This is a genomic window from Allobosea sp., from assembly GCF_035944895.1.
GTDB lineage: Bacteria > Pseudomonadota > Alphaproteobacteria > Rhizobiales > Beijerinckiaceae > Allobosea.
In genome coordinates, this window is sequence record NZ_DASZAT010000008.1 from 394,906 (window position 1) to 620,976 (window position 226,071).

Genomic DNA, 226,071 nt, shown 5'->3' on the forward strand with positions numbered 1-226,071 from the left:
CGAGATGATGGGCCGAGGCGTCATGCCCATTTGGCGAGAGCGTGATCACCAATGGCGCGCCGGCATAGTGGTGCCAGATCTCGGCTGCGTCGACGCGATGCCATTCCGAGGTCTCGCCGACATCGAGCAGATAGTAGATCGCGGTCGAGAAGCCGCGCCCCTCCGGCCCGGCGGGATCGCGGAAGGTCTCGCGATAATGCCCGCCCTCGGGATGGGGCTTCAGCTCGAGCAGGCGGATGACCTCGGCGGCGCTGAGGCCGCTCAACGTGTTCATCTGACGTCAGAACCTGTTCTTGGCCTCGCGCAGCGCGGCGAAGACCTCGCCGGCCGGCTTGCCGACGATGCCGAGCGTCGCAGCCAGAGCCTGCTCGCCGGCGCGGAAGAACGGGTTGGTCGCCCGCTCTTCGCCGATCGTGGTCACGGCCCAGAAGCGCCCTTCGGCCTTCGCTGCTTCTGCCTCGGCGAGGCGAGCGGCGACGGCGGCGTTGCTCGGGTCCATCGCCGCGGCGAAGCGAGCATTCGAGAGCGTGTAGTCGTGGCCGGTGATCAGCGTGGTCGCGTCCGGCAGCGCCATGATGCGCGACAGCGAGGTCCACATCGCCTCCATCCGGCCCGGCATGACGCGGCCGCAGCCCATGACGAAGACGACGTCGCCGACGAGGGCGAGCTTCGCTTCCCGGCCGATGAAGCTGACATGGCCCTCGGCATGGCCGGGCGTCGCCCAGGTCTCGAATTCGTAGCCGCCGACCGCGACGCGGTCGCCTTCGCCGAGAACGACGTCGACGGGCGCACCGGCGCGCGCGGCCTCGGGCCCGAACACCTTGGCGCCGGTCGCCTGCTTCAGCGCGGCGATGCCCTGGACGTGGTCGGCGTGCTCATGGGTGACCAGCACCTGGTTGATGGTCCAGCCCTTGGCCTTGGCGGCCGCGAGCACCTCGCCGGCATCGGGAACGTCGACGGTCGCGCAGGCGCCGGTGGCGGGATCGTGCAGCAGCGCGCCGGCATTGTCGCTGAGCGTGCGGAAGACATGGATGTCGAGCGGCATGGGGAAACTCCGGCAGTCGGCGGTCGAACTGACTGCTTGCCGCATGCGTCCCTCGGTATCAAGACAATCCGGCGCGTGACTGCTGGCGCGCGAGTGCGACCCTTGCGCTCTTGCCCCTGCTGAGCCATCTCCGTCGGCATGGCCTTGGATGTCGTCGACCTGCGCAGCTTCTATGCCAGCCCGCTCGGGCATGTGGCACGGCGGACCGTCGGCCGGGTCATGCTGAGGCTCTGGCCGGATTGCCGGCGCCAGCGCCTGCTGGGGCTGGGCTTCGCAACGCCCTATCTGCCGCTGCTCGGTGGCGAGGCGGAGCGCACCATTGCCTTCATGCCGGCGGCGCAGGGTGTGGTGAACTGGCCGTCGCCCGGGCTCTCCGCCTCCGCTTTGGTCGAGCCGACGCTGCTGCCGCTGCCGACCGCCTCGATCGACCGGGTGCTGCTGGTGCACGCGCTCGAGGAGACCGAAAGCCCCGAGGATCTGCTGGAAGAGATCTCGCGAGTGCTGAGCCCGGGTGGGCGGCTGATCGTCGTGGTGCCGAACCGGCGCGGCCTGTGGGCGCGGATGGATACGACGCCCTTCGGCCATGGCCGGCCGTTCAGCCGTTCGCAGATCGAGGCCCTGATGCGCCGCGCCATGTTCTCGCCCGAGCATTGGGCCGAGGCGCTCTATGTGCCGCCACTGCGCCGGCGCCTGTTCATGCGCTCGGCCATGGCCTGGGAGAAGGTCGGAGCCGGGCTGTCGCTGCCTTTCGCCGGCGTCTATGTCATCGACGCGACCAAGCAGTTCTACCGGCGCGCACCCTTGCGCGCGACGCGGCGCAGCTTCGCCTTCCGGCCGGTGCTGCTGCCGCAGGCCCACTCCTCAGGCCGGCTGCCGCGACAGGATGAGGCCAAGAGACTCTAAGATGCCGGCGGGTTGACAATTTCGCCGGGGCGCGGCCAAGGTCCGCCGCCTTTCTTGACCGTTCCGTCGCCGCGACCCTTGGCGGCCGATGCTGCCGCCTCTTCCCTGGGAAAGCGGGACCTGATCTGGATGTCGATGCGAAGCTATCTCGATTTCGAAAAGCCGGTTGCCGAATTGGAGGCGAAGGCGGATGAACTGCGCGCGCTCGACGGCAAGGGCGACGGTTATTCTCTGGCCGAAGAGGTCGGCAAGCTCGAGGCCAAGGCCTCGCAGGCGCTGAAGGATCTCTACGGCGCCCTGACGCCCTGGCAGAAGACGTTGGTGGCGCGCCATCCGCAGCGCCCGCATTTCCTCGACTATTGCTCGGCGCTGATCGACGAGTTCACGCCGATGGCGGGCGACCGCGCCTTCGGCGAGGACGAGGCGATCGTCGGCGGCTTCGGCCGTTTCCGCGGCGAGCCGGTCTGCGTCATCGGGCAGGAGAAGGGCAACTCGACCGAGACCCGCATCAAGCATAATTTCGGCATGCCGAAGCCCGAGGGTTATCGCAAGGCCGTGCGCCTGATGGAGCTGGCCGATCGGTTCGGCCTGCCGGTGCTGAGCTTCATCGATACCGCCGGCGCCTATCCCGGCATCGAGGCGGAGGAGCGCGGCCAGGCCGAGGCGATCGCGCGCTCGACCGAGACCTGCCTTGCCCTGCGCACGCCGAGCGTCGCGCTGGTGATCGGCGAGGGTGGCTCGGGCGGGGCGATCGCGATCGCGGCCGCCAGCAAGGTGCTGATGCTCGAGCATGCGATCTATTCGGTGATCTCGCCGGAAGGCGCGGCCTCGATCCTCTGGCGCGACACTGCGCGCGCCCAGGATGCCGCGACCGGCATGAAGATCACCGCCCAGGACCTGCTGCGCTTCGGCGTGATCGACAGGATCGTCACCGAGCCGACCGGCGGCGCCCATCGCGACCCGCAGGGCGCGATCGAGCGGGCCGGCGCGGCGATCGAGGCGGCATTGTCCGAATTCGCCGGCCTCGGCGCCGACGAGATCGTCGATCGGCGGGCGCAGAAATACCTGGCGATCGGCCGGGCGCTGTAGCCCTGCCGCTTGTGCGCAAGCGGGCGTTCGGCCTGGCGGGCGCTTTACCGCGGCTTCACCATATGGCCATCTGCGAGGCCCCTGTGGTAAGGAACGGTCAAGGCTAACGATCCTGCAACCAGTCGACGGGCATAATTTGGCCGCGTTGTCTGAGGCATTGTCGGCTTTGACGCGTCCGCGCGAAATGGGATTGACGACGTGGCTGTGAGACATTTCGCGCTGGCGGCGCTCCTTGGCCTCAGTTTGGCAGCCTGCGAAGAAGATCGCTATCGCGGCTCCGCGCGCCACAACATCCCGATTCCGTCGGCGACCTACACGCTGATGTCCGAGAAGGGCATGAGCAAGAGCCAGCCCATCGTGATTCGCTCCTACAAGAAGGAGTCGGAGCTCGAGATCTGGAAGAAGCGCGCCGACGGCAAATACGCGCTGCTCAAGACCTTCCCGATGTGCCGCTGGTCCGGCCAGCTCGGCCCGAAGGTGCGCGAGGGCGACCGCATGGCGCCGGAAGGGTTCTACGCGATCAGCCCGGCGCAGATGAACCCGAACTCGTCGTTCTACGTCTCGTTCAACATGGGCTATCCGAATGCCTATGACCGGGCGCATGGCCGCACCGGCGCGCATCTGATGGTGCACGGCGCCTGCTCCTCGGCCGGCTGCTATTCGATGACCGACGACCAGATCGGCGAGATCTATGCGCTGGTGCGCGAAGCCCAGAATGGCGGGCAGCGCGCCGTGCAGATGCAGGCTTATCCCTTCCGGATGACGGCGGAGAACCTCGCCAAGCACCGGCTCGACCCGAATATCGCCTTCTGGAAGAACCTGAAGGAAGGCTCGGATTATTTCGAGGTGGCCAAGGACGAACCCTCGGTCTCGGTGGCTGGCGGACGCTACGCCTTCAATCGCGACGGCGTCCAGATCGATTCGTCGATCACGCAAGCCATCGCCCAGAAGCGCCAGCAGGACGAGATTCAGGTCGCGGCGCTGGTGTCCAAGGGCACGCCCGCGGTCAAGCTGATCTATGACGACGGCGACCAGCATTCCTCGTTCAAGCGCCAGCTGGCCCAGTCCGGCGCTGATTCGATGAACAGGTCGGTGGCCTGGGGCTCGCGCGATGTCGGCATCAGCCGCGTCGATTCGCTGATCGGTCCGCGCGTCGTCGTGCTCGACGACAAGGGCCGCACCAAGGCGACCGTCCGGGCCGAATCGGCCGAGAACGACGCCGTGCTCGCCGCAGTCAGCAGCGCGCAGGTGGAGGAAGCCAAGCCGGTCGTCGCCGCGGCTGCGCCGGCCAAGCCCGCTGCGGCCCAGCCGGCTGCCAAGCCGGCGAGCGATGCAGCGGCCCAGGTTGCCAAGGCGACTCCGGGCGAGGCCACCACTGCTCCGATCCAGACGGCTTCGGCCGCACCGGCGCAGCCCTCCTTCTATCAGAAGGCGCTGAGCTTCGTGCCGCTGCTCGGCGGTTCCTCGTCCTCGGAGCCGAAGGAGCAGGCGCCGATCGCCTCGACCGTGCCGGAGACGCCGCAGACGGTGACCGCGCCGCTGCCGCCGCGCCGGGCCTCGACCTTGCGGACATCGCAGCTGCAGCCCGACGCGGCCTATGCGAGCCAGCCCACGGCGCGCTGAGCGCCCTGTAAATCCTCTGATGTAAAAAAGTCACGCCCGCGGCCAGCAATGGCCGCGGGCGCTTTTCTAGGCGCAGAATCTGGCGAAACCGGCGCCTTTGCCCATTGGCGCGGCAGGCTGCCAAAAAGCTCATCTTGCCGATTTTGCGGTTGCGAAGGCTTCATCGTGACGAAGGCATGACGCGGTCATGCGGACCTTCGATGGAGTTCGTAATGGCTTTCAAGATTTCGGGTTTGCTGACGGGGCTTGCGCTGTCGACGGCATTCGCGGCCTCCGCGTTCGCCTCCGACCTGCCGAGCCGCAAGGGCGCTCCGCCCGCGCCGGTGGCGCCGAGCATCACCTGGTTCGACATCGCCGTCAGCGTGAAGGGCATGACGGATTACAATTTCCGCGGCATTTCGCAGACGGACCGCAAGCCGGCGATCCAGGGCGGCGCCGAGCTGCAGTTCTACGACAACCTGGTCTATGCCGGCGTCTACGCCTCGAATGTCGACCTGGCGACGCGTCCGCCGGCCGAGATCGATTTCTATGCCGGCATCCGGCCGAAATTCGGCCCGGTCACCGTCGATGTCGGCGTCTGGCAGTACTATTATCCCAGCGAGAAGCAGTTCATCGATACGGCCGGCGTCTACTGGACGCCGCGGAACACCGATTTCACCGAGGTCTACGGCAAGGTCAGCTATAATTTCGAGGACAAGCTGATCCTCGGGGCGAACCTGTTCTACGCCTGGGACTGGCTCGGCACCGGCGCTTCCGGCACCTATGCCTCGGTGACGGCGAAGTACAACCTGCCGTTCCTGGAAGGCCTCTCGGTCTCCGGCGAATTCGGCCATTACTGGCTCGGCACGACCAATCTGGCGATCTGGTCGACGGTGCCGCCGACCAATCTGCCCGACTACGCCTACTGGAACGCGGGTGTCTCCTACACCTGGAAGAACCTGACGGCGGATGTGCGCTACCACGACACCAATCTGTCGAAGAGCGATTGCTTCCTGCTGACCGCCGATCCGCGCGGCGTCAGCTCCGGCTCGGGGCGCTCGAAATGGTGCGCCCCGACGGTGGTGGCGACGCTGTCCTTCGACATCACCGCCAGCAGCGTCGGCATCTTCGCGCCGAAGTAAGGGCCTAGGTCGCACGGGGGTATTCGGAAGGCCGCTCGCGAGAGCGGCCTTTTCAGTTTCGGCGAGGGCGGGACTACCGCGCCAGCGACGCTCTCATGTAGTTGCGCGGCGCGGTGCCGAGCCGCCGCCTGAACATGGTGGTGAACGCCGCGACATTGTCATAGCCGGCCAGCATGGCGACCTCGGTGACCGATACGCCTTCCGCCAGCCGGGGCAGGCAGGCGAACAGGCTGGCCTGCTGGCGCCAGGCGACGAAGCTGAGGCCGGTTTCGCGCTGGAAGAGCCGCGTGAAGGTCCGCCGACTCATCGCGAGCTTCGCGGCCCAGTCGTCGAGACGCGCGGTGACCGAGGGCGCGGCCATATAGGCGCGGCAGAGGGCGGCAAGCCGCCTGTCGGCCGGAATGGGCAGGCCGAGCCGCCGGATCGGCAGCGCGGCGATCTCGGCTGTCAGCAATTCCAGGACGAGCGCGAGCTTGCGGTTGTCCGGCGGCGCGTCGCGCAGGCGGATCGCCTCGACGATCAGCGCATGGGCGAGATCGGTGACGCCGAGCACCTGCAGCATGCGCTCGGCGAGGTCGTCATGCCCGCCGAGCAGATAGACCGACTTGATGCTGACATCGCTCAGCATCTCCACCGAATGCTGCAGCCGGGCCGGGATCAGCAGGCCATGGCCGGGCGGGATCATCCAGCTGCCGCGTTCGGTGTTGATCTGGACCACACCGGAGAAAGCGCAGAGGAGCTGGATCTGGCGATGGCTGTGCGGCGGTATCGTATAGCCGGCAGGGTTGTCGGAGACGCGGACCAGAACATCGCCGTCCGCGTCGGAAACCGTGCCATGGATATGGCGATGGTCGGAATGGAGGGCCTCGACCTGTTGCTGCGGCAGCTTTCTCATCGATTGGCCCGAACGCGAAAGAATTAGACCGAAACACGAAAGCAGGTCACGGGCAAGCCCTGTAGAAGGAGCGCCGCTGAAGGTTCGTGCTCAAGGGGCCCACCATGGTTGCGACGATCGAGGGGGGCCGGCCCCGTTTCGAGAAGACGACGATCTCCGTCCTGCTGGCGGTGAGCTTCTGCCACCTCTTGAACGATGTCATGCAGTCGCTGCTGGCCTCGCTCTATCCGCTGTTCAAGGCCAACTACGCCCTCGACTTCGTCCAGATCGGTCTCTTGACCATGGCTTTCCAGGTTACGGCCTCGCTGCTGCAGCCGGTCGTCGGCATGGTGACTGATCGCTGGCCGATGCCCTATTCGGCGCCGGCGGGCATGGCCTCGACCTTCGGCGGCCTGATCCTGCTCGGCAATGCCCACAACTTCACGGTGCTGATCATCGCTGCCTGCCTGATCGGCCTGGGCTCGGCGATCTTCCATCCGGAGGCGTCTCGCGTGGCCCGGCTGGCCTCGGGCGGGCGGCATGGCCTGGCCCAGTCGCTGTTCCAGGTCGGCGGCAATCTCGGCTCGGCGCTGGGGCCGCTGCTGGCTGCCTTCATCGTCCTGCCTTTCGGCCAGGGCAGCGTCGCCTGGCTGTCGGTCATCGCCATGGCGGGCGTCGTCGTCCTCACCCGGGTCGGGGCCTGGTATGCCGCCCATCGCCGGGCGCAGGCCGGTCGTCCGCCGGCGAGCCGCACGCTGCCGCTGCCGGGCGGGCGTGTCGCCTTCGCCCTGTTCGTGCTGGTGCTGCTGACCGCGACCAAGAATGTCTACATGGCGAGCATCTCCAGCTACTTCACCTTCTACGTGATCGAGCAGTTCCAGCTCGGCTTCCGCGACGCGCAATTGATGCTGTTCCTGTTCCTCGGCGCGGCGGCGGTCGGCACCTTCGTCGGCGGGCCGATCGGCGACCGCTTCGGGGCGCGCTTCGTGATCTGGTTCTCGATCCTCGGCGTCATCCCGTTCGCGCTGCTCTTGCCCTATGCCAACCTGTTCTGGACCGGCGTGCTCAGCGTGATGATCGGGCTGGTCTTCGCCTCGGCCTTCTCGGCGATCGTGGTGTTCGCTCAGGAGCTGGTGCCGGGCCGCGTTGGCCTGATCGCCGGCATGTTCTTCGGCTTCGCCTTCGGCGCGGGCGGGCTCGGCGCCGCCTTCCTCGGCGGCTTCGCCGACGCCTATGGCATCACCTTCGTCTACAAGGTCTGTTCCTACCTGCCGCTGCTCGGACTATTGACGATCCTGCTGCCGCGGCTGCCCCGGCGGGCGCATAGCTGAGGAGTTCGACGGGGTCGGATGTCGCCATTCTATGTCGTGACGGATTGCGAGTTCGACGGGCCGACGCCGGGCGTCAATTCGATGCTTTCCTTCGGCTCCGTCGCCGTCGCGGCCGATGGCGCCATCATTGGAGAGTTCGAGGCGGTGCTGGCGCCGCTCGACGGCGCCCTGCGTGACGAGGCCACCATGGCGTTCTGGGCGCGCCATCCGCAGGCCTGGGCCGCGGCGACGGACAATCCCGAGCCGCCATCCGCTGTGATGCGGCGCTTCGTCGACTGGATCGGTGCGATCGAGGGCGAGCCGATCTTTGCCTCCCACCCGCTCGCGCTCGATGGGCCGTGGGTCGACTATTACCTGCGCCGCTTCATCGGGCGCCCGCTGCTCGAAGGGCCATGGGTCGAGAGCCGCATCTTCAAGCACGCGCCGCTGTGCCTGATGTCCTTCGTCGCCGGCAGGACGGGGCGCGGGCAATGGGAGTGCGATGTCGAGCGCTATCCGGCCGAATGGCTGGGCTCGGTCGCGCATACGCATCGGGCGATCGACGATGCCCGCGGCTACGCCAACCTGCTGCGCTTCTTCACCCGTTGAGTTGATCGCTACGGGCAAGTGAGGTGAGGAAGTCCTGCTGGCCCGCCGTCAGCAGCCGCAGCGGGATCATGGTCGGCTGGCCGGCGCGCAGGTGCAGCAGCAACAGGCCGTCGGCGCTGCTGGCCTTGCGGATCGCGCTGCGCCCGATGAAGCTGCGCATGCCCTCGCGGCGGAACCAGACGCCGTGCTGCGTCGCCGTTAGGCGCGTTCCGTTCCACTCGGTTTGGAAGGCGCCGTAGACAGCCTTGCGCCGGCGCCTGTCGGCGATGCCCATGGCCAGGCCCGGTGCGGTGATGCCGATCCAGTAGACCGCGAAGCAGAGCGCGGCGATGCCGGCGCCGGAACGGGCCGTGGCAATCCCGCTGATGATGGCGAGCAGGGTCGCTCCGGTCGCCGCTGCGAGGCCCAGCCCGATGAAGGCGGGCCAGCCTTCCCAGATCGTTGGCCTGGTCTCGGCGAGAGTCTCCTGCGCCAGCAATGTGTCGAACCGGGCAAGCTCTTCCTCGGTGTAGTCGAGCACGAGCGCGATATGGGCTCGCCCGGCGGTTTCGTCTGCGGTCGGCATGGCCGGAGGCCCTCGTAGTCGGGAGTTCATGGTCCATTGCCATGGCGAGAGCGGGTCTCGCGACCACTACGTTCGCGCATGTGGCCAGCGGGAGCTCCGGCATGGCAGGTTGACCTCCCCCGACAATCGGAGCTCTGCTTTGTCCGAAGCTGCTATCGCCGTCGCAGCAGATGCGATCACCACCGCTCGGCTGAGTCTGACGCCTCTGGCGCGGCCTTCTGCCGGAGCCTCGCCGCGCGATCTGGCAGAGGCCTATACAGTGCGCGATGCGGTCCATGCGCGTCTTGCCGAAAGCCGCTTCGGCGCCCGTATCGGCTGGAAGATCGGCTGCACCACGCCGGTGATGCAGGCCTATCTCGGCATTGCCCATCCCTGTGCGGCCGGGCTCTTCGCCGGCACCACGCATCGCGGCGATGCCAGGCTCCGGCATGGCGATTTCGTCAAGGTCGGAGTCGAGTGCGAGATCGCGGTGCGGCTGGCGAGCGACCTGCCGGAAGGACCGTTCACCGCCGAAAGCGTGCGGGGAGCAGTCGGGGCGGTGATGGCGGCGATCGAGATCGTCGATGATCGCTATGTCGACTGGCAGAGCACGGGCACGCCGATGCTGGTCGCGGACGATTTCTTCGCCGCTGGTGCGGTCCTCGGCCGCGAGCATGACCCGGCCGTGCTGCCGGATCTGGCGACGCTGCATGGGCGGGTTCTGATCGATGGGACCGAAGCCGGCGCCGGCATTGGCGCCGACGTGCTTGGCCATCCCTATGCGGCGTTGGCCTGGCTGGCGGAGCATGCCAGCCAGCGCCAGATGCCGCTGAGAGCCGGCGAGACCGTCCTGCTCGGCAGCCTCGTGCGGACGCAATGGCTCAATGCCGGCGCGAGCGTCCGGATCGAGATCGATACGCTCGGCGCAGTCGAGGCCATTTTCGCCTGAAAACCACGCCGGAGGATCGCTCCGGCGCCGCGATCAGACGAATTGGCCGTGGCAGTGCTTGAACTTCTTGCCGGAGCCGCAGGGGCAGAGCTCGTTGCGGCCGACCTTGCCCCAGCTCGCGGGATCGGTCGGGTTGCGCTCGGCGACGGCGACGTCGCCATCGGTCGCGGCGAATTGCGGCTGGCTGGCGAAGAAGCCGGCGGGCGGCGGGGGCAGGGCATCGCTGCCGCCCTGGTCGAAGCCCTGACCGTCTTCCGGCGGCTGGTCGAAACGGACCTCGACGCGCATCAGATTGCCGGTGACCTGCTCGCGCAGGCGGCCGATCAAGCTGTCGAAGAGCTCGAAGGCTTCCTGCTTGTACTCGTTCAGCGGGTCGCGCTGGGCGTAGCCGCGCCAGCCGATGACCTGGCGCAGATGATCGAGTGTGACCAGGTGCTCGCGCCAGAGATGGTCGAGCGTCTGCAGCAGCACCTGCTTCTCGATATAGGTCATCACCTCGTCGGTGTTGCGCTCGATGCGCGCCGTGTAGTCCTCGTCGGCGATCTTGCGGATGCGCTCGCGCAATTCGGCGTCGGCGATGCCTTCTTCCTTGGCCCAGTCCTCGATCGGCAGTTCGAGGTTGAGATAGGTCGCGACGTCCTCGCGCAGGCCGGCGGCATCCCACTGCTCGGGATAGGCGTCCTCGGGGATGCGGCGCGAAACGGTGTCCTCGACCACGCCGTGGCGCATGTCGTCGATGGTCTCGCGCACGCTCGCCTCGCGCATGAAGTCGCGGCGCTGCTCGAACACGACCTTGCGCTGGTCGTTCATGACGTCGTCGTATTTCAGGATGTTCTTGCGGATGTCGAAGTTGCGCGCCTCGACCTTGCCCTGCGCCTTCTCGACCGCCTTGTTGATCCAGGGGTGGACGATGGCCTCGTCCTCCTGCAGGCCGAGCTTCTGCAGCATGCCGTCCATCCGGTCGGAGCCGAAGATGCGCATCAGGTCGTCCTGCAGCGACAGGAAGAACTTGGAGCGGCCGGGGTCGCCCTGGCGGCCGCCGCGGCCGCGCAACTGGTTGTCGATGCGCCGGCTCTCATGGCGCTCGGTGCCGATGATGTAGAGGCCGCCGGGGCGGGTCATGGTCTTGGCCGGGCGCGAGCCCTTGGCCGGCTCGAGCTCGATGGTCTCGGAGGCGTTGAGGACCATCTCCTTGAAGCGGGCGACCTCGGCCTCGATCTCCTTGACCTTGGCGTCCTTCTCCGGCCCGTCTTCCATGCCGGCCGTCTCGATCGAGACGCGCATCTCGACATTGCCGCCGAGTTTGATGTCGGTGCCGCGGCCAGCCATGTTGGTGGCGATGGTGATCGCGCCGGGCACGCCGGCCTCGGCGACGATAAAGGCCTCCTGCTCATGGAAGCGGGCGTTCAGCACCGCGAACTGCTTGGTGCTCTTGCCGGTGCGGGCGGCGGCGTAGAGCGAGTCGAGCGCGCTGGGCTGGCTGAAGTCGATCTGCTTGAAGCCGGCGGCGACCAGCATCTCGGCGATCTGCTCGGACTTCTCGATCGAGGCGGTGCCGACCAGCACCGGCTGCAGGCGCTCGCTGGCGCGCTCCAGCTCCTTGATGATCGACTTCACCTTTTCCGGGAAGCTGCGATAGACCTCGTCGTCGTCGTCGATACGGGCGACCGGGACATTGGTCGGGATCTCGACCACTTCGAGCTTGTAGATCTGCTCGAACTCGTCGGCCTCGGTGCCGGCGGTGCCGGTCATGCCGGCGAGCTTCTTGTAGAGGCGGAAATAGTTCTGGAAGGTGATCGAGGCGAGCGTCGCGTTCTCGGGCTGGACGGTGACGTGCTCCTTGGCCTCGAGCGCCTGGTGCAGGCCTTCCGAATAGCGCCGGCCGGGCATCATGCGGCCGGTGAACTCGTCGATGATCACCACCTCGTCATTGCGGACGATGTAGTCCTTGTCGCGCGTGAACAGCGAGTGCGCGCGCAGCGCCTGGTTGACGTGGTGGACCAGGGTGACGTTGACGGAATCGTAGAGGTCGCCTTCCTTGAGCAGGTCGGCTTCGCGCAACAGCTGCTCGATATGCTCGTTGCCGGCCTCGGTCAGGGCGACGGTACGCTGCTTCTCGTCGACCTCGAAATCGCTCTTGATCAGGCGGGGCAGGACCTTGTCGATCGCAACATAGAGGTCCGACTTGTCGTCGAGCGGGCCCGAGATGATCAGCGGCGTGCGCGCTTCGTCGATCAGGATCGAGTCGACCTCGTCGACGATCGCGAAATGGTGGCCGCGCTGGCTCATCTGCGCGACCTCGTACTTCATGTTGTCGCGCAGATAGTCGAAGCCGAATTCGTTGTTGGTGCCGTAGGTGATGTCGCTGGCATAGGCGCGCTGGCGCTCCTCGTCGTCGAGGCCGTGCACGATGATGCCGAAGCTGAGCCCGAGGAAATTGTAGATCTTGCCCATCCACTCGGCGTCGCGGCGGGCGAGGTAGTCGTTGACGGTGACGACGTGGACGCCCTTGCCGGCGAGCGCGTTGAGATAGACCGGGAGCGTGGCGACAAGCGTCTTGCCTTCGCCGGTCTTCATCTCGGCGATCGAGCCCTCGTGCAGCACCATGCCGCCGATCAGCTGGACGTCGAAATGTCGCTGGCCGAGCACGCGCTTGGCCGCCTCGCGCACGGTGGCGAAGGCGGGCACCAGAAGGTCGTCGAGCTTGGCGCCGTCGGCGAGCTGCTGCTTGAAGGTGTCGGTACGGGCGCGAAGAGCTTCGTCGGAGAGCTGGGACACCTCGGCTTCGAGTGCGTTGATCGCCGCGACGCGGGGTTGGTAGCCCTTCACCCGCCGATCATTCGACGAGCCGAAGAGTTTCTTTGCAAGCGCGCCAAGCATGTCTGGCCTTTCAATAGCGAAGCCGGCCGGCGCAGACCGCGCAGCCGAAGCGGTAATCTCTAGAAATTCACGCGCGTGTTTAGACGGGCGCGGGCGCGTGGTCCAGCACGCGCTTATCCGCGCGCATGTGGGGTCCGGCGCGGCGGGTTCCAAGGGGTGAGGGCGGTTGTGTGGCTGGTCGCGGAGCCGCGACCTGTCCTCTCCCCCCTTGTGGGGGAGAGCTAGAGAGGGGGTATGCCACCCTCGACGCAGGTCCAGTCCAGCGCGGAGCGGATTGCGGGTGCGATAACCCCCCTCCCAACCCTCCCCCACAAGGGAGGAGGGCTCCCGCGCCTTCTTGGGCGGAGTGGGCTGCGGCGGATTGAACCAGCACCACCGCCTCGCGTTGATGTGCAAAGCCCCGTCTTGCCAAGGCCGCGTTCTGCTGGCACTCAGCCGGCGAGATCGATCTTCGCGCCGTCCAGTTGAAAGGCCGCACCGATGTTGTCCTCCCGTCTCGCCATGCTGTCGCTTGGCTTCGCGCTGGCCGCCGTGCCGGCCCTCGCGCAGCAGGACAAGCCCGTCGCCAAGGTCGACGGCATCACCATCACCGAGGGAGACCTCAAGCTGGCCGAGGAGGATCTCGGCGAGCGTACCGCGCAGATGCCGGAGGAGCGCAAGCGCGAGGAGGTGATCAACTATCTGGTCGACCTTAAGCTCGGCGCCAAGGCCGCCGCTGCCGCCAAGGTCGGCGACGGGCCGGAATTCGCCAAGCGCCTCGCCTATAACCGGGACAAGCTCCTGCTCGACGAATACCTGACCGTCGAGGCCAAGAAGGCGGCAACGCCCGAGGCGGCCAAGAAGCTGTTCGACGATACCGTCAAGGCGATGAAGCCTGAGGAAGAGGTCCACGCCCGCCATATCCTGGTGCCCGAGGAGGCGCAGGCCAAGGCGGCGCTGGAGAGGGTGAAGAAGGGCGAGGACTTCGCCAAGGTCGCGGCCGAGCTCTCCAAGGATCCGGGCTCGGGCAAGGAAGGCGGCGATCTCGGCTGGTTCGCCAAGGACCGCATGGTGCCGGAATTCGCCGAGGCGGCCTTCAAGCTCGACAAGGGCCAGGTCTCCGAGCCGGTGAAGAGCCAGTTCGGCTGGCATGTCATCAAGCTCGAGGACAAGCGCAGCAAGCCCCTGCCGAGCTTCGACGAGGTCAAGCCGCAGATCGACCAGTACCTGGTCCGCAAGGCGCAGCAGGACATCATCGTGGCGCTGCGCGAGAAGGCCAAGGTCGAGCGCCTCGACAAACCGGCTGCTCCGGCGGCGCCCGCGCCGGCGACCCCGGCTCCGGCCGAGCCGAAGAAGCCCTGATCGGGCTGCGTCCTTCACAGGACCGTCGTGATGCGCCCGGGCCATGCCCGGGCGTTTGCTTTTGGAGGGGGTGAGACTCTTGTCTTCGCCCCGTTGCTGCGGCACATCGGGCCAACCATACGAGGAGGCGCATGATGGCCGGCAAGGATGTTCCCGTTTCTCCGCTCGCGCCGAAGCGCCAGCCCAAGGTCCCGGCCGTGCCGGGCGTGCGCTTCGCCACCGCCGAGGCCGGCATCCGCTACAAGGGCCGCACCGACGTGGTGCTCATCCTGCTCGACGAGGGCTCGCAGGCCGCCGGCGTCTTCACCCGCTCGAAATGCCCGTCGGCGCCGGTCGACTGGTGCCGGGAGAACCTGGCCCAGGGCAAGGCCCGCGCCATCGTCGTCAATTCCGGCAATGCCAACGCCTTCACCGGCCTGAAGGGCCGCGACTCGGTCGCTCTGACCGCGAAGATCGCGGCCAAGGCCGCCGGCTGCAAGCCCGAGGAGGTCTTCATCGCCTCGACCGGCGTGATCGGCGAGCCGCTCGACGCGACCAAGTTCGAGGGCGTGCTGGCCGATTGCGCCAAGCGCGCTGCCGACGGTCCCTGGCTCGACGCCGCCAAGGCGATCATGACCACCGACACTTTCCCGAAGGCGGTCTCGCGCAAGGCCAAGATCGATGGCCATGAGGTCGTCATCGCCGGCATCGCCAAGGGCGCCGGCATGATCGCGCCTGATATGGCGACGATGCTCTCCTTCGTCTTCACTGATGCGCCGATCGCGGCTCCCGTGCTGCAGGCCCTGCTGTCGAAGGGCGTCAAGGGCTCGTTCAATGCGATCACGGTCGACAGCGACACCTCGACCTCCGACACGCTGATGCTGTTCTCGACCGGGAAGGCCAAGGCCCGCGGCGTGCCCGAGATCACCGATCCCAACGACGCTCGGCTCTCCGGTTTCAAGCGGGCGCTGAACGCGCTGCTGCTCGAGTTGTCGCACCTGGTCTGCAAGGACGGCGAGGGCGCCCGCAAGTTCGTCGAGGTCCGCGTCGTCGGGGCGAAATCGGCGCGCTCGGCCAAGAGGGTCGCGTTCTCGATCGCCAATTCGCCGCTGGTCAAGACGGCGGTCGCCGGCGAGGACGCCAATTGGGGCCGTATCGTCATGGCGGTCGGCAAGGCCGGCGAGCCGGCCGATCGTGACAGGCTCGACATCTCCTTCGGCGCGATCAAGGTGGCGGAAGCGGGCGCGCGCGCCGGCTCCTATGATGAGCAGGCCGTCTCCGACTACATGAAGAGCGAGCACATCGTCGTCACCACCGATCTCGGCCTCGGCCGCGGCAAGGCCACCGTCTGGACCTGCGACCTGACCAAGGCCTATGTCGAGATCAACGGCGACTACAGATCCTGAATCCTCGGGGCCGAGCAGGGCGTTCATCGTCGGCAATCTCGCCGCCTGCTCGTTCCTCTGGGGTAGCAGCTATCTGTTCATCAAGCTGATGGCCGGTGACGTCGCCCCCTGGGCGATCGCCGCGGGGCGCGGCCTGCTCGGTGCGACGACGCTGGCGCTCTTCGTCGGGTTGCGCGGCCAGAGCCCGCTGCCGCGCCGTCACGAGCTCCGGCACTGGCTGGTGCTCGGCACGACCAATGGCTGGCTGCCGAACGTGCTCGTCGCCTATGCGCTGATCCAGCTCGCCAGCGGCCCGGCGGCGATGATCCAGGCGGCGGGGCCGCTGGTCACGGCGCTGTTCGCACATGTCCTGTTCTCGGAAGAGCATCTGAGCCGGCGGCGGCTCAGCGGCATCCTGGTCGGCATGGCCGGCGTCGCCATCCTGATCGGGCCGCGCCTGGTCGAGGGCGGCGGCACGGCGCTCAGCCTGCTCGCCATGGTCGGCGCGACGCTGTCCTATGCCTGCGCCAACCTCTACACGCGCGCGGTGCCGCCGCGGGCCGGCGATCCGATCCGGCTCGCGCTGGGCCAACAGATGGTCTCGGGCTCGGGCGCGTTGCTGCTGACACTGATCTTCTCAGGTTGGGGCGCGCTGACAGCCCTCATGCCGCATTGGCAGGCCGTGCTGGCGCTCGGCGTGTTCGCGACGGCGCTGCCGGTGACGTTCTTCATGCGGCTGATCCGCGCCGCCGGGCCGACGCGCGCGGCGATGACCGGCTATCTCGTGCCGGCGGTCGCTGCCGCCATGGGTGTGCTGATCCTCGGCGAAACGCTGGAGTTGCGGCAGATCATCGGAGGTTGCATCATCCTCGCAGGCGTCTTCCTGGTATCGACGGCGCCTGCGGGGGGACGTGCCAGATGACGAGGATAGCCTGCGTGCTGGGCCTTGCGGCCCTGTTGGGAGCTTGTGTCGCGCAGGGGCCGTCATCGCCGACGGCATCCTCCTTCTCGGCGGAAGAGGCGGGCTTCATCCGGAAAGCCGGGACCGGCGTCATCGAGGGCCACGCCTTCCGGACGCGCTCCAAGGGACAGGTCGTCAACGCCGCCGGCGAGGTCGTCCGGCTGATCCCAGCGACGGCCTATGCCCGCGAGCGCTTTGCCCGTGTCTTCGGCAAGGCCAAGTTCCTGCCGCACTGGCGCTATCCGAACGAGCAGGTCGATCCGCGCTATGCCGAGCTCACCCGTACGACCAAGACGACGGCGCGAGGGAAGTTCAGCTTCCACAAGGTTGCGCCCGGCACCTATTTCGTTTCGACCCAGGTGATCTGGGGCGAGGAGGACCAGGTTTTCCGCGAGGGCGGCACGGTCTATGACGAGGTCACGCTGACCGGCAAGGAAACCGAACCGGTCGAAGTCATCCTCTCGGGACATTAGCCTTTCGTGAAACTGCTGCTCGTCGTCGCCTGCGCGCTGGTCGATTCCGACAATCGCGTGCTCGTCACCCAACGTCCCGAAGGCAAGGCCCTGGCGGGCCTCTGGGAGTTTCCCGGCGGCAAGCTGGAAGCCGGCGAGCGGCCCGAGCCGGCGCTGATCCGCGAGCTTTCCGAGGAGCTCGGAATCGAGGTCAAGGAAGCTTGCCTCGCGCCGTTGACCTTCGCCAGCTACGCCTATCCCGAGTTCCACCTCCTGATGCCGCTCTATATCTGTCGTCGCTGGGAGGGGACGGTGACCTCGCGCGAGGGGCAGGCGCTGAAATGGGTGCGTCCCGGCAAGCTGCGCGAGCTCGCCATGCCGCCGGCCGACGAGCCGCTGATCCCGCCGCTGGTCGATCTGCTGGGGGCCTAGGAAAAGGCCGTCATTCTCGGGCTACGCGCCGCGGCGACCCGAGAATCTCGTGACGAGAAGGCGCAGACCGGAGCCTCATCCGGCCTGAGATGCTCGGGTCTTCGCCCGAGCATGACGCGTGTTGACCTGCCACTCAGCGTGGCAGGATGGTCTCGCCCATCAGGTGCTTGTCGATCGAGTGCGCCATCTGGCGGCCCTCGCGGATCGCCCAGACCACCAGCGACTGGCCGCGGCGCATGTCGCCGGCGGCGAAGACCTTCTCGACCGTGGTCTTGTAGGCCAGCATGTTGGCCTCGACATTGCCCCGTCCGTCGAGCTTGACGCCGAGCTTGGTGATGAGGCCGTCATGCACCGGCGAGACGAAGCCCATGGCGAGCAGGACGAGATCGGCCTTGAGCTGGAACTCGCTGCCCTCGATCGGCTTGAACTGGGCATCGACCTTGGCGCAGTGCAGCGTCTTCACCTTGCCGTTCTCGCCGGTGAACTTGACGGTGCCGACGGCGAAGTCGCGCTCGGCGCCTTCCTCATGGCTGGAGGAGGTCCGCAGCTTCAGCGGCCAGTTCGGCCAGGTCAGCTGCTTGTTCTCCTTCTCCGGCGGCTGCGGCATGATCTCGAGCTGGGTGACCGAGAGCGCGCCCTGGCGCACCGAGGTGCCGATGCAGTCGGAGCCGGTGTCGCCGCCGCCGATGACGACGACATGCTTGCCGCCGGCGAGGATCGGGCGGGCATTGCCCGTCGTGTCCGGCTCGCCGCCATTGCGGCGGTTCTGCTGCGGCAGGAAGTCCATGGCGAACTGGACGCCGTCGAGATCGCGGCCCTCGATCGGCAGGTCGCGCGGCTTCTCGGCGCCGCCGGTCAGGCCGACCGCGTCATATTGTGCGAGCAGTTCCTGCGGATCGATGTCGATGCCGACATTGACGCCGTAATGGAAGACGACGCCCTCGGCTTCCATCTGGGCGACACGCCGGTCGACATGCGACTTCTCCATCTTGAAGTCAGGGATGCCGTAGCGCAGCAGGCCGCCGGCGCGGCCCTGGCGTTCATAGACATGGACCTCGTGACCGGCGCGGGCGAGCTGCTGGGCGGCAGCCAGGCCGGCCGGGCCGGAGCCGATGATGGCGATCTTCTTGCCCGTCTTGACCGCGGATGGCTCGGGCTTGATCCAGCCTTCCTGCCAGCCCTTGTCGACGATCGCGCATTCGATCGACTTGATGGTGACCGGGGTGTCCTCGAGGTTCAGCGTGCAGGATGCCTCGCAGGGAGCGGGGCAGACGCGGCCGGTGAACTCGGGGAAGTTGTTGGTCGAGTGCAGGTTGGTCAGCGCTTCCTGCCACTTGTCGTTGTAGACGAGGTCGTTCCAGTCCGGGATCTGGTTGTTGACCGGGCAGCCATTGTGACAATACGGGATGCCGCAGTTCATGCAGCGCGCCGCCTGGTCGCGGGTCGCCTCCCGGCCGAGCGGGATCACGAACTCCTTGTAGTTCCTGATCCGGTCGGACGCCGGAAGATACTTCCGGTCGCGGCGGTCGATCTCGAGAAAACCGGTTACCTTGCCCATCGTCTCATCCGCCTGTTCGATTACTCGGCCGCAACCGAGACGCCGGCCTGGGCCCGCTCGATTTCCAGTAGTGCGCGCCGATACTCGACCGGCATGACCTTGACGAATTTGGGCAGGTACTCCGCCCAGTTCTCCAGGATGGCCTGCGCCCGCGCCGACCCCGTGTATTTCAGGTGGTTGGCGATGAGCTGGTGCAGGCGCTCGGCGTCGTAGCCGGACATGTTGGCCATGACGTCGATGCGGCCCTTGAACTCGAGGTCGCCGCCATGGTGGTAGAGGCGCTGGGTCAGCTCCTCCTCCTCCGGCACCGGCTCGAGATCGACCATGGAGAGGTTGCAGCGCTTGGCGAAGCTCTTGTCCTCGTCGAGGACATAGGCGATGCCGCCCGACATGCCGGCCGCGAAGTTGCGTCCGGTCTGGCCGAGCACGACGACGACGCCGCCGGTCATGTACTCGCAGCCATGGTCGCCGGTGCCCTCGACCACCGCGATCGCGCCGGAATTGCGCACCGCGAAGCGTTCGCCGGCGACGCCGCGGAAGTAGCATTCGCCGGAGATCGCGCCGTAGAGCACGGTGTTGCCGACGATGATCGCCTCCTCGGCGAGCGCACGCGACTTCGGATCAGGCCGGATGATCAACTTGCCGCCCGACAGGCCCTTGCCGACATAGTCGTTGGCTTGGCCGGTCAAATCGAGCGTCACGCCGGCCGCGACCCAGGCGCCGAAGCTCTGGCCGGCAGTGCCGGTGAGCTTCACCGTGATCGCGTCGTCCGGCAGGCCGAGCCCGCCATGGCGCTTGGCAATCTCGCCCGAGAGCATGGCGCCGGTCGAGCGGTCGACATTGCGGATCGCGCTCTCGATCACCACCGGCGCGCCGCTGTCGAGCGAGGCGCCCGCCTTGGCGATCAGGGTGCGGTCGAGCACCGACTCGATCGGATGGACCTGGCGCTCGACATTGCGGATGGCGACGCCGTTGCCCGGCTCCGGCTTGTGGAAGATGCGGGCGAAGTCGAGCCCCTTGGCCTTCCAGTGCTCGATCGCTTCCTTCTTGTCGAGCCAGTCGGAGCGGCCGACGAGCTCGTCGAAGCTCTTGACGCCCATCTCCGCCATGATCTCGCGCACGTCCTCGGCGAGGAAGAAGAAGAAGTTGATGACGTGCTCGGGCTGACCCTTGAAGCGCTTGCGCAGCACCGGGTCCTGCGTCGCGACACCGACCGGACAGGTGTTGAGATGGCACTTGCGCATCATGATGCAGCCGGCGGCGATCAGCGGCGCCGTGGCGAAGCCGAACTCGTCGGCGCCGAGCAGCGCGCCGACGACGATGTCGCGGCCGGTGCGCAGGCCACCATCGACCTGCAGCGCGATGCGGCCGCGCAGCTTGTTCATCACCAGGATCTGGTGGGTCTCGGCGAGGCCGATTTCCCAGGGCGAGCCGGCATGCTTGATCGAGGTCAGCGGCGAAGCGCCGGTGCCGCCCTCATAGCCGGCGATGGTGATGTGGTCGGCGCGCGCCTTGGCGACGCCGGCGGCGACGGTGCCGACGCCGAGCTCGGAGACGAGCTTGACCGAGACGTCCGCGGCCGGATTGACGTTCTTCAGGTCGAAGATCAGCTGGGCGAGATCCTCGATCGAGTAGATGTCGTGATGCGGCGGCGGCGAGATCAGGCCGACGCCCGGGGTCGAATGCCGGACCTTGGCGATGCGGGCATCGACCTTGTGGCCGGGCAGCTGGCCGCCCTCGCCGGGCTTGGCGCCCTGCGAGACCTTGATCTGCATCATCTGCGAGTTGACGAGGTATTCGGTGGTGACGCCGAAGCGGCCGGACGCGACCTGCTTGATCGCCGAGCGCATCGAGCGCCCGTCCGGCAGCGGCTTGAAGCGCTCGGGCTCCTCGCCGCCCTCGCCAGTGTTCGACTTGCCGCCGATCGCGTTCATCGCCAGCGCCAGCGTGGAATGCGCCTCATGGCTGATCGAGCCGAAGGACATGGCGCCGGTGGAGAAGCGCTTGACGATCGAGACCGCGCTCTCGACCTCGTCGAGCGGGATCGGCTTGCGGCCGAGTTCGTCGGCCATCTTGACGTGGAACAGGCCGCGAATGGTGGAGAGCTTCTCGCTCTGGTCGTTGACCAGGTCGGAATAGGCCTTGAACTTGTCGCGGGCATTGCCGCGCACCGCGTGCTGCAGCAGCGCGATGTTCTCCGGCGTCCAGGCATGCGCCTCGCCGCGCAGGCGGAAGGCGTATTCGCCGCCGATGTCGAGGGCATCGCGATAGATCGGCGAGCCGCCGAAGGCGTCGCGATGGCGGCGCACGCTCTCCTCGGCGATCTCGGCGAGGCCGACGCCCTCGATCGAGGAGATGGTGCCGGTGAAGTACTTGTCGATGAACTGCGTACGCAGGCCGACAGCGTCGAAGATCTGCGCGCCGCAATAGGACTGGTAGGTCGAGATGCCCATCTTGGACATGACCTTGAGCAGGCCCTTGCCGACCGACTTGATGAAGCGCTTGACCACCTCGTAGCGGTCGACCTCCGGCGGGAACTCGCCGGCCTCGAACAGCGCTTCCAGCGTCTCGAAGGCGAGATAGGGGTTGATCGCCTCGGCGCCGAAGCCGGCGAGGAGGGCGAAGTGATGGATCTCGCGCGGCTCGCCGGATTCGAGCACGAGGCCGACCGAGGTGCGCAGGCCCTTGCGGATCAGGTGGTGGTGGACCGCCGCCGTCGCCAGCAGCGCCGGGATCGGGATGCGGTCGGGCCCGACCTGCCGGTCGGAGAGGATGATGATGTTGTAGCCGCCATGGACGGCCGCTTCCGCGCGCTCGCACAGGCGCTCGATCGCGCCTTCCATGCCGGCCGCGCTCTCGCGGGTCGGATAGGTGATGTCGAGCGTCTTGGTGTCGAAGCGATCCTCGTAGTGACCGATGCAGCGGATCTTTTCGAGATCGTCATTGGTCAGGATCGGCTGGCGCACTTCCAGGCGCTTGCGGCGCGAGGTGCCCTCGAGGTCGAGGATGTTCGGACGCGGCCCGATGAAGGAGAGGAGGCTCATCACGAGCTCCTCGCGGATCGGGTCGATCGCCGGGTTGGTGACCTGGGCGAAGTTCTGCTTGAAATAGGTGTAGAGCAGCTTCGACTTCGAGGAGAGCGCCGAGATCGGCGTATCCGTGCCCATCGAGCCGACGGCTTCCTGGCCGGTCACCGCCATCGGCGCCATCAGGATCTTGGTGTCTTCCTGGGTGTAGCCGAAGGATTGCTGGCGATCGAGCAAGGCGACGTCGGTGCGCGATGCCCGCGCCTCGACCGGCGGCAGGTCCTCCAGCACGATCTGGGTGCGCTTCAGCCAGTCCTTGTAGGGGTTGGCGAGGCAAAGCGTGCTCTTGATCTCGTCGTCGCCGATGATGCGGCCCTCTTCGAGGTCGATCAGCAGCATCTTGCCGGGCTGGAGCCGCCACTTCTGGACGATCTTCTCCTCCGGGATCGGCAGCACGCCGAACTCCGAGGCGAGCACGACCAGCCCGTCATCGGTGACGAGGTAGCGGGCGGGGCGCAGGCCGTTGCGGTCGAGCGTCGCACCGATCTGGCGGCCGTCGGTGAAGGCGATCGCGGCGGGGCCGTCCCACGGCTCCATCAGCGCGGCGTGGTATTCGTAGAAGGCGCGCCGGCTCTCATCCATCAGCGGGTTGCCAGCCCAAGCCTCGGGCACCAGCATCATCATGGCGTGGGCGAGCGAATAGCCGCCCTGAACCAGGAATTCGAGGGCGTTGTCGAAGCAGGCGGTGTCGGACTGGCCCTCATAGGAGATCGGCCAGAGCTTGGAGATATCGGCGCCGAAGAGCTCGGAGTCGACCGAGGCCTGGCGGGCCGCCATCCAGTTGACGTTGCCGCGCAGCGTGTTGATCTCGCCGTTATGGGCGACCATCCGGTAGGGGTGGGCGAGGCGCCAGGACGGGAAGGTGTTGGTGGCGAAGCGCTGGTGGACGAGGGCGAGAGCGCTCTCGAAGCGCTCGTCGGTCAGGTCCTTGAAGTAGGCGCCGAGCTGGGTGACCAGCACCATGCCCTTGTAGACGATGGTCCGGCAGGAGAAGGAGACCGGATAATAGGTCGCGGTCGCCCGGTCATGGCGCTTGTAGACCTTGTTCGAGACCGACTTTCTGAGGACATAGACCTGCCGCTCGAACTCGTCCTCATCGATGATCTCGGCCGGGCGGCCGACGAAGATCTGGCGATGGCAAGGCTCGGTCTCCTTGACGGCCTCGCCGAGGTCGCTGTTGTCGACCGGCACGTCGCGCCAGCCGAGGAAGATCAGGCCTTCCTCCTCGACCGTCTGGGCGACGATCTCCTCGCAGACGGCGCGGTTGTCGGCCTCCTGCGGCATGAAGAACTGGCCGATGGCGTAGTGGCCGGGCTCGGGCAGGTCGATGCCGACCTTGGCGCACTCTTCCTTGAAGAAGCGATGCGGGATCTGAGTGAGGATGCCGCAGCCGTCGCCGAGCTTGGGATCGGCGCCGACGGCGCCGCGATGGTCGATATTGTGCAGGATCTGCAGGCCCTGCGCGACGATCGCATGGCTCTTGCGGTTCTTCATGTCGGCGATGAAGCCGACGCCGCAGGAGTCCTTCTCATAGGACGGGTCGTAGAGGCCCTGGCGGGCCGGCATGGCGGGGTCGCGCACCTCGGGGAAACGCTCGAAAGCGGCCGTCGTCGTGGTGGCAACTTTAGCAGTGGTGTTGGCCATCGCGCTCGCCTTCCTGCTCTCGCTCATCGTCGCCTCCGCCCGCATCGGTCCCGCAGCATCGGCTCGGGAGCCCGCCAAAGTCCACCGCCGCTCCGGCTTCCACCTTGGCGAGCAAGGATCGGGCCGGTCCGGCTTTATTCTCGGTTTGCGAAGGTTGCTTGCGCTGGTCTTGTCTTGCGCCCGCGTCCTCCGCAGGCGCCTCGGGCGTTAAGCCCTGCCGCGCCTGGTCACGCCGCCGTTTTGCGGGCGGCGCGCGTCGTACGGTTGGCTTTGGCTTTATTTGCCGTACCTCCCGTCATCGTTCGCTCCATCCGCCTGCACCGGGGCCTCGGCGAGGCCCGCTTCGAAAATGGGACAGCATCGCTGTCCTATTGCCTTGACCTTGCCAGAATTCCAATCTGGGCACAAGCGCCGATTTTGCGTTGCAGCGAAATTTTATTGCGATCTCTATCCCTGGCTGGACATTTTCACATCATGGCGGCTGGTACGCCAAGCCGGAAGTTGTCGATCGCAGGAAACGGGGCTGCGCTGCACCAGGGCCGGATCGAGCGTCCGCTTAGGGTATGGGCGCTACCTTTTTCGAGCCGGCTTGCGCTTCAAGCAGACCGGAGCGGGCCCCAGCATCGATTGCGCGGCGGCACGAGCGTGCTTATCCCTCGAAGCCTCGCAGTGGCTCGCCGGATGTCTTAGATGAATTTTGTCAGCGACAATCTGGCCGGGGCGAGCGCGCCGGTGATGCAGGCGATGGCGGCGGCCAATGACGGCTTCGCCGCCGGCTATGGCAACGATGCTTGGACGAAGCGGGTCGAAGCCCTGTTCGCCGAGCTGTTCGAGCGCGAGGTCGCGGTCTTCCTGGTCACCACCGGTACGGCGGCGAATTCCCTGGCGCTGGCGAGCCTGGTCCAGCCCTGGGGGGCGGTGCTCTGCCATCACGAGGCGCATGTCGCCGCCGATGAATGCGGGGCGCCCGAATTCTTCACCGGCGGGGCCAAGATCGTCGGCTTGCCCGGCGATGGCTGCAAGCTCGCGCCGGAGGTCGTCACCGACCAGCTCGCGCGCATGCGGGCGGGCGCCGTGCATCAGGTCCAGCCGCAGCTGCTGTCGATTACGCAGGCGACCGAATGCGGGCTGGTCTACAAAGCTGAGGAGATTGCGGCGCTGAAGCAGGCGATCGCGCCGCGCGGGCTGAAGCTGCACATGGACGGCGCCCGTTTCGCCAATGCGGTCGCGGCGCTCGGTTGCGCGCCCGCCGAGATCACCTGGAGGGCCGGCGTCGACGTGCTCTCCTTCGGCGGCACCAAGACCGGCGCCTTCGCCGCCGAGGCGGTGATCGTCTTCGATCCTGCCGATGCCGGTGAGATGCCGTGGCGGCGCAAGCGCGCCGGGCACACTCTGTCCAAGGGCCGCCTGATCGGGGCACAGTTCGAAGGGCTTCTGGCCGGTGGCCACTGGCTCGACCTCGCCCACCACGCCAATGCGATGGCCAAGCGCCTCGCCAGCGCGGTCGAAGCGGCAGGCAAGCTGCGGTTGGCCTGGGCCTGCGAGGCGAACGAGGTCTTCCTGGTGCTGCCGCTGCAGGCGCAGGCCGCATTGGCGGCGCAGGGCGTGCACTACATCGCCTGGTCCGATGCGGCGCTGCCGGAACATGGGCGGCTGCAGCAAGGCGAGGTCGTCGGGCGCTTCGTCTGCTCCTTCGCGACGCAGGCCGTGGAGGTTGACCGGCTCGCGGCCGTGCTGGCCACGGTCTGAGGGTCGAAGAACGCCCGTTTCCCAGCGAAGTCACGCCGCAAGCGCGCCGCAATCCTTACCGAGAACTGAAGACTGCGAATTTCGTCTGACAGAGGACAGACCATGGCAGTCTTGGTTTCGCCCGCCGCCACGCCGCGCCGCTTGCGCCGTCGGATGGCCGGCCTCGCCGTCCTGGCGGTTATGACCGGCGTCAGCGGCCCGGCTTTGGCCCAGCTCGATGACTATGGCGGTGGCTACGCGCGTTACGGCTATGGCTACGATTACGAGGATGATTACGGCCCGCGCTACGATTATGCGCCGCGTCGGGCGGCGCCGATCCCGCCGCGAGCCGTCGGAAGGATCGCGGTGCAGGAGTTTGGCCTGCGCGAGGTGCAGCGGACGGTGCGCACTGGCTCGGCCATCGTCGTCGACGGCCTGGCGTCGAACGGGTCACGGGTGCGGCTGGTCATCGACCGCTTCAATGGCGAGCTGCTCGACCGGATCGTGCTGCAGCCGCCGCCGCGGGTGGTCAGGCTCGATCCGCGCGAGGAGGCGCGCCCGGCGCCGAAGAAGCTGACACCGCGCCCGCCCGAGCGCCCGGCGGCCCTGAAGCCGGCGCAGCCACCAGCCGAGGCGAGTGCGCCGGCGACCGTCGTTCCGCCGTCACCGGCTGCTCCCAAGCCCGATATGCCCACGACGAAGCCGGCTGCGGTACCGTCGGTCGCACCGAGCGACATCGGCAAGCCGAAGCTGGTCAATCCGCAGGATGTCCGGGGGGCCGAGGAGCCCGACCGCACGCCGCCGCTGGCCCGGGCGCAGCCGAGTGTCATCCCGGTGCCGGATACGACGGTGCCGCCGGTCACGGTGGTGCCCTGAACAAGTAGCCGTCCGCCGGCTCACGCCGGACGCAAAAAAGAACCTCCCCGGTTTCCCGGGGAGGTTCCTTTCTTTTCAGGCTTCTGGCGCTTTCGCGCCGACCGTCCGGTTACGCGGCCCTCTTGGCCTCGATCACCTTGGGCGCGCCGCCACCGATCGGAATCAGGCGCGGCTTCTTGGCCTCGGGGATCTCGCGGACGAGGTCGATATGGAGCAGCCCGTTCTCGAGGCTGGCGCCAGTGACCTGGACATAGTCGGCAAGCTGGAAGCGACGCTCGAAGGCGCGGGCGGCGATGCCCTGGTGCAGGACTTCGCGCTTCTGCTCGTCATCGGCGGCTTTCTTCTCGCCGCGAACGGTCAGCGCGTTCTCCTTGCTCTCGATCGAGAGGTCGGCCTCACCGAAACCGGCGACCGCAATCGAGATGCGATAGGCGTTCTCGGCGGTGCGCTCGATGTTATAGGGCGGATAGCTCGGGGCGTTGTCGACATTGGTGGCCTGGTCGAGCAGCGAGAACAGGCGGTCGAAGCCGACGGTCGAGCGATAGAGCGGGGAAAGATCGTAGGAACGCATGATTGTCCTCCAAGGGAAGCGACATTCGTGTCAGCCCGCCTCCTCGTGAGCGCGGGCCAGGTTTGGGTTCACGCAGCCGCTTGACGGCCTGCGCCACCATGATCTGGGTGGCATTTCCGGCTTTTCAAGAGCGGGTCAGGCTGGGCATAACGGGACGATCGAACCCGTCGGAGCGCCGATGACGCAGGCCGAGTTCTTCCATCAGCCGGACTATCCGGTGCCCGGTCACGGCAAGGTCTGGTTCGGAGAGACCAGCGACGGAGCGCGGCTGCGCCTGGCGAGCTGGCGGCCGAGCGTGCGCAAGGAGAGAGGCACCGTCCTGGTCGTGCAGGGGCGGGCCGAGTTCATCGAGCGCTATAGCGAGACGATCGCCGAACTGCGCCGGCGCGGCTTCCATGTCCTGACCTTCGACTGGCGCGGCCAGGGCGGCTCGCAGCGCTTCACCAGCCGCCCGCGCAAGGGACATGTCGGCCGGTTGGTGCATTACGAGCGGGATCTCGCGCTGGTCGTGGCGCAGATGCAGGAGCGCCTGCCGCCGCCCTATTTCGTCCTGGCGCATTCGATGGGCGCGGCGCTTTGCCTCGACGCGGCCCGGCGCGAGGCGCTACCGGTGGAGCGGCTGGTCGCGATCGCGCCGATGCTCGGCATCGGCATGATCGAGAATCCGCGCGGCGCGCGCTGGCTGGCGCGGGTGCTGTACTGGCTCGGCTTCGGCAAGGCCTTCGTGCCCGGCGGCGGCGACACCGCGATCGGCACCAAGCCGTTCGAGGGTAACAGGCTGAGCTCCGACCCCGTCCGCTATGCCCGCAATGCTGCCTTGTCGGCGGTGGCGCGCGATCTCGCGATCGGCGACCCCAGCGTCGGCTGGATCCATGCCGCCTTTCAGCTGATGGACCGGCTGGCGCAGCCGCGCGCGCCGCTGGAGGTCAGGGTGCCGACGCTGATCGTCGCCGCTGGGCGCGATCCCGTGGTATCGACGCCGGCGATCGAGCGCTTCGCGGCGAGGCTCAAGACGGGTTCCGCCCTGGTGCTGCCGACGGCGCGCCATGAGATCCTGATGGAGACCGACGCGATCCGGGCGCAGTTCTGGGCAGCCTTCGACGCCTTTATCCCCGGCGAGGATGTGTCGGTCGAGGTGCCGGCGCCGACGTCAGCCGTTCAGGAGGGCGAGAGCGGCCTGATGCAAGGTCTTGTTGCCGGCGGCGAGGATGGTGCCGCCCTGGGCGGCGCTGCCACCGTCCCATGAGGTGACGATGCCGCCGGCGCCCTCGATGATCGGGATCAGCGCGACGATGTCATAAGGCTTCAGCCCGCTTTCGACGACGAGATCGATATGGCCTGAGGCGAGCATGCAATAGGCATAGCAGTCGCAGCCATAGCGGGCCATGCGGACGGCGCTTTCGACCCGGTTGTAAGCGGCTTTCTGCCCGTCGACGAAGAGGTTCGGGCTCGTCGTCATCAGCGTCGCCTCGGCAAGGTCGGTCACCTGGCGGGTGTGCAGCGTGCGCGGCCCGTTCGGCCCTTCATAGCGCGCCATGCGGCCATCGCCCGAGAAGCGCTCGCCGGTGAAGGGCTGGTTCATCATGCCGTAGACCGGCACGCCCTTGCGGGTCAGGCCGATCAGCGTGCCCCAGACCGGAATGCCGGAGATGAAGGCGCGGGTGCCGTCGATCGGGTCGAGCACCCAGACATATTCGGCGTCGGCATTCTCGGAGCCGAACTCCTCGCCAAGGATGCCATGGGCCGGGAAGGTGCGCTTGATCAGGTTGCGCATCACGTCCTCGCCGGCGCGATCGCCCTCGGTGACGGGGTCGAAGACGCCGCCGCCGGACTTGTCCTCGGTGGTATGCCGGGCGCGGAAGAAGGGCAGGATCGCCTGGCCCGACAGGGTCGCCAGCCGGGAGACGAATTCCGTAAAATCGACCGCGCTCATCAGGGTTCCCTCGGCTCCACCCGCCTGCCGCCTTCATGCTGTGCGGCGCACGGGATGACAAGCGCTGCCGGGGGCGAAGACCGATCAGCTCAGGACAGTTCAGCTTCGGTCGGTCCAGCGAAATCGGTCAGCTTATGACGATAGTGTAGCTTGTCATGCATTCTATGCATGACGGGATTTGCGTTTGGACTTGCGTTTTTGCAGCGCAATGCGCTATTGTGCACTGCGAAGGGGAGATGACCTCAAACCTTCGTTGCCCTCCTTGGGCGTTTCCTCCCTAGACTTCGGGCCGCCACGAAAGTGCGCGGCCCTTTTTCTTTTCGGGGTTGCCGGGGGCGCGCGCCGATCGAAGGCTTACTCGGCTGCCTGGCGCCAGTCGTCGCTCCAGCCGCTCCAGCGTGCGAAGCACTCGGCCATGGCGGCGCCGATCACCTGCTGAAGCGCCGCAAAGCCGCTGCTCGGCTCGAGCGTCGCTTCGTTCATGTAGAGGCCGCGGCTGACCTCGATCTGCAGCGCGTGCACGCCGGAGCCGGGCGCGCCGTAATGCTCGGTGATGAAGCCGCCGGCATAGGGGCGGTTGCGGGTCACGGTGAGCCCGGCGCGCGCGAACGCCTCTTCCGCCGCATCCACTACGAAGCTCGCGGCGCTGGTGCCGAAGCGATCGCCGAGGATGATGTCGGCCTTGGCAAGCCCGTCGCGGTCGAGTCCTGTCGATGGCATGGAATGGGCGTCGACCAGGATGCAGCTGCCGAAGCTGCCTTGCGTGCGGTTCACCAGATGGCGCAGGCCGGCATGATAGGGCCGATAGAGCGCCTCGATCCGGCTGAGCGCACTCTCGACCGGAATGCGGCCGGAATAGATCTCATAGGATTCGCCGACGATGCGCGGGATCGTGCCGAGCCCGCCGGCGACGCGCAGCGAGCGGGTATTGGCGAAGCCGGGCAGCCGGCCCTCGAACATGCGCGGATCGAGCTCATAAGGCTCGCGATTGGCGTCGAGAAAAGCGCGCGGGAACTCGGCGACGAGCAGGGGCGCGCCGAGCGCGACCGCATGGGAGAAGAGCAGGTCGACATAGGCGTCTTCCGAGCGGCGCAGCGCCCGCAGCGGCAGGCGCGAGCCCTCGACAAAGGCGCGCGGATAGCGGCGCCCGGCATGGGGCACGTCGACGACGACGGGGACCACCTGCAGCGCGGGCTGATGGAGCGTGAACGGCCGCTCGATCTCGGCGATCACGTCGTCCGGGCGGGGAAAGGAGAAACCGGCTGTCAGCGTCATGTCGACGGACTCAAGCACAAAGCTGCCGCTGATTGAAGGCCTGACCTTTCGTCATCCGGCGAGCCAGCCTTCACTGGTTGTTTACCGTAATGTCGCCAAATAGAACTGGCTGATCCATCCGGGTGTGTGCGAGCGACGAGTTCGCCTCACGCCGGGCTGGACCGGCGACACCCGGAATGGCAGGGACGGCCACCCGGTATGAGGGACGACGAACGAGCGAATCGGCTTCCGGCCAACGGGCAGGGCGGCGTGGGCTCGGTGCAACATCACGGATGAAGCAAGGCGCCATGACCAAGATCCTCCTGGCCGAAGACGATAACGACATGCGCCGCTTCCTGGTGAAGGCGCTGCAGAATGCAGGCTATGACGTCGCCTCGTTCGACAACGGGCTATCGGCCTATAACCGGCTGCGCGAGGAGCCGTTCGAGTTGCTCCTGACCGATATCGTCATGCCGGAGATGGACGGAATCGAGCTGGCGCGGCGCGCCACCGAGCTCGATCCCGACATCAAGGTGATGTTCATCACCGGTTTCGCGGCGGTGGCGCTCAATCCGGACTCGCAGACGCCGAAGGATGCCAAGGTGCTGTCGAAGCCCTTCCATCTGCGCGAGCTGGTCAACGAGGTCGAGAAGCTGCTGGCAGCGTGACGGCTTGGCCGGAGTCGGGCACAGCTTCTTGCAAAGAAGCCGACGAAGCGCCTTGCAAGGCGCGCAAGCCTCCGCTATAGCCCCTCCACCTCGCAGCGATGCCGCCCTCGGGCCGGTGTCGTTCCGGACGCCTTCGGGCGAAACGGGCGCGTAGCTCAGCGGGAGAGCACTACGTTGACATCGTAGGGGTCACAGGTTCGATCCCTGTCGCGCCCACCATTTTCTCCCTGAATTCAGGGACAGACGGCCGCCCCACCGGGCGGCCGTTTTGCTTCGGCAGGTCAGTCCGCTCGTGACGCGATCCCTTTGCGGCCCTCGTCCGCAATCCAGTCACGGAACGCCAGCATGGCCGGGGTGAGCGAGCGCGATTGCAGCCAGGTCAGCCAGTAGCTGCCGAGCGAGACCTCGACCGGGAAGGGGCGGAGCAGCCGGCCATCGTCGAAATAGCGCGAGAACAGCAGCGCCGGCACCAGCGCGACGCCTTCGCCGGCGGCAGCAACCTCGGCCAGGGCGATCGAGCTGTCGAAGACCGGCCCGCGCGCCTGCAGCGGCTCGATTCCGGCCGCCTCGCTCCACAGCGACCACTCATCGGCGCGATAGGAGCGCAGCAGGACATGTCCGGCGAGATCGGCCGGCCGGTGTAGCGTTGCGGTCAGCACCGGGGCACAGACCGGCGTCATCGGTGCCTCGAACAGGCGCTGAGCCGCCGTGCCGTGCCAGGCACCGCCGCCGAAGCGCAAGGCGTAGTCCAGCCCCTCGGCTGCGAGATCGACCCGGTTGTTGTTGGTGGTGAGCCTGAGGTCGATCTGCGGATGGGCGGCGCGGAAGCCGGCAAGGCGTGGCAGCAGCCAGCCGAGCGCGAAGGTGCCGACGGCGCCGACATTCAGGACCTCGACAGGGCGCCCGGTCTCGAAGCGCTCGAGCAGCCCGGCGATGCGGTCGAAGCTGTCGCGCAGCGTCGGCAAGAGGCTCCGGCCTTCGTCGGTCAGGGCAAGGCCACGCGGCAGGCGGCGGAAGAGCTCGACGCCGAGCCGTTCCTCCAGCCCTTTCACCTGATGGCTGATCGCGGCCTGGGTGACGCAGAGCTCGATCGCCGCCTTGGTGAAGCTGAGATGGCGGGCCGAGGCCTCGAAGGCACGCAGGGCGTTCAAGGGGAGATGCGGACGAAGCATGTCTGAGCCCCAGGAATTCTAATGGCTCCGTAGAGATATCATCGTTTGCGATTAGGCAAGCTTGCGGCGAGAACGGCGGCGGGCACTGCCCCGCTGCGTCGAACGCAGCGTTTTCCCCAGAACTGATTTCTGCCTCCCGCGCCTGCAATCCGCTCGCGCGCTGGCTCGCGCATGGAGACAACCGATGATCCGACGCCGAGAGCTGCTGATCGGCTCGCTGATGACCGCGCCGATGCTTGGTGCCTCGCTGGCCCTGGCACAGGGGCGCGAAGACCAGGTGCGCGAGGGCCTGTTCGCGCTCGACCGCAAGCATGGCGGGCGGCTCGGCGTCGCCGTCCTCGACAGCGGCAATGGCCGCATCGTCGCCCATCGCGGCGAGGAGCGCTTTGCCATGTGCAGTACGTTCAAGCTGGTCGCTGCGGCCTGCGTGCTGGCACGGGTCGACGGTGGCGAAGAGGAGCTCGAACGCCGCGTGAGCTACGGCAAGGCCGATCTCATCACCTATTCGCCGGTGACCGAGAAGCATGTCGAGAAGGGCCTGACCATGATCGAGCTCTGCGATGCGGCGGTGACGCTGAGCGACAACACTGCCGGCAATCTCCTGCTGGACTCGTTCGGTGGTCCGAAGGGGCTGACGGACTATATGCGCTCGCTGGGCGATGCAGCCTCGCGGCTCGACCGGCGCGAGCCGGATCTCAATGAAGCGAAGCCCGGCGACCCGCGTGACACGACGACGCCGGTCGCAATGGCCGGCGTGCTGCGCCAGATCGTGCTCGGCGGCGCGTTGTCGCCGGCCTCGCGCCAGCAATTGACGGCCTGGCTCGTCGCCAACAAGACCGGTGACAAGCGCCTGAGGGCTGGCGTGCCGAAGGGCTGGCGCATCGGCGAGAAGACCGGCACCGGCAACAACAACGCCACCAACGATATCGGGGTGATCTGGCTGCCGGGCCGGGCGCCTCTGGTTGTGACCGCGTACTATACGGAATCGCGTGCCTCCTTCCCCGAGCGCGAAGCCGTGCTGGCGGAAGTCGGACGGCTCGCCTCCTCGCTCTGAAAAGACAGAAAATGCCTCCGAAATAGCGGGGCTTCGTCAATCGACTTTGAAAAGGTGACGCCAGATCGCCGCTTTCATGGCATGATCCCCGCGAATCCCGCACGGCCTGGAGGATCTGACGATGCGTGCGACATGGCTCATCGCATTGGGGCTGGCAGCCGCGCTCGGCGGCTGCATGACCGCGGCCGAACAGCGCAGCGCCGATGAAGCGCGCTGCCGCTCCTACGGGTTCAAGCCGGGAGCGGAGAGCTTCGCCAATTGCCTGATGGAGGTCGATCTCGACCGCTCGGCCTCGCGCCGGGCCAGGTTGGAGGCGTCTGGCTTCTATGGCCCGTATTGGGGCCCCTGGCCGTATCGGCGCTGGTGACACCCTATTCGGCGTCGGCCTGACGGTCGGGCGTGGCATCGCGGAAGGCGGCGAGTTCCATCGCGGCGGCTTCCGCCCGCAACAGGCGCGGGAACCGGGCGACATCGACCTTGAAGCGCCTGGCATTGCCAAGTTGCGGCACGAGGCAGACGTCGGCGAGGCTGGGATTGTCGCCGAAACAGAACGGACCCGGATTGCCGACCGCGAGTTGCTCGCAGGCTGAGAGCCCGTCGACATTGACGTTCGCTGCCCAGGCCAGGGCCGCGTCGCCGTCATGGCCGAGCTCGCGCAACCGGTTGAGCACCTTGAGGTTCTGGACCGGATGGGTGTCACAGGCGATCGCCTGGGCGAAGGCGCGGACCTTGGCTCGTCCGATTTGGTCCTTCGGCAGCAATGCCGGTTCCGGATGGGTTTCGTCGAGCCATTCGATGATGGCGAGCGACTGGGTCAGCACCGTGCCATCGTCGAGCTCCAGTGTCGGCACCAGCCCCTGCGGGTTGAGGGCGAGATAGGCGGGGTCGCGCTGCTCGCCATGGCGCAGATGGTGCGAGACGTGCTCGACGTCGAGGCCCTTGAGATTGAGCGCGATGCGCACGCGCCAGGCGGCCGAACTGCGGAAATAGCCATGCAGCTTCATGATGCCGCCTCCTGCCAGAAGCCGGCTCCGAGCGGCCGGTTCAGAACGTATAGCCGAGACGGGCGCCGAAATTCGAGGGGCCGCGCGGGTTGCCGGCATTGGCGAGCGGATTGTCGGAGCAGCCTGTGGTGCTGAAATGCTCCAGCGTCGCGATCAGGCTCCAGCGGTCGTTGAGGCGGAAGCCTAGAGCGGCGGCGCCGCGCGCGCCGGTGTTGCAGCCGAGATTCAGGCGATTCTCGGGGATGACGGCGCCGGTCTTCCCGTTGTTGACGGCAGCGCCGAGACTGGCCTCCAGGAAGACCGATTGCGAGACGTCGAAGGTCCAGGTCGCGCCGGCATAGGCGTATTGCGTGCCGTTGACGTTGAGGCTGGAGCCGAGATGGAAGCGCGGCACGAAGGCGTTGGCGAAGCGATCGTTCAGCGTGGCGATACGGGGCGTGAGGAGCTCGCCGCCGAAGTTCAGAAGCCCGCTCTCGCGCCCGCCGGGATTGGCCGCGCCGAGACCGAAGCGCGCCTCCCAGGCGGGAGCGGGCGCTTCCGTCGCCGGGGCATAGCCGAGCGCGCGGCTGCCGGCGCGGTCGCCCTGCGCCAATGCGGGCGCGGACAGGACCGTGAGGACAGCGAACAGCGACGCAACGCGAACCATGAGGGCGACTTGGGCTTTCGGCGAGATTTTAAGGATTGGTAAAGGGCAGAGAGAGGTGGCCGCAATGTGACGAGGGCGCCCTTGCGCACCGCGGAATGGTCAGCCGGCGCGCCACCAGAGCACGCCGAGGATCACCAGGATCGCGATGAACTGCAGCACGACGCGCAGCCGCATCAGCCTCTGCGAGGTGTTGGCGCTGCCGCCGCGCAGCATGTTGACCAGGCCGAGCAGCAGGACGACGGCAACGGCGCCGACGGCGATCGGGACGATGGCGGAGGAGACGTTCATCGCCGTGCTTTAATCCTCGCGAGGGCGGTTGACCAGCATGGCCACGGCGGCGAAGCGCCACAGCCGTGGAGAACGTCCCGGACTAGCGATAGCGCCGCTGCACGATCAGGTTGGCGGCGATAGTGAGCAGCAGCGTCGCCGTCATCAGGATGAAGGAGATGGCACCACCGAAGGGCCAGTTGTTCTGCTGGGCGAACTGGCCGTAGACCAGCGGGCCCATGGTCTGGAATTTCGGGCCGCCGAGCAGGACCGGCGTGGCATAGGCGTTCATCGCCAGGATGAAGGTCAGGATCGTGCCGGCGAGGATGCCGGGCATGGCGAGCGGCCAGAGCACGCGGCGGAACATCGCCGTCGGGCCGGCGCCGAGGCTGAAGGCGGCCTCCTCGACATTGCGGTTGATGCCCTCGATCACGCTCTGCAGGGTCAGCACCATGAAGGGCAGGTTGACCGCGATGATGCCGATGATCACGGCGGTCTCGGTGAACATGATCTCGAGCGGCTGGTCGATGACCCCCAGGCCCATCAGCGAGGCGTTGAGCGCCCCCTTGCTGCCGAAGGCGGTCATCCAGCCGGCGGCGCGCACGGCGTTGCCGACGAAGAGCGGCAGCACCACCAGCATGATCAGGAGGTTCTTGAAGCGGCTCTGCGTGCGCGCCAGCACATAGGCGAGGGGGAAGCCCATGATCAGGCAGATGATCGTGCAGATCACCGCGACGCGGACCGTGCGCCAGAGCACGTTGAGATAGAAGGCGTCGGTGAAGAACTTGACGTAGTTCTCGATCGTCAGCCCGTCGACCATGAACTGGCCGGGAATGAACTGGTTGAGCGAGTAGCGGAACAGGATCGCGATCGGGCCGATCAGCCCGATCGCGACGAAGATCGTTGCCGGGACGACGAGCATCCCGGCAAGGCTGGTGCGTGCACCCGCGACTGGTTCGGGAGCTGCGCTCACCCCTTGAACACCTTGTCCCACCATTCTTTCATCGCGGAGTCGTTCTTGGCGAGGAAGGCGTAGTCGAGATCCTTGATGCGCTTCTCTTCATCGGGGGTGAAGCCGATGCGCTTTTGCAGATCGGGCGCGACGGAAAGGCCGGAGACCGTGCCGTTATAGCCCATGTCAACGGCGAAGGCCTCCTGCGGCTCCTTGGCCAGCATGGCGTTCATATAGGCGTAGGCATTGTCCTTGTTCGGCGCGTTCTTGGCGATGACGAAGCCGGAGACATAGGCCGGGATGCCCTCGACCGGGGAGACGGCCTCGCAGGGGATGCCGGCGTTCTGCCATTGCACCACGCGCGCCTTCCAGATCGCGCTGATGCCGACCTCCTCGTTCTTCATCGCCTGGGCGAAGGCCTCGTTGGTCGGATAGACGCGCGCGCCGGCCTTCTTGACCGCGAGCAGGACCTCCTTGGCCTTCTCGATGTCGTTCATGCTGGCGCCATTGGTGGCGGCCATCGAGGCGGCGATCATGATCGCCTGGTACTGGATGTCGATGAAGCCGATCTTGTTGCCCCATTTCGGGTCGAGCCAGTCCTTGAAGCCGGCCGGGGCTGGGCTGATCAGCTTGGGATTGTAGATGACGACGTTGCCGGAATAGATGTGCCCGATTCCGTACGGGTACTTCATCGTCGGCAGCAGGTTCTTGGCGTTCGGGATCTTGGAATAGTCGAGCGTCTCCGCGACGCCAGCCTCGTTCATCTCGAACATGTTGGCGGCCGAGAAACCCTGGATGTCGACCGTGCCGCGCGGCAGGCGGCGTTCGGCGACCATCTTGGCCCGGCGCGGCGCGTCGCCGGCCTGGTCCTGCACCACTTCGAGGCCCTTCGGCTTCAGCAGGGGATCCTCGATGTTCTTGGTCAGCAGGCGGGCATAGTCGCCGCCCCAGGTGCCGACCACGACCTTGCCGCCGGATTGCGCCTGCGCCCGTCCGCCGAGCGCGGGCATGGCGACCGCGGCGCCGGCACCAGCAGCCAGGCCCTTCAGGACGTCGCGTCTGTCGATCTTTTTCATGTTCGTTCCCCTGTTGGACGCCCGTCGAGCGGTTTCAAGGCTCGCGCGGATAGACGAGCCCGGCGTCTTCGGCCCAGCCTATCGTGATCATGTCGCCCGGCTTCGGCTCGGCCGTACCGGGACGGTTGGGCAATTGCAGCAGGATCCGGTCCTGCTCGGTCAGCCGGACGTCGATATCGAGCAGCGCACCGAGATAGGAGACGTGCTCGATTCGGGCCGGGAAGCGGTTGGCGCAGCTCTCGGCCTCCGCGCCGATAGCGAGGCGTTCGGGCCGCAGCGCCAGCGTCGCCGGTCCTGCTGCGGCCGCCTTGCAGTGGATGTCGAGCCCGCCGCCGCTGCGGAAGCGCCCGTCTGCGGCCTCGCCATCGAGGAAGGCACTGCGACCGATGAAGCCGGCGACGAAACGGTCTGCCGGTTTCTCGTAGAGCTCGCGCTGCGTGCCGATCTGGCGGACCTTGCCCTTTTCCATCACCACCAGCCGATCGGCCATGGTGAGGGCCTCCTCCTGATCGTGCGTGACCATGATGGTGGTCAGGCCGAGCTTGCGTTGCAGGTCGCGGATCTCGACGCGGACCTCCTGGCGCAATTTGGCGTCGAGATTGGAGAGCGGCTCGTCGAGCAGCAGGACGTCGGGCTCCACGGCGAGCGCGCGCGCCAGCGCGACACGCTGCTGCTGGCCGCCGGAGAGCTGGCGCGGGTAGCGCTCGTCGAGGCCGGTCAGGCGCACGAGCCGCAACGCCTCGGTGACACGGGGGCCGCGATCGGCCGGCGCGATCTTGCGCATCTCCAGCCCGAAGGCGACGTTCTCGGCGACCGTCATGTGCGGGAAGAGCGCGTAGGACTGGAAGACCAGGCCGCAATTGCGCTTCCAGGGCGGCAGGGTGGTGACGTCGCGCTCGCCGATGGTGATCTTGCCTGCGGTCGGCTGGATGAAGCCGGCGACCATACGCAAGGTCGTGGTCTTGCCGCAGCCGGAGGGGCCGAGCAGGACGAGGAATTCGCCCTCGGCGATGTCGATGCTGCAATCGTCGACGGCGGTGAATTCGCCATAGACCTTGCGCAGATGCTCGATCGAGAGCTTCGCCATGTTCAGACCACCCGGCTCAGCTTGACGTAACGGTCGGTGACGATCATCGCCGCTCCGATCAGGACGATCTGGATGACCGAGGCGGCCGCGACCGTCGGGTCGATCTTCCATTCGAGGTATTGCAGGATCGCGATAGGCAGCGTCGTGCGGCCCGGCCCGACCAGGAACAGGCTCATCTCGAGATTGCCGAAGGAAGTGACGAAGCCGAACAGCGAGCCGGCGACGAGGCCGGGCCGGATGCTCGGCAGGGTGACGCGGCGAAAGGTCGTCCAGGGGCCGGCGCCCAGATTCTGAGCGGCCTCTTCGATGGTGCGGTCGAAGCCGGCGAGGCTGGCGGTGACCAGCTTCACCACCCAGGGGATGACGACGAGGCTGTGGGCGGCGACGAGGCCGCCGGCCGAGCCCATCACCGGCAGGCCGGTGGCGATCTCGGTCTCGATCTGGAAGACATAGAGCGAGGTGCCGAGCACGATGCCGGGCATCACCAGCGGCAGCAGCAGAAGCGTGTTGATCGCGGGCCCGAGCGCGATGCGATGGCGCATCAATGCGAGGCTGGCGGGCACACCGAGCACGAGCCCGATCAGGGTTGCAGACACGCCGACCTGGAGACTGAGCAGGAAGCCGTCGACGAAGGGCTTGTTGTTCGCCGCCGCCTGGAACCATTTCAGCGAATAGCCTTCCGGCGGGAAGGACGGGATCTCCTGCCGGAAGAAGGCGAGCCAGAAGACGAAGAACAGCGGCAGCAGGATGAAGCCGAGCGAGAGCGTGGCGGCGCCATTCAGCGCCAGACGTCCCAGGCTCAAGCGTGCGGCGCTCAAATTGCTGCCCTCTTCATCGCCATGTGCTTGCTCTCGATGTGCTCGCTCTCAATGCAGCGTATTCTTGTGGAACGCGCCACCCTTCATGATCACTGGCAGCTTCGCGCCCTGGTCCTGGAACAGCTCCAGGTTTTTCAGCGGATCGCCGTCGACCAGGATGATATCCGCATAGGCCCCTGCACGCAGCGTGCCGAGCTTGCCGTCCATGCGCAGCAACTGCGCGCCGATCGTGGTGGCCGAGCGGATGATCTCGATCGGCGACAGCACCTCGCGGCGCAGCAGGAATTCGCGCGACTGATCGATCTGGAGCTGGCCGAGCAGGTCCGAGCCATAGGCGACGGGGACGCCGGCACGCTTGCAGATCTCGAGGGATTTCAGGCCGCCGTCGATGACGAGATCGTTCTTGGCGAGCATGTCGGCATTCATGCCGAATTCGGCGGCGCGCTCGCGCATCGCGTAATAGGCGACGAGGTTGGCGGTCAGGAACATGTTGTTCTCAGCCATCAATTTGGCCGAGGCCTCGTCGATCAGGTTGCCGTGCTCGATGGCGCGCACGCCGCATTGCGCAGCGCGGGTGATGGCTTCGGGCGTATAGGCGTGGGCGCAGACATAGCGGCCGAAGGCCTTGGCCTCGGTAACGGCAGCCGTGACCTCCTCGACCGTGAACTGCATGGAGTCGAGCGGATCGTAAGGCGAGGCGACGCCGCCCGACATCATGATCTTGATGTGATCGGCCCCGAGTCGCATCTGCTCGCGCGTCGACTTGATCACGGAGGAGACGCCGTCGGAGACGTTCATCGTATAGGCCATGGCGTTGCAGCAATGGCAGCGGGCGCCGAAATCGGTGCGCCGGCGCGGGTCGCTATGGCCACCGGTCGGGCCGATCGCGGCGCCGGCGATGAACAGGCGCGGGCCGGGGACGTCGCCCTTCTCGACCGCTTCCTTGATGCCCCAGTCGGCGCCGCCGGTATCGCGCACCGAGGTGAAGCCACGGTCGATCATGCCCTTCATCAGGCGGGCGGCGCGGGCAGTGGCCAGCGTCAGCGGCACCTTTTCCAACAGCGGGATCGAGACTTCCGACAGCATGACGTGGACATGGCTGTCGATCAGGCCGGGCATCAGGGTGCGCCCACCGCAATCGATCACGGTGGCCTTGTCGGCCTTGATCGGCTTGTCCGAGACCTCGCGGATCAGCTCGCCTTCGACAAGCAGCTCGTGCCCCCCACGCAGCTCGCCATGATCGGGCTCCAGCATTGCGAAATTGCGGAACAGAACCTGCGTCATGGCGGCGTCTCCCGGCAAAGCTCCTGATATATTATGAGCTTCGCCGGCCCTGTCCATCGCGCCTTGCGCGCAATGATGCGCAGGGGCCGCCTTTTTCGATCAGCCGGCGGCGGCGTTCTGGGCCAGGGCCCGGCCGCGGACCGGCAGCGAGAGATCGTCGGCGAGTGCGCGGTTGATCGCCGGCAGACCGTCGAGCAGATCCGGCAGGAAAGCCTGAGAGGGCGGCAGGCGCTTGGGCAGCGCATGCAGCGCCTTGGCCATCTCGAGCGGATCGCGCGTGCTCGCGCCGGTCTGGGTCGGGTCGAACAGCACGTCGATCAGGCGCAGATTGTCGGCGCGCTCGGCCCGGATCGCCTGCTCCAGGCGGGGCCGGACGCGCGGCACGATCAGCGCCGGCTTATCGAAGGAGAGGATCTCGCAGAAGGTGTTGTAGCCGCCCATGGCGACGACGCAGTGCGCCCGGTTCATCAAGAGTTCGAGGCGTGGCTCGAAGCCGATGCTCTCCAGTTTGGGCAGCCTGGCGATGCGATCGGTGAACTCCTTGCGCTTCTCCCGCGACAGGAATGGGCCGAAGACGATCAGCGCCGGCAATTCGATGGTCGGATCGGTCTCATAGGCTGAGATCACCCAGTCGATCACGCCGGCGCCGTCGCCGCCGCCGCCCGGGGTCACCAGGATGAACGGGCCCTTGGTGATGCGCGGATGCCGGTTCGGCGGCATGGGCGAGGGCACGGCGCGCTTGAGATAGCCGGTATAGCGGATCTTGCTGGCGAAGAGATGCTGGTTCGGCAGGCCGTCGAGCGGCCGGTAGATGCTGTCCAGCCCGTAGACCCAGATGTCGTCATAGACAGTAGCCAGCGCGTCGAGCGCGCCACTCTGGCGCCACTCCTCATGCAGCTTGGCCGGCTCGTCGAGCACGTCGCGCACGCCGAGTACGATGCGGGCGCCACGCCGGCGCAGAATCTCGAGCGAGGGGATGAGCTCGCCACGCAGGCCGATCGGCTCCTTGTCGACAATGACGATGTCCGGGTCGAAGGACAGCACCGTCTGCTTGATCAGGTCGGTGCGCAGGCGGATCGTATCGGCGAGCTCGAGATTGAGATGATGCGGCAGGTAGCGCCCGTCGCTCTGCTTCTCGATGCCGGGAATACGGACATAGTCGACGCCGTCGCCGAACTGGAAACTGGAGATCATCGACGAGCCGGAGACGATGATCACTGATATATGAGGATAGCTCGCGACCAGCGAATTGGCGATCGCCCGGCAGCGGCGGATATGGCCGAGACCGAAGGTGTCGTGGCTATAGATCAGGACGCGCGGCGCATGCGGGCTGCATGGCGGGCGGCGCGCCCCGCTATCGTCGATCAGACTGAGCCCCATGCGAGCGTCGCGTCCTCTGCTTGAAGGTCAGATGGCCTTCGGGGGACGCCAGAACGCACCCGAAACTGCCGAAAACCATAGCGCTGCCGGCGCGTCAATCCAAGTAGGTTGCCGCGTCGAAGAGCGTATCGGGACCGGAGAATGCGACGGCTGCGTGACCAGACAGCCGTGACAGCAGATTCGTGAGGAAGCTCCACGTGGTGCTGTCGTGATCGTGATGGTGCAGCAGCAGGCCGAAAGGCTGGCGCGGTTGCGGCTTCATCTGCCGGTCGGCGAGCAATTGCACCATCTCGGCCAGGAGGTTGTCGGGTTGCCGGCCGACGCGGCCATGATGCCAGTCGATCAGGTCGAGATCGGTGTTGACGAGGCGCGGGCCGCCGGCGGGGCCGAGCGCGAAATTGCGGAAGCAGGACAGGCCGGCGAAGCCGAGGCCGGGCAGTTCCGCCGCGATCTCCGGATGAATGCGATTCCACGGCGGCACGAAGACAGAAAGGAAGGAGTGACCGAACAAGTCCCGAAGGCGCTGCCGACCGGCTGCGATCTCGGCGGCGATGTCGGCAGTTGGCCGGTGAAGGCCGAACTCGCTCTTCTTCTCGCCGGTCGGGGCATGGTTGCGATGCCAGGTGCCATGCTGGCAGGGCAGTAGAAGCGGCGCGGTCTCGAGCCGCTTCGCCAGCGTTTCCTGTGCCTGCAGCGGGATCGAGGCGAGCAGTACAGGGATCGTGAAGCGCCCGGCGAGATCGGCGAGCCGGTCGAGCTGGTCGCTCGGCTCGGTCGCGTCGTCGTCGCGCAGCCAGAGCTCAAGGCGCTTGCCGGCGTGTGCCCAGCGGTCGAGCTCGGCGAAGAGGGCGGACCAGGCCGCATCCTCGGTCACAATACCGTCTCCAAGGCTTTGCGGCCGTGCCGGGCGATGGCGGTGCCCAGCGCGCTGGCGAGGATTCTTCGGGCGCTGTCGCCATTCCGTTCCTGGCGCGCAAACAAGCGTGCCGCCGCGCCCATGCGGGTGCGCAGGCCGGAATCTTTGACCAGCCGCGCGATCGTAGCCGCCAGCGTGGCCTCGTCGCCATCGGGGGTGAGCAGTGCGGTGCGATCGCGCGCCACGACGGCAGGCACGCCGCCGCTGTCCAGCGCCACAACGGCAAGCCCGGCGGCCTGTGCCTCCAGATAGACCACGCCATAGGCCTCGTTCAGCCCGGGCCAGACGAAGAGATCGTGCGTCGCGAGCTCGGCGAGGATGTCGATCCGCTCGCGCCGCCCCAGGAAGTGGATGCGCCCCGGCGGAAAGCCGGCAAAGGCGGCTTCGATGACGGAACGCTCGGGGCCGTCGCCGATCAGCGTCAGCGTCCAGGGCAGGTTGGTGATGACGGCGAGCGTCCGGGCGAGGAAGAGATAGCAGGCGGCCTTGTTGCCCTGGCGCATCATCGCGACGGCGATCAGCCGTACCGGTTTGTTTCCGTCGCGAAGAGCTATGGAATGCTCCGGAATTTCTTCGACACCGAGCAGGAAGGGCGGCAGATCGACGAGGTGCTCCGGCTCGGGGATGAGCCGGGCGAGCCCCTCGCGGTCGCGTTTGGTCATGCAGAGATGCAGGTCGGCATGCAGGATCGCCTTACGGGCAAGTGAAGCCGCCTCGGCCCAGGGGCCGTCGAACCGCTTCTGGGCATCGCTGGCCTCGGCGACGAGGTAGGGCAGGGCGAAGCGATCGGCCAAAGCAGGGCCGATCAGATCCGGGGCGCGATAGTGGCAGTGATAGGTGAAGATGAGGTCGGGCCGGGCTTCCTGCGCTTGCCATCGCTCCGACAGCGAGGTGACCACGCTTTGCGCGGCAGCCTTATGGGCGGCAAGCAGCGCCGCGTCGGGCTCGCGCATGAAGCTGCGCTCGGCCGGGATAATCTCGACGGCATGGCCGAGATCCTCCAGCAGCGTCACCAGCTGGCGCGCCATCAGCCGATCGCCGGAGGGGGCGCCGTCGCCATAGCGGTTCAGGGGCGTATGGAAGGCGATCTTCACGATGGGTCTTGCGATTGACGGGCAGGCGTCAGCGGTAGGGATCGGCCGCGTCGCGCAGACCGTCGCCGAGGAAGTTGAAGGCGAGGATGATGACGATTACCGGGACGCACGGGTAGAGCAGCCAGGGGTAGAGCGCGACGACATTGATGTTCTGCGCCTCGTTCAGCATCACGCCCCAGCTTGTGATGGGCGGTCGCAGGCCGAGGCCGAGGAAGGACAGCGCGGTCTCGCCCAGGATGGTCTTGGGGATGGTGATCGTCGCGGCGGCGATGAGATGGCTCATGAAGCCGGGTACGAGATGCAGGCCGATGATGCGGGCCGGCTTGGCGCCCATCAATTGCGCGGCGACGACATAGTCCTCCTCGCGCAGCGCCAGCAGCTTCGAGCGCACGGCCCGGGCAAGCCCGGTCCAGTCCATCAGGCCGAGGATCACGGTGATGCCGAAATAGACCAGCAGCGGGCTCCAGGAGGGCGGCATGATCGCGCCGAGCGCCAGCCAGAGCGGGATATGCGGCAGCGACTGCACGATCTCGATGATGCGCTGGACGATCAGGTCGACCTTGCCGCCATAGTAGCCGGCGATGCCGCCGATGATGATGCCGAGCACGAAGGAGACGCTGACGCCGAGCAGGCCGATGGTCAGCGAGATCCGCCCGCCATAGAGGATGCGCGAGAACATGTCTCGCCCGAGCCGGTCGGTGCCGAGCAGATAGAGCGTGCCGCCCTCGGGCGGGCAGACCAAATGGAGATTGCCGGGAAACAGCCCCCAGAACTCATAGGAGTCGGCGCGGCATAAGAAACGAAGCTTCTGCGGCCTGGTTTCGTCGACGTCATATTCGCGCTTCAGGTTCTCCATGTTGAGGCGCTGGACATACGGGTAGACGAAGGGCCCGATGAAGCTGCCCTCGTGGAAGAGATGCAGCTCCTGCCGCGGGGCGCGGATGAAGTCGGTGTTGCGTGTCGTGTAGTGATAGGGCGCCAGGAACTCGCAGATCGCGACCGACAGGTACATCAGCAGGATGACAACGCCGGAGATCACCGCGAGCCTGTGCTTGCGGAATTTCCACCACATCAGCTTCCATTGCGGCGCGAGATAGACCCGCTCCTGCTCGGGCGACATCTTCTCGATCGCATAGGGCTCGAACGGCGCGGTCGACCAGCGATGCGGCAGCGGCTCGGAGGCCTGCGGGGCGGGAGGCGTCGTCACTTGGTCGCCGTCCCCTGCAAGCGGATGCGCGGATCGAGGATGGCGAGCGCGATGTCGGAGATCAGCACGCCGATCACGGTCAGGAAGGACAGGAACATCAGGAAGGAGCCGGCGAGATACATGTCCTGGCTCTGCAGCGCCCGGATCAGCAGCGGGCCGGTGGTCTGGAGCGAAAGCACGATAGCGACGATCTCGGCCCCGGAGACGATCGAGGGCAGGATGTCGCCGATATCCGAGATGAAGAAGTTGAGCGCCATGCGCAGCGGATATTTGCGCAGGGCCTTGCCGGGCGGCAGGCCCTTGGCGCGGGCGGTGACGTAGTACTGCTTCTGCAACTCGTCGAGCAGGTTGGCACGCAGCTTGCGGATCATGCCGGCAGTGCCACCGGCGCCGATGATGATCACGGGGATCCAGAGGTGCTCCAGCACCGATTTGAACTTGGCCCAGCTCATCGGCTGGTTGAGATATTGCGGATCGACAAGGCCGCCGATCGAGGTGCCGAACCAGATATTGGCGAAATAGAGAAAGATCAGCGCCAGCAGGAAATGCGGTATGGCGAGGCCGAGCATGCCGATGAAGGTGAGGCCGTAATCGCCCCAGCTGTACTGGTGCGTCGCCGAATAGATGCCGATCGGGAAGGCGACGATCCAGGTGAAGATGATGGTGAAGAACGAGACGATCATCGTCAGCAGCAGGCGGTCGCCGACGATGTCGCGCACCGGCAACTGGTACTCGAACGAATAGCCCATGTCGCCGCGCAGCAGGCCGGCGACCCACCAGAAATAGCGCTCGGCCGGCGGCTTGTCGAAGCCGTATTCCTTCTTCAGGAACTCGACGCGGCTCATGTCCGCCTTCTCGCCCTGGGCCTGCATCTCGGCGACCATCGTCTCGAAATAGTCGCCCTCGGGGAGGTTGATCACGGTGAAGATCAGGACGCTGGTGACGAACAGCGTCGGGATCATCACCAGGATGCGCTTGAAGATGTACTTCAGCAGCACGGCTACTTCCCCTCGAACCAGAACGTGTCCGGCATGTAGCGGCCGAAGAAGGCGCCCGGCTCAAAGCTGTAGAGGCCATTGTCCGGCACGTTGCGCAGTGCCTTGGCGATCACGACCGGCTGCAGCGTGGCGTTGACCACGCCGATCGTGAACAATTGCTCGGCGTTGATCTTCAGCATTGCCTGCCAGATGTCCCGCCGCTCCTGATGGGTCGTCGAATGCCGCCAGCTCCGGTAGAGCTCGACGAGCTCCCTTGCCTCCGGAATGGTGGGCGCCTCGCCCTCGCGGCCGCCACTCTCGAAATACTGGCCCCAGCGCGGCCAGTTGAACTGGGCGGGCGAGGTCGGCGCCAGCGCGTCCGGCTCCATCTCGGCGGCGACCAGCGCATTGTCCATGCCGGTCCAGCCGGACATGATCGTCTGGCCGGCGAGGATGCGGCGGCGGAAGACATCGAGCTGGCTCGAGCGCGGGTGGATCTTGATGCCGGTCGCGATGAAGTCCTGCTTGATCAGGTCGAGGATGTCGGTCTCCTCGGTCGAGGCGCCAGCGGTCTCGATCGTGAATTCCAGGCGCCGCCCATCCGGGAAATGGCGGATGCCCTCGCCGTCACGCTTGGAAAGGCCGATCTCGTCGAGCAGGCGGTTGGCCTCGGCGAGATCCGGCGTCATGTTGAGCTGCGCCAGCGCCGCATCATAGAGCGGGCTCTCGGGCAGAGCGGTGTTGCCGCTCTCCTTGGCGAGCCCGAAGTAGATGACGCGGTTGATGTCGCGGCGGTTGATCGCCAGCGAGAGTGCCCGGCGATAGCGCACATCGCGGTTGAGATCGCGCCAGATCGGATCGATCGCGTTGAGGTTGGGCATCAGTGCGAAGGAGGCGCCCTCGGCCCGCTTCCACAGCTTGACCTCGAAATTCATCCGCTTCGCAGCGCCCTTGAGGAAAGTGTAGTCCTCGAAGCGCAGATAGCGGGCCTGCAGATCGGACTCGCCGGCGGCGGTCTTGGCCGGGATCAGCGCCGAGCTGCCGATGGTCAGCGTGACCTCGTCGACATAGGGTAGCTGCCGGCCGTTCTCGTCGATCCGGTGGAAATAGGGGTTGCGGACGAAAGTAAAGCGCTCGGCCGGGATCGACGTGGTGTTGCGCCAGGGGTCGAGCGTCGGCAGATCGGGATTCTCCGGCCGATACTGGCGCGAGAAACGCTCATGCAGCGAGCCCCAGTCCTTGACCCGGCCATTCTTGACCTTCTGCTCCAGCTCTTCCTTGCCGGCATAGCGCTGGTGGAACTGCTTCAGGTAATGCGCCGGCATGGCGATATAGAGCGGCTGCGCGCCGGCCAGCGCCGGCAGGAAGACCGGATTCGGCTCGGCCCAGCTGTAGCGCAGCGTCAGCTCATCGAGAATCTCGAAGCGGCAGGGCTGGCCGGAGATCACCATCGCCTGCGGCGGCCCGCCCGGCGAAAGCCGCTTGTTGTTGGCGACATCCTCCCACCAGTAGCGGAAATCCTCGGCGGTGAAGGGATGGCCGTCGGACCAGCGGTGGCCGGCCCGCAGCCGCAGGGTGAAGATGCGGCCGCGCTCGACCTCGAAACCCTCCAGCAGATCGGGCGCGAGCTCCAGCTTGTCATCGTAGACGACGAGGCGGGTGTAGCCATAGATCGTCATCATGCGGATGTCGCGCTGGTCGCCCATCAGCATGCGCATGGTGCCGCCGTGCCGGCCGGGCGCGCGGCCCATCGCCGCCACGTTGATCAGTCGTGGCGATCTTGGCAGGCGCTCGGCGAGACCAGGCAGTTCGCCGGCCGTGACCTTGGCGGCGAGCGCCGGGCTGTCGATCAGCGTCCCGACGCCGGCGCGGCCGAGTCGCGGCGCGAGGAGGGCGGCGCCCGCCCCGACGAGAAGGCTCCGGCGCGCGATCCGCATCAGGCGAGCTCCCTGACATCGGCGCCGGGCTTGGCGAGGACGAGATGTCCGGCGCCGAGATCGAGATGGGCGAGCGCCTCGCCGGCGGGATCGGGCTTGAAGGAGGCGGGCCAGTGGCGGGTGTCGGAGGCGCCGCCGGGCGCTGTCAGCTTGAAGTCGAGCTTGCGGTCGAGATCGGCGAAGGGCACCGATTTCAGCAGCGCCTTGGTGTAGGGGTGGACCGGCGCGGTGAAGAGCGCATGGCGCGGCGCGAGCTCGACGATGCGCCCGTTCGCCATCACCGCGATGCGGTCGGCCATGTAGTTCACCACCGCGAGATTATGCGAGATGAACAGGAAGGTCAGGCCGCGCTCGGCTTGCAGGTCCTTGAGCAGGTTGAGGATCTGGGCTTGCACGGAGACGTCGAGCGCCGAGACCGGCTCGTCGCAGATGATCAGCTCCGGATCGAGTGCCAGCGCGCGCGCGATGCCGATGCGCTGGCGTTGGCCGCCGGAGAAGGAGTGCGGATAGCGCGAGAGGAAACGCTGATCGAGCCCGACATCGTCCATCAGCGCCTTCACGCGAGCCTTCTGCTCGGCGCTGTCGCCGCGCTCATGGATCACGAGCGGCTCGCGCAGGAGGTTCATCACGGTCATGCGCGGCGACAATGACGAGACCGGGTCCTGGAAGATCATCTGAAGCTTGGGGCGGAACCGGCGCAGGTCCTCGCCCTGCAGCGAGAGAATGTCGACACAGTCCTTGCCGTCGTCGAAGCGGATCTCGCCAGAATCGGGCGTCAGCGCCCGCATGATCAGCTTGCTGAGCGTGGTCTTGCCGCAGCCGCTCTCGCCGACCAGTCCGAGGCATTCGCCGCGCTCGATGTCGAAGCTGACATCGTTGACGGCGGTGACGGTCGAGGTCGTGCCCTTGCCGAAGAAGCGGCTCGAATGGGTGGTATAGGTCTTGTGGACGTTGCGCACGGCAAGCAGCGGTGCCCGCTGATCGCGGCTTTGCGGCGGCGGCTTCGGCGCCGCCGGCGCGCGCGGGCGCGCCTCGCGCAGGGCGACCAGCCGCTCGCCTTCCTGCATGTCGAAATGCGGGGAGGCCTTGAGCAGGGCCTTGAGATAGGGATGCTGAGGGCGACGGAAGATGTCCTCGGCCGGGCCGCTCTCCATGATCTCGCCATGGTAGATCACCACGACCTCGTCGGCCATGTTGGCGACGACACCGAGATCATGGGTGATCAGCAGGATCGCCATGCCCATCTCGGCCTGGAGATCGCGCATCAGGTCGAGCACCTGGGCCTGGATGGTGACGTCGAGCGCCGTGGTCGGCTCGTCAGCGATCAGCAGCGCAGGCTGGCAGATCAGCGCCATGGCCAGCATGGCGCGCTGGCGCAGGCCTCCGGAGAGCTCGAAAGAGTAGAAGTCATAGGCGCGGGCCGGGTCCTTGAAGCCGACGCGCTTCAGCATCGCCTCGATCAGCTCGCGCGCCTGCAGCTTCGGCATCGGCCGGTGCAGCTGCAAGGCTTCCTCGATCTGGTTGCCGATGGTGTGGACCGGCGACAGCGAGGACATCGGTTCCTGGAAGATCATGCCGATGTGCCCGCCGCGCAGGTCACGGATCTCCTTGCCCTCGGCCGGCAGGGTGGCGATGTCGATGACGGTGCCTTGCGCCTGGGGGTCGCGGAACTTGATGCTCCCGCCGGTGATGGCCCCGGCCCGCGGCAGCAGGCCCATGATCGCCTGCGAGATCACCGACTTGCCCGAGCCGGACTCGCCGACGAGCGCCACGGTCTTGCCGGCCGGGATCCGGAAATCGACGCCCTTCACGACATCGCGAGCGAAGCCGTGGATGGTGAAGCCGATCCGGAGGTCGTTGATCTCGAGAATGTTCATCTGCGGCTGACGCCGTCGTCCCCTGTTGTCGGTATTGCCGAATGGACGATCTGCGCCGCCATCCGGATCGATTTGCCGCCGAAGCCTGTTTGCCGCTGCGACGCGCCGCCTTCACCTTCTCTGGTCCCGCCGTCCTTGTCCCGTCTCGATGACGATCTTGCAACAGGGCGGCGCTTCCACCCACGCCGCATCGTTCGAGCGAACTTGAAACCGCCGGGCTTGTCGAGTCCAGCGGCATGTTGCGCTGCGTCGTGAACTGCCCACATATGGGGGCAAGCCGGACTTGTTACCGCTTGTCCGGATATGGGATGGGAAAGCCCCTTGGAGAGAAGCCTCTTCCGTTACGTCTGGCAGAAGAGTCGCCGGGAGCAGATCATCGTTCTGCTCGTGATCCTCGTCTCGATCCCGTTCAACTGGCTGTCCTTCGACGTCCCCAAGCGCATCGTCAACGACGCCATCCAGGGCGGCGCCTTCAAGGGAGGCCGGACGACGGCGACGGTGTTCGACTGGACGCTGCATTGGCCCGATATCCTCGGCGGCGGCAGCATCCAGATTTTCGAGGGCTTCAAGGTCGGCCAGCTCGGCCTGCTGCTGACGCTGAGCTTCTATTTCCTTGCGCTGGTCCTGATCAACGGCGGCTTCAAATACATCGTCAACCTGCAGAAGGGCGTGCTCGGCGAGCGCATGCTCCGGCGCATGCGCTACGACCTGTTCAGCCAGCTCATGCGCTTCCGGCCGGAGGAGATCCGTTCGGTCAAGCCGGCCGAGGTCGCCAGTATGATCAAGGACGAGGTCGAGCCGATCGGCAGCTTCGTCGGCGATGCCTTCATCCAGCCGGCTTTCCTGCTCAGCCAGGCGCTGACCGCGCTCGCCTTCATCATGATGCAGAGCGTCTGGCTCGGCTCGATCGCGCTGGTCATCGTGCTGATGCAGGCGGTGATCATCCCGATCCTGCGCAAGGAGCAGCTGCGCCTCGGTCGCGAGCGCCAGATCGCCTCGCGCCAGCTTGCGGGCCGGATCGGCGAGATCGTCGATGCCGGGCCGACCATCCAGGGCAATGGCGCGACCTCCTATATCCAGTCGGACATCGCCGGGCGGCTGGGGGCGCTCTTCGACATCCGCTATGCGCTCTACAAGCGCAAATTCGCGGTCAAGTTCCTGAACAACCTGATGGCGCAGATCACGCCCTTCTTCTTCTACGCGATCGGCGGCTTCTTCGCTTTGCAGGGCCGGCTCGATATCGGACAGCTCGTCGCGGTGATCGCGGCCTATCGCGACCTGCCGCCGCCGATCAAGGAACTGATCGACTGGGAGCAGCAGCGCAACGACGTCACCATCAAATACGAACAGGTGATTGCCCAGTTCAGCCCCAGCGAGGTGGTCACGCTGGAGGAGAAGGGCGAGATCGCGCCGCTGGCACCGCGCGGAGAGATCAGGCTCGACAAGCTTGAGATGGTCGACAATCGCGGCCAGCCCTTGCTGGCTTCGCTGAGCCTGAGCCTGCACCGACCTGGGAAGGTCGCGCTGATCGGGCCGGCGGGCAGCGGCCGCGACACGCTCGGCCGCATCCTCGGCCGGCAGACGATGAGCTATGGCGGGCGTGTGCTGATCGACGGCGAGCCCCTGTCCACGATCAGCGTCGAGCGCGCCAGCCATCTGATCGGCTATGCCGGCCCCGAGATCGAGATCATCAACGGCTCGCTGCGCGACAACATCCTGCTGCCGCTGAAGCGCAGGCGGCCGGTGGTCAAGCCCGACCGTGCCGTCGACCAGGACGAGCATCGCCGCTTCATCGAGGCGCTACGGGCCGGCAACACGCCATTGCCCTTCGGCGCCGACTGGAACGACTATGAGGGCGTGGGCCTCGACGGCGAGGAGGCGCTGGACGAGCGGATGCTCGCTGTGCTCGACACGCTCGGCTGCGCCGATGAGATCTACGAGCTCGGCCTCGACGCCAAGGTGATCGCACCGCTGCCCGAAGGCGCGGCCGAGCGCATCGTCGAGGCGCGCAAGGTCGTTGCCGCCGAGCTGACCAAGACCAAGCTCGGCGGGCTGATCGAGACCTTCGACCTCGATCGCTACAACGCCAATGCGACGATCGCCGAGAACCTCGTCTTCGGCGCGATGCGCAATGGCCGCCAGCCGGCCGACTTCCTGCTCGAGGATGCTTACGCCCGCTCGGTGCTGCAGGCCGAGGCGCTGGAGGAACCGCTCGCCGAGATCGGCGGGCGCATCGCCTCGACCTTGGTCGAGATCTTCGCCGGCCTGCCGCAGGGCCATATCCTGTTCGAGCGTTATGCCTTCGGTGGCGAGATCGACCTGGAAAAGCTCGGCGAGCTCGCCGAGGCGCTGCGGCGGCACGACCGGCGCAGCCTGCTCGATCCGACCGTGCAGCGCGAGCTGGTCGCGCTCGCGCTCGGCTATGTCGAGCCCAAGCACCGGCTCAACCTGCTCGACATCGCCCTGCGCCGGCGGGTGCTGCGGGCCCGGCACAGCTTCAAGACCTATCTGCCCGGCGAGAAGGCCGACGAGATCGAGTTCTATGATCCGGCCGATGTGATCCACGGCGCGAGCGTGCGCGACAACCTGCTGTTCGGGCGTATCGGCTTCGGTGTCCCCGATGCCGGCCGCAAGGTGGCGGAGATCGCCCGGGCAGCGTTGTCGCGAGCCGGACTCGACTCGGCGGCCTATCGCCTGGGGCTGGGGACCGATGTTGGACTGCGCGGCCGCTATCTGCCGCTGCGCCTGCGCCTGATGGTGCCGCTGGCCCAGGCACTGATCAAGCGGCCCGATATTCTGGTCCTCGATCTCGATGCCTTTGCCGTCACCTGCACCGATCCCGGCGACCTGATCCGGCGGATCGGCACCTATTGCCGGGACAAGACGGCGTTCCTGCTCTTGACCGATCAGGGGCTGGCTGCCGATATCCCTGAGAAGATCGTGTTCAACGGAGCCGTGGCCAGGGTGAACAGCAAAGGCGGAGCCAGCGACGAGGCCGACGATCTGCCGGACGATCTGCCGGTTCCCAATGGTGCGGTTCCGATCGGGGCAAGGACATGACGCTCGAGAGCGATATAGGCTGCCTGAAATCCATCCCGCTGTTCCGAGGGCTGCCCGGACCGCGGCTGAAATTGCTCGCGCTGATGGGCGAGCGCCTCTATTTTCCGGCCGGCACGGTCATTACCGAGGAGGGCGCCAAGCCCGAGGAGGTTTATTGCGTGCTGGAGGGCGAGGTCGAGCTCTCGCATGATTTTGCCGACGGCCGCCAGCAATCCTTCCGGCTTGCGACGGGCAGCATCATCGGCGACGTCCCTCTGCTCTGCAACCAGACCAATGCGGCACGGGCCGCCGCCAAGACCGATGTGGTCGCGCTGCGGCTGCCGCGTGCGCTGTTCTTCGAACTGCTCGACAATATCCCGGAGTTCTCGGTCGCGCTGTCGCGCGATCTCGCCGGGCGGCTTTATCGCCTGGCGGATTCCGTCCTGCATGGCGAGAAGACACATTGAAGCGCCGGGTGCGTCGATGACAGCGGTTCCGAGCACGCCGGCGGGGCGCAAGCCCGCCGCTTCAGGCTTCGACCAGATGTCGTCCTGGAGCCGCGACGTGCGCTTCGCGTCCGGCTGCATCCTGATGGTCTTCGCGACCACGCATTTCCTCAACCACGCGCTCGGCATCTTCGGCGTCGAGGCGATGGAGGCGGCGCAGGACTGGCGCTACTGGTTCTGGCACAGCTGGATCGGCACGGTCGCGCTCTACGGCTCGCTCCTCGTCCACCCGGTCTTCGCCCTGCTGCGCGTGGCGCAGCGGCGCACCTTCCGCATGCCGGGCCGCGAGGTGATCCAGATCGTGCTTGGCGTCGCGATCCCGCTGCTGCTGATCGACCATATCGTCAGCACGCGGGTCCAGGGCGTGCTGTTCGGACAGGACGAGAGTTATCACGCGGTGCTGCGCCGGCTCTGGCCCAATCTTGCCCTGTCGCAGAGCCTGCTGCTGCTATTGGTCTGGACGCATGGCGTAATCGGCCTGCACTTCACCTTCCGGGCGCGCGATGCCTATGCGCGCTGGCGCGATCCGTTCCTGCTCGCAGCGATCCTGGTCCCGCTGCTCGCGCTGATCGGCTTTTCGGTTGCCGGGCGCGAGGCGCAGATGATGGCGCTGCCGCCCGAGCTCTACACGGCCCAGCAGGTCGACATGTTCAACCTGAACGTGACCTGGGCCAAGCGCGCTTTCTTCGGCCTGATCGGCGGTTTTGCCGGTTTCGTCGTGCTGCGCGAACTTCGAGCCCGGGCACTCGGCGCCATCGCTGTGCGCTTCGTCGGCCATGGCGTGCGCCGCGTCATTCCGGGCCCGACCCTGCTCGAGATCTTCCGGCGCTTCGGCATCCCTCATGCCGCGCTCTGCGGCGGGCGGGCGCGCTGCGCCACCTGCCGCGTCCTGGTGCTCGACGGCGCCGACGACCTGCCGCCGCCTGCTCCGGCCGAGGCGCGCCTGCTGCGCCGGATCTCGGCCGGCGACCATGTCCGGCTCGCCTGCCAGATCAGGCCCAAGCGCGACCTTCAGGTCCAGATCCTGCTCGCTGCCAAGCAGCGCGGTGCCGGCCCGTCGGGGACCGTCGATCCGGATGACCGGATCGGCAAGAAGGGGCTGACGGTGATGGTCGCCGACCTCAGGGCCTTCACCGCACTGTCCGAACGGCAATTACCGCACGACCTGATGACCCTGCTCAATCGCTTCTATGACGAGATGTCCCAGGCGATCGCGGCGCATGGCGGCCGCATCGAGGCGATCTATGGCGACGGGCTGATGGCGGTGTTCGGCCTGGAGACGACACCGGCGCGGGCAGGCGCGGCGGCGATCGCGGCGGCCGGCGACATGGTGCGCGCAGTCGAGGCGCTCAACCGCGAATACGCGAACGCCCTGCCATTGCCGCTGCGCATCGGCATCGGCATCCATGGCGGCCAGGCGATCGTCGGCGCGGTCGAGAACGAGAGCATGGGGCGCCGCGAGATCACCGTCGGCGAAACCGTGATGATCGCGAGCCAGCTCGAGGCGGCGACGCGGCGGCTCCTCTCGGACATCGTCGTCTCCGCCGAGACGGTGAGCGCGACCGGCCGCAGCTATCGCGACACCGTCCCGCACAAGATCTCGGTCAAGGGCCGCGACAAGCCGATGCAGGTCTACGGTTTCGGCAGCACGCCGGCGGGCGAGGCCCGCTCGGACACGGAACAGGGCATGCAGGCCAAGGACGGAGCCGGTGACTGGGTTTCGGCGGCGAAGGACGCGACCCCCGATCTGGCCGATCCGGGGCCCGATCGGAGCTAGCACGGCTGGCAAATTTCCGCCTGCCTCCCTATGGTCCGGCCGCTTCCGACCTCCCCACCGCCAGAGCTTCGATGACCGACGAGATTTCCCAGGAGGCGCTGCACGACATCCTGCGCGGCGTCGCGGCGCTGACGGATGACGCAATCGTCGCCGATCTCGCGCGGCTGGTCGGCAAGGGCGTGCGGGCCGATATCTCGATCGCCTTCAATCCCAAGCAGATCGCCTCGAAGCGCTGGCTGGTCGAGACCTTGGCGCAGGTCCTGCCGAAGCCTGGCGGGCCGGTCTGGGTGCTCGGCGCCTGGCATGGCGTGCTCGGCGCGATGCTGCTGGCCGACGAGCGGCTTGCGATCCCGCAACTGGTGAGCCTCGACATCGATCCGGACTGCGCGCCGATCGCCGAGATCCTCAACCATCGCCATGTCGCCGCCGGCTGCTTCCGGGCACAGACCGCCGACATGATGGAGCTCGATTTCGAGCGGGGCGAAGGCGGGTGGCCGGGGCTGGTGATCAATACCAGCTGCGAACATCTCGACGATGTACCCGGCTGGATTTCCAGTTTGCCGGCCGGTTTGCCACTGCTGCTGCAATCGAATGATTACTTCCGCGAGCCGGATCATCGCAGCTGCGTGCCCTCGCTCGACGCCTTCAAGGCTCAGGCGGGATTGTCGGAATTGTGGTTTGCCGGGGCGCTGCCGAGCAAGAATTACACCCGTTTCATGCTGATCGGCCGCAGATGAGCATGGGTAAGTCCGAAGGGCCGGCGGTCGCGATCGCGATGAAGGGCTATCCGCGCCTGTCGGAAACCTTCATCGCCCAGGAGCTGCTCGGCCTGCAGCGGCTCGGCCTGCCCTTCGCGATCTGGTCGCTGCGCCATCCGACCGATGGCGCGCGGCACATGATGCATCAGGAGATCAGCGCGCCGCTGCACTATCTGCCGGAATATCTGCACGATGACTGGCCGCGGGTGCTGCGCGGTGTCGCGAGCGCCTTCGCGCGGCCGAGTATCGTCAGGCTGCTCGGGGTTTTCCTGCGCGATTTCGCTCGCGAGCGCACGCGCAATCGCCTGCGCCGCTTCGGCCAGGCCTGCGTCATGGCCCGTGAGCTGCCGGCGAGCACCCGCCATCTCCATGTCCATTACCTGCACACGCCGGCTTCGGTGATCCGCTATGCGGCGCTGAGCCGGAGGCTGAGCTGGTCGTTCTCGGCTCATGCCAAGGACATCTGGACGACGCCGGACTGGGAGAAGCGCGAGAAGATCGCCGATGCGCGCTGGGGCGTGACCTGCACCCGCGATGGCCACGCCGAGCTCGACCGCCTCGCTGAGCAGCCGGACAAGATCGCGCTGCTCTATCACGGGCTCGACCTGACGCGGTTTCCGGAGCCGCTGGATGCGCGCCTGCCGCGTGACGGTTCCGATCAGGCCGAGCCGGTGCGGTTCATCACCATCGGACGGGCGGTGGCAAAGAAGGGGTTCGACGACCTGCTCGCGGCGCTGGCGATCCTGCCGGCCGAGCTGAACTGGCGGCTCGTCCATATCGGCGGTGGCGAGATGCTTGCAGCCTTGAAGGCGCAGGCGGACAAGCTCGGCCTTGCCTCGCGGATCGAGTGGCGCGGGCCGCAGGCGCAGGATGCGGTGATCGCGGCGCTGCGCGAGGCCGATCTCTTCGTGCTGCCCTCGAAGCAGGCGGAGAACGGCGACCGCGACGGCCTGCCCAATGTGGTGATGGAGGCGGCGAGCCAGGCCCTGCCGATCGTCGCGACCGACTTCGCCGGCATTCCCGAATTCGTGCAGCATGGCCGCGAAGGGCTGCTGCTGCGGCCGAGCGATGTCACGGCCCTGGCCAAGGCGCTGGAGGGGCTGGCCCGTGATCCGCAATGGCGGGCGAAGCTTGGCGCTGCGGCCTTCGACAGGTTGCGGACCGAGTTCTCGGCGCAGGCCGGCCTCGCGAGGGTGCATCGGGCGCTGCTGGCGGCGGTCGCCGGCAACGACGATGGCGCGCCATGAGCGCGCGCATCCTGATCGCGGTCACCCATCTGCTGGGGATCGGCCACCTCGTGCGGGCGCGGCAGTTGGCGCGGGCGCTGGCAGGGGGGGGCCATGAGGTCGCGCTCGCCAGCGGCGGCATGCCGGACGGCAAGGCGGCGGATTATCGCTTCGTGCAACTGCCACCGGTGCGCACGCAGGGCACGGATTTCCGCAATCTGCTCGACGAGGACGGAAAGGCCGCGACGCCAGAGCGACTTGCCGCGCGGCGCGAGCAACTGGTCGGCCTGGTTTCAGAGCTTTCGCCCGATATCGTCGTCACCGAGCATTTCCCGTTCGGCCGGCGCCAGCTCGCGGGCGAGTTCCTGGCGCTGATCGCGGCTGCCCGTGAGGCCAATCCGGGCGTGCTAATCCTGTCCTCGATCCGCGACGTACTGGTCGCGCCACAACGTCCGGCCCGCCTGGCGGAGACGGCCGAGCGGATCGCCACGCTGTTCGATGCCGTGCTGGTCCATGGCGACCCGCGCGTCCTGCCGCTCGATGCCTCCTGGCCGATGACGCCGGAGATCGCCGGCAAGCTGGTCTATACTGGCTATCTGGCGGAACCATCCGCATTGCGGGGGACCCCAGCAGATTCGTCGGGGACGATCCTCGTCTCCGGCGGCGGCTCGGCGGCAGCCTTGCCGCTGTTCGAGACCACGCTCGCGGCGGCTCGATTGCTGCCGCGGCGGCCCTTCCATCTCCTGATCGGCCGCGGCGTCTGCGAGGCCGACTTCGCCACCCTGCGACAATCGGCTCCTGACAACGCCCGGGTCGAATGGGCGCGCCCGGATTTCCCGGCGCTTCTCGCCGGCTGCTCCCTGTCGATCAGCCAGGCCGGCTACAATACGGTGCTCGACCTGCTGCAAGCCGGTCGTCCCGCGCTGCTCGTGCCCTTCGACGCCGGCAACGAGACCGAGCAGGCCTTGCGCGCCGCGGCTCTGGAACGAGCCGGGCTGGCGCGTGTTGTGAAGCTTGCCGAGGGGCCGCAGGCGCTCGCGGCCGCTATCGAGACGGCGCTGGCGCGGGGCGCTCCTCCGGCCGCGAAGGTCGATCTCGACGGGGCGACGGGCACTGTCGCAGCCATTGCAAGGCTGCTCGCGAGCCGTGCGTGAATGCATGCCGGCGAAGGGACGGCATGCCTCTTGCGAATTGCCGGCCCAAAGCTTTCGCTTTAATGAGGTTCTACACGCCTCCCTTTCGGTCGGCTCCAGGACACCGGATCTTCAGCCGGCCCCTGTCCTGCGCCCGGAGAAGAACGATGACAACGACGACTGCCTCCGCCCCCGGGATGCCCGACATGAAGCTGTCGGTGCGTCAGGTCTTCGGGATCGACAGCGATCTGGAGGTGCCGGCCTATTCCAAGCCCGAGGCGCATGTTCCCGATTTCGATGCGGACTACCGCTTCGACCGCGACACCACGATCGCGATCCTCGCCGGCTTCGCCCATAACCGACGCGTGATGATCTCGGGCTATCACGGCACCGGTAAGTCGACCCATATCGAGCAGGTTGCGGCCCGCCTCAACTGGCCCTGCGTCCGCGTCAACCTCGACAGCCATGTCTCGCGCCTCGACCTCGTCGGCAAGGACGCGATCGTGCTGAAGGAAGGCAAGCAGATCACCGAGTTCCAGGACGGCATCCTGCCCTGGGCGCTGCAGAACAACATCGCGCTGGTCTTCGACGAGTACGATGCCGGCCGCCCGGACGTGATGTTCGTGATCCAGCGCGTGCTCGAGCAGTCCGGCAAGCTGACGCTGCTCGACCAGAAGCGCGTCATCCGCCCGCACGCCGCCTTCCGTCTGTTCGCCACCGCCAACACGGTCGGCCTCGGCGACACCTCGGGCCTCTATCACGGCACCCAGCAGATCAACCAGGGCCAGATGGACCGCTGGTCGATCGTCACCACGCTGAACTACCTGCCTCACGACAACGAGGTCGCGATCGTGCTCGCCAAGTCGAAGCATTATCAGGCCTCGCCGGAGGGCAAGGACACCGTCAACAAGATGGTCCGCGTCGCCGACCTCACCCGCAATGCTTTCATGAACGGCGATCTCTCGACCGTGATGAGCCCGCGTACCGTCATCACCTGGGCGGAGAACGCGGCGATCTTCGGCGGCGATATCGGCTTCGCCTTCCGCGTCACCTTCCTCAACAAGTGCGACGAGATGGAGCGCACGCTGGTGGCGGAGTTCTTCCAGCGTTCCTTCGGCAAGGAATTGCCGGAAAGCGCGGTCAACGTCGTCCTGAGCTGAAGCGCCCTTGCGAAAGTGGCCCCACTTTCGCGATCGGACCAGGCTCAACCAGCAGGAGGCCGGCCATGGCTCGGTATGAAGGTTCCTGTCACTGCGGGCGGGTCGCCTACGAGGTCGAGGCCGACCTCTCGCGGACGATCACCTGCAACTGCTCCTATTGCCAGCGCCGCGGCTCGGTGCTGGCCTTCAGCCCGGCCACCAGCTTCACCCTGACCAGGGGCGAGGATGCGCTGACCGAGTACCGCTTCAACTCGCAGAAGATCCAGCATCTGTTCTGCGAGACCTGCGGCATGGAATCCTTCGCCCGCGCCAATGCGCCGGACGGCACGCCGACTGTCGCGATCAACGTCCGCTGCCTCGCCGGCGTCGAGCCGACCGAGCTGAGCCCGACGATGTATGACGGACGGGCGCGCTGAGGAGCACGCCGTGAGCGCCGCCGACAGCAAGCAGGCCACGATCCAGCGCGAGGCGGATTTCGCCGCGACGCGCGAGGCCGTGGTGCGCGGCCTATCCGCCCATAACGAGGCCAGGGTCGGGCCGCGCAATGCCGAGCCCCTGGCGATCAGCCTGCGCGACGAGAGCGGCGCCATGGTCGGCGGCCTGATCGGCGAGCTGAAATGGCAATGGCTCTATGTCGACCTGTTCTGGATCGACGAGGCTCATCGCGGCGCCGGCCATGGCGAGGCGCTGCTGGCGATGGCCGAGCAGGCGGCGCGCGATTATGGCGCGCGCGGGGTCTATCTCGGCACGATGAGCATCCAGGCGCCGGGCTTCTACCCGCGCATGGGTTATCGCGAATACGGCCGCATGGAGGATTATCCGGTCGCCGGCCAGAGCTTCCACCACTTCATGAAGGCGCTATGAGCATCCCCGATCGCGAGCTGAGGCAGATCGAGCGGGCGCCGGCCGAGCAGCGCGCCACGCTTGACGCTGTTTCGGTCCGGGTCGAGACCACCTATGGCGCCGCAAAGAAAATCATTGCAGCAGGCCTCGAGGGCTTCAATCGCCAGCATATGCACGGCCGCTCACCCAAGGCATTTGCCGCCACCGCGAATGTCGATGGAAGCGTGCGCGGCGGACTGATGGCCGAGGCGATCGGCGAGTGGATGCATATCAGCCTGCTCTGGGTGGATGAGCGCTTCCGCCGGAGCGGGCTCGGCACGGCGTTGCTGAAGCGGGCGGAAACGGAGGCGAGAAGCCGCGGGGCCAGAGGTGTCCTCGTCGATACGTTTTCCTTCCAGGCACCGGCTTTCTATAAAATGCACGGTTATTTTGCGTATGGGCAGATCGAGGATTGTCCTGAAGCGGGCATGACCTGGTTCCGTTTCAGGAAGGTGCTTTGATCATGCAGCGCGTAGAGGATCAGTCGTGAGCATCTCCAATCGCAAGCCCGGAACCCCGAAGGAAGCGCCGGCCGAGCCGCTGAAGCGGGCGGTCTCGGGCGCGATGAAGGCGATCGCGCGCAAGCCGGAGATGGAGATCGTCTTCGCTGCCGACAAACCCTCGCTGGTCGGCGAGCGCGCCCGCCTGCCGGAGCCGCCGCGCAAGCTCACCGCCAATGATGTCGCGATCCTGCGCGGCCATGCCGATTCGATGGCGCTGCGCCTTGCCTGCCACGATGCCGCCGTTCATCGTCGCGCCGCGCCCGAGGGCGATGCGGCCCGTGCCGTCTTCGACGCGGTCGAGCAGGCCCGGGTCGAGAGCGTCGGCTCGCGCCGGATGAGCGGTGTTTCCAGCAATATCTCGTCGATGCTCGAGGACCGCTATCATCGTGGCGGTCGCTATGAGGAAATCACCGATCGTGCCGATGCGCCGCTGGAGGATGCGCTCGCCCTGATGGTGCGCGAGCGCCTGACCGGGCTGAAGCCGCCCAAGGCGGCGGAGAAGCTGGTCGATCTCTGGCGCGAGCAGATCGAGGAGAAGGCGGGCGACGATCTCGATCGGCTGGCGAAGTCGATCGAGGATCAGCGCGCCTTCGCCCGCACCGTGCGCGACCTGCTCGTCTCGCTCGACATGGCCGAGCAGTCGAGCCAGGGCGACGATGCCGAGGAGGACGAGGACGATCAGGACCAGTCCTCCGACGACCAGCAGCAGGAGCAGGGCGAGGCCGAGCAGCAGAGCCAGGGCGAGCGCTCGGAGACCGAGACCAGCGAGGACGCCGCCGAGGAATTGCAGGAAGGCGCCTCCGAGGCCGCCGATGCGCCGGCCGGCGACTGGGACGAGGAAGACGAGAGCTCCGAGGCCGAGGAGGCCGGCGAAGCGCCGCGCCCGCGCGACAGCCGCGCCAACGATCGGCCGCAGACCGACTACAAGGCCTATACCCAGAAGTTCGACGAGATCGTCACGGCCGAGGAACTCTGCGACGCCGAGGAACTGACGCGCCTGCGCGCCTATCTCGACAAGCAGCTAGCGCATCTCCAGGGCGTCGTCGCGCGCCTGGCGAACCGGCTGCAGCGCCGCCTGATGGCGCAGCAGAACCGCTCCTGGCAGTTCGACCTGGAGGAGGGCGCGCTCGATCCCTCGCGCCTGCCGCGCATCATCATCGACCCGTTCCAGCCGCTCTCCTTCCGGCAGGAATCGGACACGAATTTCCGCGACACCGTGGTGACGCTGCTGATCGACAATTCCGGCTCGATGCGTGGTCGGCCGATCACGGTGGCGGCGACCTGCGCCGACATCCTGGCGCGAACGCTGGAGCGCTGCGGCGTCAAGGTCGAGCTGCTCGGCTTCACCACCCGCGCCTGGAAGGGCGGCCTGTCGCGCGAAAGCTGGTTGCAATCGGGCAAGCCGGCCAATCCCGGCCGCCTCAACGATCTCCGCCACATCATCTACAAGGCCGCCGACGCGCCATGGCGGCGCGCGCGCAAGAATCTCGGGCTGATGATGCGCGAGGGGCTGCTCAAGGAGAACATCGACGGCGAGGCGCTCGACTGGGCGCATAAGCGCCTGCTCGGCCGCTCCGAGCAGCGCAAGATCCTGATGGTGATCTCGGATGGCGCGCCGGTCGACGATTCCACCCTCTCGGTCAATGCCGGCAGCTATCTCGAACGGCATCTGCGCCATGTCATCGCCGAGATCGAGACGCGTTCGCCGGTCGAGCTGATCGCGATCGGCATCGGCCACGACGTCACCCGCTATTATCGCCGCGCCGTCACCATCGTCGACGCCGAGGAACTCGGCGGCGTGATGACCGAGAAGCTGGCGGAGCTGTTCGAGGAGGATGCCGGCGGGGCAGGTTCGCGGGGCTCGCGCCGCCTGCAATGAGTCTCAGCCGCCGTAGCGCCCTCGCCGGCCTCGGCGCGGCGGCTTTCAGCCTGTCCGCACGAGCACAGAGCCTCGAGCCCGGGCGCGTCCCGGTCAGCATCTCCGCCCGGCCGATCGTGAGCTTCGAGCCGGGCACTGCGACGAAGACGCGCTTCGGCCAGCTGACCTTCCGCGGCGGCCTCCAGCTCACCGGAAGCCATCCCCGGTTCGGCGGATTCTCCGGGCTGTGGCGCTCGCCCGACGGCGATAGAATCGTCGCGATCACCGACAACGGCTTCTGGCTGACGGCAAGGGTCGCTCGCAAGCAGGGCAAGCTCGCCGGGCTGGAGGAGGCTGAGCTCGCGCCGATCCTCGGGGCGTCCGGCAAGCCGCTGCATCGCTCGCGCTATTTCGATACCGAATCGCTGGCGATCCAGGGCGGCACCGCCTTCATCGGCGTCGAGCGCACCCATGACATCCTGCGCTTCGACTGGGCCCGCCACGGCGTCGAGGCGCGGGCACAGCTCGTGCCGGTGCCCCCGGCGGCAAAGCGCCTGCCGAGCAATCGCGGCTTCGAGGCGCTCGGCGTGCTGCCGGCCGGGCATCCGCTTGGCGGGGCGCTGATCGCGATCTCAGAGCGCTCGGGCCGCGAGGACGAGCCGACCACGGGCTTCATCCTCGGCGGGCGTCAGCCGGGCACGCTGCAGGTGATCCGCCGCGACGGCTACGACATCACCGACCTCGCCTTCCTGCCCGGCGGCGACATGTTGCTGCTGGAGCGCTGGTACAAGCCGCTGCGCGGTGTCGGCATGCGCATCCGCCGCATCGCCGGCAGCACGATCCGCCCGGGGGCGAAGCTGGACGGGCCGATCCTGATCGAGGCCGATCTCGGCCAGGAGATCGACAATATGGAGGGTATGGCGGTCCACCTGGAGGGCGGGCGGACGATCGTCACCCTGATCTCGGACGATAATTTCTCGACCTTCCTGCAGCGGACGGTGCTGCTGGAGTTCGAGCTGGCGCAGTAACAGTGCGCGTCATGCTCGGGCTTGACCCGAGCATCTCAGGCCGGATGAGGCTCCGATCAGCGCCTTCTCGTCAGGAGATTCTCGGGTCTGCGCTTCGCTCCGCCCGAGAATGACGGACCAAATTCAAACGAAAAAAGCGGCCTTGCGGCCGCTTCGTTCAATCCCGAGGGAAGCCCGCGCTCAGTTGGCGGCGAGCTTCTTCTCGATGTCGCGCTTCAGCGCCAGCGCGCCGGTCGACAGCTCGCCGGCCGGAGCCTTGACCAAGAAGGCGTCGAGGCCGCCGCGATGGTCGACAGTGCGCAGCGCGTTCGCCGAGACGCGCAGGCGGATCGAACGGCCGAGCGTATCCGACTGGAGCGTGACGTTGACGAGGTTCGGCCGGAAGACCGTCTTGGTCTTGCGGTTCGAGTGGCTGACGAGGTGGCCGGTCAGGGTGGCTTTCCCGGTCAGTTCGCAACGGCGGGCCATGATCGTGTTCCCAAAATCTCCGAGTACTCAACGCAAAATGCCGACACGCGACGTGCCGGCAGGCGAGCACCGGAAGTCAAATTGAAGTGGGCGGTCTATAACGGGCCGATGACAGCCCGTCAAGGCAGGCCTTGCGCAAACGGCCCGGAAACATCTCGGTAACCATTATCCCGCCAAGCTGACGATAACCAGTCACGATTCGGACCGAATCTCAGTGCATGCGACGATGTCCGTCGCGCTCCGGAGCCTCACGATGAAGCTCGCCTTGTCGTCTGTCAGCAGCGCCTTCGTCGCGGTGCTGATGCTCGCCTTGCCGGTGCCGGCCGCACAGGCGGCCTCGCTCGATGCGACCTATGACGTCCGCCTGCTCGGCCTCTCGCTCGGCAAGGCCAATCTCGCCGGTGGTATCGACGGCGGCAGCTACAAGCTCGACGCCACCGCCAAGCTGACCGGCCTCGTCGGCAGCTTCACCGGCGGGCGCGGCTCCGGCACCGCGACCGGCAACCTCAACGGCAGCCGGCTCTCGCCGACAGCCTTCGCGGTGTCCTCGGCCAATTCCAGCGAAAGCCGCACGGTGCGCATGGCGCTCGGCGGCAATGCCGTGCAGGCGCTGGCGATCGAGCCGCCGATCGACGCCAAGCCCGATCGCGTCCCGCTCAAGGACGAGCACCAGCGCAACATCATGGACCCGCTCAGCGCCTTCCTGATGCCGGTCGAGGCTTCCGGCCGCACTGGCGGCGCAGCGGCCTGCAATCGCACGCTGGCGATCTTCGACGGCGCGGCGCGCTACGACATCAAGCTGAGCTATTCCGGCACCCGCGAGATCAAGATCGACGGCTATAGCGGCCCGGTCTCGGTCTGCCAGGCGCGCTATGTGCCGATCGCCGGCCACCGCTCCCTGCGCCCCTCGACCAAGTTCATGGCCGAGAACAAGGAGATCTCGACCTGGCTCGCTCCCGTTGCCGGGACGAACATGATGCTGCCGGTGCGCATCTCCGTGAAGACAATGATCGGCACCGCGGTGATCGAGGCCTCGAGCTTCAAGGTCGATCCCGGCGTGACGGCGACCGCGACGCGGAACTGAACTCAGGCGCCCGCCGCCAGTTCGAGCGGGAAGGGCGTGGGTTCGTAGATCGATTCCAAGCCGAAGCGGCGGACGCGATCCTCCTCCCAGTGATGAAGAAGGCGGATGACGCCGTCGCGGTCATCTGCCCGCATCAACGGCACAAGCTCGTCTGCGACGTGCTCGAATTCGGGCCGGCGCCAGGACATGCGGGAGCGATCCCAATGCTTGATGCGCTCGAAACGACGCAAGGCGCGCTCGAAGCGGCCATAGGCTGCCGCGAAGTGAATCTGATGGATGACGAATCTAACGGACGCCCTGAACTCGCTCGAGCCGTGGGTTCTGAAACGAAGCATATCCTCGATCGTGTTGACGTTGCGCATCTTTGGAAGAATCCGGGTCTCGCAGGCTTCGATAAAGGCGGCGTGCATGCCGGGTTCCGTCCAGCGATGCGGCGCACCGTGCGCCGTGAAGAAGCGATCGAGGGTGATGCCTTGCCGGTTGGCCCTGGGGTCGAAGAAATGACCTATCGAGCAGAGGAATTGAGGGCCGTCGGCTTCGATGCCACGGCCGATCGAGATCGAGCGCATCACGTGGCGGAGCGGTTTGACGATGACGAAGCGCTCGGATTGGGCAAGATCCGGATTGCGCTCCAACAACTCGCCCAGAAGCCGGTTGATCTGCTTTTTCGTCGTCATTTGCGAGGCCTGACTTCGAGCATGATGACACGGCGGACGTCTCTTATACCGAGATAAGCGGCAGTCGCGAGAATGTCGGAGCGCGGGACTGAGAGGCCTCGCCGGCCGGTTTTTAGATCATAGACACAGAGCGTTCCGCTCTCCGGTCTGTACTCGTAGGCATCAACACGCACCGAACGTGGATAACCGATATCAAGTTCGTCTCTGCTGGTCGGATCGGCCGCCTCCTTCAGGAAAGATCGCTCAGCGCGGAAATTCTCGTTCTTTAGGCTCTCAACGAAATCCTTGAAACGAACGTGGACGTTGGTGCCGTAGGTTGCCATGGATGAAAAATTCCCCGGCTCGCCTGCGGCACGGCCAGCGCGATTGGCCAGCTCCTGAACAGTTTCGAGTTTTTTGCAGGCATCTTTGACTTCCTCTTCCCCTGGCTTCCCAACGAAGGCAGAGATCCATCTGCCCGCTCTTGCCCGGTTGATACTCGCGCGGCACGAAGCCCATGACGGTTCGCTGACCGTCGATGTCGTCGCTGGGGGAGAGCCAGCCCAACAGGATAGTGCCCGCAGCGCTGACGGCTCTGCGAACTCCTTCCTGAGCAAACACCTGCTGCACCGTCGCCTCGCGTTCCGGTCCGCGCTCGGTCCAGGTCGAGCGCGAGACGACTTCGCCATCCGGTCCGCCGTCGCGGATCGTCTGGGTGCGGTCCGAGGTTTCGCAAGTGGTCTTGCCGCCCTCGGGCGAGGTGACGGTGTGGCGCTCGTCCCACCTCGACCCGCCGCGCATGCGGGCTTCGCCGTCCCATGGATTGCGGAACGCTCGTTCGAGGCGCTAGCCTTCCCGGCGATTCGCTTCCGGAGCTGTCATGTCCAGCGATTTCGCCTTGCCGCCCGGCCTCAGGCACCGTCAGGTCATCGTTCGCGACACCGTTCTTCACGTCGCCGAGGTCGGCGACGGACCGGCTGTGCTGCTCCTGCATGGCTGGCCGGAGTTCTGGATGAGCTGGCTGCCGGTGATGAACCGCCTGCATGGCGAGTTCCGTTTGATCGCGCCCGATCTGCGCGGCTTCGGCGACAGCGGCAAGTCATCGGCACCGCGCAGCGATGTCGGCGCCAACGCCCATGCCGACGACATGGCGGCGCTGCTGGAGGCACTCGGCACCGGCCCGGTCGGCGTCGTCGGCCACGATGTCGGCGCCTATGTCGCGCAAGGGCTGGCGCGGCGCCATCCGCAGCGGGTCGAGAAGCTGCTGTTCTTCAACTGCCCGACGCCGAGTGTCGGATCGGCCTGGGTCCGCGACGGCCACATCAACGAGATCTGGTATCAGTCCTTCCAGCAATTGCCGCTGGCGGAGCAATTGATCGGCTCCAGCCGCGAGGCCTGCGCGCTCTATCTCGGGCATTTCCTGACGCATTGGTGTCATCGCAAGGATGCCTTCGCGCCGGTCTTCGATCTTTGGGTCGAGAATTTCATGAAGCCCGGCAATCTGCGCGGCGGATTCGACTGGTATCGCAGCCAGAACGCGGCGCGGATCGCCGCGATCGATGGCCACCCGGCGCCGTCCGTGCCGATCCATCAGCGCACGCGGGTGCATTGGGGCCGGCATGACCCGATCCTGAAATCGGACTGGTCGACTTTCCTGTCGCACTATTTCGACGATGTGCAGGTGACCTTCTGCGAGAGCGCCGGCCATTTCGTCCATGTCGAGGCGCCGGACGAAGCCGCGCAGGTGCTGGCCGAGGTGTTCGCGGACTGATCAGCCGGCAGCCGCCTGCTGGCCGTGGGTCTCCGGCGCTTGCGCGGCGCCGATCTCGATGAGCCAATCGTGGACGGCGTCGCCGATCGCTTCGGGGTGATCTTCCTGCAGGTAATGCGCGCCCGGGCCGAGTTCGACGAGGCGGCAATTCGTCAGGCCGGCGGCGAACTCACGCGCCTGCTCCGGAGAGATCAGCGCGCCGGGATCGCCTGAGAACAGTAGCTTGGGATAGGTCGAGGCCCGCAAGGCGGCGTGGTCGGCGGTACTGATCGCAAAGACATCGGCAGGCTCGCCGGCGATCGGCAACTCCCGCGGCAGGCGCAGGATCGGCCGGCGCGAAGCCGGCGTCGGGAAGGGCTGGCGATAGGCGGCCAGTTCCTCCGGGGTCATCTGGCGTAGTACCGAGCCCGGCAGGATACGCTCGATGAAGATGTTGTCGTCGAGGATCAGCGTCTCGCCCTTTCCGGACGTGCGGAAGGCCTTGAACAGCTCGCGCGCCTGCGGGCGCTGATGGAAGCTGTCCCAGTCGGCGAAGGGCCGGATGAATTCCATGAAGGCGAGGCCGAGCATGCTCTGCGGCCGGCGGGAGGCGTGGTGGAAGGCGAGCGCCGTGCCCCAGTCCTGCGCCAGGATGACGAGGCGATCGAGCCGCAGTGCCGCGACGAAGGCGTCGAGATAGCGGACCTGATCGGCGAAGCGATAGGCGATGTCGGGCTTGCCGGACTGGCCATAGCCGATCAGGTCGGGCGCGATGCAGCGTGCGACCGGCGCAATCCGCGGGATGATGTTGCGCCAGATATAGGACGAGGTCGGGTTGCCGTGCAGAAGCAGCACGGTCGGCCCCTGCCTGCCCGCCGCGACATAGGACATGGTCGAATCGAGGACCGGAATCTCGTGGCGGGTGGCGGTGATCGGTGCTTCTGAAATGTTGGTCATCACGAGGCCTTTCCGAACAGGAGGGGGAAAATGATCGTCTTGAAGCGCTCAAGCGGGGCCGGGTCGCGCTCGACCTTCATGCGCAGCATCGCGCCTTGCCAGGAGGTGAGCAGGACGTCGGCGAGGTCGTCGGCGCTGAAGGCATCGCTGATCTTGCCACTGGCCTGGCCTTGCGCGATGCAGGCGGCGAAGGGCCGGCGCCAGCGCACGAAGATGTCGGCCAGCTTTTCGCGCAGAGGCTCGCTGGTCGGCGCGGTCTCCAGGCTGAAATTGCCGACCATGCAGCCGCGGCTCCAGTCGGCTTCCTCGAGCTTGCCGGTGATGATGTCGAGATAGCGCCGCAGGCGGGCGGCTGGCGGCAGCCCGTCCTCGGCGAGGGCCTCGTCGACCAGTCCGCAGACATAGGCGAAGTAGCGCTCCAGTACCTCGCCGGCGAACTCCTCCTTCGAGGCGAAATGATTGGTGAAGGAGCCGGGGCTGGCGCCGGCTGCAGCGACGATCTCGCGCACGCCTGTGGCGGCATAGCCGTTCTGCCAGAACAGGTCGTGGCCGGCGGCGATGAGGTTCGGACGAAGGGATTGTTTGCTCATGATGAACATCAATACGTACGTACGTATTGATGTCAAGTGACGCATCGAGCCTCGGCTCGCGGGACCCATTCGGCATGCCACCCCTCGTTCTAGCGTCGGAACGCCCTACATGAGCGAAAGCGGCCCTCGCGCGCGCAAGTCGGCGAAGGATGGAAATGAAATCGATTCAAAATCTTGTGGTTTATGAATCGCTTGCCGCAATATCTCGCCGTGAACGAAACCTGATTCTGCGGGAGTCAGCGATTCGGCCTCGCTTCGTTCCGGACTCGTTCTGTTCACGGATCGGGTTGCCTTCGGGTGGCCCATCCCGGTAGGGCTGGCCCGGCGTTTCGCCGCGCAGGCTGCAGGAAAGCTCCAGCGTCTTGATCCAAACCCGCTCTCTTCCGCCCTCGCTCCGCGCCCGCGGCGTCACGGCGGTGCTCGGCCCGACCAATACCGGCAAGACCCATCTCGCCATCGAGCGGATGGTCGCGCATCCCACCGGCATGATCGGCCTGCCGCTGCGCCTGTTGGCGCGCGAAGTCTATCAACGCGTGGTCGATCGGGTCGGGCCCCATGCCGTCGCCCTCATCACCGGCGAGGAGAAGATCAAGCCCGAACGGCCGAGCTTCTGGGTCTGCACGGTCGAGGCGATGCCGCGCGATCTCGTGGTCGATTTCGTCGCGATCGACGAGATTCAGCTCGCTGCCGACCTCGATCGCGGCCACGTCTTCGCCGATCGCTTGCTCAATCATCGCGGCCGCGAGGAGACGATGCTGATCGGCGCCGGCACGATGAAGCCGCTGGTCGAGCAGCTCGTCCCGGGCGTCAACGTCGTTTCGCGTCCGCGCCTGTCCAACCTGTCCTTTGCCGGCGACCGCAAGATCACCCGCCTGCCGCGGCGCTCGGCGATCGTCGCCTTCTCGGCCGAGGAGGTCTATGCCATCGCCGAGCTGATCCGCCGGCAGAAGGGCGGAGCGGCCGTGGTGCTGGGCGCGCTCAGCCCACGCACACGCAACGCCCAGGTCGAGATCTACCAGTCGGGCGATGTCGATTATCTCGTCGCCACCGACGCGATCGGCATGGGGCTCAACCTCGATGTCGACCACATCGCCTTCGCCGGCGACAGCAAGTTCGACGGCCACCATTACCGCAAGCTGCATCCGGCCGAGTTCGGCCAGATCGCCGGCCGGGCCGGCAGGCATCTGCGCGACGGCACCTTCGGCACGACCGGGCGCGCGCCGCCCTTCGAGCAGGAATTGGTCGAGGCGATCGAGGATCATCGCTTCGAATCGGTGCGCCAGGTGCAATGGCGCAACTCCGATCTCGACCTGCGCTCGATCCCCGGGCTCCTCGACAGCCTCAACATCCAGCCACAGGAACCGGGGCTGACGCGGGCGCTGATCGCCGAGGACATGACGACGCTGGAGAATCTGGCGCGCGATCACGACGTCTCGCGGCTGGCGCAGGGCAAGCCGGCGGTGTCGCGGCTCTGGGAAGTCTGCGGCCTGCCGGATTATCGCAAGATTGCGCCGATGCAGCATGCCGAGCTGGCGACGACGCTCTATCTGCGCCTGATGCGCCATGGCCGGCTCGATCCGGACTGGTATGCCGGTCAACTGGCAGCCCTCGACCGGGTCGATGGCGAGATCGATACCCTTTCGGCCCGCATCGCCCAGGTGCGGACCTGGACCTATGTTGCCAACCGTCCGGACTGGTTGCCTGATCCTGAGCATTGGCAGGGGGTGGCTCGTCTTGTAGAGGACAGGCTGTCGGATGCTTTGCACGAACGGCTCGCCAGCCGATTCGTCGATCGGCGTACGAGCGTGTTGATGCGTCGCCTGCGGGAGAATGCGATGTTGGAGGCCGAAGTCACCGCGACCGGCGATGTCCTGGTCGAGGGTCAGCATGTCGGATTGCTGCAGGGCTTCCGTTTCACGGCCGACCCGAAGGCGGGTGGGCCGGAAGCGAAGGCTCTGAACGCTGCGGCGCTGAAAGCGCTGGCTGGCGAGCTTGAAGCACGCGCCTCGCGCGTCGTGCTGGCCGGCGACGATGCCTTCGTGCTCTCGCATGATGGGCTGGTGCGCTGGATCGGCGAGCCTGTGGCGCGCCTGACCGCCGGCGAGAAGGTGCTTGAGCCGCGCCTGCGCCTGATGATCGACGATCACCTGCCGGCCCAGGCCCGCGAGCAGATCGAGACGAGGCTGGCCGCCTGGCTGAAGCATCACGTCACCAAGCTGCTCGGCCCGCTGCAGATCCTGGAGAACGCCGAAAGCGTCAGCGGCATTGCCCGCGGCATCGCCTATCAGGCGGCCGAGGCGCTCGGCGTGCTCGAGCGCAGTAAGGTCGCCGAGGAGATGAAGACGCTCGACCAGGAAGGGCGGGCGGGCCTGCGCCAGCTCGGCATCCGCTTCGGCGCCTTCCATCTCTATGTCCCGGCATTGCTGAAGCCGGCGCCGCGCGCGCTCGCAGCCCAGCTCTGGGCGCTGAAGCACGGCAATCCGGAGACCGCCGGGCTCGACGACATCTCGCACCTCGCCTCCTCTGGCCGGACCTCGTTCCCGGCCAACAAGGAGGTCCCGAAGGGGCTCTATCGCGCCGCCGGCTATCGCGTCTGCGGCGAGCGCGCCGTGCGCGTCGATATCCTGGAGCGCCTTGCCGACCTGATCCGTCCGGCGATCGCCTATCGTCCCGGCGTGACGCTCGGCCAGCCGCCGGTCGGCGCTGCCGATCAGGACGGCTTCGTCGCCACCGGCGCGATGACCTCGCTCGTCGGCTGCGCCGGCGAGGATTTCGCCTCGATCCTGCGCTCGCTCGGCTATGTCTCGCAGAAGCGTCCGGGCCCGGCGATCACGGTGCCGCTCGCTGTTGCGCCCGCGCCGGCCGCGACCGCGCCGGCAGTCCCGGTGGAGACTGTCGCCGAGGCGGCCGACGCGCTCAACGAAGAGCCTTCTGCCGAGGTCGAGGCTGCCGCTGAAGGGGCGGACAGCGCTGTTCCGGCTGCCGAAACCCCGGATGCTCCGATCCTGACCGATGCGGAGATCGCTGCGGCTCCAGCTTCGGACGAGTCCGCCAGTCCGGTCGAACCGGTCCCCGCCGATGCGATGTCGACCCTGGCTCTGCCGGGCGACGAGCCTGCGGCGGAAGCTGCACCTCCGGCGGAAGCCGAGACGGCGGCCGAGCCTGCCGTGGCCACCGAAGCGGCTCCCGCGGCCGAGCCTGAGCTGATCGAGATCTGGCGGCCGCATCGCCACCAGGGCGGCCGTCGCCCCGAGCAGGGGCAGCGCGGCCGCCGGCCCGACCGTCGCGCCGGTGCTGCCGCCGAGGCCACTTCCGCTCCGGAAGGTGGTGAAGGCAAGCCGGGCGGGCAGCGTCCTCCGAACCGCAATCGCTGGCGCGAGGGTGGCTGGAACGGCCCGCGCCCGGCCGGCGGCGAGGGTGGCAGGCCTGCGGCGCAGGAAGGCGCTGGTCGCAATGCCCAGGGACGTGACGGGCGCCCCGAGCGCGGTCCGCGGCCCGAGTTCAAGCGTGACGGCGGCCGCCCCGGCGGCGGTCCGCGTCGCGAGGAGCGTGGCGGCAAGGAGCAGCGCTTCCAGCAGCCGGTCAGGCCGCGCCCGGCCGAGCGCCAGCCCGATCCGGATTCGCCCTTCGCCAAGCTGCTCGCCCTGAAGGCCCAGCTCGAGGGCAATGACGGGCGCAAGGGCTGATACACAGCGTAGGGAGGCTGCTTGCGGGACGATCGGCAACGCCTCGACAAATGGCTCTGGTTCGCGCGCTTTGCGCGAACCCGCCCCGCCGCTGTGCGGCTGGTGGAGGACGGGCATGTCCGGATTGCAAGCAAGCGCGTCGAGAATCCGGCGCTCGGTGTGAAGCCGGGCGATGTGCTGACGCTGGCTTTGCCGCATGCGACGCTGGTGGTGCGCGTCACCGCATTTGCCGAGCGACGCGGCTCCTACGAGCAGGCGCAGACGCTGTATGAGGTCCTGAACGGCGGCGAACGCGGCGATCAGTCGCTTGCGCCGGAGGAGCCGAAGGGATAACGCGGAAGCTGCGCGGGACGCGTCAGCGGCATCGCGAAGAATCTTCTCGAAACGCTTGTTTCGATGGAAGTTTGATCTCGTTTCCGGTCGTGACAGGGCCTTGAAACATTCTCTCGACCGGCTCTAAAGAAGCGCCGGCCGATTGGAAGGACAGCGCCATGACCTATGTGGTCACCGAGAACTGCATCAAGTGCAAGTATATGGACTGCGTCGAAGTCTGTCCGGTCGATTGTTTCTATGAAGGCGAGAACTTTCTCGTCATCCATCCCGACGAGTGCATCGACTGCGGCGTCTGCGAGCCGGAATGCCCGGCCGAGGCCATCAAGCCGGACACCGAGCCCGGTCTCGACAGCTGGCTGCAGCTCAATGCGAAGTTCGCCGCGAGCTGGCCCAACATCACGCAGAAGAAGGACTCGCCGGCCGACGCCAAGGAGTTCGACGGCGTGCCAAACAAGCTCGAGCTTCTGTCGCCAAATCCCGGCGACGGTGACTGAGGCTTACCCTCCGTCAGACTCGAATCGAGGTTAACCATAGCCGGCCGCAACGCGGCCCGGCGGTGTTTGCATTCCGTTTACCTTTGATTCGGCGCGATTTTTGTGGTATCCACAAGCCACAGTCGAGTTCGTTCCGCCTGCCCCTGCGAGGTCACACAAACGGGGCACCCCCTGAAACGACAGCAGTGCACCACCGGTCAGAATGCCCGGGGTGTGATTGTCTTCGTGTCTGGCGGTTCGCAAGAAACGATCGGCTGTGGGAGCGTGTTGCGCCGGAGACGAGCCAGAAGGCTTACCCGTCGTGTCAGGCAGAGTGCCGCCGGTCATCCCGGCCAGCGGTTGAAAGTCGCGTCTCCGCTCCGGCGGAGAGATGCAGGAGTCGAAACGGCATGTCCACTGCGAAGAAGACTGTTGTGCGCCAGGGCTTCAAGACGGGCGAGTTCGTCGTCTACCCGTCCCATGGCGTCGGTCAGATCACGGCGATCGAGGAGCAGGAAGTCGCGGGCTTCAAGCTCGAGCTGTTCGTCGTCAGCTTCGCCAAGGACAAGATGACCCTGCGCGTGCCCACCGCCAAGGCGGCGAGCGTCGGCCTGCGCAAGCTCGCCGACACCGACATCGTCGGCAAGGCGCTCTCGACCCTGACCGGCCGCGCCCGGATCAAGCGCACCATGTGGTCGCGCCGCGCCCAGGAATACGAAGCCAAGATCAATTCCGGCGATCTCGTCGCCATCGCCGAGGTGGTGCGCGATCTCTATCGCTCCGAGGCTCAGCCCGAGCAGTCCTATTCCGAGCGCCAGCTCTATGAGGCGGCGATCGACCGGATGACCCGTGAGATCTCGGCCGTCGAGGAGATCACCGAGACCGAGGCGCTGAAGAAGATCGAGGGTCAGCTCGCCAAGTCGCCGCGCCGCGCCGGCAAGGGTGAGGCCGCCGAGGCGGCCGATGCCGAGGATGGCGACGACGACCTGCAGGAGGAGGCTGCCTGAGGCAGCTTTCCGCTATCGGATAGGAAGAGCCCGGCGGAGCGATCCGCCGGGCTTTTTCATGTCAGGCGGCGCCCGTCTCCGCCCCCAGGAAAGCCACCGTCCGCTCCCAGGCGAGCTTGGCGGCCGCGGCGTTGTAGCGCTCGGCGCTGGTGTCGTTGTGGAAGGCGTGGTCGACCTCCGGGTAGACGATCGCCTGGTAATTGACACCGGCTGCCTTCAGCGCCGCCTCATAGGCCGGCAGGCCCTCGACCAGGCGGGTGTCGCGAGCGGCCTGCTGGATCAGCAGCCGGGCCTTGATCTGCGGCACCTTGGCGAGATCGGGGGAGCGGCCATAGAATACGACGCCGGCATTGAGCTCCGGGGCGCTAACTGCGAGGTCGTTGACCGCGCCGCCGCCCCAGCAGAAGCCGACCGCGCCGACCTTGCCGGTCGTATCCGGCCGGGCCTTGAGGAAGGCCAGCGCCGCGCGCCCTTGCGCAACGACATCCTCGGGCTTGAGCTGCGGGAACAGGGCACGGGCGGCGTCGGCATCGGCCGGCGTGCCGCCGAGGGGGGTGAGGAAATCGACCCCGAGCGCGCTGAAGCCGGCGAGCGCGGCGCGACGGGTGACGTCCTCGATATGCGGGTTGAGGCCACGGTTCTCGTGGATGACGACGACGCCGCCGCGCTTGGCCGGAGCCTTCGGCGTGACGAGATAGCCCTTGAGCCTGACGCCGCCGATCGTCTCGTCGATGCGCCTGCTCTCGATGCGCGCATCGTCGGCAGCGACCTGCTGGGCCTGGGCGTAGTTCGGCTCCAGCAGGGCGAGAGCCGCCTCGGCCGCGGCGGCGGAGCCGGCGATGGTGATCAGCCGGTTCATGAAGCTGCGCCGGTCGAGCGGCTTATGGGTGTATTCGTCGTAAAGTTCGACGATGCGGCGATCGAGCGCCATGGCTGCCTCCCTGTCCTGACGAAGGCCGGGAGGCTAGCACAGAGCGCGCGGAAAGCAGCGGCGCGCTGCGCGCTACTCGCTCACGATCTTGTAACGCTGGCCGGGCGTCAGCTTCGCATTGCGTTCCAGCCCGTTCAGGATCAGGAACTGCTCCAGCGGCCGGTCGGTCGAGGCCATGCGCTCGGCCAGGCTGGCGGGCGTGTCGCCTGCGCCAGCGGTGACGAGCCGGATCCGCAAGGGGCTGACCGATTGCGCGTCGCTGGCGCTGAGATTGCGGAAGCTGTCGAGCAGAGCGCGCATGGCGCGCTCGGGGTCGCTTTGCCCCTTGGCGGCGAGGATGAAGCGGTAGACACGCGGCCCGGCCTGGACCGCGGCGAGGCGGAAGGTCCAGTCGGCGCCCTTGCCCGAGGTCACTGCCGCCGGCAGGCCGCCAACGGTCAGCGATTGCACTTCGGCGGTGGTGACGCCGTCGATCCAGCCCGACGCCACGTAGGATTCCAACGTCTGGCCGGCCTTCAGTGCGACCGAGTCGAAGCGCAGCGCCTGCGAGCCGTCATTGCTGACGCCGACCACCATCTCGCGCGCGGCCTCCAGTTCGAAGCCATCGGGTGCGGTGAAGGCGATGCGCAGGGCGCTGTTGAGATAGCGGCGGCCACGCACGACGCCATCGGCTGGGTCGTCGCCGAAGGCGACGCCGTCGACAACGCTCAGCCAGCGCGCAACGTCGCGTTCGCCAAGGCCCGGCGCGCCGATCTGGCGGGCGCCATTGGTGACGGCGGCGACGCGCTCGGGCGTCGAAGGATGGCTGGAGAGGATGTCGAGCTTCTTGTCGCCGCTGCTCTGCTGGCCGGCCCGGAAGCTGGTGTTGCGGCCCAGAGAGACCAGGAAGCGGCCGGCGCCATAGGGGTCGTAGCCGGCGCGGGCGATGTTGCGCACGCTGATCTGGTCGGCGGTGAGTTCCTGCTGGCGCGAGAAGCGGGCGAGCGAGAGCTTGGAGCTCTGCTGGACGGCGGCGCCGGTCGTCGGATCGTTCAGCACCTGCGCCACGACCTGGCTGACCAGCGCCGATTCCGCCTCCATCTCGGCGCGCTCGACGGCGTGGCGCGCGGTGACATGGGCGATCTCGTGCGCCATCACCGAGGCGATCTCGGAGGAATCGTTCGCCAGCGCAAGCAGCCCGCGGGTGACGTAGAGCCGCCCGGTCGGCAAGGCGAAGGCGTTGACGATCGGCGAATTGAGGATCGTCACCTCATAGGTGCCGATCTGGCCCTCGCCGGCCTTGGCGAGGCGGGCGATGATCGCCTCCAGCTCGGCCTTGACCTGCGGGGCGCGATATTCGCCACCGAAGGCAGCCAGCAGGCGCTGATGCTCGCGGTCGGTGCCTCGCTGCAGGCTGGCGACGCGGGGTGCGGGTTCGCCGCCCGGCTGGTTGAGTGGTGCCAGGACCGAGTTCTGGTCGCCGAAGCAGGCCGCCAGCAACAGGGCCGGCAGCAGCGTGGCGACGAGGCGTCCCCGGATCGGCTGACGATGTCGCTGAACTCTCCGCATCGGCCCCTAATCGATCAGCTCAAGTGCACTACGCGTCTGCGCCTCGATCAGGAGGCCGTCGCGCCCCTCGACCACACCGCTGACGCGCACGCGTTTACCCGTCAGCGACGAGGCGGTCCAGCCGCTGCGCTGCAAGTCACGCCACAAAGCGCGCGACAGCACGATGCTGCCGCCGGCGCCGCGCCGTCGTTCGAAATTGAGATAGGTCCGCTGCGGCCGTTCTCCGACGGCAGCGATACGCCCTTCGACCACGACGATCCGGCCCGCCTGCGCTTTCATCGCGATGGCATCATGGCCGTCGATGACCGGCAAGGCCACTGCGGCAAAATTGCCCTGGGTTGCGGCCGGCGCGGGGCTGCCGGCCTTGCCCGCCATTACCGGCCGCGGCTCGGCCTTGCGCCAGAGCTCGTTGCAGGCGGCGAGGCCCGGCTCGGGCAGGCGTCGTGCCGCACCGGCAGCGAGAATGGCGGCGCTCAGATCGGGCTGGCCGGCGAAGGCGGTGGTGTCTTCGGTGGCAAGGAGGCGGGCTGGGAGGCGCCCCCAGCGATCCGTCGCTCCAAGCGGGGCCAGCCGGAATTCGTGGCCGTGCCAGCGCGCGAGCTGTGCGGCGAAGCGCTCGCGCTCGGTGTCATTCTGCCGCGGCGCCAGCCCGGCAAGCCTGACGGTCCGGCCGTCGGCGAGCAGCGGGTCGCCATGCCGGTCGAGGCCGGCGAGGCGGACAATCTCGGCCTCTTCCGCCGTTGCGCAAGCGTCATCCGCGGCCTGCGCCATGGTGGCCGAGGCCGCCATGCCGAGGAGAACCGGCAAGATCGTTGCAAAGGAAGGCTTCACCCGCATCGGCTTTATGCTAAACGCAAGGACGTGCGTCCCGGTAGCTCAGCAGGATAGAGCAACGGTTTCCTAAACCGTAGGTCAGGGGTTCGAATCCCTTCCGGGACGCCAGTTTTCCGTTTCCGCTGTACAGGTCGGCTACCGATCCGATCGGCCGCGCCGCCGCTGGCGATGCCGAGGTCGACCTTGCTTTCCACCGCACCGCCGACGATTCGGACCGAACGCCTGATCCTGAGGGCGCCGGTTGCGGGCGATTTCGCCGATTATGCCGCGTTTCTCGCCTCCGAGCGGGCGCAGCATATGGGCGGCCCCTATGACCGGCGCGGCGCCTGGGGCTTGTTCTGCCATGACGTGGCGCAATGGGCGCTGTTCGGCCATGGCGCGCTGATGATCGACCTGCCAAGCGGGGTTTGCGCCGGGCAGGTCGGTATCAATCACGGGCCGCTCTTCCCGGAGAAGGAACTCGGCTGGCTGATCTATGCCGGGCATGAGGGGCAGGGCTATGCCAGCGAAGCTGCCATCGCCCTGCGCGACTGGGCCTTCGGGCAGCCCGGTATCGAGACGCTGGTCAGCTATGTCGATCCGCACAACCGGCGCTCGATCGCAGTGGCGGAGCGCCTAGGGGCGCATCTGGACGCCGGCGCCGACAGGCCGGACCCCGGCGATCTGGTCTACCGGCACGAGCGGCCGGCCAGATAGGCCAGCCGGCACCTGGATCAGTACTTGGTCACGTGCTCCGGCTTGCCCTTGCGCTTGGTCGAGGCCATTTCGTCGAGCTCTTTCTCCGTCATCGACCTGGCCATCGACTTCGAGGCACCCTTGAGTTCGCTCTTGGGGATCTCGCCACGCTTGGCGGCGAGTGCGGCACCGGCCGCCTTTTGCTGTGCCTTTGATTTGGCTGGCATGGTCCATCCTCCAATGTGAGGGCTGTCGAACCTGCAACCCGAGCACGGGGCGATGGTTCCGGAGCGGGCGGTGAGCGATGTCCCCAAGCCGGCCCTGACCGCGTGACGATCATGCGAAGAGTGCGGGCCCGTTGCCCTTGCCGTGGGGAAACAGGCGCTGCAAAGCTCAGGGGCGCTGCCTCGGAGTGATCATGCGTCCGGGGGGCCAACCTCGCCCGTTGAGATTACCTTGCGCATCCTCGTCCTCAATCCGAACACCAGTCCCGAAATGACCGAGCTGGTCCTGCGCGTGCTGGCGCCGATGACACCTGCCGATGTCAAGCTCGTGCCGGCGACCGGCCGCTTCGGCGCGCGCTACATCTCCAGCCGTAGCGCCGGTGCCATCGCCGGCCATGCCGCGCTCGATGCTTTCGCCGAACATGGCGCCGAGTGCGATGCGGTCTATCTCGCCTGCTTCGGCGATCCCGGGCTGATGGCGCTGAAGGAGATCGCCGAGGTCCCGGTCGTCGGCATGGCCGAGGCGGCCTGCCGACAGGCGGCCCTGCAGGGCGGGCGCTTCTCGATCGTCACCGGCGGTGAGCGCTGGGGGCCGATCCTGACCGAATTCACCGCCGCGCTTGGTCTGGACGGCCGGCTGGCGGCGGTCGAGACGGTGGCGCCGACCGGCGGCGATATCGCGGCCAATCCGGACGGTTCGATCGCGCTGCTGGCCGACGCCTGCCGGCGGACAGTGGAGCGCGACGGAGCGCAGGCGGTGATTTTGGGCGGTGCCGGGCTCGCCGGGCTGGCGGCGCGGGTCGAGCCTGATGTTGGCGTGCCGGTGATCTGCTCGGTCCAGGCCGGTTTCGCGGCGGTGCTGGACGCTGCGCGCAATCCGCCGCAGAAGCCGGTTCAGGGCGATCTCGCGCTGCCGGCGGCGGTACCGACAATCGGGCTTTCCGGCGGTCTCGCTCGGCTGCTGGGCGAGCGCTAGCGCCGCCTTCTTCCGGCTGGGCGAGGTGACTCTGTGGCAGCACCGTTTCCATGCGGGGCCGCCAGCCAGATCATGTGCTTGGCGCCGCCAGCCCCGGCACGGGCACGCACCGTCTTCTCCTCGACGGTAAAGCCGGATTGGCGCAGGCGCTGGGTGAAATTGCGGTCCGGTCCTGCCGACCAGACCGCGAGCACGCCGCCGGGCCGCAACGCTGCCTTCGCATGAGAGAGGCCGGCATGGTCGTAGAGCCGGTCATTGGCCTCGACCATCAGCCCGTCCGGTCCGTTGTCGACGTCGAGCAGGATCGCATCGTAGCGGCCCTGACCTTCGCGGATGGCCGTGGCGACGTCGGCTTCGCGCAGCGTGACGCGCGGATCGTCGAGGCAGCCGGCGAAGATCGGAGAAAGCGGGCCGCGCGCCCAGGCGATCACCGCCGGAATCAATTCGGCGACGACGATCTCCGCATCCTTCGGCAGCGCGGCGAGCGCAGCCCGCAGCGTGAAACCCATGCCGAGCCCGCCGATCAGGAAGCGCAGGCCGGGGCGCTGCCCGGTTCGCTCGATCGCGAGCGTTGCAAGCGCCTCTTCCGACCCCTTGAGGCGCGAGTTCATCAACTCGTTATGGCCGAGCGTGATCGAGAACTCGTCCTCGCCGCGGCGCATGAGCTTCAGCGTGCCGCCGCCGGGGATCGGGGCGGCGTCGAGCTGCGTCCAGGGCTTCATGCGCCTTCAGTCCAGCCGGGCGCGCTTGATGAAGGCACCGGCCTTCATGATGACAGGCATGTGCCGGCCCTGGCGGGTCAGCAGCGACAGGTCCTGCAGCGGATCGCCATCGACGACGATCAGGTCGGCATAGGCGCCGGGCGCGACCGTACCGATCTTGCCTTCGAGCTTCAGCAGCTTGGCCGCGACATGGGTGGCAGAGCCGATCACCTCATGCGCCGGCAGGGCCCGGCCGCGAATGACGAACTCCTCCGACTGGTGGCGGTGCATCTCGCCGAGCAGGTCGCTGCCATAGGCCATGGCGAGGCCGGCCTGCTTCATGATCGCCAGGGATTCCATGCCGGCGGCGCGGACGAACTCGACCTTGGCGACGGAATCGGGCGGGAAGCCGAGCTTGCCGCCCTCGCTGGCGAGCTTGTCATAGGTGACGAGGGTCGGCACGGCGACGGCGCCGTTCTTGGCAGCGAGCTTGGCGGTCTCGGCCTTGATCAGGTTGCAATGCTCCAGCGAGTGCACGCCGGCCTCGACGCAGCGGCGGATCGCCTCGTCGGTATAGACATGGGCGGAGACATAGGTTCCGGCCATGCGAGCCTCCTCGACCACCGCTTCCAGCTCGCCGACGGAGAAGCCGAGGAAATGGATCGGGTCGGTCGGCGAGGCGCAGCCGCCATTGGCCATGATCTTGATGAAGTCGGCGCCGCCCTTGAGTTCCTCGCGCGCGGCGCGGCGAACCTCGGCCTCGCCATCGCAGATGCGGCCGAGCGCGCCGAGGCGATGGCGCGTGGCGGGTGCGAGCCGGTCGTCATAGCGGCCGCGGAAATCGGCATGGCCTCCGGTCTGGCTCAGCGCCTTGCCGGAGATGACGAGGCGGGGCGTCGGGTAATCGTGCTCCTGCGTCGCCTGCTTCAGACCGAAATCGGCGCCGCCGACATCGCGCACCGTGGTGAAGCCGCGCAGCAGCATCTCGCGCATGATCACCAGCGAGCGCACGGTGACGAGCGAGTCGGGCAAAGCGGCATTGCGGCCGAGATCGGCAAGGCCGGCGATGACGTGGACATGGGCGTCGATCAGCCCGGGCATCAGTGTGCGGCCCTTGAGGTCGACCACCTTCGCCTTGTCGGAGCGGGCTCTCTTGCCGACCTCGCGGATCAGCCCGCCCTCGACCAGGACGGAGACCGGAGCTCCGCGCTCGGGCGCGGTGCCGTCGACGATGCGGGCATTCTGGAACAGGGTCGCGGCCATGGGTTTCGTCCTTGCCTTGAAAGTTCGGGAGGTGCCGTTCAGCGCATCAGCAGCGCGGCGAGCCAGAGGCCCAGGCCGAAGACGACATGGTTGATCAGGCCGATCAGCCGGACCTGGTTGGCGTTGGGGCGCTTGCTGGCAGCGAGGCCGAAACCCATGCCGGGCTGCAGGATGAACCAGCCGCAGCCGACGGTGACCACGCCGACGATCAGGGCCGGCAGCAATGTCGGGTTGCGGGCCCAGTCGAGGCCCCAGAACAGCAGCACGATTCCCGCGAAGAGGGCGCCGACCAGATAGTGCATGATCCAGCCGATCGCGAGCTCGTTCGAGACGGGCGGCGTGTCGGCGATGGTGTCGTGCATGAAGCGACCGCGCGGCAGATAGGCGAACCAGCGCCCGACCATCGCCCAGTTCGCCAGCGGGAGGCCGAAAGCGCGATTGAGGAAAAGCGCCCAGATGTCGAGCAATGCGGTGGCGCCGATGCCGATCGCGAGCGAGCGGCCGATCACTTCGAGCATGTCCATCCCCCAGGTCGCGAACCGCGCCGCCGGCTATGGAGGCGAAACGGCAGGGCGCGGTCAATCGCTGGGAGGTTGAATGTCCCCGCCCGCAGCGCAGACGGGGCATGCGGCGGCGCGGCACAGGAACCGTCAGGGGGGCGTGCTCGTTCTCCTCGCATGCTTTCAATGCGGGGGACGGGATGGCCGTGGTGGCAGTGAGCAAGACGAACGCGACCGGGCCGCATGGGGCGCAGGAGCTGCCCTCGGTCACCGTCACCAGCTATAATCTCGAAATCCGTGATGCCGATGGTTTTCTTGGCGACAAGGCGAGCCGCAGCGCCTTCATGGACCATCTCGCCGAATTGCGAGGCCATCTCGCCGAGGTGGGAGAGGATCCGCTGGCGGATGCCGGCAAGACGCCGAGCAAGTCGGAACTCGACAAGCTTCTGACAGAGGGCGAAGCCCGCGAGGCGGCGCTGGTGCTTTCGGCGGTCGAGCGCTTCGCCCAGTCGCTCGCTTTCGTGATCCGGCGCTTCCTGCGCCAGAAGGCGTGGAGTCCGGTCGAGCGCATAGTCGTCGGCGGCGGCTTCCGGCAGAGCCGGATCGGCGAGCTGGCGATCGCGCGGGCCGGCATCATCCTGCAGACGGAGGGCCATACGATCGAGCTCGTGCCGGTGCGCCATCACCCGGACGAGGCCGGGCTGGTCGGCAGCGCGCATCTCGCGCCGAAATGGATATTCGAGGCCTATGACAGCCTGGTCGCGGTCGATATCGGCGGCTCCAATATCCGCGCCGGCATCGTCGAACTGCGCCAGGACAAGGCCTCAGACCTCAGCAAGGCGCGCGTCTGGGAAACCGAGCTCTGGCGCCATGCCGACGAGGAGCCGAGCCGCGAGCAGGCGGTGAGACGGCTCGGCAAGATGTTGCGCGAACAGATCGCGCACGCCGGCAAGGAAGGTTTGCGCGTCGCTCCCTTCATCGGCATCGGCTGCCCCGGCCTGATCGAGCCAGACGGCGCGATCGACCGCGGCGCCCAGAACCTGCCGGGAAATTGGTCGAGCAGCCGCTTCAACCTGGTCGAGAGCATCCGCGAGATGGCGCCGGTGATCGGCGAGCACGACACCGTCGTCACCATGCACAACGACGCCGTCGTCCAGGGGCTGAGCGAGCTGCCCTTCATGCAGGATGTCGAGCACTGGGCGGTGCTGACCATCGGCACCGGGCTCGGCAATGCCAGCTTCCAGAACCGGGTGAAGCCGAAGGGCCGGGACAAGGGCAAGGACAAGCCGAAGAACGGCAAGGACAAGAAGGACTAAGGCTTCAGTCCCGCTTCGCCGGCAGAGCCCAGAGCAGCCCGCGCGTGACGATCGCGGGGAAGACGGTGAGGTGGTCCTCGCCGGGGATGATCTCGCTCGAGAGCTTGAGGCCAGGATAATTACGCGAGCGCAGCGCCTGCTCGAACTCCCTGAGATCGGCGATCATGTCGGTCTTGCCGTTGTAGCGCGGATCGCCCGAGGCCTTGTCGATCGTCTCGTAGGAGGCGATCGCCATCAGCACATTCGCCTTCAATTCCTTGTTGGCCTCGGCATAGGCGCGCTCGCGCTGGAACAGCACCTTCTGGTCGAACCAGAGCGAGGGGCTGCCGATGATGTAGTGCGAGAACAGTTTCGGCTCGCTCAGCAGCACATAGAGCCCGAACAGCCCGCCATAGGAGTGCCCGGCATAGATGCTGCGGGTGGTGTCGGTGCGATAGGTCGCGGCGACGAAGGGCATCAATTCCTCGGAGAGGAAGTGGCGATAGCCTTCCGCCTCGCCGAAGACCGGCGGTTTGCCGGACGGGTCGCGCGTCTTTTCGCCGTTCGGCGTCGGCGTGTAGTCGCGCCGGCGGCTGTATTCAGGGGTGTCGCCGACCGAATAGGACAGGCCGACCAGAATGAACTCCTCCAGCCCCCTGGCCCGGTTGCCGACGCGGCGCGCGATCGAGCGCACCAGCGGGAAGGCATAGTCGGCATCGGTGACGAACAGCACGGGGAAGCGGCGCCGCGGCTGACTCTGATAGGATTCCGGCAGGCTGACGAAGATCTCGTAGTCGCGCTGCAGCGCCTTGGCCCGGATCGTTCTGACCTCGGTGCCCTTGAGCACGAAGGGCGGTGGCGTGGTCACACCAGCAGCCGAAGCCGGCGGCTCGGCGTCGGGCTCAGCGAAGGCGGCCGTGGCGATCAGGAACGCAGCGACGAAGGCAGGCAGGCGAAGCATCCACGACGTCTCCGACAGGACTGTGCCGGGATCGTGACGGCTCACGCGACTGTCGCCAAGGCCTATCGCCGCAGACCCGGCGCCTCCAGCGCGAGCCCCTTGGCGCGCACGGCGAGAAAGAGCTCCAGCGCGAGGTATTCGTCCGAGCCGTAATCGAACTGCGTCGCCCTGACGCCGAGCGAGCAGGCGCGCAGGCGCCGGTGCAGCGACCCCAGCCCGTTCCATTCGAGCCGGTAGGCCGGGTAGCCGGTGCCGATGCCGTAGCTGATCGTGTCGCCGCGCAGCTTCTGGCCGACGAGCCCGTCATGGCATTGCGTGCAGGCGAGATTGAGCTGGCCCTGCCGGCGTTCGTAGAAGGCCTTGCCGGTGTCATAGAAGGGCTTGGCCGCGCCCTCGGCCGAGACTGCCAGCGGCACGCCCTTCGAGAGAGAGGCGACATAGGCGGTGAGGCCGAGCAATTCCTGGCTTTCATAGCCGAAGGCCGGCTGTTTCTGCCGGTCGACCCGGCACTGCTCGATGCGCCCTTCGAGATTGATCAGCTTGCCGCTGGCGGCGTCGACCTGGGGATAGCGGGCGGCCGCTCCGCGCAGACCCTGTCTGGGATCGGTATGGCAGGAGACGCAGGTGGGGCTCGCACCATCGCGGCGGCTGAACAGTTCTTCGCCCTGCTCGACCCAGAGCCAGCCGGGGTTGCGGGCCTCGTCCTCCTGCTGGCGCTGCATCGGGGCTGAGAGGAAGGTGCTGCCCGGCTTGATCTCTCCGGCTGACGCGGCGCCGGCCAGCGCCAGCAGAGCTATGGCGAGGGCGCGGCCAGCGGCGCTCATGTCACGACGAGACGGGCGGTGCGGGTGAAAGTCGCCCCGCCATCCTCGCGCCATTCGAAGGTGAGGTCGCCGGTCTCCACGGCGCGGGTGGTGAAGCTGACGAAGGGGTTGGCGGAGACGCCGGTGTGCATATCGTAGCGGAAGACCGGCTCGCCGGCATAGGTCACGGTCAACCTGTTCAGGATCTTGCGGGGAACGATGCGGCCTTCGGCGTCGACCTGGCCGCCGCGATCCATTGGATGGCGGACGAGGACGCGGATTTCGACGATCTCGCCGGCCTTGGCCTCTGCCGGCATGGTGATGCGGGCGTTGAACGATGCCATCGGGTCAGCCTCCGTCGATGCAGGCGCTCAGCGTCACGACGATGTCGGCGTCGGCCATGACATAGCTACCGCCGCTCAGGGCCGCGACGACTGCGACCTTCTGCGAGGTGGCGAGGCGCAAGGTGGCGCGGATGTCGGCCCGGCCGCTGCGCGGGGTGAGATTGAAGCGGGCGACATCGGGAAACGGGTTCTTCTCGGCGATGACATGGATCCAGCGGACATGGTCGGCCTCCGTCATCGGGCTTTCGACCAGGATTGCGACATCGACCGAGTTGCCGTTCTCGACCAACTGGGGGATGTCGAATGTGATCTTGCTGCGCTCGGGCACCGCGCCTTCGGTCACGCGCGCGATCAGCTCGGCGAGCGCCGGCGGGGCGGCCGCCTGAACGGACGAGGGCAAGGCGGCGAGCGCGAGGCCGGCGGCGCCGGCCGCCATGACCTCGCGACGCGAGAGCGCCGGTTCAGGGCGTGCGCAGGCTGGCGAGATAGGTGACGACATCCTCGATCTCCTGGGCAGTCAGCGCCGGCCGATCGCGAAAGGCCGGGGCAACATCTCGCAATCCTTGGTTACGAAAATAGGGCGGCATCACCGTCTGCGGATTGAGCAGGCTGGCATCGACGAGGCGCAGGCGCAGCTGGCCGGCATCGAGCCTTTTGGCGACACCGGCGAGATCGGGGCCGATCGTGCCCTGGAAGGGCTCGCTCGGCTCCGGCACATGGTGGCAGATCAGGCAATTGCCCTGCGTGCGGTCGAGCACCAGCGCCCGCCCGCGCTTGAGATCGCCGATCTTGCCGCCGAGCGGCGCGGGGATCGCGTCGCCGACGACGCTGTAGGCTTCGAGCGCCTCTGCCGGCGCACTTGCGAGCGCCAGCAGGATCAGCGCGGTCCGGATCCCGTAAGGCCTCACGCCTTGCGCAGATCCGTGTTCTTCAGCGGCAGGTTGCGGACGCGCTTGCCGGTGGCGGCGAAGATCGCGTTGAGCACCGCCGGCGCCGCGACGGCGATAGTGGGCTCGCCGACGCCGCCCCAGAAGCCGCCGGAGGGCATGATGACCGTCTCGACCGCCGGCATGTCCTCCATGCGCACGACCGGATAGGTGTCGAAATTCTCCTCGACCATGCGCCCGTCCTTGACCGTGCACTCGCCAAAGAGCGCGGCGGAGAGGCCGTAGACGAAGGAACCCTCGACCTGGCGCTCGATCTGGGCCGGGTTGACGGCATGGCCGGGATCGGTCGCGGCGGTGATCTTGTGGATCTTGAGCTTGCCCTCGGCATCGACCGAGACCTCGGCGACAGCCGCGACATAGGAGCCGAAGCCCATGGTCTGGCAGATGCCGCGATGGACGCCTTCCGCAGGCTTTGTGCCCCAGCCGGCCTTTTCGGCGACGGCGTTGAGTACGGCGAGGTGCTTGGGGTGGTCCTTCATCAGCGCCCGGCGGAAGTCGAGCGGGTCCTTGCCGGCGGCATGCGCCAGCTCGTCGATGAAGCATTCGAGATAGATCGTGTTCTGGTTGAGGTTGACGCCGCGCCAGAAGCCCGGCGGCACATGCGGATTGCGCATGGCGTGGTCGATCAGCAGGTTCGGCACGCCATAGCCGATCGAGGCCTCCGGCCCCGGCGGGTTGAGGCCCTGGAAGACGGCGGGGTCGCGCCCGTTCTGAATGTTCTGCGGGAAGATGCCGGCGACGATCGACTGGCCGGAGATGCGCAGATGCAGGCCGGTCAGGTTGCCGTCCTTGTCGAGCGCGCCGGTGAGCTTGCACTGCGTGATCGGGTGGAAGCGCCCGTGCAGCATGTCCTCCTCGCGCGACCAGATCAGCTTCACCGGCGTGCCGGGAATCTGCTTGGCGATGGCGACGACCTGGCGGACCCAGTCATGCACGGCGCCGCGCCGGCCGAAGCCGCCGCCGAGGTCGATCTTGTAGGCTTCGCATTTCGCCAGCGGCAGGCCTGAGGCCTCGGATGCGGCGGCGAGCGCGGCCTCGCCGTTCTGCGTGGGCGTCCAGACCTCGCAGCGCTCGGGCGTGTAGAGCGCGGTCGCGTTCATCACCTCCATGCAGGCATGGTTCTGGAACGGGTAGGAATAGACCTGCTCGACGACGCGGGCGGCGTTGGCGATGGCGGCCTTGACGTCACCGTTCTGGTTGCCGACCGCAGCCTGCGGCGCATCGAGCCCTTCCTTCAGCCAGGCGGCGATGCTCTCGCTGGAGACCTTGGCGTTTTCGCCCTCGTCCCAGGTGATCGGCAGGGCGTCGAGCGCGGTCTTGGCGCGCCACCAGGTATCGGCGACGACGGCCACCGCGCTGTCGCCGACCGGCAGGACGTGCTTGACGCCCGGCATGTCCTTGACCTTGGCGGCGTCGAAGCTCTTCACCTTGCCGCCGAAGACCGGACAGTCCTTGATCGCGGCGTTGAGCATCCCCGGCAGCTTGAAGTCCATGCCGTAGACCTTCTTGCCGGTGGTCTTGTCGGCGGTGTCGAGCCGCTTCAGCGGCTTGCCGGCGATGGTCCAGTCCTTCGGGTCCTTGAGCGGGACATTGGCTGGCGCCGGGGCCTGGAGCTTGGCGGCCGCGGCGGCGACCTCGCCATAGCGGATCGAGCGGCCGGAACCCTTATGGCTGATCACGCCCTTGACGGCGCTGCATTCGCCAACTGGCACCTTCCAGCCATCGGCCGCGGCCTGGACCAGCATCATCCGCGCGGCGGCGCCGCCCTTGCGGACATATTCATGGGATTCGCGGATGCCGCGGCTGCCGCCGGTCGAGAAATTGCCCCAGACCCGGTTGCGGGCGAGGTTCTGGCCGGGCGTCGGATATTCGGTCGAGACCTTGGCCCAGTCACAGTCGAGCTCCTCGGCGACGAGCTGGGCGAGGCCGGTCAGCGTGCCCTGGCCCATTTCCGAGCGGGCGATGCGGATCACCACCTTGTCGTCGGGATGGACCACGACCCAGGCGTTGACCTCCGGCACCGCGCCTTGGGCCTGTGCCTCCTGGGAGAGCGGGATGGCGAAGCCGAAGCTGAAGGCGCCGGCGGCTGCGGCAGAGCCTTTCAGGATGCTGCGGCGGGAAAGCTTGGTGTCGGTCACAGAGGCTAGACTCATGGCGTCCTCCTGATGGCGGATGGCGCTGCGGCGAGGCGATGGTGCTCGAGCCGTGCGCAATGAATTGGGTGAGGTCGGATCAGCCGCGGTTCATCTGGCCGCCGGCGGCGACGTCCTTGATGGCGGCCTTGACGCGGTTATAGGTGCCGCAACGGCAGATATTGGTCATTTCGGCGGCGATGTCGGCATCGCTCGGCTTGGGATTGGACTGGAGCAGCGCTGCCGCGGCCATGATCATCCCGCTCTGGCAGAAGCCGCATTGGGGCACGTCGTGCTCGATCCAGGCCTTCTGGATCGGATGGTTGCCGTCGGGCGAGAGGCCCTCGATGGTGACGATCTTCTGCTCGGCGGTGAGGGCGCTCACCGGCATGGAGCAGGAGCGGGTGGCGACGCCGTCGATATGCACCGTGCAGGCGCCGCATTGGGCGACGCCGCAGCCATATTTCGTTCCGGTCAGGCCGATCTGCTCGCGGATCACCCAGAGCAGCGGCGTGTCGTCCTCGACCGCAACGTCAACAGTCCTGCCATTGATGGTCAGCTTAGCCATCGCAAACCTCCCGGTTTCGATCCCAAGGTCGGCGAGAGAGCCAGCGCGCCTCACCGTTCAATCAACCCAGCCCATCAGGGGCTGGATCTTCCTTGGAAGAATTCAAACCCAGAAGCGCGACTACCGCCAGAGGTTGCGTGCTCACCTGCGATCACGGTCGCGTTGAACCGTTTTAGAGCGCGCTTTCGGCGATCCGGGCGGCTTTCTTCAGCGCTGCCATGATGCTGTCCGGTTTTCTGTCGCAGACACGTAGCGTCAGCCGTGCCCGCTTCGGGCGCCCTCTCACAGGAATGTGATGCCCTCTTACGATCTTTGCCCGGTGGGGTCGCGGAGCCCCGATTCCGGCCGCAACGCCGTTTCGTCGGAGATGCTTGCTTTCGGCGTGGTGCAATGGCGAGGCTGCGCGACCATGCGAATCAGCCCGGCAGGACCGCAATGTCGATGATATCCGGCCTCGGACGAGCCTTGCGCCGCTCCGGCGGCGCCTTGCTGTTTGCGCTGATGCTGCTGGCCGTGCCGCTGGTGGCGCTGGCACAGACGGCGGATAATACGACCAGCCCCCGCGCGCGCCTGGACTCGATCCGCGGCGAGCTTACCCAGATCGAGGGCTCGCTCGCCAATCCGAATGTCTCGGACAATGAATTGCAGCGCCAGCGGCTGCGGTTGCAGCCTTTGCTCGACCAACTGCGCATCCTCACCGACGAGCAGGCGCCGCGCACCGAGCAGGCCAAGCTCCGGCTCGACCAGCTCGGTGCCAAGCCCGATGCCAACGCGCCGCCGGAGACGCCGGACGTGGCGCGCGAGCGCGAGACCCGCACCAAGACCTTCGCCGAGGCTGACGAGACGCTGAAGATCGGGCGCGCGACGCTGCTCCAGGCCGAGCAATTGCAAAGCTCGATCGGCGACCTCAGGCGCGACCGCTTCGCCAAGGCCCTGTTCGCGGCCGGCCCGTCGATCCTCAACCCGGACGTCTGGTCGACGACGCTGACGGCCTTCCCGTCCGATCTGCGTGCCTCGCAGTTCATCTTCGGCGACTGGCTTTCGGTCTTCTCCTCGGCGCTGTTCAGCCCGCGCGGATTCCTGGTCGCTCTCTCCTTCCTCGGTGCGATCGCGCTCTATGTCGCACGCGCTCGCTATATGCCGCGGCTGACGGCACGGCTGGCGGCGAGCGTCGATTCGAGCGATCGCCACATCCTCTATGGGGCGCTCATCCGCATCGTCGCGCGGACGGCGCCGCCGGCGCTGGCGAGCTGGCTGATCTATGCCGGCCTGAACACCGCCGGCCTGCTGCCGCCGCGGATCCAGCCGGTGATCCTCGCCGCCGTCTTCGGGCTTGCTCTGTTCGCCTTCGTTCAGGCGCTGGTCGATGCGCTGTTCGCCCCCGGCGAGCCGCAGCGGCGTCTCGCCAGCGTGATGGAGTCGACCGCGAAGACCGTGACCCGGCTCGCCGGCTCGCTCGCCATCGTCATGGCGATCGGCAAGGTGCTGGAAGCCTGGCTGCAGGCGATCGCGGCCGGCCTTACCCTGTCGATCATCGTGCGCGGCGTCGTCGCCACCGTCTTCGCGCTGATCCTGATCGCCGGGCTCTATCGCCTGCGCGACAATCAGGAGATCGAGCAGGAGGCGTGCCTGGGCCCCTATGTGCCGGTCGACGGCGCCAGCCTCGGGCCGGTCCGCATCCTCGGCTGGGTCGTCGGTCTTGCCATCATCCTGTCGCTGCTGCTCGGCTATGTCGTGCTCGCGACCTTCCTGACCGAGCAGGTGATCTGGCTCGGCATCCTTGCAGCCGTCTTCATGCTGCTGATGCAGCTGGTCGATCTCGGCATCGTCAGCCAGCTCACCGGCGACGGGCGGTTCGCACTGACCTTGCGGGCGGGCATCGGCTTGCGCGCTGCGACGCTGCAGAAGATCGCGGTGGTGCTCGCCGGCGCCCTCAAGATCGTGCTGATCATCGTCACGATCATGCTGGCGCTGGCGCCCTGGGGCCTGGAATCGACGGATCTGACGACCTCGCTGCGGGCCGCCTTCTTCGGCTTCCAGGTCGGCGGGGTCACGGTCTCGCTGTCCTCGATCGTCGTGGCGATCCTGTTGTTTGCGCTCGGGCTGGCGGCGACACGCTCGCTGCAGCGCTGGCTCGACGGCAAGTTCCTGCCGACGACTTCGCTCGACACCGGCCTGCGCAATTCGATCACCACCGCAGCCGGCTATGTCGGCTATGCCGCCGCCGCCGCGGTCGGTTTCTCCTCGCTCGGCCTCAGCCTGGAGCGGCTGACCCTCGTCGCCTCGGCGCTCTCGGTCGGTATCGGTTTCGGCCTGCAGTCGGTGGTGTCGAACTTCGTCTCGGGCCTGATCCTGCTCTGGGAGCGGCCTATCCGGGTCGGCGACCAGGTGCTGGTCGGCGATGCCGAAGGCATCGTCAAGCGCATCAATGTCCGCTCGACCGAGATCGAGACCTTCGACCGCTCCTCGGTGATCGTGCCGAACTCGAACCTGGTCTCGGGCGTGGTGCGCAACCGCGTCCGCTCCGACCGGACGGGCCGGGTGCTGATCTCGATCAGCGTGCCGCGCCGGCTCAACCCGACCGAGGTCCGGGCCATGCTGGTCGAGGCCGCCGAGGCGCATGGCGACGTGCTGAAGAAGCCGCCACCGAACGTACTGTTCAAGAAGCTCGGCACGACGACGATGGATTTCGACCTGATCTGCGTGGTCGGCGATGTCGACATCGTCGGGCGCGTCACCAGCGACCTCAACTATGTCATCCACAGACGCCTGAGCGAGCTCGAGACCCCGGTCCCGACCGAACTCACCGTCAAGGGGCTGGAGGGGGTCGAGCACTCGCTCGGCGAGATCGCTGCCGCCGTGTCGAAGGAGGTCGGCCGCCGCGCCAGGCCCGCAGGCGGACGCGTCACCGTCAAGCGCTCGGGGCCGGAGCCAGAAGCCGAGGCGGAGCCGGAGGAAACGCCCCCACCGCCCGCCAAACCCGAACCGGCCGCGAATGGCGGCAAGGACGAGACCAAGGACTGATGCGATGCGCCTTAACTCCGCTCCCACCGTGCGCCAGCGGCTGCGGTCGATGAGCTGCCCTGCCGCGCTCGCGGCAGCCTTGTCGCTGCTGAACCTCGCCGGCTGCACCGAGCCTGTCCGGACCCAGCCCGCCTTCTATCGCGATCTCGGCTCGCCTTCGGCCAGGGTCGATGCCGAGGCGGCGCGCGCGACCATCTCCGCCTATCGGCTGAATGCCGGCCTCGGCACGCTGAAGCTCGACCCGGCGTTGATGCAGGCGGCCGAGCAGGAAGCCGCCGCCATGGCCGCCGCCGACAAACCGGCCCAGGCCGAGGCGGTGAAGGCAAGGCTGGCGCGGGCCGGGCAGCCGGGCACTGAGGCCAATCTCTCGGCCGGCTATCGCCGCCTCGCCGAAGCCTTTTCGGGCTGGCGCGACTCGCCGCAGCACGACCGGGTGATGAAGGCGCCGAACGCGACGCGGATGGGCATCGCATCGGCCTATGCGGCCGGCTCGAAATATCAGGTCTACTGGGCGCTGGTCGTCGCGCCCTGAGCCGGCGTGACCGAGGCCGTCATTCGATCGCGAAATCGAAGGACGTCTTCGGAAAAGGCTCCTTCGCCAGCGTGAAGTGCCACCATTCCTTGCCGTAGCCGCGGAAGCCCTCGGCTGCCATCGCGGCGGCGAGGGTTTCGCGATTACGGCGGGCCTCGGCCGTGACGCCGGGATGGCGGAGCGCGCTTTTCTCCGAGAAGCAGTCGAAGCTCGTGCCGAGATCGAGGCTGCTCTCGCGTGGGCGAATGGCGACGGCGCCGTCGCAGGGGCCGGCGTCGATGGGCGTCGGCAGAGTGGCTTCGCCGGCGCGGGCGAGGCCGACATCGACGGTGGAGCCGCGCGAATGGCTGGAATTGCCGGCGATGTAGCCTTTGGCGACGAGGTCGCCCCTGGCGATGCCGGGGTGGAAGATGCGGCCGAGATCGGCGGCGCCCGGCCGCTTCACCCAGTCATTGAAGGCGGCAACGGCCCGGGCGGGCCGGTAGCAGTCGAACAGCTTCAGCCCGTAGCCCTGCCGGATCAGGCGCTGTTCGGCACGGATCAACGCGTTCGCCGCCTCGCGTGTCAGCACGCATTCGCCCCGGCCATAGCCGGGCACGGCCGCGCCGGTGAAATTGAACGGCGTCGCATAGCGGATGTCCTGCGCGATCGTCGGCGCGAGCTCGCGCAGCCGCACGAAACCTGCAGGCAGCGGCTCGGCATTGGCCGGATACGAAGCGAATGCGAGCACGCCGGCTGTCAGCACTCGCCTGACGATCGCCGGGTGCGTCATGCCGTGCCTCAGGGCCTGGCGCCGACCGGCAACGGCGGCGCATCGGCCTTGAGCACGATGCCGACGCGGCGGTTGAAGGCGAGATAGGGGTTGTCCTTGACCAGCGGGTCGGTGTCGGCCTTGCCGGTGACCGCGCTGAAGCGCTCATCAGGCACGCCGGCATTGCCGAGGATCTCGCGTACCGCCGAGGCGCGGCCGACCGAGAGCGCCCAGGGATTGCCGGGCCCCGCTGTGCCCGGGCGCTGCGCGGCGGTATGGCCGGTTATGGCGATCCTGTTGGGCATGCGCCGCAAGGTCGGCGCGATCGCGGCGAGAAGCTTGCGCATGCGCTCATTCGGCTGGACCGAGCCTTCGTCGAACATGGCGCGGCCATCCTGGTCGACAAGCTGGATGTCGATGCCCTGTTCGGAGACCTCGATGAGGATGCTGCGCGAGAGTTCACCGATCTCGGGCATATCGCGCAGCGCCTGGCGCAGCGAGGCCGCGGCGAGCGCAAAGCCGCGGTCATGGGTGGCCGAGACGAGCCCCTCTTCCTTCTGCTGGTTCTGGTTCGGGGCGGTGTTGTCCGAGGCATCCTCGACCGGGCGGACATAGGCGTTCTTGATATGCGTCCTGGTCGGGATGCCGTCGACCTCGGCGATGCCGGCGAGCCTGAAGTCGCGCTGCGTGCCGAAGGCCTCGCGCATCGAGCCGGCGACGATCTGGAGCTTCTGCTTGTCCTGGCTCGAATAGGCCGCCACCATCACGAAGAAGGCCATGAGCAGGGCCATGAGGTCGGCGAAGGTCACGAACCAGCCGTGACCGCCATGCCCGCCTCGCTTCTTCTTGGCCATGGCGGGCTCCGCTCAGGTCGCTTCGGCCATCTCGGCGCGATGGTGGTCCGGCAGGTAGGCGAGGAGCATTTCGCGCACCAGGGTCGGGCTCTTGGCGTCGCGCATCTGCAGGATGCCGTCGATGATCAGCGTGCGCGAGATTTCCTCTTCCTCGAGCTTGATGTGCAGCTTGTCGGCGATCGGCAGGGTGAACATGTTGGCGACCATGGCGCCGTAGAGCGTCGCCAGCAGCGCCGTCGCCATGGCCGGGCCGAGCTTGGACGGGTCCGACATGTTGGCGAACATGGTGACCATGCCCAGAATCGTGCCGATCATGCCCCAGGCGGGGGCACAGTCGCCGATGGCGCGGTAGACCTTCGAGCCTTCGTCGAGCCGCTGCAGGAAGTTGTCGCGGTCGCGCTCCATCGTGTCGCGGATGAAGTCCTTGTCGTAGCCGTCGGCGATGTAGCGCAGCCCTTGCGCCAGGAAGGGGTCGGAGACCGCGACATTTTCCAGCGCGACCGGGCCGCTCTTGCGGTTGATCTCGGCGACGCGGGTGATCTCTTCGATCAGCTCGCGCGGATGGGTCGAGCGCATGGTGAAGGCGAAGCGGACGCCCATCGGCAGGCCATGCGCGATCACCGAGAAGGGAAAGCGCAGCATGGTCGCGGCCGAGGCGCCACCGAAAATGATGATGGCGGCGTGCTTGTCCCAATAGGCGGCGAAGTTGCCGCCATCGATCATGATCAGCGCGACGATCGTCGCGATGCCGCCGATAATGCCTGCACCGGTTGCGAGATCCATGAGAGCACCTTGATGCGCTGTCGCCGGCCCTGCTCGCCAGGTCTCTCGCACGCCGAAAACGATAGGCGGCGCGAGTTGAAGGAAGCGTTAAGGTTCAGGACTTGCTCGCGCCGCTCCGTGAGCTAAAGCTCTTGGCCATGTCTCTGCTTGCGATCTACGCCCGCGTCCTCGGCGAGCTCGGCCCGGAACGGCGCCTGGGGCTCCTGCTCGCTATCGCCAACATCGCGCTGGCGGGCGCCGCCTTCGCCGAACCGATGCTGTTCGGCGCGCTGATCGACAAATTGACCAGCCTGCAGACCGCCGGCACCCGTCCAGGCTGGGGCGACATCAGCGTCCTGCTCGGCGCCTGGGTCGGATTCGGCTTGTTCAACATCGGCGCCGGCGTCTTCGTCGCGCTGTTCGCCGATCGCCTCGCGCATCGCCGGCGCCTCGCGGTGATGGCGAATTACTTCGAGCATGCGCTGACCCTGCCGCTCGCCTATCACACGCAGACCCATTCCGGCCGCGTGCTCAAGGTGATGCTGGAAGGCACCAGCGGCATGTGGGCGCTGTGGCTTTCCTTCTTCCGCGAGCATTGCGCCAGCTTCGTCGCGCTCTTCATCCTCTTGCCGTTCACGCTCTGGAAGAACTGGCAGCTCGGCCTGGTGCTGATCTTCCTGGTCATCCTGTTCGGCACGCTCACCGCCTTCGTGCTGCGCAAGACCGACAAGCTGCAGAGCAATGTCGAGGCCTATCATTCGAGTCTTGCCGAGCGGGCCTCCGACGCGCTCGGCAACGTGCCGGTGATCCAGAGCTTCACCCGGATCGAGGCCGAGGTGCGCGGGCTGCGCAACACCATCACCAGCCTGCTCGAAGCGCAGATCCCGGTGCTGACCTGGTGGGCGGTCGCGACCGTCGCGACCCGTGCCTCGGCGACGCTGACCGTGCTCTCGATCTTCGTCGTCGGCACCTGGCTGCTGATGCAGGGGCTGACCACGGTCGGCGAGATCGTCACCTTCATGGGCTTCGCCACCATGCTGGTCGGCCGGCTCGAGCAGATCGTTGCCTTCGTGAATTTCATCTTCATGCAGGCGCCGAAGATGCGCGAATTCTTCGAGGTGCTCGACACGCTGCCGGCGGTGCGCGATCAGCCCGGCGCGCCCGATGCCGGCCGGCTCGAGGGCCGGATCACCTTCGACGACGTCTCCTTCTCCTATGACGGCAAGCGCGCCGCCGTCGCCGACGTGTCCTTCGAGGTCAGGCCCGGCGAGACCATCGCCATCGTCGGCTCGACAGGTTCCGGCAAGTCGACCACGCTCGGCCTGCTGCACCGCGCCTTCGATCCGCAGTCGGGCCGCATCCTCGCCGATGGCCGTGACATCCGCGAGATCTCGCTGCTCTCGCTCCGGCGCAATATCGGCGTCGTCTTCCAGGAGCCGATGCTGTTCGCCCGCTCGATCCGCGAGAACCTGACCGTCGGCAAGCCTGACGCGACCGATGCCGAGATGATGGAGGCGCTCGACCGGGCGCAGGCGACCGAGGTGATGGCGCGCCAGACCGACGGGCTCGACACCATCGTCGGCGAGCGCGGCCGTACCCTGTCCGGCGGCGAGCGCCAGCGCCTGTCGATCGCGCGCGCCTTGCTCAAGAACCCGCCGATCCTGATCCTGGACGAGGCGACCTCGGCCCTCGACGCCGCGACCGAAGTGAAGCTGCAGAAGGCACTCGACGAGGTGATGAAGGGCCGCACCACCTTCGTCATTGCGCACCGCCTCGCCACCATCCGCAATGCCGACCGCATTCTGGTGTTCGAGCAGGGCCAGGTGATCGAGATGGGCTCCTTCGAGGAGCTCGTCGCCAAGGGCGGGCGCTTCGCAGCGCTGGCGCGGGCGCAGTATCTGGTCAGCGACAAGCCGGTGCAGACGCTCCCGGAGGGCGAGACCAGCCCGCTGGCGCAGAAGTTGCCAGGGGCGTGATGGCAGCGCAGCCGGCCTTTGCTCCGACACTGCCTGTTCGGGAACAAACCTAGCCGTCGCCCAGCCAACACGGAGACCTGTCCATGCGCCGCCTCCTGCCCATCATCGCGCTCGCGCTGAGCCTGTCGCCTGCCGCCTTCGCCCAGACGGTCTGGGAGATGCCGACCGAATATCCGGCGAGCGCCATTCCCGGCGAGGGCGTCGCGACCTTCGCAAAGCTTGTGAACGAGCGCTCGGGCGGGCGGCTGACGATCACCCCGAGCTTCGATGCGGCGAAGGGGATCAAGTCGGCCGGCATGGTTACGGCAGTGCAGGAGGGGAAGGTCGCGGCCGGCGATGCCTTCGCCGGGGCGCTGGGCGCCGTGAACCCGCTCTTCGGGCTGTCGTCGCTGCCGTTCCTGGCGACCTCGATCGAGGATGCCAGGCGCCTGACGGATCTTGCCCGGCCGGCCTATGCCAAGGTCTTCGCCGGCTATGGCCAGCGCATCCTCTACACCACGCCGTGGCCGGCCTCCGGCATCTGGTCGAAGGAGCCGGTGACCTCGGCCAGGGATCTCGACGGCCTGTCGATCCGCACCTATGACGCGACCTCGACCACGGTGATGGGCAATGCCGGCGCCAAGGCGGTGAACCTGTCCTTCGCCGACGCCATGCCGAAGGTGAAGGACGGTTCGGTCACGGCTGTGCTGTCATCGGGGGATGGCGGGGCCGGGCGCAATCTCTGGCAGTTCCTGCCGCAGTTCAGCGAGGTGAACTATGCGCTGCCGATCTCGCTGGCGACGGTGAACCTCAAAGCCTACGAGGCGCTGCCGGCCGATCTCAGGCAGGTCGTCGACGAGGCCGCGGCCGAGACCGAGCGGCGGCAATGGAGCGCGATCAGGACGCGGCTCGACGAGAACTATGCCCGCATGCGCGCCAATGGCGTCACCATCCATGCGAAGCTGCCGGCCGATCTGACCCAGCGGCTCGAGACTGCCGGCAAGGTCGCGGTCGCGGACTGGCGCGGCAAGGCCGGAGCGGAAGGCGCCGCGATCCTCGATGCCTTCGCCAAGCGCTGAGGCACTCGCGCTGCTGCGTCGCTCCTTCGCCGAGGCGGCGCCGTTTCGATTACCCGAGGCGTAATCGACCCGCGGCGTCTTGGCGGGCATGGTCCCTCGCGACACCGGCCGCACCGGCCGTTTCGATCAGGGAGAACATTATGCCTGCCTATGCCATCGCCCATCTGCGCGACGTCGACGTGAACGCCGAGATCGTCGACTACATCCGCCTGATCGACGAGACCCTCGAGCCTTTCGGCGGCCGCTTCCTCATCCATGGCGTGACGCCGGAGGTGATGGAGGGGCCGTGGGAAGGTGACCTCGTCGTCATCGCCTTTCCCGACCGTGGCGCTGCCCATGCCTGGTACGCTTCTCCGGCCTATCAGGCGATCCTGCCGCTCCGGACGCGCAATTCGCGCAGCGCCGCGATCATCGTCGAGGGCGCGTCGGAGAGCTACAAGGCGACCGATTTCCTGGCGAAGCTGGGCTGATTTTTGCCCTGTCGCAGTCCTTCCGGGACGCACTATCGAGCGGATGAACAATCACGTGTCATGACCCTGCCGTTGTGAGATCATTTTCGGCGTCTACTCGCCTGTCTCCTTTTCCAACGACGGACCTATTGCCCGACATGATGATCGCCCGCCTCGCCTGCGCCTGGGCCTCGGTTGCAGCCTTCCAGCTCTTCGGCGGCACGCTGCTCGCACAGCTTGGCGCGCCCTTGCCGTCACTGCTGATCTTTGCCTGGCTGCTCGGTGTCATCGTCTGGTCGGCGTTCGGCGTGGTGCACGAGGCCGAGGAGATCGCCCATCGGCTCGGCGAGCCCTATGGTACGCTGATCCTAACGCTCTCGATCGTCATCATCGAGGTGGCGCTGATCTCGGCGGTGATGCTGGGCGCCAAGGGCGCGCCGACGCTCGGGCGCGACACCATGTTCGCAGTGCTGATGATCGTGCTCAACGGCGTCGTCGGCATCGGCCTCTTCATCGGCGGCCTCCGGCACTTCTCGCAGAGCTACAACCTCAAGGGCGCCTCGGCCTATCTCGCCGTGATCATCCCGCTGACGCTGATCCCGCTTGTCCTGCCGAACTTCACCACCTCGACCTCGGACGGCACGCTGACCACCTTCCAGTCGATCGCGTTCTCGCTCTTCACCCTGCTGCTCTACGGCGCCTTCCTGATCCTGCAGACCGGCCGGCACAGCGTCTTCTTCAAGGAGCCCGCCGGCGAGTCGAACATGCCCTATGGCGCGGCCTATGCCCGGGCCAGGGCGCAGCCCGGCCCCGAACTGGCGCCCGATGCCGAGCCGGCCGAGGAGCCGCCGCATCCGCCCTCGGAAGGCTCGACGCGGTCGCATGTCATCCTGCTGCTCGCCAACATCCTGCCGATCGTGATCCTGGCGAAAAGCCTCGCTGTCGTGCTCGACTTCGGCATCGCGCGCCTTGGCGCGCCGGTGGCGCTCGGCGGCATCCTGATCGCCATGGTGGTGTTCACGCCCGAATGCATCGCGGCGCTGCGCGCGATCTCCACCAACCAGCTGCAGCGCGCGATCAATCTCTGCCTCGGCGCCGCCGCCTCGACGCTCGGGCTGACGGTCCCGGCCGTATTGGTGATCGGGCTCATCACCGGCCAGGAGGTCGTGCTCGGCCTCTCCGGCACCAATATGGTCATCCTGTCGATGACGCTGCTGCTCTCGACGCTGACCTTCACCGGCACGCGCACCACCATGCTGGAAGGGGCGGTGCATCTCTCGGTGTTCTTCGTCTTCCTGGTGCTGGTGTTCAGCCCCTGACCGCGCCGGGAGCGGCTTCCGGTTCTGCGGGGGCACCATTGCCGGCGGGCGCCACCCTGAGCGCCGTCAGCCGGTTGCGGCTCTTGCGCATCACCTCGAAGCGGAAGCCGTGGAAGGTGAAGGCCTGGCCGGCGTCGGGTATCGCGCGGGCCTCATGGATGACGAGGCCGGCGATCGTGGTCGCCTCGTCGTCGGGCAACTGCCAGTCCATCGCCCGGTTGAGATCGCGGATCGGCACGCCGCCATCGACGATGACGGCGCCGTCCGGCTGCTGGCGCAGGCCGGGAACGGCGACGTCGTGCTCGTCGCGGATGTCGCCGACGATCTCCTCGAGGATGTCTTCGAGCGTCACCAGGCCCATCACCTCGCCATATTCGTCGACGGCGAGGGCGAAATGCGTCTTGCGGGCGAGGAAAGCCTTGAGCTGCTCGGGTAGCGGCGTGTTGACCGGCACGAACCAGGGCTCCAGCGCGATCTCGGCGACATCGAGCTTGCCGGCGTCGCCGCCGGCGGCATCGAGCGCGCGCAGCAGGTCCTTGGCGTGCAGGATGCCGACGATGTTCTCCGGCTTGTCGCGCCAGAGCGGCAGGCGGGTATAGGGCGAGGCCAGCACCTCGCGCACGATCGCCTCCGGGCCGAGATCGAGATTGATCGTGCGCATCTTGGTGCGATGGATCATCACGTCGTCGACTGCGAGCTGCTTCAGGTCGAGCAGGCCGCTGACCATGTCGCCATCCGCCTTCGCGACCGTGCCCTCCTGGCGCATCAGTTCGACCTGATCGCGCAGGATCTCGTCGATCGCCAGCACCGGGCGCTGCGAATCGATGCGCAGGCCGAACAGGCCGAGCGAGCGGCGGGCCAGCCATTGCATCAGCCTGACCGGTGGGCCGAACAGGGCGAGCAGGCGCGCCACCGGGCGTATCAGCTTGAGCGCCATGCGCTCGGGGTCGGCGACGGCTGCCATGCGCGGTGCAAGCTCCCCGAACACCACGACGATCAGCGCGACTGCGATCGCGAGTCCGGCCGCGCCGCTGACGCCGAAGGAGGCGAGTGCAGCGTAGGCGGCGAAGCTCGCCGTCGCGGTCTTCACAAGGGTCCGCACCAGCAGGAAGACACCGCTGAGGCGCTCGCGATTGTCCAGTACGCGCAGAACGATCATGGCGCGGCGGCTGCCGGCTTTCTCCTGCTGGGCAAGCCTGGCGCGCGAGATCGCATGCAGCGCCGCATCGGCAGCCGCCAGGAAGCCGGTCAGGAGCACGCCGAGCGCGACGAGGGCGAGGGCGAGCCAGGGGTCGAGATGGGGAATGGCGACCATGGCGGAAGCGCTCAGGTTCCCGCGAGTTCGCTCTCGATGAACCCCTGCGCGGCCTCGGCCGCGACACCGGGCGCGATGAAGCTCTTGCCGATGCCATGCGCCAGGATGAAGGTCAGCGCGCCGCGCTTGACCTTCTTGTCCTGGGTCATCGCCTCGACGATCTCGGCGGCTGTGCCGGTGCCGCCAGGCACGTCCTGCAGCCTGGTCGGCAGGCCGACGGCGGTGAGATGGGCGGCGACGCGGCCGGCGTCCTGGCCGGAGCAGAGACCGAGCCGCTGCGAGAAGCGGAAGGCGAGGCAAAGCCCGATCGCGACGGCTTCGCCATGGACGAGCCGGGCGGAATCGTATCGCGTCAGCCGCTCCAGCGCATGGGCGAAGGTGTGGCCGAGGTTGAGGAGCGCACGGTCGCCATCCTCGCGCTCGTCGCGGGCGACGACAGCGGCCTTGGCCCGGCAGGCGGTCGCGACGGCATGGTCGCGCTCCGGCCCGCCTTCCATGACGCGGCGCCAGTTGACCTCGCACCAGTCGAAGAAGGTGGCGTCGTCGATCAGCCCGTATTTCACCACCTCGGCATAGCCGGCCTTGAACTCGCGCTCGCTGAGGGTGTCGAGCAGGGCGGTGTCGCAGACCACCAGCGCCGGCTGGTGGAAGGCGCCGATCAGGTTCTTGCCATGGCTGGAATTGATGCCGGTCTTGCCGCCGACGGAGGAATCGACCTGGGCGAGCAGGCTGGTCGGGATCTGCACCAGCCGCACGCCGCGGCGCAGCACCGAAGCGGCAAAGCCCGAGAGATCGCCGACGACGCCGCCACCGAGCGCGACGACGAGGTCGTTGCGTTCGATCTTGGCGGCGAGCAGGCCGTCGCAGAGCTCGATGAAGCGGGCATAGGATTTGGACGCCTCGCCCGGCGGGATCGTCAGGCGCGTCGTCGTGACGCCGGCCTGCTGCAGGCAGGATTCGAGTGCTGGCGCGTGCAGGGCGGCGAGGTTCTCGTCGGTGACGATGGCGGCGCGGGCGCCGGGAAAGCGCTGGGCGATCACCTGCGCAGCCTCGCAGAGCTGATGACGGCCGATCAGGATGTCATAGGAGCGCTCGGCCAGCGCGACCGGCACGACGATGCGATCCGCTGCGGGGGCAGCCTCAGCCAAAGCGTTCATTCCTTGCCTTCCTGGCGCAGCTGCCGGGCGAGCGCCGCGACGGCGTCCTCGATGACGACCTCATGAGGATCGTCGCGCGAGATCAGCGTGATGTCGGCGAGCGCGTAGACCGGCTCGCGCTCGGCCAGCAGTCGCCGCACGGTCGCCTCGGGATCGGCCGTCTGGAGCAGCGGGCGGTTGCTGCGCTTGCGGACGCGGCGCATCAGCACGTCGAAATCGGCCTTCAGCCAGATCGAGACGCCGAGCTCGGCGATGCGGGCGCGGGTGTCGGCGTTCATGAAGGCGCCGCCGCCGGTCGCGAGCACGAGCGGCGCGCGTGTCGTCAGGATGCGGGAGATGACCCGGCGCTCGCCATCGCGGAACTCGCTCTCGCCGCGCTGGGCGAAGATCTCGGGGATCGTCATGCCGGCGGCGGTCTCGATCTCGGTGTCGGCATCGACGAAGGGCAGGCCGAGCCGGGCGCCGAGGCGCTTGCCGACCGAGCTCTTGCCCGAGCCCATCATGCCCACCAGCACCACCGCCCGCGCTCCGAGCGCGGCGCGCAGGGCGATGCGGTCCACCTGTTCGATCGTTTCCGCCATCGTCATCAAATGAATTCCTTGCGCCCGCTCTAGCATGAGGATCGCGGTACCGCCATGTGCGATGCGGGGGCGCTTGACCGCGGCCACGCAGTCGGGCTCGTAGCGCCGCGACGGGGGTGGTGAGCGCGTGATGGCGATGGCTGGAGAGGATTGCGGGATCGCCGGTCTGCGGCCGCCCTTCGTGCTGCTGGAAGATCGCAGCGGGGCGGGGCGGGCGCTGCTTTTCGCTGATCCCGCCGAGATCGTCTCAGCAACGGAACCGGCCGCGATCGCTGGCGCATTCGCCCGCATCGAGGCCGGATTAAAGCGCGGCCTGCACGCGGCCGGCTTCCTCTCCTATGAGCTTGGCTATGCCTTCGAGCCGCGGCTGGCAGGGCTGTTGCCGGGTGAGCCTCGTCTGCCGCTGCTCTGGTTCGGCCTGTTCGAGGCGCCACGCAGCATTGCTCCGGCGGAGCTCGACAGGGCATTCGCGATGCGGTGTCCGCCGCCACTGGACGATCTGGCGTTCGGGCTGGACGAAGCGGGGCATGCGGTGGCCGTCCAGCGCGTGCTCGACTATCTCCACGCCGGCGATGCCTATCAGGTCAACCTGACCTTCCCGATCCGCTTCCGCTATCCCGGCGATCCGCTCGCGCTCTACGGTGCGCTCAGGGCGAGCCAGCCGGTCGCCTATGGCGGCATTGTCGCGACAGGCGAGGCGAGCATCCTCTCGGTCTCGCCCGAGCTGTTCATCGAGACGGCGGACGGGCGCGCGGTCACCCGGCCGATGAAGGGAACGGCGGCGCGTGGCGTCGATGCGCAGGCCGACGAGGCGGCGAAGGCAGCGCTCCGCGCCGATCCGAAGCAGCGGGCCGAGAACCTGATGATCGTCGACCTCCTGCGCAACGACCTCAGCCGGATCAGCGAGCAGGGCTCGGTCGAGGTTCCCGCGCTGTTCAGCGTCGAGACCTATCCGGGTTTCCATACGCTGACCTCGACGGTGACGAGCCGATTGCGGCCGGGCCTGTCGCTGTTCGAGCAGATGCAGGCGCTGTTCCCCTGCGGCTCGGTCACCGGGGCGCCGAAGCTCAGGGCGATGGAGATCATTCGCGAGCTCGAAGCGGCGCCGCGCGAGATCTATACCGGTTCGCTCGGCATGATCGCGCCGAATGGCGATCTCGGCTTCAATGTCGCGATCCGGACCGCGACGCTGCTGCCGGGAGGCGAGGGCGTCTACGGCGTCGGCGGTGGCATCGTCGTCGATTCCAGGCCGGCCGAGGAATATGCCGAATGCCGATTGAAGGCGCGGGTGTTGACCGATCTGGCCGAGGACTATGGGTTGATCGAGACCTTGCGCTGGTCGAGGGGCTATGTCCGGCTGGCCCTGCATCTCGAACGTCTGGCCGCGTCGGCGACGGCATTGGGCTTTCGCTTCGATCGTGAGCAGCTGCTCGGGCAGCTCGGCGAGATTGAAGTGTCATTCTCCGTGGAAGAGGAGCGGCGGGTGCGTTGTGAACTGCGCCGGGACGGTACGCTTCAGATCACCACGGCGCCGATGCCAATCCCGGCCGATAACGCGCTTCGGATCGCCATCGCGAGCCATCGCGTCGATGCCGGCGATCCCTTCCTGCGTCACAAGACGACACGCCGGATGATCTATGAGCGAGCCTTCGCCGAGGCGGCGGCGCAGGGCTGCGACGATGCCCTGCTGCTGAACCGGCAGGGCTTCGTCACCGAGACCAGCCGCAGCACCATCTTCGTCGAGCGCGACGACGTGCAGCTGACGCCGCCGCTGGGGCACGGCTTGTTGCCGGGCGTGTTGCGCCGGGAGCTCATCGAAACCGGCGCTGCCCGTGAGGCGCCACTGCGGCTCGACGACCTCAGGCAGGCCGGGCGCTGGTTCGTCGGCAACAGCCTGCGTGGGCTGCAACGCGCCGAGATCGCAGGCTCCGCGCTTGCGTCCGATGCCCCCAATCAGAAATAACAGGTTGGGGTGCATGGGGAATCGCCGGCCGTGCCGACGCTGTTCAAATTCCTGACGTTCCTGGCCGTGATCGCCGGGCTGGTCTATGGCGGCATGCTTGCGCTGGTCACCTTCGTGAAGCCGGAGCCGCGCGAGATGGTCGAGATCGTGCCACCCTCGAAGCTGCAGAAATGAGCAAGCAGGCGCGCTCCTGGCTGAACGGATTCCTCGATATGCTGGCGGCCGAGCGTGGGGCTGCGAAGAACACGCTCGAGGCCTATGAGCGCGATCTCGAGGATTATCTCAGCTTCGCCGCCAGCCAGGGCGGGCCGGCCGCGGCCACGGCGGACGATGTCCGTGCCTATCTGGTCGAGTTGTCGGAGCGTGGGCTGAAGGCCTCCTCGGCGGCGCGGCGGCTCTCGGCCGTCAGGCAGTTCCACCGCTTCCTCTACACCGAAGGCCTCGCCGGCACCGATCCGACCGCGGCGATCGAAGGACCGCGGCTCGGCCGGCCATTGCCGAAGGTGCTCAGCGTCGCCGAGGTCGACAAGCTGATCGGCACGGCGCAGCAGATGGCGGAGCAGGAGGGGCAGTCACCGGCGGCGCGGGCGCGCACGGTCAGGATGCGCTGCCTGATCGAGATGCTCTACGCTACCGGCCTGCGCGTCTCGGAACTGATCGCGCTGCCGCTCTCGGCTGCGACGACCCGCGAGCGCTTCCTGGTGGTGCGCGGCAAGGGCGACAAGGACCGGCTGGTGCCGCTGAACGAAGCCGCGCGCGTGGCCGCCGCTGCGCATCTGGCCCTGCTGCGCGAGCAGGGCGCGGCGGACGGGCGTTGGCTCTTCCCTTCCGATGGCGAGAGCGGGCACCTGACCCGCCAGGCCTTCGGGCGTGACCTCAAATCGTTGGCGGCGGCGGCCGGCCTGTCGCCGGCGAAGGTCTCGCCGCATGTGCTGCGCCACGCCTTCGCCAGCCATCTCCTACAGAACGGCGCCGATCTGCGCGTCGTGCAGGAGCTCCTGGGCCATGCCGACATCGCGACGACGCAGATCTACACCCATGTCCTCGACGAGCGGCTGAAGAGCATGGTGCGCGACCTGCATCCGCTGATGGATGGAGACAGCTAGATCAAGCCGCGTTCGGCGTGCTCGGGGCCGGCTCCTCGCCCTTCCTGCCGCAGAGTGCCAGCATGGCGCGGGCGATTTCGGCCTCGCCCATGATGGTGCGGCTCGCCCCGCATTCCTTGAGATGCTCGACCTCGGCAAGCGAATGGGCCCGGGCGACGATCGGCAGGCCAGGGTTCTGCTTGCGTGCCTGCTCGCAGACCTGGCCGGCCTCGAAGCTGCCGGGGATGGCGACGAAGAGGCGCTTTGCCCGCGCAAGGCCTGCAGCGCCGAGCACTTCCGGATCGGCGGCATTGCCGACCAGCACCTCGGCGCCGTCGCGGCGGGCGGCGGCGACGCCGTCATCCTGGTCCTCGATCACCAGGAGCTTCTCGCCCATGGCGACAAGGCCGGCGCCGAGCAGCGAGCCGACGCGGCCATAGCCGACGACGACGATGTGGTCGGAGAGTTCCGTCGGGGCGATGTCTCGTTCGGGGGCCGGCGCAGGCTCGGGCTCCGGCGCCGCGGCCGGCGTTTCGGGCTGTGGAACGGGAGTGGCCTCGGCCGGCTTCGGTTCGGCCGGCTTGGGCTTGGCCGGTGCCGGGTCGGGCGGGGCGAAGCGGTCGACCAGCTTGAACATCAGAGGGTTGAGCACGATCGAGAAGATCGCGCCGGCGAGGATCAGGTCGCGGCCCTGCTCCGGCAGCAACTTCAGCGAGACGCCGAGCCCGGCGAGGATGAAGGAGAACTCGCCGATCTGCGCCAGGCTCGCCGAAATCGTCAGGGCGACCTGATCGGGCTTGCCGAAGGCGCGCACGATCAGCCAGGCCGCCAGGGTCTTGCCGAACAGGATAATGGCGATGGTCGCGATCAGCGGCAGCGGCGCGCGCAGCAGGATGCCGGGATCGAACAGCATGCCGACCGAGACGAAGAACAGCACGGCGAAAGCGTCGCGCAGCGGCAGCGATTCCTCGGCGGCGCGATGGCTGAGCGGCGATTCGCTGAGGATCATGCCGGCGAAGAACGCTCCGAGCGCGAAGGAGACGCCGAACAGGCTGGCGGCGAGATAGGCGACGCCGAGCGCGATCGCCAGCACGGCGAGCCGGAAAAGCTCGCGCGAGCCGGTATGGGCGACCCAGTGCAGGATCCAGGGGATCAGCCGGCGCCCGACGATCAGCATGAAGGCGACGAAGGCGGCGACCTTGGCGAGCGTCAGGCTGAGCACGCCCCAGAGCCCGAGATCGAAGCGCGTCGCCAGCGGCCCGCCTCCGGAAGCGGCGCCTGAGCCGCCGTTCAGCACATCGGCGACCGCCGGGATCATCACCAGCGCCAGGACCATGGCGAGGTCCTCGACGATCAGCCAGCCGACGGCGATCTTGCCTTTCTCGGTCTGCACCATGCGGCGCTCCTGCAAGGCGCGCAGCAGGACGACGGTACTGGCGACCGAGAGCGCCAGGCCAAAGACGAGGCCGGCGAGCACGGTCCAGCCGAGCAGCAGCGCAAGGCCAAGGCCCAGCAGGGTCGCGACGGAGATCTGGACCAGCGCGCCGGGTACGGCAATGGCTTTGACCGAGAGCAGGTCCTTCAGCGAGAAATGCAGGCCGACGCCGAACATCAGCAGGATGACGCCGATTTCGGCGAGATCGTTGGCAAGGTTCTGGTCGGCGACGAAACCGGGGGTGAACGGTCCGACCGCGACGCCGGCGAGGAGGTAGCCGACGAGCGGGGAGATCCTGAACTTCTGTGCCAGCGCCCCGAACACGAAGGCGAGGCCGAGGCCCATGACGATGATGGCGATCAATGGGCCGTGATGCATGGGTCTCCGGTGGGCAGTCGGGAAAAGGGAGTGCAGCGACTTTGCGGATCGCGGCGGGGGAATTCAACCTTCGACGGTGAACAAAAGTCGCAAAAGAGCTGCGACACGGTGTGCAGGGTGCTGAACATTTCCGCGTTTCTGCGAATCGCGAACTGCGCAGCAATTTTCCCTAACGCATTGGCTTCGAGCGAAGCGGGGTCCACTTCACTCGAAGATGCCCCGTGGTCAGGCCTTGGCCGGCTTGTGCTCCAGCAGGATCTGGGCCTGTTTCTCGACGCCGAGCTTCAGCTTCTCGGCGAAGATGGCGAGCATCAAAGGCAGCATCACCTCGACGCGAACCAGCGCATCCTCGACCTCGACCTTGCCGCTGACGGTGTGGCCGAGGGCGGCGACGCCGAATTGCAGCGTGTCGTCCTGCCAGCTCTCCTCGACGAGCTGCATGCCGAAACCACCAAGCTTGTCGCGGACCTTGCCGATCCCGCCCTGCAATCGCTGGCGGGCCGCCTCGCGGCCGAGCGTATGTGAGATGATGATGGTGACGGGGCGTTTCATGCGTCAGATCCGGGATGCGTGAGCGAGCTGGCGTGCCGCTGAGATGGGCTGCGCCGCGGGCGCTTGCAACCGTTCTGGCAATAATCAAAAGCCGTCAGTCCGGCCGCAGCGAAGCTGAGCGCCGGAATGACGATGTCGATGAGTTCTCGAGGAAGAAGGGTTAAGCGGCCAAGTCTCAGTGGCTGCGGGCTTCGAGCGCCTGCTGGCCTTCCGGCGTGACTTTCCAGAGTTCGTCGCCGGGTTCGGCCAGGCCGCGGCCCTGAAGCAGGCGCAGCATCGCCTCGCCGAAGATGAAGCGGCGCGTCTCTTCGCTGATGCTCTCCAGAGCGATCCACTCCGGATCGGTCATCACGATGGTCTCAGGGTTCGTCGCGGTCTCGGCCATATCGTCCTCCTCCGTGGCGGTTGCTGCGGTCAGAGGGAAATTCGCCAGCAATCTTGGAGAGTATATGGCCGATCTCAGGTCGAGCTGCGGCAATTGCGCGGGTTTTCCGGGTTAGCCTGCGGGTTTTCCGGATAGGCGCTAGCCGTAGGGCAGGCGCAGGCCCGCCTCGGCGGCGCAGGCCTTGAGCGCGAGCAGGATCGCGCTCTCGTCGGTCTCGACGCCATGGCGCTGCAGGCAGGGCACCAGGATCGCCGCCTCGGCATGGCCGGCCGGTCCGATCACCGGGCAGGCGATGTCGGTGACGGCGAGGATGTCACGACTCGGCGCGATGCGATGGCCGAGCGCCCGGACCTCGGCGAGGGCGGCCTGCGTCGCCGGCTCGTCAAGGCGCTGCCTGATCTCGGGCGGGGCCTCGCGCATCAGCCCGCGCCGGCGCCCTTCCGACTGGAAGGCGAGGATGAGCAGGCCGGAGTTCGCGTCGAGGGCCGGGCGGCCATAGCCCGGGCGGACGATGACGCTGGCATCGAGATGGCCGGCGGTGGTGGCGAGCACCACGGTCTGCGCCCGGCTCAGCACCACGAGATGGGCGGCCTGGCCGCTTTCCTCGCTGAAGCGCTCCATCAGCGGCAGCACCACCGAGGTGAGCTGCTTGCCGCCCGGTGTTCTGATGCCGAGGTCGAACAGGCGGCGCGACAGTCCGAGCCGGTCGGTCCCCGGCTCGCGTTCGAGATAGCCGCGCTGCTGCAGCACGAAGACCATGCGGAAGATCTCGCTCTTCGAGCGCTGCAATCGCTCGGCGATCACGCGGGTCGAGAGCGGCTCGCCGATCTCGGCCAGCAGCTCGAGGATGTCGAGGCCCTTTTCCAGGGCGGGGGCGGCATAGGCCGCCTTCTCGTCAGTGTCGGCTTCGGGAAGAACGCTCATGCTGCGCCTGTTTCATATATGAAGCTTGACATCAAATAAGAAGCCAAACTAGCCTCCGGGTAAAGAGGGAGAAACATGAGCGCATCGCCGCAACATCCGTCCAGCGCATCCGGACGGCGGGCCCATGGCCCGCAGCCTCAGGGCTGACGGCGATGAAGTACGGGCTCCAGTTTCGCGACGTCTTTGCGGCCTGGGAGTCCATTCTCGACGGCGTCTGGATCACGCTGCTGCTCTCCGCCGTGGCGATGGTCGGCGGGCTCCTCATCGGCATCCTCTGCGCCGCCGGGCGCACCTATGGCCCGGCCTGGCTGCGCCGCATCGTCGGCGCCTATGTCGAGATCATCCGCAACACGCCGCTCCTGGTTCAGCTCTTCCTGATCTTCTTCGGACTGCCGAGCTTCGGCGTCAGGCTCGACGGGCTCACCGCCGCGATGATCGCGCTGGTGATCAATCTTGGCGCCTACACCACCGAGATCGTCCGCGCGGGTCTCGAAGCCGTGCCGAAGGCGCAGATCGAGGCCGGCCATTCGCTCGGGCTCTCCGGCCTGCAGGTCTTCCGCTACATCGTCGTTTTCCCGGCGCTGAAGGCGATGTTCCCGGCGCTCGCCAGCCAGTTCGTGCTCCTGATGCTGGCGACCAGCGTCGCCTCGCAGATCTCGGTGCAGGACCTCTTCCATGCCGCCTCGATCGTGCAGTCGCGCACCTTCCGCGATTTCGAGGTCTATACGGTGATCGGCGTGCTCTATCTCGCGCTCGCCATCGGCTTCCGCGGCCTGTTCGCCCTGATCTACCGTGTGGTGTTCGTGCGATGATCCGGGAATTCGGCCTCATCGACGTGATGTACCTGATCGCGGCGGCACGCTGGACGATCGCGCTCACCGCGGTCGCTTTCGCCGGCTCGGCGGTGCTCGGACTTGCGCTTGCGATCCTGCGCATTCTGCCGATCGCGCCGCTGCGCTGGCTCTCGGCGACCTATATCCAGCTGGTGCAGGGCACGCCGCTCTTGGTCTGGCTGTTCCTGATCTTCTTCGGCCTGCCGCTCGCGGGCATCTCGGTCAATCCCTGGATCGCCGCGGCCGTCGCGTTCTCGGTCTATGGCTCGGCCTTCCTCGGCGAGATCTGGCGCGGTGCGCTGGTCTCGATCGCGAAGACGCAATGGGAGGCGGGGGCTTCGCTCGGGCTCTCGCTCGGCGAACAGCTGCGCTACGTCATCATCCCGCAATCGATCCGGATCGCGATCCCGCCGACGGTCGGTTTCCTCGTCCAGCTGATCAAGAACACTTCGCTCGCCGCGGTGATCGGCTTCGTCGAGCTCACCCGCGAAGGCCAGCTCACGGCCGCCGGCACCTATAAGCCCTTTGCCGTCTACATCACCGTCGCCTGCATCTATTTCGCGATGTGCTTCCCCCTCACGCAATGGAGCCGCTCGCTCGAGCGGAAGCTCGATGTCGCTCGTTGAAATCCATGGCGTCAGCAAGAGCTATGGCGCCAACCAGGTCCTGAAGGGCGTCTCGCTCGATATCGAGAAGGGCGAGGTCGTCGCCGTGATCGGCCGCTCGGGCTCCGGCAAGAGCACGCTGCTACGCTGCGTCAACGGGCTGGAGCCGGTCCAGGCCGGCACGATCCGCATCGACGGCGTCCAGGTCAACGATCCCGCCACCGATCTGCGCAAGCTCCGGCAAGAGGTCGGCATCGTCTTCCAGCAGTTCAACCTGTTCCCGCATCTCTCGGTTAGCGACAACATTACGCTCGCCCCGCGCGTCGTGAAGAAGCAGAAGCCGGAGGAAGCGCGCGAGGTCGCGCGCGAGGTGCTGGCGCGCGTCGGGCTGGCGGACAAGCTCGACGCCTATCCCTCGCAGCTCTCCGGCGGCCAGCAGCAGCGCGTCGCGATCGCCCGCTCGCTCGCCATGCGGCCGAAGCTGATGTTGTTCGACGAGGTCACCTCGGCGCTCGACCCGGAGCTCACCGGCGAGGTGCTGAAAGTGCTCGAATCCGTGGCGCAGGAGGGCATGACCATGATGCTCGTCACCCACGAAATGGGCTTTGCCCGCAGGTTCGGCTCGCGTGTCGTCTTCATGCACGAAGGCCGCATCCACGAAGAAGGCCAGGCCGCGGCGGTGCTCGCCGAGCCGAAGACGCCCGAGCTCACCACCTTCCTCAGCGCGGTGCTGCACTGAGGCGGGGAAGATCAGTTCCGGTTCCGGTCAACGAGGGGAGAGAAAGATGCGTAAACTATTCGCAGGGCTTGCGGCGATGGCGATCGCCGCGTTCGGTGCGGTCGAGGCCAAGGCCGACAAGCTTCAGGACATCCTGTCCAAGGGTGTTGTGCGCATCGGCGTGCCGCTCGACGCGCCGCCCTTCGGCTCGCAGGACGCCAACCGCAAGGCGGTCGGATTCGACATCGAGCTCGCCGAGATGGTCGCCAAGGGCCTCGGCGTGAAGCTGGAGATGCAGCAGATCACCGGCGCCAACCGGATTCCATTCCTGCTCACCGACAAGGTCGACATCGTCATCTCGGTGATGGGCCTGTCGCCGGAGCGCGCCCGGCAGATCCAGTTCACCGCGCCCTATGCCAACACCTTCCTTGCCGTCTACGGCGCGAAGTCGGCGAACGTGACCAGCCCGGAGACGCTCGGCTCCAGCCGCGTCGCTGCCGCCAAGGGCACGACGCAGGAACTCGCCATCACCGAATCCGCCCCCAAGGCGAATGTGATGCGCACCGAGGACGACGCGACCGCGGCCGCCGCCTACATCACCGGCCAGGCCGACCTGCTCGCGACCAACTCGATCGTCGCCCAGGCGCTCGCCAAGCAGAACCCGAACAAGGAGTTCGAGCGAAAATTCGTCATCCGCCGCAGCCCGGCGCATATGGGCGTGCAGATGGACCAGCACAATCTCGTGCGCTGGCTCGACAGCTTCATCTTCTACGCCTCGATGAACGGCGAGCTCGACCGGCTGCACAAGAAGTACCTGGACATGCCGATGGACCCGCTGCCGACGCTGTAAAACGGCAACAGGCCTCCCGCGTAAGGCGCGGGGAACCCCTCTCCTGGAAGGAGAGGGGCAGGAGTGAGGTGTTCGAATCGGAAACGTTGGCCCGAACCCGACCGCGCGGTGAGCGCAATGCCTCACTGGTCCGGCCGCCTACCCCTCACCCTGCCCTCTCCCTCCGGGAGAGGGTTCCCCGCGCTCGTGCCTGCAATCCCGAGCCCAGCTTTTCCCGAGCCCCGCCATGACCAGCCCCCGCCAGAAGCCCACCCCGCGCCCGTCCTCCGCCTTCCTCACCGTCGATCCGGAGAAGGACGGCAAGCAGGTCGGCTTCCTGATGATCCCGCATTCCCCGCATGACGATGCCTGGGGTGCGACGCGGATCCCGGTCGCGATCATCAAGAACGGCTCGGGCCCGACCGCGATCCTCGAGGGCGGCAACCATGGCGACGAATACGAGGGCCCGATCGCGATCTGCGACCTGATCCGCGATCTCGATCCCGGCCGCGTTCAGGGGCGGCTGATCCTGATGCCGGCGAACAATGTCCACGCCGTCATCGCCGGCCAGCGGACGTCGACGGTCGACGGGCTCAACTTCAACCGCACCTTCCCGGGCGATCCGCGCGGCACCATCACCCAGCAGATCTCGGCCTTCGTCAGCGACCATATCCTGCCGCTGGGCGATGCCTTCCTCGACCTGCATTCCGGCGGCTCCTCGCTCGACATCATCCCGAGTGCGATCGTCGAGCCGACGAATGATCCCGAACTTCACAAGCGCAATGTCGCAGCCGTGCAGGCCTTCGACGCGCCGATGACGGTGGTGATCTCCAATCTCGGCGAGCCGCGCACCGCGACGGCGACCGCCTGCCGGCAGGGGCTTGTCACCGTCGGTACCGAGATGGCCGGGGCTGGCGCGGTCTCGCTCGACGCGCTGAAGATCTGCCGCCGCGGCGTCGCCAATGTCCTTGACCATCTCGGCATCGTCGCCCGCGACAAGCCGGAGCCGCGTCGCGGCGGCGGGCAGGTGCTCGAATTGCCGGGAATTGCCGCTTACGTCTATGCCACGGCGGACGGCATTTTCGAGCCCTTCCACGCCAATGGCGAAAAGGTCAGTGCCGGCCAGCCGGCGGGCAAGATCCATTGCACCTGGGACCCGACGCGTCCGCCGGAGACGCTGCACTACGCTGCCGACGGCATCCTCTATGGCCGGCGCCAGCCGGGCCGGGTTCGGCCGGGTAATTGCTGCCTGATCGTGGCGGCGCCCTATCGCGGGGTGCTGGCGTGATCGGCCTCGACGATATTCGCGCCGCGCGCTGGCGAATCCAGCCGCATGTCCGCAAGACGCCGATCCTGCCCTATGGCCAGCTCAGCTCACGCGACGAGTTCGGCGGCACGGTGACGCTGAAGCTCGAATTGCTGCAGGCGGCGGGCTCGTTCAAGGCGCGTGGCGCGATGAACCGGCTGCTGACGCTCTCAGCAGAGGAGCTGGGGCGCGGCGTCGTCACGGCCTCGGGCGGCAATCACGGGCTCGCCATCGCCCGCTCCGCCCATGTGCTCGGCGCGAAAGCGAAGATCTTCCTGCCGTCCAATGTCGTCGCCGACAAGGTCGCCAAGCTCAAGCGGTGGGGCGCCGAAGTCGAGATCGTCGGCGCGATCTGGGACGATGCCAATGCCGCGGCGCTCGCCTATGCTAGGGAGACAGGCGCGACCTATGCCCATCCGTTCAGCGATCCTGTGGTGGTCGCCGGCCAGGGCACGCTCGGCCTCGACATCCTCGACGAGATCCCGGACGTCGACGTCATCCTCGTCGCGATCGGCGGCGGAGGGTTGATCACCGGCCTGTCGACGGCGGTGAAGGCGCTCAGACCGCAGACGCGCATCATTGGTATCGAGCCCTATGGCTCGCCGACGCTGCATGCTTGCCTCGAAGCGGGCAAGCTGGTCACGCTCGACAAGTTGGAGACGCGGGTCGCGACCATGTCGTGCCGGCGCACCGACCAGGCGATCTACGAGGCGGTCGCTAAAAATGTCGACGAGATCGTGCTGGTCAGCGACGCCGAGATGGAGCAGGCGGCGCAATCGCTCTGGTTCGAGTTCGGCATCGCCGCCGATCTCTCGGGCGCGGCGGCGGTTGCCGCCTTGCAGGCGAAGCGCTTCGTGCCGGCGCCGGGCAGCAAGGTCTGCGCGCTGGTCTGCGGCGCCGGGACGGATGGGACCTGACGTCCGCCGTCATGCTCGGGCTTGATCCGAGCACCTCATGTCGGATGAGACTCCAGGGCCTTCCTGCCCTGAGATTCTCGGGTCTGCGCTGTGCTCCGCCCGAGAATGATGCCTGGTATCAGCGCGCGACGCTCAGCCCCTGCACGCCGTGCTTGGCGATCAGCGCCGCGACGAAGCCCGATTCCTTTGCCGCCGCGACGAATTTGGCGAGATAATCCGCTGCTTCGGCCTTGGCCTTGGGCACGCCGATCGCCTGTTGCACGGTCATGAAGTGGCCGTCGAGGATGCGCGTGCCGGGGATCGCCTGCACATCCCTAAGCAGGCGGGGGCGCAGGCCCGCCAGCGCGTCGAGCTCCTTCGAGACGAAGTCGGCAGCGGAATCGTCGAGCGAGCCGGAGCGGACGAGCTCGCCCCGGCGGATGGTGCGGTCGAGCCAGAGGCCGTAGGCGGCACGGCCGCTGACGGCGATGCGGACGCCCTCAGCATCGACATCGGCGATCTCGCGCAGCGGCGAGGCCTCGCGGACCAGATAGGTCGCCTCGATCTCGGCATAGGCAGGGGTGAAGCTGATCGCCTCGGCCCGCTGTGGCTCGGCGCCGATCAGCCCGACATCCCATTCGTCGCAGGGAGCGGCGTCGGCGAGCAGGCCGGGATTCTCATAAGGCACGTAGCGCAGGCCGGTGCCGATGAGATCGGCGAGCGCGCGGGCCATGTCGGGCGAGACGCCCTGCGGCTCACCCTGCGGGCCGCGGCTGGAGACCAGCAGGAAGTTCGAGAGGTTGATGCCGGCGCGCAGCAGGTTGGCGGGAGCCAGATGCTCGCGCACGGTCGGCGAGAGCTGGCCGATATCGGGGCGGAATTCCATGGCGCTGTCTTCCCTGTCGTTGGCGCTGCTTATGCCGTGCCGTTGGTCGGGAGGACAAGCGGGATCGTCGGTGTCAAAGCTCCAGCCAGCGCGCACCCTTGGCCGAGGAGCGCACGGCCGCCTCGATGAAACGCACACCGCGGACCCCGTCGGCGACGGTCGGCACCAGAGTCGAGAAGGTGGCGGCTTCGCGTCCCTCGATCCGGGCCGTGATCTGCTCGGCGATATCGGCATAGAGCTGGGCGAAGCCTTCGAGGTAGCCCTCCGGATGGCCGGCGGGGACGCGCGAGGCCGCATTGGCGACCGGATAGGCGCCGGCGCCATTGCGCCGGATCAGGCGCGGCGGTTCGCCAAGCGGCGAATGGATCAGGAGGTTCGGATTCTCCTGCTGCCATTCCAGTCCGCCCTTCTCGCCATAGAGGCGGATGCGCAGGCCGTTCTCCTGGCCGGCCGCGACCTGGCTGCACCAGAGCATGCCGCGCGCGCCGCCCTTGAAGCGCAGCAGCATATGGGCGTTGTCGTCGAGCCGGCGGCCCTCGACGAAGACATGCGCCTCGGCCGCGAGCGCCTCGATTTCGTCGCCGGCGATGAACTCGGCGAGGTTGAAGGCATGGCTGCCGATGTCGCCGATCGAACCGGCGGGGCCGGACCGGGCCGGGTCGGTGCGCCATGCCGCCTGCTTCTGCCCGCTCTCTTCCAGTTTGGTGGCGAGCCAATCCTGCGCGTATTCGACCTGGACGACGCGGAGCTTGCCGAGCACCCCTTCGGCGACCATGGCGCGGGCCTGCCGCACCAACGGGTAGCCGGTGTAGTTGTGAGTGACCGCGAAGATCAGACCGCCGTCGTTCGCCAGCTTGGCCAAGCTTTCTGCCTCGCGCAGGCTGGTGGTCAGCGGCTTGTCGCAGATCACATGGATGCCGGCCTTGAGGAAGGCCTTGGCCGCCGGCGCATGGGCGTGGTTCGGCGTGACGATCGCGATCGCGTCGATGCCGTCCTTGCGGCGCTTCTCGCGCCTGGCCATCTCGGCGGCATCGGCATAGAGACGGGCGGGGTCGAGCAAGAGGTCTTCGCCCGAGAGGCGACCGCGCTCAGGATCTGACGACAGCGCGCCGGCGACGAGCTGCCAGCGGTCGTCGAGCCTTGCGGCGATGCGGTGCACTGCGCCGATAAAGGCGCCGCGCCCGCCGCCGACCATGCCGAGGCGCAGGCGGCGGTTGAGTTTTTGTGTGGTCGAACCTTCGATCGCCATCAGCGCCTCCGTCAGCGGCCAAGACCCAGCATGCGCCGGTTGGCCGCCTCGTCGGTGCCCCCGGCGGCGAAGTCGTCGAAGGCTTTTTCGGTGACGCGGATGATGTGGGCGGCGATGAATTCTGCCCCCTCGCGCGCGCCGTCCTCGGGATGTTTCAGGGCACATTCCCATTCGAGCACGGCCCAGGAGTCGTAGTCGTACTGCGCCAGCTTGGAGAAGATGCCGCTGAAATCGACCTGGCCGTCGCCGAGCGAACGGAAGCGGCCGGCGCGGTCGACCCAGGGCTCGTAACCGCCATAGACGCCGACGCGACCGTTCGGGTTGAACTCGGCATCCTTTACATGGAAGGCCTTGATGCGCTCGTGGTAGAGATCGATGAAGGCGAGATAGTCGAGCTGCTGCAGCAGGAAATGGCTGGGGTCGTAGTTGATGCAGGCCCGGCGGTGGCCGCCGACCGCATCGACGAAGCGCTCGAAAGTTGCCCCGTCATGGACATCCTCGCCCGGATGGATCTCGTAGCAGAGGTCGACGCCGGCCTCGTCATAAGCGTCGAGGATCGGGCGCCAGCGCTTGCCCAGTTCCGCGAAAGCGGTCTCGACCAGCCCGGCCGGGCGCTGCGGCCAAGGGTAGACGAAAGGCCAGGCGAGCGCGCCGGTGAAGCTGACGCTGGCGGAAAGACCGAGCCGGCGCGAGGCTTTCGCGCCGAGCTTCATCTGCTCCACCGCCCATTCCTGCCGCGCCTTCGGATTGCCGCGCACGGCAGGGACGGCGAAGCCGTCGAAAGCCTCGTCGAAGGCGGGGTGGACGGCGACGAGTTGGCCCTGGAGATGGGTCGAAAGCTCGGTGATCGAGAGGCCGTACTGGGCGAGCATGCCCTTGACCTCGTCGCAATAGGCGTCGGACTCGGCGGCCCTGGCAAGATCGAACAGGCGGGCGTCCCAGCTCGGGATCTGCACGCCCTTGTAGCCGAGCGAAGCGGCCCAGCAGCCGATGGCGTCCAGGGAGTTGAACGGCGCCGCGTTACCGGCGAACTGGGCGAGAAAGAGCCCCGGGCCCTTCATGGTCTTCATCGCGCCCCTCCCGACAATACGGCCCCTTGCCGGAGCTCGCGATCAACCGCCGTAGCGGTAATGTAATCGATTGCAAGAGTGTAGCGGGGACGCGTCCTCTGTCAAACGCGATCGGATGGCCGGGCTCCGCTGTCGTTGGGGACCTATAGCCCTCATCCCGAGGAGGCCGCGTCAGCGGCCGTCTCGAAGGGCGCTCCAGGAGGCTCTGGAATCATCTGGAGCATCCTTCGAGACGCAGCCTGAAGGCTGCTCCTCAGGATGAGGTTGTTGACTATGGAAAACGCGTTGTGATGAGACTCAGCGCTCGATCATCTTGTTCCAGCGGCTGTTCCATTCCGGCCGCTTGGCGTTGATCTGGTCCCAGTCGAGGGTGACGGCCGTCTTCATGTTGGCATGGAAGGCCTCGAGCTTCTTCTCGGCCTCGGGCGTCGTGGCCTTGGCCTTGACGTTCGAGGGCACGATGTTGCCGGCGGCGAGCGCCTTGGACTGGGCCTCGGGCGAGAGCAGATAGGCGGCGAGCTTCTGCGCCAGCTCCGGCTCGGAGTTCTTGGCGATGACGCATTGGGCGACCATCAGCACGACCGAGCCTTCCTTGGGCTGGGCGTATTCGACGCCGATGCCCTTCTCCTTCAGCGTCGCGATGCCGGTCGGCGTCAGCGGGAAGATCGCGGCCTCGCCGGTCTGCGCCATTTCTGCGATCTTGGCCGAGCTCGGGATGAATTCGAGCACATTCTTGCCGATGGTGTCGCGGAACTTGGTGAAGCCCGGCTCGACATTGGCCTCGGTGCCGCCCTGGATGCGGTTGAACATCAGGAAGGCGTGCAGGCCGAAGGAGGAGGCCGAGGCCGACTGGAACACGACCTTGCCCTTGTACTTGGGATCGGCGAGGTCCATCCACGAGGTCGGTGCGGCCCAGCCCTTCTCGTCGAACAGCTTCTTGTTGTAGCCGAGCCCGGTCATGCCGAGGTCGATGCCAACCGCCATGTCGTCCTTCATGCGCGAGCCGGGGGTGAGATCGGCGAGCTCCGGACCGGGCTTCAGCTTCTCGCAGAGACCGGCGCCAATGGCGCGGACCATGACGCCGTCATCGAGGAACATCACGTGCATCTGCGGCTTGTCCTTGGCCGCGGTCGCCTTGGCCAGGATGTCCGAGGAGGTGCCGGGCACGACCACGACCTTGACGTCGTTGGCCTTCTCGAAGTCCGGGAAGACGGCCTGGGTGAAGGCGCGCTCGAAATTGCCGCCGTTCATGCCGACATAAAGCGTCTTCGACTGGGCGAAGGCGCTGCCGGCGGCGGAAAGCGCGACGGCGGCGACGCCGGCCGCCAGGATGGTGCGATAGCTGGTCATGATCTGATCTCCCCTGCGTTGTGCGGCTCTTGGTTTTGCCCCGCACCCGAGCCAGCGTCGGTGCGGGCGGAATCCTGTTTGAAGCGGCCGATCGAGAAGGCTGCGATCGGTGTCGGCGTCTCGCCATCCCGGACAAGCTCGGCGAGGACCTCGCCGACACCCGGCGCGATCTGGAAGCCGGCGCCGGTGAAGCCAAAGGCATGGATCAGGCCGGGCGTCGTCGCGCTCGGGCCGATCACCGGGTTCTTGTCGGGCATCGCCCCTTCCGTGCCGCTCCAGAAGCGGATCGCCTGGGCGTGGCGCAGGCCGGGGAACAGCGCCGCGGCATTGTTCATGATCGCGATCGCGCCGTCGCCGCGCGGCCGCGAGAAGTCGGCATCGGCCAAGGGCAAGGCGCGCTCGCCGCCGACCACGACATTGCCGCGCTCGACCTGGCGGGCATAGATGCCGCCGCCCTCCATGCCGATATTGACCGACATCACCGGTTCCATCGGCTCGGTGACGACCATGGAGGGATAGATGCGCGACAGCGGCACCGGTTCGCCGAAGCTCTCGGCGAAGGGGCCGGCCCAGGCGCCGGCGCTGTTGACCACGAAGCGGGCGCGCAGCGAGAGGTTGCCGGCCGCCTCCAATGCGAAGCCCTCGCCGTCGCGAGTCACGCCTTCGACAGCCGTGTTCTCCAGGACCTCGACGCCGGCCCGGCGCGCTGCGGCGGCAAAACCGGTCGCGACCAGGCGCGGATTGGCGTGGCCGTCGCCGGCGCAAAGGGAGGCTCCGACGACGCCGTCGCCGATCCAGCCGAAGCGCTCGCGCAGGCCGTTATGGCCGATCAGCTCGAGGTCGAGGCCCTGCTCGGCAATGGCGTCCGCATAGGCTTCGAGCGAGGCCATGTCGGCGTCGTTGCGAGCGAGCTTGAGATGGCCGGACCGCAGGAATTCGCCGTCGATGCCGATCAGCGCCTTGAGCCGCGGCCAGATCGCATGCGCCCGCTGCGACAGAGGCAATTGCTCGACGGGGCGGCCCTGGCGGCGCACGCCGCCATAGTTCACGCCAGAGGCCTGCGCGCCGCAAAAACCCTTGTCGAGCAAGGCGACGGAAAAGCCCATGCGGCGCAGGGCCAGCGCGGCGGAGGAGCCGACGAGGCCGCCGCCGATGATCGCGACGTCGACGGTGAGCCGCCGGCTCATTCCGCCGCCCCCTGCTGGGCCGCGAGCGCCAGCGTCAGCGGCACCGGCTTGATCGGCGCCTGGCTGCGCAGGCGGCCGACGGCCTCGATCCCGCGATTGGTCTCATGCGCCAGCAACTCGGCGGCTGCCGCCCCGCAGACGCGGCCCTGGCAGCGGCCCATGCCGACGCGGCTTACTGCCTTCAGCCGGTTGAGCTCGTGCACGCCGAACTGGCCGATGGCGGCGCGGACCTCGCCGGCGGTGATCTCCTCGCAGCGGCAGAGCGTGGTGCTGTCGGCGATGTCCTTTACCCAGTGAGCGGGGAAGGGGAAGGCGGCTTCCAGCACCGCGCGGAAGCGGCCGATGCGGGCAAGCTCGGCTTCGAGCGCAGCGGCACGGGTGGCGTCATGCGGCAGGCCGCGATCCTGCAGCAGAGCGAGCGCGGCGCGCTCCCCTGAGCGTTCGGCGGCATCAGCTCCGGCGATACCGGCGCCGTCGCCGGCGATATAGACGCCGGGCATGCTGGTGCGGCCGGCGGTATCGCGCTCGGGCAGGGTGGCGCGGTCGCGCGAGCTGAAGGCGAAGCGACAGCCGGCAAGGTCGGCGAGCTGGGTTTCGGAGCGTAGGGCGAGGCCATAGCCGATGCCGTCGCAGGCGAGCCGATGTTCCAGCCCGTCCTGGCGCCAGGCGATCGCCTCGACCGCGTTCTTGCCCTCGATGCGGACATCGCCGACGCCGTAGTGCAGCGCGACGCCACCAAGCTTCAGCTCCGCAGTCATCCGCATGCCGCGTAGCACGATCCCAGGGAAGAGCGGCAGGCCGCGCAGCAGATGAAACTTGGCGGAGAAGGGTGCGGTGTCGAGCACGGCCGCGACCTTGGCGCCAGCCTTCATGTACTGCCAGGCGACGAGGTAGAGCAGCGGGCCGGAGCCGAGAAAGACGATCCGGTTGCCGATGGCGCAGCCCTGGCTCTTCAGCGCAATCTGGGCGCCGCCCAAAGTGAAGACCCCCGGCAAGGTCCAGCCGGGGATCGGCAGGATGCGGTCGGTCGCGCCGGTCGCGAGCAGGAGCCCGTCATAGGTGACCTGCCGGCTCGTGCCCGCGACCATGATGTCGGCCCGACCATCGCGCAGGTTCCAGAGCAATGCCTGTGGCCAGTAGTCCAGCTTGCCGTCGAGCGCGGCGAAGTCGCGATGCAGCGCCTCGGCCTTGGGCGCTTCCGAACCGTAGAGGTCGCGTGTGGAGCGTCCGTCGGGGACGAGGCGCTGGCGATAGATCTGGCCGCCGCAGGCAGGCGCCTCGTCGACGACGAGCGGGCGCAGGCCGGCCGCGACCAGCGCCTGTGCCGCTCGGATGCCGGCCGGGCCGGCGCCGACGATCAACGGCTGCGGGCGCTCGCTCACGCGGTCCTCGCACGGCGGGTGAGGATGCTCATGCCGGCCGTCAGCGCCGTCGAGCAGGCGCGCAGACGCTCGCCGCTTTCGAGCACGACCCAGCAATCCTGGCAGGCGCCCATCTGGCAGAAGCCGGCGCGCGGCGAGGCCGAGAACTCGGACAAGCGCAGGCGCTCGACCTGGGTCAGGATCGCGGTCAGCACGGTGTCGCCGGCGCGGCCTTCGCAACGCTCGCTGTCGAGGGTGAAGGGGATGGCCGGATGGTCGGCCCGGATGAGGCGGCGAAGGAGCGGCATGTCACTTCTGCCCGACCAGGATCTTGTCGAGGCCGAAGGCGCGGTCGAGCACCAGCATGGCGGCTGCCGTCAGCGCGATCATCAGCGCCGAGACCGCGGCCATCATGGGGTCGATCGATTCCGTCGCGTACATGTACATCCGCACCGGCAAGGTCACGGTCTGTGGCGAAGTCACGAAGATCGACATGGTCAGTTCGTCGAAGCTGTTGATGAAGGCGAGCAGCCAACCGCCGGTGATTCCGGGCAGGATCATCGGCGCGGTGACGCGCCGGAACACCGTCCAGTGCGAGGCGCCGAGCGTCATCGCCGCCTGCTCGGCCGAGCGGTCGAGCCCGGTGAAGGCCGCCATCACGAGGCGCAGCACATAGGGCGTGATCACCACGACATGGCAGGCCACCAGCCAGCCGAAGCTGCCGGTCGCACCGATCAGCGCGAAAAGGCGCAGGAAGGCGACGCCGAGCACGAGATGCGGGATGATCAGCGGCGAGAGGAAGAGCGCGTTCAGCGCATTGCGGCCGGGGAAATCGTAGCGGTCGATGGCGAGCGCTGCCGGTACCGAGATCGCGACCGAGAGCGTCGCGGCCAGCGTCGCCAGCCAGAGGCTGTTGACGAAGGAGGCGACGAAGTCGGGATGCTCGAAGATTGCCTTGAACCAGCGCAGCGAGAAGCTGGTGGTCGGGATCGAGAGCGTGTTCTCCGGCGTGAAGGCGACAAGGCAGATCACCACGAGCGGCGCCAGCACGAAGGAGACGACAAGGGCATGGAATAGGAGCGCGACGGGGCCGTTCTTCTGCATGACGCTCACCCCAGAGCCTTGCGGGCGCGCGTCTCGATGACGCGATTATAGGCCAGCATGATCACGAGGTTGGCGGCGAGGACGATGATCGCGATCGTCGCACCGAGCGGCCAGTTCAGCTCGTGCATGTACTCGTCGTAGACCAATGTCGCCGCCATCTTGAGCCGGCGCCCGCCGAGCAGGCCAGGGATGGCGAAGGCGCTAGCCGAGAGGCCGAAGACGATCAGGCTGCCGGAGAGCATGCCGAGCGAGACCTGCGGCAGCACGACCCGGCGCAAGGCGGTGAAATGCGAGGCGCCGAGGCTCCAGGCGGCGGCCTCGACCATCGGATCGAGCTTCTGCAGCGCGGTCCAGACCGGGATCACCATGAAGGGCAGCATGACGTGGACGAGCGCGATCACGATCGCGGTCTCGGTGTAGAGCAGCCGGACGCTATCGAAGCCGAGCCCTTGCAGCGCCTGGTTCACCAGGCCGGTCGAGCCCAGCAGCATGCTCCAGCCGAAGGCGCGGACGACGACCGAGACCAGCAGGGGCCCGATGATCACCAGAAGAAAGACCGAGCGCCAGGGATCGCGCATTCGCGACAGGATATAGGCCTCGGGCGCGCCGATGACGGCGCAGATCAGCGTGGTCAGCGCGGCGAGGCGGAGCGTGCGCCAGAAGATGCCGAGATAGTAGTCGTCCGAGAACACCGCTGCGTAATGGGCCAGCGTGAACTCGTTCTTGATGCCGGTCGTGTGATCATAGACGTGGAAGGAGAGGATCACCGTCAGCACGAGCGGCAGGATGATCAGCCCGATGAAGAGCAGCGCGCCTGGCCCGGCGAGCCAGAACGGTGTCGCCGTGGAGCGCCCGACGCTCATGCGGCCGCTCCCTGCGAAAGCTGCTCGATGCGCTGGCTCGCCAAGGCCCAGTCGAGCGCGACCTTCGCGCCTTCGCGGGCCGGCTCCTCGCCATCGTTCGGCGCCGAGACCAGAATGGCTCCAGCCGGCGTCTCGACCGTGAACAGCCAGGAGCCACCGAGGAAGAAGCGATTGGCGATAATGCCGTCGACGCGGCCTTGCCCTGCCGGCTTCAGCGCGATCTTCTCCGGGCGGATCGAGAGCGCGATTGCCTGTCCTTCGGTAAGCCCGCTGGCTTCGGCCGGCAGGGCGATGCCTGCGATCTCGGCCGCGCCCTTGCGCCAGGCGCCCTCCAGCCGGTTCATCTTGCCGACGAAGGTGGAAATGAACGGCGTCGCCGGGTTCTCATAGAGCCTGTAGGGCGCATCGACCTGCGTCATCCGGCCCTGCTCCATCACCACGACGCGGTCGCTGATCGAGAGCGCCTCGGCCTGGTCGTGCGTCACCATGATCGTGGTGGTGCCGACGCGTTGCTGGATGCGGCGCAGCTCGAACTGCATCTCCTCGCGCAGTTTGGCGTCGAGATTGGAGAGCGGCTCGTCGAGCAGCAGCACCGGCGGCTGGATCACGAGGGCTCGCGCAATGGCGACGCGCTGGCGCTGGCCGCCGGAGAGCTGGCGCGGATAGCGCTCGGAAAAACCGCCGAGATGGACGAGGCCGAGCATGGTGGCGACGCGCTCGTCGCGCTCGGCCCTGGCGACCTTGCGCATCTCCAGGCCGAAGGCGACGTTCTGAGCGACCGTCATATGCGGGAAGAGCGCGTAGCTCTGGAAGACGATGCCGAGGCCGCGCTTGTTGGGGGTCTCGCGGGTGATGTCGCGGCCGTCGAGGGTGATGGTGCCGGTGGTCGGCTCGACCAGCCCGGCGATCATCTGCAATGTCGTGGTCTTGCCGCAGCCTGAGGGACCGAGCAGCGAGACGAATTCGCCCTTGGCGATGCTGAGGTCGATATCGCGCGCCGCGGCGAAATCGCCATAGATCTTGCTCAGCTTTTCCAGCGTCAGGAAGCCCATGACCTCTCCCGCTTGGCTCGCCCCGCCTACTCATCGGGGTCTTTTGCCCTCGTACGTTCCAGAAACTGGAGCGATGGAATTTCGTCAACGAAGAATTCCATATGAGAGAATTTTTATCTTATAAATTCCTGTATATGAAATTTATTGCGACACTGTTTCAGCGCGATTAGCGTGAGTGGATGACTGATTCTGCCGAGCCTCTCTCCAGCCTGCGCCGTGCGCTCGGCCTGCTGCGCCTCGTCGGGGCGGCCGATGCCGGCGGCATCCGCCTGAAGGACCTCGCCGAGCAGGCCGGCTGCAGCCAGCCGACGGCGCATCGCGCCTTGCAGGACCTCGTCGCCGAGGGCTTCGTCGAGCAGATCGGCAAACGCTACCGGCTGGCGCTCGACTTCTTCGTGCTGGCGGCGCGCGCCGGTCATGCCGACGGCCTGCGCGATCTCGCCAAGCCGGTACTATTGCGCCTCTCGGCGACGCTGACCGACACGATCTTCCTGCTGGTCCGCAATGGTTATGAAGCTGTCTGTCTCGACCGGATCGAGGGGCCGTTCCCGATCCGCTCCTTCACCGGCGACATCGGCGGCAAGGTGCCGCTCGGGCTGGGGCAGGGAAGTCTGGCCATCCTCGCCCATCTGCCCGAGGCCGAGCGGGAGGCGGTGATCCGCTTCAACGTACCGCGCCTGCTCGATCGCGGCTTCCTCGACGAGGCGGCGCTGCGGGTCGAATTGGAGAAGGCGCGGACGCAGGGCTGGGTCAATCTCAACACCGGGCTGATCCCGGGCATGGCGGGCCTGGGGGTGCCGGTCTTCGACGCGCAGGGGCGTGCCGTCGCAGCGCTCAGCGTCGGCACGCTGGCCGATCGCCTGCGGCCCGAGCGGTTGCCGGGCGTTGTCGCGATCCTCAAGGCCGAGGCTGCGACCTTGGGCGCAATGCTCAACCCGTTCGACACGGCCTTGCGCCATCCCTCGCGCAGCCTGAGTTCGGTGGCATGATCCCGGTTTGCGGTGAGGCCGGCCTGCCGAAAGCGATAGAGGTAGGAGCTGGGCTCGCCCGTTCGGGCTGACGATCCTCCCTCTGCATATCCGTCCTGCCCGGCTGCCGCCGTGACCTTGCCGCTATCGGTATGCTACCTCGGTTTGCCGCCATGGCGGCCGATCGCAATCGCCACGGAGACTGATCGTGCTGGAGAAGGCCTGGGCGGATCTCGCCGCGCATCGCACCCGAACCGTCTCGCAGCATCTGCGCGAACTCTTCGCCGCCGATAACAAGCGCTTTTCCAGCTTTTCGGCCCGGCTCGACGATCTCCTGCTCGACTATTCCAAGACAGCGGTGACGGGCGAGACCGTGGAGCTGCTGCTTGCGCTCGCCAAGGCGGCCGATGTCGAAGCCAAGCGCGATGCCATGTTCGCGGGCGAGCCGATCAACACGACGGAAGGGCGCGCCGTGCTGCACACGGCGCTGCGTAACCAGTCGGGCCGGCCGGTCAAGGTCGATGGCGTCGACGTCATGCCCGAGATCAATGCGGTGCTGGCGCGGATGTCCGCCTTTGCCGATGGCATCCGCAGCGGCAAGATCGCGGCCGCCAGCGGCGAGCGCTTCACCGATGTCGTCAATATCGGCATCGGCGGCTCCGATCTCGGGCCGGTGATGGCGACGCTGGCGCTGGCGCCCTATCACGACGGGCCGCGCCTGCATTACGTCTCCAATGTCGACGGCGCCCATATCGCCGACACCCTCGCCAGGCTCGATCCGGCGCGGACACTGGTGATCGTGGCATCCAAGACCTTCACCACGATCGAGACCATGACCAATGCCGCGACCGCGCGGCGCTGGATCGCCGGCGCGCTCGGTGAAGAGGCGGTGGCCAAGCATTTCGCCGCAGTCTCGACCGCGCTCGACAAGGTCGCGGCCTTCGGCATCCAGCCCGACCGGATCTTCGGCTTCTGGGACTGGGTCGGCGGGCGTTATTCGGTCTGGTCGGCGATCGGCCTGCCGGTGATGATCGCGATCGGGCCGGAGAACTTCCGCGCCTTCCTCGCCGGCGCGCATGCGATGGACGAGCATTTCCGCACAGCACCCTTGGCAAAGAACCTGCCGGTGCTGCTCGGCCTGATCGGGCTCTGGCATCGCGAGAGCTGCGGCTACCCGGCCCGCGCGGTCCTGCCTTACGACCAGCGCCTTGCAAGGCTGCCGGCCTATCTGCAGCAGCTCGACATGGAATCGAACGGCAAGCGCGTGCACAAGGCGGGCGGAGCGGTGGCGCGGCCGACCGGGCCGCTGGTCTGGGGCGAGCCCGGCACCAATGGCCAGCACGCCTTCTTCCAGCTGCTGCACCAGGGCACCGACATCATCCCCTGCGAATTCCTGGTCGCGGCCGAAGGGCACGAGCCGGAGCTCGCCCATCAGCACCGCCTGCTCCTCGCCAACTGCCTCGCCCAGAGCGAGGCGATGATGAAGGGCCGCACGCTCGAGGAAGCGAAGACGCAGCTTGCGAAGCAGGGGCTGTCGGCGGAGGCCATCGAGCACCTCGCGCCGCACAAGGTCTTCCCCGGCAATCGGCCGAGCGTGACCATCGCCTATCGCAAGCTCGACCCGTTCACGCTCGGGCGGCTGATCGCGCTCTATGAGCACCGCGTCTTCGTCGAGGCGGCCGTGTTCGACATCAACGCCTTCGACCAATGGGGCGTCGAGCTCGGCAAAGAGCTGGCGACGGCGCTGCTGCCGGTGATCGAAGGCAAGGCACCGGCCGAGGCGCATGACGCCTCGACGGCCGGGCTGGCGCGCTATCTGACCGGGCGGTGAGCGGCGTCAGCCGCGTTCGTCGCGCTTGACGTCGCGCTGGGTGATCAGCCTTGCGCTGCGCTGGTCGCGGGCGTGGATCCAGAGCCAGCTCAGCGCGACGCTGAGCCGGTTGCGCACGCCGATCAGGAAATAGATGTGCGCCAGGCCCCAGAGCCACCAGGCGAGCCAGCCCTTCAGCTTGACCCGGCCGAAATCGATGATGGCGACGCGCTTGCCGATGGTCGCGAGGCTGCCGGCATGGCTGTAGGCGAAGGGGCGCGGCGCCTTGTCGCCGGCGAGCCGGCGCTTGATCGTCGCGGCGACATGGCGGCCCTGCTGCTTGGCGGCAGGCGCAATGCCGGGCACGGGCTTGCCGTCCTGATCCATCACGCTCGCCGTGTCGCCGATCACGAAGATCTCGGAATGGCCGGGCACGCTGAGATCGGGCTCGACCTCGACGCGGCCGGCGCGGTCCATGGGTGCAGCGAGCCAGGCGCCGGCCGGCGAGGCGCGCACGCCTGCGGCCCAGATGACGGTTGCCGCCGGCAGGCGCTCCTCGCCGATCACGACGCCATCAGGCGTGCAGGCAGTGACAGGAGCGCCGGTGCGGACCTCGACGCCGATGCGCTGCAATTCGTGATGCGCATAGGCCGCCAGACCGGCGTCGAAGCTGGGCAGGATGCGCGGGCCGGCCTCGACCAGAACAACCCGGGTCTCGCGTGTGTCGATCCGGCGGAACTCCTCCGGCAACGTAGCGCGCGCCAGCTCCGCAATGGTGCCGGCGAGTTCGACACCAGTCGGGCCGGCGCCGATGACGACGAAGGTCAGCAGCGCGGCGCGCCGCTCCGGATCGGCCTCCGCCTCCGCGCGCTCGAAGGCGGTGAGGATGCGGCGGCGGATCGTGGTCGCATCTTCGAGCGTCTTCAGGCCGGGGGCATAGGGCTCCCAGTCGTCATGGCCGAAATAGGCATGGGTCGCGCCGGTGGCGATGACCAGCGTGTCGTAATGCAGGACCTCGCCGGTCGAGAGCGCGACCTCGCGCAGGCTCGTGTCGATGCCGGTGACCTCGGCCAGCAAAGTCGTCACGTCGCTGCGGCGCCGGAACAGATGCCGGATCGGCCAGGCGATCTCGGAGGTGGCAAGCGAGGCGGTGGCGACCTGGTAGAGCAGCGGCTGGAAGAGGTGATGGTTGCGCCGGTCGACGATGGTGATGCGCAAGTCCGCGCCGGCGAGACGATGCACGGTCTCCAATCCGGCGAAGCCGCCGCCGATCACCACGACATGATGCGCTCCGCTCATCGGTCATCCCTCGTTGCGGCAGGACGAGGTTTTGTAGCATGCCTGCACGGCCGGGGCTGTAGCTGGCTCCAGCACCTCCGCTTCAGGGAATCCAGCGCCGCGACTGCTCGGCGCGGTCGTCATAGCTCGCCTCGAAGATCGGCGAGGCAAGGGTGGCGCGGACCTTGAGGATGCCGCTGCCGATATTGCGGAAGCCGTGCCGCGCCCCAGCCGGGATCACGATCGACTGGTTGGCGCGTAAGGTCAGGCTCTCGCCGCGGAGCGTGACCACGGCCTCGCCGTCCATCACTTCCAGCACCTCCTCGACGGCGTGGAGATGGATGGGCGCGCCGAGGCCGGGATCGCAGAACTGCTCGAAGATGCAGAGCTGGGCCGAGCGCACCAGCGCCGAGACCCGCATCAGCGTCATCACGCCCTCGCGCCATTGCTCGAGCGGCTGGGTCTCGTGGTCGATCAGGCTCATGCCGTCGCCTTCTGTGCGAGCCCGACCATTGGCGGCTCATGCGGAATGCGGACCTCGGTTGTCGGCTCACCGCTCCAGAGCGATTGCAGCTGGGCGACGACGTGGCCGCCGAAACTCTCATAGGGGATGCGGATCGAGGTCAGCCAGGGCGCGATCCAATGGTTGAGCGCGTTGCCGTCGACGCCGACCAAAGTGCAGCGCTCCGGGATCGGGACATCGCTTTCGACCGCGAGCCGATAGGCGCCATAGGCGATCAGATCGCTGACGCAGAGCGCGCCCTGCGGCCAGCCGCCCTGCTGGACCAGCGCCTTGGCGGCGGCATAGCCGATCTCGATATGCGACAGGCCGGGTCCGCTGGCACGGCGGATCGCGCTGTCCGGGATACCGCGGGCGACGAGGCGGTCGATGAAGCCTGATGCGCGCTCCTGCGTGCTCGAGACGTTCTGGGCCGCCATCAGCACGGCCGGGCGTTCGATCCCGCGTGCGAGCATGAAGTCGGCGGCATCGGCGCCGGCGGCGCGATTGTCGATGCCGACATAGGCGCCGCCGCCGAGCGGGTTGTGGCGGGCGACGAAGACCATCGGGTCGCCCCGGCGCAAAGTCTCTTCCAGCCCGCGGCTGCGCACCGCGCTGACCATCACATAGCCGGCTACGAACTGCTCGCGCATCGCCTGCAGATAGTCGTCCTGCAGTTCGGCGCGATCATGGGTATCGCAGAGGATCATGACGTAGCCGGCGGCGCGCAAAGCTGCCTCGGTCGAGACCGCGATCGCTGCCATGGCGGGGTTGTCGAGATTGGGAGAGAGCATCGCCACGACCCGGCTGGCGCGCTGGCGCAGCGCCCGCCCGACCGGGTTCGGCCGGTAGCCCAGCCGTGCGATCGCCTCCTCGACACGAGCGACCGTCTCGGGCGAAGCCCGCCCGCTTTCGCCGTTGACGATGCGCGACACCGTCGAGATCGAAACGCCGGTATCCTCCGCGACCGTGGTGAGCGATACCGAACCCTGATGTGCCCTGGCGGCCCTGGTCTTCATCGCGTTCCCATCCCCGCTTCCGCATCCTGCGAACCGGTGCATCAGAGATGCCGGCTCACTTCGGGATTGACAAGCTAGGCAAACGTTTGCCTTAATGATTGTCAAGACGCTCCCGGAGGCGTCGTTTCAAGCGGGGATGGAACGCTCATGCACAGCAAGCATTGGATTTCGGCGCTCGCCTTGACGGCCGGCCTTGTCATGGGCGGCATCGCACAGGCCCAGACCACGGTCCGCATCGCCTGGTATTCCGACGGCAATGAGGGCGAGGTCATCACCGACCTGCTCAAGCGCTTCGAGGCCCAGAACAAGGACATCAAGGTCGTGCTCGACCAGGTGCCCTACAAGGCCATCACCGAGAACCTGCCCGTCCAGCTCGCCTCCGGCCAGGGCCCGGACATCGCCCGCGTCGTCGATCTCGGCGGCATCGCCCGCTATGCGCTCGATCTGCGGCCCTATCTCAAGGACGCCGGCTACTGGGAGAAGAATTTCGGGCCGTTCCTGCCCTGGATGCGGCCGGAGGGCGACAACAACGCCATCACCGGCTTCATGACGCAGCTCACCGTCTCCGGCCCCTTCGTCAACAAGACGCTGTTCGAGCAGGCCGGCATCGCCCTGCCGGGTCCGAAGGCGACCTGGGAGGAGTGGGGCAAGACGGTCAAGGAGGTCGCGGCCAAGGTCCAGGCGCCGTTCCCGCTGGCCATGGACCGCTCCGGCCACCGTTTCTTCTCGGTCGCCGTCTCCGAGGGCGCCGAGGTCTTCGACACCAAGGGCGAGCCGGCGGTGGTCGATGACGGTTTCAAGCGCGGCGCCAAGCTGGTCTATGACTGGCACAATAACGGCGTGATGAAGAAGGAGCTCTGGGGCTCGGTCTCCGGCACCGCCTATCGCGGCGCCAATGACGAGTTCAAGAACGCCCAGGTCGTGATGTACCAGTCGGGCTCCTGGCAGATCGCCCAGTTCGACAAGACCGTCGGCGATGCCTTCGATTGGGTCGCGGTTCCCGCTCCCTGCGGCGCCGGCGCCTGCTCGGGCATGCCGGGCGGAGCCGGCCTCGTCGCGATCAAGACGACCAAGAGCCCGGAAGCCGTCGCCAAGGTGATGGAATATCTCGCCAGCGAACCGGTGCTGAGCGAGTTCTATGCCCGCTCGCTGTTCGTACCCGGCCATTTCGGCATCGCTGCCAAGGGGCTGGACTATCAGGGCGCGAGCCCGCAGGCCAAGGCCGCGCTCAAGGTCTTCACGCGACAAGTGGCGCAGCTCTCGCCGGTCGCCTATCGGTTGCAGGGCTATACGAGCAACCGCGTCATCTTCAACGCGGTGATCAGCCGGCTCGGTCAGGCGATCTCGGGCGAGGGCAGCCTCGACGAGGCCTATAAGCGGATCGAGTCGGACATCGCCCAGCAGATCGCCGAGCGCAAGAAGTAAGCGGCCATGGCCTCCGACGCTCCCGTCTCCACGGCAAGCCCGGACCGCGCCGGCGCAGCGAGCCTCTTCGCCGCGCCGCTCGCGATGCTGATGCGCCTGATCGACTGGCCGATGCAGGTTCTGCAGCGGCTGATCGGTGAGCGCCGGATGGCCTATGTCTTCCTGCTGCCCAACCTCGCCTTCTTCTCGCTCTTCGTCTTCCTGCCGCTCGTCATCAACTTCATCTTCTCGGTGACGGGCGGGGCGGGGCTGTTCCCCTCGGAGCGGCCTTTCGTCGGGGCGCAGCAATACGCCTATCTGTTCGATTGCGGCTCCTTCCTCGATCCTTCCTCCTGCCGCGAGGACCATTTCTGGCGCGGCGTTTCCAACACCGCGCGCTTCACCGTCTTCCAGGTCACGGCGATGGTGCTGTTCTCGCTGCTGACGGCGGTGGTGCTGAACATGAAGATCAAGGCGCGCGGCTTCTTCCGCGCCGTCTATTTCTTCCCGGTGCTGCTCTCGCCGGTGGTGGTGGCGCTGACCTGGAAGTGGATCCTGCAGCGCGACGGCCTGCTCAATGCCGCGATCACCTCGCTTGGCGGCGAGCGCATCCTGTTCCTGGTCGATCCGAGCTGGGCGATGTTCTGGATCGTCTTCGTCTCGATCTGGGCCCATATGGGCTTCTACACGCTGATCCTGCTCGCCGGCCTGCAGGCGATTCCCGCCGATCTCTATGAAGCCGCGGAGATGGATGCGACGCCGCGCTGGCGCGTGTTCTGGCGCATCACCCTGCCGCTGCTCTGGCCGAACATGATCGTGGTGATCGTGCTGGCGCTGATCCGCGGCGTGCAGACCTTCGACGAGGTCTTCGTGCTGACCGGCGGTGGGCCGGGCACCGCGACGCTGATGGTGGTGCACTACATCTACGAGACCGCCTTCGCCAATCAGGTCCAGAATTTCGGCCTGGCGGCGGCCGCCTCCGTCGTGCTCGGCGTCGTGCTGTTCGCGCTGACCCTGGCCCAGCTCGCGGCGAGCCGCCGCAAGGGGGCGGCATGAACAAGCTCGTGCGCATGGCGAGCGCCCGCCGCAGTCCCGGCCGCTGGCACTGGACCGACATCGCGGCTTACGCCTATCTCGCGCTCGGCGTCGTGCTGATGTTCGGGCCGGTGCTCTGGCTCGGCCTGTCCTCGTTCAAGACCCAGGCCGGTCTGCTCGAATTCCCGCCGTCGCTGCTGCCGATGTCGCAGAAGGAGGTCCGGGTCGAGGGCCAGTCCCAGCCGCTGCCGCTGTTCGAAGTGACGATGGAGGACGGGACCAAGCGGGTTCTGGCGCAGGTTCGTCGCATCGGCATCCAGGCGCAGATGGTCGACCCGACCAATCCCGGCCAGAGCATCCGCGTGCCGATCGACAAGCGCACCCCGGTGCGCGAGTTCAAGCTCGCCACCGAGAACTATACCGAGCCGCTGGAGCGCTTCGCCTTCACGCGCTTCCTCTGGAATTCGGTCTTCGTCACGGTGGTGGCGACGCTGATCACCCTGGTGATCAACTCGATGGCGGCCTATGCGCTCTCGATCTACGAGTTCCGCGGCAAGACGGCGGTGATGCTGATGGTGATCGGCACGCTGATGATCCCGATCACCATCATCCTCGTGCCGGTCTATCTCGTCATCACCAAGCTCGGCCTGGTCAATTCGCTCTGGGCCGTGATCCTGCCCGGCGCAGCGACGCCGACCGGCGTCTTCCTCCTGCGCCAGTACATGCTGACCCTGCCGCGCGACCTGATCGAGGCGGCGCGCATGGACAAGGCCTCGGAGTGGCAGATCTACTGGCGCATCGTCATGCCGCTCGCCATGCCGGCGCTGGCCGTGCTCGCGATCTTCTCGATCATGTGGCGCTGGAACGAGTTCCTCTGGCCGCTGGCCGTTCTGACCAAGACCGAGGCCTACACGCTGCAGATCGGCCTCAACGCCTTCCAGGGCGAGTTGCAGACGCAGTGGCACTACCTGCTCGCGATGACGGTGGTGACCCTGCTTCCGGTCGCGCTGGTCTTCGTCTTCCTGCAGCGCTTCATCACCACCGGCATCGCCAATACGGGAATGAAATAATGGCGGGACTGAGCCTCTCCGGCGTCCGCAAGAGCTATGGCGCGACCACGGTGCTGCATGGCATCGACCTCGATGTCGCCGATGGCGAGTTCGTCGTCTTCGTCGGCCCGTCCGGCTGCGGGAAATCGACGCTGCTGCGCTCGATCGCCGGGCTGGAGAGCATCACCGGCGGCACGATTGCGATCGATGGCGCCGATGTCACCGGGCTGCCGGCCTCCGAGCGCGGCCTCGCCATGGTGTTCCAGTCCTATGCGCTCTACCCGCATATGAGTGTCTACGCGAACATGGCCTTCGCGCTGGAGAATATGGGCTTCAAGCGCGACGAGATCGACAGGCGGGTGAAGCGCGCCGCCGGCATGCTGCGCCTGACCGACTATCTCGAGCGCAAGCCCAAGGCGCTCTCCGGCGGGCAGCGCCAGCGCGTCGCCATCGGCCGAGCCATCGTGCGCGATCCAAAAATCTTCCTGTTCGACGAGCCGCTCTCGAACCTCGACGCCGAACTGCGCGTCGCCACCCGCAAGGAGCTCGCCGCGCTCCATGCCGAGATCGGCGGCACGATGATCTACGTCACCCACGACCAGGTCGAGGCGATGACGCTGGCGCACCGCATCGTCGTGCTCCATGGCGGCAAGATCGAGCAGGTCGGCACGCCGCTCGAGCTCTACAACCGGCCGGACAATCTCTTCGTCGCCGGCTTCATCGGCTCGCCGCGCATGAACCTGTTGCCGGGCAAGGTGGTGCGATCGGGCACGGTCGCGATCGGCGAAGCCGGACATGAGGTTGCCTGCCAGACCGGAGGCCTCGCCGCGGGGGCTTCGGTGACGCTCGGCATTCGACCTGAGCATCTCGCGCTCGCTGCGCAGGATGGCGGCGTGCCGCTTGCGATCGAGCTGGTCGAGCGCCTTGGCGGCGAAAGCTATCTCTATGGCGCCTCACCCGGCCTGCCCCAGATCACGCTCCGGCTCGACGGCCAGAGCGAGCACCAGCGCGGCGCCGGCGTCGCGCTCGCCTTCCCGCAGCAGCATCTGCACCTGTTCGACGAGAACGGCCGGGCCGTCCGGTCCTGACGACTGACTAGAGAGATCCCATGAAAGCCCTGACGCAAGGCCGCTATCTCGGCCGCGACGGCGAAGCCGCCTTGTTCGATGTCGGCCTCGGCGCGACGATCACTGTCCGCATCCTCGAAGGCGATATCGGCCGTGTCACGCTGAAGCCGCAGGACGGCTACCGCCTCGACCGCGGCTGGTCGATCGCGCCGGGTGGGCTGGAGCCGCCCTATGAGGGGCGTCCGCGCGACGATCTCTCCGGTTTCGCCTGCCCGCAGGCGAACGTCAGCGAGAGCGAGGGCAGAGTCACGCTCGCGGCCGGTGGCCTTTCGGCCGAGGTCACGCTCTCGCCCTTCGGTATCGCCTGGCGGCGCGAGGGTGAAGCGGAGCCCTTCCTGCAGGACCGCACGACGCAGGCCTATCTGATCTCGCCGCGCACCGGCGCGGTCTCGCATTTCATGGCGCGCGACTACGCCGAGCGGCATTACGGGCTCGGCGACAAGGCCGGCCCGCTCGACCGGACCGGGCGGCGCTTTGCGATCGATGCGGTCGACCCGTGCGGCTTCGACGCCGAGCTCTCCGACCCGCTCTACAAGATGCTGCCCTTCTTCATCGTCGACGGGAAGGCGGGCGCCCATGGCGTCTTCTACGACAATCTCTCGACCGGCAGCGTCGATCTCGGCTGCACGCTCGACAATTACCACGGCCTGTTCCGCTCCTGGAAAGGCGATGACGGCGATCTCGACTATTACGTCATGGCCGGCCCGACCGTGCCGGATGTGGTCAAGCGCTTCTCCTGGCTGACCGGCGGGCAGGCTTTCGCGCCGCGCTGGTCCTTCGGCTTCGGCGTGACCTCGATGGCGATCGCCGATGCGCCCGACGCCGATGCAAGGATCAGCGACTTCGTCGCCAAGTGCCGCAAGCACGCGATCCCCTGCGACAGCTTCCATTTCGGTTCGGGCTATACCCAGATCGGCCAGCGCCGCTACGCCTTCAACTGGAACCGCGACAAGTTCCCGGAGCCGCTGGCGACGATGAAGCGGCTGAACAAGGCCGGCATGCACACCGTCGCCAATCTGAAACCCTGCCTGCTCGACGACCATCCGCGCCTCAAGGAAGCACTTGACCAGGGCTTCCTGGTCAAGGATTCCAGGACCGGCGAGCCGGCGGTGGCGCAGTTCTGGGACGGGCTCGGTTTCCATATCGACTTCACCAACCCGAAGGGCCGGGCCTGGTGGCGTGCCGGCATCGAGACGGCGCTGCTCGACCATGGCTTCACCACGGTCTGGAACGACAACAACGAATACGAGATCTGGGACGAGGACGCGGTCTGCGACGGCGATGGACGTCCCTTCCGTCAGGCGCTGGCGCGCCCGGCCCAGCCGCTCTTGATGACCAAGCTCTCCTATGAGGCGCAGGCCGCGCGCGAGCCGGGCAAGCGCCAGTATTCGATTACGCGCGGCGGCTGCGCCGGCATCTCGCGCTATGCCCAGACCTGGTCGGGCGACAACGAGACCGCCTGGAAGACGCTACGCTACAATCTGACCCAGGGGCTCAATATGAGCCTGTCGGGCATGTTCTCGATCGGCCACGATGTCGGCGGCTTCCACGGCCCGACGCCGGGTCCTGAGCTGTTCGTCCGCTTCAACGAGTTCTGCGCGCTCTGGCCGCGCATGGTGATGAACTCCTGGAACGATGACGGCGTCGTCAACCTGCCCTGGATGTATCCGGAGATGGTGCCGCAGGTGCGCGAGGCGATCTCGCTGCGCTACCGGCTGATGCCCTATCTCTATACGCAGATGTGGCGGGCGAGCCGCGACGGCATCCCGGCCGTGCGGCCGCTGCTCTACGATTTCCCGCAGGATGCGACGGCGATCATGATCGACGACGTCTTCATGCTCGGCCCGGACGTGCTGGTCGCGCCGGTGCTGGAGGAAGGCGCGCGCGAGCGCGCCGTCTACCTGCCGCAGCATGAAGGCGGCTGGTATGACTGGCACAATGGCGAGCACTATCCGGGCGGCGTCACCGTCACGGTTCCGGCGCCGCTCGGCCGGCTGCCGCTGTTCGTGCGGGCCGGTGCGCTGATCCCGCTCGGCGATGCCAAGGGCATCAGCAATGAGCGCGAGGTGCTGGTCTGCGGCGTGGTTGAGGGCGCGTCCGGCGAACTTTACGAGGATGATGGCGAGACCGCCGACTGGCGCGGCGGGGGCTCGACCGTGCTCCGCTTCGAGGTCCGCAACGGCGAGGTCGCGATCGAGCAGCAGGGCGAGGCCAAGCCGCGCTTCAACAAGATCGCGATCCGGCAGATCGGTCAGTAGATCGGGAAAGCCGGCTGAGCCTGCGGCCTCGGCCACAGGCTCAGCCGAGGGCCCTCGTCACTCGCTGCCGCGCTCATAGGAGCGCGAGCGGACGGCGAGGACTGCGATCGCCGTCACCGCGCAGCACAGCATCAGATAGGCGACGACATAGCTCGGCTTGCCGCCGCCGGCCGTCACCAGCGCCGAGGCTATGAAGGGTGTCGGGCCTGCGATCAGCAGGCTGTTCAGCTCGCGGGTCATGGCGATGCCCGAGAAACGGTAGCGTGTCGGGAACAGGTTGGCGAGGAAGGCGCCCTGCGCGCTGGCGAGCCCGCCGAAGCCGAGGCCGTAGCCGATGCTGAGGGCGATGGTGCAGAGCACGACATTCCTGGTGTCGAGCATGGCGAACATCGGGAAGGCGAAGAGGAAGACGAAGATCGCGCCGAACAGATAGACCTTGGCATGACCGATACGGTCGGCGAGGGCGCCGATGATCGGCGTCGTGATGATGCCGGTCAGGGTGGCGATCATCACGGCGGTCAATGAATCCGTGCGGGTCATGCCGAGCGTGTTGGTCATGTAGCTCAGGCTGAAGGCGCTGAGGATATAGGCGTTGGCATTGTGTCCGGTGACCGACAGGAAGCCGAAGAGCAGTTCACGCGGGCTCTTGGAGAGCAGTTCGCCAAGCGGGACGCGCGCCTCGTGGCGCTGTTCGGCCGCCTTCTCCATCGCCGCGACATATTCCGGCGTCTCGTCGAGATGCTTGCGGATGTAGAGGGCGACGAAGAACAGCAGTGCCGAGACCAGGAAGGGCACGCGCCAGGCCCAGCCGAGCAGGGTCTCCTCGGGCAGGTAGGAGACGAGCAGGAACATCAGCGTCGCCAGCATGATGCCGACCACCGTCGCGGCCTGGAGATAGGCGGTGTAGTAGGCCTTGCGCTCCGGCGGCACATATTCCGCCACGAGCGTGACCGCGCCGGCATATTCGGCGCCGGCGCCGAAACCCTGCAGCAGGCGCAGGACCACCAGCAGGATCGGCGCCCAGATTCCGGCCTGGGCATAGGTCGGCAGCAGGCCCATCGCCACGGTCGAGGCACCCATCAGCGCGATGGTGAAGATCAGGGCCGGCTTGCGGCCGAAGCGGTCGCCGATATGCGAGATCACGATGCCGCCGAGCGGCCGGCTGAAGAAGCCGACGGCGAAGGTCGCGAAGGCGGCGAGCACGCCGGCCGATTCCGAAAACTGCGGGAAGAACAGCTTGTTGATGATCAGGCCGGCGGCTGCGCCATAGAGCGCGTAGTCGAACCATTCGATGACGGTGCCGATCGTCGCCGCCGTGACGGCGCGCCGGATATTCGCCTGCTCGGCCGGTGACTTTCCGGCCGCGATCGCCTGGGACATGGGGTTTCCTCGAAGCTTTGTTGTTCTGTGGGGAAGAAAGGTCGGCGAACGCGGGTTCAGGCGATGGCGGCCGGCATGGGAAGGCCGAAGCGCGCTGCGCTCTCGGTGAGGCCGGTGACGATCCCGGCGGAAAGCTGGACGCCGTCGCGCAGTTGGCGCTCGCGCCGGGCGAGTGCGTTGGCGCCGGGGAGATCGACATGGTCGAAGCCGGGGCGGGGCTGCGCCGCATGACAGCGCTCCGCCAGAACCGCGACCTGGCGGTTGAAGTTCTCGGTGCCGCCGAAGGCGGCGGGGTCCATCACCAGGATGAAGACCGCCGCGCTCCAGCCGTCGCCGCCCTCGGCGCGGCCGCGTCCGGCGAGGCAGCCGGTGAGGAGCTCGACGATGAGCCCGATCGAGAAGCCCTTATGGCCGGCCTCCAGCCCACCGAGCGGCAGGATCGAGCCGGGCGGCTCGGCAGCGATGACGTTCGGATCGGTGGAAGGGCGGCCCTGCGCATCCATCAGGAAAGGGTGCGGCAGATGTTCGCCGCGCTGGCGGAAGGCGGCGACGCCGCCATTGGTCATCAGCGCCGTCGACATGTCGATCAGGATCGGTGCATCCGGCGCGGGCGCGCCGAAGGCGATCGGGTTCGAGGTCAGCACCGGCGTGACGCCGCCGAAGGGAGCGACGCTGCTGTGGCCGGGATCGGTCAGTGTCAGCAGCATCAGGCAGCCGGCGTCGATCGCCGGCTGGAGATAGGCGCCGAGGCAGGCGGTGTGGTGGCTGCGCTGGATTGCGACGGCGCCGAGGCCGAAGCGCTTGGCCCGGGCGATCGCCTCGGCGGTGGCGCGGCGCGCCAGCCATGGACCGGGCAGCTTGCGGCCGTCCCAGGTCTGGCAGGCGCCGATATCGTTGAGGATCCCGGGCTCGCCGGCGGCGGTCATGCCGCCGCTCTCGATCTCGCGCAGATAGAGCGGCAGCAGGGCAAGGCCATGCGTCGACTTGCCGAGCAGGTCGCCCTCGACCAGAACCTCGGCGACGTCGCCGGCCTTGTCCTGCGGCAGGCCGGCACGCTCCAGCAGAGCGCGTGCCAAAGCTGCGAGCTCGTCGGCGCGATAGCGGGCGCCGAGCCTTTTCACATCGGTGCTCATGACTTGGCCGTGTCCTTTTTCGGCCAGAAGGCGACGATCAGGATGCCGGCCAGCACCATCATCGCGGCGATGACGTTGATCGCGAGTTGGGTGCTCTGTGTCCGGTCGTTGACCCAGCCGATGAAGGTCGGGCTGAAGACGCTGCCGAGATTGCCCATCGAGTTGATGAAGGCGATGCCGCTTGCTGCGGCGACGCCGCCCAGGAAGGTCGAGGGCACGGTCCAGAAGACGGGGAATATGGCGAGGATGCCGAGCGTCGCGAGGGACAAGCCCGCCACCGCAACGATGAGGTCGAGCGGGAAGGCTGCGCTCACCGCATAGCCGATGCCGCTGGCGATGGCGCAAAGTGCGAGATGCCATTTGCGCTCGCCGCTGCGGTCCGAGTTGAAGGCGACCGCCAGCATGCCGAGCCCGCCGATCAGCCACGGGATCGCCGTGACGAGGCCAACGGTCTGGGTGTCGAGGCCGCCGGCGTTCTTGATGAGCTGCGGCATCCAGAAGGTGACGCCGCCGAGGCCCACCAGGATCAGGAAATAGACGCCGGACAGGAACAGTGCGCGTGGATCGGAGAAGGCGCGCATCAGCGAATGCTGTGCAGGTGCGACCGATTCATTGGCGGCGATATCGGCCTCGATGGTGCGCTTCTCGGATTCCGCCAGCCAGCCTGCGAGCGCCGGACGATCATCGAGGAAGAAGAAGACGACAAAGCCGAGCAGCACGGCCGGGATGCCTTCCAGCAGGAAGAGCCATTGCCAGCCGGACCAGCCGTTCAGCCCGGCGAAATGCGTCATGATCCAGCCGGCGAGCGGGCCGCCGGTGACGCCGGACAACGAGATTGCAGTCATGAACAGGGAGTTCGCCCGGGCGCGGCGCCGCGGCGGGAACCAGTAGGTGAAGTAGAGCACCACGCCCGGCAGGAAGCCGGCCTCCATCGCGCCGACGATGAAGCGCATGGCGTAGAACTGAAACGGCGTCGCGACGAACATCATCAACGCCGAGGCGACGCCCCAGGAGATCATGATGCGAGCAATCCATTTGCGCGCGCCGACCCTGTGCAGGATGACGTTGCTCGGCACCTCGAAGAGGATGTAGCCGACGAAGAACAGGCTGGCGCCGAGGCCATAGACCGTGTCGGAGAACTTCAGCTCGTCCTGCATCTGGAGCTTGGCGAAGCTGATGTTCACCCGGTCGTAATAAGCCACGATGAAGCACAGGATCAGCAGCGGGATGAGCCGCCAGTAGACGCGCTTGTAAAGCGCGTCCCCGGCTGCGCCGGTGGCAAGCGGCAAGGCCTGGGTCGTCATCGTGTATCCTCCTGGGGCGGCCGCTCGTTCTCGTTGCGTGGGCGCGGTCCGGCAGCTCAGATCGTCCAGCCGCCGTCGATGATGTGGGCCTGGCCGGTGGTGTAGGTCGCGCCCGCCAGGTAGACGACGAGATCGGCGATCTCCTGCGGCGTGCCGATCCGCCCGATCGGCTGGCGGGCGACAAAGGCGGCGCGGGTCGCCTCATAGTCGCCCTGCGCGCCCAGCCGCTGCTGCAGCGATGGGCTCTCGACCGTGCCGGGGCAGATCGCATTGCAGCGGATGCCCTGTGCGACATAGTCGGCCGCGATCGACTTGGTCAGGCCGAGCACCGCCGCCTTGGTCACGCCATAGGCGAAGCGGTTCGGCACGCCCTTCACGCTGGAGGCGACCGAGGCCATGTTGACGATGCAGCCGGACTTGCGCTCCAGCATGCCCGGCAGAGCCGCCTTGATCGTGCGCACCATCGCCTTGACGTTGAGGTCGTAGGCGAAGTCGAGATCGGCCTCGCTCGCCTCCAGCACCGTGCCGCTCTGGACGATGCCGGCGCAGTTGAAGAGCACGTCGACCTGGCCGATCCCGGCGAAGAAGGTTGCGACGGCGTTGGCATCGAGCACGTCGAGCCTGCGGCGCTGCAGGTTCGGCCCGGCCTTGATCGCGGCCAGCGCGTCCTCGTTGATGTCGGTCGCCCAGACGATGGCACCGGCGCGGTCGAAGGCCTCGGCGGTGGCGCGGCCGATGCCCTGGCCGGCGGCGGTGATGACGACGACCTGTCCTGCGAGCGTGCTCATCTCAGGCTCCCGCCTTGAGGGCGGGGGCCGCGCCATGGCTCTTGCGGTGGACGATCGTGCGCTCCAGCGCCTGCCAATCCCAGTCGATGCCGAGGCCGGGCTGGTCCGAGGGGATTGCCTTGCCGTTCTCGATGCGGATCGGCGAGGAGGTCACGAGGTCGAGCTGCGGGATGTATTCGAGCCAGCGGCTGTTGGGCACGGCGCAGCACAGGCCGAGATGGATCTCCATCAGGAAGTGCGGGCAGACCGGCACGTTGAAGGCCTCGGCCATGTGCGCGACCTTGAGCCAGGGCGTGATGCCGCCAATGCGGCCGACGTCGACCTGGACGATCGAGCAGGCGCCGGCCTCCAGATAGTCCTTGAACTGCGACAGCGAATACATGGACTCGCCGACCGCGATCGGCACCGTCGTCGACTGCGACAGGCGGCGATGGCCGCCGACATCGTCGGCATGGATCGGCTCCTCGAACCAGGCGACGTCGAGCTTCTCGTAATGGCGGGCACGCCGGATCGCCTCGTCGAGCGAGAGGCCCTGATTGGCGTCGGTCATGATCTCCCAGCCGAAGCCGACCTTGTCGCGCACGGCCGAGAGGCGCTTGACGTCTTCGGCGACATGCGGGCGCCCGACCTTGACCTTGGTGCCGCCGAAGCCGCGCTCCTTGGCCTTGACGGCTTCGTCGACGAGCTCGGCCTCGTCCATGTGGAGCCAGCCGCCCTCGGTGTAGTAGAGGTCGATGCCGGTCTTGGCGCCGCCGGCGAGACGGTGCAGTGGCAGGCCGGCCTTGCGGGCACGCAGGTCCCAGAGCGCGGTGTCGATCGCCGCCAGCGCGATCGAGGTGATGGCGCCGACCGTGGTGGCATGGACGCGGTAGAACAGCGTGCGCCAGAGCCCCTCGATCTCCTCGGCATCGCGGCCGATCAGGACCGGGGCGAGGTGATCGTCGATCAGCTTGCAGACCGAGGAACCACCGGTGCCGATGGTGTAGCTGTAGCCGGTGCCGGTGACGCCGTCGGCATCGGTGATGCGCACCAGCGGCGTCTCCTGCAGTTCGAAGCTCTGCACGGCGTCGGTGCGCTTGACCTTGGGCTTGAGGTCAGCCTGCAGCACGTCGACGGATACGATCTTGGCCATTCCGTGGTTTCCTTGTCGGGGTATTTCAGCGCGCGTTCGGCTGGTCGGCATGCCAGCTGCCGTAGCGACGCCATGAGGTCGTCAGATGGGCCGCGACGGCGGCCTGCGCGCCGTCCTCGTCGCCGCGCTCGATCGCGTCGAGGATGGCGCGGTGCTCGTCCAGCATCGGGCCGATATCGTGCGGGATGCGGCTGAACAGGCGGGCATGGTGCAGATGCGGGTGCAGGCTGCGCACCGCCTGGGCCAGGATCTCGTTGCCGCTGGCGGTCAGGATCGCCTCGTGGAAGGCCTCGTCGGCCTGGCTGGCGCCGACATAGTCCGATGTCTGCCCCTGTGGTGGGGCCGCCGCCATGGCTGCGATGCTCTCGCGCATACGGGCGATGGCATCGGGATCGCGGCTGCGGGCGAGCTGCCTTGCGGCCCAGCCCTCGTTGAGGATGCGGAAGTCGCGGAGTTGCTCGAACCAGTCGCGAGACGGCTCGGGCGCGACAGAAAAGCCGGTGAAGGACGCCGCCGCGACGAGGCCGAGCCCCGCCAGCCGCGTCAGCGCCTCGCGGATCGGCGAGACGCTGACCGCGAACTCGCGCGACAGCGCATCGATGTTGAGCTTCTCGCCGGGCGCATAGTCACGATCGAGGATGCGCTCCATCAGCAGCGCCGTCACCTGATCGACCAGCGCGACGCGCGCCAGCACGGGCTTGCGGATCATCTCCAGTCTCCTCCCTTGACGGCTCTTATCGTTCAAATGTCATCGATCGTCAATGACCGATCGTGCATGATCTATGAAGCGAGGCTGTTTGCCGCGACCTCCGTGGGGCTGTATTCGTCATGTCGACAAGGGACTGCACATGACCGACAAGACCATGGCCGCTCCGGCCGAGCGCAAGCGGGGCGAGGGCGTCAAGCTCGTCTACGACATCCTGCGCGACGACATCATCGACCTCGTGCTGCCGCCCGGCAGCCCGATCGACGAGATCCAGCTCGCCGAGCGGCTGTCGATGTCGCGCACGCCGATCCGCGAGGCGCTGGTGCGGCTGGCGAGCGAGGGGCTGGTGACGACGCTGCCCAACCGCTCGACGGTGGTGTCGAACATCGACTTCCTCAACCTCCACACCTTCTTCGACGCGATCACGCTGATGTATCGCGTCACCACGAGGCTGGCGGCCGAGTTCCATGTGCCGGCCGATCTCGACGTGATCCGCGCCCGGCAGGCCGCCTTCGCCAGGGCTGTCGAGGCCCACGACGCGCTCGCCATGATCGCGACCAACCGCGATTTCCATGCGGCGATCGCCGAAGCCGGGCGCAATCCCTACTACACCGGGCTGTTCTGCCGCCTGCTCGACGAGGGCCGGCGTATCCTGCGGCTCTATTATTCCTCCTTCGAGGACCGCCTGCCGCAACGCTATGTCGCCGAGCATGAGGAGATGATCGCGGCGATCGCGGCCCGCGACGTCGACGGCGCCGACCGGCTGGCCAAGGCCCATGCGGACCAGATCGTCCAGCAGATCCAGCAGTTGATCGCCCGCGACCGGCGCCAGACGCTGGCGCTGTAGCGCGCACCCCAAACCTCGCCTTTTCGCCACTCCGGAGCCGTCTGTGACGTCCCGGAACGGTGAGTTCTTGCGTCGTAATTTTTCTTGTCGACAAATAAAATACAAAGAGTATTATGTCTGTCGATCGAGGCGGCGCGACAGGCCGCCCGTGGAAACGCCAGCCCGAGGAGCGCGTGATGAAGGCCCAGATCTTTTCCGGCTGCATGCCGGCGCTCATGACCCCCTGCAAGGACGACCGCAGCCCCGATTTCGAGGCGCTGGTGCGCAAGGGCAAGGAACTCATCGCCACCGGCATGTCGGCCGTGGTCTATTGCGGCTCGATGGGCGACTGGCCGCTGCTGACCGATGCGCAGCGCATGCAGGGCGTCGAGGCGCTGGTGAAGGCCGGCGTGCCGGTGATCGTCGGCACCGGCGCGGTCAACACGGCTTCTGCCGTCGCCCATGCCGCCCATGCCCAGAAGATCGGCGCCAAGGGCCTGATGGTGATCCCGCGCGTTCTCTCGCGCGGTTCGGTGGTCGAGGCGCAACGCCACCATTTCAAGGCGATCCTCGCGGCGGCGCCCGATCTGCCGGCGGTGATCTACAACAGCCCCTATTACGGCTTCGCCACCCGCGCCGACCTGTTCTTCGCGCTGCGGGCCGAGCATCCGAACCTGGTCGGCTTCAAGGAGTTCGGCGGCGCCGCGGACATGCGCTATGCGGCGGAAAACATCACCAGCCGCGACGATGACGTCTCGCTGATGATCGGCGTCGACACCTGCGTCTTCCACGGCTTCGTCAATTGCGGCGCGACCGGCGCGATCACCGGCATCGGCTGCGTGCTGCCGAAGGAGGTGCTGCACATGGTCAGCCTGAGCCAAGCTGCGGCGAAGGGCGATGTCGAGGCGCGGCGCCTCGCGCTCGAGCTGGAGGCGGCGCTCGCGGTGCTCTCCTCCTTCGACGAGGGGCCGGAGCTGGTCCTCTATTTCAAGCACATGATGGTGCTGAAGGGAGACGCCGAGTACGCGCTGCACTTCAACCCGACCGATGTGCTCGGCGAGAGCCAGCGCGGCTATGTCGAGGCGCAGCTGAAGCTGTTCGACGCCTGGTACGCGCAGTGGTCGAAGCAGGCCGGTGCGCTCAGGCACGCCGCCTGAGGATTGCTCAGGGCAGGCCCTCCTGGCGACGGGAGGGCCTTTTTGCTGTCAGGACACCGCGTCGAGCCCCAGCGCTTCCAGCCGGTCGAGCTGCTCGATCTCGGCGGCGGTCAGGGTGATCCCCTCCGCCAGCGCGCCCTCGCGGGCCTTGAAGCGGCGCTGCGAAGGCAGGCGCGCGCCCTGTCCGGCGATCGCCTCGAACAGGATCTCGGCACGGGCGAAGGGATCGCCGGGGCGGCCGGCGGCGAAGCGTTCGGGTGAGAACGCCAGGATCAGCTCGCCATGCTGCGGCGCCAGCGTCGTAGTGCCCAGGAAATCGAGCGCGCCCTGGCTGGTCAGGTCGCCGATCATCACACCGGCCAGCAATTCGATCATGGTCGAGATCGCCGAGCCCTTGTGCCCGCCGAAGGGCAGCATCGCCCCGGCGAGCGCGGCGGTCGGGTCCGTGGTCGGCTCGCCCGCGGAATCGAGCGCCCAGCCTTCGGGCAGGGGCTTGCCGGCCCGGCGGTACAGCTCGATCTCGCCGCGCGCGGCGACGCTGGTGGCGAAATCGAAGACGTAAGGATGCCCGCTTTGGCGCGGCCAGCCGAAGGCGAGCGGGTTGGTGCCGAGCAGGGCGCTCGTTCCGCCGGAAGGCGCGACGGTGGCGTAGCTCGGGCACATCGCCAGCGCGGCGACGCCCATTCCCGCGAGCGCCTCGACCTCCGGCCACAGCGCCGAGAAATGGGTGCAGTCGTTGATCACCAGCGCGGCGAGGCCGAGCTTCCTGGCTCGCTCTGCGAGGGCGGGAGCTCCGAGCTCGAAGCCGGCGCAGGAGAAGGCGCCACCTGCCGAGACCCGCAACACGGCCGAGCCGTCATCGTGCAGCATCGGCTCGGCATCGGGCGAGACCTTGCCGGCCTTGATGGTGCGCAGGCAGCCTTCGACCCGGTAGACGCCATGCGACTTGCAGCCGTCGCGCTCGCCGGCCGCGATCACGCGGGCAAGCGCCGCGGCATGAAGCGGCGACAACCCGCCCTTGCGGAAGACCACCTCGATCCGGTGCGTCAACGCCTCCATGCTGAGGGTCGTCGTCTCGCTCATGGCGTTGCCTCGTTCTGTCGTTGCATATCTGTATACATGCTGTATTCAAAAAGCCGACATGCCTGCAAGCGGGCATAGCGCCTCAGCGAGGTTCTGATCGATGGCCAGCCACACCTTCTCCTGCATCGACGGCCACACCTGCGGCAATCCGGTCCGTTTGGTCTCGGGTGGCGGGCCGCGCCTCGACGGCGCGACCATGCTGGAGAAGCGGGCGCATTTCCTGCGCGAATTCGACTGGATCCGCACCGGGCTGATGTTCGAGCCGCGCGGGCACGACATGATGTCGGGCTCGATCCTCTATCCGCCGACGCGGCCCGATTGCGATGTCGGCGTGCTGTTCATCGAGACCTCGGGCTGCCTGCCGATGTGCGGCCACGGCACGATCGGCACGATCACCATGGGCATCGAGAACGGGCTGATCACGCCGCGCGAGCCGGGCAGGCTCTCCATCGACGCGCCGGCCGGCAAGGTCGACATCAGCTATCGCCAGGAGGGCCGCTTCGTCGAGGAGGTCCGCCTCACCAACGTCCCGGGCTTCCTCTATGCGGAAGGGCTGACCGCCGAGGTCGAGGGGCTCGGCGAGATCGTCGTCGACGTCGCCTATGGCGGTAATTTCTATGCGATCGTCGAGCCGCAGAAGAATTTCCGGGACATGGCCGACCATACCGCCGGCGAGCTGGTTGGCTGGTCGCCGAAGCTGCGCGCGGCGCTGAACGCGAAATACGAGTTCGTCCATCCGGAGCATCCGGAGATCCAGGGGCTCAGCCACATCCAGTGGACCGGCAAGGCGACGCAATCAGGCGCCCATGCCCGCAACGCCGTGTTCTACGGTGAGAAGGCGATCGACCGCTCGCCCTGCGGCACCGGCACCTCGGCGCGGATGGCGCAGCTCGCCGCCAAGGGCAAGCTCGGGCTCGGCGACGAGTTCGTGCACGAGTCGATCATCGGCTCGCTGTTCAAGGGGCGGGTCGAGGCGGCGACGACGGTGGCGAACCGCCCGGCGATCATCCCCTCGATCGCCGGCTGGGCCCGGATGACCGGCTACAACACCATCTTCATCGACGACCGCGACCCGTTCGCGCACGGCTTCGTGGTGAAGTAAGGCGAGGGCGCGCCGGCCGCATCGCTGGCCGGCCTGAGCCTTCGCTCGTTGACGCTCATGTGTCCTGGCGCAGTGAAGCGCCTTTGGTCACTGCCGCATCGCGTGCGGCCAGAGTGACTCGCGCCGCTGCCAAGGCCTGGCGAGCCCATTCGCGGACGCCGAGCTGTGCGGTACGCTCGAGATGCGGAACCTCGACGCTCACAGGCAAATCGGCCGGGAGCTGGCTGAAGATGCCGACGAGGTCGATGCCGCCTTCGCCGGGCAGCAGGCGGGCCTGCCGGGCGGTGTGAATCAGGCCTGCGGTCGTGGTGGGGATCTCGGCCGGTGCGTCGCAGAGCTGGGCATAGCTCAGGCGCGCGGCCGGGATCGCGGCGATGTCCGCGAGCGTGGTGCTGGAGCGGCCGGCATGCAACGCATCGACCAGCACGCGGCCATTGGGCTGTCCGGCCGCCGTGACGATGCGCAGCGCCGTTCTGGCGTCCGGCACGTTCGTCCACGGCATGAATTCGAGGTCTCCGGTCAGGCCATAGGGCGCCGCCGCCTCGCAGAAGGCGGCGAAGGAGGCGGTGAGGCGCGCTTCGTCGGGATCGTCGCCGGCGACCAGCACGGCGCGGGCCTGCAGCGCGCCGCAGACATCGAGGAAGGGCTTGACGGTCTCGACGGAGAAATCGGCACCGAGCCGGATGATCTCGACGTCGAAGACCGGGACGCCGCCGGCGATGGCGCGCCGGGTTTCGGCCAGCAGCGCGGCGTCCTCGATCAGCGGGCTGGTGTCGCCGCCGGGCGCAGCCGGCAGCGCGCGCAGGCCGACGGCGTCGTAGCCGAGCTCGGCGGCGAGCCGGACCGCATCGGGCGGACTCAGCGGCACGGTGGTGAGATAGGCGAGCGACATCAGCGGCATGATCGATACCCTTGTCAGGCGAGCGGCGAGATCGCGGTCGGCAGGGCGATCGTCGAATACATTTCGCCGGTCAGCCATTCCGGCCCGCCCTTCGGCGGCCAGATGCCCTTTGCGACCGAGTCGGCCCGGACGGCGGCGCGCTGGTCGAGGCTGGCGAAGGGCCAGATATGGGTGAAGCGCGGCGGGCCGTCGAGCGCGTACATGGCGATGACCAGCGGCGAGAGTTCGACGCGCGCCGGCACGGCGGCCTGCCAGGCGGCGATCGTCGCCGGCACGCCGCCATGCTTCAGCATATAGGTGCGGATCTCGTAGACGGCACCGAACTTGCCGGGCTGGACCGGCGGCAGGAAGGGGAAGGGCGCATAGCTGTCGAAGGCCAGCCCGGCGATATCCTCGCCGGCGCCGAACGGATTGCCGCTGGCGAGCAGGCGCTGGCGCTCGGACAGGAGCTCGGCCTCGTCGGCGAAGCCGCGCAGCACGATGACCTGGTTGAGCGTGCCGATCTCGCTCGCCCAGCAACCGAGCAGTCGGCCCTTGGCTTCCGGCGCCTTCAACGCGGCGTCGATCGCGGCAACGACAGCCCCGGCCTTGCCGAGGCGAACGGTGAGGGTGGCGATTTCATAGCGCATGGCGGGTCTCCGGGTGCGGGATCAGGAACGGTTGTTGGCGAGCGGAATGCCGCCGGCATGGTGGGCGGCGACGTAGCCGAAGGTCATGGCCGGGCCGAGGGTGATGCCACCGGCCGGATAGCGGCCGGCCATCATGCTCGACATGTCGTTGCCGACGGCATAGAGGCCCGGAATGGGCGCGTCGCGGTCATCGAGCACGCGCGCCTGCGCGTCCGTCCTGAGGCCGGCGAAGGTGCCGAGGCTGCCGGGCACGATCCTGACCGCGTAGAACGGCCCCGGCCCGAGCGGCGCGACGCAAGGGTTCGGCTGATTGTCGGCCGCGCCCTGGATGCGGTTGTAAGGTGTCTCGCCGCGGCCGAATTCGGGGTCGCGCCCTTCGGCGGCGGCGGCGTTGTAGATGTCGAGCGTATGGGCCAGCCCGGCGGCGTCGATGCCACAGGCTGCGGCGAGCTCTGCGATCGTGGCGCCGCGCTTGAGATAGCCGTTGCTCAGCCAGGACCGAACCGGGAAGGGACGCGGCCGGACGCGGCCGAGCCCGTAGCGGCGCAGGAAGCGGTGATCGCAGAGCAGCCACGCTTCAGCCGTCTCGCCTTTGGGCGTCGCGCCGAAGAGCGCCTGCATCACGTCGTGATAGGAATCGGCCTCGTTGCAGAAGCGCCTGCCGTCGCGGCGCACCATGAGCGCTCCCGGCTTGGCCCGCTCGACCAAATGCGGAAAGCGGCCGGGCTCGCCACCTGGCTTCGGCACCAGCGAGACCGGGGCCCAGGCGCCGGCATGCGTCAGGTCCGTCCGGACATGCCCACCTGCGGCCTCGCCCAGCCGAAGACCGTCGCCGGTATTGGCGCAAGGCGCGGCCGACCAGTGTTCCCGCCCGGTCGGCGCATGCGGGAAGAGTGCTGACTTGCGGGCGAGATCATGCGGAAAGCCGCCGGTGGCGAGCACGATGCCGCGCGTTGCCTGGATCGTTCGGCGCGTACCCTCGTGCTCGACGATCGCGCCGGAGATGCGATCGCCCTGGCGCAGCAGCTCCACCGCTGCGGTGCTCTTCTGGAGAGTGATGCCGAGATCATCGGCGGATTTGAGCAGGCGCGCGACGAGGGCGTTGCCATTGACCAGATGCAGGCCGCGGCCATGGCTGGCACGGTCGACGACGTGGCGCGCGAGCCGGCGCAGCACATGCAGGAAGGAGGGAAGCTTACGCGTCGCGTTGAGGAAATGCTGGAGGTCGGCGCCGGAGGCGATGTTCATGCCGAACGGCGCGATTTCCGCCAAGGGCGGGCGCAGATCGTGCAGGCGCGCGCCGAGCTCGCGCCCGTCGAAGGGCCTGGCGCAAAGCGAGCGGCCGCCGGTGCCGGCGCCGGGCGTGTTGCCGTGGAAATCCGGCATCAAATTGCCGTCGATGAAATCGACCGCGCTCTCGCGCCGGAAGAAATCGACCATGCGCGGCCCCTGCTCGATCAGCATGGTGATGAAGGCCTCGTCATAGCCCTCGCCGAGCTCGTGGCGCAGATAGGTGCGGATCGTCTCCTCGTCCTCGTCGATGCCGGCGGCACGGGCGAGCGGGTTGCGCGGCAGCCACATCCAGCCGCCGGACCAGGCGGTGGTGCCGCCGAAATGGCGCTCCTTCTCGATCACGACGACGTCGAGGCCGAGCACGGCGGCGGTCACGGCGCTCGCCAGCCCGCCGGCGCCGGAGCCGATCACCAGCAGGTCGCAGGAGCTGGGCAGGTCACTGCTCATTCCGCCGCATGCTCCGCGGCTGGAGCGCGCAGCCCGAGCGCATGGCGGATCGCGCACCAGGCGAAGGTGATGGCCGGGCCGATGGTGATGCCGGGGCCCGGATAGGTGCCGCCCATGATCGACTGCGCCTCGTTTCCGCAGGCATAGAGCCCGCCGATCGGCTGGTCGCCCTCGCCCAGCACCTGTGCGTTCTCGTCGATCACGAGCCCGGTCGCGGCGCCGATATCGCCGGGCGTCAGCTTGACCGCATAGAAGGGCGCGGTCGCGATCGGACCGAGCGTCGGATTGGGCAGGCCGCGCGAGGCGTCGCCGTTGACGCGGTGATAGTCGGTGGTGCCGCGGCCGAACTCCGGATCGACGCCTTTGCGGGCGTGATCGTTCATGCGGGCGATGGTTTCGGTGAGCGTCGCAGGGTCGATCGAGAGCTTGCCGGCGAGCTCGGCAATGCTCGCGCCTTCGACGAGATAGCCGTCGGCGAGGAAGGGCCTGAGGTCGCGCGTGCCCATCCTGACCATGCCGAGCCCGTAGCGCCTGAGACCCTCGGCATCGGTGATGATCCAGCAGGGGATGGTCGGGCGCGTGCGGTTCGCCTCGAACATGGCGCGGCTGAACAGGTGGTAGGAGGTGGATTCGTTGACGAAGCGCCGGCCGGTCTGGTCAACGCAGACGGTGCCCGGCTTGCTGCGGTCGAGCACGAAATGCGGGAAGACGGCGGTCGAGCCATCCGACCGTTGCCGCGTCGAGACCGGCGCCCAATAGGCGTTGTCGCGGCTGCCCTCGCCGAAGCGCGCGCCGAGCTTCAGCGCCAGGTCCTGCATCGCGCCGGTATGGCCGGGGGCGGCGGGGCTCAGCGCGGGCGTCGGTGTGTGGAGCATGGCGCCGCGGCGCTGCGGATGGCGGTTGAAGCCGCCGGCGGCGAGCACGACGCCGAGGCCGGCCGCGATCTCACGCTTCACGCCGCCCTGCTCGACGACGACGCCGGTGACGCCGTCGGGACCTGTCTGCAAGCCGGTGATCGAGGCATTGAGCAGGACGGTGCCACCATGCTGCTTCAGGGTCAGCAGCAGGCTGCCGATCAGGGCGTTGCCCATGACGAGCCGGGTGCCGCGCTTGCTGCGGAGGCGGTCGAGCCCGTAGCGGCCGAGGATCGTCGCTGCATGCTTGAACGAGGCCCAGGAGGTCTTGAGCTTGAGCAGATGGCCGATATCGGTGCGGTCGATCATCATGCCGCCGAACAAGGTGAATTCGGGGATCGGCGGGCGGATGCGCTGGAGATCGGCGCCGAGCTGGCGGCCGTCGAAGGGAATGGGTTCGAGGGCGCGGCCACGCAGGGTCGAGCCCTCGACATCCGATTCATAGTCGGGATGGGTGGGGTAGGGGCGGAAATGGACCGCAGTGCGCCGTTCCAGCGTGGCGATCGCCTGCGGCCCCGCGCGCAGGAAAGCCTCGCGCAGCCGCGCCGAGGAATGGTTGCCGACGACGCCGTCAAGGAAGCGGGCAGCCTTGTCGAACGAGTCCCCGGTCGCGACCCTTTCGGCATGCAGCGAGTTCGGGACCCAGGTCGTGGCGGCCGAGAGGGCGCTGGTGCCGCCGACATGGTCGGTGCGCTCGATGACCAGCACCGAGCGGCCTTCGATCGCGGCGAAGACGGCCGCCGCCAGCCCCGCAGCGCCGGAGCCGGCGATGATGACGTCGTAGGAGGTCTGTGCCGGCAAGGCCGCCAGTGTCGTGAACATCACAGAACCTCAGCCGATGCGCTCGCCGGCGAGCAGGAAGTCGACCATGGCGCTCTGCAGCGCCTGGTACATGTCGCTACCCGTAGAGGTCTTGCAGCCGCGCTTGCGGGCAGCCTCGATCAGCGGCGAGATGACGGGAACCGTGATGACGCAGCCGACGAAGGTTTCGGGTGCGAGCTTGTCAACCTCGACCGGCAGCGGATCGCCCGGCTTCATGCCGGCGGGCGAGGCGTTGGCGACGAGCTCGAATCCGGTCGGATCAGCCGAGCCGACGCGGACCTTTGCGCCGTTGCGGCCATCGAGGCGGGCGATGAGCCGGTCGCGGCGCTTGGCGTCGGCATCATGGATGGCGAGCTCGCGCACGCCGGCATCGACGAGGGCGAGCGCGATCGCAGAGCCGGCGCCGCCTGCGCCGACCAGCAGCGCGCGCTTGCCGGCGGGCTCGCCGCCATTGGCCTTGACGGCGCCGACGAAGCCGAGCCCATCGACGATGTCGCCATGCCAAGAGCCGTCCTTGCGCCGGCGCATGATGTTGACCGTGCCGAGGAAGTCGCCGCGCTCGGTGGCGCTGGCGCAATGGCGATGGCAGGCGAACTTGTGCGGGACGGTGACGATGATGCCGTCGCAGTTCGGCACATGGTCGAGCGCGCTGAGGAAGCCACCGAGATGCTCGGGGGCGACGCGCACCGGCGCGACGAGGCCGTCATGGCCGCGCGCGGCGAAGGCGGCGGTCATGCCGGCTGGCGACTTCACCTGCGCGATCGGCTCGCCGACGATGACATTGAGGCGCGTCGCGCCAGTGATGGTGATGCTCACGGGTCTTATCCTCCGGCTGCGGCGCTCAGGCCGCGCGAGTGTCCTGGGTTTCGACGACGCCGAGAAGGCGCGCCTGCAAGGCTTCGTCATGCTCGAGCTGGGCGGCGTCGCCGGCGAAGGCGACCTGGCCGTTGACCAGCACATAGGCGCGGTCGACGATCGGCAGCACGAGCTCGGCATGGTGCTCGACGATGACCATGGCGACGCGGCCGCGCAGCTTGACCAGCGCCTCCATGACCTCGTTGACCACGGCCGGCGCCAGGCCCTCGAAGGGCTCGTCGAGCAGGACGAGCTTGCTCGGCACCATCAGGGCGCGGGCGATCGCGACCATCTGGCGCTCGCCGCCGGAGAGGTTCTCGGCCTTGGCCGCCTGGCGCGTCCTGAGGCGCGGGAACAAGGCGAAGGCCTCCTCCAGCGTGATGCCGCCCGGGCGCTGCGCCAGGAGCAGGTTCTCGGTAACGGTGAGGTTGGGGAAGAGCCGCCGTCCCTCCGGCACCAGAGAGATGCCGAGCCGGTTGATCTCGAAGGGCCGCAGCTTGCGCAGCTCCGTGCCGGCGAAGCTGATCGAGCCTGAGTCGAGGGGCAGGCTGCCGGTCAGCGCGCGCAGCGTCGTGGTCTTGCCGACGCCGTTGCGGCCGAGCAGTGCGACAGCCTCACCCTCGCGGATGGTGAGATCGACCCCGGAGAGCACGGTGCTGCCGCCATAGCCGACGGCGATGCCCCTGGCGTCGAGCAACACCGGGCTGGCCGCGCCCGCACGCCGCGCCACGGCCGGAGCGGAGGCACGTTCGCCATCCTTGGCGGCGCCGAGATAGGCGGCGATCACCTCGGGATTGCGCGCGACCTCGGCCGGCTTGCCGTCGGCGATCATCCGGCCCTGATGCAGCACGGAGATGCGGTCCGAGATCGCCAGCACGCGGTCGATGTCGTGCTCGATCAGCAGCACGGCATGGCGCTGGGCGAGCTTGCGGATGAGGTCGGCGACGACGATGCGGTCGGCCTCGGCCAGGCCCGCCAACGGCTCGTCGAGCAGCAGCAGCTTCGCCTCGATCGCCAGGGTGACGCCGATCTCGAGCAGGCGCTTGGCACCATGGGGCAGGTCCTGGGCAAGCTCGGCGGCCTGGTCGGCGAGGCCGACGGCGTCGAGGATCGACCAGGTCCGGGCATTGATCGCCGCGTCGGCATGGGCATCGCGCAGCAGGCCGCGCGCGCCGATCCGCTGCGCCTGCACGGCGATGCGGACATTTTCGAACACGCTGAGGTTCGGGAAGATCGAGAGGATCTGGAAGGAGCGACCCATGCCGAGCCGGGCGCGAGCATGCATTGGCAGGCGCGTGACCTCGTTCCCCTCGAAGAAGACCTGGCCGCTGGTCGGCGGCAGCACGCCGGTCAGCATGTTGTAGAAGGTGGTCTTGCCGGCGCCATTGGGGCCGATGATCGAGTGCAGGACGAAGGGCTTGACCTGAAGATCGATCTCCCTGGCCGTGACGAGGCTGCCGAACTGCTTGGAGAGCTTGCGTGTCTCAAGGATCGGCTTGTCCGGATCCATCGCCTGGGCGGCGCTGACATAGGGCTCGATCAGCGCCGGCCGGGGCGGGATGCTGTTGCGGGTCAGCGTCCAGCGCTGCTTGCCGAACACGCGCTGAGCGAGGCCCTGGATGCCCTCCGGCGAGAGCAGCGCGAACAGGATCAGGACCGGGGCGAAGATCAGCCACCAGTTCTCGGTGACCGCAGAGAGCCGGTTCTCCAGGACGATGAAGGTGATCGCGCCCCAGAGCGGGCCGAGGAAATGGTGTACGCCGCCGAGCACCGTCATCAGCAGCGCGTCGCCCGCATGCTGCCAGCTCAGATTGTTGGCGTAGACGCCCTGCAGCAGGAAGGTCAGCAGCGCGCCGGAAAAGCCGACGAAGCCGGCCATGACGACGAAGGAGCCGAGCCTGAGCAGGTAGACGTTGAAGCCGAGGCTGCGGGCGCGCTGCTCATTGTCGCGCACGGCCTGGAGCGCCCGGCCGAAGGGCGAATGCACCAGCCGCCAGAGCAGGCAGATGCCGGCGACGACGGCCGCCAGCACGAAGAGATGGAAGGAGAGGTCGCTGGCGAAGCTGGCGCGGGCGACGCCCTGCAGGCCGTTCTCGCCGCCGGTGACCGCCGTCCATTTGAAGGCGACCTCGAAGGCGATCTGCGAGCAGGCCAGGGTCAGCAGCGAGAAATAGAGGCCCTTGCGGCGCAGGATCAGCGCCCCGAGCACGAAGGCGAGCGCCAGCGAGAACAGCACGGCGAGCACGATGCCGAAGAGGTCGTTGCTGATCCGCCCGAGCACGAAGAAGGCGGCGGCATAGCTGGCACAGCCGAAGAAGACCGAGGCGCCGAAGGGGACGAGCCCGGTATAGCCGACGAGCAGGTTCACGCCCATGCCGTAGAGCGTATAGATCGCGATCTGGGTGATCAGGCCGATCGGCGCGCCGAGGCCGAGCCAGAGCAGCGTCAGGCCGGAGAGGACGAGGCCGGCCCAGAGGGCGGGATGCGCAAGGAAGCCGCGGGCGTTCATTCGAAGCGCTCCCATTTTTCACCGAAGAGGCCACGGGGACGCACGAGCAGGATCGCCGCCATCAGCACATACATCGCCGCCCCCGACCATTCCGGCTGGAACTGGATGGTCATGGCGATGGTGACGCCGACGAGCAGGCCGGCGACGATCGCGCCGGCATAGGAGCCGAGCCCGCCGATGGTGACGATGACGAAGGCCGGCATGATCGCGCTCGCCGCCATCGTCGGGGTCACTGTCCAGAGCGGCGCGGCGAGGAGGCCGGCAAGGCCCGCGAGCAGGCAGCCGATGCCGAAGACGAAGCTGAACACCACCGGCAGGTTGATGCCGAGCAGGCCGACCATCTCGGCATCGCGCGAGCCGGCCCGGATGATCCGGCCGAAGGGCGTGTAGGTCAGGAAGGCCCAGAAGGCGACGAGGGCGGTGACCGTCACCAGCAGCACGAACATCCGGTACTTGGTCAGGAGGACCGGCCCGTATTCGACGAAGCCGGAGAGGAAGCGCGGCGCGCTGAATGGCAGCGGCGCGCCGCCGAAGATCATGCGCAGCACCGCCTCGAACAGCAGCGCCAGCGCGAAGGTCAGGATCAGGCCGAGCAGCGGCTCCTTGCCGTAGAGATGGCGGATCAGCACGATCTCGACCAGCATGCCGAGCGCCCCGGTGACGAGGGGGGCGAGCAGTGCCGCCCACCAGCCGAATTCGCGCGCCAGCACCAGCGCCACATACGCGCCGACGGCGAAGAAGGCGCCATGGGCGAAGTTCACGATGCCGAGCAGCCCGAAGATGATCGAGAGGCCGACGGCGATCAGCACATAAAGGAAGCCCAACACCAGGCCGTTCACGGCCTGGGACAGGATCATATCGAGCATGGCAGGCGCTCCTCGAGCGGGCGCGGCGAGGGAAGAAGAAGGGACCGGCCGGCGCGTGGCTCGGCCGGCCCTTCATCCGGCTGGGCGGAGCGTCAGAGCGCGTCCATCTTGCAGGCGCTCTCGGCCTGCGAGCCGAAGGCCTTGTCGATGTCCCCTTGCGTCTTCGGCAGCTCGGCTTTGATGTCGAAATAGTCCCATTTGTCGGTGATCTTCGGCTTGATGCCAGCGATCAGCAGGCGGTTGACCATCTGGTGGTCGAAGTCGCGATAGTGGACGTCGAGATCGCCGCGCTTGACCTGCCATTTCTCCAGCGCGGCGACGATCGCCGCCGGCTCGGTCGATTTGGCGGCCTCGATCGCGTCGAGCAGGCTCTTCATGCCGAACCAGCCCATCCAGGCCTTGTCGGCGGCGGGGCGGTTGTATTTCTTCTCATAGGCCGCCGCCATCGCCTGCTCTTCCGGCGGATTGTTCGGGTTCTTGTAGTACCAGGTCAGGGTGTAGAGCCCGTCCGCAGCCTCCGGCCCGACGCCCCAGAGATCGGTGTTCCCCACCGAGATCTCGGCGAAGGGGATGCGCCCGCGCATGCCGAGCTCGTTCCACTGCTTCAGGAAGGTGGTGAGGTCGCTCGCCGCGACGCCGCCAATGACGACGTCGGGCTTGGCAGCGCGGATCTTCAGGATGAAGGAGCTGTAGTCGGGCGTGCCGACCGGGACCTCGTCGGCGCCGACGATGGTGATGCCATTCGCCTTGGCATAGGCCTCGAAGGCCTTCTTGATGTCCTGGCCGAAGGCGTAGGCGGCTGTCAGCAGATACCACTTCTTGCCGATCTCGCCGCAATAGGGCGCGAGCGCGCGGACATGCACCTCGACCGGCGGCTGCAGGCGGAAGGTGTACTTGTTGCAGGACTTGCCGGTGAGGTCGCCGGTGGCGGCATTGGCGGCGATGTAGGGGATCTTGGCCTTCTTCGCCACGGCCGAGATGCCGAGGGCGAAGGAGCTCAGCGCGCCGCCGACCATGCCGACGACCTTGTGCTCGCCGACGAGGCGCTCGGCGTTCTGCTGGGCACCCTGCGGGTTCGGCTCGTCGAGCCAGACGATCTCGGCGGGGCGGCCGAGCAGGGTGTTGTTGCGCTGCTCCAGCGCCAGCATGCCGCCCTGGGCGAGATATTCCGACTGATCGACGATGCTGCCGGTCTTGGCCCAGATCATGCCGATCTTGATCGGCTCGGCCGCGGCGGCGTTGCCGATATAGGGCATGCCGAGCCGGGCCGAGACGAGGCCGCTCGCGCCGAGCGAGCCGGCGCCGAGGAGCAGGCTCCGGCGCCTGATGGTGGAAATCCGCTGCGGCTTGTCTGCGTCGGTCACGACGTCCCTCCCTGCGTTGGCGTTCCCCGGAAGCCTTGCCTGGCTCCGATTGGCTGGCTCCGCGATGCGGGCCGGCGGCGATCCTCTAACATGATTGGAATAGAATTCCAGTCCTATTTTCAAAATTGGAATCTTGTTCCAGTTAGCTTGACCGCGGGCACGACCAGCGGGATAAGGAGGGGCAACGCAGGAGGCAGGCCCATGGCGCCATTTTCAGTCGGGATCGTCGGGGCCGGAGCGATCGGCCGTCTGCATGCGGACGTGATCGCGAAGACGGATTTCGCGGTGGTCGCCGGTGTCGCCGATCCCACCGATGCCGGCCGGGCCTATTGCGAGGAGCGTGGCCTGCGCTGGTTCAAGGACCATCACGCCCTGATCGCGGCAGGTGGCGTCGAGGCGCTGATCGTGGCGACGCCGAACCAGACCCATCTGCCGATCGGTCTCGATGCGATCGCGCAGGGGATTCCGGCGCTGATCGAGAAGCCGGTCGCTGTGACGGTGGCGGAGGGGGAGGAGCTCGCCGCCGCCTCGGCCCGGGCCGGCGTGCCGGTCCTCGTCGGCCATCACCGGCGCTACAACCCGATCATCGCCACCGCGCGCGAGACGGTGCAGAGCGGCGGGCTCGGGCGATTGACCACGGCCACGGTGCTCTACACCTTCTACAAGCACGACGCCTATTTCGACCTGGCCTGGCGGCGCGAGCCCGGCGGCGGGCCGGTCCTGATCAACCTGATCCACGAGATCGACCTGATCCGCTTCATCTGCGGCGAGATCGCCGCGGTGCAGGCCGTCACCTCCGACCGCATCCGCGGCCTGCCGGTCGAGGACACCGCGGCGGTGCTGCTCGAACTGGAAAACGGGGCGCTGGTGACGGTCAGCCTGTCCGACACTGCGGTGACGCCGTGGAGCTGGGACCTGTCCTCGGGTGAATTGCCGAACTATCCGGCGCAGCCGGCACCGGTGACCTCGCATTTCCTCTCCGGGACGGAAGGCTCGCTGACGCTGCCCGGGCTCGATCTTTGGCGCTATGACGGTGAGAAGAGCTGGTTCGCGCCGATCTCACGGCAGGCGCTGCCGATCACGCGCGAAAGCCCCTATCTGCGCCAGCTCGGCCATCTGCGCGATGTCGTGCGCGACGGCGCCAGGCCGCTGATCGACGCCGCCGATGCGACCCGCACCTTGCGGGCCACTCTTGCCGTCCTTGAAGCGGCGCGCCAGAGACAACGCCAGGAACTCCATTATGGATAGGGCCATGGCGAAGAAGCTCGTCGCTGACACGGAAGAGGCCGAGGCCGATCAGGCTCCGAGCGGGCTGCTCGAGCGGACTCTGGGAGTGATCGAGCTTCTCGCCGCCCATGCGCACGGGTTGCCGCTCTACGAGATCGCCGAGCGGCTCAGCATTCCGCGCAGCGCGACGCACCGCGTCCTGACCAGCCTGGTCGAGCGCGGCTATGTCCGGCAGGAACGCCATCACGGCATGTACCAGCTCACGGCCAAGATCGCCTCGCTTGCCTTCAGCTTCCTGGCCGGGAGCGGCATCACCGATCTCGCCCAGCCGGTGCTCGACCAATTGGCGCGCGAGACGGCCGAGCTGGTCCGTCTCGCTTTGATCGACGGTCGCGAGCTGATCTGGGTGGCGAAATCGCAGGGCTCACCCTTCGGGCTGCGCTACGACCCCGATATGGGCCAGTCGGGCCGGCTCTCCTGCTCGGCCAGCGGTCACGCCTGGCTCTCCTGCCTGCCGGAAGGGGAGGCGCTGGCGATTGTCGAGCGCCAGGGCTACGGCTCGCGCGAGGAATTCGGCCCGAAGGCGCCGCAGACGCCGGCCGCTTTGCTCAAATATCTGCGCCAGGCGCGCAAGCGCGGCTTCAGCATGGTGAGCCAGACCTACTCGCCTTGGATGAGCGCGACGGCGGCGCCGATCCGCAGCGCCCAGAGCGGCGAGGTCATCGGCGCGCTGGTGATCGCCGGGCCGCATATCCGCTTGACCGAGGAGAAGATGCTGACCTTCTCGCCGATGCTGCTCAGCGCCGCCAGGGAGCTGTCGCTGGCGCTGGGGGCGAGCCCGACGCTGGTCTCGCATCAGCCGCGGGGGCCCTTCTTCGGCTGAGGCCAATCTTCACGGGCGAGCTTCACAGGGACGAGTGAGAGACATGCAGCTGGCGGCCCATACCTTCGGTTTCGTCTGGCAGGAGGAGGCGGAAGCGGCGATCGCGGCGCTGGCCGACGCCGGTTTCCGCCGGATCCAGCTGATGGCGACGCCGCCGCATTTCGATCCGTGGCGCGAGGACGAGGCCAGGACCGCGCGGCTGCGCCGACTCATTGCCGACCATGATCTCGATCTGCTGGCCGCGGACCTTGCCAGCAGCGACATCAACCTCGCCAGCGCCGCTCCCGAGGTCGTCGCCTTCTCGGTCGAGGCCTATCGTCGGCTGGCGCTGCGCTGTGCCGAACTGGGCGCGCGCCATGCTTGCGTCGGCTCCGGACGGCGCCATGCGCTGCTGGCCAAGGCCAATGACCGGCTGATGCAGAGCTTCCGGCCGGCCTTCCGTCAGGTGGTGGAGGACGCACGAGCGGCTGGCGTCGGCGTGATCCTCGAGAACCATCCGCAGGGGCTGCTCGACAGCGCCGCGACGATCGCGCGCTTCCTCGACGAGGAGGGCTATGATGACATCGAGGTGATCTACGACGTCGCCAACGGCTTCGCGATCGGCGAGGACCCGGCCGAGGGTTTGCGCTTGCTCGCCGGGCGCATCGGCATCGTCCACCTCTCCGACAGTCCGGCCGGCCAGTGGCGGCACGATCCGATCGGCAGCGGCGCCATCGATTTTTCCGCGATCAGGCAGGAGCTGGAGCGCCAGGGCTATGCTGGGCCGGTGGCACTGGAGATCCTGTCCGAGGCGCCGCTCGCCGGGCTGCTCGACGGGGTGGTGCGGCTGGCGGCGCAGGGCTGGCGCTTCGACGGACCGCTGCCGAACGCTGGCGAACTCGGCCGTCGCGATGCAGGCTGAGCGCACGGCACCATCAGCAAATTCATTTGAACGCGGCGCGGCGGCAACCTTATCCTCATCGCCATGAGGCTGCCGCCGGGCGCTGCGCACGATGCCGCGACGATGCTCGGTCATGAGCCGCCAGGGAAACGCATCATGGGATCGATGGAAGGCGAGGGAGGACGGCTGTTCTTCCGCTCCGAGACCTTCGACACGCAGAAATTCGAGCGTCGCAGGCCGTCTGACAAGACGGTGGCGGAGCCGGCGCGCAGCCTTCCCGTCCATACCGAATGCGACGTGCTGGTCGTCGGCGGTGGGCCGGCTGGCACGGCGGCTGCGGTCGCGGCGGCACGGCTCGGCGCCGATGTCGTGCTGCTCGAGCGCTATAACCATCTCGGCGGACTCTCGACCGGTGGGCTCGTCATCTGGATCGACCGGATGAGCGACTGGCAGGGCCGGCACGTCATCCGCGGCTTCGCCGAGGAATTGCTGTCGCGCCTGACGCGCGACAAGATCGCCGGGCCGGAGCCGGCGGAATGGGGCTCGCATGATCCCGGGCGTGTCGCCTATTGGGGTCAGCGCAACGCCGCCTTCAACGGCACGGTGACTCATGCGCCGACGCTGGATCCGGAATGGCTCAAGGCGGAATCGCTCGCCATGGTGCTGGAGGCCGGCGTCCACCCGATCTTCCATGGCTGGGGCGCGAGCCCGATCATGGAGGGGCGCGGCGTCGCCGGCTGCGCCTTCGAGAGCAAGGAGGGGCGGCGCGCCATCCTCGCCCGGGTGACGGTCGATGCCACCGGCGACGGCGATCTCTATGCCGGCGCAGGTTCGGCCTATGACACCGAGGTCGATACCCGCGACATCCATGGCTGCATGAACACCTCCTGGCTGTTCGGCGGCGTCGACATGACGGCCTTCCTGCGCTTCAGGGCCGAGACGCCGGAGCAGTTCACGCAGTTCATGGCGCGTGGACGCGAGGCGCTCGGCTTCTTCGACAAGCCCTCGGTGTCCTGGCGCGACGACATCGCCGTGTTCATGGGGCCGCGCTTCGCCGGCTATTCGGCGCTCAAGGTCGAGGACCTCTCCGAGGTCGAGATCAGGAGCCACCGGCTGATGTTGGAGCATCTCGCCTTTTACCGTGCCCATGCGCCGGGCTTCTCGGATGCCTTCATCATGCTGTCGGGCTCGCAGCTCGGCGTGCGGCATGGCCGGCGCCTCGCCGGTCGCGGCAAGCTGACCCGCGAGAACTGGGACGGTGTCGTGGCGCCCGACGAGATCGGCGTCTCGCCCTCGCTCTCGCCGAAATTCGCGAACATCTCGGTGCCCTATGGCGCGATCGTGCCGCGCGAGATCGACGGTTTGCTGGCGCCCGGCCGGCATCTCTCCTGCGACGCCACCAGCCATTCCTTCATGCGCGAGATCCCGCAATGCTGGCTGACCGGTCAGGCTGCCGGCGTCGCCGCGGCCATCGCGGCCGACCGGGCGCTGGTGCCGAGCGCGGTGCCGATCGCCGATCTCAGGGCGGCGCTCAAGCTCCAGGGCGCCTATCTCAGCGAGGCTCCCGCCATGGCGGAGGGATGAGCATGCGCCTGTCGCGCGGTTGACGAGAGCTCATCAGCAGGCCGAAGAAGCTTGCCGGGGATGAATAGGAAGGCGGCGCCAAGTCGCCACCAAGGGAGGATGTGAGGATGTCGTTTGGATTTGCCCGTTGGCGCAGCGCCTGTGCCGCCCTGGTCCTCGGCCTTGCCGGGGTCTCGTCCGCTCTGGCGCAGGCGCCTGTGCTGAAGCCGCTCGATCCGCCGCAGGCGGTGCGGGTCGCCTATGTGCCGATCACCAAGTTCGCCACAGCCTATGTCGCCGAGGCGCGCGGGCTCTTCAAGAAATACGGGCTCGACGTCAAGCTGGACAGCGTCAAGTCCGGCACCGAGGCGATCGCCTTCCTCGACAAGGGCTCGGTCGATGTCGGCGGCATTGCGATCGTCGCCTCGCTCTGGTCAGCCTGGAATCGCGGGCTCGACATCAGGGTGATCGCGCCCGGCGCGCTCGATCCGATGACGGACGGGCCGACCAAGCTGATCGTCCGCAAGGACCTGATCGAGAGCGGTGCGGTGAAGGGTGTCGCCGACCTCAAGGGCAAGCGCATTGCCGCGGCCGGCGGGCCGGGCAGCGGCGGCGAATACTTCGTCAGCAAGGCGCTGGAGAGTGCCAAGGTCAGCCTGCGCGACGTGCAATTGCTCAATGTCGGCAATGCCGACATGCCGGCGGCGATGGAGGGCAAGTCGGTCGATGCGGTGCTGACCTCCTCGCCCTATTCCGATCAGATCCTCAAGGCTGGCACCGGCAAGCTGCTGGTGCAGGACATCACGCCCGGGCTGATGACGGTCGCCTTCGTTGCCTCCGGCAAGTTCCTCAAGGATCGGCCGGAGGTGGCCGAGCGCTTCGTCCTGGCGATGGCCGAGGCGGCCCGGCTGATGCAGGGCGCCGACTATCTCTCGCAAGCCAATATGGACGCCTATCTCAAGTTCACGCCATCGACGGCTGAGGCGATCAAGGGCGGCGGCGCCATCGTCTTCGATCCGAACATGGCGATCCCGACCTCCGGCCTTGCCGATATCGAGCGCGTCCATCGCGAGAACGGCCGGACCGAATACGAGAAGCCGCTCGACATGGCCAAGGTCGTCGACGAGCGCTTCGTCACCAAGGCGATCGAGACCCTCGGCAAGGCCGCTCCCGCCAAGTGAGGAGCGGCAGGCCGCCTGCCCGGAGGGCGACGCGATGACGAGCGCTGTGCACGCCGTAGTCGCGCCGAAGATCGGCGCGCGCAACGTCAGCAAGCACTATCCCACGGCCGATGGCGTCATGGTCGCGCTGGAGGATTTCTCGCTCGACGTCGCGGACGGCGAATTCGTCTGCATCGTCGGTCCGTCCGGCTGCGGCAAGTCGACCTTCCTGCGCATGGTCGCCGGGCTGGAATCGATCTCGCAGGGCGCGATCGAGATCAGGCCGGGCGCGGATGCGAACAAGCCGCTGAACAGCGTCGTCTTCCAGGAGTATGCGATCTTCCCCTGGAAGACGCTCGCCGACAATGTCGCCTTCGGCCTGCAGATGCGCGGCATCGGGCGCAAGGAGAGGCTCGACACGGCGCGCTTCTGGCTCGACCGCGTCGGCCTGTCGAAGTTCGCTGACTACTACCCGCACCAGATCTCGGGCGGGATGAAGCAGCGTGTCAGCATCGTCCGGGCGCTCGCCAACGATCCCGAGGTGCTGCTGATGGACGAGCCGCTCGGCGCGCTCGACGCCCAGACCCGCGTCGTCATCCAGGAGGAATTGCTGCGGATCTGGGAGGAGACGCGCAAGACCGTGCTCTACATCACCCACAGCCTCGACGAGGCCGTGCTGCTCGGCGACCGCGTCATCCTGATGAGCGCCCAGCCAGGCCGGCATCTTGCGACCTTCAGGATCGATCTGCCGCGCCCGCGCAGCATCGCGACGACCAACCTGCCGGCCTTCGCCGAGTATCGCGCTGCGATCTGGGAGAAGCTCAGCGCCGAGGTGACGCGGGCGATGGAGGCGCGGCCATGACCGTTACCTCCGCCAACGAGACCGAGATGGGCCGGGAGACCGCGGCCCGCGCGACGGGTGGCAGCAACGACAAGCGCGCCCTCGTGCTGCTTATCGCCGGCGGCCTCGCTGCCCATGCCCTGCTCGCCGTCCTCGGCCTGTGGCGCGACTTCGCCTGGCCGGCGATCGGCCTCAGCTTCACCCTGCTGGTGCTGATCGGCGAGCGCGCCGGCCGGATCGTGCCGGTGCGGGGCAGGGGCATCTATGAGCGCACGCTCGCCTTCGGCTTTCCGGCCTTGGTACTACTAGTCTGGCAGCTCGCCGGCGATTACGGCCTGCTCAACACCACCTGGTTCCCGCAGCCCTCGCGCATTGCCGCCGGGCTCTGGGACCTGACGGTGCGCTATGATCGCTTCTCCGGCACCAGCCTGCTGGGTCGTCCCTGGCTGATTCCCGAGGTCTATGCCGCGGACGGCATGGCCGGCGTCTGGAAGCTGCTGTCGGAAAGCCATCTCCTGGCGACGGTCGGGCGCGTGCTCGGCGGCTTCCTCCTGGGGGCGGTGCCGGGCGTATTGCTCGGCGTCGTCATGGGCATGAACCAGACGGTGCGGCTGATGCTCGATACGACGCTGTCGGCGATCTATGTCCTGCCGAAGATCGCGATCTTCCCGATCGTGATGTTGATGTTCGCCGACCCGTTCGGCGAAGCCCCGAAGATCGTCGTGGTCGCGCTCGCGGTCTTCATCCTGATGGCGATCAACACGATGGCCGGCGTCCGCGGCATCGACAAGGTCTACCTGATGGCCGGGCGCAATTACGGCGCGCGCGGCTGGTCGATGCTGCGCCATGTCATCCTGCCCGGCGCCATGCCGGTGATCTTCGCCGGCCTGCGTATCGCGCTGGGGACGGCGATGATCGTGATCATCTCGGTCGAGTTCGTGCGGGCCAAGCAGGGCGTCGGCTACATCACCTTCTACTATTGGGAAGTGCTCAACCCCGAGAAGATGTATGCCGGCCTCGTCGTGGTGATGGCGCTCGGCGTGCTGCTGACCTACGGGCTGCAATGGCTGCAGCGCCGGCTGATGCCCTGGCAACGCTGAGGGCTCGGCGGCGGCTCAATCCAGCAACGGGCTGAACTGGTCGAGCGAGGAACTGCGCGAGGCCCGGCCGCCCGTCGCGCGGCCGGCCGGCAGCGTGATTGCATAACGCTCCGTCATCTTCAGGATGTGGGTCGAGATCGCCTCGATCGCTCCGGGAAGATCGTTCCGTTCGAGCTTGTCGATGATCTCAAAGTGCTCCGCACTGGCGTCGTTGCGGATCGTGCCGGTGGAATTATGCGAGCGGATCGCTGAGACCTTGCCCGATACCAGCCGATAAGCATCGATCAGATAGCTGTTGCCGCTGTTCTCGATCAGAGCCCTGTGAAAATCGGTATCGGCATTGGCGCTGCCGTAATGATCGTCGGCGAGGATCGCCTCCTGCATCCTGCGGGCGGCGGCGATCATGGCGGTCAGGGTTTCGGTCCGCTTGCGGGCCATAGCGAGGCTCATCGCCTCGGTCTCGATCATGCGGCGGAACTCGCAGAGATTCTCGATATCCTCCCGCGTCGGCAAGAAGACGAAGCTGCCGCGCTGCGGCCTGATGTCGATCAGCCCTTCCTGCTCCAGCGCCGTCAGCGCCTCATGGACCGGGCTGCGGCTGACGCCGAGCCGGGAGGCGAGCTTGTCCTCCGACAAGGCATCGCCGAGCTCGACCTCACCCTCGAGAATGGCCCGGCGCAATCGCTCGGTGACGCGCGCCGTCAACAGCCCTCGTGGCCTTGCATCCACTGTGATGGACCTCCTCGACCCTATCGGATGCCGGCTCGTCCCGAATGAGGCGAGCGGCATCCGTAATCCTGTATCGTCAGTCAGAAGAGCGGTCTTCCGGCAGGCGGCTTTCTGTCAAGTTGCAAGTGAATCGAGGAATGCTCGCGTCGCCTGCATCCCCCGCTTCGCCTTGTCGATGAAACTCAGCCCCGCGACGCTTTCATGCGGGGTCTCGACGCTGATCCAGATGTCGCGCGGGAGCTCTGCCATCAGCTCCTTGAGCCAGAGATCGCCCTCGCCCGGCAGCAGCCGGGCGCCGCGCGCCTCGGCGATGGTGTCCGCATTGCTGGCAGGCTGCGCGGCCGGCGCGTCGCAGAGCTGGAGATAGAGGACGAGGTCGTCGAGCGCCGCGACGCTGGCCGGGCTGCCACCCGAGCGCGACAGGTGCAGCGTGTCCAGGAGGATGCCGACATTGTCGCGGCCGGAGGCTCGCGCCAGCTCGGCGGCGCCTTCGATCGTCGCTGCCGAGCGCCAGCGCATGAACTCGATGGCTATCTTGATGCCGTGCCCGCTGGCGACATCGGCGATCCGTCCGAGGTTGTCGGCGGCGCGCGCCTGTTCTGGGTCTTCCGAGGCGATCTGCATCAGGGGCATGCCGAACTCGGCTGCAGTCTCGATCACCGGCAGCCAGGCCTCGACATTGGTCTGCGGCAGCAAGGTGAAGACCTCGCCGTCGAGGAAGCTGACGCCGAGGTCGGCAGCCACGCTCCTGATCTGCCGGATCAAAGCCTTGTCCCCGACGATCGGGTGGGCGAGCTCGAGGCCATGCGGCGCGATCAGCCTGAGGCCGGCAGCGTCGTATCCGGCGGCGGCGGCAGCTTGCACATGCTCGACCGGCGGACAGCCAAAAACGGTCAGATAAGCGAGCGAGAGAGGGTAGCGTTGATGCACGGCGAAGTCCTCAATAGGTCGCGCGGCCGCCGGAAATGTCGAAGACCGCGCCTGTCGAGAACGAGCACTCCTCCGAGGCGAGCCAACCGACCATTGCCGCGACCTCTTCCGCCTGGCCGAGCCGGCCCATCGGGATCTTGGCGGTGACGAAGGCCTTGAACTCCGGCGTCAGCTGGTTGAGCATCTCGGTCTCGATCGCCGCCGGCGTCACGCAGTTGACCACGATCGGCGTGGCCGCCAGCTCCTTGCCGATCGACTTGGTCAGGCCGATCACGCCGGCCTTCGAGGCGGAGTAGGCGACGGCGTTCGGATTGCCCTCCTTGCCGGCGATCGAGGCGAGGTTGACGATGCGGCCATAGCCGGTCTTGAGCATCTCGCGCACCGCCGCCTGGCAGCAATGGAAGACGGCATCGAGGTTGAGCGACATGACGAAGCGCCAGCCCTCGGCCGGATACTCGGCGAAGGGGGCGAGCGGGCCGTTATGGCCGGCGCAGGTGACGAGGATGCCGAGCGGGCCGAGATCGGCCACGACTTTTTCGGTAGCGGCAGCGACCGCCGCGGCATCGGTGACGTCGACCTTGTAACCCCTGGCGTTCGGCAGCTTGGCCGCGGCCTGCTCGGCGCGGTCGGCGTCGATGTCCCAGATCGCGACCTTGTGCCCCTTGGCGGCGAGCCGCTCGGCGATCGGGAAGCCCAATCCGCCCGCTCCCCCGGTCACGATCGCGACCCGGGCCGTTTGCGCTGCCTGCATCTGTCTTCCTCCCTGTCGGATCGCCCCGGCGATTAACCGCTTGACTCATCCAACATACTAACATTCTAGTGGGCTAGTTGTTGAGGAAACGATCCCGTTGTCAAGCTGCCGGGAACAGGCTGGCTGATGGCGGGAGACTCGAGAGACGGACGAGATGGGACTGAAGGGTTCAGCCTTCCTGGCGATCTGGCACGACATCGCCGAGGGCCAGCATGGCGAATACATCGAATGGCATACCCGGGAGCACATGCCCGAGCGTCTCTCCGTGCCGGGATTCCGGACGGGCAAGCGCCTGCATGCGCCGGAGGCCGCCCGCTACGTCTTCGGCACGATCTATGCCGGCGATGACCTCGAGGTCTTCCGTTCACCCGGCTATCTTGCCCGGCTGAACAACCCGACGCCATGGACGGCGGCGGTGGCGCCGAGCTTCCAGAATTTCCTGCGCGTCGCCTGCGAGCGCGTTGCAAGTGCCGGCAATGGCGATGGCGGCAGCATGGCGACCATCCGCTTCGATTTTACGCGTCCGGAGGCCGAGACCGCGCTCCGGCAGGCGGCGCAGAGCCTCGTCGATGCGATCCTGGCGCTGCCCGGCGTGTCCTGCGTCCATCTCGGCATCGCTCGCAGTGAGGTCTCGGGCGTGCGCACCCGCGAGACCGAACTGCGCAGCGCGATGGCGGAGAAGGCTTTCGACGCGGTCATCCTGGTCGAGGGCTCGCAGCGCGCCGGCCTCGAAGCAGCCCGGCCGGAGATCGAGCGTCTGGCCATCGCGACGGGTACGCTGACCGCGCCGGTGGTGGATCTCTACGAGACCGCCTTCAGCCTGACCAGCGAGGACATGCAAGGTCAGGCTTCGCAGATCGCGAGCCGGGAGGTGCGGGCATGACGCGCATCCTCGTCACCGGTGGCGGCGGCTTCCTCGGCGCCTGGATCCTGAAGCGGCTGGCCGAGGACGGCCATGGCGTCAGGATCTTCGATCGCTCGACCGATCGGCGCGTGCTCCGCGAGATCGCCGGCGAACTGGCCGAGCAGGCCGAATGGGTCCAGGGCGACATCACCGACGGCGCGGCGCTGGCGCAGGCGGCGCGTGACTGCTCCGCGATCATCCATCTCGCTGCCTTGCTGACGCCGGCCTGCAAGACCGATCCCGTCCTCGGCGCGCAGGTCAACCTGATCGGGACGCTCAATGTCTTCGCCGCGGCCAAGGCCAATGGGATTTCGCAGGTCGCCTATGCCAGCAGCGGCGCCGTCTTCGGGCCTGATGACGGCGCAAGGCCGGAGCCGATCACCCATTACGGCGCCTTCAAGCTGGCGACCGAGGGCTGCGCGCGCGCCTATTGGCATGATGACGGCATTGCCAGCGTCGGCCTGCGCCCGACCATCGTCTATGGGCCGGGCCGCGAGATCGGCTTGACGGCCGGTCCGACGCTGGCCTGCCGCGCGGCCGCTGCTGGGCAGTCCTTCACCATCGACTATTCCGGGGCGCAGGATCTGATCTTCGTCGGCGATGTCGCGGCAGCCTTCGCGGCGGCGGCGACGAAGCCGATCACCGGCGCGCATGCCTTCTCGCTGACCGGCGGAACCGCGGATGTCACCGAGGTCATCGCGGCGATCGAGGCGGTCGTGCCGGGGGCACGGATCGGCTTCGACGGGCCGGCGGTGCCGATGGCGGCGCAGATCGCGCCGACCCCGTTCGAAGCCGTTCTCGGGACGATCCCCAGGACATCACTGCGCGACGGCATCGCCCGGACGCTCGCGCATTACCGCGCGCTCGCGCCGGCGGCATAGGCCGCCGAGGGAGGGAATACGCAAGCCGATCAAGGAGATTGCCGTCGCAAAACGGGGCCGGAAAACGGCCACCACAAAACCATTGCGACGGCAAAAGCTGGTGACGACACAACAACCCGGAGGAGGAAACATGTTGGGCAAGTTTTCGCGCCGTGCCGCGCTCGCGATGGTCGCGGGTCTCGGTCTCATTGGCACCGTATCCCAGGCTGACGCGCAGGCGCTGGAGAAGATCAAGAAGGCCGGCGTCATCCGCATCGGCGTCATGGGCGAGCAGGCGCCCTGGGGCTCGATCGACGCCAGCGGCCAGAACATCGGCTATGACGTCGATGTCGGCCGGCTGATCGGCGAGGAGCTCGGCGTCAAGGTCGAGTTCGTGCCGAACGCGGTCGCCGCCCGCATCCCGAACCTTCTGACCAACAAGGTCGACCTGCAGATGGCGGTGATGGGGATGTATCCCGACCGCGCCAAGGCGGTGCAGTTCTCCAAGCCCTATTCCGGGCTGAAGATCATCCTGCTCTCCAGCAAGAAGAACAAGATCGAGAAGATCGAGGACGCCCGCAATCTGCGCATCGGCGTGCCGCGCGGCGCCGCCCAGGACAAGGCGATCACCACGCTGCTCGGCGACGTCCCGAACATTCGCCGCTTCGACGACGACAGCTCGACCATGCAGGCGCTGGTCTCGGGCCAGGTCGACGCGATCGGCGGCAACACCACCTACAAGATCAATCTCGACAAGGCCTCGCCCGGCAACGACTTCGAGCAGAAGCTGGTCTTCAACGAGCAGTGGCAGGGTGTCACCACCAAGCTCGGCGACGCCGAGATCAACGCCTGGCTGAACAAGGTCATCGACAAGGCCACGGCCGACGGCCGGCTCGAGAAGATCAGCCAGAAGTGGCTGGCCCAGCCCCTGCCGACCTTCCCGGCTGCGGTCGAGGGCGTGCCCTTCACCGTCGCCAAGTAAGGGCGGCTCAGGCCTTCACACGCCAACACAGGCATGGGCGCGGCGGTTCTTGCCGCCGCGCCAACTTCACCGCTGTCGCAGAGGACGGGAATGCGGACGATCTTCATCCTGAACGGGCCGAACCTCAATTTGCTGGGGCAGCGTGAGCCCGAGATCTACGGTCACACGACGCTGGAGGAGATCCGCGGCTGGTGCGAGGCCGATGCGGCCGAGCTCGGCCTCGCCATCGAATTCCGGCAGTCGAATTTCGAGGGCGAGATCATCGAGGCGATCCACTCAGCGCGTGCCGAGGCGGCCGGGATCATCATCAATCCGGCCGGCTACAGCTTCACCTCGATCGCGATCCTCGACGCACTCAAGATGTTCGATAGGCCGAAGATCGAACTGCACATCTCGAACATCCACCAGCGCGAGGCGATCTATCACCATTCGCTGGTTTCGAAGACGGCGACCGCCGTCATCGCCGGCCTCGGCGCCTATGGTTACCGGCTCGCCTTGCGGGCCATGGCGGAGATGACCCGATGACCAAGACAATCCAGGGCGAAGCCATCCCGGCCCTCGGCCTCGGCACCTTCGAACTGACCGGGCCGGCGGGCGAGGCGGCGATCCGCGCTGCGATTGATCTCGGCTATCGCCAGATCGACACCGCGATCCGCTATGGCAACGAGGCCGAGGTCGGCCGGGCGATCCGCAGCTCCGGCGTGGCGCGGGCCGAGCTCTTCGTCACCACCAAGATCTGGTTCAACGACCTCCAGCCCGATACGGTCCATCAGCGCGTCGACGAGAGCCTGGAGCGGCTCGGGCTCGACCAGGTCGATCTCCTCTTGGTCCATTGGCCGGCAAAGGACATCCCGCTCGGCGAGACGTTGGCGGCTTTCGCCGAGGAAAAGCGCAAGGGCCGGACCCGCCTGATCGGCGTCAGCAATTTCACGCTCGCGCTGCTCGACGAGGCGCTCGACGTGCACAAGGCCGAGCTGTTCTGCAACCAGGTCGAGTACCATCCCTTCCTGTCGCAGCAGAAGCTGCTCGCCCGGATGCGGCGCGCCGGCATGCTGCTCAATGCCTATCAGCCGATCGCGCGCGGCAAGGTCTTCGACAACGAGGTGCTCAAGGCTCTCGGCCGCAAATACGGCAAGAGCGCCGGGCAGGTGACGCTGCGCTGGCTGATCCAGCAGGACGGGGTCGGGGCGATCCCGCGCTCGGTCCGCCCGGAGAACATGCGGGCCAATCTCGACGTCTTCGACTTCAAGCTGTCTGAAGAAGACATGGCAGCGATCCACGGGCTCGCCAGCGGCCAGCGCTATTCCAGCTTCGATTGGGCGCCCGACTGGGATGCCTAGAGAAAACTCCAGGGGCCGGGAGGGCCGATGACACTCGATTTCAGCGTCGTGACCGGCGCCTGGCAGTCGCTGCTCCTGGGCACGTTCGGAACCTTGTTCCTGGCATTCTCGGGCATGGCGCTCGCGATGATCATCGGCGTCCTCGGGGTGGTCATCCTCCGGATGCAGCTGCGGCTGCCCTCGCTGCTGGTCAACGCCTTCATCGAGATCGTGCGCAACACGCCGTTCCTGGTGCAGATCTTCTTCCTGTTCTTCGCCCTGCCGCTCGCCGGCATCCGCCTCAACCCGACGCTGACGGCGATCCTGGCGCTAGGCGTCAATGGCGGCGCCTATGCGATCGAGATCATCCGCGGCGGCGTCGAGAGCGTGCCGAAGGGCCAGACGGAGGCGGGCCTGGCGCTCGGCCTGCACAAGCACGAGGTCTTCCGGCTGATCGTGCTGAAGCCGGCGTTGCGGGCGATCTACCCGTCGCTGTCGAGCCAGTTCATCCTGCTGACGCTGACGACGGCGATCTGCACCTCGATCTCGGCCTATGAACTGACCTCGGTCGGCCAGCGCATCGAGGCGGAGACCTTCCGCAGTTTCGAGGTCTATTTCACCCTGACCGGCATCTATCTGGTGATCTCGCTGGTGACGATGTGGCTGCTCGCGGCGATCGGCCGCCGCGCCTTCAGCTATCCGCAGCGTTGAGGAGGGCGGGATGGGCATCCTCGAACTCACCTATCTCCTGCAGGGCCTGCTCTGGACCCTGCTGCTCGCCGCAATCGGCTTTGCCGGCGGCATCGTCTTCGGCGTCGTCGTCGCGCTGATGCGGGTCTCGGCCTCGCCCTGGCTGCGGATCCCGGCGATCGGCTGGATCGGCCTGTTCCAGGGCACGCCGCTGCTGATGCAATTGTTCGTCGCCTATTTCGGGCTGCCTTTGCTCGGCTTCGACTTCCCGGCCTGGGCCGCCGTCTCGGTGGCGCTGACGGCACATGCCTCGGCTTTTCTCGGCGAGATTTGGCGCGGCGCGATCCAGGCGGTGCCGCGCGGCCAGAGCGAGGCGGCCGATGCGCTCGGCCTCTCCGCCCGCAGCCGCATGGTCGACGTGATCATGCCGCAGGCCTTCAAATTGTCGCTGCCGGCGACCGTGGGATTCCTCGTGCAGCTGCTCAAGGGGACATCGCTCGCCGCGATCGTCGGCTTCATCGAGCTGACCCGGGCCGGCACGATCGTGTCCAACCAGATCTACAAGCCATTGCTCGTCTTCGGCGTGGTCGGGGCGATGTATTTCGCCCTGTGCTGGCCGCTCTCGCTCTGGGGCCGCCGGCTCGAGCGAAAGATGGCGGCTGCGACGGCGAAATGAGGGGATGACCGTGACAGAGCCCAACAGCGCCAAAAATGCCGCCGCTCCGATGATCGAGATGCGGCATGTCGAGAAGTTCTATGGCCCCTTCCACGCCCTCAAGGACGTCAATCTCAATGTGACCAAGGGCGAGAAGATCGTCCTCTGCGGTCCCTCGGGCTCGGGCAAGTCGACGCTGATCCGCTGCATCAATCACCTGGAGGCGATCAAGAGCGGTGAGATCACCGTCGCCGGCCACCGGCTGAACGACAGTCAGAAGGCGGTCGACGCGGTGCGCCGCGAGGTCGGCATGGTCTTCCAGCAGTTCAACCTGTTCCCGCACAAGACCGTGCTGGAGAACTGCATTCTCGCGCCGATGCGGGTGCGTGGTCTCTCGCGCAGCGAGGCGGAGGCGACGGCCCGCAAATATCTGGAGCGGGTCCGGATCGGCGACCAGGCGGCGAAATATCCGGCGCAGCTCTCCGGCGGGCAGCAGCAGCGCGTCGCGATCGCGCGGGCGCTGTGCATGGAGCCGAAGGCGATGCTGTTCGACGAGCCGACCTCGGCGCTCGATCCGGAGATGGTCAAGGAAGTGCTCGACACCATGGTTTCGCTCGCCCGCGACGGCATGACCATGATCTGCGTGACCCATGAGATGGGCTTCGCCCGGCAGGTGGCCGACCGCGTCATCTTCATGGCGGACGGGGCCATCGTCGAGGAGAACACGCCGGCGGAGTTCTTCTCCAATCCCCGCCACGAGCGATCCCGCACCTTCCTGGGCGAAATCCTCGCGCATCACTGAGCATCTCCCCCAGGTCATCGCGCATCCGAACGGATGCGGTCACGATGATCTCGTCCTCCCGGCAGGGCGCCGATGCTTTTCGCAACTGGGCGAACCGGCGCCAACCAAAGGATGCAAGCCATGCCCGCTCAATCCGCCCTCAGGCTCGGTGTTCTCGGTGCCGCCAACATCGCCCGGCTTTTCGTGGCGGGCGTGCGCCCCTCCGCCAAGCTGGAGGTCGCCGCTGTCGCCAGCCGCGACAGCGCCCGGGCGGCGGCCTTCGCCAGGGAGATCGGCGTCGCGCGGTCACATGGCAGTTACGAGGCGCTTCTGGCCGATCCTGAAATCGACGCCATCTACCTGCCTCTACCGAACGGGCTGCATGCCGAATGGGCGATCCGGGCGCTCGAAGCCGGCAAGCATGTCCTGAGCGAGAAGCCGATCTCGGTCACCGCCGCGGAAGCGAAGGCCATGTTCGCCGCCGCGCGGGCGGCCGGTCGCCACCTCGTCGAAGCCTATCCCTATATGGCGCAGCCGCAGACGCTGTTGTTGCGGGAGCTGCTGGCAGCCCGCACCATCGGCAAGATCCGGCTGATCCGCGCCAGCTTCGGCTTCAAGCTCGGCGATACCGGCAATGTGCGCTTCGACGCGGCGCTCGGCGGCGGCGCGCTGCTGGATGCGGGCAGCTATGCCGTGAGCCTCGTGCGCCTCGTCACCGGGGCCTGCCCGATACGAGTCATGGCGACGTCGCAATTCGACCATGGCGTCGACGTGACGACGGTCGGGACGTTGGAATTCGCCGATGGCAGCCTGGCCCATGTCTCATGCAGCATGGCCACGGCTTTCCATCGCCAGGCGAGCATCATCGGCGACGGTGGAGCGATCGAGACATCATATCTGAATCATCCCCCGATCGGCGGCGCGGCGATGCTGCGCGTCAAGCGGACGCCGACCTCCCCCTCGGCAGACGCGCCGGAGCTGTTCGAGACCATCCCCGTCGAGGGAGGCAACGGCTTCCTGCGCGAGGCGGAATCCTTCGCCGATCTCGTCGCCGGCAGGTCGCCGGGCTGGACCGGCGCAAGTCCCGAGGAATCGATCGATGTCATGGCGACGCTGGACGCGATGAAGAAAAGCGCCGGGAGTCGAGACTGGGTCGACGTCGAGCGCTGAGAGCCGCGCTCCGTCGCAAGGGCCATCGTATCAGCCGGCGGGCGCGGGCCTGACCATGTCCCGCGCCTGCCGCACGGGCGGTGACAGCGCCGTTGCATCCTTTTCGAAGCCGGTGCGGAAGTCCTCGCGCATCCGCTTCGTCCAGAGCTGGTTGATGTGGTCGGCGATGCCCGCGACCGCGTCGGGCTCGGGGTAGATTTGAAGAAGTCGCCGATCTGAACGCATAAAGGGCCGGACGCGCCGTGAAGCGCGTCCGGCCCTTTCCGCTCAGCGGAACAGCGCCAGCGACTTGCTCAGCGTGATCCAGACGCCCCAGGCGAGCGGCAGGCCGACCACGGCCCAGGCGAGCAGCGCGGTGCCGTCGAAACCGCCCTTGCCGATGCCGAAGGAGCCGTACTGGACGGTGGCGTTGGCGGTCGCGCCCTTGGCCTGCAGAGCTGCGACCTCCGCATCCTTCATGAACCACTTGGCCGCGACGGGGCGGACGAGCAGGTTGCAGATGAAGCCGAGCACCAGCATGCCGGCGAGGATGTACATGGTCCGGTCATAGACCTGTGCCCGCGGCACGCCGGCATTGATCTGCGCCTCGCGGATATAGTTCACCACCACCGGGCCGATGATGCCCGCCGTCGACCAGGCCGTGAGCAGCCGGCCATGGATCGCGCCGACGAACTGCGTGCCGAACATATCGGCGAGATAGGCCGGCACGGTAGCGAAGCCGCCGCCATACATCGACAGGATGATGCAGAAGAAGGCGACGAAAAGCGCAAGCGAGCCGGCATGCGCCGCCCAGGGCGAGAGCCCGTACATCAGGATGCCGAGCCCGAAGAAGGTGGCGTAGGTCAGCTTGCGGCCAAGCTTGTCCGAGAGTGAGGCCCAGAAGAAGCGCCCCATGATGTTGAACAGCGAGAGCAGGCCGACGAAGGCGGCTGCGATCGTGGCGATCTGCTTCTTCTGCTCGGCATCGAGGGCGGCAAAGCCGATCTCCGGCTTGCCGATCAGGGAGCCCGCGAAGATCTCCTGCAGCATCGGCGAGGCCATGCCGATCACGCCGATGCCGGCCGAGACGTTGAGGGTGAGCGCGGCCCAGATCAGCCAGAATTGCGGCGTCTTGTGCGCATCCCTGAGATGGACATGGCCGGAGGTGATCATCGCGTTCTGCGTCGCCGGCGGGGTCCAGCCGTCCGGACGCCAGCCCGAGGGCGGGATGCGGTAGCCGAAGGTGCCGGCCATCATGAAGACGAAGTAGATCAGCGCCATGACGACGAAGGTCTGCCAGACGCCGACGGAGGTCGCGGTCTTGAAGTAGTTCATCAGCATGTCGGCAAGCGGCGAGCCGATCATGGCGCCGCCGCCGAAGCCCATGATCGCCATGCCGGTCGCCATGCCGCGCCGGTCGGGGAACCATTTCACCAGCGTCGAGACCGGCGAGATATAGCCGAGGCCAAGGCCGATGCCGCCGATCACGCCGGAGCCGAGCCACATCAGCCAGAGCTGGTGGCTGTAGACGCCGAAGGCCGAGATCAGCAGGCCGCCGCACCAGCACAGGGTCGAGACGAAAGCGGCCTTGCGCGGGCCGACGCGCTCGAGCCAGCCGCCCCAGATCGCGGCGGACGAGCCGAGCAGGACGAAGAACAGGATGTACATCCAGCCGAGATCGGCGACCTTCCAGTCGCAGGCGGTGGTGAATAGCGAGGCGACGAGGCCGACATCGGCAGCGCAGGCGACGGGCTTGGTCACGCCGATCGCCTGGCTGAGCGGCAGCCAGAACACCGAGAAGCCATAGGCCATGCCGATGCACAGATGGATGCAGAGCGCGGCAGGTGGCACAAGCCAGCGGTTGAAGCCGGCCTTGGCGATGATCCTTTCGCGGTCGAGCAACCCTATGCCGGGGGCCGTCTCGCCGATTCCTTGTGCGATGCTCATCCGTCGTCCCTTTCCCCAAAGCGCTGCCGTCCGCACCGGGGGGCTGCCCGGCTCGTTGCAACTGCCAATCGCGACGCTTGATCGGCCGTCGCGGCCACTTACCCGCTTGGCGCGGGCCTTATCTTGGCGCGCGCCTGCCGCACAAGTGGCGACAGCGCTGACGCATCCTTTTCGAAGCCGGTGCGGAAATCCTCCCGCATGCGCTTCGTCCAGAACTGGTTGATGTGGTCGGCGATCGAAGCGACCGCCTCGGCCTCGGGATACGACTTGAAGAAGTCGCCGATCTGGTTCGCCATGGAGGCGAGTTTGGCGAGGGTCTCGCCGGCATGATCTTGGGGCATCGCGTCGTTGTTCTTCGCCTCGATCATCTCGCCACGCTCTCCACGCTGTCGGCGAGGCGCCCGGCGAAGACGGTCGCGGAATCGGCTCGGGCGATGCAGACCAGGGTCAGCCCAAGCGCGTTCGCCCGCTCGATTGCCAGCGAGGTCGGCGCCGAGATCGAGACCAGCGTGCCGGCCCCGAAGATCGCCGCCTTCTCGACCATCTCGAAGGAGGCGCGGCTGGTGACCAGCACGAAGCCGTCGCTCGCATCGTGGCCGGCGCGCAGGCGGGCGCCGATCAGCTTGTCCAGAGCGTTGTGCCGGCCGACATCCTCGCGCACCGCCAGGATCGCGCCATCGCGGTCGCACCAGGCGGCGGCATGGACCGAACGGGTCAGGCGGTGCAGCGGCTGCTGGCGTTCGAGTGCACCCAGCGCCGCGCCGATCGCGGCAGGCGCGATCGGAGCTGCCGAAGCCGCGCGCGCTTCCGCCGTCGGCAAGTCAGCGAGCGCCTCGACGCCGCAGAGCCCGCAGGAGGTGCGGCCCGAGAGGTTGCGGCGGCGGGCGAGGTGCTCGCGAAAGCGGCCGGGCGCCAGCTCGACGCCGACGACGATGCCGTCCTGCCGCGGGGTCACCGCGATCCCCCGGATCTCCTCGACGCTGCGGACGATGCCCTCGGTCAGGCTGAAGCCAGCGACGAAATCCTCCAGGTCGGAGGGCGTCGCCATCATCACCGCATAGGGCATGGTGCCGTAGACGATGTTGACGGGTGCTTCGACCGCGACTTCTGCGCTCATGCGAGCTGCGTCACTGGCTGCGCCGAAACGCACGGTCCGGACCTGGACCGCGTGGCTCGCCGGCGGCTGGGCGGGCGGGCTATTCCGCGGCATCGGGCAAGCGTCCGGCGATCAGCCGCAGCGAGACATCCTGCTCGCGATTGCGCTCCTGCCATTCGGAATAATAATTCGTCCTGCGGACCTCGACCGCCGTGACCTTGTATTCCGGGCAGTTCGTCGCCCAATCGGAATAGTCGGTGGTGATGACGTTGGCGCCGGTCTGCGCATGGTGGAAGGTGGTGTAGACCACGCCCGGCTGTACCCGCTCGGTGATCTCGGCACGCAGCGAGATGTCGCCGGAGCGGCTGGCGAGCGCGACGAGATCGCCGTCCTTGATGCCGCGGCTCTCGGCGTCGAAGGGGTGGATCTCCAGCATGTCCTCGTCGTGCCAGGCCTGGTTCTCGGTCCGCCTGGTCTGAGCGCCGACATTGTATTGCGAGAGGATGCGCCCGGTGGTCAGGATCAGCGGATAGCGCGGGCCGGTACGTTCCTGCGTCGGCACGTACTCCGTGATCATGAACTTGCCCTTGCCGCGCACGAAGCGGTCGACATGCATCAGGGGCGTGCCGGTCGGGGCCTTGTCGTTGCAGGGCCACTGCACCGAGCCGAGCTTCTCGAGCTTGTCGTAGCTCACGCCGGCGAAGCTCGGCGTCAGCCTGGCGATCTCGTCCATGATCTCGCCGGGATGGCCATAGGCCATGTCGTAGCCGAGCGCCCGCGAGAGATCGATCGTCGCCTGCCATTCCGATTTGCCCGACAGCGGCGCCATCACCTGGCGGACGCGATTGATGCGGCGCTCGGCATTGGTGAAAGTGCCGTCCTTCTCCAGGAAGGAGGAGCCCGGCAGGAAGACATGGGCGTATTTCGCGGTCTCGTTCAGGAACAGGTCCTGGATGACGACGCATTCCATCGCGGCGAGGCCCGCGGTGACGTGCTGGGTGTTGGGGTCGGACTGGGCGATGTCCTCGCCCTGGACATAGAGCCCCTTGAAGCTGCCGCCGACGGCCTCGTCGAGCATGTTGGGGATGCGCAGGCCCTGCTCGGCGTCGAGCGGCACGCCCCACATCATCTCGAAGACCTGCCGGGTCGCATCATCCGCGACATGGCGATAGCCGGAGAATTCGTGCGGGAAGGAGCCCATGTCGCAGGAGCCCTGGACATTGTTCTGGCCGCGCAGCGGATTGATGCCGACGCCGTCGCGGCCGATATTGCCGGTCGCCATGGCGAGGTTCGCCATCGCCATCACCGTGGTCGAGCCCTGGCTGTGCTCGGTGACGCCGAGACCATAGTAGATCGCGCCATTGCCGCCGGTGGCGTAGAGCCGGGCGGCCGCACGGACATCGGCCGCCGGCACGCCGGTGAACTCTTCGGTGGCCTCAGGCGAGTTGCGCTCTTCGGCGACGAAACGGGCCCAGAGCTCGAAATCGGCGAGGTCGCAGCGCTCGCGGACGTAGGTCTCGGCGATCAGCCCCTCGGTCACCACCACATGCGAGATCGCGTTGAGCAGGGCGACATTGGTGCCGGGCTTCAATTGCAGATGATGGTCGGCCTTGATGTGCGGCGACTTGACGAGATCGATGCGGCGCGGGTCGGCAACGATCAGCCGAGCCCCCTGGCGCAGGCGCTTCTTCATGCGCGAGGCGAAGACCGGGTGGCCGTCGGTCGGGTTGGCGCCGATGACGATGATGACGTCGGACTTGGCGACCGACTTGAAATCCTGTGTGCCGGCCGAGGTCCCGAGCGTGGTCTTCAGGCCATAGCCGGTCGGCGAATGGCAGACGCGGGCGCAGGTATCGACATTGTTGTTGCGGAAGGCGGCGCGCACCAGCTTCTGGACGAGGAAGACCTCCTCGTTCGTGCAGCGCGAGGAGGTGATGGCGCCGACCGATTCCCGGCCGTACTTGGCCTGGATGCGTTTGAACTCGCTGGCGGCGTAGCCGATCGCCTCCTCCCAGGACACTTCGCGCCAGGGATCGGTGATCTTTTCGCGGATCATCGGCTTGGTCATGCGGTCCTTGTGGGTCGCATAGCCCCAGGCGAAGCGGCCCTTGACGCAGCTATGGCCCTCATTCGCCTGGCCGCCCTTGTAGGGCACCATGCGCACGACGCGGTCGCCCTGCATCTCGGCCTTGAACGAGCAGCCGACGCCGCAATAGGCGCAGGTCGTGACCTTGGAATGCTCGGGCTGGCCGAGCTCGATCACCTTGTTCTCCATCAGCGTCGCGGTCGGGCAGGCCTGGACGCAGGCGCCGCAGGAGACGCATTCGGAGCCGAGGAAATCGGTCGGACCCGCGGCGACGCGCGAGTCGAAACCGCGGCCGGTGATCGTCAATGCGAACGTGCCCTGGACCTCGGCGCAGGCGCGCACACAGCGATTGCAGACGATGCACTTGCTGGGGTCGTAGGTGAAATAGGGGTTCGAGGTGTCCTTTGGCAGCCAGTTCTCGTTGGCGTAGCCGTCCATCGCCGTCGGCTTGACGTGGTTCTCACCGTCATAGCCGTAGCGGACCTCGCGCAGGCCGACCGCGCCGGCCATGTCCTGCAGTTCGCAATCGCCATTGGCCGAGCAGGTCAGGCAGTCGAGCGGGTGGTCGGAGATGTAGAGCTCCATCACGCCCTTGCGCAGGGAGGACAGGTTCTCCGACTGGGTGCGCACGACCATGCCGTCTTCGGCCGGGGTGGTGCAGGAGGACGGCGTGCCGCGCCGCCCCTCGATCTCGACGAGGCAGAGCCGGCATGAGCCGAAGGGTTCGAGCGAATCCGTGGCGCAGAGCTTGGGGATCTTGGTGCCCAGGCTCATCGCCGCCGCCATCACCGAGGTGCCGGCCGGGACGGTGACGCTCTCGCCGTCGATCGTCAGTGTCACCGTCTTCTCGGCGACGCGGATCGGGGTTCCGAAATCGATTTCCTTGATCAGGCTCATCGATGTCTCCTCACTCGGCCGCGAGCGGCAGCTTGGGTGCCGGCGGGCGGTCGAAATCCTCGAAGAAATGGTTGAGCGCGCTCATCACCGGCATCGGCGTGAGGCCGCCCATGGCGCAGAGCGAAGCGTCGGTCATCAGCTTGTTGAGATCGCGCAGCACGGCGAGGTTCTTCGGCCGCTCGGTGCCGGCGATGATCCTGTCGACCAGTTCCACGCCGCGCGTCGCGCCGATGCGGCAGGGCGTGCACTTGCCGCAGCTTTCCTTGGCGCAGAACTCGAAGGCGAAGCGGGCCTGCCTGGCCATATCGACGCTGTCGTCGAAGACGACGATGCCGCCATGGCCGAGCATCGCCCGGATACCGGCCAGCGCTTCGTAGTCCATCGGCGTGTCGAGCTGCTTTTCCGTCAGATAAGCGCCAAGTGGGCCGCCGACCTGCACCGCCCGGATCGGCCGGCCCGACAGCGTGCCGCCGCCCAGATCCTCGATGATCTCGCGCAGCGAGATGCCGAAGGCGAGCTCGATCAGCCCGCCCTGCCTGACATTGCCACCGAGTTGTACCGGAAGCGTGCCGCGGGAGCGGCCCATGCCGTAATCGGCATAGGCCTTGGCGCCATGGGTCAGGATCCAGGGCACGGCGGCGAAGGAGAGCACGTTGTTGACGATGGTCGGCTTGCCGAACAGGCCCTGCAGGGCCGGGATCGGCGGCTTGGCGCGGACGATGGCGCGCTTGCCTTCCAGACTCTCCAGCAGCGAGGTCTCCTCGCCGCAGATATAGGCGCCGGCGCCCAGCCGGACCTCAAGTTCGAAAGCCTTGCCCGAGCCGAGCACGGACGGGCCGAGCAGCCCGGCATTGCGCGCCTTCAGGATCGCCCGCTGCAGCGCCTTGTGGGCGTGCGGGTACTCCGAGCGCAGATAGATGTAGCCCTTGGTCGCGCCGACTGCGATCGCGGCGATCGCCATGCCCTCGATCAGCAGGAAGGGGTCGCCTTCCATCAGCATCCGGTCGGCGAAGGTGCCGCTGTCGCCCTCGTCGGCATTGCAGACGATGTATTTCTGCTCCGCTTTGGCATCGTGGACGGTCTTCCACTTGATCCCGGTCGGGAAGCCGGCACCGCCGCGGCCGCGCAGGCCGGACTCCCTGACTTCCTCGACGATCGCGGCGCCGGTGAGCGAGAGCGCCTTTTCCAGGCCCTTCAGCCCGTCATGGGCGCGGTAGTCGGCGAGCGAGAGCGGGTCGGTGACCCCGACGCGCGCGAAGGTCAGGCGCTGCTGGCGCTTCAGCCAGTCGAGTTGCTCCACCGGGCCGAGGCGCAAGGCGTGCACGCCCCCGCTCTGGAAGCCGGCCTCGAACAGGCCGATGACGTCTTTGGCCATGACCGGGCCATAGCCGATCCGCCCCTCCGAGGTCTCGACCTCGACCATCGGCTCGAGCCAGAGCATCCCGCGCGAGCCATTGCGGATGAGCTCGACGTCGAGACCGCGAGCCTGCGCTTCCCTCGCAATCGCCTGCGCCACGCCTTCCGCGCCGACCGAGAGGGCGGCGGCATCGATCGGCACGAAGATACGAATGGTGTCGCTCATTGCCGCGCTCCGCACAGCGCCGCGACCCGATCGGCGTCGACCCGGCCGAGCAATTCGCCCTCGACCAGAGCGGAGGGGCCGAGCGCGCAATTGCCGAGGCAATAGACGGTCTCGACCACCGCATCATGGCTGCCGGCATGAGCGTCGACGACGATGCCGTGGTCGCGCGCCAGTTCTTCGACCAGGCTCTCGCAGCCGAGCGCCTGGCAGGCCTCGGCGCGGCAGAGCTTGACGACGCGGCGCGGCGGCGGGGCGGTACGGAAGTCGTGATAGAAGGAGATGGTGCCGTGCACATCGGCCCGCGACAGGTTGAGCGCGTCGGCGATCAGCGGCACGGCCTTGGGGTCGACATAGCCGAACTCGTCCTGCAGCGCATGCAGGATCGGCAGGGCCGCTCCTTCGAGATGCGAAAGCCCCGCGATGATCAGGCGAGCGCCGTCTTCGTCCCAGGCCGGGTATGCCGCCATGTCTCCTCCGTCCCCAGCCGGTTCGGCTCTCGATTGGAGGAATTGGAACTTAAGCTTGGAATCGGTTCAAATCGTTTGTTCCAACTGTACGATAGGTAAAAACTATCAAAAACCATCGAAGTGCGGATGAGGGCAAATGAGTATAGCACGATCTGGCCGGTAAGGATCGATTATCGCACGATTTTGCAGCGCACAAAAAATCTACGCTGCAATGCGATAGGGCAGGGCTATCGTACGATCGGGCGCCTGGGGAGCGCCGCCTCGGCGACGGGGCGCGTCATCATCAGGAGATTGCGCGCCAGCGGCGCGAAAGGCTGCCGGTCGGCGACGATCAGGCCGATGGTGCGTTGCGCGGCCGGCTCGACCAGAGGCAGCGCCTTGGTGCCGATCGGCACGCCAAAGAACTCGAGCAGCTGGATCGAGACGATGCTGGCGACGCCCTGGATGCCGGCATGGGAGCAAAGGTTGAAGATCGAATTGGTCTCGATCGCCGGCCGTGGCGCCGCCCCGACCGAGCGGAAGATGCCGTCGATGATGCGCCGGTTCTGCATGTCGGAGGTGAGCAGGCAGAGCTTGAGCTCGGCGGCCTCAGCCCAGCTGATCGTCTCGCGCTCGCCGAACTCGCCGTCCTCGCGCGTCAGCAGCACATAAGATTCCAGATAGATCGGCTTGGAGATCACCCGGTCGAGCGGTTCATTGTCGAGATAGGTCAGGCCGACATCGAGCTCGAAATTGTCGATGCGCTCCTGGATTTCGGCGGAGGTCAGCGACAGCACCGTCAGCGACACCTCGGGATAGCGCGAGGAGAATGGCGCGGTGATGTGCGCGATCATCGGCAAGGCGGTCGGGATCGCGCCGAGCCGGATGCGGCCGCTGATGCCCTCGCGCAGTTCCGCGATCGATTCCTTCATCAGGTCGGCCTCGGCGAGGATGCGCCGGGCATGGGCGAGCACTGCCTCGCCTTCCTTGGTCAGGCCCTGGAAGCGCCTGCCACGCTCGACGATCAGCACGCCGAGTTCTTCCTCGAGCTGGACGATCGCGGCCGAGAGCGTCGGCTGCGAGACATGGCAGGCCTCGGCCGCCTTGCGGAAATGCTTTTCGCGCGCGAGCGCGTCGAGATAGACGAGCTGGCGGATGATCATGGCCGCATCTCAGGCATCCCCGTCGAACGGCGCTGGCTCCGGCTCGACTCCCACTCCATGCGGCGCGCCGCGTGCAGTCTTCCCAGATTCCCGCGCTTTCCGATAGGCACGACGAAAAGGGGCCGCCGCGGCGGCCCCTTCCCAAAGCATGTCCCGGCGCTCAGTTGTGATGCGGCAACACGCCGGCACCGCGGCCCGGCTGGCTGTCCACGTCCTTGAAGTGATCGTGATAGGCAAGGTACTGCGCCTGCTCGGCGAGGGCTCGCTGGTTCTGGGCCTGTTCATGCACGATGCTCGCGGCCCCGAGCTCGGTGGCATAGGCCACGGAACCCACTCCCGAAAGCAGAAGCGCGGCCGCAACGGCGGCGATCTTGCGCGAAAGCATGGCAATCTCCTGTGTGATCGAGTCGCCCATCCGACGAGCTAGTCACTGCAGGGCAGTTTCCAACAGCCCTGAGACGGACAAGGGCTCACATTGCCGTGACGCGGGATCCCGCCACAGCACTGGGGTCGTTTGAGGCGGCCTCAGGAGTCAGGCCGACGTTCCAGCAAATGGGTTGCAGCAAATCTGCAACGCATGCCGGATTTGGCGGGATGTGAACCGCTGTTCATTGCCTCGCGGGCAAGCCTGCCTGGTCTGCTGGCGCGCTAGGGCTGGGGATATCGCAGGCCACCGCACTCGGCCTGACCTACTCGGCCGCCATCGGCGAACGCTCCAGAGACCACGCCCTCAAGGGCAGGGTCGAGATGAGGTTCTGAAGATCCGGCCGCCACTCCCTACTGATCGGGCTGCCATGGCTCGGTGCGCAGGACGTGGCCGCCAAGCCGGGCAAAGGCGCGCTGGCGGCAGGAGAAGACGATGACCTGCTGGGCGCTGGCCTGGCGATGCAGCGCATCGAACATCTTCTCGATGCGATCGTCGTCGGAATAGACCAGCGCGTCGTCGAGGATGACCGGCGTCGGCTGGCCGCCCTTGGCGAGCAGCCGCGCGAAGGCCAGCCGCGTCAGGATCGCGAGCTGCTCTCGCATGCCGCCGCTGAGGACGCCGACCTGCTCGTCGAGGCCGTTGCGCTGCACCGAGCGCGGCAGCAGCGTGTCCTCGTCGAAGGTGACGCTGGCATCGTCGAACAGCAAGCCGAGGAGCGGGCGCAGCTCCTGCAGCACCGGCGCGAAATAATGGTCCCGCGCCTGCGAGCGAGCTGCTTCGAGCGCATTGCGCAGCCGGGAGAGAACGGCGACCTCACGGGCGAGCATGGCGGTGCGCTGCTGCGCTTGCGCGAGCCTGTCGCGGGTTTCCTGCCAGGTCTCCTCGATTGCAGTCTCGGTGCGGGTCTGGATACGGCCGTCGAGGCCTGCGGCCTCCTCGCGCAACCGGGTGATCTCCTCGCGCGCGGCGTCCATGACCGAACGCAGGCGCAGATGGCGCGCCTCTGCTGCCGCAAGATCGATGGTTCGCGCCGCGAGCTCCTCGACCTGCCGCTGGGCGGCCTGCCAGGCCCTGTCCGTCTCGTCATGCTCCACCGAGAGGCGCTCCTCGCGCCCGCGCCATTCCGCCTGGGGACCCAAGCTCTCGGCGAGCGCGGCAAGTGCGGAGGACAATCCGGCGGCATGGCGTTCCGCCTCGACCAGAGCGGAGGCGGAGGTCTCGGTCCGGGCCTGCGCCGCGCGAGCCGCTTCGCGCATGGCACCGACGCGTGCCTCGACCGCCCCGAGCTGCTGGCGTGCCGCGTTCAGGTCGGCCGGGGCTTCGTTCGCGCTGGCCGCCTCGGTCTCCAGTCGCGCGATCTGCTCGCGCAAAGCCGCGAGCCCGTTTGGCGCGAGCAGCTGGAGGCGCCGGCGCGCGATATCGAGATCGGCCTTGATGTCACGCGCCTGTCCCTCGCGCAGGCGCGCCGCGGCGAGACTGTCGACCTGGAGCTCGTCGAGCAGCGCCTGCCGCTTCGCCTGAGCCCTGGCGATGCTGCGGCTGTCTTCCTCGGCCTGCGGCGCGGTCACGGTCAGGCGGCCGATCGCAGCGATCTCGATCTGCGTCGTGCCGACCAGCGGCCGTTCCTCGGCCTGCGTCAGCGCGATGCCCGCGATCGAGATCCCGCCTTCCGCGCCGTCCGCGTAGTCGATGCGCAATTGCGGCGCCCGCGCCTCGGCCCTGGCCTGCAATTGCAGCAGCTGGCTCTCCGCCTGCTCCAGCTCGGCGATCTTGCCGGCGGGCAGGGCGAGGCTCTTGAGGGTCGCCTCCATGCGCTCGATCTGCTCGCGGGTGGCCTGCGCTTCGCGCTCGCTGTCCCGGGCCGTGGCCAGCCGGTTCGCCGCTTCCTGCGCGCGCAAGGCCCGCTCCAGGCGCGCGAGCAGGTCGCGCTGCTCGCGTTCCTCGCGCTCGGCGCTTTCCACTGCAGCCGCGGCCTCCCGCACGATGCCGGCGGCGCCCTGGTGGCGGGCGCGGGCGGCGTCACGTTCCTGCGCTGCGCCGGCCTCGGCGTCGCGCAGACCTGCAAAACGGGCGAGCGCCTGCCGGAAGCCGGTCACGGCCTGCTCCGCCGAGACGCGTCGGTTCAGTGCCAGGGCGGCCTTGCTCTCTGCCGCCTTGAAGGATTCAGTCTGTGCCTTGGCGGCCGCCAATTCTGCTTCGGCTTCCGCCAGAGCGGCCTGGCGTTCCCGCGCCGTCTCCGGCGTGTCGATCTCGGAGAGCCGCCCCCGGATCGTGCGGCGCCGGTCGAGCGCGGCGCGCAGATCGGAGACCTCGGTGCCAAGGCGACGCTCCTGCTCCGCCAGTTGTTCGCTCTCGTCGATGGCGATGGCGTAAGGACCGCCGGCCTTGGGCCTGCCGGTCGCCGTCACCAGCCGCAGCAGCTCCTCCTCGCAGGCCAGAAGCGCCTCGGTCATGCGCCGCCCGCCGGTCAGCGCCTCGACCTCGCCCTGGACCGAGGTCAGCACGGTTTCCCGCGCGCGCCGCTCCGTCTCGTCCTCGGCCTTGGCGCGCCGCTCGATGCCGGTCACGCCCTGGCGGACCCAGAGCAGGCCGGCCGGCCCGCTGATACCGCCCTTCACCAGCGCGGCGATGAAGCGCTCGGCTTCGTCCGCCTGCGCGATCAGGCGGCCGCTGTCGCGCTCGCGGACCTGGGCGCGGCGGCCGCCATAGAACTGCTTGGTCAGCCGGAAGGCGCCGTCGGCGGTGGTGAGGTCGGCCTCGACCAGCGGGTTGCCGCCGCTATAGGGCCGCAGCGCCTGGACGGCGCCGGGCGTACCGGTATGAGGCTGGAAGAACAGCGCGTGCAGGGCGTCGAAACAGGTCGACTTGCCATGCTCGTTGGCAGCGCAGAGCACGTTGATGCCGTCGCCGATGTTCTCGATGCGCACACCGGTGCCGGCGAAGCGGCGGACATTGTGCAGGCGCAGGGCGGTCAGCTTCATCAGGCCGCCGCCGCGCAGTACGAGAAGAGGCGCATCAACGCCTCACGGGCCACTTCGCGCTCGGCCGGGGAGCGGCTTTCGTCGCCGCTTTCTGCGAGCAGCATTTCGGCGGCGTCCCGCAAGGCGCCGGCCCGGTCGATCTGGTCGAGGTCCTCGCTCTCGCATTCGGTGACCAGCTCCTGCGCCTCCAGTTGCAGCAGGGCGAATTCGGGCGCAATCGCCTTGAGGTCAGCTTCCAGCCGGGTCCGTGCCGGCGGCCGCGTCCGGCCTGTCGCAACGATGCGGACGAGCGACTGGCGGCGCGAAGGACCCGCCGGCAGCAGCGCTGCCAGATGCGTGCTCGGGTCGTCGCCCGCCAGGCAGTCGAGCGCGAGCATGCGCCAGTCGAACGACCCGGTCTCCACGGGTTCGACCGCGGGCTCGGCTCCTGCCGCGGGAAGCGTGACCAGCAAGGCGCGGCCGGTGGCGTCGTGCTTGAACCGGTCCGGCTCCGGCGCGCCGCTATACCAGGTGCGCGGTCCGATCCGCATCTGTCCGTGCCAATCTCCGAGGGCGAGATAGTCGAGGCCGGCGCGGGCCGCCCGGTCGGGGGCGATGACGTCGCCGGCGCCGCCATCCTCCGAAAAGCTCTGCACGGCGCCATGGGCGAAGCCGATCCGGATCGTATCCGGCGGGGTCGCCGCCAGAGCCATCCATTCGGTCAGGTCGCGGCCGGGCCGGCGCGTCGTGCAGGGCGCGGGCAGCAGGACGACATCGCCGGCGAGCTGGAAGGGAGCCGGCTCGGTTGCGAGCACGACATTGCCGGGCCGCGAGGTCGCAAGGCCGGCCCAGAGCGCTTCGGCGGCGAGCGAATCGTGATTGCCGGGCAGCAGAATCCAGCGAAGGCCGTCATGCCCGGCCATGGCGGCCAGCGCCTGGCGCAGCACGGCCGGGCTCGGCGTTTCCGTATCGAACACGTCGCCGGCGAGCAGGATCGTCTCCGCACCCGCGGCGCAGGCTTGGGTCGCCAGCCGGTCGAGCACGGTATGGCGGGCCTCGCGCAGCCGCCCGCGCAGCTCGTCCGGCATCGAGCCGAAAGGCTTGCCGAGATGCAAATCGGCGCTGTGAAGGAAGCGGAACATCCGACGTGGTCTACCTGCCGCGTCCGGCCGTGACCAGATGCCGGAAGGACCAGCGCATCGGGCGCTTGCCGACCCGTTGCACGGCATCGAGCCCTTCAAGATCGTGAAGGTAGCGGCGGATGGTGTCATCGGCCCCCGATATGCTCGTGGACGCGAGCACAGGGCGTGTCGTCCAGATCATCGAGTAATTCAGGTGTCCGACTTCGACACGGGTCGAGATGGCGTTCCAGCCCGCTCCTTCGGGGGCGGGTTGACATTCGGTCCAATCGCTCGCTATCGTATCAAATAATAAAATGACATTTCATTAAATGAAACAAGCAACAGGAAACGCCTTTGTCGACAGCGTCGCCAAAAGTCACGGGAAAGCCTGCGCCTGCGGGTACGAGCACGCTCGATCTCGCGCTGCATGCGGTCGACTATCTGGTGCAGCAGAGCCGTCCCGCTTCGCTCGGCCAGATCGCTGAGGCGCTCTCTGCATCGAAGGCAACGATCTACCGCCACCTGGTGACGCTGCAGCGCCACGGCTTCGTCCGGCAGGAGAGCGAGACCGGCCGTTACGCGGCCGGGGTCAAGCTGATGGTGCTGGGTGAGGCCCTGCGGCAGCGCTTCGACATCGTCAGCGCCGCGCGCGAAGAGCTGATGAGCCTGCGTGACCGCAGTGGCCAGGCTGCCACGCTCTGCGATGTGATCGACGAGGAGTTGATCGTCCTCGAGCTGATCCAGGGCCGCACGATGATCGAATTCGCGATGCGGCCGGGCACTCGCCTCGCCTTTCACGCAAGCGCGCATGGAAAGATCTGGCTTGCATTCGGCTCGCCGGAGCGTCGTCACGCCATTGCCGGCGGCAAGCTGGAGGCATGGACGCCGCACACGATCGTCTCCGGCGAGGCGCTCCTGGCGGACATCGCGCTCGTCCGCGAGCGCGGCTGGGCGACGGCGCCCGACGAGGTGATCACCGGCGTCAACACGCTGGCGGCCCCCGTCTTCGACCACCGCAAGGTACTCGTCGGCTCGATCGCCATCGTCGGCGCGACGCAGTTCATTCCGCCCGTTCCCGATCCCGAGCAGATCCGTGAGGTCGTCAGCAGCGCCGCCCGCATCTCTCGTGGCTTGACCTGGAAAGACTGAGAGCATGACCTATTCATTGGCCGTCGACATCGGCGGCACCTTCACCGACATCGTCCTGCGGGATTCCCGCGGCAGCCTCAGCGTCGACAAGACCCTGACCACGCATCACGACCTGCTGGAAGGCTTCTTCCGCGGCGTCGATTCAGTGCTCGGCAAGGCCGGCATCGCCGCGGACGCGGTCGACGGCGTCGTGGTCCATGCCACGACGGTGGTGACCAACGCACTGATCGAGCGCAAGGGCCTGCCGACGGCGCTCGTCGTCACCGAAGGCTTCAGCGACGTGCTCTCGATCCGCAACGAGCACCGCTACGACATGTACGACCCGCAGATCGAGTTCCCCGAGCCGCTGGTCACGCGCGAGCTGACCTTCGGCCTGAAGGAACGTGTCCTCGCCGACGGCACGGTGGCGCTGGCTCCAAGCCCGCAGGACATCGCGAAGCTTGCGGCCGAGATCCGCGCCAGCGGCGCTCGCGCCGTCGCGATCTGCTTCCTCAACAGCTTCGCCAACCCTGACAACGAGGCGCTGGTCGCAGCCGCCCTGTCGCGCGAGCTCAACGACGTCTTCATCTGCACCTCCTCGGAGGTCGCGCCGCAGATCCGCGAATACCAGCGTGCCTCGACGGCGACCGTGAACGCCTATGCGATGCCGATCTCGCAGCCCTATCTCAAGCGGCTCAGCGACCGGCTGCGCGGCGAGGGCTTCGCCAACACCCCGCTGATCATGCTGTCCTCCGGCGGCGTGGTCGGAGCCGAGACGGCGGGCAAGAACCCGGTGCGGATGATCGAGAGTGGCCCGGCCGCCGGCGCGCTCGCGGCCTGCCACTATGCCGAGCTGCTCGGCATCGACCGGCTGATGTCCTTCGACATGGGCGGTACCACCGCCAAGGCCTGCCTGATCGAGAACAGCACGCCGCTGATCACCGGCCTGTTCGAGGTCGACCGTCGCTATCGCTTCCGCGAGGGCAGCGGCCTGCCGGTCACCGTGCCCTCGATCGACCTGATCGAGATCGGAGCCGGCGGCGGCAGCATCGCCCATGTCGACGATCTCGGCCTGCTCAAGGTCGGCCCCGAAAGCGCCGGCTCCAATCCGGGGCCGGCCTGCTATGGCCGCGGCGGCCAGAACGCCACCGTCACCGACGCCGATCTCGTGCTCGGGCTGATCGATGCCGAGAACTTCCTCGGCGGCGACATGTCGCTCGACAAGGCCGCCTGCGACGGCGCCATGGGCCGACTCGGGCAGGCGCTCGGCCTCAGCCCGGTGCAGGCTGCGCGCGGCATCTACCGCGTCGTCACCGAGGCGATGGCCTCGGCGGCGCGAACCCATGCCACCGATCGCGGCGTCGATTATCGCGGCCTGCCGCTCTTCGCCTTCGGCGGCGCCGGGCCGCTGCATGCCTGCGGTGTCGCCGAGTTGCTGCAGAGCACCAGCGTGATCGTGCCGCCGCAATCGAGCGTCCTCTCCGCCTTCGGCACGCTCGTCACCCCCGTGCGGCTCGATCTCGTGCGCAGCGACCTGACGCGGATCGACCAGCTCGACTGGGCCCGCGTCGATCGCGTCCTCGGCGACCTCGAGAAGGAAGGGCTGACGGCGCTGGGCGAATCCGGCTGCGCACCCGCCGACGTCACGATCCTGGTCGGCGCCGACATGCGCTATGTCGGCCAGCAGCATGAGGTCACGATCATCTTCGAAGCCGATCCGCGGCTCGGCCGCGACACCGGCGCGCTGACCGCGCAGTTCGAGGAGGCCTATCGCACGCTCTACGGTGTCAACCCCTCGCATGTCCCGATCGAGCTGGTCACCTGGCGTGTCGTGGCGCGCGGTCCTCTGCCCCAGTCCGCCGGCCGGACCGTGCCCGCGATCGCCGCCGGAGCACCCAAGCGCCACCGGTCGGTCCATGCCTGGGAGGATGGCCAGTCCGTTCCCGTCTACGAGCGTGCGGCGCTCGCCACCGGCCAGACCATCGCCGGACCCGCCATCATCGAGGAGCGCGAGACCACGACCGCGCTGCCGCCCGGCTGGAGCGCGACGATCGACGCGCTCGGCTGCATCGTCGCCACGAAAGGTTGAACCCGATGGCAAGGTCACATCCAATGGATGGCGTCGAACTCGAAATCCTCTGGTCGAACCTGATCGGCATCGTCACCGAGCGGGCCAAGGCCCTGCAGCGCATCGCCTTCAGCCCGATCGTGCGCGAGGCCGGCGATCTCGCCTGCGCGCTGTTCGACCAGCGCGGCCGCATGGTGGTGCAGGCCAATACCGGCACGCCCGGCCATATCAACTCGCTCGCTTTCGCGGGGGCGCATCTGGTGCGGCTGTTCAAGGACCGCTGCGAGCCCGGCGACGTGCTGATCACCAACGATCCCTGGCTCTCGGCCGGCCACTTCTTCGACATCACCATCCTGACGCCGATCTTCGATGGGGAGAAGCTGCTCGCCTATATCGGCTCGACCATCCATCACACCGATATCGGCGGCTACGGCATCGGTGCCGGCGCCCGCGACGTGCATGAAGAAGGCCTCTGGATCCCGCCGCTCAAGCTTTACGAGCGTGGCAAGCCCAGCCAGATGCTGCACGACATCATCCGCCACAATGTTCGCACTCCGGATGCCGTCTTCGGCGATCTCTCGGCGCAGGTCTCCTCCGGCGAGGCGGCGGCCGAGCATCTGGTCACCCTGTGCGAGCGCTATGGCATCGACGACATCGAGACCCTGTCGGACGAGATCATCAGCCGCTCCGAGGATGCGACGCGCAACGCCATCCGCAAGCTGAAGCCGGGCACCTATCATGGCGAGGCGGCCTTCGACGTGCCAGGCGGCGAGGTCATCACGCTGAAGACAGCCGTCACGGTCGATACCGAGAGCGGTTCGATCATCGTCGACTTCGACGGCTCCTCGCCGCAGACGACGACCGGCATCAACGTCGTCCTCAACTACACCCATGCCTATTCGACCTTCGCGATCCGCTCCTGCCTCAATCCGGAGCTGCCGAACAACACCGGCTCGCTGGCGCCGATCGAAATCCGGGCGCCGCTCGGTTCGATCGTCAACTGCGCCTATCCGGCTCCGGTGAACGCGCGCCATGTCGTCGGCATGTACGTGCCGATGCCGATCCTCAAGGCGCTGCACCAGGTGATGCCGGAGCGCGTGCTGGCGGAAGGGTCAGGCGCGGTCTGGACCATCCAGATCCAGGGCCGGCGCGCCAATGGCGAGGCCTTCACCTCGTCGATGTTCAACTATTCCGGTGGCATGGGCGCCCGCGCCGGCAAGCCCGGCCCCAGCGCCACCTGCTACCCGACCGGCGTCGCGGCCGTGCCGATCGAGATCCTGGAAGCGGCCATGCCGATCGTCTTCGACCGCAAGGAATTGCGGCCGGGTTCCGGTGGCAAGGGCCGGATGCCGGGCGGCGACGGCCAGATCATCCAATTCCACATGCTGACCGAGCATTCCTGGCTGCTGAATGCCGTGCCGAGCCGGCTCGACCGCGGGCCTGATGGCATCGATGGCGGCCTTGCGGGCGCACCCGGCCGCTTCCTCGTCAACGGCAAGTCCGTCAGCGAGGCCAGGAAGCTGACCATGCAGGCCGGCGACGTGGTGCTGCTGGAGACGCCGGGCGGCGGTGGCTACGGTAAGCCGACCTGACGGCGGCTGCCACCAGATCGAGAGAAAGCCAAGAAGAAGGCGGGGCCTCGCATCGGGGCCACCAGCCGGGATCAAGCAAAACGGGGAGGACGGATCATGAAGCAGACCTTTTTGGCGGGAGGCCTTGCCGCAAGCCTCGCACTGGCCGGCGCGCTGCCCGCCAGTGCCCAGGAACCCTACAAGATCGGCGTCTCCGCCGGCCTGACCGGCTATGCCGCGACCGTCGACCGCGCCTGGCGCGACGGCGTCGAGCTTGCCGCTGCCGCGCTCAACGCCAAGGGCGGCGTGATGGGTCGCAAGATCCAGGTGGTGGTCGAGGACAACCGCTCGGAGCCGCAGGAGGCGGTGACCGTCTACCGGAAGATGCTGAGTTCGGACAAGGTCGACGTCTTCGTCAGCGGCTGCGTCTCGGCCGGCAATTTCGCGGCGGCAGGCCTGCTGCTGCGCGCCAAGGTGCCGATGATGCTGTGCTCGATCCTGCCGACGCAGGCGGACCATCTGGTCTGGGCCTTCAGCACGTTGCCGCCGGCCGGCTTCGAGGTCGACAAGCGCCTGGAATATCTCAAGGAGAAGACGCAAATCCGCAAGATCGCGGTGCTGCACGACCCGACACCCTATGCCAACCTCCAGAAGAGCGTGGCGGAGCGCAACGCCGCCAAGTTCGGCCTCGAGGTCGTCTCGGTCGACCAGTACAAGCAGGACGATGCCGATCTCAGCGTGCAGATCAGCAAGGCGCGCTCTGCCGGTGCCGGCGCGATCCTGAAGATCGGGCTCGGCGGGACGACGCTGACCGCCGCCAAGAACATCAAGCAGCTCGGCGCCGACATGCTGCTGCTGACGAGCCTCGAGGATCTCGCCGTGTTCGGCCCGGTCGCCGAGGTGCTCGGCGACAAGTTCTTCTTCGTCGCCTCGCCCTCGCAGGTCTATGAGGCCCTGCCTGAAGGTGCGCTCAAGGCCGGCATCAAGGGCTTCCTCGATCCCTGGCGCGAGAAGTTTAAGGATCGCGACCCGAACTGGGCCTCGCGCGGCTGGGATGGAGTCATGCTGACGGCCGCGGCGATCGAGAAGGCGAAGTCCTTCGAGGGCGAGAAGGTCCGTGCCGCCTATGAGGAGCTGAGCGGCTTCCAGGGCACGACCGGCATCTACAATTTCCGGCCGGACCTTCATCAGGGCATTACCGAGAATCCGTTCGTGCTCGCCACGATCGCAGGCGGCAAGGTCAAGGTGGTGCAATGAGCCTCGCCGCCGCGGCCAAGACCCAGGCGGGCACTGCCCCACCGATCCTGACCGCGACCGCCCTCTCGGCGCGCTATGGCCACATCCATGCGCTGCATGGGGTCGACCTGCGCATCGGCGAAGGCGAGCTCGTCGCCGTGCTCGGCCCCAACGGGGCCGGCAAGTCGACGCTGCTGCGCGCGATCATGGGGCTGTCAGTCAATGGCGGCGAGGTCCGCTTCCGCGGCGAAATACTGCCGCGGAACGATGCGGTCGCCGTCGCGGCGCGCGGCATCGTGCTGGTGCCGGAAGGGCGCGGCCTGTTCGCGCCGATGAGCGTCGCCGACAATCTCGAACTCGGCGCCTATCGCCTGCGCGACAAGGCCGAGTTCGCCCGCCGCCGCGAGCGCGTCCTGACGCTGTTCCCGCGCCTGAAGGAACGGCTCAGCCAGGCCGCTGGCTCGATGTCCGGCGGCGAGCAGCAGATGCTCGCGCTCGGCCGCGCGCTGATGGCCGGGCCGAAGCTCCTCTTGCTGGACGAGCCCTCGCTCGGCCTTGCGCCGCGCGTCACCGGGGAGATCCTGGAGACGCTCGGCCTCCTCAACCGCGAAGGCCTGTCGATCGTGCTGGTCGAGCAGAAGGCGCCGCTGGCGCTCGCGCTCGCCAACCGCGTCTACCTGCTGTCGCTCGGGCGCATCGTCGCCGAACTCGATCCTGATGACATCACCTCCCATGACGACCTCGCCCAGCATTACTTCGCCTGAACGACGCCCGTTCGGGCTGGTCGGCCTGCTGCCCTGGCTCTTCGCCGCGGTCGTGGTCGGCTACGCCATGGTCGTCGGCGGCTACGCGGCGACCGTCGTCTCCTTCGCGCTGATCTATGCGGTCTTCGTCACCGGCCTGAACCTGTTCATGGGCTTTGCCGCCCAGGTCTCCTTCGGCCAGAACGCCTTCGCCGCGATCGGCGGCTATCTCTCGGCCGTGCTGACCGCCAGCCATGGCTGGGCCCCTGTGCCCGCCATGCTGCTGGGAATCGTCGCCGCCGTGCTGGTCGCCGCGATCGTCGGCTTTCCGACGCTCAGGCTGAAGGGCCACTACCTCGCCATGGGTACGCTCGCCATCGGCCTGATCACTTACGAGATCACGGTCGAATGGCAGTCGGTGACGCAGGGCTATATGGGCATCTCCGGCATCCCGCCTTTCGGTATCGGCCCCTATGAGGTCACCTCCGATCGCGGTCAGCTCATCCTGCTCTCGCTGGTGGTCGCGGCCTGCGCTTTCGCCGCTGCCCGCATCCGCCGCTCACGCTTCGGGCGCGCGCTCTCGGCGGTCGCGGGCAGCGAGGAAGCGGCGACGGCGCTCGGCATCGAGGTCGCCCGCTACAAGCTCCTCGCCTTCCTGCTTTCGGCGGGGTTCGCCGCGCTCGCAGGCTCGCTCTTCGTCCATGTCGTCGGCTTCGTCAGCCCCGAGGTCTTCGGGCTGCACATGGTCATCGTCACCTTCACCATGCTCTATGTCGGCGGGATCGGGACGGTGGCCGGCCCGCTGGTCGGCGCGCTGATCGTCAGTCTGCTGCCCGAGACCTTCCGCGCCTTCAAGGACTATCAGGACCTGGCCTATGGCGCGGTGCTGATCGTGCTGCTGATCTATGCGCCACGCGGGCTCGCCAGCCTGTTTTCCCCGCGAGGCCGCTCATGACCCGGCTCAGACTGGAAGGGGTGACGCGCCGTTTCGGCGGGCTCGTCGCAGTCGACGACGTCTCCTTCGAGGTGCCGGCCGATGGCGTCACCGCGGTGATCGGGCCTAATGGCGCCGGCAAGACCACGCTGTTCAGTCTGATCTCCGGCTTCCTGGCGCCGAGCGCCGGACGGATCACCTTCGAGGGCAGGGACATCACCGGCCGCCCGCCGGCCGAGATCGCCGCTGGCGGGCTCGTCAGGACCTTCCAGCTCGTCAAGCTGTTCGAGGATCTGAGCGTGCTCGACAACGTCAAGGTCGGCTGCCACCTGCAGGGCAAGGCCGGGCTGTTCTCGGCGCTGCTGCGGCCGGCATCCGCGCGTCGCGAGGAAGCGGCAGTCGAGGCGCGCTCGCGCGAGCTCCTCGCTTTTGCCGGACTGGCGGCGATGGCGGACGAGCCGGCCTCGGCCCTGCCCTATGGTCGCCAGCGCATGCTGGAGCTGGCACGCGCCATGGCCGCCGGCCCGCGGCTGATCCTGCTCGACGAGCCGGCTGCCGGCCTCAACACCGAGGAGTCGGCGGCGTTGTCGCGGATCATCCGCCGCATCGCCGAGGACGGCACCAGCGTGCTGCTGATCGAACACGACATGACGCTGGTGATGAACACCGCCGACCGCGTCGTCGTGGTCGATTTCGGCCGCAAGATCGCGCAGGGCACCCCGGCCGAGGTCCGCGCCGACCCGGCCGTGATCGCGGCCTATCTCGGCACCGGCAAACCGTCCGCGGACAAGCCGGCCATGCAGGAGCCTTCCCATGGCTGACTGGTCCTACATCCCTCAGGTCCTGGTCAGCGGGCTCGGCATCGGCTGCGTCTACGGGCTGATCGGCATTGGCTTTTGCGTCATCTACAACGCCAGCGGCATCGTGAATTTCGCCCAGGGCGCGTTCGTGATGCTGGGCGGCATGATCACCCATGTGCTGTTCGCGCGGAACGGCGTGCCGCTGCCTTTGGCGGCGCTGGTCGCCATCGCGGCGGTGGCAACACTCGGCGTCGCGATCGAGCGCGTCGTCGTCAGGCCGCTGTGGAACCGCAAGGCGACGATGTTCGTGATGATCCTGGCGACGCTCGCCGCCCAGATCGTGGTCGAGCGGCTGACCCTGATCGCCGTCGGCGACCAGCCCAAGACCCTGCCCGTCTTCACCGACCGGCCGCCGCTGATGATCGGCCCGGTCGCGATTGGCTACCAGCTGATCTGGATCATCGGCGGCTCGCTCGCGATCGTCGCCGCGCTCGCCGCCTTCTTCGGGCTGACCCGGACCGGCAAGGCGATGCGCGCCTGCTCGATCAACCGCGAGGCGGCGGCGCTGCAGGGCATCCCGGTCTCGCGCATGCTGGCCCTGGCCTTCGCGCTGAGTGCCGCGCTGGGCGCGATCGCCGGCATCCTGATCACGCCGACGCAGTACACGGCCTTCAATGTCGGCGTTCCCTTCGCGATCAGCGGCTTCATCGCCGCGATCGTCGGCGGCTTCGGGCGACCCTTCGGCGCCTTCCTCGGCGGCCTGCTGCTCGGCCTGCTGCAGGCGCTCGCCATCGTCGGCTTCGGCGCCGGGCTGAAGAACGTCGCGGCGCTGTCGGTGCTGCTGCTGTTCCTGTTCATCCGGCCGTCGGGGATCCTCGGCGCCGCCAAATGACAATCTGCAAATGACAATCTGAGTGACAATCGGAGCCGCCGTCATGGACATTCACAAGATCGACTGGAGCCAGATTCCGTGGACGCCGGTTCGTCCCGGCGTCGACCGCAAGGCATTCTCCGGCTCGGCCGCGACGCTGGCGCTGCACCGGCTGATGCCCGGGCACGAGCCCAAGCCACACAGCCACCCCCATGAGCAGATCGCCTATATCGTCAGCGGCACGATCCGCTTCTTCATCGGCGGCGAGGAGCACCTGATCGGCCCCGGAGGCCTCGTCGTGATCCCCTCCAATGTCGAGCATTGGGGCGAGGTCGTCGGCGACGAGCCGGTGATCAATCTCGACGTCTTCACCCCGCGCCGACCCGAATACGCCTGAGCGCAGCACCGACGCGTCAGCGGCGCGGCACCGGGCTCGATCCTGTCACGCAGCCCCGCCCAATGGAGCCGCCCGCAAACGGACGTTCCCAATGCCCGGAGAAGGCCAAACGCCGACGTTGGCATGCTGCCCGGAAGCGGACACCGGAACGCTGCTGACGGGAGTTAGCTCCAAGCTCCAAACTGCTTGGTGCTCGCAGAGGCCAGCGCGGCCGCCTAGCCCCCGGCCGTAGCCGCCCGGGCAAGTCGTAGCAGAGCCAGAGCGGCCACACCGGACAGCGCGACCAATCCCGCCGCACTGACCGAAAGTCCGGCACGCTCCATCATCACGGCGAATGCCAGCGGCGCTGCGTCACGAATGGCGAGCCCCGGCGCGGACAATCTGCCAAGCATAGCGCCATAGCCGGCCGGGCCGAAGAACTGAAACGGTACCGTGCCGCGGACGATCGAGCTCAGCCCATGCAGTGAATCGATTGTGTGCGGCACCTCACGGACGAGATGCCCCCCGAACCGCCACAACGCTGCAACACCGCCCGAGGAGGCGGCGGACAAAGCAATGGAGCGGTACAATGCATGCGCTGAGAAGCGACTTTCTTCATGACATCAATGACCTGGCCGACATGCTGCGGCCTCGCACCAAGTCGTTGCTCGATCGGCTGGTCGGGCGCATGGCGGTCGGGCAGATCTTCGGCGATCAGTTCCTCTATGAGGTCCACGGCCCTTTTGTCCCGCCGCATCAAAAGCCTACCCGGCGCCCGCTGACAACCAGGCTGATCGAGGCGCTGTCGGGACGGCTGCGCAGGATCGCCCTTGGGGTGCAGCTACGCCACGCGGCAAACGCATTGTCGGGGCTCGACGACAGGATGCTGAAGGATATCGGCATCAGCCGCTCGGAGATCGAGTTCAGCGTTCGGCACATAGATCCGCGGCGGTGACACGCTGTGCGGCGCGAGGCCCGCCGGAGCGCCATGCCTCATCCGTTCATCCGAGCCTGCCAAGCAAAACTCACCGGGAGACGCATCCAATGTCCACCATACTTCAAGCCGCCCCGCAGAGGATCGACCACGAGGCGATCAAGCTCCGCCAGCATGGCGCCTGGTCGTCCGGCGACTACGCCATCGTCGGAACGACCCTGCAGATCGTCGGCGAACGTCTGTGCGAGGTGCTCGACTTGCGCAGCGGCCAGGCTGTGCTCGATGTCGCCGCCGGGAACGGCAATGCCAGTCTCGCCGCGGCTCGCCGCTGGTGCGACGTCACCAGCACGGACTATGTCGCGGCCTTGCTCGATCGTGGCCGCGAGCGTGCTGCGGCCGAGCGGCTCGACATTTCCTTCCGCGAAGCCGATGCCGAAGCCTTGCCATTCGCGAATGGCCATTTCGACGCGGTCATGTCGACCTTCGGGGTGATGTTCACGCCCGACCAGGAGCGCGCGGCAGCAGAGCTTCTGCGCGTCTGCAGACATGGCGGCAAGATCGGCCTGGCCAACTGGACGCCGGACGGCTTCATCGGCCAGCTCTTCAAAACGATCGGGAAACATGTCCCGCCGGCTCCTGGACTGCGTTCGCCCGCGCTCTGGGGCACAGAGGAGCGCCTGGCCGAGCTGTTCGCGGCGCCCGGCGTGTCGATCCGGACGGCGCGGCGCGACTTCGTCTTTCGCTATCGCTCGCCGGAGCACTGGCTCCAGGTCTTCAGCAGCTACTATGGACCGGTGCTCAAGGTCTTCGCGGCGCTGGACCAGCCTGCCAAGGCGGCGTTGGCGCTGGATCTGACGGCGCTTGTCGAACAGTTCAACCGATCGGGGGATGCAACCGTGGTGGTGCCGAGCAGCTATCTCGAGGTCGTCGTCACGCGAGGGCTGAGATGAGTTCGGCCGCCTCGGTCCGCGCCTGCGCCCGGGCGGCTGCTCCAACCACACGCTAACGCGTCTTTCGCATCGACTAGGCCAGGCCGCTAGAACCGAGGATCCACGACCTTCGTGGCTCCTCGGATCGCCCCCCTGCGGACTGGTGCAACGACACGGCTCATCCGGCATGATATAAGGGCATCTGTGCGGGTTCGGCGCTGTCCGATCTGCACAGATCTCGGTCGGAAGGGGAACGGCCGTGCGTTCTATGCCATGCGCCTTGCGCCAGGTTGTTCCAGCGACGCGGCGCGAGACCATCGCGCTGCTCGGCGCGATGGCGGCATCCACGATCTCGACCCAGGCACAGCAGAAAACCACGCCGGTCATCGGCTATCTCGGCTCGGAATCGCCCGAGCCTTATGCCAGCCGCCTCGCCGCCTTTGCCGAGGGGCTGGCCGAAGCCGGGTATGTCGACGGCGGCAATGTCGCGATCGATTTTCGCTGGGCTGAAGGCCAATATAGCCGACTGCCGGCACTCGCGGTGGATCTTGCCAACCGCCAGGTCAGCGTCATGGTCGCGCCGGGCGGTGCGGAGGTCGCGCTCGCCGCACGGTCGGCGACCAAGACGATCCCGATCGTCTTCGAGCTGGGGGGCGATCCTGTCGCGCTGGGGCTGGTCGCCAGCCTGTCCCGGCCGGGCGGCAATCTCACCGGCGTAAGCAGCCTCAGCGTGGAAGTCTCGCTGAAACGGCTGGAGTTCATGAGCGAGCTGTTTCCGGCTGCCAAGACCTTTGCCGTCGCCGTCAATCCGGCGAGCCCGACCTCGGCTTCGCAATCGCGAAACCTGCAGGCCGCTGCGAGCAGTCTCGGATTGGGACTGCGCCTCCTCAATGCCAGCAGCGAGCCGGAACTGGAGGCTCTGTTCGCGGCCGTTCCCCAGATGCAGCTGCCTGGGCTGGTCTTCACCTCCGATCCCTATTTCGCCTACCGAAGCCGGCGCCTCGCCGAGCTTGCCATGCGTTACAAAGTCCCCGCCATTACCCAGGCGCGGGATTTCCCGAACGCCGGCGGCCTGATGAGCTATGGCGGCGACTTCAGGCAGTCACACCGCCATACCGGAATCTATGCCGGCCGGATCATCAAGGGTGAGAAGCCCTCCGATCTGCCGGTCCAACGCGTGACGAAGCTCGAGCTGTTCGTCAATCTGAAGGCGGCCGAGCAGCTTGGACTGACCATGCCGCCCTCAATTTTGAGCAGCGCGGACGTAGTGATCGAATAGACTTGGCCGGAAAGCCGGCGCATGAGCTGTCACGGTGACTCAATCGCTATCCGCTCCACGGAGCTCGCTCTTCGCGAAGTATTTCATCGCGCTGTTCGCGGCAGTCGTCGTACCGCTTCTCGTTGCCGGCGGTAGCGAAGCCTGGTTTGGCCATCGCGACCAGAAGGCCAGGCTGAACGACCTTCTCGACGCAGAAGCCCGATCCGCCGCTGCGAAAATTCAGGATTTCCTGGACGGGATTCGCGATCAACTGGCATGGACGGTCCAGCTGCCATGGTCCGACAGCGCTGACGAAAGACGCAGGCTCGACGCCTTTCGTCTGTTGCGTCAGGTTCCCGCCGTCGTCAGCCTAGCCCTTGTCGACGCCACCGGGCGAGAGCGCATATTTGTCTCGCGCTTGGGGCTCAACAAGGTCGAGGGCGGTGCAGACCACTCGGTCAGCCCTGCGCTCCAGAACGTCCGCCCGGGCGGTGTTTGGTACGGCCCTGTGACCTTTCATGGCGGCTCCGAGCCTTTCTTGACCATTGCCGTAGCCGGCACCCGTTCGGCCGTCGGCGTGGCAGTCGCCGAGGTCAATCTCAAGCTAATCTGGGACGTCATCTCGGCGATCCGGGTCGGCCGAACCGGAGCAGCATTCGTTCTCGACCAGCCGGGGCGCCTCATCGCTCATCCCGATATCAGCCTGGTTCTGCGCGCCGACCAGACCGCTATACAGCCGCTCCAGACTCTTCGAGCGAGCATTACGGCGCAAAGCGGCCAGGCGACATCAGGACGCGACATCGGCGGACATACGGTTCTCGCCGCAATGGCGCCGATTCCGGGTGTCGACTGGAGCGTCGTCGTCAAGCAGCCAGTCGCCGAGGCTTTCGAACCGATCTATGCCGCCCTGTGGCGTACCGGCGTCTTCCTCATTGTGGGTTCCGGCCTCGCGGCGGCGCTCGCCTACTGGCTCACCCAGCGCATGATCGAGCCGATCCGCATTCTGGAAGACGGCGTGGCGCGGATCGGCGCCGGGCAGTTCGACCATCGGATCGACATCGCCACAGGCGACGAATTCGAGCGGTTGGCGACACGCTTCAACGAGATGGCGGGCGATCTAGCGGTGTCGCAGGAGCGCTCGGAGCGGATCGGCCGGCTGAAGCGATTTCTCGCGCCGCAGGTGGCCGAACTGGTCGACCGGTCTGGCGACGACAGCGTGCTCGACGGCCGGCGCATCGAGGTGGTCGTCGTTTTCGGCGATCTGCGCGGTTTCACGGCCTTCTCGGCGCGTGCCGAACCTGAAATCGTCATGAGCTTCCTAAGTGAATACTACGATGCTCTGGACAGGGTGGTGATCGACCACGGGGCCACGCTGACGCATTTTTCCGGTGACGGGATGATGGTCCTGATCAATGCCCCGGTGTCCCGCGCGGACCCGGCCTTGTGCGCCGTCAATATGGCGCGGGACATGCAGAAGACCGTCCAGTCGCTTTTGCTCGATCGACGGAGCCTCGACCACCAACTTGGCTTCGGGATCGGGCTCGCGATGGGACCTGCGACGGTGGGGCGTATCGGCTCCGAAGGCCGGCTCGAATACACCGCGATTGGAACCGTCGTGAATCTCGCCTCGCGCCTATGCGCAAGCGCGGGTAATGCCGAAGTCCTGATCGATGTGGTCGCCGCGGAGGCCATCGATGGGCGAGCGCCTCTGGTTGAATTGAATGCGCACGTTCTGAAGGGGTTCGACCAACCCGTTCGGGTTTTCGCCGCTGACATAGGAGCAGCTGGATAAGCGCTCGAGCTGCCGCAGTGTTGACGCTGCTGCTAGGCGGCATCAACTTTTGCCAGACGCCGCAAATCGTCGATATCCTTGATCATCAGTCGTCCTCGTCCCAAGGAAATGACGCCGGCGCGCTTCCAGGACTGGAGGTGGCGGTTGACTGTTTCGCGCGTCACGCCGGTGAGCGATGCCAGCTCCTCCTGAGACGCACGGACATCCGTGCCATAGTCGGCGGCGAGCACCAGAATGCGTCGTGCAAGCCGAATTGAGGAGGACAGGAATCTCGTCTCCTCCATGCGGTCTATGACATCCCGCAGCCGGGCGCAGAGAAGGCCGATGACCTGCTGCGCGATAGAAGGCTCGCGAGCAAGCAGGCTCAAGAATTCACGCCGCGGCAGAAAAAACATGTCGGTATCATCCATCGCCACGGCGTCGGCGGTCCGGGATTGGCCGTCGAGCAGCGCGATTTCACCGAAGACATCGCCGCCGCCGAGGACGTTCATCGTCATCTGCTGGCCGAGATTATCTGTTGTCCCGATGCGGATCAGGCCGCGCCTGATGGCGTAGAGTCCGTCGCTCGGGTCGCCTTTCAGAAACAGTATCTCCCGCGAAGCGAGGTGTCGCGGCCTGCAGGCCGCCGCGATCTTCTCGAGGGCGTCCTGCTCGAAGCCCGCAAAGAACGGGTTCGCGGACAAGATATTCACGACGCGATGAAGGGCGTCGTTCATCGGTGGCCTCCAGAATTGGACCGCAACGGGGCCCTCCGCAGCCTCTGCGATCCGGCGCACAGAACGCCTGGTCGGAATTGTGCTGGAACCCAAGACAAGCGGCTGCCGAGGCTGTGTTGAGGTCATATACGGTCGATCCTGAGGAGAGTATCACACTGCCGAACGGCCCGAACCGTCATGCGTTCGCGCAACGATCAGGTCTTCGACCATTGCACGAGGTGCCCCCGCGACAGGCGGACGGGAATGCCCATTCCTGGCGAGAATCGCCAGTATCTCGCCCAGCCCGGAAATTGCGCCTGAGGCTTGCCCAGGCTCTCCGAAGCCGATGCTCTCGATACGGTGCAGCGCCCCTCGACGACACGACGCCGAATGACATCGTCTCGTCGCGCAGGGAGGTCCGCTGCTTGGGGCCGCTATCATCTCGGAAGTGCCGGCCTGTCCTGCCAGGATCGTTTCGGTCCGGCTGCTGACGTGGCGACGACGGGGCTGCGCAAACGCCCAATGACGATGGTCCTCAAAAAACGGGAGGATGAACGCCGGCGGCCCGGCCGAAGTCCGCTCGCGCAGCGCCGGCCGGGCGGCAGGTCACTCCTTGTTTGCCTTCAGGTCGTAGGTGCCGGTCACGGTCGAGCCGAGCGAGCCGTCCTGATTCTGCGGCTTGTACTCGTACTTGATCTTGGCGAAGTTCAGCGAGAACTGATCGGTCGGCACCGGGTTGCCACCGGTGCTGTCGCCCGATTGATAGCTCGACACGAGCAGATCCTCGAGGGTGATCGTGTAGAACTCCTGCTGGCCCTTGCCCTGCTTGCGGACGTGCAGCACGGCCTTCTTGATGTGCTCGCCGGTGGCGCATTTCAGCATCAGCGTGGGCGACGCCTTGCTGACATTGGCCGTGAATCGCAGATCCTGGAAACTGGCCTTGCCAGCGCCGCCGCCACCGCCCGAGGCGTGGCTTCCGGAGTTGCCGACGCCCCAGGAAAAGGACTCGATCTCGATCGTGTCCTTGTGCTTGGAATCCTGGCTCTCGCCCTTGATTCCATCGATCTCGAGCAGAAAGTCGCTGGACATTTTTTTCTCCGGTGTTTGATCGTCATGAGACGAGGTTCGGTGGTGGAAGCGTGCCGCTTGCCAGGTCGCATCGGCATGCGGCTCCTCAGCCCGCGCGGCGGGCGCGAGGCTGGCTGGTTCGATGGTTAGCTAGAGCACCGGGCAGCACGCGGAAGCGCCGCCACTAGGCACCGGCAAGCCTCAAGGCCCGCTTTGCACGGCCTTGATCGCCTCCGCGCGATCGAGCTTGATGTCGACTCGCCTCTCGGCCGGCACCGCGCCCTTCTGTTCGGCTTCGCGGTTGCCTTTGGCCTGCCGAACGAAGCGAATGGCCCGGCTCTCGAATTTTCGCCTGATCTCGATTTCCAGCGAGGTGACGCGATCGAGGCTGATCTTATCGTTGACCTTGGTGGAGCCGGTCGTGCTCGCATAGCCGGAGAGCGAGATCGGCACCTTGCCGCCTTTGATCGCGCCCGTCAGGCTGGGGGAGTCACGCTTCAGGCGGCTGATCCAATCGTCCAGCCGGGACAAGTGCGCGTCGCTGATGACCCGCTCGTTCTCCACGAATCGAACGGAGAACGACAGAAGATCCTCGGGGATCGTGACCGGCTTTTCCTTGCTTGGACGATTGACCGCGTAAAGGAAGATCTTGAGCGGCACATCCAGCGAATAGGACGACTTCGAGGCGCCGAGCCCGCTCACGCCGACGCCGTATAATCCGAAACTGAGCCCATCGCTCGAATCGCCCGCCTTCATCTTGATAAGGAGGGAAACGAACGCGGCATCGGCCTCGTGCGAATTCTGGTTCTGAGTCAGTTCGACGGCTACGGCGACGCCCGACGATCCACCATTCGAGCCCAGGTCAACTGTGCCCTGCGGATCGAACGTCAGTCCGTCGTCGCCATAGTGCACAAGCCATGACGTCGAAAATTTGTAGTGCCCGGTTCCGGGTGCATTGGGATAATTTTGCTGAACGCGAGGATTCTGCATAATTTGCACGGCCGCAGCGTTCGCGATATTATCTTCATACAAAGCGTAATCGATATTAATATTCAATTTTATCTCAGTTACTTTCTGCCATTTTATGTGCCAGTATTTTGCCAGGAAAATCGCACTGAATCCGGTAAAATCCAATTCATGGGTAACATCTCCGATAATAGATACTTTTGCGTCGATATTAATATTTCCTTTGTATTTATGTGGGTTGTAAATCTTCATCATCTTGCTTCCATGTTCAGGATGCGATTCTGCGACGCAAGGCATTCGCCCTCGCGTGTCCCATTCATGTCGTTCGAGCTGGGGGCGCCAGCGCCCCGCTTTCGTCCGCTCGGCCTGCGCAAGCCAGCTGAACCGCCGGCGCACCCGGACCCACCGCCGGCCCGGATGCCATCGACGATGTCGTGGACTACTCGGCGATTTCCTCGCCGGACCCGCCGAACGCCGCCGGAAAGTCCTTCAACTTGGGCAGTCCGTCCCGCATCGGCAGCACGGTCTCGGCGTAGTTGACGTGGACGCCGGGGGTAAAAGGCAGTGTCGGGATCGTCGCGGCGAAGACATCGACGAGCCCCAGGGGCGGATGGTTGGTCATCAGATGCCCGCCGCATTTCGAACAGTACTGGCGCTGGCTCAGCGCGGTCTTCTGGAAGGTCGCGACATGCTCGGCCCCGGATGTGACCCGCACCGCCTCGGGCTTCCACAGGGTAAACGCGTTCACCGGACCGCCCGACCACGAGCGGCAGGAGCTGCAGTGGCAATAGCCCATCGCCTCCGCTTCGCCGCTGACCTCAAGTTCGACTGCGCCGCAAAAGCATTTTCCAAAGTGCGTCATGGCGTCCCGTTTTCAGCTGATTGAACCCTGCTAACCTGATCAAGCTAGGCTCCGTGACAGGCGGGGGCATCGGGAAGGGCTCCCTATTTTGCGGCTTGGCCCTCCCTATTTTGTCGCCGCCACGACGAGTTCGATGCCGTGCCTCACCGGGCCTGGCCGTTGAGTGGCTGCTCCTCGCATCGCGATCTGGGCAGATGCGTTGGCCAACGGAAACCGCAATGCTCGTGAGATGCTGTGCACAGTCCGCGAGGCCGAGTACGACGGCCCGGCAAGAGCGTCTTCGATAGCCGCAATCGCTTCCCGCCTCGATCCCGCTGGACTGCCCAACGCGATCAAGCCATGTGGCGTGGCGGGCGGAGCAGCGGGAGTGCTTTTCCTATTTTGCGTTGCGCGCTCTGTTCTGCGGCAGCAATTTCTGTTCGCCGGCAATCCGGGCCGCCTCGGCGCGCGTCCCGACCCCGAGCTTTCCGAGCACCGAGGAAACATGGTGATCGACGGTCTTCGGAGAGATGTGGAGCTCCGCGCCGATCCTGCCATTGCTCAAGCCGTCGGCGAGGCAGCCGAGAATCTCCATCTCGCGCCTGGTCAATGCGAACGGATTCTGGCGCGTGGAAGCTCTCTGGCCGCGCGGAATCTTGAGCATCCCGTTGCCGCGCATCTGCTGTCGCAGGATCGCGGCTGCAGGCGCGGCACCGAGCCGGTCGAATATCTCGAGGGCGGCCAGCTGTGCCGGCACGTCGCCATCCATCAGAGCACGAGCTTCCTCATAGGGACAGCCCAGGCGTCGCCATGCCTCGGCCGCGCCCTGCCAATTCCCCTCGATCTGCATGAGGAAGGGCGGCGCGCTGTATTCCGGCGCGACGACAGGGTCGCCGGCCTTCCAGCGCCAGAACGCGAGCTCGCCGGCATACCAGTTGTGTCGGCACCGAGTGGCGAGATCGTAGACCGCGATTGCCTCTGCCCTCGCGGTCTCATGGTCGCCGGCAAGCCAGGCGATCTCGGCGCGTGCCGCGCGAACCGGCGCGAGGCGCTGCAGGGTGTTTGTCTGCAACGATAGCTCGAGCGCTTCGTCGAGAGCCGCGGTTGCGCCGGGATCGCCGCGCCTTGCGCACAAGCGGCCCAATGCGACCAAGGCCACGATCCGGCTTATGGCCGCGATGTTGCGGCATTCGACAACCGAGGTTGCGATGTCGCAGGCCTCATTCCAGCGCCCCTGATAGAGCCGCGTGATCGCGAGCCAGGCGCCCATGTAGTGACTGGCACGATCCAGGTCGCGATCGGCCGCGTAGGCGATGCCCTCGACGAGGTGTCGTTCAGCTTCGAAGAAATGATGCTGCTCGCCATAGCACGAGCCCAGATTGGTGTAGGCGTGGCCAATCAGGTCTTCGAGCCCGGCCTGGCGGGCAAAAGCGAGGCTTCTGTCCATGTACGGACGGCCTCTCTCGTCTCCGGATACAAGCATCGCCGACCCCACGGTATTCTCCGCCGCCGCGATGATGGCCTTATCGTCGAAGCGGGAAGCGAGCTCGATCGCCTTCTTCCCCCAGCGCATGGCGATCAGGCATTCTCGATTCAGCATCCGCAGATGGGCCTGGACCTGGTAGGCGGCTGCCAGCTCGCGCGTGGGAGGCATCACCTCCAGCACCTCGATCGCGCGCCGGCTCGCCTCTTCTGCAGCAACGTTCTGGCCGCTCCGGACGAGGGGCAAGGCGAGAGCCGCGAGACTCTCGCCCTCCTTCAGGCGATCGCCCGCCTGCCGCCAGCATTCGGCTGCCTTGCGATGCGCCTCGCTGGCCTCGATCAGCTCATCGACGATGGCGCATTCCCTGGCGTAGGCCTCCAGGAGCGCCGCTCGTTCGGCGGGCGCTTGAGCGCCGGCGAAGTCGAGGACGCGGAGATACTGCGCGGCCGCGGCGCGATGAGCACCGGCAGCTGCGGCAGCGCGGGCCGCAGCGGGCCCGAATTCCAGGACGGCCTTGGTGTCGCCGGCACCCTCGGCGAAATGGGCCAGCAGCGCCAGGTCGCCGCGCCCGCCCCCATAGGCTTTCAATCCTTCGAGCGCCAACCGGTTGAGCTCGCGACGGCGTCTCGGGTCGAGATGGGTCAGGATCGCGTCGCGGACCAATTCGTGCCGGAACGCGATGCCGGATCCTGCGGCTTCGATCATTCCGTGCCTGATGCAATCCGCCAGGCCTTCGGCAGCGCCACCAAGGACGTCTTCCAGCAGGCTGTACTCGATCCGGCTGCCAATCACGGCGGCGGCTTCCAGGACATTGCGGCCTGCCGCACTCAGCTTCGCGGCCCGCGCCAGGACGGCGTCACGCACCGTCGTCGGTATGCCGCGCCCGGCATTGGCCAGAACCTCCGTGATGAAGAAGGGATTGCCCGACGTCAGCCGGTGCAACGCGGCGGGATCGAGCGGCTGATCCACCGCCAGGATGCGCACTGCGTCGATCGTCAACCGCGTCAACTCGATGCGGATGGCCGCTTTTGACGATGCCAGTTCACCCAGAAGGATTTGCAGCGGATGCTGTGCGCCAATCTCGTCGTCGCGATAGGTGACGACGATGAGAATGCTGGTTTGCGCGAGGCGACGGGTGAGAAACCGGATGAGATCGAGCGTCGCCTCATCGGCCCAGTGAATGTCCTCGATGAAAAGGAGCGTAGGCTGCGCGGGATCGCTGATCTGACCGAGCACGTTGGAGAAAAGGGCGGCGCGCGGCGTATCGCTCTCCAGCTGCGCCAGCAGCCGCCCCCCCAACTGCGGAGCTATGTCGTAGAGCGGACCGAGCGGCGAAGGCGTAAAAAGCGCATCGCAATTGCCCTTCAGGACTCTCATCGCATGACCGCTCGTCGCGAGGAAGCGATCGACGAGCGACGTCTTCCCGATCCCTGCCTCGCCACTGATCAACGCAATTCGCCCCTGACCGGCGATCGCCTCGCGGCGCGCGGCTTCCAGCGCTTCCAGGTCTGCCTCTCGTTCGAGCAGCTCCAATGGCGATCCCGGTGGGTAGCGGTGGATGCGTTGAATGTTCAATTGGCACCCAGATCCAGGCTCAACGCCCGGCCTTCCATGGGTAGGCCGCTCCAGGCGACTGGTGATGCGGCTGCTTCGCTGAGAATCCGCCTTGTCCGAGAGAAGGCCATGGCTTCGCGGGCGACGCGCCTTGAGCGCCCGCCACGGCCGCAATCTGTTCGGGGGCCCTTGATCGCATGGGCCATCATGTGATCGGCATCACGCAGCTGTATGTGATCTACATCACACTTCTGCGGCATTCGCCGCTTTGGCGATCGGCAGCGCCAGGTTGAAGGAGTCGCTAATGCCGAAGCCGAGACGCGCCACGCCAGGAAAAGGTCGTGGCGAGCAATCATGCTTCACAGCTCCGATCTTGGATGACCGGCCGACCCCCGACGTGGCCGGCTTGAATAGCCGGCTTGGCCTACTCTGAGGCTGTTTCCGCGTCGCCGAACATGAGTTCCGGGCTGCAAAGCGGATAAGCGGAACGTTCGCCAAGGGCCAGAACCGACGCTGCCCAAAAGCGGCCGACCTGCCCGGATCGCGCCAAAAGCCGACCTTGAGATATAGCCCGGAAGCAGACCTCCCGATAGTCAGCCGCAGGGCCCAAGCTCGGCCGAACGCCGAAGGCATCTTTGCCGGCTCGGGAAGGATCCGGGCCGCCGACGTACCAAACGCTTGGCGGGATTCTCAAACGGGCTTTGCCAACACCTTCAATGCTTCCCCACGGATGCTTTGATAGTCCGGCGCGCCCGTTTGGTTGCTCTGTTCGAGCTGAGACAACTGAATCGACGTCTCGAAGATGAACTTCGCCCGCTCGTAGCGCCGCGTCATGAATTGGCGCAGGGCAGCGTCGACCGACAGGCCTGAACCCAGTTCTTCGGCGAGGACGATCGCATCCTCGACCGCCATGACACCGCCGCTGGCGAGGTGAGGCGTCATGGTGTGCGCCGCGTCACCGATGAGGACGGCCCGGCCGCGATACCAGTCACCGGCAACGAACAGCTTTTCGAGCGGCCTGTAGATGACGCTGTCGGCCTCGGCCAGTGTCTGTGCGATCGCGACGGCGTCGGGATCGGTGTACTCCGCCATGAAGTCGGAGACGAGTTCTGTCGTCCGCGAGGCGTCGATCCACTCGTTCTGCTCGAGGTTGAGCATTAGGAAGGCGTAGATCGTGTTGCCCGGGAGAGGAAACAGGCCGAGCTTGGTCCGGCTGCCCTTGAGGGTCTTGCCCTCCCTTAGGCCGATCTCGTTCGGCACCAGCCAGCGCCAGACGCCCTGGCCGGCGAAGACCGGCTTCAGCTCCTTGTCGAAGACTAGCTCGCGGACTCGGGAATAGGCGCCATCCGCCCCGACGACGATTTCGACATGGCGCGTCGTGCCGTCGGACAGCGTCGCGACGACATGGTCGTCGGCTTCCGCGATCTGCTCGACGGTGATGCCCTCACGCAGGACCGCTCCCGCAGCAAGTGCCTCCTTCAGCAGGACGCCCGACAACGCCGCGCGCGTCAGCGTCACATTCGACGGCAGGCCGTTACCCGATTTGGCGACATAGGCGAGGTCGGCGATCGGGCGGCCAGCCGCATCGCCGTAGAAGATCGAATTGCTCGAGGTGCCCTCGGCGACGATCTTCGCCGCCAGGCCGAAGCGATCGAGCAGCCGAAGACCGCTCGGCCCGATCCCAATCCCGGAGCCTGACGGGTACGGCTGGGTATCGACGATCTCGACCGCGATGCCGGTCGCACGAAGGGCGATGGCCAGCGTCAGCCCGCCGACGCCGCCGCCGACGATGAGCACATTGTCCACTGAAGTCGTCTTGCCTGCCATGGCTCTGGCTTCCATCACTGAAGAGGTTTGTCGGGATCGGGAATGCTGTTGCGGAGCTGCGCCGTGTATTCGTGCTGCGGGTTGGCGAGCACGTCTTCGGTCGCCCCCCGCTCGACGATGGCGCCGCGATGCATGACGATGCAGTCATCCGTAAGCTGGCGCACGACCGCGAGGTTGTGTGAGATCAGGATGTACTGGACGGCGGAAACGCTCTGGATGTCCGCGAGCATGTTCAGGATCTGGGCCTGGATCGAGACGTCGAGCGACGCGACGGCCTCGTCGAGCAGGATGAAGCGCGGCTTGGCCGCAAGAGCCCGCGCGATCGCAACGCGCTGGCGCTGCCCGCCCGACAGCCGGCGCGGCAACGCCTCTGCGAGGGCGCGGCTGATGCCTACCTGATCGAGCAGCAACTGGCACTCGCGGTCCACTGCATCAGCGCCATAGAGACGCAGAAGCTCGCGCAAGCCATCGCCGATCGTCTGGCGCGGATCGAGCGAGCTGTAGGGATCCTGGAAGACCATCTGGATGCGCCGCGCATGGGCGAGACGCGCGGCCGCCTTGCGGTCGCGCGCGAAGGGCTCGTCGAAGAAGTGGACCTCGCCGGAGGTCGCCGTCTCCAGCCCAAGGAGAATGCGCGCGATCGTCGTCTTGCCTGAGCCGGATTCGCCGATGATGCCGAAGTTGCGACCGGCAGCGACCTCGAACGAGGCGTCGCTGACGGCCACGATCTCGCGGCGAGGCTGTAGCCAACCGCCTCCGACATCGAACGCCTTCCGCAGCGCCGTGACGACGAGGGGGGGGCCGAAGAAGAGCTGTTCATCTCAATTGCCTCCGCGCGCGGCGGCGCCGAGATGGCAGGCGAGTTCCGCTACGCCATGACTCTTCAATGGCGGTACCTCGGCGCTGCAAATGGGCATCCGCTCCGTGCAGCGCGGCGCAAAGGGGCAGCCGGCGGGCGCTTCGTAGGCGGGCGTCGGACTGCCTGGCAGGGTTGGCAGCCGCTCATAGCGCCGGTCCACGCTCGGCCGGGACTGCAGGAGCCCCTTCGTATAGGGGTGAGCCGGTGCGGCGTAGAGCGCGCGGCTCGGCTGCATCTCGACGATGCGCCCGGCATACATCACGGCCGTGCGGTCGCAGATCTGCGCCGCGAGATCGAGATCATGCGTGATGAAGAGGACTGACAGGCCACGCCTCGTCTGCAACTGCTTCAGGAGCAGTGCGACCTCCGCCTGGGTCGTCACGTCGAGCGCGGTGGTCGACTCGTCGGCGAGCAGCAGGCGCGGCTGGGTCGACAGCGCTGCCGCAATCGCAACGCGCTGGAGCATGCCGCCGGACAATTGATGTGGGTAGCTGCCGAGGCACCTGTCGGGGTCCGCGATGCCGACCTCCTGCAGCAGGTCGGCAACCTTCTGGCGCAGCACCGCCCGTGGCCGGGTATCGAACAGGAGGAGCCCCTCGAGCAGGAAATCCTCGATCCGCCTGACCGGATTGATGTGAGCGCGCGGATCTTGATAGATCAGCCCGATCTGCTCGCGGCGGTAGCTTTCCAGCTCGCGTTCCGACATCGCCCCGACGAGCCTGCCGTCGAAGCGGACCTCGCCCGACACGCGCGCGCCGGCGGGCAGCGTCCGCGTGATCGCCTTGGTCGTCATCGACTTGCCGGATCCCGACTCGCCTACCAGCGCGAGCGATTCACCCTCGCCAATGCCGAGGGAGACGTCAGCCACGATGCGTCGCAGCTCCCTGCCCACAGGCAGCTCGACGATGAGGTTTCTGATGTCGAGGAGCACTAGATCGACCTGACGTGAATGTGGGACAGCCGGTCGCCGATGATCGTCACCGCGGTGACGACCGCCACGATGCAGAGGCCGGCGCTCAGTGCTTCCCTGAACTCGCCCTGGATCAGGGTCGCCTGTCCCTGCGCGACCATCAGGCCCCAGTCGGGCGTGGGCGCCTGGATGCCGAGACCGATGAAGGAGATCGCGGCGAGCTCGATGGTCGCATAGCCGAAGGACAGGATGAGCTGGGTCGAGAACAGCGGCCAGACCGCGGGGAAGAGGTGCCGGGCAGTGATGCTGGGCCCGGACATGCCCTGCACTTCGAGCGCCTCGATATAGGGCTGGGCGCGCTCGCGCAGGGCCTCGCTGCGGAGCAGGCGAGCCTTGTGCGGGACGGAAGCCAGGGCGAGTGCTACGACCGCGGGCCAAAAGCCGCTCGAAAAGACCGCTGCCACCAGCAACGCCAGCAGGATGGCCGGGAACGCGAATTGAATGTCGATGATGCGGCTGATGACGCTGTCGACCCAGCCGCGGTTCCAGGCGGCGGTCAGGGCGACCACCGCGGCTATACCGCCGGACAGGGCGACGATGGCGAGCGGGCCGAGCAATGCGCTGCGGCTGCCCCAGATCAGCCGGGACAGGATGTCGCGGCCGAGCGTATCGGTGCCAAGGGGATTGGCCGCGCTCGGCGGCCCGAAAGCGTTGGCGACGTCGATCTCGAGCGGATCATGCGGAGCGATCCAGGGCGCGAAGATCGCAATGAGGCAGACCGCGACCATCAGCAGAAGGGCGAGGGTTCCGGCCAGGCCGAGTTGCTCCAGGGTGCGGGCGAACCCGCCAGGTCCCGTCATGGCTTCAGCGGTTTGCAAGGCGCACTCTCGGATCGATCAGGAGATAGAGAAGGTCGACGACGAAATTCACGAGGACATAGGCACCGACGAGCACGACTGAGATGGCCTGGACGACCGGCACGTCCTTCTGCTGGACCGCCTGGATCAGCAGCGTGCCGAGGCCGTGCAGGCCGAAGGCGAACTCGATGACCACGGTGCCGGCGACCATGGTGGCGGCGGCGATCCTGGACACCGTGACGATCGGGATCAGGGCATTGCGCAGGACATGGCGCCACAGGATCAGATGCTTCGGCACGCCGCGGATGATCGCCGTCTGGACATGCTCGCGGCCGAGCTCGGCCGTCATCGCGACGCGCGTGATCCGGGCGATGACGCAGGAGGTCGTCAGTCCGAGCGCGACCGACGGGAGGATCAGGTGCCATAGCCCGTCAATGAATCCTTCTCCCGAGCCAAGAGCCGGAAACCAGCCGAGCTTCACGGCGAAGATTGAGACAAGGATAATGGCAGCGACAAAGCCCGGTGTTGCGAAGCCGACCGTCGTCACGGCGGTGATGGCGATTCCGGCGGTCCGGCCGGCGATCGAAGCCAACGCTCCGACGGCGACGCCGAAGAAGATGCTCATCGTACAGGCCAGCGCGATCAGCCCGAGCGTCGTGGGAAGCCGCGCCCCCAGCAGCCGCCAGACATCTTCTTTCATGGCGTAGGACCGGCCCCAATCGCCCGTGAAGACGCCGCTGATCCAATGCCAGTAGCGCAGAAACAGCGGATCCTTCAGCCCGTACTGCGCCTCGACCAGTGCGACTTGTTCGGGGGTGGCGGTGTTCTCGCCACCGCCCAGGATGAAGGCCAGAGACGATCCCGGCGAGTAATGCATCGCCGCGAAGATGATGAAGGACGAAACCAGCAGGGTCGATGCGACCGACAGCGTCCGAACGGTAATGGCTCTCGACATCTGACCGCCGGCTACCTGGCTGCCGCCCCGACGCCGGCAGCCCAGGGATAGTAGGGGAACACATAGGATGCGGGCGCACCGGTGATGGCGCGGTGCATGTAGACGGTGTTGGTGAACTCGACGAGCGGGATCCAGGCCTTGTCGCTGACGATGATGTCCTGCACCGAGGCGATCAGACGGGCGCGCGCGGCCGGGTCGGTTTCGGCCCGTGCGTTGGCCAGCGCTTCGATCACGTCCTTGTTCTGGTAGCGCCCGAAATTGAGGGCGTCGAAGGCCGGGGTGAAAACGGAGTAGAAGTCCAGCGGCTCCGTCATGTTGACGTTCTTCGTCATCATCAGCATGTCGTAATCGCGCAGCTTCGCATCGAAGAAGCCGGCGACATACTGGCCGTACGGAACCGATTTGAGCTCGATCGGAACGCCGATCTTGCGGCCGGCATCCTGGATGAGCGTGGCCAGCAGCTGGTAGTCGGAGCGCGCGCCATAGGCGAGGATGATCGGCTGGGTGATCGGCCCGGCCTGCGCGACCAGCGCCTTGGCCGCCTCGAGATCGACCTTCGGCGTGCCGAGCTTGGCAATCGCTTGCGGAAAGACGTCCCCGCCATAGCTCAGCGAGGCGCTCGGCGCAGGCGACAACGTCGGCAGCGCGGCCCCTCCGAAAACGTTCCTGGCCACAGCGGTCCGGTCGATTGCCAGTGACAGGGCTTGGCGGATCTTGTCCGAGACGACGAGCGGCGCCCCGCTCGGACGCTGGTTCGGAATCAGGTTGTAGTTCGAGAAGCCGCGTCCGTAGTGCAGGCCCTTCTCGTCCGCCTTCTTGAGGCCTGCGATCGCATTTCCCGTCGGGCCGTACATGCCCTGCAGCTCGCCGGTCAGCAGGCCGTTCACCTGCGCCGCGGTATCGGTGACGAACTTGAATTCGAAGCGGCTGCTCAGGGGCTTCGCCGCGTTCCAGTGGCTGTCGTTGCGAACTAGCTGGATCGAGGAACCGACGTTCCAGGCCGCCAGCTTGAACGGGCCGCTGCACATCGGCAGAGCCTGCGGCGTGCCGATCGCGTTCTGGTGAGCCTCGGCATGCGCCTTCTTGACCACCGCCCCCGCCAAGGTGGCCATCACGGCATGGAACATGACGTCCGGCTGTTTGAGCTTGACCTTGACGCCGTGATCGCCCTCGACGGTTATCGCCTCGACATTCGTGAAGTAGCGGGCCCAGCGTGACTTCGTCGCCGGATCCATGTGGCGCGCCAGGCTGAAGGCGACATCCTGGGGGGTCACGGGCGTGCCATCCCAGAAGGTCGCATCCTTGCGGATTTCGTAGATTTAGGTCGCCTGATCGGGCTGGGATACCGAGGTGGCCAGCCAGTTCTGGATCTTGAATTCGGGGTCCAGCACGAAGAGGCTTTCGCAAGCATTCGCCAGAACCTGCGCAATGACGAATTCGTTGGCCTGCGCCGGATCGAGCGATGCCGGCTCGACCGGCAGCGCCCACACCACCCGCTCGACCGGCCCAACAGCGGCCGGAGTGCGGCCTTCGAGTTTGTTCTCCTGCGCCTGCGCAGCCGTCAGCGTCGCGGACAAGACGAGAGCCGCAGTGTTGACCCGTTCCAGTCGATAAACTGCCATCGCTCTCCCCTTTCTTGAGCCGCCGCTGTCAGCGGAAATCGCTTTTTGTATCGCATTACAATTCTGTCTATCGCAATACACTTGTCAAGGCATCCGCCCTGCGGGATGATTGACAGCGATCCCGATCATGCGTTTGGGGCGCATGTTGCCCCGCTTCGGCGGCGCCGGTATCTGCATCGGCACTGCCCCTCGCTGCTGGGCACGCTGCTAGGAGCATCCATGGCAACATCCGACAGCCCGCTGTTCGTCAAATCAGTCGAAAAGGCATTTTCGGTGCTGCGCGCCTTTACGCGCGAAAGCCAGTCGCTTACACAGGTCGAGATCGCCGCACGCGCTGATCTCGACAAGAGTTCGGCTCAGCGCTTCGTCCATACGCTGCATGCCCTCGGCTACCTGGTGAAGGACGCCAGCGGCCGCGCCTATTCCCTGTCGCCCCGCCTCCTGGAGTTCGGCTTCAGCTATCTCGACATGGACCCGGTGATCGCCAGCACACAGCAGCAGCTCAAGGAACTACACGACCAGACCGGCGAGACCATCAACCTCGCGAAACTGGACGGAACCGACATCATCCTGGTCGCGCGCTGGCCCAGCAAGCGGATCATTTCGGTGAGTATTCGGGTCGGGGCGCGACTGCCGGCGATCTACATGGCATCGGGCCGGGTCATGATCTCGCAGCTATCTCGGGACGAGCGGCAGGCGTATATCGACCGCTCCGAGATCACGCGGCATACGGAGCACAGCCTGATCGACAGGGCTGCCCTCGAACTCGAACTCGATCGCGTGCGTGCCCAGGGCTATTGCGTGACGCGCTCGCAATATTTCCACGGCGATCTGTCCATCGCCGCGCCGATCATCGACGCCAAGGGCGCGATCGTTGCAAGCGCCAGCGTGAACACGGTCGAGTTGAACGGCCCTGACAAGGAGCGCGAGCAAGTCTTAATCGACAGCATGCTGGCCGCGGCCCGCGCCTGCTCCGACAACCTCAGACATATGGGATAGGTCTGCCATGGCGTGCCGCGAGGCCTCCCGCGGAGCTCCCAGCTTTCCAGCTTGCGCCCAAACAACGGCTACCAGCAATTTGCGCTAAGTCCAGACATTTGAGCGCTTCCGGAGAGCGGACATTCGGACCGCCATCTCGCGGAGATTCGCCAATCCACGGAATCCTTGGCCGACACGCTCAGCCTCGGCCAAAAAATGCGGTCAGGAGCCTGTCGGACTTCGGTGGCGCAATGCCTCGACGATAACCTTGAAGGCCGGGAGATTCTGACGGCGGCTCGGATAGTAGAGGAAATAGCCGTCGAAGAAAGGCGACCAGTCGTCCAGCACCTGGACCAGTTCGCCCGATGCGACCTGGCGCGCCACGATGTCGTTCGGGACGTAGGCGATGCCGTAGCCGTTCACCGCAGCGTCGATCATGGCGTAGGAATTGTTGAAGGTGAGTTGGCCGCTGACCCGGACGCGCAGCTCCTGTCCGTCCTTCTCGAACTCCCAAACATAGAGTCCGCCGGCCGTCTCGTGGCGCATGTTGATGCAGACGTGTCGGATCAGATCCTGCGGATGTTGCGGCACGCCATGCACGTCGAGATAGGCAGGCGAAGCGACCGCGACCAGCCGCCAGTCCGGGCCGATCCGCACCGCGATCATGTCCTTCTCGACGCTCTCGCCGAGCCGCACGCCGGCATCGAAACCCTCCTCGACGATGTTGCGGAAGGTGCTGTCGAGGATCAGTTCGACATTGACGTCGGGATAATCCCGTAGGATCGGCCTGAGCTTCGGCCAGACGATGCTTTCGAGGGCATGGTCGGACAGCGTCAGCCGGATCGAGCCCGATGGCTTGTCGCGCAGTGCCATCAACGCTGCGATCTCCTCCTCGATCTCGGCGATCCGCGGAGCGATGGTCTGCAACAACCGTTCGCCCGCGGCCGTCGTCGCGACATTGCGCGTCGTCCGGGTCAGGAGCCGTATGCCCATTCGCGCCTCGAGCTGCTTGATCGTGTAGCTGAGGGTCGATTGAGCCACGCCGATCTTCGCCGCCGCCCGCGTGAAGCTGTGCTCCTCCGCGACGATCTGAAACCACCTGAGCTGGTTGAGATCGGTCTTGTCCATGAAATCCTCAACGCCGATACGCACGAGATTAATCGATCCACTCGATTAGTTCATTCCAATTCCGGCAGGTAATCGTCTCGCCGTGAGATCGCTAGTTTGCGCTGCAACAACGCACGCAGGAGCGAACGGACATGGCGGTTGCCGCCTTATCGCAAGAAGGAAGCAAGCCGGTCGCCATCTGGAGCGCCGTCCTCTCGATGGCGCTTTGCGTGGCGATGCTGATCGCCTCGGAGTTCATGCCGGTCAGCCTGCTGACGCCGATGGCGGAGGGGCTGCGCGCAACCGAGGGGCAGACCGGACAGGCAATCTCGATCAGCGGGCTCTTCGCGGTCGCAGCGAGCATGGCCATCACCACCGCCGCCGGGACGTTGAACCGCAAATGGGTTCTGGTCGCGATGACGGCCTTCATGCTCGTGTCGCTGATCCTGGTCGCGGTCGCGCCGAACTTCGCGGTGCTGATGCTCGGCCGGGCCTTGCTCGGCATCTGCATCGGCGGTTTCTGGGCACTGGCGACGGCCGTCATAATGCGCTTGGTTCCCGAGGCCGAGGTGCCCCGCGCCTTGGCGCTGATGTATGGCGGGCAGGCGATCGCAGCCGCCTTCGCCGCGCCGATCGGCAGTTATCTCGGCGGAATGTTTGGCTGGCGCGTGGTGTTCTGGGCGCTGACGCCGATCGTTGCCGTCAACCTAGTCTGGCACGTGATCGCGCTGCCGTCGCTACCGGCGCGTCAGCGGCAGGATTTCAGGACCATGTTCGGGCTGCTGAAGCGCCCCTACTTCCTTCGGGGTATTCTGGCGTCGATGCTGTCCTGGGGCTCGGCCTTCACGATGTTCACCTATTTGCGCCCGTTTCTGGAGCAGGTGACGGATGCGGATGTCACGACGCTCTCGACCCTGCTGCTGCTGCTCGGCTGCGCCGGCTTCGTCGGCACCTGGGGGGCCGGCCGCTTCCTGAGCGGCAGCGTTGCACCTCTCCTGAAGCTCCCCGTGCTGCTGATGGGCGGCAGCACGTTCGGTCTCCTTCTGCTGGGCGGCTCGGTTGTCGCAGCGGGCCTGTTTCTGGCGATCTGGGGCGCGATGAACACCGCCATGTCGGTGATCTGGATGATGTGGATGTCTCAGAACGCGGGCGATGCAGCGGAGGCAGCCGGCAGCCTGATGGTGGCCGCGATCCAGGTCTCGATCCTGCTCGGCGCCGTGGTCGGCGGGCTGCTGCTCGATGGCCTGTCGATCTTCGCGACCTTCGCGGGAAGCGTGGTCCTGGCCGCCATCGGCATCGCGGTGATCGGCGACGGTCGACGCCTGCTGAAATCGAAATGACCAGAGGAGCGAGGAGATACCGATGGACACCCCCGACACGACCATTCGCACCGCTCCGACCACACACATGGATCGACGCGAACTGATGAAACTGACTGGCGCCGGCGTAACGACCCTGGCGGCCGCGTCACTCCTCAAGATCTCCAACGCAAAGGCTCAGAACATGGCAGCGGAATGGGACAAGACCTTCCCGAAGAGCGAAAATGTCGATCATCGGAAGGTCACCTTCAGGAACCGGTACGGCATCACCCTGGCGGGCGATCTGTATCTGCCCAAGGATCGGTCCGGTTGGCGGCTGGCGGCGCTGGCTGTCGGCGGCCCGTTCGGCGCGGTGAAGGAGCAATCCTCCGGCCTCTATGCGCAGACGATGGCGGAGCGCGGTTTCGTGGCGTTGGCCTTCGATGCATCCTTCACCGGCGAAAGCGGCGGCGAGCCGCGCAACGTCGCTTCGCCCGATATCAATACCGAGGATTTCAGCGCCGCGGTCGATTATCTCGGCCTGCACCCGTCGGTCGATCGCGAGCGGATCGGCGTCATCGGCATCTGCGGCTGGGGCAGCATGGCCTTGAATGCCGTTGCCGTGGACAAGCGGGTCAAGGCCGTCGTGGCCAGCACGATGTACGACATGACCCGCGTCATGTCGAAGGGCTACAATGACAGCGTGACGCTCGAACAGCGCACCCAGGCGCTGGAGCAGATGAGCCGGCAGCGCTGGGAAGACGCCGCCAATGGAACCCCGGCCTACCAGCCTCCTTACAACGATTTGAAGGGCGGCGAGGCGCAGTTCCTGGTCGATTACCACGACTATTACCGGACGCCGCGCGGCTATCATGCGCGCGCGGTCAACTCCGGCAACGCCTGGAGCCGGACCACGCCGCTCTCGTTCATGAACATGCCGCTCCTGACCTACATCAAGGAGATCTCGCCGCGCCCGATCCTGTTGATCCACGGCGAAAAGGCTCACTCGCGCTATTTCAGCGAAACCGCCTATGCGGCGGCCGCGGAGCCGAAGGAGCTCATGATCATCCCAGGCGCCAACCACGTCGATCTCTACGACAAGCTGAACGTGATCCCGTTCGACAAGCTGACCAGCTTCTTCAACCGGCATCTGGCTGCGTGAGGAAGGCCGGGGATCGAGGGAGGCACATCGAATGACATGCGGGCAGGCGAGGCTGTCGCGTCGCATGGTGCTGGCGAGCGCTGCCACCAGCCTCGCTGTTCACTCCATTGCTCGCGCGCAGACCAACACAGCCTCGCCAAGCAAAGGAACCGCCATGCGCCTTCGATTTGCCTTCGCGGATCAGGAGTTCACGGCGACGCTGGAGGACAATCCCACCGCGCGGGACCTGTTCTCCCTGCTGCCGCTCGATCTGACGATCGGCGACTATGCGACCAACGAGAAGATCGCCTATCTGCCGCGCAAGCTCACCGAGGACGGCAGCGGCCGCTTCGACAATGAGGCGATCGGCGACCTCTGCTACTACGCCCCCTGGGGCAACCTCGCGATGTTCCACGGTTCCTACCGCTGGTCGCGTGGCTTGATCCGGCTCGGACACCTGGACGGGGGTACCACACCACTGCTGGTGCGCGGCGAGCACAAGCTGCGTGTCGAGGTCAATCCCTGAATGCCGCGGAACCTCGGGCCAGCACGCGCGGCACCGCGATTGTCCTCTCACGATAACTTGCTCAGGTGAAGCTTGTGTTCTGCCGCGCGGAAGCGCTGCATAGCCTCGATCAGAGCTCGCTGTCGCATGTCACAGACGGTCCCGGAATATCCGGGTCGCGAAGAAGGAGATGCTGATGACCACCCTCGTCGTGAACGGAACGGAGCGCCGCTACGATGGCGATCCCGAAATGCCGCTGCTCTGGTATCTACGGGACGAGCTCGGTCTGACCGGCACCAAGTTCGGTTGCGGCGTCGCAGCCTGCGGAGCATGCACCATTCACCTCGACGGAATGGCCGTCCGCGCCTGCCAGACGGCAATCTCGGCGGCAGCTGGGCTCTCGGTCACCACGATCGAAGGACTGTCTCCTGACGGCAATCATCCGGTGCAGGCTGCTTGGCGCGACCTCAACGTCTCCCAGTGCGGCTATTGTCAGCCGGGCCAGATTATGCAGGCCAGCGCTCTGCTGAAAGAGACACCAAATCCGAGCGACGAGGACATCGATGGTGCGATGAGCGGCAACCTTTGCCGCTGCGGAACCTATCCGCGTATTCGCGCCGCGATCAAACAAGCTGCCAAGGGAGTGCGCCTATGACGGAGCATGTTCCCAATCCGAGCGGCACTCTCGCCAATGTCAGTCGGCGGAATCTGCTGCAGGGCATAGGCGCCGGTGTTTTCGTGCTCGCCGCGGGCCTGCCCGTCACAACACCCGCGCAAGACAAGAAATTCGGTGCCGACGGGATGCCGAATGGCTGGCGCGACGATCCCGCGGTCTTCATCGCCCTGGCCGAGGACGGCACCGTCACCATCACCTGCCATCGCTCGGAGATGGGGCAAGGGGTGCGCACCTCGCTCGCGATGGCGGTCGCGGACGAGCTCGATGCCGACTGGGCTCGGGTGCGGGTCATGCAGGCTTGGGCCAACGAAGAGCGCTTCGGCAATCAGGACACGGACGGATCGCGCAGCCTGCGCCACTGGTTCATGCCGATGCGCCGCGCCGGCGCTGCTGCACGAACGATGCTCGAGCAGGCGGCAGCGGCGCAATGGGGCGTCGCGGTTGCCGAGGTGCGCGCTGGCAACCATGCCGTTGCTCATGCCGCCAGCGGGCGCAACCTGAGCTATGGCGCGCTTGCCAAGGCTGCGTCGGCTTTGCCGGTGCCCGATCGCAGTAGCGTGCGGCTCAAGCCCGCAACCGCCTTCCGCTATATCGGCAAGGATACGATCGGCCTCGTCGACAACCAGGACATCACCACGGGCAAGGCCGTCTACGGCATCGATGCCCGCGTCGACGGCATGCTGTTCGCCGTCGTTGCCCGGCCGCCGGTCTATGGCGGCAAGGTCGCGTCCCATGACGCGTCCGAGACCTTGAAAGTGCCGGGCGTCGTGAAGGTCATCGCCATCGACCCTCCGGCGATCCCGTCCGAATTCGAACCGCTCGGTGGGGTAGCCGTCATCGCCCGCAACAGCTGGGCCGCCATCAAGGGCCGCGAGGCGCTGAAGGTGACCTGGGAGGATGGCCCGAACGCGGTCTATTCCTCCGACAGCTACCGCGCCCGCCTGAGCGAGGCGGCGAGCAAGCCTGCCAAGATCGTCCGTAATGATGGCGATGTCGATCGTGCCATGGCTGGAGCGGCCAAGCGCGTCACGGCCGAGTACTACATTCCGCATCTTGCCCAATCGCCGATGGAGCCGCCGGCGGCGCTGGTCCGCATCGTCAATGGCGAGGCCGAGGCCTGGGCCTGCAGCCAGGCCCCACAGGTGACCCGTGCGCGCCTTGCCAAGCGGCTCGGCCTGCCGGTCGAGAAGGTCAAGGTCAACATCACCCTGCTCGGGGGCGGGTTCGGGCGCAAATCCAAGCCCGATTTCGTCGTCGAGGCCGGAATCTGCTCGCAGGCGATGGACGGGGCGCCGGTCAGGCTGATGTGGACGCGCGAGGACGATCTCCACCACGGCTACTATCACACGGTATCGGTCGAACGGCTGGAGGCGGGGCTCGACAGCTCCGGCAAGGTGACGGCCTGGCTGCATCGCAGCGTGGCGCCGACCATCGGTTCGATCTTCGCCCCGGATCCCAAGCATGAATTGCCGTTCGAGCTCGGGATGGGGCTGGTCAATCTGCCCTTCGACATTCCGAATATCCGGGCGGAGAACCCGGAGGCGCCCGCCCATGTCCGCATCGGGTGGTACAGGGCCGTCTCGAATATCCCCCATGCCTTCGCGGTGCAGTCCTTCGTTGCCGAGCTTGCCCACGCGGCCGGCCGCGACCCGAAAGACTACCTGCTGGAGTTGATCGGTCCGGCGAGGCTCATCGATCCGACCAAGATCGGCGATGTCTGGAATCATGGCGAGGATCCGCAGCGCTATCCGATCGACACGGGACGCCTGCGACGTGTGATCGAAACCGCGGCTCAGGGGATAGGCTGGGGACGTAGCTTGCCCAAGGGCAGCGGGCTCGGCATCGCGGGTCACTACAGCTTCGTGAGCTATATTGCTGCGGCGGTGGAGGTAGTCGTCAGCGAGCGCGGAAGGCTTTCGATCCCGCGTGTCGATATCGCGATCGATTGCGGGCCGATGGTCAACCCGGACCGCGTCCGTTCGCAAATGGAAGGCGCAGTCATCATGGGCGCCGGCATCGCAAGCTCGGCCGAGATCTCCTTCAAGAACGGCCGTGCCGAACAGGACAATTTCGACACCTACGAGCTGACGCGCATGGATTCGGCGCCGCGGGATATTCGCGTGCATCTCCTGCCTGCGGGCGATTATGAGCGTCCGCTTGGCGGCGTCGGCGAACCGGGCTTGCCGCCCGTTGCCCCAGCCATCGCCAACGCAGTGTTCGCCGCGACCGGCAAACGGATCAGGCAATTGCCGATCCGAGATCAGCTCGGCGCCTGATCAGCTTTGCCTCACAAGCTCGCCCGTAGTTGGGCGAGCCTGAAGAATCATGGGAGCGTCTCGCAAAGCGTATGTCGA

At 67.1% G+C, this 226,071-nt stretch carries 209 protein-coding genes and 2 tRNA genes (1 of these 211 only partly in view); 101 read left to right on the forward strand and 110 right to left on the reverse strand.

Annotation, left to right across the window (positions count from 1 at the left end):
• Positions 1–274: the 5' portion of a cupin domain-containing protein gene (locus tag VGV58_RS13485; protein WP_326874525.1), read on the reverse strand. Its footprint begins 182 nt before the window's first position; the window shows 274 of its 456 coding nt (coding positions 1–274); the start codon lies at positions 272–274; its stop codon lies beyond the left edge, outside the window.
• Positions 275–280: 6 nt separating this feature from the next.
• Positions 281–1,045, reverse strand: coding sequence for a hydroxyacylglutathione hydrolase (gene gloB, locus VGV58_RS13490; RefSeq protein WP_326874526.1), 765 nt, complete (start codon positions 1,043–1,045; stop codon positions 281–283).
• 138 nt (positions 1,046–1,183) lie between these two features.
• Between gloB and VGV58_RS13495 the strand changes: the two genes are divergently transcribed.
• From VGV58_RS13495 to VGV58_RS13510, 4 genes are all read left to right on the forward strand, one after another.
• Entirely contained in the window at positions 1,184–1,948 is a 765-nt protein-coding gene (locus tag VGV58_RS13495; protein WP_326874527.1) for a class I SAM-dependent methyltransferase, read from the forward strand.
• 135 nt (positions 1,949–2,083) lie between these two features.
• Positions 2,084–3,037: an acetyl-CoA carboxylase carboxyltransferase subunit alpha gene (locus tag VGV58_RS13500; RefSeq protein WP_326874924.1), complete on the forward strand. Its 954-nt coding sequence runs from the start codon at positions 2,084–2,086 to the stop codon at positions 3,035–3,037.
• A 198-nt stretch (positions 3,038–3,235) separates the two neighbouring features.
• Positions 3,236–4,660, forward strand: coding sequence for a murein L,D-transpeptidase family protein (locus VGV58_RS13505; protein WP_326874528.1), 1,425 nt, complete (start codon positions 3,236–3,238; stop codon positions 4,658–4,660).
• A gap of 212 nt (positions 4,661–4,872) precedes the next feature.
• Entirely contained in the window at positions 4,873–5,781 is a 909-nt protein-coding gene (locus VGV58_RS13510; RefSeq protein ID WP_326874529.1) for a TorF family putative porin, read from the forward strand.
• A 73-nt stretch (positions 5,782–5,854) separates the two neighbouring features.
• Here VGV58_RS13510 and VGV58_RS13515 read toward each other — a convergent pair whose 3' ends face one another.
• Positions 5,855–6,676 (reverse strand): AraC family transcriptional regulator, encoded by an 822-nt coding sequence (locus VGV58_RS13515; RefSeq protein ID WP_326874530.1) that lies wholly within the window; start codon positions 6,674–6,676, stop codon positions 5,855–5,857.
• A 104-nt stretch (positions 6,677–6,780) separates the two neighbouring features.
• On the opposite strand from VGV58_RS13515, the gene VGV58_RS13520 reads away from it, so the two are divergent.
• Both VGV58_RS13520 and VGV58_RS13525 read left to right on the forward strand, forming a co-directional pair.
• A complete protein-coding gene (locus VGV58_RS13520; protein ID WP_326874531.1) occupies positions 6,781–7,986 on the forward strand; it encodes an MFS transporter in 1,206 nt (401 codons plus the stop codon).
• Positions 7,987–8,004: 18 nt separating this feature from the next.
• Positions 8,005–8,574 carry a 3'-5' exonuclease family protein gene (locus tag VGV58_RS13525; protein ID WP_326874532.1) on the forward strand — a complete coding sequence of 190 codons (570 nt, stop codon included), beginning with the start codon at positions 8,005–8,007 and terminating at the stop codon, positions 8,572–8,574.
• Here the strand turns inward: VGV58_RS13525 and VGV58_RS13530 are convergent.
• Positions 8,564–9,139, reverse strand: coding sequence for a YcxB family protein (locus VGV58_RS13530; RefSeq protein WP_326874533.1), 576 nt, complete (start codon positions 9,137–9,139; stop codon positions 8,564–8,566). The two genes, VGV58_RS13525 and VGV58_RS13530, sit on opposite strands and share 11 nt — an antisense overlap.
• Before the next feature lie 139 nt (positions 9,140–9,278).
• Here VGV58_RS13530 and VGV58_RS13535 point away from each other — a divergent pair, with 139 nt between their 5' ends.
• The gene (locus VGV58_RS13535) at positions 9,279–10,067 is read left to right on the forward strand and encodes a 2-keto-4-pentenoate hydratase (RefSeq protein ID WP_326874534.1); all 789 of its coding nucleotides are present in this window, start codon (positions 9,279–9,281) and stop codon (positions 10,065–10,067) included.
• Positions 10,068–10,100: 33 nt separating this feature from the next.
• Here VGV58_RS13535 and secA read toward each other — a convergent pair whose 3' ends face one another.
• A complete protein-coding gene (gene secA, locus VGV58_RS13540; RefSeq protein ID WP_326874535.1) occupies positions 10,101–12,947 on the reverse strand; it encodes a preprotein translocase subunit SecA in 2,847 nt (948 codons plus the stop codon).
• Between the two features lie 480 nt (positions 12,948–13,427).
• Between secA and VGV58_RS13545 the strand changes: the two genes are divergently transcribed.
• From VGV58_RS13545 to mutT, 5 genes are all read left to right on the forward strand, one after another.
• On the forward strand, positions 13,428–14,288 hold the full coding sequence (locus VGV58_RS13545) for a peptidylprolyl isomerase (protein ID WP_414643963.1): 861 nt from the start codon (positions 13,428–13,430) through the stop codon (positions 14,286–14,288).
• 131 nt (positions 14,289–14,419) lie between these two features.
• Positions 14,420–15,673, forward strand: coding sequence for a bifunctional glutamate N-acetyltransferase/amino-acid acetyltransferase ArgJ (gene argJ, locus VGV58_RS13550; RefSeq protein ID WP_326874536.1), 1,254 nt, complete (start codon positions 14,420–14,422; stop codon positions 15,671–15,673).
• On the forward strand, positions 15,642–16,574 hold the full coding sequence (locus VGV58_RS13555; RefSeq protein WP_326874537.1) for a DMT family transporter: 933 nt from the start codon (positions 15,642–15,644) through the stop codon (positions 16,572–16,574). Before argJ ends, VGV58_RS13555 begins: the two co-directional genes overlap by 32 nt.
• Positions 16,571–17,086, forward strand: a complete 516-nt coding sequence (locus tag VGV58_RS13560; protein ID WP_326874538.1) for a carboxypeptidase regulatory-like domain-containing protein — start codon at positions 16,571–16,573, stop codon at positions 17,084–17,086. Before VGV58_RS13555 ends, VGV58_RS13560 begins: the two co-directional genes overlap by 4 nt.
• 6 nt (positions 17,087–17,092) lie before the next feature.
• On the forward strand, positions 17,093–17,497 hold the full coding sequence (mutT, locus tag VGV58_RS13565; protein WP_326874539.1) for an 8-oxo-dGTP diphosphatase MutT: 405 nt from the start codon (positions 17,093–17,095) through the stop codon (positions 17,495–17,497).
• Positions 17,498–17,630: 133 nt separating this feature from the next.
• Here mutT and VGV58_RS13570 read toward each other — a convergent pair whose 3' ends face one another.
• Both VGV58_RS13570 and gltB read right to left on the reverse strand, forming a co-directional pair.
• Positions 17,631–19,055: a glutamate synthase subunit beta gene (locus VGV58_RS13570; RefSeq protein ID WP_326874540.1), complete on the reverse strand. Its 1,425-nt coding sequence runs from the start codon at positions 19,053–19,055 to the stop codon at positions 17,631–17,633.
• 20 nt (positions 19,056–19,075) lie between these two features.
• On the reverse strand, positions 19,076–23,812 hold the full coding sequence (gene gltB, locus VGV58_RS13575; RefSeq protein ID WP_414643964.1) for a glutamate synthase large subunit: 4,737 nt from the start codon (positions 23,810–23,812) through the stop codon (positions 19,076–19,078).
• Positions 23,813–24,475: 663 nt separating this feature from the next.
• Here gltB and VGV58_RS13580 point away from each other — a divergent pair.
• Together VGV58_RS13580 and VGV58_RS13585 are read left to right on the forward strand one after the other, a co-directional pair.
• Positions 24,476–25,534, forward strand: a complete 1,059-nt coding sequence (locus tag VGV58_RS13580; RefSeq protein WP_326874541.1) for a threonine aldolase family protein — start codon at positions 24,476–24,478, stop codon at positions 25,532–25,534.
• Positions 25,535–25,636: 102 nt separating this feature from the next.
• Positions 25,637–26,389, forward strand: coding sequence for a hypothetical protein (locus VGV58_RS13585; protein WP_326874542.1), 753 nt, complete (start codon positions 25,637–25,639; stop codon positions 26,387–26,389).
• A gap of 109 nt (positions 26,390–26,498) precedes the next feature.
• On the opposite strand, the gene VGV58_RS13590 is transcribed toward VGV58_RS13585, so the two are convergent.
• Positions 26,499–26,960 (reverse strand): Hsp20 family protein, encoded by a 462-nt coding sequence (locus VGV58_RS13590; protein ID WP_326874543.1) that lies wholly within the window; start codon positions 26,958–26,960, stop codon positions 26,499–26,501.
• 178 nt (positions 26,961–27,138) lie between these two features.
• Between VGV58_RS13590 and VGV58_RS13595 the strand changes: the two genes are divergently transcribed.
• Positions 27,139–28,206 carry an alpha/beta hydrolase gene (locus VGV58_RS13595; RefSeq protein WP_326874544.1) on the forward strand — a complete coding sequence of 356 codons (1,068 nt, stop codon included), beginning with the start codon at positions 27,139–27,141 and terminating at the stop codon, positions 28,204–28,206.
• Here the strand turns inward: VGV58_RS13595 and hisN are convergent.
• Both hisN and VGV58_RS13605 read right to left on the reverse strand, forming a co-directional pair.
• Positions 28,111–28,893 carry a histidinol-phosphatase gene (gene hisN / locus VGV58_RS13600; protein WP_326874545.1) on the reverse strand — a complete coding sequence of 261 codons (783 nt, stop codon included), beginning with the start codon at positions 28,891–28,893 and terminating at the stop codon, positions 28,111–28,113. The two genes, VGV58_RS13595 and hisN, sit on opposite strands and share 96 nt — an antisense overlap.
• A 354-nt stretch (positions 28,894–29,247) precedes the next feature.
• Complete coding sequence (locus tag VGV58_RS13605; protein WP_326874546.1) at positions 29,248–30,168, reverse strand: N-formylglutamate amidohydrolase; 921 nt, start codon at positions 30,166–30,168, stop codon at positions 29,248–29,250.
• A 287-nt stretch (positions 30,169–30,455) separates the two neighbouring features.
• On the opposite strand from VGV58_RS13605, the gene cpdR reads away from it, so the two are divergent.
• Together cpdR and VGV58_RS13615 are read left to right on the forward strand one after the other, a co-directional pair.
• A complete protein-coding gene (gene cpdR, locus VGV58_RS13610) occupies positions 30,456–30,815 on the forward strand; it encodes a cell cycle two-component system response regulator CpdR (RefSeq protein WP_038363805.1) in 360 nt (119 codons plus the stop codon).
• Positions 30,816–30,959: 144 nt separating this feature from the next.
• A tRNA-Val gene (locus tag VGV58_RS13615) sits at positions 30,960–31,034 on the forward strand.
• 62 nt (positions 31,035–31,096) lie between these two features.
• Here the strand turns inward: VGV58_RS13615 and VGV58_RS13620 are convergent.
• A complete protein-coding gene (locus VGV58_RS13620; RefSeq protein ID WP_326874547.1) occupies positions 31,097–31,987 on the reverse strand; it encodes a LysR family transcriptional regulator in 891 nt (296 codons plus the stop codon).
• Between the two features lie 184 nt (positions 31,988–32,171).
• Here VGV58_RS13620 and bla point away from each other — a divergent pair, with 184 nt between their 5' ends.
• Positions 32,172–33,041, forward strand: a complete 870-nt coding sequence (gene bla / locus VGV58_RS13625; protein ID WP_326874548.1) for a class A beta-lactamase — start codon at positions 32,172–32,174, stop codon at positions 33,039–33,041.
• A 115-nt stretch (positions 33,042–33,156) separates the two neighbouring features.
• The gene (locus VGV58_RS13630) at positions 33,157–33,408 is read left to right on the forward strand and encodes a hypothetical protein (protein WP_414643982.1); all 252 of its coding nucleotides are present in this window, start codon (positions 33,157–33,159) and stop codon (positions 33,406–33,408) included.
• Positions 33,409–33,412: 4 nt separating this feature from the next.
• On the opposite strand, the gene maiA is transcribed toward VGV58_RS13630, so the two are convergent.
• The 15 genes from maiA to VGV58_RS13705 all read right to left on the reverse strand — a co-directional run bounded on the left by maiA (position 33,413) and on the right by VGV58_RS13705 (position 49,563).
• Positions 33,413–34,045: a maleylacetoacetate isomerase gene (gene maiA / locus VGV58_RS13635; protein WP_326874550.1), complete on the reverse strand. Its 633-nt coding sequence runs from the start codon at positions 34,043–34,045 to the stop codon at positions 33,413–33,415.
• Between the two features lie 40 nt (positions 34,046–34,085).
• Positions 34,086–34,691, reverse strand: coding sequence for an acyloxyacyl hydrolase (locus tag VGV58_RS13640; RefSeq protein ID WP_326874551.1), 606 nt, complete (start codon positions 34,689–34,691; stop codon positions 34,086–34,088).
• A 99-nt stretch (positions 34,692–34,790) separates the two neighbouring features.
• Positions 34,791–34,979: a twin transmembrane helix small protein gene (locus VGV58_RS13645; protein ID WP_152015280.1), complete on the reverse strand. Its 189-nt coding sequence runs from the start codon at positions 34,977–34,979 to the stop codon at positions 34,791–34,793.
• An 82-nt stretch (positions 34,980–35,061) separates the two neighbouring features.
• Positions 35,062–35,931, reverse strand: coding sequence for an ABC transporter permease (locus VGV58_RS13650; protein ID WP_326874552.1), 870 nt, complete (start codon positions 35,929–35,931; stop codon positions 35,062–35,064).
• Entirely contained in the window at positions 35,928–36,986 is a 1,059-nt protein-coding gene (locus VGV58_RS13655; protein ID WP_326874553.1) for an ABC transporter substrate-binding protein, read from the reverse strand. Before VGV58_RS13655 ends, VGV58_RS13650 begins: the two co-directional genes overlap by 4 nt.
• Before the next feature lie 34 nt (positions 36,987–37,020).
• A complete protein-coding gene (locus VGV58_RS13660; protein WP_326874554.1) occupies positions 37,021–38,073 on the reverse strand; it encodes an ABC transporter ATP-binding protein in 1,053 nt (350 codons plus the stop codon).
• A 2-nt stretch (positions 38,074–38,075) separates the two neighbouring features.
• Entirely contained in the window at positions 38,076–38,876 is an 801-nt protein-coding gene (locus VGV58_RS13665; RefSeq protein WP_326874555.1) for an ABC transporter permease, read from the reverse strand.
• A gap of 63 nt (positions 38,877–38,939) precedes the next feature.
• The gene (locus tag VGV58_RS13670; protein ID WP_326874556.1) at positions 38,940–40,175 is read right to left on the reverse strand and encodes a metal-dependent hydrolase family protein; all 1,236 of its coding nucleotides are present in this window, start codon (positions 40,173–40,175) and stop codon (positions 38,940–38,942) included.
• Positions 40,176–40,274: 99 nt separating this feature from the next.
• On the reverse strand, positions 40,275–41,555 hold the full coding sequence (locus VGV58_RS13675; protein WP_326874557.1) for a glycosyltransferase family protein: 1,281 nt from the start codon (positions 41,553–41,555) through the stop codon (positions 40,275–40,277).
• A gap of 94 nt (positions 41,556–41,649) precedes the next feature.
• Complete coding sequence (locus VGV58_RS13680) at positions 41,650–42,429, reverse strand: polysaccharide deacetylase family protein (protein ID WP_326874558.1); 780 nt, start codon at positions 42,427–42,429, stop codon at positions 41,650–41,652.
• Positions 42,426–43,565, reverse strand: a complete 1,140-nt coding sequence (locus VGV58_RS13685; RefSeq protein WP_326874559.1) for a glycosyltransferase family 4 protein — start codon at positions 43,563–43,565, stop codon at positions 42,426–42,428. Before VGV58_RS13685 ends, VGV58_RS13680 begins: the two co-directional genes overlap by 4 nt.
• A 28-nt stretch (positions 43,566–43,593) precedes the next feature.
• Positions 43,594–44,772: an ABC transporter permease gene (locus tag VGV58_RS13690; RefSeq protein WP_414643966.1), complete on the reverse strand. Its 1,179-nt coding sequence runs from the start codon at positions 44,770–44,772 to the stop codon at positions 43,594–43,596.
• Entirely contained in the window at positions 44,769–45,767 is a 999-nt protein-coding gene (locus tag VGV58_RS13695) for an ABC transporter permease (protein WP_326874928.1), read from the reverse strand. Before VGV58_RS13695 ends, VGV58_RS13690 begins: the two co-directional genes overlap by 4 nt.
• 5 nt (positions 45,768–45,772) lie before the next feature.
• A complete protein-coding gene (locus VGV58_RS13700) occupies positions 45,773–47,686 on the reverse strand; it encodes an ABC transporter substrate-binding protein (RefSeq protein ID WP_326874560.1) in 1,914 nt (637 codons plus the stop codon).
• Positions 47,686–49,563: an ABC transporter ATP-binding protein gene (locus VGV58_RS13705; RefSeq protein ID WP_326874561.1), complete on the reverse strand. Its 1,878-nt coding sequence runs from the start codon at positions 49,561–49,563 to the stop codon at positions 47,686–47,688. Before VGV58_RS13705 ends, VGV58_RS13700 begins: the two co-directional genes overlap by 1 nt.
• A gap of 321 nt (positions 49,564–49,884) precedes the next feature.
• Here VGV58_RS13705 and VGV58_RS13710 point away from each other — a divergent pair, with 321 nt between their 5' ends.
• The 12 genes from VGV58_RS13710 to VGV58_RS13765 all read left to right on the forward strand — a co-directional run bounded on the left by VGV58_RS13710 (position 49,885) and on the right by VGV58_RS13765 (position 63,433).
• Positions 49,885–52,623: an ABC transporter transmembrane domain-containing protein gene (locus tag VGV58_RS13710; protein WP_326874562.1), complete on the forward strand. Its 2,739-nt coding sequence runs from the start codon at positions 49,885–49,887 to the stop codon at positions 52,621–52,623.
• The gene (locus VGV58_RS13715) at positions 52,620–53,069 is read left to right on the forward strand and encodes a cyclic nucleotide-binding domain-containing protein (protein ID WP_326874563.1); all 450 of its coding nucleotides are present in this window, start codon (positions 52,620–52,622) and stop codon (positions 53,067–53,069) included. Before VGV58_RS13710 ends, VGV58_RS13715 begins: the two co-directional genes overlap by 4 nt.
• Positions 53,070–53,085: 16 nt before the next feature.
• Positions 53,086–54,885 carry an adenylate/guanylate cyclase domain-containing protein gene (locus VGV58_RS13720; RefSeq protein ID WP_326874564.1) on the forward strand — a complete coding sequence of 600 codons (1,800 nt, stop codon included), beginning with the start codon at positions 53,086–53,088 and terminating at the stop codon, positions 54,883–54,885.
• Between the two features lie 71 nt (positions 54,886–54,956).
• On the forward strand, positions 54,957–55,622 hold the full coding sequence (locus tag VGV58_RS13725; protein ID WP_326874565.1) for a class I SAM-dependent methyltransferase: 666 nt from the start codon (positions 54,957–54,959) through the stop codon (positions 55,620–55,622).
• A 2-nt stretch (positions 55,623–55,624) separates the two neighbouring features.
• Positions 55,625–56,890, forward strand: a complete 1,266-nt coding sequence (locus tag VGV58_RS13730; RefSeq protein ID WP_414643967.1) for a glycosyltransferase family 4 protein — start codon at positions 55,625–55,627, stop codon at positions 56,888–56,890.
• Positions 56,887–58,023 carry a glycosyltransferase family protein gene (locus VGV58_RS13735; RefSeq protein WP_326874567.1) on the forward strand — a complete coding sequence of 379 codons (1,137 nt, stop codon included), beginning with the start codon at positions 56,887–56,889 and terminating at the stop codon, positions 58,021–58,023. The genes VGV58_RS13730 and VGV58_RS13735 overlap by 4 nt, the downstream gene beginning before the upstream one ends.
• 146 nt (positions 58,024–58,169) lie before the next feature.
• Positions 58,170–59,162 (forward strand): cobaltochelatase subunit CobS, encoded by a 993-nt coding sequence (gene cobS / locus VGV58_RS13740; protein WP_326874568.1) that lies wholly within the window; start codon positions 58,170–58,172, stop codon positions 59,160–59,162.
• A gap of 65 nt (positions 59,163–59,227) precedes the next feature.
• Complete coding sequence (locus VGV58_RS13745) at positions 59,228–59,578, forward strand: GFA family protein (protein ID WP_326874569.1); 351 nt, start codon at positions 59,228–59,230, stop codon at positions 59,576–59,578.
• Positions 59,579–59,588: 10 nt separating this feature from the next.
• The gene (locus VGV58_RS13750; protein ID WP_326874570.1) at positions 59,589–60,026 is read left to right on the forward strand and encodes a GNAT family N-acetyltransferase; all 438 of its coding nucleotides are present in this window, start codon (positions 59,589–59,591) and stop codon (positions 60,024–60,026) included.
• The gene (locus tag VGV58_RS13755; protein WP_326874571.1) at positions 60,023–60,505 is read left to right on the forward strand and encodes a GNAT family N-acetyltransferase; all 483 of its coding nucleotides are present in this window, start codon (positions 60,023–60,025) and stop codon (positions 60,503–60,505) included. Before VGV58_RS13750 ends, VGV58_RS13755 begins: the two co-directional genes overlap by 4 nt.
• Before the next feature lie 25 nt (positions 60,506–60,530).
• Positions 60,531–62,426, forward strand: coding sequence for a cobaltochelatase subunit CobT (gene cobT, locus VGV58_RS13760; protein WP_326874572.1), 1,896 nt, complete (start codon positions 60,531–60,533; stop codon positions 62,424–62,426).
• Positions 62,423–63,433 (forward strand): esterase-like activity of phytase family protein, encoded by a 1,011-nt coding sequence (locus VGV58_RS13765; protein WP_326874573.1) that lies wholly within the window; start codon positions 62,423–62,425, stop codon positions 63,431–63,433. The genes cobT and VGV58_RS13765 overlap by 4 nt, the downstream gene beginning before the upstream one ends.
• A gap of 180 nt (positions 63,434–63,613) precedes the next feature.
• On the opposite strand, the gene rpmB is transcribed toward VGV58_RS13765, so the two are convergent.
• Positions 63,614–63,901, reverse strand: coding sequence for a 50S ribosomal protein L28 (gene rpmB, locus VGV58_RS13770; protein ID WP_326874574.1), 288 nt, complete (start codon positions 63,899–63,901; stop codon positions 63,614–63,616).
• Positions 63,902–64,154: 253 nt separating this feature from the next.
• On the opposite strand from rpmB, the gene VGV58_RS13775 reads away from it, so the two are divergent.
• The gene (locus VGV58_RS13775) at positions 64,155–64,985 is read left to right on the forward strand and encodes a DUF3108 domain-containing protein (RefSeq protein WP_326874575.1); all 831 of its coding nucleotides are present in this window, start codon (positions 64,155–64,157) and stop codon (positions 64,983–64,985) included.
• Positions 64,986–64,987: 2 nt separating this feature from the next.
• Here VGV58_RS13775 and VGV58_RS13780 read toward each other — a convergent pair whose 3' ends face one another.
• Positions 64,988–65,662 (reverse strand): hypothetical protein, encoded by a 675-nt coding sequence (locus tag VGV58_RS13780; protein ID WP_326874576.1) that lies wholly within the window; start codon positions 65,660–65,662, stop codon positions 64,988–64,990.
• A complete protein-coding gene (locus VGV58_RS13785) occupies positions 65,659–65,985 on the reverse strand; it encodes a hypothetical protein (RefSeq protein ID WP_326874577.1) in 327 nt (108 codons plus the stop codon). The genes VGV58_RS13780 and VGV58_RS13785 overlap by 4 nt, the downstream gene beginning before the upstream one ends.
• A 536-nt stretch (positions 65,986–66,521) precedes the next feature.
• On the opposite strand from VGV58_RS13785, the gene VGV58_RS13790 reads away from it, so the two are divergent.
• Positions 66,522–67,412, forward strand: coding sequence for an alpha/beta fold hydrolase (locus VGV58_RS13790; RefSeq protein WP_326874578.1), 891 nt, complete (start codon positions 66,522–66,524; stop codon positions 67,410–67,412).
• Here the strand turns inward: VGV58_RS13790 and VGV58_RS13795 are convergent, their stop codons facing one another.
• On the reverse strand, positions 67,413–68,348 hold the full coding sequence (locus VGV58_RS13795) for a haloalkane dehalogenase (protein ID WP_326874579.1): 936 nt from the start codon (positions 68,346–68,348) through the stop codon (positions 67,413–67,415). It abuts the gene before it with no gap.
• Positions 68,348–68,938 (reverse strand): TetR/AcrR family transcriptional regulator, encoded by a 591-nt coding sequence (locus VGV58_RS13800; RefSeq protein WP_326874580.1) that lies wholly within the window; start codon positions 68,936–68,938, stop codon positions 68,348–68,350. Before VGV58_RS13800 ends, VGV58_RS13795 begins: the two co-directional genes overlap by 1 nt.
• A gap of 365 nt (positions 68,939–69,303) precedes the next feature.
• Between VGV58_RS13800 and VGV58_RS13805 the strand changes: the two genes are divergently transcribed.
• From VGV58_RS13805 to VGV58_RS13820, 4 genes are all read left to right on the forward strand, one after another.
• The gene (locus VGV58_RS13805) at positions 69,304–72,624 is read left to right on the forward strand and encodes a helicase-related protein (protein ID WP_326874929.1); all 3,321 of its coding nucleotides are present in this window, start codon (positions 69,304–69,306) and stop codon (positions 72,622–72,624) included.
• Between the two features lie 21 nt (positions 72,625–72,645).
• On the forward strand, positions 72,646–72,957 hold the full coding sequence (locus VGV58_RS13810) for an RNA-binding S4 domain-containing protein (RefSeq protein WP_326874581.1): 312 nt from the start codon (positions 72,646–72,648) through the stop codon (positions 72,955–72,957).
• 158 nt (positions 72,958–73,115) lie between these two features.
• Complete coding sequence (gene fdxA / locus VGV58_RS13815; RefSeq protein ID WP_326874582.1) at positions 73,116–73,451, forward strand: ferredoxin FdxA; 336 nt, start codon at positions 73,116–73,118, stop codon at positions 73,449–73,451.
• A 389-nt stretch (positions 73,452–73,840) separates the two neighbouring features.
• On the forward strand, positions 73,841–74,437 hold the full coding sequence (locus VGV58_RS13820; protein WP_326874583.1) for a CarD family transcriptional regulator: 597 nt from the start codon (positions 73,841–73,843) through the stop codon (positions 74,435–74,437).
• A 61-nt stretch (positions 74,438–74,498) separates the two neighbouring features.
• Here the strand turns inward: VGV58_RS13820 and VGV58_RS13825 are convergent, their stop codons facing one another.
• The 3 genes from VGV58_RS13825 to VGV58_RS13835 form a co-directional block, all read right to left on the reverse strand.
• On the reverse strand, positions 74,499–75,368 hold the full coding sequence (locus VGV58_RS13825; protein WP_326874584.1) for a dienelactone hydrolase family protein: 870 nt from the start codon (positions 75,366–75,368) through the stop codon (positions 74,499–74,501).
• 72 nt (positions 75,369–75,440) lie between these two features.
• Positions 75,441–76,916, reverse strand: coding sequence for a M48 family metalloprotease (locus VGV58_RS13830; protein ID WP_326874585.1), 1,476 nt, complete (start codon positions 76,914–76,916; stop codon positions 75,441–75,443).
• A 6-nt stretch (positions 76,917–76,922) separates the two neighbouring features.
• Complete coding sequence (locus VGV58_RS13835; protein WP_326874586.1) at positions 76,923–77,705, reverse strand: hypothetical protein; 783 nt, start codon at positions 77,703–77,705, stop codon at positions 76,923–76,925.
• Positions 77,706–77,781: 76 nt separating this feature from the next.
• On the opposite strand from VGV58_RS13835, the gene VGV58_RS13840 reads away from it, so the two are divergent.
• Positions 77,782–77,858 (forward strand) — tRNA-Arg (locus VGV58_RS13840).
• A gap of 75 nt (positions 77,859–77,933) precedes the next feature.
• The gene (locus VGV58_RS13845; protein WP_326874587.1) at positions 77,934–78,446 is read left to right on the forward strand and encodes a GNAT family N-acetyltransferase; all 513 of its coding nucleotides are present in this window, start codon (positions 77,934–77,936) and stop codon (positions 78,444–78,446) included.
• Between the two features lie 17 nt (positions 78,447–78,463).
• Here the strand turns inward: VGV58_RS13845 and VGV58_RS13850 are convergent, their stop codons facing one another.
• On the reverse strand, positions 78,464–78,652 hold the full coding sequence (locus VGV58_RS13850) for a DUF3008 family protein (protein WP_326874588.1): 189 nt from the start codon (positions 78,650–78,652) through the stop codon (positions 78,464–78,466).
• A 229-nt stretch (positions 78,653–78,881) separates the two neighbouring features.
• Here VGV58_RS13850 and VGV58_RS13855 point away from each other — a divergent pair, with 229 nt between their 5' ends.
• A complete protein-coding gene (locus VGV58_RS13855) occupies positions 78,882–79,625 on the forward strand; it encodes an aspartate/glutamate racemase family protein (RefSeq protein ID WP_326874589.1) in 744 nt (247 codons plus the stop codon).
• Here VGV58_RS13855 and VGV58_RS13860 read toward each other — a convergent pair.
• The 3 genes from VGV58_RS13860 to VGV58_RS13870 are packed head-to-tail and all read right to left on the reverse strand — an operon-like array spanning position 79,622 to position 82,113.
• Entirely contained in the window at positions 79,622–80,347 is a 726-nt protein-coding gene (locus VGV58_RS13860; RefSeq protein WP_326874590.1) for a spermidine synthase, read from the reverse strand. The genes VGV58_RS13855 and VGV58_RS13860 overlap by 4 nt on opposite strands.
• Before the next feature lie 6 nt (positions 80,348–80,353).
• On the reverse strand, positions 80,354–81,589 hold the full coding sequence (locus VGV58_RS13865) for a metal-dependent hydrolase family protein (protein ID WP_326874591.1): 1,236 nt from the start codon (positions 81,587–81,589) through the stop codon (positions 80,354–80,356).
• 38 nt (positions 81,590–81,627) lie between these two features.
• Positions 81,628–82,113: a DUF2938 domain-containing protein gene (locus VGV58_RS13870; RefSeq protein WP_414643968.1), complete on the reverse strand. Its 486-nt coding sequence runs from the start codon at positions 82,111–82,113 to the stop codon at positions 81,628–81,630.
• Positions 82,114–82,289: 176 nt separating this feature from the next.
• Between VGV58_RS13870 and VGV58_RS13875 the strand changes: the two genes are divergently transcribed.
• A complete protein-coding gene (locus VGV58_RS13875; protein WP_326874592.1) occupies positions 82,290–83,405 on the forward strand; it encodes an ROK family protein in 1,116 nt (371 codons plus the stop codon).
• A 4-nt stretch (positions 83,406–83,409) separates the two neighbouring features.
• On the opposite strand, the gene VGV58_RS13880 is transcribed toward VGV58_RS13875, so the two are convergent.
• The 7 genes from VGV58_RS13880 to VGV58_RS13910 all read right to left on the reverse strand — a co-directional run bounded on the left by VGV58_RS13880 (position 83,410) and on the right by VGV58_RS13910 (position 89,139).
• On the reverse strand, positions 83,410–84,345 hold the full coding sequence (locus VGV58_RS13880) for an alpha/beta hydrolase (protein ID WP_326874593.1): 936 nt from the start codon (positions 84,343–84,345) through the stop codon (positions 83,410–83,412).
• Positions 84,346–84,407: 62 nt separating this feature from the next.
• A complete protein-coding gene (gene soxA, locus VGV58_RS13885; protein WP_326874594.1) occupies positions 84,408–85,169 on the reverse strand; it encodes a sulfur oxidation c-type cytochrome SoxA in 762 nt (253 codons plus the stop codon).
• Positions 85,166–85,492 carry a thiosulfate oxidation carrier complex protein SoxZ gene (soxZ, locus tag VGV58_RS13890; RefSeq protein WP_326874595.1) on the reverse strand — a complete coding sequence of 109 codons (327 nt, stop codon included), beginning with the start codon at positions 85,490–85,492 and terminating at the stop codon, positions 85,166–85,168. Before soxZ ends, soxA begins: the two co-directional genes overlap by 4 nt.
• 4 nt (positions 85,493–85,496) lie before the next feature.
• Positions 85,497–85,991, reverse strand: a complete 495-nt coding sequence (locus tag VGV58_RS13895; RefSeq protein ID WP_326874596.1) for a thiosulfate oxidation carrier protein SoxY — start codon at positions 85,989–85,991, stop codon at positions 85,497–85,499.
• On the reverse strand, positions 85,954–86,400 hold the full coding sequence (gene soxX, locus VGV58_RS13900; protein WP_326874597.1) for a sulfur oxidation c-type cytochrome SoxX: 447 nt from the start codon (positions 86,398–86,400) through the stop codon (positions 85,954–85,956). Before soxX ends, VGV58_RS13895 begins: the two co-directional genes overlap by 38 nt.
• The gene (locus VGV58_RS13905) at positions 86,397–88,592 is read right to left on the reverse strand and encodes a xanthine dehydrogenase family protein molybdopterin-binding subunit (RefSeq protein ID WP_326874598.1); all 2,196 of its coding nucleotides are present in this window, start codon (positions 88,590–88,592) and stop codon (positions 86,397–86,399) included. The genes soxX and VGV58_RS13905 overlap by 4 nt, the downstream gene beginning before the upstream one ends.
• Before the next feature lie 79 nt (positions 88,593–88,671).
• Positions 88,672–89,139, reverse strand: a complete 468-nt coding sequence (locus tag VGV58_RS13910; protein WP_326874599.1) for a (2Fe-2S)-binding protein — start codon at positions 89,137–89,139, stop codon at positions 88,672–88,674.
• Between the two features lie 435 nt (positions 89,140–89,574).
• Here VGV58_RS13910 and VGV58_RS13915 point away from each other — a divergent pair, with 435 nt between their 5' ends.
• Together VGV58_RS13915 and VGV58_RS13920 are read left to right on the forward strand one after the other, a co-directional pair.
• The gene (locus VGV58_RS13915; protein WP_326874600.1) at positions 89,575–92,163 is read left to right on the forward strand and encodes a DUF3772 domain-containing protein; all 2,589 of its coding nucleotides are present in this window, start codon (positions 89,575–89,577) and stop codon (positions 92,161–92,163) included.
• Between the two features lie 49 nt (positions 92,164–92,212).
• A complete protein-coding gene (locus VGV58_RS13920; RefSeq protein ID WP_326874601.1) occupies positions 92,213–92,695 on the forward strand; it encodes a CAP domain-containing protein in 483 nt (160 codons plus the stop codon).
• 19 nt (positions 92,696–92,714) lie between these two features.
• Here VGV58_RS13920 and VGV58_RS13925 read toward each other — a convergent pair whose 3' ends face one another.
• The 3 genes from VGV58_RS13925 to VGV58_RS13935 are packed head-to-tail and all read right to left on the reverse strand — an operon-like array spanning position 92,715 to position 95,083.
• Positions 92,715–93,467 carry a M15 family metallopeptidase gene (locus VGV58_RS13925; protein ID WP_326874602.1) on the reverse strand — a complete coding sequence of 251 codons (753 nt, stop codon included), beginning with the start codon at positions 93,465–93,467 and terminating at the stop codon, positions 92,715–92,717.
• 8 nt (positions 93,468–93,475) lie between these two features.
• Positions 93,476–94,300, reverse strand: coding sequence for an OmpA/MotB family protein (locus VGV58_RS13930; protein WP_326874603.1), 825 nt, complete (start codon positions 94,298–94,300; stop codon positions 93,476–93,478).
• Positions 94,301–94,312: 12 nt separating this feature from the next.
• Positions 94,313–95,083, reverse strand: a complete 771-nt coding sequence (locus VGV58_RS13935) for a motility protein A (protein ID WP_326874604.1) — start codon at positions 95,081–95,083, stop codon at positions 94,313–94,315.
• 137 nt (positions 95,084–95,220) lie between these two features.
• Between VGV58_RS13935 and VGV58_RS13940 the strand changes: the two genes are divergently transcribed.
• The 4 genes from VGV58_RS13940 to VGV58_RS13955 all read left to right on the forward strand — a co-directional run bounded on the left by VGV58_RS13940 (position 95,221) and on the right by VGV58_RS13955 (position 99,864).
• Positions 95,221–97,038 carry a glucan ABC transporter ATP-binding protein/ permease gene (locus VGV58_RS13940; protein ID WP_326874605.1) on the forward strand — a complete coding sequence of 606 codons (1,818 nt, stop codon included), beginning with the start codon at positions 95,221–95,223 and terminating at the stop codon, positions 97,036–97,038.
• A gap of 83 nt (positions 97,039–97,121) precedes the next feature.
• Entirely contained in the window at positions 97,122–98,096 is a 975-nt protein-coding gene (locus tag VGV58_RS13945; protein ID WP_326874606.1) for a TRAP transporter substrate-binding protein, read from the forward strand.
• 140 nt (positions 98,097–98,236) lie between these two features.
• Positions 98,237–98,566 (forward strand): DUF1330 domain-containing protein, encoded by a 330-nt coding sequence (locus VGV58_RS13950; RefSeq protein ID WP_326874607.1) that lies wholly within the window; start codon positions 98,237–98,239, stop codon positions 98,564–98,566.
• A 137-nt stretch (positions 98,567–98,703) separates the two neighbouring features.
• Positions 98,704–99,864 carry a calcium:cation antiporter gene (locus VGV58_RS13955; RefSeq protein ID WP_326874608.1) on the forward strand — a complete coding sequence of 387 codons (1,161 nt, stop codon included), beginning with the start codon at positions 98,704–98,706 and terminating at the stop codon, positions 99,862–99,864.
• Here VGV58_RS13955 and VGV58_RS13960 read toward each other — a convergent pair.
• The 3 genes from VGV58_RS13960 to VGV58_RS13970 are packed head-to-tail and all read right to left on the reverse strand — an operon-like array spanning position 99,854 to position 102,923.
• The gene (locus VGV58_RS13960) at positions 99,854–101,179 is read right to left on the reverse strand and encodes an HlyC/CorC family transporter (RefSeq protein ID WP_326874609.1); all 1,326 of its coding nucleotides are present in this window, start codon (positions 101,177–101,179) and stop codon (positions 99,854–99,856) included. The two genes, VGV58_RS13955 and VGV58_RS13960, sit on opposite strands and share 11 nt — an antisense overlap.
• Before the next feature lie 11 nt (positions 101,180–101,190).
• On the reverse strand, positions 101,191–102,336 hold the full coding sequence (gene aroB, locus VGV58_RS13965; RefSeq protein ID WP_326874610.1) for a 3-dehydroquinate synthase: 1,146 nt from the start codon (positions 102,334–102,336) through the stop codon (positions 101,191–101,193).
• On the reverse strand, positions 102,333–102,923 hold the full coding sequence (locus tag VGV58_RS13970; protein WP_326874611.1) for a shikimate kinase: 591 nt from the start codon (positions 102,921–102,923) through the stop codon (positions 102,333–102,335). The genes aroB and VGV58_RS13970 overlap by 4 nt, the downstream gene beginning before the upstream one ends.
• Before the next feature lie 124 nt (positions 102,924–103,047).
• Between VGV58_RS13970 and VGV58_RS13975 the strand changes: the two genes are divergently transcribed.
• The 3 genes from VGV58_RS13975 to VGV58_RS13985 are packed head-to-tail and all read left to right on the forward strand — an operon-like array spanning position 103,048 to position 105,986.
• Positions 103,048–104,880 (forward strand): aminodeoxychorismate synthase component I, encoded by a 1,833-nt coding sequence (locus VGV58_RS13975; RefSeq protein ID WP_326874612.1) that lies wholly within the window; start codon positions 103,048–103,050, stop codon positions 104,878–104,880.
• A gap of 30 nt (positions 104,881–104,910) precedes the next feature.
• On the forward strand, positions 104,911–105,054 hold the full coding sequence (locus tag VGV58_RS13980) for a histidine kinase (RefSeq protein WP_092157890.1): 144 nt from the start codon (positions 104,911–104,913) through the stop codon (positions 105,052–105,054).
• Positions 105,051–105,986 (forward strand): site-specific tyrosine recombinase XerD, encoded by a 936-nt coding sequence (locus VGV58_RS13985; protein ID WP_326874613.1) that lies wholly within the window; start codon positions 105,051–105,053, stop codon positions 105,984–105,986. Before VGV58_RS13980 ends, VGV58_RS13985 begins: the two co-directional genes overlap by 4 nt.
• Position 105,987: 1 nt before the next feature.
• Here VGV58_RS13985 and VGV58_RS13990 read toward each other — a convergent pair whose 3' ends face one another.
• From VGV58_RS13990 to VGV58_RS14005, 4 genes are all read right to left on the reverse strand, one after another.
• Positions 105,988–107,778: a cation:proton antiporter domain-containing protein gene (locus VGV58_RS13990; RefSeq protein WP_326874614.1), complete on the reverse strand. Its 1,791-nt coding sequence runs from the start codon at positions 107,776–107,778 to the stop codon at positions 105,988–105,990.
• A 225-nt stretch (positions 107,779–108,003) separates the two neighbouring features.
• Positions 108,004–108,330: a polyhydroxyalkanoic acid system family protein gene (locus VGV58_RS13995; RefSeq protein ID WP_326874615.1), complete on the reverse strand. Its 327-nt coding sequence runs from the start codon at positions 108,328–108,330 to the stop codon at positions 108,004–108,006.
• A gap of 175 nt (positions 108,331–108,505) precedes the next feature.
• On the reverse strand, positions 108,506–108,715 hold the full coding sequence (locus VGV58_RS14000; protein WP_326874616.1) for a hypothetical protein: 210 nt from the start codon (positions 108,713–108,715) through the stop codon (positions 108,506–108,508).
• 138 nt (positions 108,716–108,853) lie between these two features.
• The gene (locus VGV58_RS14005) at positions 108,854–109,639 is read right to left on the reverse strand and encodes an IclR family transcriptional regulator (protein WP_326874617.1); all 786 of its coding nucleotides are present in this window, start codon (positions 109,637–109,639) and stop codon (positions 108,854–108,856) included.
• Between the two features lie 152 nt (positions 109,640–109,791).
• Here VGV58_RS14005 and VGV58_RS14010 point away from each other — a divergent pair, with 152 nt between their 5' ends.
• The 6 genes from VGV58_RS14010 (at position 109,792) to VGV58_RS14035 (ending at position 114,847) form a co-directional block, all read left to right on the forward strand.
• Positions 109,792–110,451, forward strand: a complete 660-nt coding sequence (locus tag VGV58_RS14010; protein WP_326874618.1) for an amino acid ABC transporter permease — start codon at positions 109,792–109,794, stop codon at positions 110,449–110,451.
• Positions 110,448–111,098 carry an amino acid ABC transporter permease gene (locus tag VGV58_RS14015; RefSeq protein ID WP_326874619.1) on the forward strand — a complete coding sequence of 217 codons (651 nt, stop codon included), beginning with the start codon at positions 110,448–110,450 and terminating at the stop codon, positions 111,096–111,098. The genes VGV58_RS14010 and VGV58_RS14015 overlap by 4 nt, the downstream gene beginning before the upstream one ends.
• Complete coding sequence (locus tag VGV58_RS14020) at positions 111,085–111,816, forward strand: amino acid ABC transporter ATP-binding protein (RefSeq protein WP_326874620.1); 732 nt, start codon at positions 111,085–111,087, stop codon at positions 111,814–111,816. The genes VGV58_RS14015 and VGV58_RS14020 overlap by 14 nt, the downstream gene beginning before the upstream one ends.
• 46 nt (positions 111,817–111,862) lie before the next feature.
• A complete protein-coding gene (locus VGV58_RS14025) occupies positions 111,863–112,645 on the forward strand; it encodes a transporter substrate-binding domain-containing protein (protein ID WP_326874621.1) in 783 nt (260 codons plus the stop codon).
• Between the two features lie 226 nt (positions 112,646–112,871).
• Entirely contained in the window at positions 112,872–113,912 is a 1,041-nt protein-coding gene (locus tag VGV58_RS14030) for a succinylglutamate desuccinylase/aspartoacylase family protein (protein ID WP_326874622.1), read from the forward strand.
• Entirely contained in the window at positions 113,909–114,847 is a 939-nt protein-coding gene (locus tag VGV58_RS14035; protein ID WP_326874623.1) for a threonine ammonia-lyase, read from the forward strand. Before VGV58_RS14030 ends, VGV58_RS14035 begins: the two co-directional genes overlap by 4 nt.
• Positions 114,848–114,965: 118 nt before the next feature.
• Here VGV58_RS14035 and VGV58_RS14040 read toward each other — a convergent pair whose 3' ends face one another.
• The 10 genes from VGV58_RS14040 to VGV58_RS14085 form a co-directional block, all read right to left on the reverse strand.
• On the reverse strand, positions 114,966–115,712 hold the full coding sequence (locus VGV58_RS14040; RefSeq protein WP_326874624.1) for a transporter substrate-binding domain-containing protein: 747 nt from the start codon (positions 115,710–115,712) through the stop codon (positions 114,966–114,968).
• Positions 115,713–115,785: 73 nt separating this feature from the next.
• The gene (locus VGV58_RS14045; protein WP_326874625.1) at positions 115,786–116,961 is read right to left on the reverse strand and encodes a Gfo/Idh/MocA family protein; all 1,176 of its coding nucleotides are present in this window, start codon (positions 116,959–116,961) and stop codon (positions 115,786–115,788) included.
• A gap of 11 nt (positions 116,962–116,972) precedes the next feature.
• Positions 116,973–118,031 carry a sugar phosphate isomerase/epimerase family protein gene (locus tag VGV58_RS14050; protein WP_326874626.1) on the reverse strand — a complete coding sequence of 353 codons (1,059 nt, stop codon included), beginning with the start codon at positions 118,029–118,031 and terminating at the stop codon, positions 116,973–116,975.
• Between the two features lie 297 nt (positions 118,032–118,328).
• Positions 118,329–119,381 (reverse strand): polyamine ABC transporter substrate-binding protein, encoded by a 1,053-nt coding sequence (locus VGV58_RS14055; protein WP_326874627.1) that lies wholly within the window; start codon positions 119,379–119,381, stop codon positions 118,329–118,331.
• A complete protein-coding gene (locus tag VGV58_RS14060; protein ID WP_326874628.1) occupies positions 119,378–120,568 on the reverse strand; it encodes an NAD(P)/FAD-dependent oxidoreductase in 1,191 nt (396 codons plus the stop codon). Before VGV58_RS14060 ends, VGV58_RS14055 begins: the two co-directional genes overlap by 4 nt.
• The gene (locus VGV58_RS14065) at positions 120,565–121,950 is read right to left on the reverse strand and encodes an FAD/NAD(P)-dependent oxidoreductase (RefSeq protein ID WP_326874629.1); all 1,386 of its coding nucleotides are present in this window, start codon (positions 121,948–121,950) and stop codon (positions 120,565–120,567) included. Before VGV58_RS14065 ends, VGV58_RS14060 begins: the two co-directional genes overlap by 4 nt.
• Positions 121,947–122,237 carry a (2Fe-2S)-binding protein gene (locus VGV58_RS14070; protein ID WP_326874630.1) on the reverse strand — a complete coding sequence of 97 codons (291 nt, stop codon included), beginning with the start codon at positions 122,235–122,237 and terminating at the stop codon, positions 121,947–121,949. The genes VGV58_RS14065 and VGV58_RS14070 overlap by 4 nt, the downstream gene beginning before the upstream one ends.
• A 1-nt stretch (position 122,238) precedes the next feature.
• On the reverse strand, positions 122,239–123,033 hold the full coding sequence (locus VGV58_RS14075; protein WP_326874631.1) for an ABC transporter permease: 795 nt from the start codon (positions 123,031–123,033) through the stop codon (positions 122,239–122,241).
• A gap of 5 nt (positions 123,034–123,038) precedes the next feature.
• On the reverse strand, positions 123,039–123,896 hold the full coding sequence (locus tag VGV58_RS14080) for an ABC transporter permease (protein ID WP_326874632.1): 858 nt from the start codon (positions 123,894–123,896) through the stop codon (positions 123,039–123,041).
• Positions 123,893–124,948, reverse strand: a complete 1,056-nt coding sequence (locus tag VGV58_RS14085; RefSeq protein ID WP_326874633.1) for an ABC transporter ATP-binding protein — start codon at positions 124,946–124,948, stop codon at positions 123,893–123,895. The genes VGV58_RS14080 and VGV58_RS14085 overlap by 4 nt, the downstream gene beginning before the upstream one ends.
• A gap of 179 nt (positions 124,949–125,127) precedes the next feature.
• On the opposite strand from VGV58_RS14085, the gene VGV58_RS14090 reads away from it, so the two are divergent.
• Together VGV58_RS14090 and pgi are read left to right on the forward strand one after the other, a co-directional pair.
• Positions 125,128–125,937 (forward strand): IclR family transcriptional regulator, encoded by an 810-nt coding sequence (locus VGV58_RS14090; protein ID WP_326874634.1) that lies wholly within the window; start codon positions 125,128–125,130, stop codon positions 125,935–125,937.
• A 187-nt stretch (positions 125,938–126,124) separates the two neighbouring features.
• Positions 126,125–127,747 (forward strand): glucose-6-phosphate isomerase, encoded by a 1,623-nt coding sequence (pgi, locus tag VGV58_RS14095; RefSeq protein ID WP_326874635.1) that lies wholly within the window; start codon positions 126,125–126,127, stop codon positions 127,745–127,747.
• Between the two features lie 6 nt (positions 127,748–127,753).
• On the opposite strand, the gene VGV58_RS14100 is transcribed toward pgi, so the two are convergent.
• From VGV58_RS14100 to VGV58_RS14110, 3 genes are all read right to left on the reverse strand, one after another.
• On the reverse strand, positions 127,754–129,025 hold the full coding sequence (locus tag VGV58_RS14100) for an NAD(P)/FAD-dependent oxidoreductase (protein WP_326874636.1): 1,272 nt from the start codon (positions 129,023–129,025) through the stop codon (positions 127,754–127,756).
• A gap of 82 nt (positions 129,026–129,107) precedes the next feature.
• On the reverse strand, positions 129,108–129,488 hold the full coding sequence (locus VGV58_RS14105; protein ID WP_326874637.1) for a cupin domain-containing protein: 381 nt from the start codon (positions 129,486–129,488) through the stop codon (positions 129,108–129,110).
• Positions 129,485–130,522, reverse strand: coding sequence for a LacI family DNA-binding transcriptional regulator (locus tag VGV58_RS14110; protein WP_326874638.1), 1,038 nt, complete (start codon positions 130,520–130,522; stop codon positions 129,485–129,487). Before VGV58_RS14110 ends, VGV58_RS14105 begins: the two co-directional genes overlap by 4 nt.
• 147 nt (positions 130,523–130,669) lie before the next feature.
• Here VGV58_RS14110 and VGV58_RS14115 point away from each other — a divergent pair, with 147 nt between their 5' ends.
• Genes VGV58_RS14115 through VGV58_RS14135 form a run of 5 tightly spaced genes read left to right on the forward strand, consistent with a single transcriptional unit; the run spans position 130,670 to position 137,395 of the window.
• Positions 130,670–131,947, forward strand: coding sequence for an ABC transporter substrate-binding protein (locus tag VGV58_RS14115; RefSeq protein WP_326874639.1), 1,278 nt, complete (start codon positions 130,670–130,672; stop codon positions 131,945–131,947).
• Positions 131,948–131,953: 6 nt separating this feature from the next.
• Positions 131,954–132,982 (forward strand): carbohydrate ABC transporter permease, encoded by a 1,029-nt coding sequence (locus VGV58_RS14120; protein WP_326874640.1) that lies wholly within the window; start codon positions 131,954–131,956, stop codon positions 132,980–132,982.
• Positions 132,979–134,031, forward strand: coding sequence for a carbohydrate ABC transporter permease (locus VGV58_RS14125; protein ID WP_326874641.1), 1,053 nt, complete (start codon positions 132,979–132,981; stop codon positions 134,029–134,031). The genes VGV58_RS14120 and VGV58_RS14125 overlap by 4 nt, the downstream gene beginning before the upstream one ends.
• Complete coding sequence (locus VGV58_RS14130) at positions 134,028–135,098, forward strand: ABC transporter ATP-binding protein (RefSeq protein ID WP_414643983.1); 1,071 nt, start codon at positions 134,028–134,030, stop codon at positions 135,096–135,098. The genes VGV58_RS14125 and VGV58_RS14130 overlap by 4 nt, the downstream gene beginning before the upstream one ends.
• A gap of 20 nt (positions 135,099–135,118) precedes the next feature.
• The gene (locus VGV58_RS14135) at positions 135,119–137,395 is read left to right on the forward strand and encodes a glycoside hydrolase family 31 protein (RefSeq protein ID WP_326874643.1); all 2,277 of its coding nucleotides are present in this window, start codon (positions 135,119–135,121) and stop codon (positions 137,393–137,395) included.
• 57 nt (positions 137,396–137,452) lie between these two features.
• Here the strand turns inward: VGV58_RS14135 and VGV58_RS14140 are convergent, their stop codons facing one another.
• From VGV58_RS14140 to VGV58_RS14165, 6 genes are read right to left on the reverse strand one after another with little or no spacing between them, the layout of a single operon-like run.
• On the reverse strand, positions 137,453–138,775 hold the full coding sequence (locus tag VGV58_RS14140) for an MFS transporter (protein ID WP_326874644.1): 1,323 nt from the start codon (positions 138,773–138,775) through the stop codon (positions 137,453–137,455).
• Positions 138,776–138,831: 56 nt separating this feature from the next.
• On the reverse strand, positions 138,832–139,908 hold the full coding sequence (locus VGV58_RS14145; RefSeq protein ID WP_326874645.1) for an Ldh family oxidoreductase: 1,077 nt from the start codon (positions 139,906–139,908) through the stop codon (positions 138,832–138,834).
• Entirely contained in the window at positions 139,905–141,212 is a 1,308-nt protein-coding gene (locus VGV58_RS14150) for an MFS transporter (RefSeq protein WP_326874646.1), read from the reverse strand. The genes VGV58_RS14145 and VGV58_RS14150 overlap by 4 nt, the downstream gene beginning before the upstream one ends.
• 56 nt (positions 141,213–141,268) lie before the next feature.
• A complete protein-coding gene (locus VGV58_RS14155; protein ID WP_326874647.1) occupies positions 141,269–142,000 on the reverse strand; it encodes an SDR family oxidoreductase in 732 nt (243 codons plus the stop codon).
• Between the two features lies 1 nt (position 142,001).
• Positions 142,002–143,132 (reverse strand): mandelate racemase/muconate lactonizing enzyme family protein, encoded by a 1,131-nt coding sequence (locus VGV58_RS14160; protein WP_326874648.1) that lies wholly within the window; start codon positions 143,130–143,132, stop codon positions 142,002–142,004.
• A gap of 25 nt (positions 143,133–143,157) precedes the next feature.
• The gene (locus VGV58_RS14165; protein ID WP_326874649.1) at positions 143,158–143,841 is read right to left on the reverse strand and encodes a GntR family transcriptional regulator; all 684 of its coding nucleotides are present in this window, start codon (positions 143,839–143,841) and stop codon (positions 143,158–143,160) included.
• A gap of 139 nt (positions 143,842–143,980) precedes the next feature.
• Between VGV58_RS14165 and VGV58_RS14170 the strand changes: the two genes are divergently transcribed.
• Together VGV58_RS14170 and VGV58_RS14175 are read left to right on the forward strand one after the other, a co-directional pair.
• Positions 143,981–144,685 (forward strand): GntR family transcriptional regulator, encoded by a 705-nt coding sequence (locus tag VGV58_RS14170; RefSeq protein ID WP_326874650.1) that lies wholly within the window; start codon positions 143,981–143,983, stop codon positions 144,683–144,685.
• Positions 144,686–144,861: 176 nt separating this feature from the next.
• Positions 144,862–145,821, forward strand: coding sequence for a dihydrodipicolinate synthase family protein (locus VGV58_RS14175; RefSeq protein ID WP_326874651.1), 960 nt, complete (start codon positions 144,862–144,864; stop codon positions 145,819–145,821).
• Between the two features lie 48 nt (positions 145,822–145,869).
• Here the strand turns inward: VGV58_RS14175 and VGV58_RS14180 are convergent, their stop codons facing one another.
• Positions 145,870–146,904 (reverse strand): Ldh family oxidoreductase, encoded by a 1,035-nt coding sequence (locus VGV58_RS14180; protein WP_326874652.1) that lies wholly within the window; start codon positions 146,902–146,904, stop codon positions 145,870–145,872.
• A gap of 100 nt (positions 146,905–147,004) precedes the next feature.
• Between VGV58_RS14180 and VGV58_RS14185 the strand changes: the two genes are divergently transcribed.
• A complete protein-coding gene (locus VGV58_RS14185; RefSeq protein ID WP_326874653.1) occupies positions 147,005–148,006 on the forward strand; it encodes a 4-hydroxyproline epimerase in 1,002 nt (333 codons plus the stop codon).
• Positions 148,007–148,061: 55 nt separating this feature from the next.
• Here VGV58_RS14185 and VGV58_RS14190 read toward each other — a convergent pair whose 3' ends face one another.
• The 8 genes from VGV58_RS14190 to VGV58_RS14225 form a co-directional block, all read right to left on the reverse strand.
• Positions 148,062–148,907 (reverse strand): sugar phosphate isomerase/epimerase family protein, encoded by an 846-nt coding sequence (locus VGV58_RS14190; protein WP_326874654.1) that lies wholly within the window; start codon positions 148,905–148,907, stop codon positions 148,062–148,064.
• A 14-nt stretch (positions 148,908–148,921) separates the two neighbouring features.
• The gene (locus VGV58_RS14195; RefSeq protein ID WP_326874655.1) at positions 148,922–149,536 is read right to left on the reverse strand and encodes an NIPSNAP family protein; all 615 of its coding nucleotides are present in this window, start codon (positions 149,534–149,536) and stop codon (positions 148,922–148,924) included.
• A 21-nt stretch (positions 149,537–149,557) separates the two neighbouring features.
• A complete protein-coding gene (locus VGV58_RS14200) occupies positions 149,558–151,276 on the reverse strand; it encodes an FAD-dependent oxidoreductase (RefSeq protein WP_326874656.1) in 1,719 nt (572 codons plus the stop codon).
• Positions 151,273–153,012 (reverse strand): FAD-dependent oxidoreductase, encoded by a 1,740-nt coding sequence (locus tag VGV58_RS14205; protein WP_326874657.1) that lies wholly within the window; start codon positions 153,010–153,012, stop codon positions 151,273–151,275. The genes VGV58_RS14200 and VGV58_RS14205 overlap by 4 nt, the downstream gene beginning before the upstream one ends.
• Before the next feature lie 9 nt (positions 153,013–153,021).
• Positions 153,022–153,828, reverse strand: coding sequence for a shikimate dehydrogenase family protein (locus tag VGV58_RS14210; protein ID WP_326874658.1), 807 nt, complete (start codon positions 153,826–153,828; stop codon positions 153,022–153,024).
• 25 nt (positions 153,829–153,853) lie between these two features.
• Complete coding sequence (locus tag VGV58_RS14215; protein ID WP_326874659.1) at positions 153,854–156,376, reverse strand: branched-chain amino acid ABC transporter ATP-binding protein/permease; 2,523 nt, start codon at positions 156,374–156,376, stop codon at positions 153,854–153,856.
• Entirely contained in the window at positions 156,373–157,242 is an 870-nt protein-coding gene (locus VGV58_RS14220) for a branched-chain amino acid ABC transporter permease (protein ID WP_326874660.1), read from the reverse strand. Before VGV58_RS14220 ends, VGV58_RS14215 begins: the two co-directional genes overlap by 4 nt.
• Before the next feature lie 92 nt (positions 157,243–157,334).
• Positions 157,335–158,606, reverse strand: a complete 1,272-nt coding sequence (locus tag VGV58_RS14225; RefSeq protein WP_326874661.1) for an ABC transporter substrate-binding protein — start codon at positions 158,604–158,606, stop codon at positions 157,335–157,337.
• A gap of 201 nt (positions 158,607–158,807) precedes the next feature.
• Between VGV58_RS14225 and VGV58_RS14230 the strand changes: the two genes are divergently transcribed.
• The 7 genes from VGV58_RS14230 to VGV58_RS14260 all read left to right on the forward strand — a co-directional run bounded on the left by VGV58_RS14230 (position 158,808) and on the right by VGV58_RS14260 (position 166,260).
• Positions 158,808–159,854, forward strand: coding sequence for a Gfo/Idh/MocA family protein (locus VGV58_RS14230; RefSeq protein WP_326874662.1), 1,047 nt, complete (start codon positions 158,808–158,810; stop codon positions 159,852–159,854).
• Positions 159,855–159,858: 4 nt separating this feature from the next.
• Positions 159,859–160,716 (forward strand): IclR family transcriptional regulator, encoded by an 858-nt coding sequence (locus VGV58_RS14235; protein WP_326874663.1) that lies wholly within the window; start codon positions 159,859–159,861, stop codon positions 160,714–160,716.
• A gap of 43 nt (positions 160,717–160,759) precedes the next feature.
• Positions 160,760–161,617 (forward strand): sugar phosphate isomerase/epimerase family protein, encoded by an 858-nt coding sequence (locus VGV58_RS14240; RefSeq protein ID WP_326874664.1) that lies wholly within the window; start codon positions 160,760–160,762, stop codon positions 161,615–161,617.
• 135 nt (positions 161,618–161,752) lie between these two features.
• On the forward strand, positions 161,753–163,180 hold the full coding sequence (locus VGV58_RS14245; protein ID WP_326874665.1) for an FAD-dependent oxidoreductase: 1,428 nt from the start codon (positions 161,753–161,755) through the stop codon (positions 163,178–163,180).
• A 107-nt stretch (positions 163,181–163,287) separates the two neighbouring features.
• Positions 163,288–164,340 carry an ABC transporter substrate-binding protein gene (locus VGV58_RS14250; protein WP_326874666.1) on the forward strand — a complete coding sequence of 351 codons (1,053 nt, stop codon included), beginning with the start codon at positions 163,288–163,290 and terminating at the stop codon, positions 164,338–164,340.
• Between the two features lie 34 nt (positions 164,341–164,374).
• Positions 164,375–165,181: an ABC transporter ATP-binding protein gene (locus tag VGV58_RS14255; protein ID WP_326874667.1), complete on the forward strand. Its 807-nt coding sequence runs from the start codon at positions 164,375–164,377 to the stop codon at positions 165,179–165,181.
• Positions 165,178–166,260 (forward strand): ABC transporter permease, encoded by a 1,083-nt coding sequence (locus VGV58_RS14260; RefSeq protein ID WP_326874668.1) that lies wholly within the window; start codon positions 165,178–165,180, stop codon positions 166,258–166,260. Before VGV58_RS14255 ends, VGV58_RS14260 begins: the two co-directional genes overlap by 4 nt.
• 15 nt (positions 166,261–166,275) lie before the next feature.
• Here the strand turns inward: VGV58_RS14260 and VGV58_RS14265 are convergent, their stop codons facing one another.
• The 3 genes from VGV58_RS14265 to VGV58_RS14275 form a co-directional block, all read right to left on the reverse strand.
• Positions 166,276–166,965 carry a GntR family transcriptional regulator gene (locus VGV58_RS14265; protein ID WP_326874669.1) on the reverse strand — a complete coding sequence of 230 codons (690 nt, stop codon included), beginning with the start codon at positions 166,963–166,965 and terminating at the stop codon, positions 166,276–166,278.
• 138 nt (positions 166,966–167,103) lie between these two features.
• A complete protein-coding gene (locus tag VGV58_RS14270) occupies positions 167,104–167,919 on the reverse strand; it encodes a sugar phosphate isomerase/epimerase family protein (RefSeq protein WP_326874670.1) in 816 nt (271 codons plus the stop codon).
• Between the two features lie 10 nt (positions 167,920–167,929).
• Complete coding sequence (locus VGV58_RS14275; protein WP_326874671.1) at positions 167,930–168,670, reverse strand: SDR family NAD(P)-dependent oxidoreductase; 741 nt, start codon at positions 168,668–168,670, stop codon at positions 167,930–167,932.
• 154 nt (positions 168,671–168,824) lie between these two features.
• Between VGV58_RS14275 and VGV58_RS14280 the strand changes: the two genes are divergently transcribed.
• The 9 genes from VGV58_RS14280 to VGV58_RS14320 all read left to right on the forward strand — a co-directional run bounded on the left by VGV58_RS14280 (position 168,825) and on the right by VGV58_RS14320 (position 176,031).
• Positions 168,825–169,553, forward strand: coding sequence for a hypothetical protein (locus VGV58_RS14280; RefSeq protein ID WP_326874672.1), 729 nt, complete (start codon positions 168,825–168,827; stop codon positions 169,551–169,553).
• Positions 169,550–170,455, forward strand: a complete 906-nt coding sequence (locus tag VGV58_RS14285) for an NAD-dependent epimerase/dehydratase family protein (RefSeq protein ID WP_326874673.1) — start codon at positions 169,550–169,552, stop codon at positions 170,453–170,455. The genes VGV58_RS14280 and VGV58_RS14285 overlap by 4 nt, the downstream gene beginning before the upstream one ends.
• Before the next feature lie 130 nt (positions 170,456–170,585).
• The gene (locus tag VGV58_RS14290) at positions 170,586–171,416 is read left to right on the forward strand and encodes a transporter substrate-binding domain-containing protein (RefSeq protein ID WP_326874674.1); all 831 of its coding nucleotides are present in this window, start codon (positions 170,586–170,588) and stop codon (positions 171,414–171,416) included.
• A 90-nt stretch (positions 171,417–171,506) separates the two neighbouring features.
• Positions 171,507–171,941, forward strand: coding sequence for a type II 3-dehydroquinate dehydratase (gene aroQ / locus VGV58_RS14295; RefSeq protein ID WP_326874675.1), 435 nt, complete (start codon positions 171,507–171,509; stop codon positions 171,939–171,941).
• On the forward strand, positions 171,938–172,756 hold the full coding sequence (locus tag VGV58_RS14300; RefSeq protein ID WP_326874676.1) for an aldo/keto reductase: 819 nt from the start codon (positions 171,938–171,940) through the stop codon (positions 172,754–172,756). The genes aroQ and VGV58_RS14300 overlap by 4 nt, the downstream gene beginning before the upstream one ends.
• A gap of 27 nt (positions 172,757–172,783) precedes the next feature.
• Positions 172,784–173,446, forward strand: a complete 663-nt coding sequence (locus tag VGV58_RS14305; protein WP_326874677.1) for an amino acid ABC transporter permease — start codon at positions 172,784–172,786, stop codon at positions 173,444–173,446.
• A 10-nt stretch (positions 173,447–173,456) separates the two neighbouring features.
• Positions 173,457–174,101, forward strand: coding sequence for an amino acid ABC transporter permease (locus tag VGV58_RS14310; RefSeq protein WP_326874678.1), 645 nt, complete (start codon positions 173,457–173,459; stop codon positions 174,099–174,101).
• Positions 174,102–174,150: 49 nt separating this feature from the next.
• On the forward strand, positions 174,151–174,882 hold the full coding sequence (locus VGV58_RS14315; protein WP_326874931.1) for an amino acid ABC transporter ATP-binding protein: 732 nt from the start codon (positions 174,151–174,153) through the stop codon (positions 174,880–174,882).
• A gap of 120 nt (positions 174,883–175,002) precedes the next feature.
• A complete protein-coding gene (locus tag VGV58_RS14320; RefSeq protein ID WP_326874679.1) occupies positions 175,003–176,031 on the forward strand; it encodes a Gfo/Idh/MocA family protein in 1,029 nt (342 codons plus the stop codon).
• A gap of 30 nt (positions 176,032–176,061) precedes the next feature.
• On the opposite strand, the gene VGV58_RS14325 is transcribed toward VGV58_RS14320, so the two are convergent.
• From VGV58_RS14325 to VGV58_RS14375, 11 genes are all read right to left on the reverse strand, one after another.
• Positions 176,062–176,256: a formate dehydrogenase subunit delta gene (locus tag VGV58_RS14325; protein WP_326874680.1), complete on the reverse strand. Its 195-nt coding sequence runs from the start codon at positions 176,254–176,256 to the stop codon at positions 176,062–176,064.
• A gap of 42 nt (positions 176,257–176,298) precedes the next feature.
• Positions 176,299–177,957 carry an OFA family MFS transporter gene (locus VGV58_RS14330; protein ID WP_326874681.1) on the reverse strand — a complete coding sequence of 553 codons (1,659 nt, stop codon included), beginning with the start codon at positions 177,955–177,957 and terminating at the stop codon, positions 176,299–176,301.
• Between the two features lie 98 nt (positions 177,958–178,055).
• On the reverse strand, positions 178,056–178,325 hold the full coding sequence (locus tag VGV58_RS14335) for a formate dehydrogenase subunit delta (protein ID WP_326874682.1): 270 nt from the start codon (positions 178,323–178,325) through the stop codon (positions 178,056–178,058).
• Complete coding sequence (fdhD, locus tag VGV58_RS14340) at positions 178,322–179,074, reverse strand: formate dehydrogenase accessory sulfurtransferase FdhD (protein WP_326874683.1); 753 nt, start codon at positions 179,072–179,074, stop codon at positions 178,322–178,324. The genes VGV58_RS14335 and fdhD overlap by 4 nt, the downstream gene beginning before the upstream one ends.
• 79 nt (positions 179,075–179,153) lie before the next feature.
• Complete coding sequence (gene fdhF, locus VGV58_RS14345) at positions 179,154–182,036, reverse strand: formate dehydrogenase subunit alpha (protein ID WP_326874684.1); 2,883 nt, start codon at positions 182,034–182,036, stop codon at positions 179,154–179,156.
• 10 nt (positions 182,037–182,046) lie between these two features.
• Positions 182,047–183,618, reverse strand: a complete 1,572-nt coding sequence (locus tag VGV58_RS14350; RefSeq protein WP_326874685.1) for a formate dehydrogenase beta subunit — start codon at positions 183,616–183,618, stop codon at positions 182,047–182,049.
• A complete protein-coding gene (locus VGV58_RS14355; RefSeq protein WP_326874686.1) occupies positions 183,615–184,085 on the reverse strand; it encodes an NAD(P)H-dependent oxidoreductase subunit E in 471 nt (156 codons plus the stop codon). Before VGV58_RS14355 ends, VGV58_RS14350 begins: the two co-directional genes overlap by 4 nt.
• A 227-nt stretch (positions 184,086–184,312) precedes the next feature.
• A complete protein-coding gene (locus tag VGV58_RS14360; protein WP_326874687.1) occupies positions 184,313–185,227 on the reverse strand; it encodes a LysR family transcriptional regulator in 915 nt (304 codons plus the stop codon).
• A gap of 160 nt (positions 185,228–185,387) precedes the next feature.
• On the reverse strand, positions 185,388–185,612 hold the full coding sequence (locus VGV58_RS14365) for a hypothetical protein (RefSeq protein ID WP_326874688.1): 225 nt from the start codon (positions 185,610–185,612) through the stop codon (positions 185,388–185,390).
• 392 nt (positions 185,613–186,004) lie between these two features.
• Positions 186,005–188,635 (reverse strand): AAA family ATPase, encoded by a 2,631-nt coding sequence (locus VGV58_RS14370; protein ID WP_326874689.1) that lies wholly within the window; start codon positions 188,633–188,635, stop codon positions 186,005–186,007.
• Entirely contained in the window at positions 188,635–189,756 is a 1,122-nt protein-coding gene (locus VGV58_RS14375; RefSeq protein WP_326874690.1) for a metallophosphoesterase family protein, read from the reverse strand. The genes VGV58_RS14370 and VGV58_RS14375 overlap by 1 nt, the downstream gene beginning before the upstream one ends.
• 333 nt (positions 189,757–190,089) lie before the next feature.
• Between VGV58_RS14375 and VGV58_RS14380 the strand changes: the two genes are divergently transcribed.
• The 13 genes from VGV58_RS14380 (at position 190,090) to VGV58_RS14440 (ending at position 204,375) form a co-directional block, all read left to right on the forward strand.
• The gene (locus tag VGV58_RS14380; RefSeq protein WP_326874691.1) at positions 190,090–190,884 is read left to right on the forward strand and encodes an IclR family transcriptional regulator; all 795 of its coding nucleotides are present in this window, start codon (positions 190,090–190,092) and stop codon (positions 190,882–190,884) included.
• A 4-nt stretch (positions 190,885–190,888) separates the two neighbouring features.
• Entirely contained in the window at positions 190,889–192,952 is a 2,064-nt protein-coding gene (locus VGV58_RS14385) for a hydantoinase/oxoprolinase family protein (RefSeq protein ID WP_326874692.1), read from the forward strand.
• A gap of 23 nt (positions 192,953–192,975) precedes the next feature.
• A complete protein-coding gene (locus VGV58_RS14390; RefSeq protein ID WP_326874693.1) occupies positions 192,976–194,523 on the forward strand; it encodes a hydantoinase B/oxoprolinase family protein in 1,548 nt (515 codons plus the stop codon).
• A gap of 96 nt (positions 194,524–194,619) precedes the next feature.
• On the forward strand, positions 194,620–195,759 hold the full coding sequence (locus VGV58_RS14395; RefSeq protein ID WP_326874694.1) for an ABC transporter substrate-binding protein: 1,140 nt from the start codon (positions 194,620–194,622) through the stop codon (positions 195,757–195,759).
• Positions 195,756–196,502, forward strand: coding sequence for an ABC transporter ATP-binding protein (locus VGV58_RS14400; RefSeq protein ID WP_326874695.1), 747 nt, complete (start codon positions 195,756–195,758; stop codon positions 196,500–196,502). Before VGV58_RS14395 ends, VGV58_RS14400 begins: the two co-directional genes overlap by 4 nt.
• Positions 196,471–197,436: a branched-chain amino acid ABC transporter permease gene (locus VGV58_RS14405; protein ID WP_326874696.1), complete on the forward strand. Its 966-nt coding sequence runs from the start codon at positions 196,471–196,473 to the stop codon at positions 197,434–197,436. The genes VGV58_RS14400 and VGV58_RS14405 overlap by 32 nt, the downstream gene beginning before the upstream one ends.
• Positions 197,433–198,236 carry an ABC transporter ATP-binding protein gene (locus VGV58_RS14410; RefSeq protein WP_326874697.1) on the forward strand — a complete coding sequence of 268 codons (804 nt, stop codon included), beginning with the start codon at positions 197,433–197,435 and terminating at the stop codon, positions 198,234–198,236. Before VGV58_RS14405 ends, VGV58_RS14410 begins: the two co-directional genes overlap by 4 nt.
• Positions 198,229–199,107: a branched-chain amino acid ABC transporter permease gene (locus VGV58_RS14415; RefSeq protein ID WP_326874698.1), complete on the forward strand. Its 879-nt coding sequence runs from the start codon at positions 198,229–198,231 to the stop codon at positions 199,105–199,107. The genes VGV58_RS14410 and VGV58_RS14415 overlap by 8 nt, the downstream gene beginning before the upstream one ends.
• 43 nt (positions 199,108–199,150) lie before the next feature.
• Positions 199,151–199,483, forward strand: coding sequence for a cupin domain-containing protein (locus VGV58_RS14420; RefSeq protein WP_156412267.1), 333 nt, complete (start codon positions 199,151–199,153; stop codon positions 199,481–199,483).
• 568 nt (positions 199,484–200,051) lie between these two features.
• Entirely contained in the window at positions 200,052–200,417 is a 366-nt protein-coding gene (locus tag VGV58_RS14425) for a DUF1127 domain-containing protein (protein WP_326874699.1), read from the forward strand.
• Between the two features lie 89 nt (positions 200,418–200,506).
• Entirely contained in the window at positions 200,507–201,346 is an 840-nt protein-coding gene (locus tag VGV58_RS14430) for a class I SAM-dependent methyltransferase (RefSeq protein WP_326874700.1), read from the forward strand.
• A gap of 247 nt (positions 201,347–201,593) precedes the next feature.
• Positions 201,594–202,604, forward strand: coding sequence for an ABC transporter substrate-binding protein (locus VGV58_RS14435; protein WP_414643984.1), 1,011 nt, complete (start codon positions 201,594–201,596; stop codon positions 202,602–202,604).
• 34 nt (positions 202,605–202,638) lie between these two features.
• Positions 202,639–204,375: a cache domain-containing protein gene (locus tag VGV58_RS14440; RefSeq protein WP_326874701.1), complete on the forward strand. Its 1,737-nt coding sequence runs from the start codon at positions 202,639–202,641 to the stop codon at positions 204,373–204,375.
• Positions 204,376–204,407: 32 nt separating this feature from the next.
• Here VGV58_RS14440 and VGV58_RS14445 read toward each other — a convergent pair whose 3' ends face one another.
• The 12 genes from VGV58_RS14445 to VGV58_RS14500 form a co-directional block, all read right to left on the reverse strand.
• Positions 204,408–205,091, reverse strand: coding sequence for a Crp/Fnr family transcriptional regulator (locus VGV58_RS14445; protein ID WP_326874702.1), 684 nt, complete (start codon positions 205,089–205,091; stop codon positions 204,408–204,410).
• Between the two features lie 585 nt (positions 205,092–205,676).
• Complete coding sequence (locus VGV58_RS14450; protein ID WP_326874703.1) at positions 205,677–206,159, reverse strand: Hcp family type VI secretion system effector; 483 nt, start codon at positions 206,157–206,159, stop codon at positions 205,677–205,679.
• 180 nt (positions 206,160–206,339) lie between these two features.
• The gene (locus VGV58_RS14455) at positions 206,340–207,359 is read right to left on the reverse strand and encodes an OmpA family protein (protein ID WP_326874704.1); all 1,020 of its coding nucleotides are present in this window, start codon (positions 207,357–207,359) and stop codon (positions 206,340–206,342) included.
• A 184-nt stretch (positions 207,360–207,543) separates the two neighbouring features.
• On the reverse strand, positions 207,544–207,966 hold the full coding sequence (locus VGV58_RS14460; RefSeq protein ID WP_326874705.1) for a GFA family protein: 423 nt from the start codon (positions 207,964–207,966) through the stop codon (positions 207,544–207,546).
• Positions 207,967–208,342: 376 nt separating this feature from the next.
• Entirely contained in the window at positions 208,343–210,961 is a 2,619-nt protein-coding gene (locus VGV58_RS14465; RefSeq protein ID WP_326874706.1) for an ATP-binding protein, read from the reverse strand.
• A 711-nt stretch (positions 210,962–211,672) separates the two neighbouring features.
• The gene (locus VGV58_RS14470; RefSeq protein ID WP_326874707.1) at positions 211,673–212,809 is read right to left on the reverse strand and encodes an FAD-dependent monooxygenase; all 1,137 of its coding nucleotides are present in this window, start codon (positions 212,807–212,809) and stop codon (positions 211,673–211,675) included.
• A 14-nt stretch (positions 212,810–212,823) separates the two neighbouring features.
• Positions 212,824–213,534 carry an ABC transporter ATP-binding protein gene (locus VGV58_RS14475; RefSeq protein WP_326874708.1) on the reverse strand — a complete coding sequence of 237 codons (711 nt, stop codon included), beginning with the start codon at positions 213,532–213,534 and terminating at the stop codon, positions 212,824–212,826.
• Between the two features lie 96 nt (positions 213,535–213,630).
• Positions 213,631–214,599, reverse strand: a complete 969-nt coding sequence (locus VGV58_RS14480) for an ABC transporter ATP-binding protein (RefSeq protein ID WP_326874709.1) — start codon at positions 214,597–214,599, stop codon at positions 213,631–213,633.
• Positions 214,599–215,438, reverse strand: coding sequence for an ABC transporter permease (locus VGV58_RS14485; RefSeq protein ID WP_326874710.1), 840 nt, complete (start codon positions 215,436–215,438; stop codon positions 214,599–214,601). Before VGV58_RS14485 ends, VGV58_RS14480 begins: the two co-directional genes overlap by 1 nt.
• A gap of 4 nt (positions 215,439–215,442) precedes the next feature.
• Positions 215,443–216,390, reverse strand: coding sequence for an ABC transporter permease (locus tag VGV58_RS14490; RefSeq protein WP_326874711.1), 948 nt, complete (start codon positions 216,388–216,390; stop codon positions 215,443–215,445).
• An 11-nt stretch (positions 216,391–216,401) separates the two neighbouring features.
• Positions 216,402–217,709 carry an ABC transporter substrate-binding protein gene (locus tag VGV58_RS14495; protein WP_326874933.1) on the reverse strand — a complete coding sequence of 436 codons (1,308 nt, stop codon included), beginning with the start codon at positions 217,707–217,709 and terminating at the stop codon, positions 216,402–216,404.
• Positions 217,710–217,967 (reverse strand): hypothetical protein, encoded by a 258-nt coding sequence (locus tag VGV58_RS14500; RefSeq protein WP_326874712.1) that lies wholly within the window; start codon positions 217,965–217,967, stop codon positions 217,710–217,712. It abuts the gene before it with no gap.
• A 264-nt stretch (positions 217,968–218,231) separates the two neighbouring features.
• Between VGV58_RS14500 and VGV58_RS14505 the strand changes: the two genes are divergently transcribed.
• Entirely contained in the window at positions 218,232–219,011 is a 780-nt protein-coding gene (locus VGV58_RS14505; RefSeq protein ID WP_326874713.1) for an IclR family transcriptional regulator, read from the forward strand.
• 201 nt (positions 219,012–219,212) lie between these two features.
• On the opposite strand, the gene VGV58_RS14510 is transcribed toward VGV58_RS14505, so the two are convergent.
• On the reverse strand, positions 219,213–220,118 hold the full coding sequence (locus tag VGV58_RS14510; protein WP_326874934.1) for a LysR family transcriptional regulator: 906 nt from the start codon (positions 220,116–220,118) through the stop codon (positions 219,213–219,215).
• A gap of 131 nt (positions 220,119–220,249) precedes the next feature.
• Here VGV58_RS14510 and VGV58_RS14515 point away from each other — a divergent pair, with 131 nt between their 5' ends.
• The 5 genes from VGV58_RS14515 (at position 220,250) to VGV58_RS14535 (ending at position 225,993) form a co-directional block, all read left to right on the forward strand.
• Positions 220,250–221,437, forward strand: coding sequence for an MFS transporter (locus VGV58_RS14515; protein WP_326874714.1), 1,188 nt, complete (start codon positions 220,250–220,252; stop codon positions 221,435–221,437).
• Between the two features lie 22 nt (positions 221,438–221,459).
• Positions 221,460–222,557, forward strand: coding sequence for an alpha/beta hydrolase (locus tag VGV58_RS14520; protein ID WP_326874715.1), 1,098 nt, complete (start codon positions 221,460–221,462; stop codon positions 222,555–222,557).
• A 64-nt stretch (positions 222,558–222,621) separates the two neighbouring features.
• On the forward strand, positions 222,622–223,062 hold the full coding sequence (locus tag VGV58_RS14525) for a cyclophilin-like fold protein (RefSeq protein WP_326874716.1): 441 nt from the start codon (positions 222,622–222,624) through the stop codon (positions 223,060–223,062).
• Positions 223,063–223,237: 175 nt separating this feature from the next.
• Positions 223,238–223,696 carry a (2Fe-2S)-binding protein gene (locus VGV58_RS14530; RefSeq protein ID WP_326874717.1) on the forward strand — a complete coding sequence of 153 codons (459 nt, stop codon included), beginning with the start codon at positions 223,238–223,240 and terminating at the stop codon, positions 223,694–223,696.
• Entirely contained in the window at positions 223,693–225,993 is a 2,301-nt protein-coding gene (locus VGV58_RS14535) for a xanthine dehydrogenase family protein molybdopterin-binding subunit (protein ID WP_326874718.1), read from the forward strand. Before VGV58_RS14530 ends, VGV58_RS14535 begins: the two co-directional genes overlap by 4 nt.
• The last annotated feature ends 78 nt before the right edge of the window (positions 225,994–226,071 follow it).

Coding starts and splice junctions, on each gene's coding strand:
- VGV58_RS14220 (WP_326874660.1), bottom strand. CDS start 157,242: ATGCTCGATATGATCCTGTCCCAGGCCGTGAACGGCCTGGTGTTGGGC.
- maiA (WP_326874550.1), bottom strand. CDS start 34,045: ATGAAGCTGCATGGCTATTTCCGCAGTTCGGCCGCCTGGCGCGTGCGC.
- VGV58_RS14385 (WP_326874692.1), top strand. CDS start 190,889: ATGACCTATTCATTGGCCGTCGACATCGGCGGCACCTTCACCGACATC.
- VGV58_RS14145 (WP_326874645.1), bottom strand. CDS start 139,908: ATGAGCACCGATGTGAAAAGGCTCGGCGCCCGCTATCGCGCCGACGAG.
- VGV58_RS14375 (WP_326874690.1), bottom strand. CDS start 189,756: ATGTTCCGCTTCCTTCACAGCGCCGATTTGCATCTCGGCAAGCCTTTC.
- VGV58_RS13830 (WP_326874585.1), bottom strand. CDS start 76,916: ATGCGGAGAGTTCAGCGACATCGTCAGCCGATCCGGGGACGCCTCGTC.
- VGV58_RS14355 (WP_326874686.1), bottom strand. CDS start 184,085: ATGGCGGCATACCCGGCCTGGGACGAAGACGGCGCTCGCCTGATCATC.
- VGV58_RS14205 (WP_326874657.1), bottom strand. CDS start 153,012: ATGTTCACGACACTGGCGGCCTTGCCGGCACAGACCTCCTACGACGTC.
- VGV58_RS13860 (WP_326874590.1), bottom strand. CDS start 80,347: ATGAAGCCCTGGACGCAGCTCGACGCCGCCCCGATCCCCGGCGGCGGC.
- cpdR (WP_038363805.1), top strand. CDS start 30,456: ATGACCAAGATCCTCCTGGCCGAAGACGATAACGACATGCGCCGCTTC.
- VGV58_RS14335 (WP_326874682.1), bottom strand. CDS start 178,325: ATGATCGAGGCGAAGAACAACGACGCGATGCCCCAAGATCATGCCGGC.
- VGV58_RS13780 (WP_326874576.1), bottom strand. CDS start 65,662: ATGACGACGAAAAAGCAGATCAACCGGCTTCTGGGCGAGTTGTTGGAG.
- VGV58_RS13865 (WP_326874591.1), bottom strand. CDS start 81,589: ATGGCCGCGACCCTGTTCCAGAATGCCCGCATCGTCGACGGCACCGCG.
- VGV58_RS14535 (WP_326874718.1), top strand. CDS start 223,693: ATGACGGAGCATGTTCCCAATCCGAGCGGCACTCTCGCCAATGTCAGT.
- VGV58_RS13765 (WP_326874573.1), top strand. CDS start 62,423: ATGAGTCTCAGCCGCCGTAGCGCCCTCGCCGGCCTCGGCGCGGCGGCT.
- VGV58_RS13590 (WP_326874543.1), bottom strand. CDS start 26,960: ATGCGTTCCTACGATCTTTCCCCGCTCTATCGCTCGACCGTCGGCTTC.
- VGV58_RS13930 (WP_326874603.1), bottom strand. CDS start 94,300: ATGGCCAAGAAGAAGCGAGGCGGGCATGGCGGTCACGGCTGGTTCGTG.
- VGV58_RS13525 (WP_326874532.1), top strand. CDS start 8,005: ATGTCGCCATTCTATGTCGTGACGGATTGCGAGTTCGACGGGCCGACG.
- VGV58_RS13555 (WP_326874537.1), top strand. CDS start 15,642: ATGTCGAGATCAACGGCGACTACAGATCCTGAATCCTCGGGGCCGAGC.
- VGV58_RS14070 (WP_326874630.1), bottom strand. CDS start 122,237: ATGCCGCTCCTTCGCCGCCTCATCCGGGCCGACCATCCGGCCATCCCC.
- VGV58_RS14455 (WP_326874704.1), bottom strand. CDS start 207,359: ATGATGAAGATTTACAACCCACATAAATACAAAGGAAATATTAATATC.
- VGV58_RS14030 (WP_326874622.1), top strand. CDS start 112,872: ATGACCAGCCCCCGCCAGAAGCCCACCCCGCGCCCGTCCTCCGCCTTC.
- VGV58_RS13910 (WP_326874599.1), bottom strand. CDS start 89,139: ATGGCTAAGCTGACCATCAATGGCAGGACTGTTGACGTTGCGGTCGAG.
- VGV58_RS14315 (WP_326874931.1), top strand. CDS start 174,151: ATGATCGAGATGCGGCATGTCGAGAAGTTCTATGGCCCCTTCCACGCC.
- VGV58_RS14530 (WP_326874717.1), top strand. CDS start 223,238: ATGACCACCCTCGTCGTGAACGGAACGGAGCGCCGCTACGATGGCGAT.
- VGV58_RS14400 (WP_326874695.1), top strand. CDS start 195,756: ATGAGCCTCGCCGCCGCGGCCAAGACCCAGGCGGGCACTGCCCCACCG.
- VGV58_RS13905 (WP_326874598.1), bottom strand. CDS start 88,592: ATGAGTCTAGCCTCTGTGACCGACACCAAGCTTTCCCGCCGCAGCATC.
- VGV58_RS13940 (WP_326874605.1), top strand. CDS start 95,221: ATGTCTCTGCTTGCGATCTACGCCCGCGTCCTCGGCGAGCTCGGCCCG.
- VGV58_RS13495 (WP_326874527.1), top strand. CDS start 1,184: ATGGCCTTGGATGTCGTCGACCTGCGCAGCTTCTATGCCAGCCCGCTC.
- VGV58_RS14420 (WP_156412267.1), top strand. CDS start 199,151: ATGGACATTCACAAGATCGACTGGAGCCAGATTCCGTGGACGCCGGTT.
- VGV58_RS13755 (WP_326874571.1), top strand. CDS start 60,023: ATGAGCATCCCCGATCGCGAGCTGAGGCAGATCGAGCGGGCGCCGGCC.
- aroQ (WP_326874675.1), top strand. CDS start 171,507: ATGCGGACGATCTTCATCCTGAACGGGCCGAACCTCAATTTGCTGGGG.
- VGV58_RS14430 (WP_326874700.1), top strand. CDS start 200,507: ATGTCCACCATACTTCAAGCCGCCCCGCAGAGGATCGACCACGAGGCG.
- VGV58_RS13960 (WP_326874609.1), bottom strand. CDS start 101,179: ATGGTCGCCATTCCCCATCTCGACCCCTGGCTCGCCCTCGCCCTCGTC.
- VGV58_RS14370 (WP_326874689.1), bottom strand. CDS start 188,635: ATGAAGCTGACCGCCCTGCGCCTGCACAATGTCCGCCGCTTCGCCGGC.
- VGV58_RS13530 (WP_326874533.1), bottom strand. CDS start 9,139: ATGCCGACCGCAGACGAAACCGCCGGGCGAGCCCATATCGCGCTCGTG.
- VGV58_RS14435 (WP_414643984.1), top strand. CDS start 201,594: ATGCCATGCGCCTTGCGCCAGGTTGTTCCAGCGACGCGGCGCGAGACC.
- VGV58_RS14520 (WP_326874715.1), top strand. CDS start 221,460: ATGGACACCCCCGACACGACCATTCGCACCGCTCCGACCACACACATG.
- VGV58_RS14155 (WP_326874647.1), bottom strand. CDS start 142,000: ATGAGCACGCTCGCAGGACAGGTCGTCGTCATCACCGCCGCCGGCCAG.
- VGV58_RS13515 (WP_326874530.1), bottom strand. CDS start 6,676: ATGAGAAAGCTGCCGCAGCAACAGGTCGAGGCCCTCCATTCCGACCAT.
- VGV58_RS13735 (WP_326874567.1), top strand. CDS start 56,887: ATGAGCGCGCGCATCCTGATCGCGGTCACCCATCTGCTGGGGATCGGC.
- VGV58_RS13585 (WP_326874542.1), top strand. CDS start 25,637: ATGGCAGTCTTGGTTTCGCCCGCCGCCACGCCGCGCCGCTTGCGCCGT.
- VGV58_RS13800 (WP_326874580.1), bottom strand. CDS start 68,938: ATGAGCAAACAATCCCTTCGTCCGAACCTCATCGCCGCCGGCCACGAC.
- VGV58_RS13920 (WP_326874601.1), top strand. CDS start 92,213: ATGAGCTGCCCTGCCGCGCTCGCGGCAGCCTTGTCGCTGCTGAACCTC.
- VGV58_RS14200 (WP_326874656.1), bottom strand. CDS start 151,276: ATGAGCAGTGACCTGCCCAGCTCCTGCGACCTGCTGGTGATCGGCTCC.
- VGV58_RS14090 (WP_326874634.1), top strand. CDS start 125,128: ATGACTGATTCTGCCGAGCCTCTCTCCAGCCTGCGCCGTGCGCTCGGC.
- VGV58_RS13785 (WP_326874577.1), bottom strand. CDS start 65,985: ATGGCAACCTACGGCACCAACGTCCACGTTCGTTTCAAGGATTTCGTT.
- VGV58_RS14365 (WP_326874688.1), bottom strand. CDS start 185,612: ATGCTTTCGCGCAAGATCGCCGCCGTTGCGGCCGCGCTTCTGCTTTCG.
- VGV58_RS13605 (WP_326874546.1), bottom strand. CDS start 30,168: ATGACGCTGACAGCCGGTTTCTCCTTTCCCCGCCCGGACGACGTGATC.
- VGV58_RS13730 (WP_414643967.1), top strand. CDS start 55,625: ATGGGTAAGTCCGAAGGGCCGGCGGTCGCGATCGCGATGAAGGGCTAT.
- VGV58_RS14300 (WP_326874676.1), top strand. CDS start 171,938: ATGACCAAGACAATCCAGGGCGAAGCCATCCCGGCCCTCGGCCTCGGC.
- VGV58_RS13720 (WP_326874564.1), top strand. CDS start 53,086: ATGACAGCGGTTCCGAGCACGCCGGCGGGGCGCAAGCCCGCCGCTTCA.
- VGV58_RS14290 (WP_326874674.1), top strand. CDS start 170,586: ATGTTGGGCAAGTTTTCGCGCCGTGCCGCGCTCGCGATGGTCGCGGGT.
- VGV58_RS14215 (WP_326874659.1), bottom strand. CDS start 156,376: ATGAACGCCCGCGGCTTCCTTGCGCATCCCGCCCTCTGGGCCGGCCTC.
- VGV58_RS14250 (WP_326874666.1), top strand. CDS start 163,288: ATGTCGTTTGGATTTGCCCGTTGGCGCAGCGCCTGTGCCGCCCTGGTC.
- VGV58_RS14060 (WP_326874628.1), bottom strand. CDS start 120,568: ATGAGCCGGCGGCTCACCGTCGACGTCGCGATCATCGGCGGCGGCCTC.
- fdhD (WP_326874683.1), bottom strand. CDS start 179,074: ATGAGCGCAGAAGTCGCGGTCGAAGCACCCGTCAACATCGTCTACGGC.
- VGV58_RS14175 (WP_326874651.1), top strand. CDS start 144,862: ATGAAGGCCCAGATCTTTTCCGGCTGCATGCCGGCGCTCATGACCCCC.
- VGV58_RS14490 (WP_326874711.1), bottom strand. CDS start 216,390: ATGTCGAGAGCCATTACCGTTCGGACGCTGTCGGTCGCATCGACCCTG.
- VGV58_RS13775 (WP_326874575.1), top strand. CDS start 64,155: ATGAAGCTCGCCTTGTCGTCTGTCAGCAGCGCCTTCGTCGCGGTGCTG.
- VGV58_RS14025 (WP_326874621.1), top strand. CDS start 111,863: ATGCGTAAACTATTCGCAGGGCTTGCGGCGATGGCGATCGCCGCGTTC.
- VGV58_RS13745 (WP_326874569.1), top strand. CDS start 59,228: ATGGCTCGGTATGAAGGTTCCTGTCACTGCGGGCGGGTCGCCTACGAG.
- VGV58_RS14350 (WP_326874685.1), bottom strand. CDS start 183,618: ATGAGCGACACCATTCGTATCTTCGTGCCGATCGATGCCGCCGCCCTC.
- VGV58_RS14410 (WP_326874697.1), top strand. CDS start 197,433: ATGACCCGGCTCAGACTGGAAGGGGTGACGCGCCGTTTCGGCGGGCTC.
- VGV58_RS14120 (WP_326874640.1), top strand. CDS start 131,954: ATGGCCTCCGACGCTCCCGTCTCCACGGCAAGCCCGGACCGCGCCGGC.
- VGV58_RS14010 (WP_326874618.1), top strand. CDS start 109,792: ATGAAGTACGGGCTCCAGTTTCGCGACGTCTTTGCGGCCTGGGAGTCC.
- VGV58_RS13580 (WP_326874541.1), top strand. CDS start 24,476: ATGAATTTTGTCAGCGACAATCTGGCCGGGGCGAGCGCGCCGGTGATG.
- VGV58_RS14505 (WP_326874713.1), top strand. CDS start 218,232: ATGGCAACATCCGACAGCCCGCTGTTCGTCAAATCAGTCGAAAAGGCA.
- VGV58_RS13790 (WP_326874578.1), top strand. CDS start 66,522: ATGTCCAGCGATTTCGCCTTGCCGCCCGGCCTCAGGCACCGTCAGGTC.
- argJ (WP_326874536.1), top strand. CDS start 14,420: ATGATGGCCGGCAAGGATGTTCCCGTTTCTCCGCTCGCGCCGAAGCGC.
- VGV58_RS13995 (WP_326874615.1), bottom strand. CDS start 108,330: ATGAAACGCCCCGTCACCATCATCATCTCACATACGCTCGGCCGCGAG.
- soxA (WP_326874594.1), bottom strand. CDS start 85,169: ATGAGCGCCGCTGGCCGCGCCCTCGCCATAGCTCTGCTGGCGCTGGCC.
- VGV58_RS14310 (WP_326874678.1), top strand. CDS start 173,457: ATGGGCATCCTCGAACTCACCTATCTCCTGCAGGGCCTGCTCTGGACC.
- VGV58_RS13645 (WP_152015280.1), bottom strand. CDS start 34,979: ATGAACGTCTCCTCCGCCATCGTCCCGATCGCCGTCGGCGCCGTTGCC.
- VGV58_RS14055 (WP_326874627.1), bottom strand. CDS start 119,381: ATGACCAGCTATCGCACCATCCTGGCGGCCGGCGTCGCCGCCGTCGCG.
- VGV58_RS13570 (WP_326874540.1), bottom strand. CDS start 19,055: ATGGGCAAGGTAACCGGTTTTCTCGAGATCGACCGCCGCGACCGGAAG.
- VGV58_RS13970 (WP_326874611.1), bottom strand. CDS start 102,923: ATGACGATGGCGGAAACGATCGAACAGGTGGACCGCATCGCCCTGCGC.
- VGV58_RS14330 (WP_326874681.1), bottom strand. CDS start 177,957: ATGAGCATCGCACAAGGAATCGGCGAGACGGCCCCCGGCATAGGGTTG.
- VGV58_RS13985 (WP_326874613.1), top strand. CDS start 105,051: ATGAGCAAGCAGGCGCGCTCCTGGCTGAACGGATTCCTCGATATGCTG.
- VGV58_RS13915 (WP_326874600.1), top strand. CDS start 89,575: ATGTCGATGATATCCGGCCTCGGACGAGCCTTGCGCCGCTCCGGCGGC.
- VGV58_RS14235 (WP_326874663.1), top strand. CDS start 159,859: ATGGCGAAGAAGCTCGTCGCTGACACGGAAGAGGCCGAGGCCGATCAG.
- VGV58_RS14110 (WP_326874638.1), bottom strand. CDS start 130,522: ATGAAGACCAGGGCCGCCAGGGCACATCAGGGTTCGGTATCGCTCACC.
- VGV58_RS14245 (WP_326874665.1), top strand. CDS start 161,753: ATGGGATCGATGGAAGGCGAGGGAGGACGGCTGTTCTTCCGCTCCGAG.
- secA (WP_326874535.1), bottom strand. CDS start 12,947: ATGCTTGGCGCGCTTGCAAAGAAACTCTTCGGCTCGTCGAATGATCGG.
- VGV58_RS13990 (WP_326874614.1), bottom strand. CDS start 107,778: ATGCATCACGGCCCATTGATCGCCATCATCGTCATGGGCCTCGGCCTC.
- VGV58_RS14185 (WP_326874653.1), top strand. CDS start 147,005: ATGGCCAGCCACACCTTCTCCTGCATCGACGGCCACACCTGCGGCAAT.
- VGV58_RS13545 (WP_414643963.1), top strand. CDS start 13,428: ATGTTGTCCTCCCGTCTCGCCATGCTGTCGCTTGGCTTCGCGCTGGCC.
- VGV58_RS14195 (WP_326874655.1), bottom strand. CDS start 149,536: ATGCGCTATGAAATCGCCACCCTCACCGTTCGCCTCGGCAAGGCCGGG.
- VGV58_RS13675 (WP_326874557.1), bottom strand. CDS start 41,555: ATGGGGCTCAGTCTGATCGACGATAGCGGGGCGCGCCGCCCGCCATGC.
- VGV58_RS14395 (WP_326874694.1), top strand. CDS start 194,620: ATGAAGCAGACCTTTTTGGCGGGAGGCCTTGCCGCAAGCCTCGCACTG.
- VGV58_RS13820 (WP_326874583.1), top strand. CDS start 73,841: ATGTCCACTGCGAAGAAGACTGTTGTGCGCCAGGGCTTCAAGACGGGC.
- VGV58_RS13935 (WP_326874604.1), bottom strand. CDS start 95,083: ATGGATCTCGCAACCGGTGCAGGCATTATCGGCGGCATCGCGACGATC.
- VGV58_RS14135 (WP_326874643.1), top strand. CDS start 135,119: ATGAAAGCCCTGACGCAAGGCCGCTATCTCGGCCGCGACGGCGAAGCC.
- VGV58_RS13895 (WP_326874596.1), bottom strand. CDS start 85,991: ATGTCGTCACCTATCTCGCCAGCCTGCGCACGCCCTGAACCGGCGCTC.
- VGV58_RS14415 (WP_326874698.1), top strand. CDS start 198,229: ATGGCTGACTGGTCCTACATCCCTCAGGTCCTGGTCAGCGGGCTCGGC.
- VGV58_RS14045 (WP_326874625.1), bottom strand. CDS start 116,961: ATGGCGATCGAAGGTTCGACCACACAAAAACTCAACCGCCGCCTGCGC.
- VGV58_RS13620 (WP_326874547.1), bottom strand. CDS start 31,987: ATGCTTCGTCCGCATCTCCCCTTGAACGCCCTGCGTGCCTTCGAGGCC.
- VGV58_RS14230 (WP_326874662.1), top strand. CDS start 158,808: ATGGCGCCATTTTCAGTCGGGATCGTCGGGGCCGGAGCGATCGGCCGT.
- VGV58_RS14470 (WP_326874707.1), bottom strand. CDS start 212,809: ATGGCAGGCAAGACGACTTCAGTGGACAATGTGCTCATCGTCGGCGGC.
- soxZ (WP_326874595.1), bottom strand. CDS start 85,492: ATGGCATCGTTCAACGCCCGCATCACCATGCCGGCAGAGGCCAAGGCC.
- VGV58_RS13875 (WP_326874592.1), top strand. CDS start 82,290: ATGGCCGTGGTGGCAGTGAGCAAGACGAACGCGACCGGGCCGCATGGG.
- VGV58_RS14445 (WP_326874702.1), bottom strand. CDS start 205,091: ATGAACGACGCCCTTCATCGCGTCGTGAATATCTTGTCCGCGAACCCG.
- VGV58_RS14005 (WP_326874617.1), bottom strand. CDS start 109,639: ATGAGCGTTCTTCCCGAAGCCGACACTGACGAGAAGGCGGCCTATGCC.
- VGV58_RS14100 (WP_326874636.1), bottom strand. CDS start 129,025: ATGAGCGGAGCGCATCATGTCGTGGTGATCGGCGGCGGCTTCGCCGGA.
- VGV58_RS13715 (WP_326874563.1), top strand. CDS start 52,620: ATGACGCTCGAGAGCGATATAGGCTGCCTGAAATCCATCCCGCTGTTC.
- VGV58_RS13700 (WP_326874560.1), bottom strand. CDS start 47,686: ATGCGGATCGCGCGCCGGAGCCTTCTCGTCGGGGCGGGCGCCGCCCTC.
- VGV58_RS13670 (WP_326874556.1), bottom strand. CDS start 40,175: ATGACGCAGGTTCTGTTCCGCAATTTCGCAATGCTGGAGCCCGATCAT.
- VGV58_RS14280 (WP_326874672.1), top strand. CDS start 168,825: ATGGGACTGAAGGGTTCAGCCTTCCTGGCGATCTGGCACGACATCGCC.
- VGV58_RS14040 (WP_326874624.1), bottom strand. CDS start 115,712: ATGGAATTCCGCCCCGATATCGGCCAGCTCTCGCCGACCGTGCGCGAG.
- VGV58_RS13655 (WP_326874553.1), bottom strand. CDS start 36,986: ATGAAAAAGATCGACAGACGCGACGTCCTGAAGGGCCTGGCTGCTGGT.
- VGV58_RS14285 (WP_326874673.1), top strand. CDS start 169,550: ATGACGCGCATCCTCGTCACCGGTGGCGGCGGCTTCCTCGGCGCCTGG.
- VGV58_RS14080 (WP_326874632.1), bottom strand. CDS start 123,896: ATGAGCGTCGGGCGCTCCACGGCGACACCGTTCTGGCTCGCCGGGCCA.
- VGV58_RS14075 (WP_326874631.1), bottom strand. CDS start 123,033: ATGCAGAAGAACGGCCCCGTCGCGCTCCTATTCCATGCCCTTGTCGTC.
- VGV58_RS14140 (WP_326874644.1), bottom strand. CDS start 138,775: ATGTCCCAGGCGATCGCGGCCGGAAAGTCACCGGCCGAGCAGGCGAAT.
- VGV58_RS13975 (WP_326874612.1), top strand. CDS start 103,048: ATGGCGATGGCTGGAGAGGATTGCGGGATCGCCGGTCTGCGGCCGCCC.
- VGV58_RS13500 (WP_326874924.1), top strand. CDS start 2,084: ATGCGAAGCTATCTCGATTTCGAAAAGCCGGTTGCCGAATTGGAGGCG.
- fdhF (WP_326874684.1), bottom strand. CDS start 182,036: ATGAGCCTGATCAAGGAAATCGATTTCGGAACCCCGATCCGCGTCGCC.
- VGV58_RS14160 (WP_326874648.1), bottom strand. CDS start 143,132: ATGGCCAAGATCGTATCCGTCGACGTGCTGCAGGCTGACCTCAAGCCC.
- VGV58_RS13955 (WP_326874608.1), top strand. CDS start 98,704: ATGATGATCGCCCGCCTCGCCTGCGCCTGGGCCTCGGTTGCAGCCTTC.
- VGV58_RS13870 (WP_414643968.1), bottom strand. CDS start 82,113: ATGGACATGCTCGAAGTGATCGGCCGCTCGCTCGCGATCGGCATCGGC.
- VGV58_RS14165 (WP_326874649.1), bottom strand. CDS start 143,841: ATGATCCGCAAGCCCGTGCTGGCGCGCGTCGCGCTGGTCGATCAGGTG.
- gloB (WP_326874526.1), bottom strand. CDS start 1,045: ATGCCGCTCGACATCCATGTCTTCCGCACGCTCAGCGACAATGCCGGC.
- VGV58_RS14170 (WP_326874650.1), top strand. CDS start 143,981: ATGACCGACAAGACCATGGCCGCTCCGGCCGAGCGCAAGCGGGGCGAG.
- cobS (WP_326874568.1), top strand. CDS start 58,170: ATGACAACGACGACTGCCTCCGCCCCCGGGATGCCCGACATGAAGCTG.
- VGV58_RS14050 (WP_326874626.1), bottom strand. CDS start 118,031: ATGAAGACCATGAAGGGCCCGGGGCTCTTTCTCGCCCAGTTCGCCGGT.
- VGV58_RS14190 (WP_326874654.1), bottom strand. CDS start 148,907: ATGCCGCTGATGTCGCTCGCCTATCTCACCACCGTGCCGCTGAGTCCG.
- VGV58_RS14275 (WP_326874671.1), bottom strand. CDS start 168,670: ATGCAGGCAGCGCAAACGGCCCGGGTCGCGATCGTGACCGGGGGAGCG.
- VGV58_RS14325 (WP_326874680.1), bottom strand. CDS start 176,256: ATGCGTTCAGATCGGCGACTTCTTCAAATCTACCCCGAGCCCGACGCG.
- bla (WP_326874548.1), top strand. CDS start 32,172: ATGATCCGACGCCGAGAGCTGCTGATCGGCTCGCTGATGACCGCGCCG.
- VGV58_RS14510 (WP_326874934.1), bottom strand. CDS start 220,118: ATGGACAAGACCGATCTCAACCAGCTCAGGTGGTTTCAGATCGTCGCG.
- VGV58_RS13660 (WP_326874554.1), bottom strand. CDS start 38,073: ATGGCGAAGCTCTCGATCGAGCATCTGCGCAAGGTCTATGGCGAATTC.
- VGV58_RS13725 (WP_326874565.1), top strand. CDS start 54,957: ATGACCGACGAGATTTCCCAGGAGGCGCTGCACGACATCCTGCGCGGC.
- VGV58_RS14460 (WP_326874705.1), bottom strand. CDS start 207,966: ATGACGCACTTTGGAAAATGCTTTTGCGGCGCAGTCGAACTTGAGGTC.
- VGV58_RS14515 (WP_326874714.1), top strand. CDS start 220,250: ATGGCGGTTGCCGCCTTATCGCAAGAAGGAAGCAAGCCGGTCGCCATC.
- VGV58_RS14360 (WP_326874687.1), bottom strand. CDS start 185,227: ATGATCATCCGCCAGCTCGTCTATCTCGACGCGCTCGCGCGCGAAAAG.
- VGV58_RS14255 (WP_326874667.1), top strand. CDS start 164,375: ATGACGAGCGCTGTGCACGCCGTAGTCGCGCCGAAGATCGGCGCGCGC.
- VGV58_RS14260 (WP_326874668.1), top strand. CDS start 165,178: ATGACCGTTACCTCCGCCAACGAGACCGAGATGGGCCGGGAGACCGCG.
- VGV58_RS14405 (WP_326874696.1), top strand. CDS start 196,471: ATGACGACCTCGCCCAGCATTACTTCGCCTGAACGACGCCCGTTCGGG.
- VGV58_RS13510 (WP_326874529.1), top strand. CDS start 4,873: ATGGCTTTCAAGATTTCGGGTTTGCTGACGGGGCTTGCGCTGTCGACG.
- VGV58_RS14150 (WP_326874646.1), bottom strand. CDS start 141,212: ATGACGACCCAGGCCTTGCCGCTTGCCACCGGCGCAGCCGGGGACGCG.
- VGV58_RS13925 (WP_326874602.1), bottom strand. CDS start 93,467: ATGACGCACCCGGCGATCGTCAGGCGAGTGCTGACAGCCGGCGTGCTC.
- VGV58_RS14105 (WP_326874637.1), bottom strand. CDS start 129,488: ATGAGCCTGATCGACCACGAGACCCAGCCGCTCGAGCAATGGCGCGAG.
- gltB (WP_414643964.1), bottom strand. CDS start 23,812: ATGAGCGAGAGCAGGAAGGCGAGCGCGATGGCCAACACCACTGCTAAA.
- VGV58_RS14000 (WP_326874616.1), bottom strand. CDS start 108,715: ATGGCCGAGACCGCGACGAACCCTGAGACCATCGTGATGACCGATCCG.
- VGV58_RS13595 (WP_326874544.1), top strand. CDS start 27,139: ATGACGCAGGCCGAGTTCTTCCATCAGCCGGACTATCCGGTGCCCGGT.
- VGV58_RS14015 (WP_326874619.1), top strand. CDS start 110,448: ATGATCCGGGAATTCGGCCTCATCGACGTGATGTACCTGATCGCGGCG.
- VGV58_RS13520 (WP_326874531.1), top strand. CDS start 6,781: ATGGTTGCGACGATCGAGGGGGGCCGGCCCCGTTTCGAGAAGACGACG.
- VGV58_RS13880 (WP_326874593.1), bottom strand. CDS start 84,345: ATGCTTCGCCTGCCTGCCTTCGTCGCTGCGTTCCTGATCGCCACGGCC.
- VGV58_RS14305 (WP_326874677.1), top strand. CDS start 172,784: ATGACACTCGATTTCAGCGTCGTGACCGGCGCCTGGCAGTCGCTGCTC.
- VGV58_RS14320 (WP_326874679.1), top strand. CDS start 175,003: ATGCCCGCTCAATCCGCCCTCAGGCTCGGTGTTCTCGGTGCCGCCAAC.
- VGV58_RS13705 (WP_326874561.1), bottom strand. CDS start 49,563: ATGAACATTCTCGAGATCAACGACCTCCGGATCGGCTTCACCATCCAC.
- VGV58_RS14085 (WP_326874633.1), bottom strand. CDS start 124,948: ATGGGCTTCCTGACGCTGGAAAAGCTGAGCAAGATCTATGGCGATTTC.
- VGV58_RS13640 (WP_326874551.1), bottom strand. CDS start 34,691: ATGGTTCGCGTTGCGTCGCTGTTCGCTGTCCTCACGGTCCTGTCCGCG.
- VGV58_RS13945 (WP_326874606.1), top strand. CDS start 97,122: ATGCGCCGCCTCCTGCCCATCATCGCGCTCGCGCTGAGCCTGTCGCCT.
- VGV58_RS14450 (WP_326874703.1), bottom strand. CDS start 206,159: ATGTCCAGCGACTTTCTGCTCGAGATCGATGGAATCAAGGGCGAGAGC.
- VGV58_RS14180 (WP_326874652.1), bottom strand. CDS start 146,904: ATGAGCGAGACGACGACCCTCAGCATGGAGGCGTTGACGCACCGGATC.
- VGV58_RS14525 (WP_326874716.1), top strand. CDS start 222,622: ATGGTGCTGGCGAGCGCTGCCACCAGCCTCGCTGTTCACTCCATTGCT.
- VGV58_RS14425 (WP_326874699.1), top strand. CDS start 200,052: ATGCATGCGCTGAGAAGCGACTTTCTTCATGACATCAATGACCTGGCC.
- rpmB (WP_326874574.1), bottom strand. CDS start 63,901: ATGGCCCGCCGTTGCGAACTGACCGGGAAAGCCACCCTGACCGGCCAC.
- aroB (WP_326874610.1), bottom strand. CDS start 102,336: ATGAACGCTTTGGCTGAGGCTGCCCCCGCAGCGGATCGCATCGTCGTG.
- VGV58_RS13560 (WP_326874538.1), top strand. CDS start 16,571: ATGACGAGGATAGCCTGCGTGCTGGGCCTTGCGGCCCTGTTGGGAGCT.
- VGV58_RS14390 (WP_326874693.1), top strand. CDS start 192,976: ATGGATGGCGTCGAACTCGAAATCCTCTGGTCGAACCTGATCGGCATC.
- VGV58_RS14485 (WP_326874710.1), bottom strand. CDS start 215,438: ATGACGGGACCTGGCGGGTTCGCCCGCACCCTGGAGCAACTCGGCCTG.
- VGV58_RS14020 (WP_326874620.1), top strand. CDS start 111,085: ATGTCGCTCGTTGAAATCCATGGCGTCAGCAAGAGCTATGGCGCCAAC.
- VGV58_RS14240 (WP_326874664.1), top strand. CDS start 160,760: ATGCAGCTGGCGGCCCATACCTTCGGTTTCGTCTGGCAGGAGGAGGCG.
- VGV58_RS13835 (WP_326874586.1), bottom strand. CDS start 77,705: ATGGCGGCCTCGGCCACCATGGCGCAGGCCGCGGATGACGCTTGCGCA.
- VGV58_RS14115 (WP_326874639.1), top strand. CDS start 130,670: ATGCACAGCAAGCATTGGATTTCGGCGCTCGCCTTGACGGCCGGCCTT.
- VGV58_RS13850 (WP_326874588.1), bottom strand. CDS start 78,652: ATGCCAGCCAAATCAAAGGCACAGCAAAAGGCGGCCGGTGCCGCACTC.
- VGV58_RS13795 (WP_326874579.1), bottom strand. CDS start 68,348: ATGACCAACATTTCAGAAGCACCGATCACCGCCACCCGCCACGAGATT.
- fdxA (WP_326874582.1), top strand. CDS start 73,116: ATGACCTATGTGGTCACCGAGAACTGCATCAAGTGCAAGTATATGGAC.
- VGV58_RS13825 (WP_326874584.1), bottom strand. CDS start 75,368: ATGGCGCTCGATCGCCGCATCGTCGAACTTTACGACGAATACACCCAT.
- hisN (WP_326874545.1), bottom strand. CDS start 28,893: ATGAGCGCGGTCGATTTTACGGAATTCGTCTCCCGGCTGGCGACCCTG.
- VGV58_RS14125 (WP_326874641.1), top strand. CDS start 132,979: ATGAACAAGCTCGTGCGCATGGCGAGCGCCCGCCGCAGTCCCGGCCGC.
- VGV58_RS13950 (WP_326874607.1), top strand. CDS start 98,237: ATGCCTGCCTATGCCATCGCCCATCTGCGCGACGTCGACGTGAACGCC.